219 protein-coding genes, 2 tRNA genes and 1 pseudogene (1 of these 222 only partly in view) are annotated in these 225,646 nt (G+C 65.7%); 119 read left to right on the top strand and 103 right to left on the bottom strand.

The window, feature by feature from the left end; translation table 11 throughout:
* Positions 1 to 11: 11 nt before the first annotated feature.
* The 3 genes from istA to C8D03_RS09980 are packed head-to-tail and all read left to right on the top strand — an operon-like array spanning position 12 to position 3,304.
* Entirely contained in the window at positions 12 to 1,511 is a 1,500-nt protein-coding gene (gene istA, locus C8D03_RS09970; RefSeq protein ID WP_108045076.1) for an IS21 family transposase, read from the top strand.
* Between the two features lie 20 nt (positions 1,512 to 1,531).
* Positions 1,532 to 2,374, top strand: a complete 843-nt coding sequence (gene istB / locus C8D03_RS09975; RefSeq protein WP_108045077.1) for an IS21-like element helper ATPase IstB — start codon at positions 1,532 to 1,534, stop codon at positions 2,372 to 2,374.
* Positions 2,375 to 2,419: 45 nt separating this feature from the next.
* A complete protein-coding gene (locus C8D03_RS09980) occupies positions 2,420 to 3,304 on the top strand; it encodes a hypothetical protein (protein ID WP_108046118.1) in 885 nt (294 codons plus the stop codon).
* On the opposite strand, the gene C8D03_RS27130 is transcribed toward C8D03_RS09980, so the two are convergent.
* Positions 3,238 to 3,894, bottom strand: coding sequence for a recombinase family protein (locus C8D03_RS27130; RefSeq protein WP_108046119.1), 657 nt, complete (start codon positions 3,892 to 3,894; stop codon positions 3,238 to 3,240). The two genes, C8D03_RS09980 and C8D03_RS27130, sit on opposite strands and share 67 nt — an antisense overlap.
* 213 nt (positions 3,895 to 4,107) lie before the next feature.
* On the opposite strand from C8D03_RS27130, the gene C8D03_RS09990 reads away from it, so the two are divergent.
* The 3 genes from C8D03_RS09990 to C8D03_RS10000 are packed head-to-tail and all read left to right on the top strand — an operon-like array spanning position 4,108 to position 6,368.
* A complete protein-coding gene (locus C8D03_RS09990; RefSeq protein ID WP_146170129.1) occupies positions 4,108 to 4,419 on the top strand; it encodes a hypothetical protein in 312 nt (103 codons plus the stop codon).
* Positions 4,420 to 5,175, top strand: coding sequence for a hypothetical protein (locus tag C8D03_RS09995; RefSeq protein WP_146170130.1), 756 nt, complete (start codon positions 4,420 to 4,422; stop codon positions 5,173 to 5,175).
* A 32-nt stretch (positions 5,176 to 5,207) separates the two neighbouring features.
* Positions 5,208 to 6,368, top strand: coding sequence for a DUF3800 domain-containing protein (locus C8D03_RS10000; RefSeq protein WP_146170131.1), 1,161 nt, complete (start codon positions 5,208 to 5,210; stop codon positions 6,366 to 6,368).
* 70 nt (positions 6,369 to 6,438) lie between these two features.
* Here the strand turns inward: C8D03_RS10000 and C8D03_RS10005 are convergent, their stop codons facing one another.
* From C8D03_RS10005 to C8D03_RS26085, 3 genes are read right to left on the bottom strand one after another with little or no spacing between them, the layout of a single operon-like run.
* On the bottom strand, positions 6,439 to 6,945 hold the full coding sequence (locus tag C8D03_RS10005) for an ion channel (RefSeq protein ID WP_108046123.1): 507 nt from the start codon (positions 6,943 to 6,945) through the stop codon (positions 6,439 to 6,441).
* A gap of 9 nt (positions 6,946 to 6,954) precedes the next feature.
* Positions 6,955 to 7,215: a hypothetical protein gene (locus tag C8D03_RS26080; RefSeq protein ID WP_146170132.1), complete on the bottom strand. Its 261-nt coding sequence runs from the start codon at positions 7,213 to 7,215 to the stop codon at positions 6,955 to 6,957.
* 41 nt (positions 7,216 to 7,256) lie between these two features.
* Positions 7,257 to 7,769: a hypothetical protein gene (locus C8D03_RS26085; protein ID WP_146170133.1), complete on the bottom strand. Its 513-nt coding sequence runs from the start codon at positions 7,767 to 7,769 to the stop codon at positions 7,257 to 7,259.
* 738 nt (positions 7,770 to 8,507) lie between these two features.
* Here C8D03_RS26085 and C8D03_RS10010 point away from each other — a divergent pair.
* The 11 genes from C8D03_RS10010 (at position 8,508) to C8D03_RS26095 (ending at position 22,292) form a co-directional block, all read left to right on the top strand.
* Positions 8,508 to 9,404 (top strand): ArdC family protein, encoded by an 897-nt coding sequence (locus C8D03_RS10010; RefSeq protein WP_108046124.1) that lies wholly within the window; start codon positions 8,508 to 8,510, stop codon positions 9,402 to 9,404.
* A complete protein-coding gene (locus tag C8D03_RS10015; protein WP_108046125.1) occupies positions 9,404 to 9,697 on the top strand; it encodes a hypothetical protein in 294 nt (97 codons plus the stop codon). The genes C8D03_RS10010 and C8D03_RS10015 overlap by 1 nt, the downstream gene beginning before the upstream one ends.
* Before the next feature lie 618 nt (positions 9,698 to 10,315).
* Positions 10,316 to 11,071, top strand: a complete 756-nt coding sequence (locus tag C8D03_RS26090) for a hypothetical protein (RefSeq protein ID WP_146170134.1) — start codon at positions 10,316 to 10,318, stop codon at positions 11,069 to 11,071.
* A 149-nt stretch (positions 11,072 to 11,220) separates the two neighbouring features.
* Positions 11,221 to 12,828, top strand: a complete 1,608-nt coding sequence (locus tag C8D03_RS10025; RefSeq protein WP_146170135.1) for a hypothetical protein — start codon at positions 11,221 to 11,223, stop codon at positions 12,826 to 12,828.
* Between the two features lie 130 nt (positions 12,829 to 12,958).
* Complete coding sequence (locus C8D03_RS10030) at positions 12,959 to 14,788, top strand: ATP-dependent nuclease (RefSeq protein ID WP_108046128.1); 1,830 nt, start codon at positions 12,959 to 12,961, stop codon at positions 14,786 to 14,788.
* The gene (locus C8D03_RS10035; protein WP_108046129.1) at positions 14,785 to 16,527 is read left to right on the top strand and encodes a UvrD-helicase domain-containing protein; all 1,743 of its coding nucleotides are present in this window, start codon (positions 14,785 to 14,787) and stop codon (positions 16,525 to 16,527) included. Before C8D03_RS10030 ends, C8D03_RS10035 begins: the two co-directional genes overlap by 4 nt.
* Before the next feature lie 495 nt (positions 16,528 to 17,022).
* Positions 17,023 to 18,438 carry a toll/interleukin-1 receptor domain-containing protein gene (locus tag C8D03_RS10040; protein ID WP_181300839.1) on the top strand — a complete coding sequence of 472 codons (1,416 nt, stop codon included), beginning with the start codon at positions 17,023 to 17,025 and terminating at the stop codon, positions 18,436 to 18,438.
* Complete coding sequence (locus C8D03_RS10045; protein ID WP_248308416.1) at positions 18,435 to 19,991, top strand: argonaute/piwi family protein; 1,557 nt, start codon at positions 18,435 to 18,437, stop codon at positions 19,989 to 19,991. Before C8D03_RS10040 ends, C8D03_RS10045 begins: the two co-directional genes overlap by 4 nt.
* Before the next feature lie 210 nt (positions 19,992 to 20,201).
* Positions 20,202 to 21,350 carry a Fic family protein gene (locus tag C8D03_RS10050; protein WP_248308417.1) on the top strand — a complete coding sequence of 383 codons (1,149 nt, stop codon included), beginning with the start codon at positions 20,202 to 20,204 and terminating at the stop codon, positions 21,348 to 21,350.
* 57 nt (positions 21,351 to 21,407) lie between these two features.
* Positions 21,408 to 21,782, top strand: a complete 375-nt coding sequence (locus C8D03_RS10055; RefSeq protein ID WP_108046132.1) for a L,D-transpeptidase — start codon at positions 21,408 to 21,410, stop codon at positions 21,780 to 21,782.
* Between the two features lie 51 nt (positions 21,783 to 21,833).
* The gene (locus C8D03_RS26095; RefSeq protein ID WP_146170136.1) at positions 21,834 to 22,292 is read left to right on the top strand and encodes a hypothetical protein; all 459 of its coding nucleotides are present in this window, start codon (positions 21,834 to 21,836) and stop codon (positions 22,290 to 22,292) included.
* A 40-nt stretch (positions 22,293 to 22,332) separates the two neighbouring features.
* On the opposite strand, the gene C8D03_RS10060 is transcribed toward C8D03_RS26095, so the two are convergent.
* Positions 22,333 to 23,616 carry a relaxase/mobilization nuclease domain-containing protein gene (locus C8D03_RS10060; RefSeq protein ID WP_108046133.1) on the bottom strand — a complete coding sequence of 428 codons (1,284 nt, stop codon included), beginning with the start codon at positions 23,614 to 23,616 and terminating at the stop codon, positions 22,333 to 22,335.
* Between C8D03_RS10060 and C8D03_RS10065 the strand changes: the two genes are divergently transcribed.
* Together C8D03_RS10065 and C8D03_RS10070 are read left to right on the top strand one after the other, a co-directional pair.
* Complete coding sequence (locus C8D03_RS10065) at positions 23,609 to 23,953, top strand: hypothetical protein (protein ID WP_108046134.1); 345 nt, start codon at positions 23,609 to 23,611, stop codon at positions 23,951 to 23,953. The genes C8D03_RS10060 and C8D03_RS10065 overlap by 8 nt on opposite strands.
* A 474-nt stretch (positions 23,954 to 24,427) precedes the next feature.
* Positions 24,428 to 25,240: a DUF72 domain-containing protein gene (locus tag C8D03_RS10070; protein WP_108046135.1), complete on the top strand. Its 813-nt coding sequence runs from the start codon at positions 24,428 to 24,430 to the stop codon at positions 25,238 to 25,240.
* Positions 25,241 to 25,345: 105 nt separating this feature from the next.
* Here C8D03_RS10070 and C8D03_RS10075 read toward each other — a convergent pair whose 3' ends face one another.
* From C8D03_RS10075 to htpX, 6 genes are all read right to left on the bottom strand, one after another.
* Positions 25,346 to 25,813: a YbaK/EbsC family protein gene (locus tag C8D03_RS10075; RefSeq protein WP_108046136.1), complete on the bottom strand. Its 468-nt coding sequence runs from the start codon at positions 25,811 to 25,813 to the stop codon at positions 25,346 to 25,348.
* A 4-nt stretch (positions 25,814 to 25,817) separates the two neighbouring features.
* On the bottom strand, positions 25,818 to 26,084 hold the full coding sequence (locus C8D03_RS10080) for a hypothetical protein (RefSeq protein ID WP_108046137.1): 267 nt from the start codon (positions 26,082 to 26,084) through the stop codon (positions 25,818 to 25,820).
* Between the two features lie 30 nt (positions 26,085 to 26,114).
* Complete coding sequence (purH, locus tag C8D03_RS10085; RefSeq protein ID WP_108046138.1) at positions 26,115 to 27,707, bottom strand: bifunctional phosphoribosylaminoimidazolecarboxamide formyltransferase/IMP cyclohydrolase; 1,593 nt, start codon at positions 27,705 to 27,707, stop codon at positions 26,115 to 26,117.
* 88 nt (positions 27,708 to 27,795) lie between these two features.
* Entirely contained in the window at positions 27,796 to 29,514 is a 1,719-nt protein-coding gene (locus tag C8D03_RS10090; protein WP_181300841.1) for a heparinase II/III family protein, read from the bottom strand.
* A 90-nt stretch (positions 29,515 to 29,604) separates the two neighbouring features.
* Positions 29,605 to 30,978, bottom strand: a complete 1,374-nt coding sequence (locus C8D03_RS10095; RefSeq protein ID WP_248308418.1) for an RsmB/NOP family class I SAM-dependent RNA methyltransferase — start codon at positions 30,976 to 30,978, stop codon at positions 29,605 to 29,607.
* Between the two features lie 4 nt (positions 30,979 to 30,982).
* Positions 30,983 to 31,915: a zinc metalloprotease HtpX gene (htpX, locus tag C8D03_RS10100; RefSeq protein WP_108051468.1), complete on the bottom strand. Its 933-nt coding sequence runs from the start codon at positions 31,913 to 31,915 to the stop codon at positions 30,983 to 30,985.
* A 112-nt stretch (positions 31,916 to 32,027) separates the two neighbouring features.
* Here htpX and C8D03_RS10105 point away from each other — a divergent pair, with 112 nt between their 5' ends.
* Positions 32,028 to 32,258, top strand: a complete 231-nt coding sequence (locus C8D03_RS10105) for a DUF1674 domain-containing protein (protein ID WP_108046140.1) — start codon at positions 32,028 to 32,030, stop codon at positions 32,256 to 32,258.
* Between the two features lie 93 nt (positions 32,259 to 32,351).
* Positions 32,352 to 33,086 carry a hypothetical protein gene (locus C8D03_RS10110; protein WP_108046141.1) on the top strand — a complete coding sequence of 245 codons (735 nt, stop codon included), beginning with the start codon at positions 32,352 to 32,354 and terminating at the stop codon, positions 33,084 to 33,086.
* Positions 33,087 to 33,187: 101 nt separating this feature from the next.
* On the opposite strand, the gene C8D03_RS10115 is transcribed toward C8D03_RS10110, so the two are convergent.
* Genes C8D03_RS10115 through C8D03_RS10125 form a run of 3 tightly spaced genes read right to left on the bottom strand, consistent with a single transcriptional unit; the run spans position 33,188 to position 36,249 of the window.
* On the bottom strand, positions 33,188 to 34,399 hold the full coding sequence (locus C8D03_RS10115; RefSeq protein WP_181300843.1) for an extracellular solute-binding protein: 1,212 nt from the start codon (positions 34,397 to 34,399) through the stop codon (positions 33,188 to 33,190).
* A gap of 39 nt (positions 34,400 to 34,438) precedes the next feature.
* Positions 34,439 to 35,491, bottom strand: a complete 1,053-nt coding sequence (locus C8D03_RS10120; protein WP_108046142.1) for an N-acetylglucosamine-6-phosphate deacetylase — start codon at positions 35,489 to 35,491, stop codon at positions 34,439 to 34,441.
* Positions 35,492 to 35,505: 14 nt separating this feature from the next.
* Entirely contained in the window at positions 35,506 to 36,249 is a 744-nt protein-coding gene (locus C8D03_RS10125) for a glucosamine-6-phosphate deaminase (protein WP_108046143.1), read from the bottom strand.
* A 122-nt stretch (positions 36,250 to 36,371) separates the two neighbouring features.
* Between C8D03_RS10125 and C8D03_RS10130 the strand changes: the two genes are divergently transcribed.
* From C8D03_RS10130 to C8D03_RS10180, 11 genes are all read left to right on the top strand, one after another.
* Positions 36,372 to 37,553, top strand: coding sequence for an ROK family protein (locus C8D03_RS10130; RefSeq protein ID WP_108046144.1), 1,182 nt, complete (start codon positions 36,372 to 36,374; stop codon positions 37,551 to 37,553).
* A gap of 177 nt (positions 37,554 to 37,730) precedes the next feature.
* Positions 37,731 to 38,903, top strand: a complete 1,173-nt coding sequence (locus C8D03_RS10135; protein ID WP_108046145.1) for an ABC transporter substrate-binding protein — start codon at positions 37,731 to 37,733, stop codon at positions 38,901 to 38,903.
* Positions 38,904 to 38,914: 11 nt separating this feature from the next.
* Positions 38,915 to 39,940, top strand: coding sequence for a Gfo/Idh/MocA family protein (locus C8D03_RS10140; protein WP_108046146.1), 1,026 nt, complete (start codon positions 38,915 to 38,917; stop codon positions 39,938 to 39,940).
* A gap of 12 nt (positions 39,941 to 39,952) precedes the next feature.
* Entirely contained in the window at positions 39,953 to 40,963 is a 1,011-nt protein-coding gene (locus C8D03_RS10145; RefSeq protein ID WP_108046147.1) for a Gfo/Idh/MocA family protein, read from the top strand.
* 166 nt (positions 40,964 to 41,129) lie between these two features.
* A complete protein-coding gene (locus C8D03_RS10150) occupies positions 41,130 to 42,653 on the top strand; it encodes a xylulokinase (RefSeq protein WP_108046148.1) in 1,524 nt (507 codons plus the stop codon).
* A gap of 12 nt (positions 42,654 to 42,665) precedes the next feature.
* A complete protein-coding gene (locus tag C8D03_RS10155; RefSeq protein WP_108046149.1) occupies positions 42,666 to 43,493 on the top strand; it encodes an SDR family NAD(P)-dependent oxidoreductase in 828 nt (275 codons plus the stop codon).
* 5 nt (positions 43,494 to 43,498) lie between these two features.
* Positions 43,499 to 44,455 (top strand): ABC transporter permease, encoded by a 957-nt coding sequence (locus C8D03_RS10160; RefSeq protein WP_108046150.1) that lies wholly within the window; start codon positions 43,499 to 43,501, stop codon positions 44,453 to 44,455.
* Between the two features lie 38 nt (positions 44,456 to 44,493).
* The gene (locus C8D03_RS10165) at positions 44,494 to 45,435 is read left to right on the top strand and encodes a sugar ABC transporter substrate-binding protein (protein ID WP_108046151.1); all 942 of its coding nucleotides are present in this window, start codon (positions 44,494 to 44,496) and stop codon (positions 45,433 to 45,435) included.
* A 124-nt stretch (positions 45,436 to 45,559) separates the two neighbouring features.
* Positions 45,560 to 46,324: an ATP-binding cassette domain-containing protein gene (locus tag C8D03_RS10170; protein ID WP_108046152.1), complete on the top strand. Its 765-nt coding sequence runs from the start codon at positions 45,560 to 45,562 to the stop codon at positions 46,322 to 46,324.
* A 4-nt stretch (positions 46,325 to 46,328) separates the two neighbouring features.
* Positions 46,329 to 47,258 (top strand): nucleoside hydrolase, encoded by a 930-nt coding sequence (locus tag C8D03_RS10175; protein ID WP_181300845.1) that lies wholly within the window; start codon positions 46,329 to 46,331, stop codon positions 47,256 to 47,258.
* A 25-nt stretch (positions 47,259 to 47,283) separates the two neighbouring features.
* Positions 47,284 to 47,805, top strand: a complete 522-nt coding sequence (locus C8D03_RS10180) for a hypothetical protein (protein ID WP_108046154.1) — start codon at positions 47,284 to 47,286, stop codon at positions 47,803 to 47,805.
* A gap of 80 nt (positions 47,806 to 47,885) precedes the next feature.
* On the opposite strand, the gene C8D03_RS10185 is transcribed toward C8D03_RS10180, so the two are convergent.
* The 8 genes from C8D03_RS10185 to C8D03_RS10220 are packed head-to-tail and all read right to left on the bottom strand — an operon-like array spanning position 47,886 to position 54,412.
* Entirely contained in the window at positions 47,886 to 48,650 is a 765-nt protein-coding gene (locus C8D03_RS10185; RefSeq protein ID WP_108046155.1) for an ABC transporter ATP-binding protein, read from the bottom strand.
* Complete coding sequence (locus C8D03_RS10190; protein ID WP_108046156.1) at positions 48,647 to 49,660, bottom strand: FecCD family ABC transporter permease; 1,014 nt, start codon at positions 49,658 to 49,660, stop codon at positions 48,647 to 48,649. The genes C8D03_RS10185 and C8D03_RS10190 overlap by 4 nt, the downstream gene beginning before the upstream one ends.
* 48 nt (positions 49,661 to 49,708) lie before the next feature.
* The gene (locus C8D03_RS10195) at positions 49,709 to 50,740 is read right to left on the bottom strand and encodes an iron ABC transporter substrate-binding protein (protein WP_108046157.1); all 1,032 of its coding nucleotides are present in this window, start codon (positions 50,738 to 50,740) and stop codon (positions 49,709 to 49,711) included.
* The gene (locus tag C8D03_RS10200; RefSeq protein ID WP_108046158.1) at positions 50,727 to 51,209 is read right to left on the bottom strand and encodes an SAM-dependent methyltransferase; all 483 of its coding nucleotides are present in this window, start codon (positions 51,207 to 51,209) and stop codon (positions 50,727 to 50,729) included. The genes C8D03_RS10195 and C8D03_RS10200 overlap by 14 nt, the downstream gene beginning before the upstream one ends.
* 12 nt (positions 51,210 to 51,221) lie before the next feature.
* Positions 51,222 to 52,043 (bottom strand): molybdate ABC transporter substrate-binding protein, encoded by an 822-nt coding sequence (locus tag C8D03_RS10205; protein ID WP_108046159.1) that lies wholly within the window; start codon positions 52,041 to 52,043, stop codon positions 51,222 to 51,224.
* A gap of 4 nt (positions 52,044 to 52,047) precedes the next feature.
* Entirely contained in the window at positions 52,048 to 52,926 is an 879-nt protein-coding gene (locus C8D03_RS10210; RefSeq protein ID WP_108051472.1) for an ABC transporter substrate-binding protein, read from the bottom strand.
* A gap of 56 nt (positions 52,927 to 52,982) precedes the next feature.
* Positions 52,983 to 53,705 carry an ATP-binding cassette domain-containing protein gene (locus tag C8D03_RS10215; protein WP_108051474.1) on the bottom strand — a complete coding sequence of 241 codons (723 nt, stop codon included), beginning with the start codon at positions 53,703 to 53,705 and terminating at the stop codon, positions 52,983 to 52,985.
* Positions 53,706 to 53,710: 5 nt separating this feature from the next.
* Positions 53,711 to 54,412 carry an ABC transporter permease gene (locus tag C8D03_RS10220; protein ID WP_465246437.1) on the bottom strand — a complete coding sequence of 234 codons (702 nt, stop codon included), beginning with the start codon at positions 54,410 to 54,412 and terminating at the stop codon, positions 53,711 to 53,713.
* A gap of 100 nt (positions 54,413 to 54,512) precedes the next feature.
* Here C8D03_RS10220 and C8D03_RS10225 point away from each other — a divergent pair, with 100 nt between their 5' ends.
* Entirely contained in the window at positions 54,513 to 55,409 is an 897-nt protein-coding gene (locus C8D03_RS10225) for a helix-turn-helix transcriptional regulator (protein ID WP_248308419.1), read from the top strand.
* Positions 55,410 to 55,422: 13 nt separating this feature from the next.
* On the opposite strand, the gene C8D03_RS26420 is transcribed toward C8D03_RS10225, so the two are convergent.
* Both C8D03_RS26420 and C8D03_RS10230 read right to left on the bottom strand, forming a co-directional pair.
* The gene (locus C8D03_RS26420) at positions 55,423 to 55,572 is read right to left on the bottom strand and encodes a hypothetical protein (RefSeq protein ID WP_181300847.1); all 150 of its coding nucleotides are present in this window, start codon (positions 55,570 to 55,572) and stop codon (positions 55,423 to 55,425) included.
* An 86-nt stretch (positions 55,573 to 55,658) separates the two neighbouring features.
* Positions 55,659 to 56,795 carry a DSD1 family PLP-dependent enzyme gene (locus C8D03_RS10230; protein WP_108046160.1) on the bottom strand — a complete coding sequence of 379 codons (1,137 nt, stop codon included), beginning with the start codon at positions 56,793 to 56,795 and terminating at the stop codon, positions 55,659 to 55,661.
* A gap of 150 nt (positions 56,796 to 56,945) precedes the next feature.
* Here C8D03_RS10230 and C8D03_RS10235 point away from each other — a divergent pair, with 150 nt between their 5' ends.
* Positions 56,946 to 58,766 carry an ABC transporter ATP-binding protein gene (locus C8D03_RS10235; RefSeq protein ID WP_108046161.1) on the top strand — a complete coding sequence of 607 codons (1,821 nt, stop codon included), beginning with the start codon at positions 56,946 to 56,948 and terminating at the stop codon, positions 58,764 to 58,766.
* Positions 58,767 to 58,886: 120 nt separating this feature from the next.
* Here the strand turns inward: C8D03_RS10235 and C8D03_RS10240 are convergent, their stop codons facing one another.
* Both C8D03_RS10240 and C8D03_RS10245 read right to left on the bottom strand, forming a co-directional pair.
* Positions 58,887 to 60,206: an MFS transporter gene (locus C8D03_RS10240; protein ID WP_108046162.1), complete on the bottom strand. Its 1,320-nt coding sequence runs from the start codon at positions 60,204 to 60,206 to the stop codon at positions 58,887 to 58,889.
* A gap of 52 nt (positions 60,207 to 60,258) precedes the next feature.
* Entirely contained in the window at positions 60,259 to 60,657 is a 399-nt protein-coding gene (locus tag C8D03_RS10245) for a MarR family winged helix-turn-helix transcriptional regulator (RefSeq protein WP_108046163.1), read from the bottom strand.
* 114 nt (positions 60,658 to 60,771) lie between these two features.
* Here C8D03_RS10245 and hisE point away from each other — a divergent pair, with 114 nt between their 5' ends.
* Both hisE and C8D03_RS10255 read left to right on the top strand, forming a co-directional pair.
* Positions 60,772 to 61,146 carry a phosphoribosyl-ATP diphosphatase gene (gene hisE, locus C8D03_RS10250; protein WP_108046164.1) on the top strand — a complete coding sequence of 125 codons (375 nt, stop codon included), beginning with the start codon at positions 60,772 to 60,774 and terminating at the stop codon, positions 61,144 to 61,146.
* A 143-nt stretch (positions 61,147 to 61,289) separates the two neighbouring features.
* Positions 61,290 to 61,366, top strand: a tRNA-Arg gene (locus tag C8D03_RS10255).
* Positions 61,367 to 61,385: 19 nt separating this feature from the next.
* Here C8D03_RS10255 and C8D03_RS10260 read toward each other — a convergent pair.
* From C8D03_RS10260 to C8D03_RS10320, 12 genes are all read right to left on the bottom strand, one after another.
* On the bottom strand, positions 61,386 to 62,459 hold the full coding sequence (locus C8D03_RS10260) for a tyrosine-type recombinase/integrase (RefSeq protein ID WP_108046165.1): 1,074 nt from the start codon (positions 62,457 to 62,459) through the stop codon (positions 61,386 to 61,388).
* Positions 62,460 to 63,049: 590 nt separating this feature from the next.
* Positions 63,050 to 63,922: a hypothetical protein gene (locus tag C8D03_RS10270; protein ID WP_146170137.1), complete on the bottom strand. Its 873-nt coding sequence runs from the start codon at positions 63,920 to 63,922 to the stop codon at positions 63,050 to 63,052.
* Positions 63,923 to 63,974: 52 nt separating this feature from the next.
* Complete coding sequence (locus C8D03_RS10275) at positions 63,975 to 65,189, bottom strand: AAA family ATPase (protein ID WP_108046168.1); 1,215 nt, start codon at positions 65,187 to 65,189, stop codon at positions 63,975 to 63,977.
* 8 nt (positions 65,190 to 65,197) lie between these two features.
* Positions 65,198 to 66,136, bottom strand: coding sequence for a hypothetical protein (locus C8D03_RS10280; protein ID WP_108046169.1), 939 nt, complete (start codon positions 66,134 to 66,136; stop codon positions 65,198 to 65,200).
* Positions 66,137 to 66,254: 118 nt separating this feature from the next.
* Positions 66,255 to 67,199: a hypothetical protein gene (locus tag C8D03_RS10285; RefSeq protein WP_108046170.1), complete on the bottom strand. Its 945-nt coding sequence runs from the start codon at positions 67,197 to 67,199 to the stop codon at positions 66,255 to 66,257.
* 129 nt (positions 67,200 to 67,328) lie between these two features.
* Positions 67,329 to 68,417, bottom strand: coding sequence for a hypothetical protein (locus C8D03_RS10290; RefSeq protein WP_146170138.1), 1,089 nt, complete (start codon positions 68,415 to 68,417; stop codon positions 67,329 to 67,331).
* Positions 68,418 to 68,447: 30 nt separating this feature from the next.
* On the bottom strand, positions 68,448 to 69,449 hold the full coding sequence (locus C8D03_RS10295; protein WP_108046172.1) for a hypothetical protein: 1,002 nt from the start codon (positions 69,447 to 69,449) through the stop codon (positions 68,448 to 68,450).
* Positions 69,450 to 69,569: 120 nt separating this feature from the next.
* Entirely contained in the window at positions 69,570 to 70,976 is a 1,407-nt protein-coding gene (locus C8D03_RS10300; protein WP_108046173.1) for an exonuclease domain-containing protein, read from the bottom strand.
* 12 nt (positions 70,977 to 70,988) lie between these two features.
* Positions 70,989 to 71,357 (bottom strand): hypothetical protein, encoded by a 369-nt coding sequence (locus C8D03_RS10305; protein ID WP_181300849.1) that lies wholly within the window; start codon positions 71,355 to 71,357, stop codon positions 70,989 to 70,991.
* A 304-nt stretch (positions 71,358 to 71,661) separates the two neighbouring features.
* Positions 71,662 to 72,345, bottom strand: coding sequence for a substrate-binding domain-containing protein (locus C8D03_RS10310; RefSeq protein WP_282568615.1), 684 nt, complete (start codon positions 72,343 to 72,345; stop codon positions 71,662 to 71,664).
* A gap of 120 nt (positions 72,346 to 72,465) precedes the next feature.
* Complete coding sequence (locus C8D03_RS10315) at positions 72,466 to 73,563, bottom strand: YeiH family protein (RefSeq protein ID WP_108051480.1); 1,098 nt, start codon at positions 73,561 to 73,563, stop codon at positions 72,466 to 72,468.
* Between the two features lie 111 nt (positions 73,564 to 73,674).
* A complete protein-coding gene (locus tag C8D03_RS10320; RefSeq protein WP_108046176.1) occupies positions 73,675 to 73,866 on the bottom strand; it encodes a hypothetical protein in 192 nt (63 codons plus the stop codon).
* A 74-nt stretch (positions 73,867 to 73,940) separates the two neighbouring features.
* Here C8D03_RS10320 and C8D03_RS10325 point away from each other — a divergent pair, with 74 nt between their 5' ends.
* The 7 genes from C8D03_RS10325 to C8D03_RS10355 all read left to right on the top strand — a co-directional run bounded on the left by C8D03_RS10325 (position 73,941) and on the right by C8D03_RS10355 (position 78,944).
* On the top strand, positions 73,941 to 74,855 hold the full coding sequence (locus C8D03_RS10325; RefSeq protein ID WP_108046177.1) for a LysR family transcriptional regulator: 915 nt from the start codon (positions 73,941 to 73,943) through the stop codon (positions 74,853 to 74,855).
* A 122-nt stretch (positions 74,856 to 74,977) separates the two neighbouring features.
* Complete coding sequence (locus C8D03_RS10330; protein ID WP_181300851.1) at positions 74,978 to 75,433, top strand: uracil-DNA glycosylase family protein; 456 nt, start codon at positions 74,978 to 74,980, stop codon at positions 75,431 to 75,433.
* A gap of 30 nt (positions 75,434 to 75,463) precedes the next feature.
* Positions 75,464 to 75,979 (top strand): RNA polymerase sigma factor, encoded by a 516-nt coding sequence (locus C8D03_RS10335; protein ID WP_108046179.1) that lies wholly within the window; start codon positions 75,464 to 75,466, stop codon positions 75,977 to 75,979.
* Complete coding sequence (locus C8D03_RS26425) at positions 75,969 to 76,772, top strand: anti-sigma factor (RefSeq protein ID WP_181300853.1); 804 nt, start codon at positions 75,969 to 75,971, stop codon at positions 76,770 to 76,772. The genes C8D03_RS10335 and C8D03_RS26425 overlap by 11 nt, the downstream gene beginning before the upstream one ends.
* An 87-nt stretch (positions 76,773 to 76,859) precedes the next feature.
* A complete protein-coding gene (locus C8D03_RS10345) occupies positions 76,860 to 78,185 on the top strand; it encodes a sulfite oxidase (protein ID WP_108046180.1) in 1,326 nt (441 codons plus the stop codon).
* 2 nt (positions 78,186 to 78,187) lie between these two features.
* Positions 78,188 to 78,541 (top strand): hypothetical protein, encoded by a 354-nt coding sequence (locus C8D03_RS10350; RefSeq protein WP_108046181.1) that lies wholly within the window; start codon positions 78,188 to 78,190, stop codon positions 78,539 to 78,541.
* Between the two features lie 16 nt (positions 78,542 to 78,557).
* The gene (locus C8D03_RS10355) at positions 78,558 to 78,944 is read left to right on the top strand and encodes a c-type cytochrome (protein ID WP_108051482.1); all 387 of its coding nucleotides are present in this window, start codon (positions 78,558 to 78,560) and stop codon (positions 78,942 to 78,944) included.
* Between the two features lie 22 nt (positions 78,945 to 78,966).
* Here the strand turns inward: C8D03_RS10355 and C8D03_RS10360 are convergent, their stop codons facing one another.
* Both C8D03_RS10360 and copM (C8D03_RS10365) read right to left on the bottom strand, forming a co-directional pair.
* Positions 78,967 to 80,400: a YncE family protein gene (locus C8D03_RS10360; protein ID WP_108046182.1), complete on the bottom strand. Its 1,434-nt coding sequence runs from the start codon at positions 80,398 to 80,400 to the stop codon at positions 78,967 to 78,969.
* The gene (gene copM, locus C8D03_RS10365; RefSeq protein WP_465246438.1) at positions 80,397 to 80,693 is read right to left on the bottom strand and encodes a CopM family metallochaperone; all 297 of its coding nucleotides are present in this window, start codon (positions 80,691 to 80,693) and stop codon (positions 80,397 to 80,399) included. Before copM (C8D03_RS10365) ends, C8D03_RS10360 begins: the two co-directional genes overlap by 4 nt.
* A 10-nt stretch (positions 80,694 to 80,703) precedes the next feature.
* Between copM (C8D03_RS10365) and C8D03_RS10370 the strand changes: the two genes are divergently transcribed.
* Positions 80,704 to 82,140 (top strand): molybdopterin-dependent oxidoreductase, encoded by a 1,437-nt coding sequence (locus C8D03_RS10370; RefSeq protein ID WP_248308422.1) that lies wholly within the window; start codon positions 80,704 to 80,706, stop codon positions 82,138 to 82,140.
* Positions 82,137 to 82,664, top strand: coding sequence for a DUF4142 domain-containing protein (locus C8D03_RS10375; protein ID WP_108046185.1), 528 nt, complete (start codon positions 82,137 to 82,139; stop codon positions 82,662 to 82,664). The genes C8D03_RS10370 and C8D03_RS10375 overlap by 4 nt, the downstream gene beginning before the upstream one ends.
* Before the next feature lie 185 nt (positions 82,665 to 82,849).
* Here the strand turns inward: C8D03_RS10375 and C8D03_RS26775 are convergent, their stop codons facing one another.
* Positions 82,850 to 83,143, bottom strand: a complete 294-nt coding sequence (locus tag C8D03_RS26775; RefSeq protein ID WP_248308423.1) for a VOC family protein — start codon at positions 83,141 to 83,143, stop codon at positions 82,850 to 82,852.
* A complete protein-coding gene (locus C8D03_RS27135; protein ID WP_248308424.1) occupies positions 83,101 to 83,322 on the bottom strand; it encodes a VOC family protein in 222 nt (73 codons plus the stop codon). Before C8D03_RS27135 ends, C8D03_RS26775 begins: the two co-directional genes overlap by 43 nt.
* A gap of 1,009 nt (positions 83,323 to 84,331) precedes the next feature.
* Here C8D03_RS27135 and C8D03_RS10390 point away from each other — a divergent pair.
* From C8D03_RS10390 to C8D03_RS10410, 5 genes are all read left to right on the top strand, one after another.
* Positions 84,332 to 86,029 (top strand): efflux RND transporter periplasmic adaptor subunit, encoded by a 1,698-nt coding sequence (locus tag C8D03_RS10390; protein ID WP_108046187.1) that lies wholly within the window; start codon positions 84,332 to 84,334, stop codon positions 86,027 to 86,029.
* 12 nt (positions 86,030 to 86,041) lie between these two features.
* The gene (locus C8D03_RS10395; RefSeq protein WP_108046188.1) at positions 86,042 to 89,167 is read left to right on the top strand and encodes an efflux RND transporter permease subunit; all 3,126 of its coding nucleotides are present in this window, start codon (positions 86,042 to 86,044) and stop codon (positions 89,165 to 89,167) included.
* Between the two features lie 19 nt (positions 89,168 to 89,186).
* Complete coding sequence (locus C8D03_RS10400) at positions 89,187 to 89,561, top strand: hypothetical protein (protein ID WP_108046189.1); 375 nt, start codon at positions 89,187 to 89,189, stop codon at positions 89,559 to 89,561.
* A gap of 22 nt (positions 89,562 to 89,583) precedes the next feature.
* Positions 89,584 to 90,018, top strand: coding sequence for a CopM family metallochaperone (copM, locus tag C8D03_RS10405; protein WP_108046190.1), 435 nt, complete (start codon positions 89,584 to 89,586; stop codon positions 90,016 to 90,018).
* A gap of 124 nt (positions 90,019 to 90,142) precedes the next feature.
* Positions 90,143 to 92,500 (top strand): heavy metal translocating P-type ATPase, encoded by a 2,358-nt coding sequence (locus C8D03_RS10410; RefSeq protein ID WP_108046191.1) that lies wholly within the window; start codon positions 90,143 to 90,145, stop codon positions 92,498 to 92,500.
* Positions 92,501 to 92,760: 260 nt separating this feature from the next.
* On the opposite strand, the pseudogene C8D03_RS10415 reads toward C8D03_RS10410, so the two are convergent.
* A pseudogene (locus C8D03_RS10415) lies at positions 92,761 to 93,414 on the bottom strand (SOS response-associated peptidase); the annotation flags it as partial.
* Between C8D03_RS10415 and C8D03_RS10420 the strand changes: the two are divergent.
* Positions 93,413 to 93,658: a hypothetical protein gene (locus C8D03_RS10420; protein WP_108046192.1), complete on the top strand. Its 246-nt coding sequence runs from the start codon at positions 93,413 to 93,415 to the stop codon at positions 93,656 to 93,658. The pseudogene C8D03_RS10415 and the gene C8D03_RS10420 sit on opposite strands and share 2 nt — an antisense overlap.
* Position 93,659: 1 nt before the next feature.
* Here C8D03_RS10420 and C8D03_RS10425 read toward each other — a convergent pair whose 3' ends face one another.
* The 5 genes from C8D03_RS10425 to C8D03_RS10445 form a co-directional block, all read right to left on the bottom strand.
* Positions 93,660 to 93,980 carry a hypothetical protein gene (locus C8D03_RS10425; protein WP_108046193.1) on the bottom strand — a complete coding sequence of 107 codons (321 nt, stop codon included), beginning with the start codon at positions 93,978 to 93,980 and terminating at the stop codon, positions 93,660 to 93,662.
* The gene (locus C8D03_RS10430; RefSeq protein ID WP_108046194.1) at positions 93,977 to 94,267 is read right to left on the bottom strand and encodes a hypothetical protein; all 291 of its coding nucleotides are present in this window, start codon (positions 94,265 to 94,267) and stop codon (positions 93,977 to 93,979) included. Before C8D03_RS10430 ends, C8D03_RS10425 begins: the two co-directional genes overlap by 4 nt.
* A complete protein-coding gene (locus C8D03_RS10435; RefSeq protein WP_108046195.1) occupies positions 94,267 to 95,547 on the bottom strand; it encodes a Y-family DNA polymerase in 1,281 nt (426 codons plus the stop codon). Before C8D03_RS10435 ends, C8D03_RS10430 begins: the two co-directional genes overlap by 1 nt.
* Positions 95,544 to 95,966, bottom strand: coding sequence for a LexA family protein (locus C8D03_RS10440; protein ID WP_108046196.1), 423 nt, complete (start codon positions 95,964 to 95,966; stop codon positions 95,544 to 95,546). The genes C8D03_RS10435 and C8D03_RS10440 overlap by 4 nt, the downstream gene beginning before the upstream one ends.
* A gap of 383 nt (positions 95,967 to 96,349) precedes the next feature.
* Positions 96,350 to 96,853 (bottom strand): hypothetical protein, encoded by a 504-nt coding sequence (locus C8D03_RS10445; RefSeq protein WP_108046197.1) that lies wholly within the window; start codon positions 96,851 to 96,853, stop codon positions 96,350 to 96,352.
* Positions 96,854 to 97,442: 589 nt separating this feature from the next.
* On the opposite strand from C8D03_RS10445, the gene C8D03_RS26430 reads away from it, so the two are divergent.
* A complete protein-coding gene (locus tag C8D03_RS26430) occupies positions 97,443 to 97,616 on the top strand; it encodes a hypothetical protein (protein WP_181300857.1) in 174 nt (57 codons plus the stop codon).
* An 18-nt stretch (positions 97,617 to 97,634) separates the two neighbouring features.
* Positions 97,635 to 97,829 carry a hypothetical protein gene (locus C8D03_RS10450; RefSeq protein ID WP_108046198.1) on the top strand — a complete coding sequence of 65 codons (195 nt, stop codon included), beginning with the start codon at positions 97,635 to 97,637 and terminating at the stop codon, positions 97,827 to 97,829.
* A 73-nt stretch (positions 97,830 to 97,902) separates the two neighbouring features.
* Here C8D03_RS10450 and C8D03_RS10455 read toward each other — a convergent pair whose 3' ends face one another.
* The 3 genes from C8D03_RS10455 to C8D03_RS10475 all read right to left on the bottom strand — a co-directional run bounded on the left by C8D03_RS10455 (position 97,903) and on the right by C8D03_RS10475 (position 101,026).
* On the bottom strand, positions 97,903 to 98,187 hold the full coding sequence (locus tag C8D03_RS10455; protein WP_108046199.1) for a hypothetical protein: 285 nt from the start codon (positions 98,185 to 98,187) through the stop codon (positions 97,903 to 97,905).
* Positions 98,188 to 98,864: 677 nt separating this feature from the next.
* Complete coding sequence (locus C8D03_RS26100; protein ID WP_146170141.1) at positions 98,865 to 100,625, bottom strand: hypothetical protein; 1,761 nt, start codon at positions 100,623 to 100,625, stop codon at positions 98,865 to 98,867.
* A gap of 17 nt (positions 100,626 to 100,642) precedes the next feature.
* A complete protein-coding gene (locus C8D03_RS10475) occupies positions 100,643 to 101,026 on the bottom strand; it encodes a hypothetical protein (protein WP_108046203.1) in 384 nt (127 codons plus the stop codon).
* Between the two features lie 350 nt (positions 101,027 to 101,376).
* Here C8D03_RS10475 and C8D03_RS10480 point away from each other — a divergent pair, with 350 nt between their 5' ends.
* The 5 genes from C8D03_RS10480 to C8D03_RS10500 all read left to right on the top strand — a co-directional run bounded on the left by C8D03_RS10480 (position 101,377) and on the right by C8D03_RS10500 (position 103,710).
* Positions 101,377 to 101,754, top strand: coding sequence for a hypothetical protein (locus C8D03_RS10480; protein WP_108046204.1), 378 nt, complete (start codon positions 101,377 to 101,379; stop codon positions 101,752 to 101,754).
* Between the two features lie 48 nt (positions 101,755 to 101,802).
* Positions 101,803 to 102,048 (top strand): P-loop NTPase family protein, encoded by a 246-nt coding sequence (locus C8D03_RS10485; RefSeq protein ID WP_108046205.1) that lies wholly within the window; start codon positions 101,803 to 101,805, stop codon positions 102,046 to 102,048.
* 114 nt (positions 102,049 to 102,162) lie between these two features.
* The gene (locus C8D03_RS10490) at positions 102,163 to 102,852 is read left to right on the top strand and encodes a hypothetical protein (protein WP_108046206.1); all 690 of its coding nucleotides are present in this window, start codon (positions 102,163 to 102,165) and stop codon (positions 102,850 to 102,852) included.
* Between the two features lie 7 nt (positions 102,853 to 102,859).
* Positions 102,860 to 103,483: a hypothetical protein gene (locus C8D03_RS10495; protein WP_108046207.1), complete on the top strand. Its 624-nt coding sequence runs from the start codon at positions 102,860 to 102,862 to the stop codon at positions 103,481 to 103,483.
* A 20-nt stretch (positions 103,484 to 103,503) separates the two neighbouring features.
* Positions 103,504 to 103,710, top strand: a complete 207-nt coding sequence (locus tag C8D03_RS10500) for a hypothetical protein (RefSeq protein ID WP_108046208.1) — start codon at positions 103,504 to 103,506, stop codon at positions 103,708 to 103,710.
* Between the two features lie 106 nt (positions 103,711 to 103,816).
* Here C8D03_RS10500 and C8D03_RS10505 read toward each other — a convergent pair whose 3' ends face one another.
* Positions 103,817 to 104,635, bottom strand: a complete 819-nt coding sequence (locus C8D03_RS10505) for a hypothetical protein (protein WP_146170142.1) — start codon at positions 104,633 to 104,635, stop codon at positions 103,817 to 103,819.
* Between the two features lie 1,285 nt (positions 104,636 to 105,920).
* Positions 105,921 to 107,114, bottom strand: coding sequence for an AAA family ATPase (locus C8D03_RS10510; protein ID WP_108046210.1), 1,194 nt, complete (start codon positions 107,112 to 107,114; stop codon positions 105,921 to 105,923).
* 520 nt (positions 107,115 to 107,634) lie between these two features.
* On the opposite strand from C8D03_RS10510, the gene C8D03_RS10515 reads away from it, so the two are divergent.
* The 6 genes from C8D03_RS10515 (at position 107,635) to C8D03_RS10540 (ending at position 113,865) form a co-directional block, all read left to right on the top strand.
* Entirely contained in the window at positions 107,635 to 107,904 is a 270-nt protein-coding gene (locus C8D03_RS10515; RefSeq protein ID WP_146170143.1) for a hypothetical protein, read from the top strand.
* A gap of 137 nt (positions 107,905 to 108,041) precedes the next feature.
* Complete coding sequence (gene dcm / locus C8D03_RS10520) at positions 108,042 to 109,298, top strand: DNA (cytosine-5-)-methyltransferase (RefSeq protein WP_108046212.1); 1,257 nt, start codon at positions 108,042 to 108,044, stop codon at positions 109,296 to 109,298.
* Positions 109,291 to 109,746, top strand: coding sequence for a very short patch repair endonuclease (locus C8D03_RS10525; protein ID WP_108046213.1), 456 nt, complete (start codon positions 109,291 to 109,293; stop codon positions 109,744 to 109,746). Before dcm ends, C8D03_RS10525 begins: the two co-directional genes overlap by 8 nt.
* Positions 109,743 to 111,074 carry an MvaI/BcnI family restriction endonuclease gene (locus C8D03_RS10530; RefSeq protein WP_210203915.1) on the top strand — a complete coding sequence of 444 codons (1,332 nt, stop codon included), beginning with the start codon at positions 109,743 to 109,745 and terminating at the stop codon, positions 111,072 to 111,074. The genes C8D03_RS10525 and C8D03_RS10530 overlap by 4 nt, the downstream gene beginning before the upstream one ends.
* 4 nt (positions 111,075 to 111,078) lie before the next feature.
* Positions 111,079 to 112,101, top strand: coding sequence for an SIR2 family protein (locus C8D03_RS10535; protein WP_108046214.1), 1,023 nt, complete (start codon positions 111,079 to 111,081; stop codon positions 112,099 to 112,101).
* A 9-nt stretch (positions 112,102 to 112,110) separates the two neighbouring features.
* Positions 112,111 to 113,865 carry an ATP-binding protein gene (locus C8D03_RS10540; RefSeq protein WP_108046215.1) on the top strand — a complete coding sequence of 585 codons (1,755 nt, stop codon included), beginning with the start codon at positions 112,111 to 112,113 and terminating at the stop codon, positions 113,863 to 113,865.
* Positions 113,866 to 113,889: 24 nt separating this feature from the next.
* Here C8D03_RS10540 and C8D03_RS26105 read toward each other — a convergent pair whose 3' ends face one another.
* The gene (locus tag C8D03_RS26105) at positions 113,890 to 114,783 is read right to left on the bottom strand and encodes a hypothetical protein (RefSeq protein WP_146170144.1); all 894 of its coding nucleotides are present in this window, start codon (positions 114,781 to 114,783) and stop codon (positions 113,890 to 113,892) included.
* 187 nt (positions 114,784 to 114,970) lie between these two features.
* Here C8D03_RS26105 and C8D03_RS10550 point away from each other — a divergent pair, with 187 nt between their 5' ends.
* Positions 114,971 to 115,561: a recombinase family protein gene (locus tag C8D03_RS10550; RefSeq protein WP_108046217.1), complete on the top strand. Its 591-nt coding sequence runs from the start codon at positions 114,971 to 114,973 to the stop codon at positions 115,559 to 115,561.
* Positions 115,558 to 116,739, top strand: a complete 1,182-nt coding sequence (locus tag C8D03_RS10555; protein WP_108046218.1) for a GIY-YIG nuclease family protein — start codon at positions 115,558 to 115,560, stop codon at positions 116,737 to 116,739. The genes C8D03_RS10550 and C8D03_RS10555 overlap by 4 nt, the downstream gene beginning before the upstream one ends.
* A 621-nt stretch (positions 116,740 to 117,360) precedes the next feature.
* Here the strand turns inward: C8D03_RS10555 and C8D03_RS10560 are convergent.
* Complete coding sequence (locus C8D03_RS10560) at positions 117,361 to 118,254, bottom strand: LysR family transcriptional regulator (RefSeq protein WP_108046219.1); 894 nt, start codon at positions 118,252 to 118,254, stop codon at positions 117,361 to 117,363.
* Positions 118,255 to 118,694: 440 nt separating this feature from the next.
* Between C8D03_RS10560 and C8D03_RS10565 the strand changes: the two genes are divergently transcribed.
* From C8D03_RS10565 to C8D03_RS10595, 7 genes are all read left to right on the top strand, one after another.
* The gene (locus C8D03_RS10565; protein WP_108046220.1) at positions 118,695 to 119,936 is read left to right on the top strand and encodes a metal-dependent hydrolase family protein; all 1,242 of its coding nucleotides are present in this window, start codon (positions 118,695 to 118,697) and stop codon (positions 119,934 to 119,936) included.
* A gap of 199 nt (positions 119,937 to 120,135) precedes the next feature.
* On the top strand, positions 120,136 to 121,077 hold the full coding sequence (locus tag C8D03_RS10570) for a carbohydrate ABC transporter permease (RefSeq protein ID WP_146170145.1): 942 nt from the start codon (positions 120,136 to 120,138) through the stop codon (positions 121,075 to 121,077).
* Positions 121,074 to 121,940, top strand: a complete 867-nt coding sequence (locus C8D03_RS10575) for a carbohydrate ABC transporter permease (protein WP_108046222.1) — start codon at positions 121,074 to 121,076, stop codon at positions 121,938 to 121,940. The genes C8D03_RS10570 and C8D03_RS10575 overlap by 4 nt, the downstream gene beginning before the upstream one ends.
* Positions 121,941 to 121,987: 47 nt before the next feature.
* Positions 121,988 to 123,316, top strand: a complete 1,329-nt coding sequence (locus tag C8D03_RS10580; protein ID WP_181300863.1) for an ABC transporter substrate-binding protein — start codon at positions 121,988 to 121,990, stop codon at positions 123,314 to 123,316.
* A gap of 67 nt (positions 123,317 to 123,383) precedes the next feature.
* A complete protein-coding gene (locus tag C8D03_RS10585) occupies positions 123,384 to 124,436 on the top strand; it encodes an ABC transporter ATP-binding protein (protein WP_108046224.1) in 1,053 nt (350 codons plus the stop codon).
* A 104-nt stretch (positions 124,437 to 124,540) separates the two neighbouring features.
* Complete coding sequence (gene leuB / locus C8D03_RS10590; protein WP_108046225.1) at positions 124,541 to 125,623, top strand: 3-isopropylmalate dehydrogenase; 1,083 nt, start codon at positions 124,541 to 124,543, stop codon at positions 125,621 to 125,623.
* Positions 125,624 to 125,811: 188 nt separating this feature from the next.
* The gene (locus tag C8D03_RS10595) at positions 125,812 to 126,774 is read left to right on the top strand and encodes a C-terminal binding protein (protein WP_181300865.1); all 963 of its coding nucleotides are present in this window, start codon (positions 125,812 to 125,814) and stop codon (positions 126,772 to 126,774) included.
* A gap of 82 nt (positions 126,775 to 126,856) precedes the next feature.
* Here the strand turns inward: C8D03_RS10595 and C8D03_RS10600 are convergent, their stop codons facing one another.
* Entirely contained in the window at positions 126,857 to 127,690 is an 834-nt protein-coding gene (locus tag C8D03_RS10600; RefSeq protein ID WP_181300867.1) for an SDR family NAD(P)-dependent oxidoreductase, read from the bottom strand.
* Positions 127,691 to 127,964: 274 nt separating this feature from the next.
* Here C8D03_RS10600 and C8D03_RS10605 point away from each other — a divergent pair, with 274 nt between their 5' ends.
* The 4 genes from C8D03_RS10605 to C8D03_RS10620 are packed head-to-tail and all read left to right on the top strand — an operon-like array spanning position 127,965 to position 132,229.
* Positions 127,965 to 128,906, top strand: a complete 942-nt coding sequence (locus C8D03_RS10605; protein ID WP_108051486.1) for an ABC transporter permease — start codon at positions 127,965 to 127,967, stop codon at positions 128,904 to 128,906.
* Entirely contained in the window at positions 128,903 to 129,784 is an 882-nt protein-coding gene (locus C8D03_RS10610) for an ABC transporter permease (protein ID WP_181300869.1), read from the top strand. The genes C8D03_RS10605 and C8D03_RS10610 overlap by 4 nt, the downstream gene beginning before the upstream one ends.
* Complete coding sequence (locus C8D03_RS10615) at positions 129,784 to 130,593, top strand: glycerophosphodiester phosphodiesterase (protein ID WP_248308425.1); 810 nt, start codon at positions 129,784 to 129,786, stop codon at positions 130,591 to 130,593. Before C8D03_RS10610 ends, C8D03_RS10615 begins: the two co-directional genes overlap by 1 nt.
* 58 nt (positions 130,594 to 130,651) lie before the next feature.
* On the top strand, positions 130,652 to 132,229 hold the full coding sequence (locus C8D03_RS10620; RefSeq protein ID WP_248308426.1) for an ABC transporter substrate-binding protein: 1,578 nt from the start codon (positions 130,652 to 130,654) through the stop codon (positions 132,227 to 132,229).
* A 694-nt stretch (positions 132,230 to 132,923) separates the two neighbouring features.
* On the opposite strand, the gene C8D03_RS10625 is transcribed toward C8D03_RS10620, so the two are convergent.
* The 3 genes from C8D03_RS10625 to C8D03_RS10635 are packed head-to-tail and all read right to left on the bottom strand — an operon-like array spanning position 132,924 to position 136,540.
* On the bottom strand, positions 132,924 to 134,399 hold the full coding sequence (locus C8D03_RS10625) for an alkaline phosphatase family protein (protein WP_108046228.1): 1,476 nt from the start codon (positions 134,397 to 134,399) through the stop codon (positions 132,924 to 132,926).
* Positions 134,400 to 134,432: 33 nt separating this feature from the next.
* Positions 134,433 to 135,422, bottom strand: a complete 990-nt coding sequence (locus C8D03_RS10630) for an ABC transporter ATP-binding protein (RefSeq protein ID WP_108046229.1) — start codon at positions 135,420 to 135,422, stop codon at positions 134,433 to 134,435.
* Positions 135,419 to 136,540 carry an ABC transporter ATP-binding protein gene (locus tag C8D03_RS10635; protein WP_248308427.1) on the bottom strand — a complete coding sequence of 374 codons (1,122 nt, stop codon included), beginning with the start codon at positions 136,538 to 136,540 and terminating at the stop codon, positions 135,419 to 135,421. Before C8D03_RS10635 ends, C8D03_RS10630 begins: the two co-directional genes overlap by 4 nt.
* Positions 136,541 to 136,624: 84 nt before the next feature.
* Here C8D03_RS10635 and C8D03_RS10640 point away from each other — a divergent pair, with 84 nt between their 5' ends.
* The 3 genes from C8D03_RS10640 to C8D03_RS26110 all read left to right on the top strand — a co-directional run bounded on the left by C8D03_RS10640 (position 136,625) and on the right by C8D03_RS26110 (position 138,342).
* Positions 136,625 to 137,368: a Crp/Fnr family transcriptional regulator gene (locus C8D03_RS10640; RefSeq protein ID WP_108046230.1), complete on the top strand. Its 744-nt coding sequence runs from the start codon at positions 136,625 to 136,627 to the stop codon at positions 137,366 to 137,368.
* A 34-nt stretch (positions 137,369 to 137,402) separates the two neighbouring features.
* Positions 137,403 to 137,681 (top strand): DUF6894 family protein, encoded by a 279-nt coding sequence (locus C8D03_RS10645; protein ID WP_108046231.1) that lies wholly within the window; start codon positions 137,403 to 137,405, stop codon positions 137,679 to 137,681.
* Positions 137,682 to 137,910: 229 nt separating this feature from the next.
* On the top strand, positions 137,911 to 138,342 hold the full coding sequence (locus C8D03_RS26110) for a hypothetical protein (RefSeq protein WP_146170146.1): 432 nt from the start codon (positions 137,911 to 137,913) through the stop codon (positions 138,340 to 138,342).
* A 230-nt stretch (positions 138,343 to 138,572) separates the two neighbouring features.
* Here the strand turns inward: C8D03_RS26110 and C8D03_RS10650 are convergent.
* Positions 138,573 to 138,649: transfer RNA gene (locus C8D03_RS10650), tRNA-Arg, on the bottom strand.
* A 28-nt stretch (positions 138,650 to 138,677) separates the two neighbouring features.
* Between C8D03_RS10650 and C8D03_RS10655 the strand changes: the two genes are divergently transcribed.
* The 3 genes from C8D03_RS10655 to C8D03_RS10665 all read left to right on the top strand — a co-directional run bounded on the left by C8D03_RS10655 (position 138,678) and on the right by C8D03_RS10665 (position 142,004).
* Entirely contained in the window at positions 138,678 to 139,496 is an 819-nt protein-coding gene (locus C8D03_RS10655) for a hypothetical protein (protein ID WP_108046232.1), read from the top strand.
* Positions 139,497 to 139,500: 4 nt separating this feature from the next.
* Positions 139,501 to 140,985 carry a M48 family metalloprotease gene (locus tag C8D03_RS10660; protein ID WP_108046233.1) on the top strand — a complete coding sequence of 495 codons (1,485 nt, stop codon included), beginning with the start codon at positions 139,501 to 139,503 and terminating at the stop codon, positions 140,983 to 140,985.
* Positions 140,986 to 141,134: 149 nt separating this feature from the next.
* On the top strand, positions 141,135 to 142,004 hold the full coding sequence (locus C8D03_RS10665; protein WP_108046234.1) for a dienelactone hydrolase family protein: 870 nt from the start codon (positions 141,135 to 141,137) through the stop codon (positions 142,002 to 142,004).
* 169 nt (positions 142,005 to 142,173) lie between these two features.
* Here the strand turns inward: C8D03_RS10665 and C8D03_RS10670 are convergent, their stop codons facing one another.
* From C8D03_RS10670 to C8D03_RS10700, 7 genes are all read right to left on the bottom strand, one after another.
* A complete protein-coding gene (locus C8D03_RS10670) occupies positions 142,174 to 142,926 on the bottom strand; it encodes a CarD family transcriptional regulator (protein ID WP_465246467.1) in 753 nt (250 codons plus the stop codon).
* 238 nt (positions 142,927 to 143,164) lie between these two features.
* A complete protein-coding gene (gene fdxA, locus C8D03_RS10675) occupies positions 143,165 to 143,503 on the bottom strand; it encodes a ferredoxin FdxA (protein ID WP_108046236.1) in 339 nt (112 codons plus the stop codon).
* A gap of 173 nt (positions 143,504 to 143,676) precedes the next feature.
* Positions 143,677 to 143,988, bottom strand: a complete 312-nt coding sequence (locus C8D03_RS10680; RefSeq protein ID WP_108046237.1) for an RNA-binding S4 domain-containing protein — start codon at positions 143,986 to 143,988, stop codon at positions 143,677 to 143,679.
* A 43-nt stretch (positions 143,989 to 144,031) separates the two neighbouring features.
* Positions 144,032 to 147,415: a helicase-related protein gene (locus tag C8D03_RS10685; protein WP_248308674.1), complete on the bottom strand. Its 3,384-nt coding sequence runs from the start codon at positions 147,413 to 147,415 to the stop codon at positions 144,032 to 144,034.
* Between the two features lie 343 nt (positions 147,416 to 147,758).
* Positions 147,759 to 148,646: an alpha/beta fold hydrolase gene (locus C8D03_RS10690; protein ID WP_108046239.1), complete on the bottom strand. Its 888-nt coding sequence runs from the start codon at positions 148,644 to 148,646 to the stop codon at positions 147,759 to 147,761.
* A gap of 146 nt (positions 148,647 to 148,792) precedes the next feature.
* A complete protein-coding gene (locus tag C8D03_RS10695) occupies positions 148,793 to 149,239 on the bottom strand; it encodes a MerR family transcriptional regulator (RefSeq protein WP_108046240.1) in 447 nt (148 codons plus the stop codon).
* Positions 149,240 to 149,380: 141 nt separating this feature from the next.
* Positions 149,381 to 149,932, bottom strand: coding sequence for a cupin domain-containing protein (locus C8D03_RS10700; RefSeq protein ID WP_108046241.1), 552 nt, complete (start codon positions 149,930 to 149,932; stop codon positions 149,381 to 149,383).
* A gap of 135 nt (positions 149,933 to 150,067) precedes the next feature.
* Between C8D03_RS10700 and aptA the strand changes: the two genes are divergently transcribed.
* The gene (aptA, locus tag C8D03_RS10705) at positions 150,068 to 151,417 is read left to right on the top strand and encodes an omega-aminotransferase AptA (protein WP_108051496.1); all 1,350 of its coding nucleotides are present in this window, start codon (positions 150,068 to 150,070) and stop codon (positions 151,415 to 151,417) included.
* A 7-nt stretch (positions 151,418 to 151,424) separates the two neighbouring features.
* Here aptA and C8D03_RS10710 read toward each other — a convergent pair whose 3' ends face one another.
* From C8D03_RS10710 to C8D03_RS10720, 3 genes are read right to left on the bottom strand one after another with little or no spacing between them, the layout of a single operon-like run.
* Entirely contained in the window at positions 151,425 to 152,609 is a 1,185-nt protein-coding gene (locus C8D03_RS10710; RefSeq protein WP_108046242.1) for an acetate/propionate family kinase, read from the bottom strand.
* The gene (locus C8D03_RS10715; protein ID WP_108046243.1) at positions 152,606 to 154,024 is read right to left on the bottom strand and encodes a bifunctional enoyl-CoA hydratase/phosphate acetyltransferase; all 1,419 of its coding nucleotides are present in this window, start codon (positions 154,022 to 154,024) and stop codon (positions 152,606 to 152,608) included. The genes C8D03_RS10710 and C8D03_RS10715 overlap by 4 nt, the downstream gene beginning before the upstream one ends.
* An 8-nt stretch (positions 154,025 to 154,032) precedes the next feature.
* On the bottom strand, positions 154,033 to 155,811 hold the full coding sequence (locus C8D03_RS10720) for a PHA/PHB synthase family protein (protein ID WP_108046244.1): 1,779 nt from the start codon (positions 155,809 to 155,811) through the stop codon (positions 154,033 to 154,035).
* A gap of 284 nt (positions 155,812 to 156,095) precedes the next feature.
* On the opposite strand from C8D03_RS10720, the gene C8D03_RS10725 reads away from it, so the two are divergent.
* From C8D03_RS10725 to C8D03_RS10735, 3 genes are read left to right on the top strand one after another with little or no spacing between them, the layout of a single operon-like run.
* The gene (locus tag C8D03_RS10725) at positions 156,096 to 157,166 is read left to right on the top strand and encodes an HlyD family secretion protein (protein ID WP_108046245.1); all 1,071 of its coding nucleotides are present in this window, start codon (positions 156,096 to 156,098) and stop codon (positions 157,164 to 157,166) included.
* Positions 157,163 to 159,931, top strand: coding sequence for a ribosome-associated ATPase/putative transporter RbbA (gene rbbA, locus C8D03_RS10730; protein ID WP_108046246.1), 2,769 nt, complete (start codon positions 157,163 to 157,165; stop codon positions 159,929 to 159,931). The genes C8D03_RS10725 and rbbA overlap by 4 nt, the downstream gene beginning before the upstream one ends.
* A gap of 3 nt (positions 159,932 to 159,934) precedes the next feature.
* On the top strand, positions 159,935 to 161,047 hold the full coding sequence (locus tag C8D03_RS10735) for an ABC transporter permease (RefSeq protein WP_108046247.1): 1,113 nt from the start codon (positions 159,935 to 159,937) through the stop codon (positions 161,045 to 161,047).
* Between the two features lie 30 nt (positions 161,048 to 161,077).
* Here C8D03_RS10735 and C8D03_RS10740 read toward each other — a convergent pair whose 3' ends face one another.
* The 7 genes from C8D03_RS10740 to C8D03_RS10770 form a co-directional block, all read right to left on the bottom strand.
* Complete coding sequence (locus C8D03_RS10740) at positions 161,078 to 161,659, bottom strand: transglycosylase SLT domain-containing protein (protein ID WP_108046248.1); 582 nt, start codon at positions 161,657 to 161,659, stop codon at positions 161,078 to 161,080.
* On the bottom strand, positions 161,607 to 162,869 hold the full coding sequence (locus C8D03_RS10745; protein WP_108046249.1) for a flagellar hook-length control protein FliK: 1,263 nt from the start codon (positions 162,867 to 162,869) through the stop codon (positions 161,607 to 161,609). Before C8D03_RS10745 ends, C8D03_RS10740 begins: the two co-directional genes overlap by 53 nt.
* Positions 162,866 to 164,101, bottom strand: coding sequence for a chemotaxis protein MotC (locus C8D03_RS10750; protein WP_108046250.1), 1,236 nt, complete (start codon positions 164,099 to 164,101; stop codon positions 162,866 to 162,868). The genes C8D03_RS10745 and C8D03_RS10750 overlap by 4 nt, the downstream gene beginning before the upstream one ends.
* Positions 164,098 to 165,384, bottom strand: coding sequence for a MotB family protein (locus C8D03_RS10755; protein ID WP_108046251.1), 1,287 nt, complete (start codon positions 165,382 to 165,384; stop codon positions 164,098 to 164,100). Before C8D03_RS10755 ends, C8D03_RS10750 begins: the two co-directional genes overlap by 4 nt.
* Before the next feature lie 38 nt (positions 165,385 to 165,422).
* A complete protein-coding gene (locus C8D03_RS10760) occupies positions 165,423 to 166,091 on the bottom strand; it encodes a hypothetical protein (RefSeq protein ID WP_108046252.1) in 669 nt (222 codons plus the stop codon).
* Positions 166,088 to 167,713, bottom strand: a complete 1,626-nt coding sequence (fliF, locus tag C8D03_RS10765) for a flagellar basal-body MS-ring/collar protein FliF (RefSeq protein ID WP_108046253.1) — start codon at positions 167,711 to 167,713, stop codon at positions 166,088 to 166,090. The genes C8D03_RS10760 and fliF overlap by 4 nt, the downstream gene beginning before the upstream one ends.
* A gap of 167 nt (positions 167,714 to 167,880) precedes the next feature.
* Entirely contained in the window at positions 167,881 to 169,134 is a 1,254-nt protein-coding gene (locus C8D03_RS10770; protein ID WP_108046254.1) for a flagellin N-terminal helical domain-containing protein, read from the bottom strand.
* A gap of 177 nt (positions 169,135 to 169,311) precedes the next feature.
* On the opposite strand from C8D03_RS10770, the gene C8D03_RS10775 reads away from it, so the two are divergent.
* Positions 169,312 to 169,704: a VOC family protein gene (locus tag C8D03_RS10775; protein ID WP_108046255.1), complete on the top strand. Its 393-nt coding sequence runs from the start codon at positions 169,312 to 169,314 to the stop codon at positions 169,702 to 169,704.
* A 25-nt stretch (positions 169,705 to 169,729) separates the two neighbouring features.
* Here C8D03_RS10775 and C8D03_RS10780 read toward each other — a convergent pair whose 3' ends face one another.
* The 6 genes from C8D03_RS10780 to motA are packed head-to-tail and all read right to left on the bottom strand — an operon-like array spanning position 169,730 to position 174,489.
* The gene (locus tag C8D03_RS10780) at positions 169,730 to 170,797 is read right to left on the bottom strand and encodes an EscU/YscU/HrcU family type III secretion system export apparatus switch protein (RefSeq protein WP_108046256.1); all 1,068 of its coding nucleotides are present in this window, start codon (positions 170,795 to 170,797) and stop codon (positions 169,730 to 169,732) included.
* 32 nt (positions 170,798 to 170,829) lie between these two features.
* Positions 170,830 to 171,888 carry a flagellar motor switch protein FliG gene (locus tag C8D03_RS10785; protein ID WP_108046257.1) on the bottom strand — a complete coding sequence of 353 codons (1,059 nt, stop codon included), beginning with the start codon at positions 171,886 to 171,888 and terminating at the stop codon, positions 170,830 to 170,832.
* 14 nt (positions 171,889 to 171,902) lie between these two features.
* Complete coding sequence (gene fliN, locus C8D03_RS10790) at positions 171,903 to 172,304, bottom strand: flagellar motor switch protein FliN (RefSeq protein ID WP_108046258.1); 402 nt, start codon at positions 172,302 to 172,304, stop codon at positions 171,903 to 171,905.
* Positions 172,305 to 172,344: 40 nt separating this feature from the next.
* Positions 172,345 to 172,662 (bottom strand): NUDIX hydrolase, encoded by a 318-nt coding sequence (locus C8D03_RS10795; protein WP_108046259.1) that lies wholly within the window; start codon positions 172,660 to 172,662, stop codon positions 172,345 to 172,347.
* Positions 172,643 to 173,590: a flagellar motor switch protein FliM gene (locus C8D03_RS10800; RefSeq protein ID WP_108046260.1), complete on the bottom strand. Its 948-nt coding sequence runs from the start codon at positions 173,588 to 173,590 to the stop codon at positions 172,643 to 172,645. The genes C8D03_RS10795 and C8D03_RS10800 overlap by 20 nt, the downstream gene beginning before the upstream one ends.
* The gene (motA, locus tag C8D03_RS10805; protein ID WP_248308428.1) at positions 173,590 to 174,489 is read right to left on the bottom strand and encodes a flagellar motor stator protein MotA; all 900 of its coding nucleotides are present in this window, start codon (positions 174,487 to 174,489) and stop codon (positions 173,590 to 173,592) included. The genes C8D03_RS10800 and motA overlap by 1 nt, the downstream gene beginning before the upstream one ends.
* 177 nt (positions 174,490 to 174,666) lie before the next feature.
* Between motA and C8D03_RS10810 the strand changes: the two genes are divergently transcribed.
* From C8D03_RS10810 to fliI, 3 genes are all read left to right on the top strand, one after another.
* Positions 174,667 to 175,452: a DUF1217 domain-containing protein gene (locus C8D03_RS10810; protein ID WP_108046262.1), complete on the top strand. Its 786-nt coding sequence runs from the start codon at positions 174,667 to 174,669 to the stop codon at positions 175,450 to 175,452.
* Between the two features lie 2 nt (positions 175,453 to 175,454).
* A complete protein-coding gene (flgF, locus tag C8D03_RS10815) occupies positions 175,455 to 176,177 on the top strand; it encodes a flagellar basal-body rod protein FlgF (protein WP_108046263.1) in 723 nt (240 codons plus the stop codon).
* Between the two features lie 114 nt (positions 176,178 to 176,291).
* A complete protein-coding gene (fliI, locus tag C8D03_RS10820; RefSeq protein WP_248308676.1) occupies positions 176,292 to 177,557 on the top strand; it encodes a flagellar protein export ATPase FliI in 1,266 nt (421 codons plus the stop codon).
* A gap of 223 nt (positions 177,558 to 177,780) precedes the next feature.
* On the opposite strand, the gene C8D03_RS10825 is transcribed toward fliI, so the two are convergent.
* The 13 genes from C8D03_RS10825 to C8D03_RS10885 form a co-directional block, all read right to left on the bottom strand.
* A complete protein-coding gene (locus C8D03_RS10825; protein ID WP_108046264.1) occupies positions 177,781 to 178,236 on the bottom strand; it encodes a hypothetical protein in 456 nt (151 codons plus the stop codon).
* Complete coding sequence (locus tag C8D03_RS10830; RefSeq protein WP_108046265.1) at positions 178,233 to 178,727, bottom strand: hypothetical protein; 495 nt, start codon at positions 178,725 to 178,727, stop codon at positions 178,233 to 178,235. The genes C8D03_RS10825 and C8D03_RS10830 overlap by 4 nt, the downstream gene beginning before the upstream one ends.
* A gap of 6 nt (positions 178,728 to 178,733) precedes the next feature.
* Positions 178,734 to 179,375: a rod-binding protein gene (locus C8D03_RS10835; RefSeq protein WP_108046266.1), complete on the bottom strand. Its 642-nt coding sequence runs from the start codon at positions 179,373 to 179,375 to the stop codon at positions 178,734 to 178,736.
* A 109-nt stretch (positions 179,376 to 179,484) separates the two neighbouring features.
* Positions 179,485 to 179,883, bottom strand: coding sequence for a hypothetical protein (locus tag C8D03_RS10840; RefSeq protein WP_108046267.1), 399 nt, complete (start codon positions 179,881 to 179,883; stop codon positions 179,485 to 179,487).
* 6 nt (positions 179,884 to 179,889) lie between these two features.
* Positions 179,890 to 180,642, bottom strand: a complete 753-nt coding sequence (gene fliR / locus C8D03_RS10845; RefSeq protein ID WP_108046268.1) for a flagellar biosynthesis protein FliR — start codon at positions 180,640 to 180,642, stop codon at positions 179,890 to 179,892.
* Positions 180,639 to 182,765 (bottom strand): flagellar biosynthesis protein FlhA, encoded by a 2,127-nt coding sequence (flhA, locus tag C8D03_RS10850; protein WP_108046269.1) that lies wholly within the window; start codon positions 182,763 to 182,765, stop codon positions 180,639 to 180,641. Before flhA ends, fliR begins: the two co-directional genes overlap by 4 nt.
* A 52-nt stretch (positions 182,766 to 182,817) precedes the next feature.
* The gene (locus C8D03_RS10855; RefSeq protein ID WP_108046270.1) at positions 182,818 to 183,084 is read right to left on the bottom strand and encodes a flagellar biosynthetic protein FliQ; all 267 of its coding nucleotides are present in this window, start codon (positions 183,082 to 183,084) and stop codon (positions 182,818 to 182,820) included.
* 10 nt (positions 183,085 to 183,094) lie between these two features.
* On the bottom strand, positions 183,095 to 183,367 hold the full coding sequence (locus C8D03_RS10860; protein WP_108046271.1) for a flagellar hook capping FlgD N-terminal domain-containing protein: 273 nt from the start codon (positions 183,365 to 183,367) through the stop codon (positions 183,095 to 183,097).
* A gap of 55 nt (positions 183,368 to 183,422) precedes the next feature.
* The gene (flbT, locus tag C8D03_RS10865; RefSeq protein ID WP_108046272.1) at positions 183,423 to 183,887 is read right to left on the bottom strand and encodes a flagellar biosynthesis repressor FlbT; all 465 of its coding nucleotides are present in this window, start codon (positions 183,885 to 183,887) and stop codon (positions 183,423 to 183,425) included.
* Positions 183,888 to 183,907: 20 nt separating this feature from the next.
* Positions 183,908 to 184,255 (bottom strand): flagellar biosynthesis regulator FlaF, encoded by a 348-nt coding sequence (gene flaF / locus C8D03_RS10870; RefSeq protein WP_108046273.1) that lies wholly within the window; start codon positions 184,253 to 184,255, stop codon positions 183,908 to 183,910.
* 140 nt (positions 184,256 to 184,395) lie between these two features.
* Positions 184,396 to 185,448, bottom strand: a complete 1,053-nt coding sequence (locus C8D03_RS10875; protein ID WP_108046274.1) for a flagellar hook-associated family protein — start codon at positions 185,446 to 185,448, stop codon at positions 184,396 to 184,398.
* 4 nt (positions 185,449 to 185,452) lie between these two features.
* Entirely contained in the window at positions 185,453 to 186,934 is a 1,482-nt protein-coding gene (gene flgK, locus C8D03_RS10880) for a flagellar hook-associated protein FlgK (RefSeq protein WP_108046275.1), read from the bottom strand.
* 51 nt (positions 186,935 to 186,985) lie between these two features.
* The gene (locus C8D03_RS10885; RefSeq protein ID WP_108046276.1) at positions 186,986 to 188,251 is read right to left on the bottom strand and encodes a flagellar hook protein FlgE; all 1,266 of its coding nucleotides are present in this window, start codon (positions 188,249 to 188,251) and stop codon (positions 186,986 to 186,988) included.
* Positions 188,252 to 188,699: 448 nt separating this feature from the next.
* On the opposite strand from C8D03_RS10885, the gene C8D03_RS10890 reads away from it, so the two are divergent.
* From C8D03_RS10890 to fliP, 11 genes are all read left to right on the top strand, one after another.
* A complete protein-coding gene (locus tag C8D03_RS10890; RefSeq protein ID WP_108046277.1) occupies positions 188,700 to 189,374 on the top strand; it encodes a response regulator transcription factor in 675 nt (224 codons plus the stop codon).
* A 227-nt stretch (positions 189,375 to 189,601) separates the two neighbouring features.
* Positions 189,602 to 189,982, top strand: coding sequence for a flagellar basal body rod protein FlgB (flgB, locus tag C8D03_RS10895; protein ID WP_108046278.1), 381 nt, complete (start codon positions 189,602 to 189,604; stop codon positions 189,980 to 189,982).
* 55 nt (positions 189,983 to 190,037) lie between these two features.
* Positions 190,038 to 190,457, top strand: coding sequence for a flagellar basal body rod protein FlgC (gene flgC, locus C8D03_RS10900; RefSeq protein ID WP_108046279.1), 420 nt, complete (start codon positions 190,038 to 190,040; stop codon positions 190,455 to 190,457).
* A complete protein-coding gene (gene fliE, locus C8D03_RS10905) occupies positions 190,457 to 190,795 on the top strand; it encodes a flagellar hook-basal body complex protein FliE (RefSeq protein WP_108046280.1) in 339 nt (112 codons plus the stop codon). The genes flgC and fliE overlap by 1 nt, the downstream gene beginning before the upstream one ends.
* A 13-nt stretch (positions 190,796 to 190,808) precedes the next feature.
* On the top strand, positions 190,809 to 191,597 hold the full coding sequence (flgG, locus tag C8D03_RS10910; RefSeq protein WP_108046281.1) for a flagellar basal-body rod protein FlgG: 789 nt from the start codon (positions 190,809 to 190,811) through the stop codon (positions 191,595 to 191,597).
* Between the two features lie 11 nt (positions 191,598 to 191,608).
* Entirely contained in the window at positions 191,609 to 192,076 is a 468-nt protein-coding gene (gene flgA / locus C8D03_RS10915; protein ID WP_108046282.1) for a flagellar basal body P-ring formation chaperone FlgA, read from the top strand.
* Complete coding sequence (flgI, locus tag C8D03_RS10920; RefSeq protein WP_108046283.1) at positions 192,076 to 193,194, top strand: flagellar basal body P-ring protein FlgI; 1,119 nt, start codon at positions 192,076 to 192,078, stop codon at positions 193,192 to 193,194. The genes flgA and flgI overlap by 1 nt, the downstream gene beginning before the upstream one ends.
* A 186-nt stretch (positions 193,195 to 193,380) precedes the next feature.
* Positions 193,381 to 193,917, top strand: coding sequence for a MotE family protein (locus C8D03_RS10925; protein WP_146170147.1), 537 nt, complete (start codon positions 193,381 to 193,383; stop codon positions 193,915 to 193,917).
* The gene (flgH, locus tag C8D03_RS10930) at positions 193,914 to 194,618 is read left to right on the top strand and encodes a flagellar basal body L-ring protein FlgH (RefSeq protein ID WP_108046285.1); all 705 of its coding nucleotides are present in this window, start codon (positions 193,914 to 193,916) and stop codon (positions 194,616 to 194,618) included. Before C8D03_RS10925 ends, flgH begins: the two co-directional genes overlap by 4 nt.
* Complete coding sequence (locus tag C8D03_RS10935) at positions 194,618 to 195,130, top strand: flagellar basal body-associated FliL family protein (protein ID WP_108046286.1); 513 nt, start codon at positions 194,618 to 194,620, stop codon at positions 195,128 to 195,130. Before flgH ends, C8D03_RS10935 begins: the two co-directional genes overlap by 1 nt.
* Positions 195,130 to 195,864: a flagellar type III secretion system pore protein FliP gene (gene fliP, locus C8D03_RS10940; protein WP_465246468.1), complete on the top strand. Its 735-nt coding sequence runs from the start codon at positions 195,130 to 195,132 to the stop codon at positions 195,862 to 195,864. Before C8D03_RS10935 ends, fliP begins: the two co-directional genes overlap by 1 nt.
* An 81-nt stretch (positions 195,865 to 195,945) precedes the next feature.
* Here fliP and C8D03_RS10945 read toward each other — a convergent pair whose 3' ends face one another.
* The gene (locus C8D03_RS10945; RefSeq protein WP_108046288.1) at positions 195,946 to 197,202 is read right to left on the bottom strand and encodes an aminopeptidase; all 1,257 of its coding nucleotides are present in this window, start codon (positions 197,200 to 197,202) and stop codon (positions 195,946 to 195,948) included.
* A 149-nt stretch (positions 197,203 to 197,351) separates the two neighbouring features.
* On the opposite strand from C8D03_RS10945, the gene C8D03_RS10950 reads away from it, so the two are divergent.
* The 8 genes from C8D03_RS10950 to C8D03_RS10985 all read left to right on the top strand — a co-directional run bounded on the left by C8D03_RS10950 (position 197,352) and on the right by C8D03_RS10985 (position 207,509).
* Positions 197,352 to 198,557, top strand: coding sequence for a diaminopropionate ammonia-lyase (locus C8D03_RS10950; RefSeq protein ID WP_108051498.1), 1,206 nt, complete (start codon positions 197,352 to 197,354; stop codon positions 198,555 to 198,557).
* Positions 198,558 to 198,729: 172 nt separating this feature from the next.
* Complete coding sequence (locus C8D03_RS10955; RefSeq protein ID WP_108046289.1) at positions 198,730 to 199,311, top strand: GbsR/MarR family transcriptional regulator; 582 nt, start codon at positions 198,730 to 198,732, stop codon at positions 199,309 to 199,311.
* On the top strand, positions 199,308 to 201,023 hold the full coding sequence (cydD, locus tag C8D03_RS10960) for a thiol reductant ABC exporter subunit CydD (RefSeq protein WP_108046290.1): 1,716 nt from the start codon (positions 199,308 to 199,310) through the stop codon (positions 201,021 to 201,023). Before C8D03_RS10955 ends, cydD begins: the two co-directional genes overlap by 4 nt.
* Positions 201,020 to 202,726, top strand: coding sequence for an amino acid ABC transporter ATP-binding/permease protein (locus tag C8D03_RS10965; protein WP_108046291.1), 1,707 nt, complete (start codon positions 201,020 to 201,022; stop codon positions 202,724 to 202,726). Before cydD ends, C8D03_RS10965 begins: the two co-directional genes overlap by 4 nt.
* 77 nt (positions 202,727 to 202,803) lie before the next feature.
* Positions 202,804 to 204,381, top strand: a complete 1,578-nt coding sequence (locus C8D03_RS10970) for a cytochrome ubiquinol oxidase subunit I (protein ID WP_108046292.1) — start codon at positions 202,804 to 202,806, stop codon at positions 204,379 to 204,381.
* Between the two features lie 7 nt (positions 204,382 to 204,388).
* Complete coding sequence (cydB, locus tag C8D03_RS10975; protein WP_108046293.1) at positions 204,389 to 205,546, top strand: cytochrome d ubiquinol oxidase subunit II; 1,158 nt, start codon at positions 204,389 to 204,391, stop codon at positions 205,544 to 205,546.
* A gap of 18 nt (positions 205,547 to 205,564) precedes the next feature.
* Positions 205,565 to 205,702, top strand: coding sequence for a cytochrome bd-I oxidase subunit CydX (cydX, locus tag C8D03_RS10980; protein ID WP_108046294.1), 138 nt, complete (start codon positions 205,565 to 205,567; stop codon positions 205,700 to 205,702).
* A 199-nt stretch (positions 205,703 to 205,901) separates the two neighbouring features.
* On the top strand, positions 205,902 to 207,509 hold the full coding sequence (locus tag C8D03_RS10985; protein ID WP_210203916.1) for a gamma-glutamyltransferase: 1,608 nt from the start codon (positions 205,902 to 205,904) through the stop codon (positions 207,507 to 207,509).
* A gap of 131 nt (positions 207,510 to 207,640) precedes the next feature.
* Here the strand turns inward: C8D03_RS10985 and C8D03_RS10990 are convergent, their stop codons facing one another.
* Positions 207,641 to 209,221, bottom strand: coding sequence for an ABC transporter substrate-binding protein (locus C8D03_RS10990; protein WP_108051502.1), 1,581 nt, complete (start codon positions 209,219 to 209,221; stop codon positions 207,641 to 207,643).
* 116 nt (positions 209,222 to 209,337) lie between these two features.
* Positions 209,338 to 210,831 (bottom strand): amidase, encoded by a 1,494-nt coding sequence (locus tag C8D03_RS10995; protein WP_108046295.1) that lies wholly within the window; start codon positions 210,829 to 210,831, stop codon positions 209,338 to 209,340.
* A 204-nt stretch (positions 210,832 to 211,035) separates the two neighbouring features.
* Between C8D03_RS10995 and C8D03_RS11000 the strand changes: the two genes are divergently transcribed.
* Entirely contained in the window at positions 211,036 to 211,905 is an 870-nt protein-coding gene (locus C8D03_RS11000; RefSeq protein ID WP_146170148.1) for a hypothetical protein, read from the top strand.
* A gap of 73 nt (positions 211,906 to 211,978) precedes the next feature.
* Here the strand turns inward: C8D03_RS11000 and C8D03_RS11005 are convergent, their stop codons facing one another.
* Both C8D03_RS11005 and C8D03_RS11010 read right to left on the bottom strand, forming a co-directional pair.
* Complete coding sequence (locus C8D03_RS11005) at positions 211,979 to 213,001, bottom strand: nickel/cobalt transporter (RefSeq protein WP_108046297.1); 1,023 nt, start codon at positions 212,999 to 213,001, stop codon at positions 211,979 to 211,981.
* Positions 212,992 to 213,648: a DUF1007 family protein gene (locus C8D03_RS11010; RefSeq protein ID WP_181300875.1), complete on the bottom strand. Its 657-nt coding sequence runs from the start codon at positions 213,646 to 213,648 to the stop codon at positions 212,992 to 212,994. Before C8D03_RS11010 ends, C8D03_RS11005 begins: the two co-directional genes overlap by 10 nt.
* A 374-nt stretch (positions 213,649 to 214,022) precedes the next feature.
* Here C8D03_RS11010 and C8D03_RS11015 point away from each other — a divergent pair, with 374 nt between their 5' ends.
* The 8 genes from C8D03_RS11015 to C8D03_RS11050 all read left to right on the top strand — a co-directional run bounded on the left by C8D03_RS11015 (position 214,023) and on the right by C8D03_RS11050 (position 224,073).
* Positions 214,023 to 214,697, top strand: coding sequence for a Crp/Fnr family transcriptional regulator (locus C8D03_RS11015; protein ID WP_108046299.1), 675 nt, complete (start codon positions 214,023 to 214,025; stop codon positions 214,695 to 214,697).
* Positions 214,698 to 214,964: 267 nt separating this feature from the next.
* Positions 214,965 to 216,953 (top strand): AMP-dependent synthetase/ligase, encoded by a 1,989-nt coding sequence (locus C8D03_RS11020; protein ID WP_108046300.1) that lies wholly within the window; start codon positions 214,965 to 214,967, stop codon positions 216,951 to 216,953.
* Positions 216,950 to 217,765 carry an ABC transporter ATP-binding protein gene (locus tag C8D03_RS11025; protein ID WP_108046301.1) on the top strand — a complete coding sequence of 272 codons (816 nt, stop codon included), beginning with the start codon at positions 216,950 to 216,952 and terminating at the stop codon, positions 217,763 to 217,765. Before C8D03_RS11020 ends, C8D03_RS11025 begins: the two co-directional genes overlap by 4 nt.
* Before the next feature lie 340 nt (positions 217,766 to 218,105).
* Positions 218,106 to 219,020 (top strand): branched-chain amino acid ABC transporter permease, encoded by a 915-nt coding sequence (locus C8D03_RS11030; protein ID WP_108051504.1) that lies wholly within the window; start codon positions 218,106 to 218,108, stop codon positions 219,018 to 219,020.
* A gap of 10 nt (positions 219,021 to 219,030) precedes the next feature.
* On the top strand, positions 219,031 to 220,110 hold the full coding sequence (locus C8D03_RS11035; protein WP_108046302.1) for a branched-chain amino acid ABC transporter permease: 1,080 nt from the start codon (positions 219,031 to 219,033) through the stop codon (positions 220,108 to 220,110).
* A 116-nt stretch (positions 220,111 to 220,226) separates the two neighbouring features.
* Positions 220,227 to 221,588 carry an ABC transporter substrate-binding protein gene (locus C8D03_RS11040; protein ID WP_248308429.1) on the top strand — a complete coding sequence of 454 codons (1,362 nt, stop codon included), beginning with the start codon at positions 220,227 to 220,229 and terminating at the stop codon, positions 221,586 to 221,588.
* 228 nt (positions 221,589 to 221,816) lie between these two features.
* Positions 221,817 to 222,665 (top strand): ABC transporter ATP-binding protein, encoded by an 849-nt coding sequence (locus C8D03_RS11045; RefSeq protein WP_108046304.1) that lies wholly within the window; start codon positions 221,817 to 221,819, stop codon positions 222,663 to 222,665.
* A 175-nt stretch (positions 222,666 to 222,840) separates the two neighbouring features.
* Complete coding sequence (locus tag C8D03_RS11050; protein ID WP_108046305.1) at positions 222,841 to 224,073, top strand: phenylacetate--CoA ligase family protein; 1,233 nt, start codon at positions 222,841 to 222,843, stop codon at positions 224,071 to 224,073.
* A 69-nt stretch (positions 224,074 to 224,142) separates the two neighbouring features.
* Here C8D03_RS11050 and ung read toward each other — a convergent pair whose 3' ends face one another.
* Positions 224,143 to 224,841: a uracil-DNA glycosylase gene (ung, locus tag C8D03_RS11055; protein ID WP_108046306.1), complete on the bottom strand. Its 699-nt coding sequence runs from the start codon at positions 224,839 to 224,841 to the stop codon at positions 224,143 to 224,145.
* Positions 224,838 to 225,646 carry the 3' portion of a bifunctional metallophosphatase/5'-nucleotidase gene (locus tag C8D03_RS11060; protein WP_108046307.1) on the bottom strand. It continues 712 nt past the right edge of the window, so the window shows 809 of its 1,521 coding nt (coding positions 713–1,521); the start codon falls outside the window, past its right edge; its stop codon occupies positions 224,838 to 224,840. The genes ung and C8D03_RS11060 overlap by 4 nt, the downstream gene beginning before the upstream one ends.

Here is a 225,646-nt window from a genome sequence, read left to right on the forward strand (position 1 = left end):
GGTTGGCGGGGATGTTCGCGGTGGAGGTCTACGCGGCGGTTCGGCAGTTCGTGTTCAATCAGGGGAAGAGCCGCCGGGAGGCGGCGCGTGTTTTTGGTCTGAGCCGCGAGACGATTGCGAAGATGTGCCGGTTCTCGCTGCCGCCGGGGTACACGCGAACGAAGCCTGCCGGGAAGCCGAAGTTGGGTCCGTTGCTGCCGGTGATCGACGCAATCCTGGAGGCTGACCGGAGCGCGCCGGTGAAGCAGCGCCATACGGCCAAGCGGATCTTCGAGCGCCTGCGCGACGAGCATGGTTTCGCTGGCGGCTACACGGTGGTGAAGGATTACGTGCGGATCGGCCGGGCGCGTGGGCGCGAGACCTTCGTGCCGCTGGCGCATCCGCCGGGACACGCCCAGGTGGATTTCGGCGAGGCGATCGCGGTGATTGGCGGGGTTCGGCAGAAGATCCATTTCTTCTGCATGGACCTGCCGCAGTCGGACGCCTGCTTCGTGAAGGCCTATCCCCGCGAGACGACGGAAGCGTTCCTGGACGGCCATGTCTCGGCCTTCGGCTTCTTCGAAGGGGTGCCGCTGTCGATCCTGTACGACAACACGCGCATCGCGGTGGCGAAGATCTGCGGCGACGGCAAGCGCGAGCGAACCCGCGCCTTCACCGAGCTGGTCAGCCATTATCTGTTCCGGGATCGCTTCGGCCGTCCAGGCAAGGGCAACGACAAGGGCAAGGTCGAGGGCCTGGTGAAGTACGCCCGCTCCAACTTCATGACGCCGATCCCGGTGGTGGCAAGCTTTGAGGCGCTGAACGCCAGGCTGGCTGAGCGTTGCCGTCTCCGGCAGGGGGAACGAGCCGGGCGGCATGCCGGGACGATCGGAGAACGGCTTGTCGCCGATCTGGCGGCGTTGCGCGACCTGCCGGCCGTGCCGCTGGAGCCGTGCGAGAAGCGCAGCGCGCGGGTCTCCTCGACCGCATTGGTGCGCTACCGCTCAAACGATTACTCCGTGCCCACAGCTTACGGCTTTCAGGATGTCGTGGTGAAGGGCTTCGTCGATGCGGTCGTGATCCTGTGCGGTGGCGCCGAGATTGCCCGTCACCCGCGCTGCTATGGCGAAGGCGTGTTCGTCTCCAACCCACTGCATTATCTCGCCCTGATCGAGACCAAGCCCAATGCGCTCGACCAGGCGGCGGCGCTCCAGGGCTGGGATCTGCCCGAGGCCTTCCAGCACCTGCGCCATCTGCTGGAGGCGCGCATGGGCAACCGTGGCAAGCGCGAGTTCATCCAGGTGCTGCGGCTGATGGAGGCGATGCCGCGAGATATGGTGACCTTCGCGGTGACCGAGGCGATCCGCCTCGGTGCCATCGGCTTCGACGCGGTCAAGCTGATCGCGCTGGCGCGGATCGAGCGCAGGCCCGCCCGTCTCGACCTGTCGGCCTATCCCCATCTGCCGAGGACGACGGTCAGGACAACCGCGGCCGCCGACTATGCCGTGCTCCTGCCGGAGGAAGCGGCATGACCAGTAACACCAGCGACGCGATGCCGGCGGGAACGACCAGCGGCACGCCGCAGGTCCTGCTGGCGCATCATCTCAAGCAGCTGAAGCTGCCGACGGTGCTGCGCGAGTACGACAAGGTCGCCCGCGAATGCGCGCGCGATGGCGTCGATCATCCGCGCTATCTGCTGCGCCTGATCGAGCTCGAACTGATCGACCGCGAGCGCCGCACGGTCGAGCGGCGCATCCGGGCGGCGCGCTTCCCGGCGGTGAAGAGCTTCGACACCTTCGACTTCGCCGCCATCCCCGACCTCAACAAGATGCTCGTCCTGGAGCTGGCACGCTGCGGTTATCTCCTGCGCCGGGAGAACATCATCGCGCTCGGCAATAGCGGCACCGGCAAGACCCATGTCGCGCTCGCACTTGGCCTGGCGGCTTGCCAGAAAGGCTTCTCCGTCACGTTCACGACGGCGGCTTCTCTGGTCAACCAGTTGCTGGAGGCCCGCGACGAGCGCCGCCTGCTCAAGCTTCAGCGCGATCTGCAGGCGGTCAAGCTGCTCATCGTCGACGAACTTGGCTACGTGCCGTTGTCGCCGACCGGAGCCGAGCTCTTGTTCGAGACCTTCTCGCAACGCTACGAGCGCGGCTCGACCATCGTCACCTCGAACCTGCCCTTCGAGGACTGGACCTCGGTCCTGGGATCGGAGCGTCTCACCGGCGCACTGCTCGACCGGCTCACCCACCACGTCAGCATCCTGGCCATGAACGGCGACAGCTACCGGCTCAAACAATCCGCCGGCCGACGCCGCGCTATCGCCGCGGCGGAGCAAAACCAGGCCACCGTCGAGCACATCGATCCAAACACCGGCGAGATCACCGAAAGCTGATCAGAAACGAACGCGACGATAAGCCAAGGGCCCCGATCGGGGCCCTTGGCTTATCGTCCTCCGGCGCCATCGCTGGCCTGGTTTTGCTCCGCCACGCTGGCCTGGAAACCGACCGCCGTTGACACTCGCAATGGTGAAGCTCAGCTGCACGCGATCGAGCGCCGCATCCAGAAAGAACTCTTCACCTGCACCAACGCAGTCGTATCGCTGGTCGAGCATGCAAGGCGTGTGAGCAAAGAACGCCCTATCGCCGACTACAACGCGCAGAGGCTGTCATGCTTTGGAACGGATGGGCTGCACGAGTTTGTCGTCGCCCTACGGGTCATGCTGCATCATCTCCATATCGTCGATGCCGGCTGGAACCTGCAGACCAACGTCAACAAAGATGGCAATACGGCTTCCTTCATGATCCATAAGGACGCCGTCTTGCGAATTATGCACGAAAATGAAGGTAGCTTTACACCGAAGACAGCCCGCGAAGCCGCCCGATCGTACATCGCCGCAAAGCCGTCTACGATCGATCTGCGCGACGTTTTTCAGGAATACGAGGCGCGCGCACATCGGTTCAATAACTGGTTCAAACAGCAACTTCAGTCTGAAAAGCTGGCCGATCTGCGGGATTACGACCGGCTCATAAAAGAGAAGGTGAATTTCGACCAGCTGACGATCTACAAAGCAATGATGCACCACTGGCTGAAATGGGACACGCCGCCAGATCCGCACCGGCACCTGAGCAGGTATCTATCGGCTGACCAGCTTGCCGAAGCTTACAAGCTGCCGCGTAACTCCCCCGAGCAGGTCGATCTGATCATCGGTTATGCCGACCGGGACAACGCGATTGATGAGAAGCTGCGAGAGCAGGTTTATGAGCTATTTCGGCGATCTCCGTCGCCGGAGCTGATTGAGGAGCCGCTTGATCGAGCGCCGTGATGATCGCTTTCAGGTGAAACGCCGCATGCCTTCTGCGTCTTGATACCCCTGCGAAGGGAACGACTGAGCGTCCATGGCGCGACATCGAAGAGCTGCGCGACACAGGCCATTGTTGAATTTGGAAGAAGTGCGCGTGCCTGATCGAGCTGGGCGGCATCGAGTTTGGGAGGCCGCCCTAGCCTAACCCCCCGTTTGCGGGCCGCCGCCAAACCTTCTCTTGTGCGCAGCGAAAGCGTGTTCCGCTCCAGTTCCGACATGGCTCCGAGCATCGTCAGTATGAAAATTCCTGCCGGGGAGGCGGTGTCGAGGATACTCAGGCTCGCAAGGCGGAAGCCGATACCCTTGGCACGAAATCTCTTGGTTTCAGTAAGCGCGTCGATCGTGGAACGCCAGGCGCGGTCAAAGTCCCAAACGACAAGGCAATCCCCGGATCGAAGCCGTCGTTTGACCCTCTCATAGACGGGACGGCGCTTACTGGTCGCTGAAACCACCTCGATGTGGATTTCATCGCAGAGCCCCCGTAAACCCTCGATTTGCCGGTCGGGACGCTGTTCGTCGGTGCTGACGCGGAGATACCCTATTTTTCTCATATTACTTTCAAAGGCTTAGCTCCTGAGCCCGCTCGGCTAACCGCCAAAAAAGGACCCTTTTCGTGCGTTCATTGGCAGGCATCCCTACGTTGCATTGGCCAAGTCTAAAACAACTATATTAAATAGATCTTAGCATAATATCAGATCTTATGGAAATTTCAACAAATACGGTCGATTGTGAGCGTCTTTAGAGCCAATACAATTGCGTTGTATTTGCCGCTCTATTTCCTCGGCGCTCTCGTGATTGCTAATGATGTATCCGCGCAAACGCTGACAGCTGGCGTCGTCATGGAAAAAATGGAGGCGGGAGACCGCTACACCTATGTCGCGGGCATTGTCGAAGGACTGGCGCACGCTCGCTTCGTCAAGGACAACAAGGACACACAGGGCCGCGCCTGCATCTACACATGGTTCTACGACGACAAAGCCACGCTACCCAAAATCTATGCCGCCTTCGAGAAATACCCCGGCACCTTGCCTGGAGCCGTCGTCGGCGCGCTCGCCGCGACGAAATGCGGGGTGTAGATGGAGACAGTGACCCAAAAATCAGCCCGGCTGGAATTTACCCTCAGAGCGCAGATCACCTCCGAGCAGCGGCAGCGCCTTCTCATGGAAATGGGCGCCCGCCTGAACGCCGAGCAAAATCAAACGCAGCTTGAAAAACGTCGCCGGCAGGATGCGGAGTTCTTTGCTGCGATGGAGGCGGCTCTCGCTCCGGCGCACAAGATCGAGCAATTCACGATCAAGCTTGATCGTTACGAGACGGCGACAGTGCAGGCGCTCATGGACAATGAGCGCGACACGCTAGCCGTACGCAAAGAGATCGATGCGATGCTCCTGAAGGCACACACGCTTGAAGACGGCAGACGCGTCTTCAAATCCGAAGACGGCGTGCGGGTGTTCGATGAGCATGGAGCCGAACTCAAACCGGCCGATGTTGCGCCGGAATCCATCTCGGACGAAAAGCCGCGCGCCGAAGCCTATTTTGAAAGGCGGACGGAAGAGCGCCGATTGGTCGAAGAGCGCAAAGGCCTGCACGACTATCAAACGAAACTCGATACGGCGCGGGAGCGCGTGAAAGACCCGACCCTCACCGAGAACGAATTGAGCGCGCTCGACAAGGAACTCGGTCAGTCGGTGCCCGATCGCGTTCGCAAGCTTGTTGGCGACCGGACAGGTGGCCAATCCATCGATGCCGCCATCGCCCCAGAGGCAGGCGATGTCCCGGCCGCGCAGGATCGGCTGCGCTTGCCCGTTCAGCCTGCATTCCAACCCGGCTAGCCGCCAGCGCGCCCTTTTGAGGGGATTTCCTTGTGGCCGCAGTGCCGCTGCGGCATCATCGATTGATGATAAAAGAATACTATCTGGACGAGAGCGGTAATAGCGGCGACCTTGCCAGGCCCGGCAAGGATTTTGATTTTGCCCAGCAGCAGATCTTTTCACTCGCCTGTCTGGGCGTTGAAGATACCCACGCCCTTGGGATCGAAATCGCCAGGCTGAAGACCGACTACCGCATTCAGGCTCCCGAACTCAAATCGTCCCTTGTGCGCGATAAGCCCAAGCTCATCATCGAACTGGTCGATTTTATCGAACGGCACGAATTGCCTCTATTTATCGAGCTCGTCGACAAGCGCTTTTTCATCGCCGCCAATATGGTCAACACGCTGATCGTTCCTCCGATCGGCGAACACGAGTTCGACCCGCAGAAATTCGGCCAAATGCAGTGGATGCGGAATCGTTTCGGGGAGTATCTTTGCGCCCGAGCGCCATCAGATATTTTTGCGGCCTATATCGCAGCTTGCGATACTCCCTCGTCCGCCAGCATCGCGCGCGCATTCCGCGTTTTGCTTGATTGGCTCAAGGGGCGCCTTCCAGACGACGAAGTCGCACAGGGTTTGGATCTCTTCGCCGCCGATAGTTTTTCCGATTTTCAAGCCATACCGGCTGCTAACGAGAAAGAACGCCTTCGGTCGCTGCCCTTGCCTGACTTCGGCAAGCACGGGCAGTCAGTGTGGATGTTGCCGAACTTCTCGTCGTTCACCAATATCTACGCGCGCATCAATCTCCTGCACGCCCGCCGCATCGGCGGCCTCACCCTCTTTCACGACGAGCAGGACCATTTCGATGACATCCTTCGAAGCGCCAAAAAGGGCGCTGAGGATCTCGCGCAGGCCGATGCCGTACCGATCATTCCTTCCGCCGACTATCAGTTCGAGGAAAAGGCGACTTTGGTATTTGCGCGTTCGCATGCCTCGCCTGGTATCCAGGCGGCCGACATCCTTGCAGGTTTCATGATGCGATTTGCCAGAGATCTGCTCTATGGCGAACGCGCGCCATCCCATCAGGCGCGAGAAGCCTTTCACCGTATTGTCGCGCTGACCGATGCGGCAGATGGCAGAGGCGTGAACTTCGTGTTCTCTGACTTTGACATGCACAAGCTCGGCATCATGCCCGAGCAACGATTCTCCCCCTAATCCTTAGGGTTCGGCGACGGAGTTCGAGGCCATCCGCTCGGTGTGAACCCATTACGCTTGAACCCTGGCTCTACTCGACAGGACCTCGGGGGTCCCGCTTCCGGAAGGAGATGGCTGCAAATATCGCAGCCATCAGCATGGCCATCACGATGCTGCTCAAGGCCACCTCCGCAACAACTGCGGCCCGAGCTGACTTGTGCGGTAAAATATCCCCGTAACCCAATGTCGTCCATGTAACGACGGAAAAATAGATGGCATCTAAAAAATCAATCGGACTGTCTGGCCTGCCGGATTCATAGATGCCTAGCTCCAGGTAGATCAGCGCGAAATGCACGGGGAGAGACATTACGCCAATGACAGAAATCACGATAATGGAAGGTAGAGTTCTAACTGGTGTCAATCCACGACGGATGATATCCGAGAACATGAGTATGAGAGCTATGGAATTCAATGCAATAAATAATGATCCCACATAGGCGATATGTGGTCGTGTTGGGGACTGTCCGAGAAATACTGAAATAATCAGCATGAGAAGCTGAGGCGATATGATTGCATAAGTTGCGGCACCGATTTTCATGGTGGCCACTTAATCCGGATTTTTCTGATTTTTTGCAAGCTGACGATTTTCGTCGACGAGCAATGCTATATCTTTCTTGAGCTGCGCTATTTCGTCAAAAGCATTGCTTAAACTTGCAGAAAGTGCCCCATTGGTTTGTAGGAGGACCTCGTTATTTTTCCTTTGCTTTTCGAGCGCGGCGGTCAGATCCAATATCTCTGACGCGTCCAGTTCAACATATTTGCTCTGAATGCCAAGAATATCGAGCGCTTCTTCTAGCGTCTTGTTCATATCCGTAAAAGCTCGCTGAAGCGCGGTTTAGTGAAAATATTTCAGATCAGCTTCATCGCTTTCCGCAATAATTCGTTGGACCGCGCAACGGCAGCTTCGACTTCCTTGTCGATACGTTGATGATCCTGTAGCGCAGAAGCTGCACGTTCAGAAGCTTCCTGGCGCTTTGCTAAAGCGGCGCGCGCACGATCAAAAACTTCCCTGGCTCTCTCTTGCAATGAATTGTCTATGTGCGTGTCGAAGGCGCGTAGTGAAGCTAGCTCCCCGTCCTCTATCAGGTTAATTTCTTCCTGATATCTTACAGATACATACTGAGGTCGTCCATAATTCAGTTCATGACGATGGTGCGCCCAATTCTCAGGAGAATCAATGATGCTTAGTACAACGGAATCGTCGCGCGTTGACCTGCTAAGCGCGATCGCCTCCCCCTCTTTGAATAGCTGAGCTGGCTTCGACGCTGCAAACGCATCAAAATGAAGCATAACAGCCCGCATGATCGTACGGGCCACGTCAACAGCGCTTTCAGCTCCACCAACAGCGATCTTTGGGCTCATGCTCGGATGCCAGGTTAACGATCTGTGCGCTGCCATTGCGTTTTGGGCTCCTCGAGCATGCTGTCGGAAATGCTAACCAGCACGTCCCGGGATGCCAAGGCACAAAACACACTGCAGGCAGGATCATTAGCCCCCCCAAAATCACAACATCCCCTTAAAGACGGGATTGTGCCCGGATTAAAAAACATCGTCATCGTTGTTTTGTAGCGACGGAATGCGCCGGCATTTTGGTCGCTGCACCGCGAAAACCTGCGTCTGATCAGCGCGGATGCGCTTCATCTCCCCTTCATGTATCGGATAGCCAAGGCCAACCCCTGTCGGGCCGCGCTCTATTCCGGCGCAGGCGCCTTCACCGAACCCGAAATCGGTTTCGGCCCATACGGGTGACGATCGCTGTCGGGGAGATCGGGAGAGCAGCTGCGCCGCAAGCCATGGTAATGCGCGCGGCCGCGCGCAGAAACCTCCTTTCAAGCTTACATCGACGGCCTCGGCTTGCCCAATGACCGAAGTCCGGGCCGCCCGCTCCATTCGGCCAGCAGAGCTGTCCTCCCGTGTTGCCCGGACCGCGAAGACGCGCCCCAAGGGGTTCGGTCTTGGAGCCGTTGCCTTTCGATCGAGACGTCCTGGCGCCGCTTTGCGTCGCCTGAAACAGGACGCTCGGCGCTTGCCAAGGTTTCATGCGCAAGGCTCAGACAAGAACAGAGCTTTCGCTAGAAACCCAAGCGAAAGGCAATCAAAATGAAAAAGGATATTTATCAGACCATTACCAACCGCATCATCGCCGATCTGGAGAAAGGCGTGCGCCCGTGGATGAAACCATGGAGCGTGGAGAATGCATCGGGGCGGATCAGCCTGCCCCTGCGTGCCAACGGTGTGCCCTATCGCGGCATCAACATCGTGATGCTGTGGTCGCAAGCGATCGAACGCGGATACAGCTCACCGCACTGGATGACGTTCAAGCAGGCCAAGGAGCTTGGCGCCTTCGTCAAGAAGGGCGAACAGGCGTCGGAGGTCGTCTATGCCAGCACGCTCAGCCGCACGGAAACCGACGAGAAGACGGGCGAGGAATCGGAGCGAAATATCCCCTTCCTTAAATCCTATGCCGTGTTCAATGCCGAGCAGGTGGAAGGATTGCCCGAACGGTTCACGATGGCAGCGGAGAGGACGCTGGAGCCGGTGCAGCGGATCGAGCGTGTCGAGGCGTTCATTCGGTCAACGGGCGCGCACATCCGCCATGGCGGCGGCAATGCCTATTATAATGTAAGCGGCGATCATGTGCAGATGCCATTGTTCGAGACGTTCGATACGCCCGAAAGCTATTACGCGACGATTGCCCACGAACTGACGCACTGGACGCGGCATAAGTCGCGCCTTGATCGGGAATTCGGACGCAAGCGGTGGGGCGACGAAGGCTATGCGACCGAGGAACTGGTTGCCGAGCTTGGTTCCGCCTTTCTCTGCGCCGATCTGGAGCTGACACCGGAGGTTCGGGAGGATCACGCCGCCTACATCGCGAACTGGCTCACCTTCCTGCGAGGCGACAAGCGCGCGATCTTTACGGCTGCGGGACATGCACAGCGTGCGGCGGATTATCTCCTAGCCTTCAGCGCACCGGCCGCGCAGCAGGCCGCATAATGATGAATGTCTCGGATCACATCATCCAGTGGCAAGGCATGGCGGTCTCGATCCGCCATGTCGCCAACTGGTCAGGCACGGGCATCGATCATATCGAGGTGCGGAGCATCACACCCCAGCGCGCCCCGCTCCCGATCACGGAGACAGGCTATCGCTCGCACTTCCTGCACGGCGAAGATCTGGCCGGACATGGAGGCGCGGTGGCGTTTGTCACCAAATGGCTCGATCACGAAGCGCGCAGCGCGAAGTGGCAGGAGCATCAACGAACATCCGCGCAGATGTCCCTCTTTTGAGGGGCAGTTGCCTCCGCCCAGGCGAACGCGATTCCACCCGCTTTCGCCTCCCCGGAACCCCGCCCGCGACGCGTGGCTGATCGAGGGCAAATCGGATTAGCATGTAGGCAATGTTTAATCTGCTTGCCTGAACGTAGTATAGCTCGTTAGTCTACGGCATTGCTCAATTAATAGATCGAGACACACATGCCTCCATATGATGATGACTTTAAAGAAATCGCTCACTGTGGAGGGCAGGCAACCTTCAACGTTCGTTGCGACGCTGACGGGAGGATTAGCGTCGCTCCCGGGTTTCGACATTCGAGCCCCGGCCCGGCGTCGTGGATAGGCATATATGCTTTGGAGTTTAATGCGCAGCCCGTGATGGATTTCAACATGGGTGGCATTGGGCAAGGATTCGATCCACCGATGCCGGAAGAGTGCTGGCCGGTATTCCTTGGCTCAGATTCACAAATGAAACGGGGGCATCAATGCCCCCGATGTAAAGGGGATTTTCGAAACTCCAGCCACACGAAAATTTTCCCCCTTAGTTGTCCGTATTGCGGACTGAAGACAGAGGCCTTTCGATTTCTAACGCCTGCGCAGCGCAGGTATGTCGCCCATTACATGGAGACGCTAATGGGCGCCTATCACACCGAGATGGAGCCGAACACGGAAAAAGAAATCGTAATTGATATGGACGCGATCGCCGACCAAGAAGTCGGAGCGCGGCCAGATTTTTACTATGCAGAAGAGTCCCAGCAAACGCGCTATACGTGCAAAAAGTGCGACGAATTTAACGACATACGTGGGCTATACGGCTACTGTGCAGGCTGCGGACATCGTAATAATGCGACATCGTTCCGCACGGCAGCAGCCAAATTACGTGATGACCTGAACAATGGCGTCTCCAGTCCGAGTGAAGTGGTTCGATCCTGTGTCTCGAAATTCGACGCCTGCTGCCGTGACATTCTAGCCCAGGTTTCCAAAAGAGTGGCCATGCGGCCATCGAGACGCGCAGACTTTGACCGTCTCAAATTTCACGACGTTGAAAATGACGTCTTTAAGCGCCTAAAGCCAATGTTCGATATCGATTTGTTGCGGGGTATCTCGGCTGCCGATTCGAGCTTTCTCACCCTCATGCTCCACCGCCGCCACGTCTACGAGCACAATGACGGTGTGAGCGATGACCGCTATGTCCGTGAAAGCGGCGACACCGATGCGCGCATTGGCGTTCTCATCCGGGAGACGCAGGAAAATGCCCACCGGCTCCTCGGAATTCTGGCGCGCATGGTCGAGAATATGCAGACCGATTTCCACGAAGTATTCCCATTGACCAAATGGCCAGTAGAGTACGCAGAAGGGATACGAAGGCGCCGAGCCGCGCGCGCTTGATTTGATTTCTGGACGGCCTTGTGACATGCCGAACTCGGAAACGGCCAAAATTATTGCCATAAGCTATTGATTTCATTGATGCTGGATTGGGACGTTGAAAACGAGACGCCCCGGAGGTAGTCTGTTTAATAAATTAAGCAGCGTGACATATGGCAGATTTGGTCGCCGATTACCTCAAAGAGCATGGTCCAGTCCGATCGTCGGTATTGGCTGCCGCTTTGCAGGCTGAGGGGTTGTCACCAGAAGCCGCCCGTCAGCGGCTTTCGCGGACACGGCCGCCGATCTTCAAGTTTCCACTGCGGTTGCTCCCGAAGAACGAAGCGTTTTTCTATCTCAAGGATCAACGCAACACCGAACTGTTCTGGGCCAATTTTCTGCGAGACATGCGCGAAACAGGTTCAATATTCGGGATCGCATTGGATGGAATGATTGCGCGCGGCGGACGGGTTTATGCCGACCAGTTTGCGGTAATAAGCGGCGCGCCCGCTCGGCCGATGAAGAAGCAGCTGAGCGCTGAGCGCGTCGCTGAAACGTTGAGCAAGGCAAGCGTCATTCGTGAGTATGTTGACGCGGACAGTCGAAAATATCTCTCGTTCTCGGCGGCTGGCGGAGTGCTCGATATCAACGGGCCGGCCGAGCTTGTTATGCTCGACGCCGTTCGCGAGTGGGCCCGCAAGCTGGGCTTTGCAAGCTATAACAGTATTGCCATTCGCGGAGAGGACGGACTGGTCCCCATCGGCCCATTTATGTTTGATCTGGCCGGACCCAGTTGGTTCGGGCCAATCCCACAAAGCGGCGGGAAGCCTGGCTTTCTCGTCGCGGATGTTTTTGCGGAAGGCCCGCTGACCGAGCACCAGATCCAGTTTTTTATCCGCAAAGTCACGATGCTGAAGGCAATGCGGAACGGTATGAACGTTATGCCGATACTTGTGGCGGAAAGCTTCACCGGCGCCGCACTGACCGCCGGTCACGCTGCTGGCATTAGTCTCGCTACACCCACGATATTATTCGGCAGGCGTGTTGGTGCGGCTCTCGTCTCCCTCGTGCAGACACTCAAGAATGCTGCCGCCTACGCCTCTGCTAACGATCCAGACCGCATTGTCACCCTCATCTACGATCTGGCTGAAATTGAAGGTCGCGCGGGCAACCTGCGTGGCATCCTGTTTGAACTGCTTGCTGCTTATCTGTCTCGCCGCGATGCTGTTTCGATCGATATGGGCATCAAGGCTCGCGATCCGACGACCGGCATGTCAGCGGACATCGACATTTTGAAAGTCACGGCGATGGGAGCGTCGGTTACCTGCATCGAATGCAAGGGAAAGGAGCCTGGCGGTGCAGTGACCAAGGGCGAGGTTGAGGAATGGCTCCGCAAAACCGCGATCATGAAAGCCCACCTGGCCGTTCAATATTCGTTTCGCGAAGCGGAAAAGCGCTTTGAAATTTGGACGTCGGGAACATTCGACGCCGACGCTCTAACGCTCCTGACTGCCGAGCAAGCCAGACGAACAAAGTCGCCTATTGGATGGAAAGATGGAAGGGATGTCCTCGCCATTGCGACAGCAGGGAAAGAGAAAGCGATGGCCGACGCGTTGCAGCAGCACTTTCTGAAACACCCCCTGCAAGAGGTTGCCGTCGTCGCGGCCACTCTCGATCCAGAGAATGCGCCGTCACATCTCGATCAGCTCTTGGCGATCCATGGACCGGCCCCTTTTGGTGGATATTTGAGCCTTCCCGCGCCGACCAAGGCTGGCAAATAATTCCCGTGCGCGGCGCTCTGGAACTCTTTGACCAAGCACGCTCCCCCGTCATCTACCAGCGATTGGCAATTTGGTTTTAATCGCCCCCGATACACGCTATTGTTGCATCGAAAAATAATGAGGGGGGATTATGTATCTGAGCAGCCTGAAGCTGAGCAACTTCCGTTCATTCGACGAAACTGAGGTTAATTTTCAAAAGAAAATCACAGTCCTCGTCGGAGAGAATAACGGTGGGAAAAGCAACGCGATTGACGCGCTGCGGCTTATCACTCCGCCATTAAGCGGTCGTCGTGAAATCTACTGCGAGCCGACAGACATTAATTTCACGAGCAAGAGCTCTCGCTTCGATATTGAGGCTTCTTATCTCGACTTGAGCACTTCGCAACAGGGCCGCCTGCTCTCGGCCACGATCGACGCCACACTTCAGTCCGCGAGATTCGGCCTGACATACGATGGCACCTCCGAGCGATATCCCATCAAGCCAAGCATTTGGGCCGGAGGTAAGAAATCGCCGCCCGAGCCGGGATGCCAGGATGCAATTCGGCACGTTTACCTACCGCCTCTCCGTGACGCCAAGCGCGCGCTGGCCTCAGGAAATCCCACGCGCATCTACGCGCTGCTGAAGCACTTCCTTGATGGCGAACTGCCGGACGCGCTAGCCCAGCGCCTGAAACGAATCGCAACCGATCCCATTCTCACGAAGGTCGACAACGCTGTTGATATTGGGCTCGGTGCGCTTACCACCGGCGTGCGCCGGCAATCTGCATCCCTTGGCTTCGCCGGCGATGAGAAGCTGATCGATATTGCACGCGATCTGCGTTTCAAACTGGCTGACCACGGCATCGCGCCAGAGGATCTTCGTTATTCCGGTCACGGTTATGCCAACCTTCTCTATATGGCGACGATTGCCGTCGAACTGGAAAAGGTGAATGACGCCGACCTGACGCTCTTTCTGGTAGAGGAGCCCGAAGCCCACCTGCATCCGCAATTGCAGGCCGCCGTGCTGAGCTTCCTGGAGGAGCAATCCGAGAAAACGCAGCCAAGTAAACCCGGCGCAGCCGCCGGCCAGGTCCAGATTGTTGTCGCCACGCACTCGCCCAATCTCTCGGCATGGAACGACAGCAAGAACCTTGTCGTCTTCAGATCGTGCGTCGTGCCCGTGCCGGTTGAGCCGCTCCCGAGCGAGCCGGCTATCGAAGATGACGCAGCGGTCGGGCCTGATGCCGCCCCTGCGCCTGCTCCCGTGCTGCGCCGGACATCGCGCTGCATTCCTCTGGAAAAAATCTCCCTGTCCGACCCGGATCGCCGGAAGGTCGACAGATATCTCGACGTGACGCGATCCGCGCTTCTGTTCGGCGGACGCGCAATGCTCGTGGAGGGTATCGCGGAAGCTCTGCTGCTTCCCGTGATCGCGAAGAATTACGTTCTCAAAGGCAAAGCCGACAAGATGCGCCTGTTTCGATCGGCAGTCTTCCTGCCGATCGATGGGGTCGATTTTCGTCCCTATGTGACGCTGCTGCTGACCCCCTACGATCAGGTTAGGATTTCTGACCGAGTTGTCGTCATAACTGATGGCGACGCCCACAAAGAAGCGGTCAACGGCAGAACGCCAGGCGACAATAGGAAGCATGAACTTGATACTCTTGCCACAGCGCTCAGCGCCACAAGTGTCTTCTCGGCGGCCGTCAGCACGTACTCTCTGGAAACCGAACTGGTAAACGCGGGAAACGCGGACCTGCTAAAGTCCGTCTACCTCTCCTTCCATCCAAAATCAGAGCACCACTGGACGGCTGCGATCGGCAAAACAGGGCATGATCGCGCTTCGGCGATTCAGGAACTCTTCAAGTCGACGCGAAAAGGCGATTTCGCCCAGATTCTGGCGGAAAAGATCCAAGCGGACGGCGCGACCTTCGTGGTGCCGCAATATATCCGCGATGCTATCGAGGCCATAGTGCTGTGACCCTCGATGCCTTCATACCAACGCGTGAGCAGAGCGATATTGTCGCGCACGACCGATCCGCCTTCATCATAGCATGTCCGGGGGCGGGCAAAACACGGGTGATGGTTGAGCGGTGCCGTGGCCTGACTGCTCGCACCAAAGGTCGTCGTGGGGTTGCGCTGCTCTCTTTTACCAACGCCGCTGTTCATGAACTTGAGACACGGCTGCGGCACGCGAATCTCATCGTCGAACCCACGTTCCCCGACTTTGTCGGAACGTTCGACGGCTTCGTTTGGCAGTTCATTCTTGCACCGTTCGGGATTCCCGAATGTGAAAATGCTCCCCGCCTCATTGCCGATCTCGATCGCCGGATCGTGCAGCCGTTCGAAAAAGCCCACCCTCTACCGCTCTCATGCTTCGATCGCGCCACTGGCGAAATTGTTCCGGCCCTCGCCAAAGCCAAAGGTTATGACGTCGCGAAGAAGGCCGCCGGTGTCCGGAAGGCCTCGGAGACAGTGGCGCGGACGATGCGCAAACGGTTTCGGGATCGGGGTGAGGTCGATTTTGAAGATGTCCGGTCGATAGCAAGGGAACGGTTGGCCGATAGGGAACTCTCCGAGCGTCTCGGCAATGCGCTAGCGGCACGTTTTGCGGAAATTATCGTCGATGAAGCGCAAGACTGTAATCCCCATGACCTGGAAATCATTTCGTGGCTGCGGACTGCCGGGATACCCATCAAAGTAATCTGCGATCCCCACCAATCCATTTACGAATTTCGTGGTGGCGTGACCGATCACCTCTTCGCCTTCCGCGACAAATTCGAAGAGGAAGACAGGCTTCCGATGACCGGAAATTTTCGGTCGAATGACAATATCTGCAAAGCTATCGCGATGCTTCGATCTCACACCACGCGTGGTGACATCGACAAGCCGGTAGGCCGCCACAAAGCCGATCAGACACCTGTTCACATACTAAGCTACAAGGGCGCTGTTTCGGCAGCCATCGGCACACGCTTCCGGGAGCTTGCGACAGGGCATAGTTTCGATCTTGCGGATTGCCCCATCCTGGCATCGACCGTTGACAGCGGAGCCAAATCTATCGGCCAGCCACGGATTGAAAAAACGAACGATCTATCGCTCCGGCTAGCCTCGGCCGTGATGGAATTTCACTACGGTTTTGATACGGGCAACCAGCTTGAGGCCATTCATCGCGCACACGCCGTGATCCTTTCGATCCAGGGGCGGCTCGCCGGAAAAACCTACAATCAATATTTGACTTCAGAGCAGATGACCGCCGAAACGTGGCGGCCTAAAATTCTCAGCATCGTTCAGCAGTTGCGCTTCGATCCATCGATCGACACAACCGCTAACGGATGGCTGGCCCGCGCCCGCGCTCTGATCGCGCCTGAAATGATCGCCAATGGATTATCGATCGCGCAGCGGCTGAAATCGAACAGGGAGTTGGCCAGTCTGCTCACCGTTCCGCCGCCGGCCAGCGCTGCATCACGGACCATCCATTCCGTGAAGGGTAAGGAATTTCCGGCCGTCTGCGTGGTTATGACCACGGCCACGGCAAAGGGAATTCTCGACTACCTGCAAACAGGCGAGCCGGCGAAAACGGGCGAGGACGCCCGCAAGCTCTATGTTGCTGCTTCGCGGGCCGAGCGGTTGCTTGTGTTCGCCTCACCTAGGAGCCAAGCGGCTCGCTTGAAAAGTCATCTTGAAACGCTTCACGCGACAGTGACCCTCGAAGAAATCTGATAAGCCGAACGGGACGGAGATAATTCCCGTATAGTATTTGCAGGCGATAAAGGCCGAGCGTTGCTCGCAAGCTGTGTAATGTAAACACATTACCAGCTTGGGAAGGGGGCCCGCTGCGCGCCCCCGTTCCATCCCCCCGGCCATTGGCCCGGATTTCGACATCGAGCCTACACCGGGCCAGTGCACCGATCCGCCGGTGCATCACGGGTCAGTGGAGCGTCCCTGCTCCTCCGACACCGCCATGGCCAAGGAGACCCGGTCTCCCTGGACCCAACGATTGGCAGCTCGGCCCTGAGCCTACCGAGGTGTAGGCTCGGCACGATCCGCCGTCTCCCTCGTACAATTGCCTGGGAGTTGTTCGGCGGCAGCCCTTGCGGCGCCGCCTCGTTTCATTCTACTTTTGTTCTATGGCCGCTCACGTTCTGACCAAATTGCTTCCAAGCTTGAAGCCAAGCCCGATTGCCGGGCGCCGGGCGCGGGGATCGCGAGCGACGAGTGGATAGTTCTCCTGTCGCCATCACCGCCGGTGCAAGCGATCCAACCCTCGTTCGCGACATCGTCTTCATCAGTAAAGGGACGCCCAACGACGACGAGTTCACTCTTTGGCTCGCGCCTCGGTTGGAGGCCGCCGGATATGTCGTTTTCGCCGATATCTTGAACCTGCAAGGCGGGGACCGCTGGCGAAAAGAGCTGACTGAAACCCTGCAAAAGCGCGCTGTGAAAATGCTGCTTTGCTGCCAGGACGCGACGCTCGCAAAGAACGGCGTTCAAGAAGAAATCGGCATAGCAGAGGATCTGGCAAAGGAGCTGGATGACAAGCGCTTTATTATCCCGTTACGGCTGAAGAAGTTTAAAAAGCTGTTTGGCATAGGTGGCCTTCAATACGTTGATTTCGAGCATAGCTGGGCGAAGGGCCTGATCGATCTCCTAGAATTGCTTGAGCGCCAAGGCGTTCCTTGTGACAGGCAGCACGCAGTCATAAATCCGAATTGGGAACTCTATCGGAAGCGGCATTCACTCGAACTTATTCAAAGCCCTGAGACGCTCACTTCGAACTGGCTGCGCATCGCGGCCATTCCGAGCCAGATTCGGTACTGCGAACCCACCGGCGCGATCGACCACAGCAGGACAAAGAAAGCCTATGGCGATGCCGGCTTTCCGTTCTACCTTCACAATCGTGGCGTTCTCACATTTCTGACCGCCGATGAGATGAGGGCTGCTGTCCGGGATCTTGGCTCTTTTCAAGAGCTGCATAGCGTCTCGGTGCAGACGTTCGCCGAAGAAGGTATGCCAGAAATCGGCCTTCAACCACGCGAAGCCAAAAACATTCTGGTGTTTCTGTTCAAGGCTGCCTGGCAAAATTTCTGCAAGGCAAATGGCTTCCTTGAATATCACTATTCCAAGACGCCCGGTTATCACGTCGGGAAAGCCAAACTGGCGGTGGGCAAGAAAATTCCCTGGGGGCGGCAGGGAAGCAAGCGTTCTGCGATGCTTCGCAATGTCGCGAAGGGGAAGGTTTGGCAGTTCGGAATCTCGGCTATCCCGGTTCTCTGGCCCTACTATCATTTTCGCCTAAAATCGCGGGTTCTGTTCGCTGAGTTTGAGAATGATAAAGAGGGATCGCTTGTTGCCGACGACAAGCAGTTCCGCCTTCGACGCTCCGTCTGCAAGGGATGGAGAAACAAGCAGTGGCACGGAAGGCTGATGGCCTTTTTAGAACTCATGGCCGGCGAGAGGGCTTATATCGATTTGGCGGTAAGTCCGACCGAATCTATTCGGCTCGACAGCGCGCCCCAGCTCTTCACATCACCCGTGACGACCCCGCTGCCAAACGTCCTCGGCGAAGAGGATGAGGACTCCGATCCATCCGTGCTGGGCAATCGGGACATCGAGCAGGAGGCTGCGGAATGATCGAACTGCCTGAGAAATCGCTTCAGATCATCCATATCGCAGAGCCGCAGCTTGGTTTTGCGCACGGGCAGACCTGCGAACATCCAAAAGATGGCTTGCACCTCTACGGCCCGAACTCCGGACCCACGCGGCCGATCAAAGTGAGAGTCGGCGCCGTCGGGACTGCGACCGGCCTTGCCTATCTGGATAAGCACCTCATCGCGTTGTGCAATCCTGTCGACGTTCCACCGCCAGGGAAAACGGACAAAGAAAACAGACTGCATCTTTCGAATTTTCCAGGACTAGAAGAGACCTTCGGAATTTCAATCGACACGAAGAGCATCGCTCGCCGCGTCGTCAAAATTGAAGAAATCGAACGTGCGACGCTGATTATCAATCATCACGAGGCAGTCCGAGAGGTCGTTGACGTCTATGTTAAAGCGATTGATGAGCACGAGAAAAATGAAGAGCAATCGGTAGATATCTGGATACTAGTGCTTCCAGAGATCATATATGATCGCTGTAAACCGAAATCCCGTCGTTCAGGCCTGAATCTTGTGTTGGGGACCTTCGCGCGGACGCAAAGCAAGAAGATTGACCTGCCCCTTTTCGCCGACGTGATTGATCAGTCCGCCGAAGAAATATTCGAAGATATGCCGAATTTTCACCGGCAGGTGAAAGCCCAACTCCTAAGACGAGCGAAAACATCTCAGCTCGTCCGGGAGACAACATTGGCGCCCGCAGAATTTGTAAATAAGGCGGGCTATCCATCTCGGCCGATCCAAGAGCCAGCGAGTGTCGCTTGGAACTTGGCAACTGGCATCTATTATAAGACGCAGCCAGAGCCACCTTGGAAATTGGCGAGCGCGCGTCCTGGCGTTTGCTATATCGGCCTCGTCTTTAAGGTGCTGCCCAATCATCCGAAGCACCATGCCTGTTGTGCCGCTCAGATGTTTTTGAGCGAGGGCGATGGGATCGTTTTTCGCGGGGCCAATGGCGCTTGGAAAACGTCGGATTATGAATTTCACCTCAGCGAGAGCGAGGCGAAAAAGCTCATTCAGAAAGTCATTGATACCTTCACCGAAAAACACGGGAAGCCGCCGACAGAGCTATTCATTCACGGCAAGACGACGTTTAACAAGGTGGAGTGGGATGCGTTCTCGTCCGTCTGCCCTCCGGGGACAAATTTGGTTGGCGTCAGAATAAAGACAACGGACGGCGACACGAAGCTCTTCAGGGACGGTGATTATCCCGTTCTCCGTGGCACCGCGATGATCCTCGATGATCGCAATGCATTCCTTTGGACAACGGGCTTTCTGCCTCGGCTGGACACCTATATCGGCCCGGAGACACCCAACCCGCTTTCCGTGACAATTCTGAAAAGCACCGGCCCGACACCCCCCATCGAGAATGTCCTCGGGGATATAATGGGGCTGACAAAATTGAATTATAATGCGTGCAATTTCAATGATTCACTTCCGGTTACGATCCAGTTCGCCGACAAGGTCGGTGATGTACTTACGCTAAAGGCTGCTCAGGGCGCGGAAAAGCAGCCCTTCAAATATTATATTTGATAATTATCATTTACGGGGTAGCGCAAAAATTGCTCCCTAAACGGTCATCAAACCGGCCATTTAAGCGAATTAATTATCGTAGAAATTTGGCTATCTGCATGATAATATGAATTAATTGAAAAAATTAAACCGGCCATAAAACCGGCCATCTAAGTGGTAGATATGCCTTTAAGAGACGATAATGAGGGAATAGGCCTTTTCGAACCGCTGATGGTTTCAAGCGGTAATAAGGCGCGAGATGACCTCAACGATCTAGCATTAGAGCTCGCAAAGCGCTCGGAGGGGTTTCGCCGCAGCCTGCCGGAATCGATCGCGACCGCACTCGCCGATCTCGTGCGTTCGATGAATTGCTACTACAGCAATCTCATCGAAGGCCATAACACGCACCCGGTCGATATTGAACGCGCGCTTGCGGGCGACTACAGCGCCAACCCCGGCAAGCGCAATCTTCAGCTCGAGGCGAAAGCGCACATCACCGTCCAGAAGTGGATCGACGACGGCGGTATTCCGGGCAGCGCCACCGACCCGGCGGTCATCTGCGACATCCACAAACGGTTCTGCGAGCTGCTGCCTGCTGAGCTGCTTACGGTTGAAGATCCTGTCACGCACGAGCGGTTCGAGATTGTGCCGGGCGCGTTGCGGGAGCGCGACGTGCAGGTCGGGCGGCTGGTCGCGATCAGCCCCGGCGCTGTTCCCCGCTTCCTGGACCGGATGCATCAGGCCTATGGCCGGCTCGGCAAGATCGAATCCATTCTTGCTGCCGCGTGCGGACACCATCGGCTTCTTTGGGTCCACCCGTTTATCGACGGGAACGGCCGCGTCGCGCGATTGATGTCGTATGCCATGCTTTTGCGCGCGCTCGACACGAGGGGGTTGTGGTCCGTCGCGCGCGGCCTAGCTCGCAAGGAAACGGCCTACAAGGCGCATCTCGCCGCCTGCGATCTTCCACGCCGTAACGACCTTGATGGGCGCGGGACACTGAGTGAGGAAGAGCTTGCGAAATTCACGTGCTTCTTCCTGGAAGCCTGCATCGATCAGGTCGACTTTATGGAAGGGCTGATGAAGCCGGACCGGTTGCGTGACCGCATCATGATCTGGACCGAAGAGCAAATGCGCGCGGAAGTGTTGCCAGCGAAGTCCGATATCGTGCTGAAAGCTCTTCTTTATCAAGGCTCACTGGAGCGCGGCGAGATCGCGCCCCTTCTCGGCCTTAGTGATCGCGCGGCGCGGCGCGTTACATCCTCACTGCTCGATGCCGGCGTGATCAGTTCCGAGACGACGCGAAGCCCGCTGTTTCTGGCATTCCCCGCGAAATACGCGGATCGCTGGATGCCAGGGCTGTTCCCGCCGGCAGAATGATGCCTTACTGACGTAACGTCCTTTCATTCACAGCGCTGAATTGGAGTTTTGCGGGGGATGGCCAAGCGCATCGTGGTGAGCTTAAAGGACCAGCAGTTGGTGGCTTATGAGGGCACCAAAAAAGCGTTTACATTTGACTGCATGACGGGGGATGCTGACCATCCGACCGACAAAGGTGTCTTCTACATCATTTGGAAAAGTAAAAACCACGTAAGCAAAGCGTACGGTGTAAAAATGCACTTCGCATTGTTTTTTACGACCGATGGAAAAGCTATTCATCAGTACCATGCGCCCGGATTCCATGTCACAAGATCTTTAAAGAAAAACGCAAGCGACTGGTTTGGTTCGCATGGCTGTGTTAGATTGCAAGAGGAAGATGCAAAGCGAATTTATAAATGGGCTCAGGTCAAAACGAGTGTGACGGTGATTTAAGGAGGGTGATATAATTTGAAACGCATAAGAAGTTTTATTTCGACACTTATAGTGTCTGTGCTGTTGCAGGCCGGATCTGCCATTGCAGATGAATCGCGCGTCCGAGAAGAATTATTGGCATTTGATCCCTCTTCCGTAATGAAAATTGATATACAGCTCGAAGGTCGAAAAATCACGGCCGAGCGTCAGAAAGGCAGCAAGGGATTTTTGATCACCGATCGAAAAGGAGAGAAGATAAATCGTTGCAGATCGTCGTATTCATTTAATGGATCTTTGGAATCTATTTCGACATTTACATCAATCGGTCCTGCTTTGAAATTTATGGGCAGATCCAGCAAAGAGGTATTGAAAATTGATATCAACTTTTCCGAGCAGATGGGTACGGGCGTTTGGACGTTCTACGACGCTGGGCAAAAAACTGTGATCGGGCAGTCCCAAGATTCAGGCGATATCTACGAACTAGACATTCGTCCCGAGACTCTCAAAGCCCTGGCAGCTGGCTGTCCTTGACCAAGCGCCAGCTATTTTGCCGTCGATCACGAGACAAAAGTTAGGTCGGCGAAATGTCGCGTCGCCTACGCATTCTGCGCACAGCGCCTGCGACGTACAATTCCACCAATTGCTCGGGCACGCGCGCATGGTCTCCAGGCTCCTGGAGTAATTGCAACTCGCTTTCCAAGCGCTGCTCGTGCTCTCGGATCTGGCGATGGAGCAAACGGCGGTCATGCAGCTGCCGTTCGATCAAGGCCTGCTGCTCAGCACGATCCCGCTGATGCGCGCGTAAAAGTTCGGCCTCGTTGTGGCGCCGTATCTCAGCGTGACGCCCCGTGATCCGGTCCCAAATCCCTCTCAGAAACCCGCTGCTGAAGCGTTCATGCCGGATGCGCGCTTCCTGCGTTTGCCGGACAGTGTGTAGCTCCATCTGAATCTGACGTTCATGGCGTTGCCATGCAACGAGCTTGCGCTTCTGTTCCTGGAGGCCGAGCCGCGCTTCATTGAACTCGCTCTTCGCTTCCGCTGCGAAGCGCATCAATTTCACACTGACCTCCCGTGCCAGACGTTCTTTCACGTCAGTGACAGTAGGGTAGCCAGCGGGCTCGCCGAGGCGTGCGTTCACTTCCTTCGTTTTGACATCTGCCCAGCGGGCGATCGCGTAAACTTCACCCGTGTGATCGAGGGTGACAAATGCCCGCCGGTCCCCACGCGCGACGTAATAGCCGCGTGCTTCCATCGCCTGTACGAACGCCTTAGCGGAATCTGAGATCGCCCAGCAATCCTGAAAAATGGCCTTGATCGTGCGCGGATCGCGGCTGATCCGCTTGGCCTGCTGCCATTCTTCCCGTGAGAAATTCAGGGGGTTGCGCTCCTCGCTGTTCACGAGCCCACGTGGCATCTTCCAGCCATGCTCGATAAAAAGCTCGCGCGTCAGATCCTTCAGCTTCATTTTGAAATGCGGCATGTTCACCGCGCGCATCTCGTCCGCCTTGATCCGCGACCATACGCAATGGGCATGGCGTCGCCCCTGTTTCTCATGGAAGACGATGACGCGCGGCTGACCAGTCAAGCCGAGCTTTTCTTCCGCCGCACCGATCGCGCGCTCGAAATCCGCAACGGTCGCCGTCTCGCCTTCCGGCGGATTGAAGCTGCATGAAAAAAGGAACTGCCGGCACTTCGTGCCTTTGCTGATGGCATAGGCCTCCCGAAATGCGCTTTCGACATCCTCGCCCATGAAGCCCCTGACTTCGTGAACATGAACATGATCATTCTCGTCGTCGCGCATGAGATGCACGGCGAGCGCTTTTCCGCCCGCGCGCTGTGACGCTTTAATGATCATCTGCGCCTCCTTCGATCAGGCCGAGGCCGACCATCAGTCGCTCACGGATTTCAAGCGTGGCGTTGCAGGCCGACCGGATCGCTTCTTCTGTTTCTTGATTGACGGGGAGGGCGCCAACGCGGGCTGCCTGGAGCATTTCGCGGAGCATCGGCGCCAGATCGGATTGTCCGAGTATGGCCAAGACATGCGCGACTTGCCGCGCATTGGCCGTCGGTTCCTGCCACCGGCGAGGACGGTTTTCGCCATTGAAGAGTCGCGTGCGAATGTACTCGCCCAGCGTCCGTTTCCCCGCTTCCGCGACGAGACGGCTCCGCTCCTCCTCCGTCAGCCTTATTGAGACTGGCGTAGTTTTTGGTCCTCGTTTGGAAGGCATTTCAATCCCGAAGCGGGATCGAACCGATGCCGGATTTGCCGTAAATCCGCTCAGGCCGAGCGGCTACGGCGCCTCTGGTTTAGGTCCGATATCCCACGCTACGTGAATGAAACGGCGCTTAGAGCGAGCCCCCGCAACCAACCATTCAAAAAGCCCTCGCAGCTCCGCTGCGAGGGCTTTTTGCGCGTGGCGCCGACGCCAGGATAGCTTAAAGCCGATCGCTGCCTCCAAAGGATCGCGGCCGGCGAGACGCCGCCTGACCCCCGGTCGATCGTTCCAGCCTGCGGTAGGGTGCTGAAAGGACCGACAAGCCGCTGCTGACATCGGATGTCGCCAGGCCGGTTCAGCGCCGCCGCCGGGGCTGCTATGTTGCCTACGGAGACAGGGAACGGCCCTGGCGCATTCGCCGGCAAGCGTATCCGGCCCGGGGGACCCGAAATGACGGCAGCAGAGGGCAAGATCAGGGTCGGGATCGGCGGCTGGGTGTTCGAGCCCTGGCGCGGGACGTTCTATCCGGACGGCCTGCCGCAGAAGCGCGAACTCGAATATGCCGGGGAGCGGCTCGACTCGATCGAGATCAACGGCACCTATTATGGCTCGCAGAAGCCCGAGAGCTTCGCCAGATGGCGAGCGGAGACGCCTGAAGGCTTCGTTTTCGCGCTGAAAGGCTCGCGCTACATCACCAACCGCCGTGTGCTGGCGGAAGCGGCGCCCTCCATCGAGAAGTTCTTCAGCGGCGGCGTGATGGAGCTGAAGGAGAAGCTGGGGCCGATCAACTGGCAGTTCATGCCGGCGAAGCGCTTCGATCCAACAGATTTCGAGGCCTTTCTCAAGCTGCTGCCGCAGACGGTCGACGGTGTTCCGGTCCGGCATGCCGTCGAGGTGCGACACGACAGCTTCCAGACGCCCGATTTCATCGCGCTCCTGCGGGGATACGACGTCGCCGTGATCACCTCGGCGGATTCCGACTACACGCAGATCGCGGACGTCACGGCCCCCTTCGTCTATGCCCGTATCATGGGCACGAAGGAGGCCGAGCCGAACGGCTATTCCGATGCCGATCTCGAGCGATGGGTCGAGCGCGCTCGTGTCTGGGCGAAAGGCGCGGTGCCGGAGGGGCTGGAGACGGTCGGCGCGGCACTTCCCAAGACAGGCCCGCGCGATGTCTTTCTGTATGTGATCAGCGGCGACAAGGTCCGTAATCCGGCCGCCGCCATGGCGCTGACGCAGCGGCTCGCAGCCAAAACCTGATCCTGCGCGTCAGGCCAAACCCTGATCAGGCCAAGTCCTGGTCAGATCAGGTCCTGGTCAGATCAGGTCCTGGTCAGATCAGGTCCTGGTCAGATCAGGTCCTGGTCAGATCAGGTCCTGGCAGACATCGACCCATTGCGCGCCCGTCAGCGCGGCCATGCGCTCTGGCGCGATGCGGACGGCGCTCTGCGTCGAGCCGGCGGCGGGCACGACCTCGTCGAAGCTCTTGAGCGAGACATCGCAGTAGACCGGCAAGAGGGTAGCCAGTCCGAAGGGGCAGACGCCGCCGACGGGGTGCCCGGTCAGAGCGACGACCTCGTCAGCATCCAGCATGCGCGGTTTTCCGCCGAGCGCGGCCTTGGCCTTGCGGTTGTCGAGCCTGGCATCGCCGCGCGCCACCACCAGCACGACGCGCTCGCCGATGCGCAGCGAGAGCGTCTTGGCGATGCGCGCCGGCTCGACGCCATGGGCTGCGGCGGCGAGCGCGACCGTCGCGCTGCTCTCTGCCGTCTCGATGATCGCGATGTCGGGAGCGTGCGCGGCAAAGAAGGCGCGGACCGAGTCGAGGCTCATCGCGCTACCGGAACTTCAGGAAGAGCAGGATCGCGAAGGCTGCCGGCAGGCCAAAGACGAGCGAGAAGAACGGCATCTCCTGCAGGAGCGTATAGCCGGCGCGGTTGACGCCGACCCAGAGATTGACGAGCGAGGCGACGAGCCAGAGCGGCAGGAAGAGCTTGACGGCGAAACCTGTCGGGTCGCCGCCGCCGAGCTTCAGCCGGCGCGCCAGGAAATGCAGCGCTCCGAGCAGCGCGAAGCCTGCCGCGATGATCTTCAGCGTGTGCATGCGGCCTCCATCCTCGCTGCCGGAAAGGGCTCAGTGCCGGAAATGACGGTGGCCGGTGAAGACCATGGCGAGGCCGGCCTCGTCGGCCGCCTTGATGACCTCGTCGTCGCGCATCGAGCCGCCAGGCTGGATCACCGCCGTGGCGCCCGCTTCGGCTGCGGCCAGCAGGCCGTCGGCGAAGGGAAAGAAGGCGTCGGACGCAACGACCGAACCCTTGGCCAGCGTCTCGGACAGACCCGCGGCCTTCGCCGCCTCTCCGGCCTTCCAGGCGGCGATGCGCGAGGAATCGACCCGGCTCATCTGGCCGGCGCCGATGCCGACGGTGGCCCCGTCCTTCACATAGACGATGGCGTTCGACTTGACATGCTTGGCGACGCGGAAGGCGAAGCGCAGATCGGCGAGTTCGGCTTCGCTCGGCTGGCGCTTCGTCACGACCCTGAGCTCCATGTCGTCGACCACGGCGTTGTCGCGGGCCTGGGCCAGGAAGCCGCCCGAGACGGTGCGCAGCGAGAGGCCGGGGGCGCGCACATCCGGCAGGCCGCCGGTGAGCAGCAGGCGCAGGTTCTTCTTGGCGGCGATCAGGGCGATCGCCTCCTCGTCGGCGTCGGGCGCGATGATCACCTCGGTGAAAACCTCGACGATCTTCCGGGCCGCCTGCGCATCGAGCTTACGGTTGAGAGCGACGATGCCGCCAAAGGCCGAGACCGGGTCGCAGGCCAGGGCCCGCTCATAGGCCTCAAGCGGCGAGCCGCCCGTGGCGACACCGCAGGGATTGGCGTGCTTGACGATGACGCAGGCCGCCGACGCCGCGGGGTCGAACTCGGCGACGCATTCGAAGGCGGCGTCGGTGTCGTTGATGTTGTTGTAGGAGAGCTGCTTGCCCTGGACCTGGCGGGCGGTCGAGACACCGGGGCGGCTGCCCGGCGTGCGGTAGAAGGCTGCCCATTGATGCGGGTTCTCGCCATAGCGCATGGTCTCGGCCAGATGGCCGCCGAGCGCGCGAAAAGCCGGGGCGGTGTCGCCGAGCTCGCCCGCAAACCAGTTCGAGATCGCGGCGTCGTATGCCGCGGTGCGGGCATAGGCCTTCTGGGCGAGCTTGCGGCGCAGCGTCAGCGTGGTCGCGCCCTTGTGGGACTGGAGATCGCTGAGCACGGTGGCGTAGTCGGCGGCATCGACGACGACCGCGACGTCGTTGTGGTTCTTGGCGGCGGCGCGGATCATCGCCGGCCCGCCGATGTCGATGTTCTCGATACAGTCGTCATAGGGCTTGGCTGCAGCGACCGTCGCCTCGAAGGGGTAGAGGTTGACGACGAGCAGGTCGATCGGAGCGATGCCGTGGCCGAGCATCGAGGCCTGGTGCTCGGGATGCGAGCGGATCGCCAGCAGCCCGCCATGGACCTTGGGATGCAGCGTCTTGACGCGGCCGTCCATCATCTCCGGGAAGCCGGTCAGATCGGAGACGTCGGTGACGGGCAGCCCGGCTTCGGCGAGCGCCTTGGCGGTGCCGCCGGTCGAGACCAGCGCGATGCCGAGGAGGTTCAGCGCACGCGCGAAATCGATCAGCCCGGTCTTGTCGGAGACGGAAAGGAGTGCGCGTTCGACGCGGCGAAGCTCGGTCGGCATCGGGGCATGTCCAGAATTGATGAGGCAGGCGGTTGGCGCGAGCTATCATGCTGCGGCGCGCAAAGCAAAGAATGCCGACGCGGGCGGATCATGCGTCCTGCGCCGGCTCCGGCGGCGTTCCGGTATCGGGTGGCGGCGGCCTGAACCGCCCGGTCGATGCCGCGGCGGCAACGATGCGGCTGAACCGCCAGGCGATGCGCGGCGTCGCCACCGCGTCGAAAGCAACGCTGAGCTGTTCGGTGCGGCGCCGGCCATCGGCGGCTGCAAGGAAGATGCTCTCCTCGATCGAGACCTGCAGGCCCGAGGCCTCGAAGGCCCAGACCTCGCCATTGGGCAGCGCCAGCATGGCGCCCGCTCCCTCGCGGATCAGGCTCGGCCTGATCGAGGGGTGCAGATGGAAGCGGGCCACGGCCGGCAGGCCGGAGGGCGTTCCGCCGAGCGTGATCTCGTCCTCGCCGGTCAGCGTGGCGCCATCGCGGGCGAGCAGCAGGCGGCGCGTATGCACGGCACCGAGGCCGCGGCGATAACCGTCATGACTGCCGACCCACTCCTGACCCGCCTCGGCGTCCTGCCTTGCGACGCGGACATCGGCGGGCCCGGCGACGACCCGCATCTCGCCCAGAACAAGCCCGAAGGCGGCGCTGGAGCGGTCGTCGAGCGTCACGGTGGAATGCGCCGCCGTGCTGCGGGCGGCGAGCCGCAATTCGGCCGAGCCGTAGCGGCTGGTGCCGCAATTGACGACGATCCGCTGGGCGCCGCTGGAGAATTCGAAGGCGAGGCAGCCGGCATGCGCTTCGACGGAATGGGCTCCGCGCGGCGGTGCGCCCGCATCGATCACGACGATGCTGCGCTCGCCGGAGAGGCGGCTGTAGCCGGCATAGGCCGCCTGCTCGATCGGCCGGGCGCGGGCGTCGTCATAGGCGGCGAGCGTCGCCATCAGGTCGGGCGGGGTCGTGCCCATGCCGTTGAACAGGGCGAGCGCGCCATCGCCGTGACGGAACAGGCGCAGATGCGGCATCATCCGCTCGATCGCCATCAGCACGCCGCGGGGCGGCTCGATGCCGCGCGCCATGAAGGTCTCGCGCAGCGGCAGCAGGTCGAGCAGCAATTCGATCAGCAGACGCGGGTTGCGGCTGAGATGGCCGCCATCGGGCAGGATCTGGTGGTCGAGTTCGTCGGAGAGCTGGAATTCGAGCCGCTTTCGGCGCCCATCCTGGCCGTCGAGACAGATCGCGGCGAAGGCGACGGCGATCAGGCAGTTGAGCCGCGCGGAGCCCTCGACCGCGCCGGCCAGTGCGAGGTTCAGCCGATCGGCCAGCCGCGAGACATGGCGCAGGAAGCGCTCGTAGAAGACATGGTCTGCGCCTTCCAGCAGCAGCGGCGAATGCGACAGGAAGGAGATCAGCCGCCGCGCCGCGACCGCCGGACGCCGGGCGATCTCGTTGCGGTCGCGCCGCCGGGTGATGAAGTCGTCGACCAGCGCGCGGGCATTGGCGCGGGCGATCGCGGTGTCGGCGGCGTGCATGTGCCGCAGCCAGCCGAAGCCGTGCAGCGCCTCGGCCCAGGCCTCGCTCGGCGGCTCGCTGTCGAAAGGCGATTCGCCATGCGTGCGCAGCGTGCGGCCGGAGAAGGCGTAGTAACCGGCATAGATGTCGCCGGCCGTGGTCGGGTCCGAGGTGCGCAGGTCATGCGGCGCGAAGAGCAGGCGCGTTGCGGACGAGCGGCCGAAGGGCCAGAGCTTGCGCGCGAAACCGACGAGCTGGCCACGGGTCCGCCGCGCCGCCCGCCCGATCGCGGCCTGCGCCAAACCCCTGCGCTCAGACCAGCCGTTCAATGCCCCAATACGCCCCGTACCCATTACGCCTGGTGCCATCAGCCGATGCGAATCCCCGCATGGTCATAGCCTGATCAGGCGGCTTGCGTAAAATCCGCTCCATCCCGAGAGACGGGGCGTCTCGTTGCGGAGCTGGTGGGGCAGGGTGCGCAGGTCGCCGCTGTTGTCGATCGCCTCGGAAAGGCCGCCGATCTCGGCCGGATCGATTGGCTTGCGGGCGAAGTCAGGGTGGGCCTTCAGAAAGGCTTCGATCTGCTCCTCGCCCTCCTGCGGCTCGAGCGAGCAGGTGCAGTAGATCAGCCGTCCGCCCGGCCGCGTCAGGCGCGCCGCTGCCTCGAGCAGGCGTGCCTGCAGGGCAACGAGCTTGTCGCGATCCTCCGGGGACTTGGTCCAGGCGACGTCGGGGTGGCGCCGGATCGTGCCTGTGGCGCTGCAGGGCGCGTCGAGCAGCACGGCATCGAAGGGTTCGGCCTCCCAGAGGGTGGCGTCCTTCACGACGATCTCGGCGGAGAGGCCGAGCCGCTCCAGATTGGCCCTGAGGCGGCGCAGGCGCGGGCCGGAGCGATCGACCGCCGTGACCGTCGCTCCCAGCGCGGCGAGCTGCGCGGTCTTGCCGCCGGGGGCGGCGCAGAGATCGGCGATGCGCTCGCCCGGCTTGGGCGCCAGCAGGCGCACCGGCAGCGCGGCGGCGGCATCCTGCACCCACCAGGCGCCTTCGTCGAAGCCGGGCAGGCCGGTGATGGCCTGGCGTTCGCGCAGGCGCACGGACCCGGTCGGCAGCAGGACGCCGTCCAGCTTCTCGGCCCAGCCTGCGGCATCGTCCTTCACGGAGATATCGAGCGGGGGCTCGTTGCGGTGGCTTTGCGCGATGGCGGCGGCGGCGTCCTCGCCATAGCGCTCCATCCAGCTCTCGGCGAGCCATTCGGGCGTGTCGAGGAAGGGATCGACCGCTTCCGCCAGGATCGCCTCGCGCTCGCGGGCGAGACGCCTCAGCAGCGCATTGCCGAGCGCGACATAGCGGGAAGACCGGGTGTCCTCATGCAGATGGCGGATGGCGAGATCGACGGCGGCGTGGTCGGGCACGTCGAGAAAGAGGATCTGGGCGGCGGCTGCGACCATGATCGGCTCGAAGAGGCCCGAATTGCGCGGGCTACCGCGCTCGAGCCTGGCATTGATCGCCTCCTGAATGGTGCCGAGGTGCCGGAAGGCCGTGATCGCGATGGCGCGGGCCAGCGCGCTGTCGGCTGCATCCAGCCCGTAGGATGGCGCCAGCCGCTCATGGGTGTCGTCCAGCGCCAGCCTTGCGCGCAGGACCTCGTCGATGACGGCGGCAGCCAGCCGGCGGGCCGGAAGGCCCGGCACCGTCGCTGCGCCGGTCCGGCTGTCGTCGTCCTGCTGGACCTGGCCGCGATCGTCTTGCGTGATTCCCTTCGCCACCGGATCAGCCCCAGGGGCCGGGCTGGTGGCCCGAGCCGGAACCGCTCCAGGGGCTCTGCGCGGCCTGGCTCATGAAGCCGCCGCCTGCATGGGCACCGATCCCCATGGCGCGGGCCTGCTCCATCAGCGCGGCGATTCGATTGCCAGTGTCGGGGTGTGTCGAGAACAGGGAATCCATGCCGCCGCCAGTCAGGGGATTGATGATGAACATGTGCGCCGTAGCAGGCTTCGCCTCCGCCGTCTCGTTTGGAATATGCGCGACGCCGCCCGCGATCTTGGCGAGCGCATCGGCGAGCCAGACCGGATTGCCGACGATCTCGCCGCCGAGCTTGTCGGCCTCGTATTCGCGCGAGCGCGAGATCGCCATCTGGATGACCATCGCAGCCAGCGGTGCCAGGATCGAGAGCAGGATCTGGACGATGACGTTCGGCCGGTTCTCGCGCGAGCCGAACATCATCCCGAAGGTCACCAGCGAGGAGATCGCACCGGCCATGGTGGCGGTGATCGTCATCGTCAGCGTGTCGTGATTCCTGATATGGGCGAGCTCGTGCGCCATCACGCCGGCAAGCTCCTCATAGCTCAGCGTGCGCATGATGCCGGTCGTCGCCGCGACGGCGGCGTTCTGCGGGTTTCGCCCGGTGGCGAAGGCGTTGGGCTGGTCCTCGTCGATCAGATAGACGCGAGGCATCGGCATGTTCGCGCGGGCCGCGAGATCGCGCACCATCCCGTAGAGTTCCGGCGCGCTGCGCTCGTCGACCTCGTGGGCGTTGTGGGCGGCCAGCGCCAGCCTGTCGGAATTCCAGTAGCTGAAGAGATTGGTGACGGCAGCGAAACCCAGTGCCATGAGCATGCCGCTGCCGCCGCCGAGCAGGTAACCGACCGCGCCGAACAGCGCAGTGAGGCCGGCCATCAGCATGCCGGTGCGGATGTAGTTCATCGTCTTCCCCATCGGCCACATTCGCGGATCGCGGCGACATGCCTCTCCCCGGATGCGGATTTGGGCCTTATGTGGTGAAGCCGGTGCCGATCCTGCAAGAGAGAGCAAGCCGATGAGCCAGCAGAGCGAGGAGACGAAGGCGCCGGCGGCGCCCGAGGAGGCGCCTGCCCGCAAGCTGCCGCCGGCGGCGGAACGGGCGCTGGCCGAAGCAGCCGCACGGCGGGCGGCGATCGATGCGAAGGCCGCCGACCTCGGCTCGACACGCGAGATCAACGGGCGCGGCGGACTCGAGCCGGTCCGCTACGACGACTGGGAGGTCAAGGGGATCGCGAGCGACTTCTGAGGCGCCGGGGGAGGCGCGCGCGGGCAGCTACGGCTTAACCCAGCGACAAGACTCGCTCCGCTAGGGTTTTTCCCTTCGGAAGGAGTCTCCGCCATGTTGCCTGCATCCTGGAAGCCCGTCGCCGCGGGCGGGCTGGTCCGCGTCGGTTCGGAGCGGGACGGCGGCTACATCGTCTCGAAGCGCGCCGTCCTTGCGTCGAAGCTGCTGATCGGCATGGGCGTGAACGACGACTGGCGGTTCGAGGACGCGTTTCGCCGGCTCGGCGGGGCGCGGATCGTCTGCTTCGACCATACGGTCAATTTCGCCTTCTGGGCGCGCTATTATGTCGAGCAGATCCTGCGGCTGCGCTGGAACCGGCTGACGCGCTATTTCGGCTATCGCCGCTTCTTCGGCCAGCCCGGCGTCGAGCACAGGTTGATCCGGATCGGCTACGACCAGCCGGGCGGTGTCAGCGTCGCCGGGCTGATGCGCGAATTTGGCGAGCGCGATATCTGCCTCAAGATCGATATCGAGGGCTCGGAATACCGCATCCTCGACGAGATCGTGGCGCATGCCGACCGCGTCACCAGTGTCGTGATGGAACTGCACGATCTCGACCTGCATCGCGAGCGGGTGGCGCGCTTCATCGATGGAATGAAGGATTTCGCGATCGTCTTCCTGCACGCCAATAATTTCGGCGGCACCGACGGCGATGGCGACCCGCTGGTGATCGAGATCAGCCTCGTCCGCAAGGACCTGCTCGACCCGCCGGTTCCGGGCGAGCCGTCGCCCGCCCTGCCGGCAAACGACACGCGCGTGCCCGATATCGCGCTGCGCTTCGCGTCCTAGGCGGCATCGCTTGTCATTCTCGGGCGAAGCGCAGCTTCGGCCCGAGAATCTCTTGCAGAAGATGCTCGGGACAAGCCCGAGCGTGACGGCATGTGGCGGCCTTACTTCGCCCGTTTCGCCCCAACCAGTTCGTCCCATTTGCGGAAGGCGACGACCATCTTGTCGGGCTTCAGGGGCAGCTCGATCGGGTTGTTGGCGATCAGGTCGGCATATTCCGGCCGGCCGAACTCGGCGATAACGTCCTGGCTCGCCTTGGGGGCGAGCGAGAGCGGTACGTTCTTCACCGCCGGGCCCGGATAGAGATAGCCCTCGTCATAGGCGTAAGCCTGCGCCTTTGGGGTGAGCACATAGGCCATCATGTCGAGGACGACGGCGAGCCGGTCGTTCGGGATGCCCTTGGGCACGCACATGAAGAAGGCATCCGAGACCCAGTGGAAGCCCTTCAGCGTCTGGATCTTCGCCGATTTCGGCACGATGCCGAGCGCGCGCGGGTTGATGTCCCAGCCGGTGGTCGAGATGATGATGTCGCGCGAGCCCTCGCCGAATTCCTTCATCGTCGCGCCGGTGCCGGCGGGGTAGTACTCGATGTATTGCCCGAGTTCCTGGAGATAGGCCCAAGTCTTGTCCCAGCCGCCGACCGGGTCCTGCGGGTCCTTATCGCCGAGGATATAGGGCAGGCCCATCATGAAGGTCCGGCCCGGGCCGGAATTGGTCGGGCGGGCATACATGAAGCGGTTCGGATTGGCCTTGGCCCAGGCGAGCAGTTCTTCGGCCGAGGTCGGCACAGCCTTGACGCGCTCGGGGGCATATTCGAGCAGCGGGCCGGAGGGATAGTAATTCACCACGACGCCGAAGCCGTCGCCCTGGACCTTGTGCAAAGCGAGCGCGGCCGGCTCGTAATTCGCCTCGATGTTCGGGAACTTGTCGTTGAAATCGGGCAGGACCTTGAGCCAGAGCTTCTGGTCGAGGCCTGCCGCCAGCCCGTCGCTGCCGGTCAGGACGAGATCGAGATCGGCGCGGCCGGCCTCCTGCTGCGCCTTGATCTTGCTGGCGAGTTCGGGCGCGGGGGCCTTCACGAAGGCGATCCGCGAGACCAGCTTGGGGTTGGCGGCGCGATAGTCCTCGAAGGCCTTCTGCATCAGGGCGAGTGCGCCGCCGACGTCGATGACGCTGATCGTCACCGGGGCGGAAGGCAAGGGCGGCGAGGCGGCGAGCGCACCACCGGCCCCCGTCGCCATCGCGGTCAGGCCGCCCAGGACGGTGCGACGATCGATGGCGGTGCGGCGGTCGAGGCCTGTCGGATCTTGGCTCATCTGGTGATCTCCCCTTTTATGGTTCAGCCGTTGTTCGGTTCAGGTCGTCGCTTGCATGTCCAGATCTGCGGCATGGCCGAAGCGGCGCTGGATCCTGCCGAGATCGATGCCAGTGACGGCAAGGTCGTCGGACCAGTCGACCGTGCCGCGATCGGGCGTCATGCCGCGTGCGCGCAGGGCGGGCTGCAGCACGGCGAGCGGGTGATCCGAGGCCATCGCGATGGCCTCGCGCGGTGTCGCGAAGCCCCAGGAAACGAGATTGCGGACGGCCTGATCGAGGCAGAGTGCGGAGCCGGCGAGGTTGGCAGCGCCGGGCTGGCGCACCGAGCCGTCCTCGCGCAGCTCGACCGTCATGCCGGCGAAGGGGTAGCTGCCGGGCCGCGAGGCCGCCGCAGAGACCGCATCGGTGACGAGAATGGAGCGGTCATGGCCCTTTGCCCGCAGCAGCGAGCGCAGCGCCCTGGGATGGAGATGGATGCCGTCGGCGATGAAGCTCGCCCAGAGCCGGTCCTCGGCGAGCTGGGCGAAGATCGGGTTGACCAGCTTGTGGAGCTGCTGCGGCATGCCGTTGCCGAGATGGGTCGAGAGCGTCGCCCCGGCATCGGCGGCGGCTGCGACCGCGTCGAAATCTGCCGCGCTATGGCCGAGCGCGACGACCCGGCCGGCGCGAACGAGACCCGAGACGAGACGCTGCACGCCTTCGACCTCGGGGGCCAGCGTCACCATCAGGATCGGCCGGGCGAGGCCGGTTTCGAGACGGTCGACGAGGCCGGGATCAGCCGCCGTCATCGCCGCGGCGGGATGGCAGCCGGCATAGCCCGCCGAGGGGTTCAGGAAGGGGCCTTCGAGATGGTAGCCCGGGCACATTGCCGGGCCGAGCCGGCTCGCCTTGATCGCCGCGTCGAGCGCCTTGAAGCGCTGGTCGAGCTCATCGGCATGGGCAGTGATGATGGTCGGCAGGCAGAGCGTGACGCCGGTCGCCAGCATCGCCTCCAGCGCGTGGTCGATCTCGGCCGGCGTGATGGCGCCGGCGTTGAAGTCGATGCCGGCGAAGCCGTTGACCTGGAGATCGATGAGGCCGGCCGTGCGCATCCCTTTCTCTCCGCTCAGGCGCTTTTCAGCAGGGAAGCGGCGGGGGGATCGATGAAGAGCACCGTGTTTGCGTGCGTCTGCAGGATCGAGGCGGGATGCAGGTTGCTGACCGGGCCTTCCAGCGCATCGCGGGCGGCCTGGGCCTTGCGCTCGTCGGAGACGGAGAGAACGATCAGTTCGCTTTTCAGGATCTGCCGGACGCTCATCGAGATGGCGCGCTCGGGCACGGCGTCCAGCGTCGGGAACCAGCCCTCGCCGAATTGCTGGCGGCGGCAACCCTCGTCCAGCGTCACCACGATATAGGGCTGTTCGGTGTCGAAATCCGCCGGTGGGTCGTTGAAGGCGATATGGCAGTTCTCGCCGATTCCGGCGAAGCAGACATCGATGCGCTTGCCGGCGATCAGCCCGTTCAGGCGCGTGGTCTCGGCCTGCGGGTCGCCCTCGCCGTCGACGGGCACGAATGCGGGTGCGTTGCCGAGGGGGGTCATGAAGCGCAGGCGCAGATAGCGCCGGAAGCTCGCGGGATGCTCCTCGCTGAGGCCGGCATATTCGTCGAGATGGAAGGCCGTCACCTTCGACCAGTCGATGCCCTCGGCCGCGACGAGGTTCTGAAGCAGCTCGAACTGGCTCGCGCCGGTCGCGACGATGATGTTGGCATGGCCGAAGCGGCTTTGTGCCTCGCGGATCGCCTGGGCACCGAGTGCGGCGGCCCTGGCGCCCAGCGTCGCCTTGTCGGGGACGATGCGAATATCGACCATGCGATTTTTGAACCTTTGCCTATGTGATTGTTTTTTATATCGTCTTGAGAGCTTATGGCTGCGGTTCGGAAAGGCAACAGCTATTTTTGAACGCTAATGTTCTGAATAGGAGGCCGACGATCGTGTTTCTGACGACGCTCGACGAGAGCCGCTTCACGCTCAGCCATGAGCGCGACTGTGCCCGCGTCTATCGCCTCGTCATGACGGGCCTCGCCCATTCACGCTCCGAGATCGGCAGGCGGCTCGGCCTGCGCTCGACCACGACCTCGCGGGTGGTCGCCGACCTCGTCGACCGGCGGCTGCTGCTGGAAACGATGGGAGAAACGGCGGGCCGCGGCCGTCCGGCCGCGATCCTCCTCGCCAATACGCGGCGGATCGGGGCTTCGGTGGTCCATGTCTCGAGCCAGTCGCTGTCCGGGGCGCTGGTCGATCTCTCCGGCCATCTCGTGGCGGAGCGGACGATCACGATCGGCCGCGATGCCGACAACGCCGCGATTGCCGCCGTGATGGCTACCCTGGCCAGGGAACTGCTGGAGGCGATGCCTTCCGGCATGCGCCATGCCGGCACGGCGGTTTCGCTGTCGGGCCTGATCGACCTGCCGCGCGGACAATGGCTGCTGGCCTCGCGTTGGCCGCGCATGCGCGGCCTCGACGTCGCAGCCGTGCTGGCGCCGATCGCCGGGCCGGTCGAGATCTGCCGCAATCTCGATGCCGAGCTGCGGGCACGGGCGGTGCGCGAGCCGGAGCAATTCTCCGGCAGCACGCTCCTGCTGCATTGGGGCTGGGGCGTCGGCCTGTCCTATGGCGTGGACGGGCGCCCCTTCGCGCCGGCCGGCTCGTTCGGCGAGATCGGCCATTGGCGAATGTCGACCCTGGCCGGGCGGCGCTGCGGCTGCGGCAACACCGGCTGCCTCGAGACCGGGGCCGCGCTGTGGTCGCTGCTGCCGGCGCTGCGCGCGCGCTGGCCCGATCTGGAGGAGGATGAGGCACGTCTCGCCCGGCAACTGGCCGGGCGCGATCTCGTCGGCCTGCCGGAGATCGACGATGCGGCGCGGCTGCTGGCGCGCGCGCTGGCGAATGCCTGCCGCATCTTCTTTCCGACCCGCATCGCTGTCAGCGGCCCTTTTGCCGCGAATGCCGGCCTCTGGGCCCATTTCGATGCGTTGCTGCGGGCGGAAGGCACGATGGACGGGCTCGCCATCCCGCAGCTCGCGAGCGTGCGCGCCAGCCAGCTTCATGAGATCCACGGGGCCGCGGCGCCCCTGCTCGGTCGCGCCACCGAGGCGCTGCTCCGGCAGGCTTGAGCTGCGCAGGCTGCGGCGGGTCAGCCGGGGACCCGCTCGTCGGGCCCGCTCCTCCTGCCGGGCGCGATCTGCGTCCAACGCACTGGCGCGCCGTTCTGTGGTGCACTAGTATGCCAGTCAAAGGTCCGCAGCGTGCACCTCGTGCGCTTCAAGAGGCCTCAACCCAGGGAGACGACATTGACCCATCCGACACGCCGCACCGTGGTCGCGGGCGCGGCCGGCCTTGCCGCGCTGGCCTCCAGCGGGGCGAAGGCCCAGACCGCCCCCGTCGCGCTCAACATCATCGACGTGGCCGGTAATCTTCAGTTGACGCAGGCTGCGATCGAACGCTTCGCCAAAGAGAATCCGAAGCTCATCTCGCGGCTGAACTTCTCGCGCGCGCCCTCGCCGGAACTGCCGGCCAAGCTCAAGGCGCAGCAGGAAGCCAACCGCGTCGACATCGATCTGGTGCTGACCGGGCCGGGCGCGATGTCGGACGGCATCCAGCAGGGGCTGTGGATCGACGTCTGGAAGTCGCACACGGCCAGCCTGCCCAAGGCCGAGGACATCTATCACGAGCAGGCGCTGATGATGCAGCGCAATTTCGGTCAGAACGAGGGCGTTGCTGTGGCGTACTCGCCATCGGGCCCGCTGTTCGAATACATGCCGGCGCGGCTCAAGACCGTGCCGAAGACGGCCGAGGAATTCCTCGCCTATGTGAAGCAGAACAAGAATCGCTTCACCTATGCGAGGCCGGTCAATTCCGGCCCCGGCTGGACCTTCCTGCAGGGCCTGCCCTACATCCTCGGCGATGCCGACCCGAGCGACCCGATGAAGGGCTGGGACAAGACCTGGGCCTATCTCAAGGAACTCGGCAGCGGCATCGACTATTATCCGGGCGGCACGACGCCGACGATGAAGGAACTCGGCGAAGGCACCCGCGACGTCATCGTCTCGACGCTGGGCTGGGACATCAATCCGCGCGCGCTCGGCATCGTGCCGAAGGAGGCGGAGGTCTTCGCGCTGGCCAACACGCACTGGATTCCCGACACCCAGTTCATGTGCATCCCCAAGGGCGTTCCGGCCGACAAGGTCACCGCGCTGCTGGCGCTGATGTCCTACATGCTGAAGCCCGAGGCGCAGGCCGCGACCTATGACAAGGGCTATTTCTACCCCGGTCCCGCGGCGAAGGGCGTGACGCTCGCGATGGCGCCGCAGGAGAGCCGTGACGTGCTCGCCGAATACGGCCGTCCGAAATATGACGAGCTGATCAAATCCCTGCCGACGAAGCCGCCGCTGACGCCGGAACGACTGGTTGCCGCCTTCCGGCGCTGGGACCAGGAGATCGGCGTCGGTCACACGCCGAAGTAAGGCACGTCCAGATGCGGTTTGCCGCGATCGGCCTCGACCATCGCCATATCTACCACATGGTCGGAGGCCTGCTGGAGGCCGGCGCGCAATGCGCCGGCTTCGACCCCGCGACGAGCGACGAGCGTGTGCTCGCCGGCTTCCGCGAACGCTTTCCCGATCTGCGCCCGGTGGAAGCGCAGCGGCTGCTCGACGATCCCTCGATCGAGCTGATCGTCTGCGCCGGGATTCCGAGCGAGCGCGCGGCGCTGGCGATCAGGGCGATGCGGGCCGGCAAGGACGTCATGGTCGACAAGCCGGGCGTGACGAGCTTCGACCAGCTCGCGGCGGTCGAAGCGGCGGTGGCGGAGACGGGGCGGATCTTCTCGGTGTGCTTTTCCGAGCGTTTCGTCGTGCCGGCGACGCTGGTCGCCGGGAAGCTGATCGCCGATGGTGCGATCGGCCGCGTCGTGCAGACGATCGGGCTCGGGCCGCACCGGCTCAACCGGGCGATCCGGCCGGACTGGTTCTTCGATGCGGCGGCCTATGGCGGCGTCCTGACCGACATCGCCTCGCACCAGATCGACCAGTTCCTGCATTTCACCGGCTCGGAGGACGCGGAGATCGTCGCCTCCGGCATCGGGCATTTCGGGGCGCCGGACCTGCCCGATTTCCAGGATTTCGGTGAGATCCTGCTGCGCAGTGACCGGGCGGGCGGCTATATCCGCGTCGACTGGTTCACCGCCGACGGGCTCTCGACCTGGGGCGATGGCCGCCTGACGATCCTCGGCACCGAGGGCACGATCGAGCTGCGCAAATATGTCGACGTGGCCGGCCGGCCGGGCAGCGACCATGTCTTCCTGGTCGACAAGACGGGCGCGCGCCATCTCGACGCCTCGCGCGAGCCGCTGACCTATTTCCGCAACCTGATCGCCGATATCGGCACGCGCGGCGAAACCGCAGCGTCGCAGCGGCATAGCTTCACCGTCTGCCGGCTGGCGCTGGAAGCGCAGGCGAAGGCGGCGTGGCTGCCGTCGAAGCCTGGCACCGCCCATTCCTGAGGATCATCGACCATGACACGCAAGCTCGGCATCGCCGTGATCGGTCTCGGCCCCGCTTCCCTGCCGCATTCCAAGAGCCTGCTCGATCTCGCGGACCGGGCCGAGGTGCGCTTCGCGGTCAGCCGCTCGGCTGAACGGGCCGAGGCCTTTGCCGCGCAGTTCCCGTTTCCGACGACGACCGATCTCGACGCGGTCCTGGCCGATCCGACCGTCGACGCGGTAATCGTCCTGACGCCGCCGAGCAGCCATCTCGATGTCTCCGCCCGCTGCCTCGAGGCAGGCAAGCATGTGCTGGTCGAGAAGCCGCTGGAACTGACCAGCGCGCGCGGCCAGAGCCTGGTCGAAACGGCGCGACGCACCGGCAAGGTCTTCGGCGTGGTGCTGCAGCATCGCTTCCGGCCCGCGAGCCTGCGGCTGAAGGCGGCGCTCGATGCGGGCGAACTCGGCAGCATCGAGGCTGCGTTCCTGAGCGTACCGTGGTGGCGGCCGCAGAGCTACTACGACGAGCCGGGACGCGGGACGCTGGCGCGCGATGGCGGCGGGGTCCTGCTGACGCAGGCGATCCACTCGCTCGACCTGTTCCGTTCGCTGGTCGGCGTATCCAAGGTCGTCGCGGCGCAGTCCCGCACCACCGGGCTGCACCGGATGGAGACGGAGGACTATGTCTCCGCCCTGCTGGAGACCGGCAGCGGCGCCCCGGCGACGCTGGTGGCCACGACCGCAGCCTATCCGGGTTATCCCGAGCGGATCGAGATCACCGGGACGAAGGCCTTCGCCTCGCTGATCGGCGGGCGGCTGCGCCTCGCCTTCCTCGACGGGCGCGAGGAGATCGTCGAGGCGGAAGGGGCGACCGGCAGCGGCGCCAACATCATGGATTTCCCGCATGACGCCCACCGTGCCGTCATCGCCGATTTCCTCGATGCCATCGAGACGGGGCGAGATCCCGTCGTGACCGGGGAGGAGGCGCTCGCCTCGCAGCGGCTTGTCGACGCGATCCTGACAGCTTCGCGACCGGCCGCCTGATCGGTGCGGCCGTCCCGGCGGTATTCTTGACTTTCAGGCGATTTATGGCGCTCCAAGAGCCGTCGCCTGAAAGTCGCTTCGTGAATCTCGCTCGCCCAGCCTCTCGCCCTTCCGAATTCGCCGCCGCGCCCGCTGCGCCGCGCGGATTTTCGTCCGGGCGCCACCCATGAGCGTCGTTCTCGCCTGCGATCTCGGGGGCAGCAGCTTTCGCGCCGCCCTGATCGACCCGCAGGGGGCGGTGCTGGCCGAGCATGCGATCTCGGGGCCTGTGCTCAGCGACGGGCTCGACCGTTCGGAGGTCAGCGCTGAGGCATGGTGGAGACTGCTTGTCGAGACCGCCGGCCGGATCGCGCAGATGGCGCCCGCGCTGTTTGCCGAGGTTCAGGCCATCGCGATCTGCGGGGTCACGCGCACGCAGGTCTTCCTCGGTCCTGATGGGCGCGAGATACGGCCGGCGCTGACCTGGAAGGACGCGCGTTCGGAAGGGGCGGCCCAACGTTTGCGGGAGAGGCTGGGCGGCCATCCGGAGGCCGGGCGCGTCAACGCGTTCCACCCGCTCGCCCGCCTCGCCTGGCTCGCCGAGGAGGAAGGCGCCCATTTCCGTGGCCTCGCGCGGGTGCTCGAGCCCAAGGACTACCTGAATTTCCGCCTCACCGGCCGGCGGGCCAGCGACCCGGTCTCGATGGCGCGGCTCATCGCCTGCGCGGAGACCCATGATGGCGGCACGGCGCTCGCCGCGCTCGGCCTCCCGGCAGGGATCATCCCGGCGATCCTCGAGCCCTGCGACAGGGTCGGCCCCGTCCAGGCGGAGCTGCCGGCGCCGTTCGACCGGCTCGCCGGCGTACCGGTGTTCTGTGCCTGCAACGACACCTGGACGGCAGTGGCCGGGCTCGGCGCGCTGCGGCCGGGCTACGCCTACAACATCTCCGGCACGACCGAGGTTCTGGGTGTGCTCGGCGCGGATGAAGCGGAGGCCGAGGGGCTCATCACGGTCGACTGGCGCGGTCTCTGGCATCTCGGCGGACCGAGCCAGAACGGCGCCGATACGGCGAGCTGGCTGGTTGCCCTGCTCGATCCCGCCGGCTCCCATGATGTCGGCGAGCGCATCGACGTGCTGCTCGCCGGGCGCCGTCATCCGCAGCCGTTGATCTTCCTGCCCTATCTGCAGGGCGAGCGCGTTCCCTACTGGAACCCGAATCTGCGCGGGGCCTTTCTCGGCCTCAACCGCCAGCATGGCCCGACCGACCTGGCTTTTGCGGTTCTGGAAGGCGTCGCCTGTCTCAACCGCGTCGTGCTGGAACGGGCCGAAGCCGCGCTGGGCCGCCCGGTCGACGAGATCCGCTTTGGTGGCGGCGCCGCCGCCAATCCGGCCTGGGCGCAGATCAAGGCCGATCTCTGCGGCCGGCCGGTCGTGGTCGGCAGCGCGAAGGAGCCCGGCCTGCTCGGGGCCGCGATCATCGCCTGGACCGGGCTCGGCCGTTTCGCCTCGCTGGTCGCCGCGCAGGATGCGCTGGTCAGCATTGCCCGGCGCTATCAGCCCGATCCCGCGCGACGCGCGGCCTATGACGCGCTCTACGCGCTCTTCCGCCGCAGCGAGCTCGCGCTGGCACCGATCTCGGCGGAACTTGCCGCCATCGGGCGCGATCCGGGGCCCCTGCACGGCCTCGCCACCCCAGCGCCTTCGCCGTAAGGATCGTTCCCCATGACCGCCGCCCGCGCCGAAGAGCAGCCCCAGCCCGCCCCTCCGAACAGGACTGCGCCCGTCACCCTGCTGACAGGCGCGTCCGGCGGCATCGTCGGCGCGCTCGCCATCATGCTCGCGCAGGCGGGGCATCGTCTCGTGTTGTCGGGGCTCGATCAGCCGGGGCTCGATGCCGTCGCGGCGGCCGTCGCGGCGCGCGGTGCCGAGGTCGCGACCATTGCCGGCGATCTGCGCGAACGCGACCTTGCCCGGGCCTGTGTCGATCTCGCGGTCGCGCGCTTCGGCCGGCTCGACAATCTCGTCACGGGGGCCGGCGCCTCGCGCCCCGTGCCGATGGTCGAGATGGAGGATGACGAGTGGGACAGGCTGGTCGATCTCAATCTCTCGGCGGTGTTCCGCATCTCAAAGGCGGCGTCCCGCCAGATGATCGCGCAGGGCGAAGGCGGGGCGATCGTCCACATCTCCTCGATCGCCCATGCCAATGGCGGCGCCAATCTGGCCTATGGCTCGGCCAAGGGCGGCGTCGCGACCCTCACCTACGGCATGGCCCAGCAGCTCGGGCGTCATGCGATCCGCGTGAATGCGGTTGCGCCCGGCATCATCGATACGCCAATGGTGCGTAACGGCTTCGCGCAGCACTTCGATGCGCTGGTCGCAGGCGCGGCCGTGCGCACGCCGCTCGGACGTTTGGGACAAGCTGAGGATGTCGCTGCCGTGATCGCCTTCCTGCTCTCGCCGGGTGCCGCCTTCGTTACCGGTGCGCTGATCCCGGTCACGGGCGGCATCGAGATCCTGTCGCCGATCTCGACGATCGCCAAGGGAGCCTGAGGCGGATGGCCCGGCTCGATCTTCGCGAGGTGATCGGACGCTATGGCGCGGCCATCGCGGGGCTGGCGCTGATCATCTTCTTCCTGCTCTTCGCGCCGAATTTTGCCAGCGTGACCAACATCATCAATGTGCTGAAGGATACGAGCTTCCTCGCCATCCTGGCGCTGGGCTTCGCGCTCGCCTTCACCGTCGCCGAGCTGGATCTCTCGATCGCGGAGATGGCGAGCCTCGCCGCCGTGGTCTGCGGCTGGATGGTGCATTCGCAGTATCCGCCGGCATTGGCCGTCGGCGGTGCGCTCGCGGTCGGCATCGTGCTCGGCTCGCTGAACGGCTACGGCGTCACCGTGCTGCGCATCCCGTCGCTGATCATGACGCTGGGCACGGCGGCCATCGCCAAGGGCCTGGCCTTCATGATCACGCAGGGCGTCGCTTTCGTCGGGCGCTGGCCGGTCGGCTTCACCGGGCTGGCACGCGGCTATACCTTCGGCATTCCCAATCTCGTCCTCTGGATGGCGGGCGCGACGCTGTTCGCCTGGGGGCTGGTCAAATGGACCCGCACCGGCGCGCATATGGTCGCGACCGGAGAGGCCGACGAGGCGGCCAGGCTCGCCGGCATCGCCACTGCCAGGATGAAGCGCATCGGTCTGCTGCTCGCCGGGGTCTTCGCCGGTCTGATGGCCGCGTTGCTCGCCGCCAACCTGTCCTCGGCCGCGCCGAACATGGCGGGCGACTACCTGCTCTATGCCATCGCTGCCGTGCTGCTCGGCATGACGATGTTCGAGCCCGGCAAACCCAACATCCCCGGCACGGTGTTCGCGGCCCTGGTGCTCAAGGTGCTCGGCAACGGCTTGGTGCTGCTCAGCGCGCCGTACTACATCCAGGATATCGTTCTCGGCGTCATCATCATCGGCTCGGTGGCCTTCTCGGCCAGCGCGATGAAGACGGCGGCCTTCAAGGTCTGATTTTTGCAAAACGATCGATAACGAGGGGAGTCACCACCATGTTCGGTTTCAAGAAAATGCTGGTCGCGGCCGTAGCGCTGGTCGCGTTCGGCCCGTCGGCGCAGGCCTTCGAGGTCGGCATCATCGGCTTCCAGTTTTCCTCGGAGACGCATGCGCGCGTCGCCAACGCCGCGGCGGCCGCCGCCAAGGCGAAGGGCTGGGGCGTGACGCTGCTGAATTCGGAAGGCGCGCTGCCGAAGCATGCCGAGCAGTTCGATGCGCTGATCGCCAAGAAGGTCGACGCCATCATCATCGCCATGGGCAAGCCGGTCGAGGCCGACGCCCAGTTCAAGGCGGCCAAGGACGCGAAGATCCCGGTGATCACCGTGCAGTCGGGCTCGAGCCCGCATGCGCTGTTCGACATCCAGACCAATGAATACAAGGTCGGTGCCGATGCGGCGCTCTATCTGCTCGGCCAGCTCGGCTATCAGGGCAACATCGTCACCGCGCGCTTCGATCTCAACGTCGCCTCGCGCATCCGCGGCCGCATCCTCGACGCGGTGCTGGCGGAGAACCAGGCGGTGAAGGAGCTCGGCAAGTTCTCGATGGCGCGCACCCAGAGCTGGAGGGACGATGTCCGCGGCGGCATGCAGGCGCTGCTGCTGCAGAACCAGGGCAAGATCAACGGCATCTGGGCCTCCTTCGACGGGCAGGCCTACATCATCGACGACTTGCTGCAGGCGCAGGGAATCAAGAAGGGCCAGATCCCGCTGATCTCGGTCGATGGCGGCAAGGAGACCTATGCCCGCATCGCCGACCCGGCCTCGACCTTCCTCGCCACCGTCGCGATCCCCTTCGAGGAGATGGGCAAGCAGGCGGTCGACGCGATCCAGACCATCGTCGTCGACAAGAAGCCGAAGGAGACGGTCGCGAGCGGGCCGTACCTGTTCACCGAAGCCGTGCTGGTCGACAAGACGAATGTCGACAAGTTCCTGAAGTGATGGACCTTCGCCGTCATGCTCGGGCGGAGACCCGAGCATCTCTGACACGAGTTTCCCGGCTCTGCGCTTCGCTTCGGCCGAGAATGACGGCAGACCACATAGCCATCCCTCTCCGGGTTCAGCCATGACCGACCCCACGCCCCTCCTTTCCCTGCACGGCATCGGCAAGAGCTACGGCCCTGTCGTCGCCGTGCACGAGGTCGATCTCGACATCTTCGCGGGCGAGGTCGTTGCGATCTGCGGCGACAACGGCGCCGGCAAGTCGAGCCTGATCAAGGTGATCTCCGGTGCCGAGGAGCCGACCGGCGGCACGATGCGCATGCGCGGCAAGCCGGTCTCGTTCGGCTCGCCGCATGATGCGCTGGAGCATGGCGTGGCGACGATCTACCAGGACCTGGCGCTCGCCCCGCGCCTCTCGATCGCCCAGAACGTCTTCATGGGTTCCGAGCTGACGAAGCCGGTGCTGCTGCCGTTCCTGCGCGTGCTCGACAAGAAGAAGATGATCGCGGAGTCGCAGCGCTACCTGTCGCAGCTTTCATCTGCCGTCACCGACATGACGCGCCCCGTGGAACGGCTCTCCGGCGGCCAGCGCCAGGCGGTGGCGATTTCCCGCGCGCTGCGCTGGAACGCCGAGATCATCATCATGGACGAGCCGACGGCGGCGCTTGGGGTCAAGGAAAGCGCGCTGGTGCTCGACCTGATCCGCAAGCTCAAGGCCGACGGGCGCACCGTCATCCTGATCAGCCACAACATGCGTGACGTGGTCGCGCTGGCGGACCGGGTCGTGATCATGGGAGCGGGCCGCAAATATGTCGACCGGCAGCTCGGCGATCTGACGGCCGACGACATCGCCCATCTGATCATGGCCGGCAATGCGAAGGCCGCCTGAGCCGATGCGCGAGCCGATCATCATCGACGCCGATCCGGGGCAGGACGACGCGGTCGCGCTGCTGCTCGCCTTCGCGGCCGGCGACAGGCTCGACCTGCGCGCGATCACCACCGTTGCCGGCAATGTCCCGGTCGCGCAGACGACGGCCAATGCGCTGCGCATCCGCGATCTCGGCGGTGCCGCTGCCGTTCCCGTTCATGCCGGCGCGGAGGGGCCGCTGGTCTTCCCGCTGGAGACGGCCGAGTTCGTCTGCGGGCCGGACGGGCTGGCTGGTGCCGACCTGCCGGCGCCTGCCGGTGCGGTGGCGCGGGGCCATGCCGTCGAGGCGATCATCGCGATCTGCCGTGCCGCGCCCGATGACGGCATCACGCTCTGCCCGCTCGGGCCGCTGACCAATCTCGCGCTGGCCTTCCGGCTGGCGCCGGACATCCTGCCCAAGGTCAAGCGCATCGTGCTGATGGGCGGGGCCATCGGGCTCGGCAACATGACGCCCGCGGCCGAATTCAACATTCATGTCGATCCGCACGCCGCCGCAATCGTCTTCGATTGCGGCCGTCCGATCGTGATGATGGGGCTTGGCGTGACGCTGCAGGCGATCGCGAGCCATGAGCAGGTCGCAGGCATCGGCGGGCTCGGCACCGCGACCGGAAAGGCGATCCACGGCATGCTGACGCGGCCGCGCCCGGGCGGACTCGGCACGGCGGGCCATCCGATGCACGACCCCTGCGTCATCGCCTTCCTGCTCTGGCCGGAGCTGTTTGCCGGTCGCGACTGCTTCGTCGAGGTCGAGACGGGCGCGGGCCCCTTGCGCGGGCGCACTACGATCGACTGGAACGGGCGGCTGAAGCAGCCGGTGAACGCTTATGTCGTGGCTTCCGTCGAGGCGCATGAGCTGTTCGAGCGGATGACGGCGCGTCTTGCCACCCTTCCCTGACGTCGCAGACTTGCGAGGATACGCCATGACCCATTTCGTCGAGGAATTGCGCGCGGACGCTGCCGCTGCCATCGCCGGCATGCGCGAGGCCGCGCTTGCGGCACGCCATCTCCATGCCCGCGCCGAGCTGATGCGGCACATGCTGACGACGGCGCGCAAGGTCGCGGGGAAGCCCAAGGCGGAAGCCGTCGAGACCGTCGTGCGCGAATGGATGGACGCCTGGAATCTCGACCGTCACGACTGGCCGCATATCGCGCGCGAGATGGAGAGCTTCACGGCGGCCTTCCACGACTATGCCAACCAGCCTTCGGACGGGCATGACGCGGCCCTGCGCGACAACTGCACGGCTCTGGACGAGGCGCTGGCGCGCGAGAACACCTCGATCTCGGAGCAGATGGCCTTCCGCTCGCAATGCGCCCATGGCTGGTGGGAGCTGGTCGCGCCAACGCCGGCGGACCTGCCCGGGGCCAAGCCGCGCCCGTCGATGCCACAGCCGCGCGCCGACGCGCCGTTCTGGGAGGCCGGCTGCGCCGATTTCTGCCGCTAGAGCATCTCCCGGTTCTTGCGCATTTTCTTCACGCGAGCCGGTGTCTGCTTCGCTCGAAAATGCTCTAGTAGGGCGTCGATCTATCCCGGCAGGAACGCCACCCGGCCGTCGCCGTCCCGCACCGTTTCGATGCTCACGCCGTAGAGCTGCTCCAGCCGGTCCGGTGTCAGCAGCGCATCCGCCGGCCCGCTCGCGAGCGCCTGCCCGTCGCGGATCATCATGACGCGGTCGGCATGGCGCAGGGCCTGGTTCGGATCGTGCGTGGTGAAGAGCACGCCGAGGCCTTCCGCCGCCAGCCGGCGGATCTCGCTCATCACGCGGCCCTGATTGCCGAAATCGAGGCTGGCGGTCGGCTCGTCGAGGATGACATAGGCCGGCTCCTGCGCGAGCGCACGGGCGATCAGCACGAGCTGGCGCTCGCCGCCCGAGATCAGCGTATAGGGCCGCTCCGCGAGATGGGCGATGCCGAAGCGCGCGAGCATGGCGTGGGCGACTGCATGGTCGCGGGCAGAGGGCGCGGCGAAGATATTGCCATGGGCGCTGCGGCCCATCAGCACGACCGCAAGCACCGTGAAGGCGAAGGTGCCGGCATGGGCCTGCGGCACATAGCCGAGCGCCCGCGCCCGCTGCGGCGGCGAAAGCGCCGCGAGCGGGGCGCCGTCCAGCGTCAGGGTTCCGTCGCGGGCCGGGAGCAGGCCGAGCAGCGTCTTCAGCAGGGTGGTCTTGCCGCTGCCATTGGGGCCGAGCAGGGCCAGAACCTCGCCCCGCGCGAGCGACAGGGCGATGTCGCGGCCGATGAGACGCTCGCGATAGCCATAGGCGAGACCGGAGGCTTTCAGGCTCACGACCAGCCTCCGCGCGACGATGCCAGCAGCCAGATGAAGAAAGGCGTGCCGATGACCGCCGTCAGGATGCCGAGCGGTGTCTCGACCGGGCCGGCCGTCCGCGCCAGCGTGTCGATGACGAGCAGATAGCCGCCGCCGAGGATCGCCGCCGTCGGCACGAGCTTGCCGAAGTCCGGGCCGACGAGGAAGCGGGCGAGATGCGGCACGACGAGCCCGACCCAGCCGATGATGCCGGCGGCGGCGACGCTTGCGGCGGTCACCAGCGTCGCGGCGACGACGATGGCGAAGCGCAAGGGGCCGGTGCGCAGGCCGAGCGCCCGCGCTTCCTCCTCCGGCAGCGACATCGCGTTCATGCGCCAGCGCAGCGCGACCAACGCGGCCGAGCCGAGCAGGACGGGGCCGAGCAGCGGCAGGAGATCGGCCTTCGACGTGCCGGCGAGGCTGCCGAGCAGCCAGAAGGTCATGGCGGGAAGCTGGTTGTAGGGGTCGGCCCAGTATTTCACCAGGCCGATGCCGGCGCCGAGCAGCGAGCCGACGACGACGCCGGTCAGCACCAGCACCAGCACCGGGTCGCCGCGCCGGATCGTGGAGCCGACCGCATAGACGGCCCCGACCGCGATGAGCCCGCCGATGAAGGCGGCGAGCTGGATCGCGAACAGCCCGAGCGAGAGATAGATGCCGAGGACGGCGCCCAGCGCCGCGCCAGAGGAGGCGCCGAGGATGTCGGGCGAGACCAGCGGGTTGCGGAACAGGCCCTGAAAGGTTGTGCCCGCCACGGCCAGTGCCGCCCCGCAGAGAAGGGCCGCGAGCACGCGCGGGCCGCGGATGTTCCAGATCACGGTCTCGATCTGCGGCGGCAGTCCCGATGGCTGGCCGCTCAGGCCGGACCAGAGCAGCCGCGCGAGATCGCCCGGCCCGATGGGAAACCGCCCCAGCCCGAAGGCGAGCAGGATGGCGAGGGCGAGCAATGCGAGCGCGATGGCGTTTCCGCGGAAGGGCGATGATCGCATGGGATCAGATGTGCGCCGGCGGATGCAGGCCGGGAATGGCTCGCGTCATCACCCCCGCCCCGCGAGGATGCGGTCGAGCTGCACGTCACTCGGCGTCACCTGATAGAACAGCGTGTGGAAATCGCGCGCGATCTTGCGGATGTCCTCGGGAAAGGCCTCCGGATAGAGGAGTTTCGCCAGCCACCAGAGACCGATCATGCGGTTGACGGAGGGCGGGAAATCGACCCAGCCGAAGGGCAGCTTGGGCGAGAGATGGACGCGGCCGGCCTTCACCGCCTTCACATCCGCCCAGGCCGGGTCGCTGCGCACGGCATCGGAGAAGGCGAGATCGATGGTGACGATCACCGCGGGGTCCCAGGCGAGGACCTGTTCGAGCGAGACCTGCGCCAGCCCGCTGCCGGGCTGGTCGGCGACATTGCGGGCGCCGAGGAAGGTTAGGGTCTCGACATTGATCGAGCCGCCGAGGCCGGTTTCGAGACCGCGCGGCCCGCGCGCGTAATAGACCGAAGGGCGCCTGTCGGCGGGGATGCCGGCGATCCGGCCCTGGATCGTCGCCATGGCGGTCTCGCACCAGATGGCCAGCGTCTCGGCGCGTTCGCTGCGGCCGGTCAGCCGGCCGAGGATGCGGTAGCTCTCGGGAATCGCGGCGAAGCGGCCGTCGAGCAGCGCATAGGGGATGCCGGTCTGGTCCTGAACGCGATCGGCAAGCTCGACATAGGTGCGCCCGGTCGAGCCTGCATCGACGATCAGGTCGGGCTTGAGCTGGAGCACGGCTTCGAGATTGGCGCTGTTGCCGCGGCCGGTGATGCGGCCGATCTCGGGCCGGTCGCCGATGCCAGGCAGCAGGAATTCCAGTTCTTCCGCCCGGTTGGCGCGGGGCCAGCCGAGCAGGAGATCGGGCGCCAGCGTGTAGAGCTGGATCGCGGCGGGCGGGCCTGCCGGGAAGACGCGTTGGACCTTGCCGGGGATCGCGACCTCGCGGTTGGCACTGTCCCGTACCGAGGCTGCGCGGGCGAGATGCGGGGCGGTGACGAACGAGCCAAGCCCGGCCAGAACCAGCCGGCGGTCAGGATTGCGCATGGCGCGGTCCCCGTTCCGCCGGCGCTTGCCGGCAATGATGCGGTTTGATGTCGAGCAGTGGCGTTCCGTCGAGGCAGTCGAGCCCGCGTACGAGGAGGGCGCCGTCCTCGACGCCGAGCAATCGCACGCGCGAGAGCGCGATCGGATTCGGCCTGACCGGCGAGCGCAGCGCGAAGGTGCCGAGCGGCTGGCCGCCGCGCGGGGTTTGCGTCACCAGATCGCGCCGCGCCAGATGCATCCAGTAGAGCAGGTCGAGCTCCTGGAAACCGTCGATGCCCGTCAGCGCGGTGCGCCAGGGCTCGTCGATCTCGACGCGGCAGACCGGACCGTTCTCGGCATCGCCCCGCCGCGGGCACTGGTCGCGCGAGGCGAAGGGCGTGCGCAGGCGTCCGATGAAGACGAGATGCGCGTCCTGCCGGTCGGGCAGGGGCGCGCATGTCTCGCCCGGCCGTGTCGCCTGCCAGTCCATCGCCGTCTCCGTTCAACCGTCCGTGCGCGGGAGCGTCGGCGCGGCGAAGCCATACCGTGCCAGGATCTCCTGCCCGTTGCGCGCGAGGATGAACATGGCGAAGCGCCAGGCGTTTGGCGAGGCCCCGGTCATGACGGTCAGTCCGTAATCGGCGCCGACGGCGAGCGCGGCAGGCAGGCGCACGAGCTTCATGCCGGGCTGCTCCTTCGCGATCGGCGCCGCGTTGGTGCAATAGGCCAGGAAGAGGTCGGCCGCGCCGCTGGCGAGGTTGTGGCCGTAGACATTGACGCCCTCGGGTGCCGGCGCGCTTCCGGGCCCGCCGGTGAGCTGCAGCGCCCTGGCTTCCAGCGCGGCCTTCGCGCCGGGCTTCACGGCCTCGGCCCGGGCGAAGACCTGGAAGGCGTAGTCGCCGGACGGGTCGGCGCGCGGTGTCGAGGTACCGAGCTTGATCGCCGGGTCGAGCATGCGCTCCAGCAGGGTCTCCGGCGTCACCGCCACCTCGGGCCGGGCAAAGGCGCAAAGCTCGTTGCGGGCGAAGAGCACGACGGGGCCAGCGAGCCCGGCCTGTGCCAGGGCGCGCGGATTGCCGAGATCGGCCGAGGCGAAGACCTCGGCGGCCTCGCCCCTGGCGATGCGGTCCTTCAACAGACCCGAGGCGCCGAAGGCGGGTTTCACCGCGAGCCTGCTCTGCGCGGTGAAGGCCTGAGCGACCTCGGTCAGGGCGGCGCGCAGGCTGCCGGCCGCATGCAGCAGCACGGGCTCCTGCGCCCGGGCGGCCGGTGCCGTCACGAGCCCAGCCATCAGGAGGAGGCCGGCGAGAAGAGGGTGGCGCATGATGTCACGCGCCTGCCTGCGTCGCGTTCGGGAAGAAGAGTTGCTGCCCCTCGATCTTGTAGTCGGCGATGGCCTTCTGGCCTTCCTGGCTGACGAGCCAGTTCACGAAGGCCTGCCCGTCATTGATCTTCACATGCGGATGCTTGGCGGGGTTCACCGCGATGACGCCGTACTGGTTGAACAGGCGCCTGTCGCCCTCGACGGAGATGACCAGATCGCCCCGGTTCTTGAAGGAGATCCAGGTGCCGCGGTCGGCGAGAACATAGGCGCCCATGCCACCGGCGGTGTTGAGCGCCGCGCCCATGCCCTGGCCGATCTCGCGATACCAGGCGCCCTTCTTGGCCTCGAGATCGACGCCCGCGACCTTCCAGAGCGCGAGTTCGGCCGCGTGGGTGCCCGACTTGTCGCCGCGCGAGACGAAGGGCACGCCCTTCTCGGCGATCTTCACCAGCGCGGCCGCGATATCCTTCGTGTCAGCGATGCCGGCCGGGTCGCTCTTCGGCCCGATCAGGACGAAATCGTTGTACATCACCGGCTTGCGCTCGAGCCCGAAGCCCTCGGCCACGAATTTCTCCTCCTGCGACCGGGCATGGACGAAGACGACGTCGGCATCGCCGCGCCGGCCGGTGTCGAGCGCCTGTCCGGTGCCCTGCGAGATGACGCGGACCTCGATGCCGGTCTTCGCCTTGAACAGCGGCAGGATATGGCCGAACAGGCCGGAATCCTGGGTCGAGGTGGTCGAGGAGACGGTGATGAAGCGGGCATCGGCCGCGCCCGGTGCGGAAGCGGCGGGCGGCGTCGCCGTCGTCGTCTGGGCGAGAGCGAGGCCGGTCAGGGCGGCTGAAAAGCCGGCGGCAAGCAGCAGGCGTCTGGTCAGGGTCATGGTCGTCTCCTGTGTGGGGGTGATTTCTTCGGGCTTCTTCTTGAACGCAACGGGTGTCACCAGATCAGCTCTCCGGCGAGGAAGGCGCGGGCCTCCAGCGAGGCCGGGCCGGCGAAGAAATCGGCGGCGGCGGCGTCCTCGATCAGCCTGCCGCGATGCAGGAAGAGCACGCGCGCGGCGAGGCGTCTGGCCTGGCCGAGATCATGGGTCGACATCAGGATGGTGATGCCCTCGGCGACGAGGCCAGCGAGCAGTTCCTCGATCTGCCGGGTCGCGGCGGGGTCGAGCTGCGAGGTCGGCTCGTCGAGGAAAAGCAGTTCCGGCCGCAGGGCCCAGGCACGGGCGATGGCGAGGCGCTGCTGTTCGCCGCCCGAGAGCAGCCGCGCCGCCTGAGCTGCGCGGTCGGAGAGGCCGAAGCGGGCCAGAGCCGCGCAGCTACGCTGGTGGCGTTCCGTGCCGGAGACGCCGGCCGCGGCCAACGCATGGGCGATATTGGACTCGACCGAGCGGCGCAGCATGATCGGCTTCTGGAAGACCATGGCATGGCGCTTGGCGCGACCCTCCGCGCCCGCCGACCAGCGGATCAGGCCCTCCTTAGGCACCAGCAAGCCGTGGCAGAGCCGCAGCGTCAGCGACTTGCCGGCACCGTTGGGGCCGAGCAGCACGGTCAGCCCGCCGGCGGGCACGCCGAAGCTGAGCCCGTCGATCAGCCTGCGGCCGTCGCCGAGGAAGGACACGGCTTCGACCGCCAGCGGCAGAATGGAGGCGATGTCACGCATCGGCTTCACCCGGCATAGCGGGCGCCGATGCGGCTCGCGCCGAAGGCGATGGCATTGATGGCGAGCGTCAGCGCGATCAGGACGAGGCCGAGCCCCAGCGCGAGCGGAAGGTCGCCCTTCGAGGTCTCCAGCGTGATCGCCGTGGTCATGGTGCGGGTGTAGCCGGCGATGTTGCCGCCGACGATCAGCACCGCGCCGACTTCGGCGCTGGCCCGGCCGAAGCCCGCCAGCAGCGCCGTCGCCAGGGCGAAGCGGCCGTCGAAGAGCAGGGTCGGGATGGCGCGGGCGCCTTCGAGCCCGACCGAGCGCAGGTGGTCGCGATACTCGTCCCAGAGGTCCTCGACAGTCTGGCGGGTGAGCGCGATCACGATCGGCAGGACGAGCAGGACCTGGGCCGCGATCATCGCCGTCGGCGTGAAGAGCAGGCCGAGCGGCCCGAGGGGACCCGAGCGCGACAGCAGCAGGAAGACGAACAGCCCGGCCACGACGGGCGGCAGCCCCATCAGCGCGTTGAGGCAGACGATGACCGCCGAGCGGCCGGGGAAGCGCGCCAGGGCGAGCGCCGCACCGAGCGGAAGGCCGACCAGCGCGGCGATCAGAACGGCCGTCAGCGTCACCCGCAGCGACAGGCCGACGATCGCCAGGAAGCCCGGATCGAGCCCGACGACCAGCGCGAATGCCGCCTTGAAGATCGCTCCGAAGTCCAATGTCGACCACTCCCGCGCCTGCCAGCATCCTGCAAAGACTTGTATTTTCTAGAGTTCAATGCGACCAAATGCCAATTACGGAATAGGTGCAGATCAGCGCATGGCGATGCAGGATCAGATCTATCTGACGACCGAAGAGGCGGCTGGCTATCTGCGGCTGAAGGAGCGCAAGCTCTATGAGCTGGTCGCGAGCGGCGGCGTGCCCTGCACCAAGGTCAGCGGCAAATGGCTGTTCCCGCGCGCGGCGCTCGACCGCTGGCTGGAAGCCGGGCTGGCGCGGCCGGAGGGCATGCGGCCCACCAGCCCGCCGCCGATCATCGGCGGCAGCCAGGATTCCCTGCTGGAGGTCGCGGTGCGCGATTCCGCCTGCGGGCTCGCGCTGCTGGCGGAGGGTTCGCATGCGGGGCTGGACCGGCTGGTGCGCGGCGAGGTCGCGATCGCGGCGATCCACCTGCACGCGACCCCCGATGACGACGAGGCCAACCCGGTCGCGATCCTGGCGGAGCCGGGCCTGTTCGACGCGGTGGTAATAGGCTTTGCCCGGCGCGAGCAGGGTTTGCTCGTGGCGCCGGGCAATCCGCTCGGCATTGCGGGGGTCGCCTCGGCGGTTGCGCAGCGGGCCCGCTTCGCGCGGCGCCAGAAGGGGGCGGGAGCGCAATTGCTGCTGAACAGCCTGATCGAGCGCGAGGCCGTGCCGGAACAGGCGATGGTCCTGGCTGAGGGCATCTGCGCCACGGGTCAGGATCTGGCACTCGCCATCCGCACCGGCCGCGCCGATTGCGGCATCGCCTCGCGCGCCGTCGCGGGCGCCTTCGGGCTCGATTTCCTGCCGTTGGTCTGGGAGCATGTCGATCTGGTGATGCGCCGCCGGACCTATTTCGAGCCCGCGACGCAGACGCTGCTGAGCTGGATGCGCGGCGAGGCGATGACAGCGCGGGCAGGCGAACTCGGCGGCTATGATCTGTCGTGGAGCGGGGCGGTGCGGCTGAACCGATAGGGCCAAACGGCCGTCAGCGCCGGAGCGCGGTTTCCCGCTCGGCCGCGGCCTCGCCGAAGGGCGCGACCTGCCAGTCCCAGCTTTCATCGGTTGGCGGCAGTTTTGTGCCGCGCATCAGGCCGAACCGCTCGAGCACGGCGCCTTGTCTGTCGCGCTTGACCATCTCGACATTGGTGAGCAGGACGACGCGGCAGGCGATGCGCCCGAGGTCGTCAGCCGGACGCGAGTTCGGCGAGCAAAGCCCGGTCGTCAGGTCAGGGCGCCCCGCGCCGCCACGGGCCAGAGCGCCTCGACATGGGCGTCTTGCGTATGGAGACCGCGCACGCAGACATACCAGTCGTGCAGGTTGACGGTCGGGTCGCAATGGCCGGGGACCAGCAGCAAACGGTCACCGCGATGGGGCAGGGCGATCGGATCGCCCGTCAGCACGCCATGCTCGTCGGAAGGCTTGGTGTAGACCACGCCTTCGCGCCGGAACGGTGTCGGCAGCCCTGAATCGATTGCCGCGGCCTTGTGGCCGGCATCGACCACGGCGCGGTCCGGCACCGGCTTGCTCATCACCCCGGTCAGGATGAAGAGCGAATGTTCGAAGGTGCGGAAGGGCGTGCCGTCGGCCTGACGGTTACGGGCATAGTCGGCGTCCATGAAGATGTAGGAGCCGGCCTGGATCTCGTTCCAGATCCCGGACTGGCTCTCGATCTCGAAGGTGCCCGTGCCGGCGCCGCTGACCACGCCACAGGCGAGCCCGGCCTGGGCCAGCCGCTCGACGGTGTTGCGGGCACCGAGCCCGGCGCGCTCGATCGCCTCGCGACGCTCGTCGATCGAGCGCATGTGCTGGGCGGTGCCGTGATAGGCCTGCAGGCCGCCGAAGCGCAGCGTGTTGCTGCGCGCGATCGCCTCGGCCAGGCGCACGGCGGTTTCGCCGGGCGCGACGCCGCAGCGCCGGCCGCCGACGTCGATCTCGACGAGAACGTCGAGCACGACGTCATGACGGGCCGCGGCTTCCGCCGCCTCGCGCACCCCGTCGAGATGGTCGACACAGAGGCTGATCTTCGCCTGACGGGCGAGCCTGGCCAGCCGGTCGAGCTTGGCTGCGCCCGCGATCTCATTGCTGACGAGCACGTCGGTGACGCCGCCCTCGACGAGGATTTCCGCCTCGGAGACCTTCTGGCAGCACTGGCCGACCGCGCCATGGGCGATCTGGCGCAGCGCGATCTCCGGGCTCTTATGGGTCTTGGAATGGGGCCGCAGCCTGACGCCGTGGCCCTGCGTATAGGCGGCCATGGTGACGAGATTGCGCTCGAAGGCGTCGAGGTCGAGGATGAGGGCCGGGGTGTCGATCTCGTCGAAACTCTGGCCGGCCTGGGCCGGCGGATGCAAGGGCATGGGCTGTCGCGCTTTCCTGAATCAGTGGCGGCCATGGGACGCCAGCTTCTTGTCTGGAGCAAGACCCCGGGAGCGAATGGCGCGCGGCGAATGGAAGCCGCCCTCGTTCGCCACTCGCCACTCGCCACTCGCCATGATACGTCGCGCGCCATGAAGATAGGCCGCGTTACCGACGATACGTTCGCGCTTCTCCTCCGCGTCTGGCGCGAGCAGGTCAAAGCCTATCTGCCGCAGATGGCGATGATCATGGCCCTGGTGGTGGTGATCGCGGCGACGACGAGCTTCTATCCGTTGCTGATCAAGGCGGCTTTCGATGCCTTTGCCGATCCGCTGACGGCGGAAGCGACCGGCTTCGTGCGCCGCATGGAGCGCCTCGTCTCCAAGTCGATCGGCATCGAGATCGGCGTCGTCAATGCGGTTGCCGTCGTCGTCGTCCTCGTCACGGCGGTGAAGGGCTTTTCGCTGCTGGCGCAGACGGTGATGACCAACAGCGTCGTCAGCCGGATCGAGGCCGACATGCAGACGGCGCTCTATTCGCACCTGATCCGCGCCGACCTCGCGCAGCTTCACCGCGAAAACCCGGCCTCGCTGACGCAGCGATTCACCACCGACTTCACCTTCGTCAAGGAGGCGCTGACGCGGCTGATCAACATTGCCGTGCGCGATGTGCTGACGGCGGTCGCGCTGGTCGGCGCGATGTTCTGGATCGACTGGCAGATGACGCTGGTGGTCATGCTGATCGCCCCGATCGTGGCGCAGCCGATCGGCAGGATCGGCCGCAAGCTGCGCCGCATGGCGACCTCGCAGCAGGAGCAGACCGGGCTGATGGCGAGCCTCGTCACCGAGAGCCTGCAGGGCGCCCGCGCCGCCAAGACCGACACGCTCGAGCCCTATCTCGAACAGCGCGCCGCGGCGGCCTTCGAGAGCATCCGCGCCCTGAAGATGAAGGCGGCCAACGCACGCGGCCGGCTCGACCCGCTGCTCGAGGTCGGCGGCGGCATGGCTGTGGCCGGCGTGCTGGCGGCGATCGGCGTCCGGATCACCTCGGGTGGCTCGACGGTCGGCGATTTCACCGGCTATGTCTCGGCGCTCCTGCTGGCGGCCCAGCCGATGCGCTCGCTCGGCAACCTCAACGCCATCGTCCAGGAGGCCGGTGCCTCGCTGAAGCGCTATTATGCCCTGCTCGACGAGCAGCCCGAGATCGTCGAGCGGCCCGACGCCAGACCACTGCAGGTTGGCGCGGGCGAGGTCGCGTTCCGGAATCTTCGCTTCCGCTATCGTGACGATGCGCGCGCGCTCGAAGGCATCGACCTCGTCGCCGAGGGCGGCAGGACGACGGCGCTGGTCGGCCGTTCGGGCTCGGGCAAGTCGACGCTGCTGGCGCTGGTGCCGCGGCTCTACGATCCCGCGGAAGGCCGCGTCGAGATCGACGGGCAGGACCTGCGCGAACTGACGCTCGCCTCCCTTCGCGCGCAGGTCGGCGTCGTCAGCCAGGACGTGGTGCTGTTCGACGACACGGTGCGGGCCAATATCGCCTTCGGCCGGCCGGGTGCGAGCGAGGCGGAGATCGTCGCCGCGGCGAAGGATGCCGCCGCCCACGACTTCATCATGGCGATGCCGGAGGGCTATTCGTCCTCCGTCGGCGAGCGCGGCCAGAAGCTCTCCGGCGGCGAGCGCCAGCGCGTCGCGATCGCCCGTGCCATCCTCAAGGACGCGCCGATCCTGCTGCTCGACGAGGCGACGAGCGCGCTCGACGCCGAATCGGAGCGTCTGGTGCAGCAGGCGCTCGGGCGCCTGATGAAGAACCGCACCACGCTGGTCATCGCCCACCGGCTCTCAACCGTGCGCGAGGCCGATCTCATCGTCGTGCTGGAAGAGGGCAAGATCGTCGAGACCGGCAGCCATGAGGCGCTGCTGGCCCGCGACGGCGCCTATGCAAGGCTGCACCGGCTGCAGTTCATCGAGGATTGAGGCGCCTCACCGAGAGCAGGATGCGAAAAGCGGAAACCGGCTTTTTGCTTGAATCCCGCTCTCGCTTTTTGATGAGAGACGGAAATCATCCGGCTCTTGCGGGGGGAAGCGCCTCGCGGATCAGGCGGCGACCCTGGCTGCTCTGGCGGGCATGGCCGTTCCGCGCAGCGTGACCGAGAAGGCGGCTGCGAAGAGGCAAAGCGCGCCGGCGATGAAGAAGGCCGGCAGATAGCTCTCATAGACCGTACGGCTGAAGCCGGCGCCGTAAGCTGCAAAGGCGGCTCCAAGCTGATGTCCGGCGAAAATCCAGCCGAAGACCAGGTTGGACTTGTCGCCGAAGCGGTCGGCGGCGATTTTCACCGTCGGCGGGACAGTCGCGATCCAGTCGAGGCCGTAGAACACCGCAAACAGCGAGAGTCCGTAGAACGAGAATTCGGTGAAGGGCAGGTAGAGCAGCGACAGCCCGCGCAGACCGTAATACCAGAACAGCAGCCAGCGGCTGTCATAGCGGTCCGAGAGCCAGCCGGAACCAACCGTGCCGGCGAAATCGAAGATGCCGATCATCGCCAGCACGCCGGCGGCCGTCACCGCTGCCATGCCAAAATCGCTGCAGAGCGAGATGAAATGCGTCTGGACCAGCCCGTTGGTGCTGGCGCCGCAGACGAAGAAGGTGCCGAACAGCACCCAGAAGGTGTGCGTGCGCGAGGCCTCGCGCAACGCCAGCAGCGGCGACATCAGCATGGCGCCCATCCCGCCCTGCTGTGCGGGGGCCGGCACGATCGCATCCCCGCCATAGGGCGCAAGCCCGACATCGGCCGGCCGGTCGCGCATCAGCACGAGCACGACGAGCGCGGCGAGGACCAGCATGACCAGGACGAAGACGAGCGCGCTGCGCCAGCCGAGCTGCTCGGTGAGACTGGCGAGCAGCGGCAGGAAGACCAGTTGCCCCGTCGCGCTGCTCGCCGTCAGCAATCCCAGCACAAGCCCGCGTCTCGCCGAGAACCAGCGCGTCGCGACGGTCGCGCCAAGCACCATAGCGGTCAGGCCCGTGCCGAAGCCGACGACGACGCCCCAGAGCAGCACCAGATGCCAGAGTTGCGTCATCGCGAAAGAGCCGAGGATGCCGGTCGCGATCAGGATGAGCGCGACGCTGGCGACGCGGCGAACGCCGAAGCGGTTCATGAAGGCGGCGGCAAACGGCCCCATCAACCCGAACAGTAAGAGGCGCACGGCCAGCGCGGAGGAGATGTCGGCCGTTGCCCAGCCGAATTCGCGTTGTAGCGGCCCGATCAGCACGCCGGGAGCACCGACCGCGCCTGCGGTGACGAGCATGGTCAGGAAGGTCACGGCGGCGACGATCCAGCCATAATGCCAGCCGCGCCGCGCCATTGCGGCGGAAAGTCCGGTGGCGGGGCCGTCAGTGGCGGCGAGCGAGGGCATGGCGGGCTCCTTTGCGGGTAGATGCCCGCATTGTGATGAAAAAAAGGCGATTTCAAAGGACGTTTAGGGCGGCGCGAAGACTTTCGGCATGGTCCGGGCCGAGGCGGGCCTCGATCTGGCCCTGGACGCTCTCCCAGAGTGGCGCTCCGGCGTCGAGAACCCGGTGTCCGTCCGGCGTCAGCGTGACGGTGGCCTCGCGCTGGTCCTTGCCGCGCCCGACCGCGAGGAGCCCCATCCGCTCCAGGACGCGGACATTGCGCCCGATCGTCGAGCGGTCGAGTTCGGTCAGCCTGCCGAGTTCCGTCAGGGTCAGTGGTTCCGCGCGCCGGACACTCCTGAGCAGGCTGAACTGCGCGATATTGACCCCGACCGGCTCCAGCGCGGCGTCATAGGACGCTGCGATGCGGCGCATGGCGGCGCGCAGGACGGTGCAGTAGCAGGGGCTGCTCATAGTGCGGGTATATGCCCGTGATGGGATGTTTGCAAGGCCGGCGAGCAGCGCGGCCGAGGCCGAGGCCATCCGTGCTGTCATCAAACCCTCACGAGCGGCGCGGAGTCTCCTGCGATGGCTGATTCGATCCTCCGGCTCCATATGGCGGTGCTGGTCGCGCGTTCGTGCGATCCGGCGCTGTCGCGTACCGCGCGGCTCGCGGCCGGTGGCATGCCCAAGATCGCGAAGAAGCTCGCCGAGGAGGCGGTCGAGGTCGCCCTCGAGGCCGTGCAGGGTGACCGCCACCGCACCGTCCTAGAAAGCGCCGACCTGATCTACAATCTCGTGGTGCTGTGGAGCGAGATCGGCATTGTGCCTGCGGATGTGTTTCGCGAGATCGACCGGCGCGAGCAGCTCTACGGCATCGCCGAGAAGCTCCCGAAGAGCCGGGCCAAGCCGAGCCCGCGGCCGGTGCGCGGACCCTCGGCTCTGGCGATGGTCAAGCGCTAGCCCCGCCAACCGTCGCGAAAGCGCCGGCATCCGCCAGCCGGCGAAACTTTCCGACGGCTGCGACTTTCAGGGTTGCCAAGACGAGGGAGAGCGGCTATCTCCCCCGACATCGGGCCACACGCCATGCGCTGTGGTCCCGATAGGCGCCCGTAGCTCAGCTGGATAGAGCATCAGACTACGAATCTGAGGGTCAGAGGTTCGAATCCTTTCGGGCGCGCCATTCTTTTCAAAGACTTAGCTTAAGTATCGGGATCGATAATCCGGCCGGTTTGCAAACGGTTTGCAAAATCCGTTGCCGCGGCGTTCTCGAACTTGTCGATTGCAGCCTCCGCGAGGGCTGCGGTTCGGCTTAGATACTTCTCCAGAATCGTCGCCACCGTCTTGAGGGAGTGGCCGGTGATGGAGGCGATTTCCGGCACGGTGCAACCGGCCTCGGCAAGCATCGTGATGGCCGTGCCACGCAGGTCGTGGAAGTGAAGATCTTGAAGGCCGGCAGCGTCGCTGGCTTCCTTCCACTGGTCCGAGAAGTAGCGCTTCTTCCATGCCTTCCCTGTAACCGACGTCAGAATGACCGTCGCGTCGCGGGGCATTGCGTCGAGCATTGCCCTCAAGGCACGCGTGCAGGGGATGGCAACGACCACGTTACCCTTGGATTGGCGGATACGTAGGATTTTACCATCGTAGTTGGTCCAGGCTGCGCGAAGGATGTCGCTCAGACGCTGCCCGGTGTGAAGCGCGAGAATTAGGGCACGCTGCATCTCCAGGGGCGCCACCGCCATGAAGGCGCGGATATGCCCCTCTAGCCAGAGGATATCTGACCGATCGGAGGAATACAGGCGCTTGAAGCCGAGGATATGGTTGGTCTTGAGCTTCCCTCGGTCGACCGCCCAGCTCAACATCGCGGAAATTGTCGTAAGGCGGTTGTCGCCCTCACGTTTCCCGGAAGCGCGCACGATCTCGTCGCGCCACTCCAGGAGGTCCTCCTTTACGCGCTGGTCGTCGAGAGCCTTGATGGGCATAGAGCCGAATCTCGGCTCCGCCTTCGTCAACATCCGCTTATATTCCGCCTGGGTTGAGGCGGCGAGCTCGGCGAACTCCACCGAACCTGTGTAGGCACGGACGAGGTCGTTGAAGGTGCCTTTGGGGCGTTGGATCGTGGCCTGCTGAGCCTTTGTATAGGTAGCCAGAAACTGGGCTGTCCCAGGTTTGCCCTCCAGCTTTTCCCCGGTTGCGCGGTGGTAGTGGTACGTCCGGAAGGTCCCGTCTGCGAGACGCTTACGGACGGTGTTAACGCCCTTCAGCTTCACGCGCACGGCGCTGCCTCCACTGGTCCAGAGGATTTGCAGCTTGGGCGTGGGCGCCCACGTCCACAGCGGCCGGGGAGATGATGATGGCCCCGTCTTCCGTGATCTTTACCTGGCCGATCGGCAAGCCGGCCGCGAGGACACCCGCGACGGCACGCTTCACATCCGCTTGTCTGAATGGGGTTTTTCTAGCCATGGTCATAACGACCGAGGCTCTTGACCGCGGGTTCTACCCGGTTACTGTTTTCCGACATCCCGAGAGCTCACAGAATGAGCATCGGCCGAAGGCCGATGCGGTTCCGTGCTCTCGAGTTCAGGCTAGGGTTTGCACATACCTAGCAAGGGAGGCGTTACGCGGTTCCGGGCGCACTACCTGCGGGCGCACTCTGGCTGGCCCCTTCTCGCAATCCACTCACCACGCCCCGGCATGCCCTGCGGCTGACGGAAGCGGAACCTTCGGCGGGCATTGCTGCGTGTTTCGACAGCTTAACCGCCGTTTGGAAGGCTGCTCTTCCTTCCTAACACTCCCGGTGCAACATCGGACGGGCCATGATGTCCCGTCCGAATCGATGAGCTTCAGAACATAGCACGAACGCGACTTATTTCGTAGCGGTAGTCGTGTTTATCAGGCGCTGTGCTTTGTAGCCCTGGTTGAGGGCAACCCAGCCCCAGGCCGGACGATCGGCTGCGGCATCGCGGACGACGAAGTCGTGGACGATGTGCTCGACGATGGTCAGCAGGCGCCCACCATCGCGGCGCGGCTTGAAGACATAGAGTTCGTCGGCCCGGCTGACGCGTTCTGCCTCGCCGGTGTTGTAGCCGGTGAGGCGCATGGCTTCGCGCGGGTCGAGACCGAGGTCGGCGCAGTGCTTTCGGCCTGTAGGAGACGAGATCCAGCGGCCGAGGGCCGCCGGACTGAGTCGCTCATGAAGCTCCTTCTCGAAGGTGATGAGCGAGAGCCCCTGCGGCAGGACGACGCGGATGACGCGCGGGCGGGCGTCGATCGGCGCGCCCGGGATCGGCTTGCGCGAGGGGTGGATGAGGACGAGGCGCCAGTTGTCGTAGCCCGGATCGCAGGCAAGGCCAGATTCAGCCTCGTACATGCCGGCATAGCGCTCGAGGTTGATGTCCTCGATCCGGGCGAGCGCGTTCTCGGACGCCGTCGCGGAGATCTTGAACAGCGGCAGCGCGAAGCGCCGCGCCAGGCCGTGGAGGCCCGTCGGCTGGTCCGGCGCTTTCAGCGTGTCACCGGAGCCGGCGACATAGACATAGGCGACGTGGCCGGGCTGGTAGGCCTCGGCGAACTCCGGGTCGAGGAAGGTATGTTCGGGGAGCGGCGCGAGATCCTTGCCGCCGATGGCGGGCCAGCGCGTCTCGACATAGTGCGTGACGGCGGCCGTGCTGCCCTCCTCGCGGATGCGGCGGGGCGTCGCCGGGATGGCGTGGCCATCGCTGTTCGTCATGGTCATCATGATTTTCATGTCCTGTCGTCCTGGGCTTCCCGGGGGCATTCCCGTTTTCGCCTCAATCCCGTTTCCTCTCTTCCTTCGCGACCGACTGGATGAACCCGATCGGCCTCCTTGCGGCCTCCTTGCTTGCCAGCAGGACCTGCTCGGCGCCGCGGATGTCCGCGGCGACGAGGTGCCGCCGCCCCGCTTCACAGGCAAGGCCCATGGCGATGGGCCACAGCCGCGACAGCATGCGCGGATTGTGGCGGACGCAGGCCTTAAACAGCGTCGTGTCTGGCTCAGCGAAGCTGCCGCCGACCCGCAAATTCGACTCCTGGAAGATGCTCAGCTGGATCGCGAGCATCTCGGCGTCCTTCAGCTCGACCTGGAAGACGATCAGCCGATCGACGATGCTGTCGGCCAGGGGATCGAGGCTGTTGGCGGTCGCAAACCAGAAGATGTGGTCGGCCCTGACCGCCAAGTCGACGAACTCGTCGACGAAGCGGGCAGCGTTCTCGCGCTCCAGAAGCGAGTGCAGGACATTCGTGGGGGTCTCGCTCGGGTTGATCGGCGAGGCCTTCTCGATCTCATCGATGACAATGAGCGGACAGGCATGGCTGCCCTCGATCAGAAGTTTTGCGACCTTGCCGGGGCCTGAGGACTTCCAGACTGGTGTCAGGCCTGAGAAGGCCGAGCCCCGATCCGTCATCAGGTTCATGGCAATGACCTCCGAGGGGACGCCGAGCGCATCGGCGAGTTGCCGGGCGTAAAATGTCTTGCCGATTCCAGGTGCGCCGACCACGACGGCGGGATCCAGCCGCAGCGGCGTTCCGGTCGCCGCGCTCAGGCCAGCCGCCCGAGCAATCCAGGACGTCACATCCCTGAACTGCGGGCAGATCGCATCGAGACCGTTGATCCGCGCGATCATCGCCTCATCAGCGATAACGAGCTTGCGCCAAGGCCCGCGCTCGTCGACATGCATGCGCCTCCACAATCGGGCCTGACGCGACTGAGCTGCGTCCTCGTCGTTGCCCACCTCGGCAGGATCGCCGACGAAGCCATCGCCAAGACCGAGACGGCGGGCCAGGCGGTCGGCATCATAGATTTCGATCGCCGGGCCGGCAGGTACCAGTGCGCCGTCAGGCGATACCGCCGGCTCATCCAGCGGCTCTGGCGATGAGCTTTCGGGACGTTGCCCTTGGAGATGGGCAAGCAGGACTCGGTTCTTATGGTCGCGCCAGCTCTCGACGTGCTCGGCGTCGTCGAAGGCGGTTGGCGTCACGCTGCTCATGACCGGGCTCACAGCTCAACGCCGCCGAGAACCGTCACGAAGGGCGGTCCCTGCCGGGCGATACGACGCCCGACGCCGATCGCGATCTCGACGAGCGCGCGCATGGAATCAGGATCGGATAAGCGCTCTGAGATGAGCCGTTCCACCCCCATCTTCACGACGAGGTCGTCGGAGCCGCGTGCTGGCCAAAGCCCGATACGGCAGAGCCGTGCATAGGCGAGGATGAGGGCGCCACGCCGCGCCGCATACCAGAACGGCCCCGGCTCCTCGGCGTCCGACCAGGCTTCGATCGCGGCGAAGAGCTGCCGTGTACCATCAAGCAAGGCGCTCAGATCGGGAGGCGCTTTGAACCAGGTCTCCAGGGCATGAGCATCCTCGATGTGGTAGACGCCGGCACCCGTCTCGGTCTCATCCCGCTCCGGCAGGACGGCGCCGCAAAAGCGACGCGCCGCCATCTCCATGCCGACAGGGACGCGCCCGCCTAATGTGAGCCGCATGCCGCCCGGGCGATAGGTCGCTCGTAACGCCCGTTTCATGAGCGCTGGATCGTGGCGGCCGTCGCCACCGCCGTACTGCCGGGCCCGCTGCTGCGCGACCATAGCCTGAGCGAAGTCATCCTCGGGGGCGCTCGGCGGGACCAGCAGCATCGCGATCTCGCCGGCATGAGCGAGGATCGCAAGCGCATTGGCGGTATCGACCCGGTCCTCGAGCAATAAGGGATCGACCTCGGCTAGCGCGAGGAAGCGCTCGTATTGCTGCGCATGCAGCAGCGCCCGGCCACGCAGGTCGAGCAGCGACGGCAGCCGCTCCAGCAGCGCGGCATGGCGCTCCAGCGTGTCAGGCCTCTCCGGCAGGAGCATGTCGAGCGCAGCGAGCTCGTCGATGACGGGCATGCTGCCGGTCGTGAAGACGAGGTCACGCAGGGACGGCGCGGTGTTGTCGGTCATGATCTGGATTGTCCTTGGGGTCGGCCTGTCCGCCCCTTCACGGTCCGCCCCGTCATGACGAAAGGCGCGCCATGTGGGCGCGCCTCCTGATGGTTAGGTCCGGATCGGTGGGAAGCGGTCAGCCGGCCGCGTCGATGTTGAGGAACCGCGTCGACTGTCCGGCGACCATTTCACCCTGCTCGAGCGCGATCTCGAAGAGCGCTCCGAGACGCTCGGGGTCGGTCGTTCGGGCTCGCACGAGATCGCGGGCGGCGAGCTTTGCCTCGACATCGCGCTGATCTCGGGCGGGCCAGAGCGCGACGCGCAGCAGGCGCGCGTAGCTGAGGATGATGGCGCCTTCGGTCGCATCCTCGACGACCCTCGCCGGCAGCCCGCTCGTGGCGAAGCCTTCGGTGTTGTGCAGCAGCTGGCAGGCAGCTTTGTACCAGCGCATGAGGTCCTGCCGCTTCGCGAAGAAGGCCTTCAGGCTGGCGGCGTGCTCGAGCGGATGAACGGCCGGCGTGCCACCAGGCGTGGCCGCGAGCGGCTTCGGCTGCAGGGCGCTCGCCCGGCGAGCCATTGTCTCGATCATCGTGCGGATGCCGGCGGCGTCGCTCGGCAGGTCCTGACCGCCGGGCTCGAGCTTCAGCGCGCTGGTCGCGCGGCGCGCCAGCGCGAGTTCCTCGCCATCGCCATGGCGCTTGGTATGGCGAAGCAGATGGAAGCCGAAGTTTCTGCCGGCCCAGGCGTCGTCGATGCTACGAGGCGGCAGAAGCAGGAGCGAGAGGTTCGCGGCGTTGACGAGCACCGTCAGCGCATTGGCGACGTCGATCCAGTCATCGACCAGCTCGGGCTCGCGGGCGAGACCCTTGATCAGCCGGCGAACCTGGTCGGCATTGGCCTGCGCGCAGCCCCTGATCGGAAGCAGATCCGGAAGGGCGTTGCGCCAGTTGGCGAGCGTCTCGATCTCGGTCTCCGCCTGTCGGAACCGGGCCTCGAGCGCGAGAAGGTCGTCGGTGATCTGATGCTGCGTGGTGTCGAGGACGATGCTGCTGAGCAGGTCGCTGCGGTTGGTGGTGATCATGTTGCTTGGCCTTAATTCCATGGGGGTGATCTGCTCCTGGCAGTCGCTGTTCCTCAGTCTTCCCCAATCAAAAAGGGCAGCGCCGTTGCAGGCGCTGCCCTCGCTGTCATTTCATGCGCGGCTGGGCTGCTAAACCAGCTCGGACCAATCGAAGTTGAGCCGGTCACGAGCGTCCGCAGGCAAGGACTTGACCCATGCCGCGTCGGCCGTGACGTGGCGTACCGCCGCCTGCATGTGGATGGGATCGCCGATCTCCCCGCGCAGATTGATCAGCGCGACGATCTCCTGCTTCGTCGCCAGTGCGGCGCGGTTGTGAATCGGCCAGATCATGACCTGCGCCCCCGCCAGGTAGCCGGCGATGCGCGCGGCATCGGCTGCGACCATCAGCTCGCTCGCATTCTCCGGCCCGCGCTGGGCCAGCGCGATCAGCCGGTCGCAGGTCTCGAACATCTTGCGGGCCCGCACCAGGAGATGATCGAGATCGGGCGCGGCCTTCGCGAAGGCGACCCAGGCGGTGACCTGGGTATGAGCGTAGGCCGGCGGGCCTCCACGCAGTTCAAGCCCCTGCGTGAGGTCCCAGCGCTCGAGCGGCCAGATGGCCAGCCCGCGGCTGTCGCCCTGCGGCGGGGTGGGCGCCGCTGGCAGCATCAGCGACGGCACGCTGAAGGCCGCCCGCTTCCAGCGGATGCGGCGTGCCAGCGTCGCGTCGATCGTCGAGACGTAGGTCTTGTCGCGGCGATGGTGCAGTGCGCCGGTCTGCTCGGCGAGCGCCAGTTTGGCCTCGGCCCCCTCGAGGTCGTCGGCCGGCCAGATCGCGGTCAGCGCAACCAGGCTCAGGCTCATGATCTTGAGCCCGGCGCAGGCGAAGTCGTAGTCGCGGTCGCCGAGCTCTTTCGAGAGGCTGAGCCGGAACTCCTCGTTTGACAGGCTCTTGGCGTTGCGCGCCGCAGCCTTCAGGTCGATTGGCTGGCGGCGGAAGGCCACCAGCTCCGCGATGCTCGGATCTTCGCGACTGATGATCTCGACCGCCATCGCGATCGGGTCGCGCAGCGTCCGGTCGCCCGGCCCATCCACCGGGCCACCGGTGCGCGGGCTAAGCGAGCGCCCGCCCTGGTCATTCTTGCTCATGCTAAACTCTTTTCTCGTGGGTCGCGACCATCCGGCCGCACTCTCCCTCCGGTCCTGAAATCGCAGATGGCGCCCCCACAGGGGCGCCATCGACCTGTCATCTCCTCATTGCCTGTGTCGTCAGACAATCGGCATCCACGCCGGATCAAGCACGAGCGTGCCGCCGAACCGGAAGCGCTTGGCGATCCAGTTGGCTTCGCTGACGAGATGCCGGATCGCTGCCTGCTGATGCAGGGGATCGCATCGGCAAGCGCGATCGTTGATCAGCGCGACCAACCTGAGTTTGGCCTGCGCATCGGCCGAGTGGAGCATCGCCGGCCAAATTGCCGCCCGCGCCGCGGCGAGATAGCCGAGAATGCGAGCGCCCTCCGCGGCCCGGCGCATCGGCGCGCTGTCGAGTTCGTTACGATTGGCGATCACCGTGAGGCGATCGGCGATGGTGATCATGGTGCTGAAGCGGTCGACCAGCGTGGTCAGGTCGGGATAGGCCTTGACGAAGGCGCCCCACCGGGCGATCGCGCGGCCATCCAGCGTCGCCGGGCCCCCGGTCAGCGGCACCGCGTCGACGAGGTCGAACCGCGACAGCGGCCAAGTCGCTAGATCCCGGTCAGAGGGCGCCGGCACAGCCGGGCCCGGAGGCACCACGAGCGCACCGACGTCGAAGGCCGCGCGGTGCAGCCTGATGCGAATTGCATCTTCGACCGAGAGCATCGGCGCGACCTCGAAGTCAGTGTCGCCATAGTGCGGCTGCGTCTCCCGGGCGAGCGCCCGCTTGGCGTCGGCGTCTTCGATCGTGTCGGTCGGCCAGATCGCGACGATGGCGGCGCCGCTCAAGCCGACGATCTGCAGTCCGACCTGCGCCATCTTATCCTCCTTGGTCTGCTCAAGGCCGTAGGGCAGTCGCCCCGCCTCGTCGTTGCACCGCTTCGCCTCGATCGCGAATCGCCGGAGGTCGGGTGCGTGCTCGCGCACCGCGATCAGCTCGGCGAGCGAGGGATCGTTGCCGATGCCACGGATCGCCTCGTCGAGCGGGTCGCGGATCGGTCCGAGCGGCCGGTCGCCCCCGCCCTCGTCATCGGTCGACATCGGCGTAATGCTCCGATCCTGGTCATTGGTCGTCATGGTCGGTTTATTCCTGTGGGTCACAGCCCCATCGGCTGCGCTTCACCTCCATCTTTCCGAAATTGGAGAAGGCGCCGTCGCCGGCGCCTTCTCGTCGTCACCCGCCTTGGCCTGGTCGGTTCAGGCCGCGAGCCGGAAAAACCGGTTCTGCTCATTAAGCCAGCGCTCGATCGCGTCGAGATGCGCATGCCGCGCGGCATGATCGGCAGGAAGCGTCTGGCGCAGGGTTACGACCTCGCTGAGGGCCTTCGGCAGCGTCAGCCATGGCACATCGGCCTGCGTCGTCAGCCGCTCGCGAAGCCACGCCTGGCCTTTCTGCCAGCCTGCTGGTGACAGCGATTGCGGCGCCTCCAGCAGCGTCAGCCGGTTGGCGAAGGCTTTGAGCCGCTCGTCGCTGAACCCGGCCGCGATCGCAGCCCTGTCCGACCAGGGCGAGGCGTGCCAGCGCGCGCTGGCGCGGGCATCGTCGTTGGAGAGGAAGCCGCCCCCGTACAGCGTTGCCTCGGGATAGGGCGAGGGCTCGCGGTCAGCGAAGCGATTGGCCAGGGCCGTAGCGAGGTTCGACCCGAAGCTGGCATGCTCCCGGATACGGGCGGCGCGCTCGTTGTAGAGCGCGAGATCCCGCTGGTCAGGCAGCAGGGCGTGGCAGCCCTGCTCGTAGCTCACCAGGATCGGCTGGGCGTTGGTCTTGATCGTCCGGATCGGGCGAACCCCGCGCTGCGAGAACAGTGCGATGATCTCCTCGCTGGGCAACTCGAGATAGCTTGCCGGATCGACCGTCAGGTCGACCGCCGCCCACGAGGTCGCGACGGTCGGGTTTACCGTCACGCCGACGACCGGAGTCAGGCGGGAGGCGCCGCCGAGCAGCAGGACCTCGCCCCCGGCGAGCATCCGGTTCGGCAGGCCCTTGTCGGCCAGGCCAAGCAGGGTCGCCACGGTCACCGGTGCGACCTCGCGCAGGTGCCGGAACAGGACCAGCGTCGCCCTGGTGTCGGCAAGCGCGTCATGGGCCTCGTCCTCCGACAAGCCGATGCCGTTGGCCCGGCAGATGTCGCCGAGTTTGAAGCTCGGTTTGCCCGTTGCCCCGAGCGGTACGGTCAATGCCGCCGGCTCCAGCATCGCCACCGCCCTGACCATGGTCAGCAGGTCGGCACGGCGATGGCCGTTCAGCTGCGTTGCATAGGGCGGCAGGAGATGGGTGAAGAAGGCATGCCGGAGCACCTCCTCGTCGAAGCGGATCGTATTGTAGCCGATCACGGTCGCGGGCGCCGAGGACGCCAACGCCTTCGCGATCACGTTCAGCATCTCGGTCAACGACAGCGGCGCCTGCTCGAGCTGTTCGGGCCGGACGCCGGTGGTCAGCAGCGCGCCCGGCGACGGCACGATATGGGCCGGCAGGCGGCAGCGCAGCGATATCTCGGCAAGCGGCACGAGATTCTCATCGGTATGGATCAAAGCCGCCTGCAGCGGCACATTCCATTGCGGCTCGAGACCGCTGGTCTCGAGGTCGTAGATCACGAAGGACATGGTTCTCAGTCCTCAGTGCCGGCTCGGCGAGCCGGGTGACATCGGCACCTTGCTCAGATTGATGCCGAGCTCGCGCGCGTCCTGCTGCATCGCCGCCTCGACCATCACCGCGGTCCGCGTGCGCAGGATCTCGTCCTCGTCGAAGGCCATCGCCTCGTAGACCATGATCTTGCGCTCGAAGTGCTCCGTCGTGCGCGCCGGCGCCTCCGCCAGCATGAAGGCATAGAAGCGCGCATGGACCCGCGCACCCTCCGCCATCTGCAGGGCAGTCAGACCACCATGCTCCGGAAACGACCGCTCCGGCTGTTGTTCGAGCAGCAGCGCGTGCGCCAGGGCCTCCTGCCAGAGCGAGAAAAACCGCTCCGGCTGATCGGTCGTCATCCCGTAACCGCGGTGGTAGCGCGACAGATGCTTAGCGCTTGGGCGCGCTTCATCGATGGCGGTGTTGCCGCCGTCCTTCGTTTTCTCCATACCCATAACCCGTTCCGGTTCGTCTCTCCCGGAACGGCTTGTCGGCTCAGGTTCGCGGGGGTTCCCAGGACTGGGTTCCACTTCAAGTCCTTCTATTCCGGCTTCGCTTCGCGTGAGGGCGCCAATGCACTATTCTGGCCCACAGCCGACATCTGGAATGTCCGCTGCCCGGCGACTTGACGCGGCCTACTGTCGGGCTACCTGTCGCGCTTCTCTACGCGCGCATCCATCCCCATTTGACGAAGTTGTGCTGGCCTTCAGCCGAGGCGAGAAACTCCACGAGCCGCTTGGCTTCCGGTCGCATCTGCCCACGCTTCGTCAGGGCTATGCCCGTGTCGCGATAGATCCGAAGGTCCGGCTCGACCTCGACGACGTCCGCGAGGGTGGGGTTGGCGACCTGCCAGATCGTCCAGATCAGCCAGGCGTCGAGCGAACTGTCCTCGACCCACGCCTTCCGGGCGTCGGCACTGTTCTTGGCGACCTTCGCGATATTGGAGCGAAACGCTTTGACGTCGGCGATGCGGCCGAGCCGGCCGGCGACATCCTCCCACAGGCCTTGCTGGCCCGCGCCATTTACGACGAGAATGCGGTGTCCGGGCTCGAGCAAGGCCTTCGCGCCGCCGATTGTTTTCGGATTGCCAGGCCGGACCAGTATCGCGGAGGCGCGCAGGTAAAGCGGTTGGACGGTTGACGGATCGATGTCAGGCAGCGCCTCGATGAAGTCCGACATCATCACCTCGAAGCCACTGAAGATTGTGTCGGCGTCTTTGGTCGCCTTGTCCTTCCAGGCTGGAAGCGGGCCGGCTTCAACCTGCACCTCAATGCCCTGCGCCCTGCCGAAGGTTGCGGCAGCCTCCTTCATCGCGGGCATCGGGCCGCCCGGCCCGTAGACGCGCAGGGGGCGGGCGCACTGGCGGGCGTCGTGAGCCCGGCGGCAAGCGCCGCGCCGAGAATCCCGATACCGCGACGGCTGAGATGGGTCATGCGTCGATCCTTTCTAGAGGTTGCGAGCGTTGGCTCACGCCACGCCGATGAGGTGGATGAGGCCGAGCGAGATGGCGGCGAGCGCCAGCAGCGAGAGAACGACGGCGCCCGTGACCCGCGGTCCGGCCTTGGCAACCGAGCGGATGTCGACACCGAGGCCGAGCGCCGCCATCGAGACGATCGTGAGCAGGTTGGCTACCGTCGCCAGCGGCGTGAGGAACCCGGCGGGGATAAGGCCGGCCGAACGGAGCGCCGCCATCACCAGAAAACCGACGATGAACCAAGGCACGAGATGGTGGACGGCGATCCGCTTGGGCGCCGGGCGATTGCCGGCGGTCACATGCGGAGCAGGTTCGTCGGTCTCCTCGCGCAGGCGTCCGGACAGCATCGACAGGATCAGCACGACCGGGCCGAGCATCATCACGCGAACGAGCTTGACCAGAGTGCCGACCTGGATCGCCGCAGCCCCAGCGGGAGCCGTCGCCGCGATCACCTGCGGGACGGCATAGACCGTCAGTCCAGACAGCACGCCGAACTGATGGATGCTGAGGCCCAGCGCCGGGATCAGGAGAGGCAAGCAAAGGACGACGATGACGCCGAGCACCGCCGTGAAGGCGATCGAGGCCGCGACATCGTCTCCGTCGGCGCCGATGACGGGTGCCACCGCCGCAATGGCCGAGTTGCCGCAGATCGAGTTTCCGCAGGCGACGAGGATGGCCATCCGCTGTGGCAGACCGAGCAGGCGGCCGATGGCGTAGCTCAGCCCGATCGCGACGAAGACGACGGCTGCGATGCCCACGAGGAGGGCCGCGCCGGCCGCGGCGATCGTCGCAGCGCTGAGCGAGGCGCCGAGCAACACCACCGCGATTTCCAGCAGTGTCTTGGCCGAGAACGAAATGCCGGGCCGCCAACGACTGTCGGGCGTCCACAGCGACCGGATCACTGTTCCGACCAGGATCGCCATGACGAGTGCTTCTAGCCAGGCTCGGCCGAAAAAGCCTGCCTCGACATGTTCGATCCCCAGCGCAAAGGCCGAGACGCCCACGCAGAGCAGAACTCCGGGCCAGATGCGCAGGGCACCGCCCGTCGAAGAGGAATTCAAAGGTGTTTTCGTCTGGCTAGGCAGGGTCATCGCGGCATCCGTTCGTTCGATGCGTAACGTGTCGCTCACCGCGATCAAGTTATCCAACAGGTTGTTTTTCTTGTCTCAATCGATAGGATAGATTGATGACGCGGGCTGAGGTCAGCCCTTGGCTGCGAACCAGAGGAAGATGGCGCCGACGACGATGATCGCGCCGAAAACCGTGCCCGCGAGGACATAGAGGATGCGCTTGCCCTTCGGCCCCTGGCGCGCACTGTCGTTCGTGAGGTGCGCAGGATGAGCGTCGGAATGGTGCAGCGGCGGCTGGTTGTGATCGGGTTCGATGCTTGTCATGGGGTATGCTCGCTGTCGGGAGGGATCATGAGGAGACGCACAGGCCGTGCGAAATATTCCGGCGAGGCGTTCCGATGACCCTTGAACAACTGCGGATCTTCGTCGCGGTTGCGGAGCGCGAGCACGTGACGCGCGCCGCCGCCGATCTCAACCTGACGCAGTCGGCGACCAGCGCGGCGATTGCGGCGCTGGAACATCGCCACGCGGTCAAGCTGTTCGATCGCGTCGGCAGGCGGATCGCGCTGACCGATGCCGGGCGCCTTTTTCTTCTGGAGGCTCGGTCCATCCTCGCCCGTGCTGCCGCCGGCGAGCAGATCCTGTCCGATCTCGCCGGGCTGAAACGCGGTCGGCTCTCCTTCGCCGCGAGCCAGACGATCGGAAATTACTGGCTGCCGCAAAGGCTTGCCGCGTTTCGCAAACGCCACCCCGGCATCGAGACGCCGCTTGTCATCGGCAACACCGAGACTGTCGCCGCCGCCATTCATGACGGTCTCGCCGATATCGGGCTCGTCGAGGGCGAGATCGACGATCCCCACCTCACGCAGGAGGTCGTTGCCAAAGACGCGATGAGCATCGTTGTCGCGCCCGAGCACCCCTGGTCCGCAAGGGATGTCGTCACTCCAGAAGAGTTCGGCGAGACATCTTGGGTCTTGCGCGAACCGGGCTCGGGTACCCGGCAGCTTCTGGAGACGGTGCTGCGGAGAGTGGGGCAGACGATCGCGGACCTCGACATCGCGCTCGAACTGCCCTCCAACGAAGCCGTGCGCGCCGCGGTCGAGGCCGGCGCCGGCGCCAGTCTGATGTCGCGGCTCGTCGTCGCCACGGCGCTGCGATCCGGTGTCTTGCTCGAAATCCCGGTCGAGATACCGCCGCGCCGCTTCCTGATGCTTCGCCACAAGGAACGCTATGTCGGACGGGCAGCGCAGGCTTTTCGCGCGCTGCTCGACTTGGAGACTTTAGCGAACGCGAGCGAGCACTCGGCCTCATGACGGAGGAATGGGTCGGAGATCCGACGCATATAGCGCCACTGAACCGCTATGCCGCCGCGCTACGGGCGCGGCATGGTGACGTGCCCCGCTTCGATTCCCTGGATGGCGGCATCGACGCGCGTGTGCTCGTGCTGCTGGAGACGCCCGGACCGGCTTCGGCGTCGACCGAGACGACATCACGCGACAATCCCACCGGAACGGCGCGCAACCTGACCCGCTTTCTCGACGAACTTCCATTGTCGAGACGGGATACCGTCATCTGGAACGCGGTACCGTGGCGGCTGCCACGACGTGGGGGCAAGCTCGGGCGGCCGACCCGCAAGGATATCGAAATGGCGGCGCAGGACTTGCCAGCGCTGCTCGCGCTCTTGCCGAGACTGCAGGTCGTCGCTCTCGCCGGCCGCGTCGCGGAGAGCCTTCGGACGGCCCTGGTTGCGGCAAAGCCGGAGTTGCGCCTGATAGCGATTCCCCATCCAAGCCCGACGCATCTCGCAGCATCGCCCGCCGCCAGGGAAAATCTGTTCGGCGAAGGATTGCGCCGGGAGATCGCTGTCGCCCTCGCGGACGATGCGAGTTAGTTTGGCGGAGTTGAAAGAAGGAACGCTACCCTGCGCGATGCGGTCGAAACGGCACTAAGGCAGAACTGGCAGCGACTCTTCGGTTATGCCCTGCGTCTCAGCGGCAATCGCGATTCAGCTGCCGACCTGCTGCAATCCTGCGCGATGAAGGCACTGGCGAGCGAGACCGTGCCCGACGCATCAGGCATTCGGGCGTGGCTCTTCGCAATCCTGCGCAACGGCTTCTTCGACGATCGCAGAAGGGCTTCAGTGCGAGCCGAGGATATAGGCATGGAGATCGGGCTGGAGACGCCGTGGCGGCACGACGATCGGCTGATCGCGGAGATCACGGTCAAGCAGGCGTTGGAACGGCTGGATGCGACGCACCGCGACATTATCGAACTGATCGATCTCGCCGGTTTTCGCTATGCGGAGGCAGCGGAAATCCTTGGCGTCCCGGTCGGGACCGTGATGAGCCGGTTGAGCCGCGCGCGCCTGGCGCTGCTCGACGAGATCGGCGAGCGGAACGTGACACCGTTTCAAACGGGGCGTCGCCATGTCGGATGACGATAGCGAAATGATGGACGAGCAGGCCGTGTCCTGGGAGCGGCTCAACGCCTATGTCGACGGAGAACTGGCGCCGGCAGATGCGGCGGCTGTCGCCTCGGCCGTGGCACAGGATCCCGGCCTCGCCAGGAGAGTCGCCACGCTGGCGAGGCTGAAAGCCAATGTGACGGGCCTGCCACAGGCGGGGCCGCCGCCCTTCGCCATTCCGGAACGCGGAATGGAAACGAGAGGAACTGCACGCCGTCTGGCGGCGATCGCCGCAACGATCGCTCTCATCGCCGGTATGGGCTCTGCCATCTGGTTTGCATCGTCAGGAGCGCGCGATATGAGCGCGACGCTGATGGCGCATCGTCCCTGGCTGGCAGGTGGCGAGGCTCCTGCGACGGCTGCTCTCTCCATCGAACTCGCCGGCGCACGGTCGGGCGCTCTGCCGGACCTGTCCGCCGCGTCACTGCGTCTGGTACGCCTCGACGTCAAACCCGAGCCTGCCCGAAATGGCGAGGTTTTTGCGGGCTACGAAGGGCCGAACGGCTGTCGTGTCGGACTCTGGGTTTCGCCGGAAGCATCGACGAATGCCGTGGAGCCCGTCCGGTCGGAGAAGAACGGCATCTCGATCCGCGCTTGGCGCAGCGGCGATCTGGGCTACGCCATGGTCGGCATCGGCATCGACGAGGCGCGTCTCGATCTTATCGCCGCGCTGGCCGCGAAGTCGCTCAGGAACGACGGTCCTGCCTCGCAGCAAGTCGCCGCGCTGAACGAGAGCAGAGCCAAGGGTCGGCCCTGCGTGGCCTGAGCTCTTACGATTTTCGTTCGAGATTGGAATAATTCGACGTGGTCGTGCGTCTTGACTGCCGAGGAATATGTCCTCGGGAGAAACGCCATGCGCGAAGAAGCAGTCACGCGGGATGCCGCGTCCAATGACCACTCAAATTCCCACATCGTCGAAGCACCTCCGACCTCCCGCCGCAGCATTCTGCTCGGCGGCAGCGTTGCCGCGATCGGCGTCGCGGCCGGCCTCGGCGCACCGCTCGGCTCGCGATCGCATGGCGGGATGTCGTCCGCCTCGGCTCAAGGCGCGCCGCCTGCCGCGCCGAAGGGGCCGCAGCCTTTCGATTATCCGGGCAAGGACAAGGGCCTGGCGTTGCTGGGCGACCGGCCGCTCGTCGCCGAGACGCCCGAAAGCCTGCTCGACGACGACACCACGCCGGTCTCGAAATTCTTCATCCGTAACAACGGGCAGCTTCCCGAGGAGACGAAGGACGCCGATGCCTGGTCGCTCAAGATCGAGGGCGAGGTCGACAAGCCGCTGACGCTGACGCTGGGCGAGCTGAAGAAGCGCTTCACCGCCCACAACTTCCGCATGGTGCTGGAATGCGGCGGCAACGGCCGCTCATTCTACCAGCCAGCGGCCCGCGGCAACCAGTGGACGAACGGCGGCGCCGGCTGCGCCGAATGGACCGGCGTGCGCCTCGCCGATGTGCTGAAAGCCGCGGGCCTGAAGGACAGCGCCAAGTTCACCGGGCATTTCGGCGCCGACCCGCATCTTTCCGGCGACACCACGAAGGACGCGATATCGCGCGGCATGCCGATCGAGAAAGCGCTGGAGCCGCATTCGCTGATCGTGTGGGCGATGAATGGCGAGCCGCTGCCGCATATCCATGGCGGCCCCTTGCGCCTCGTCGTGCCGGGCTGGCCCGCTTCGCTCTCGTCGAAATGGCTCAACCGCATCCTCGTGCGTGCCACGCCGCATGATGGTCAGGGCATGGGCGGGACCTCCTATCGCGTGCCGACCGTGCCGATCGTCCCCGGCTCGAACGCCGACGGCAAGACCAACTTCACCGACCTGACCTCGATGCCGGTCCGCGCCATCATCACGGCCCCGGCGAACGGCACGCGCCTGCCGGCAGCCGCCCGCGATGTCTCGCTGCGCGGCGCGGCCTGGGCCGGCGATCACGAGGTCGCCAAGGTCGAGGTCTCGTCCGACGGCGGGCAGCGCTGGCATGCGATGACCCTGGCCAAGCCGAAGAATCGCTACGACTGGGTGCGCTGGACCGGCTCGCTCAAGCTGCCGAGCGAGGGCTATTTCGAGCTCTGGGTGAAGGCGACGGATTCGCGAGGCGTAGCCCAACCTCATGTCGCCACGAACTGGAACCCGCAGGGCTACGGCTCGAACCCGATGCACCGCATCGCCGTGCTGGTGGGCTGACGATGGCGGCTTTCCAAGCACTGAAGGCGGTGGCGTTCGCCGCCGCCCTTCTCACCGTCCCGGTCTGCGCCTTCGCGCAGGCCGAGGACACGCCGGAATCCATTCCGGACTTTCCCGGGCGCGACGAGACCTTCGGCTACTGCGTCGGCTGCCATTCGATGAAGGTCGTCGGCCGCCAGGGCATGAACCGCGCCCGCTGGGACGAAACCCTGACCTGGATGACCGACAAGCACGCCATGCCCGCACCCGACGACGAGATGCGCAAGGTGCTGCTCGACTATCTCGAAAAGGCGTTTCCGCCCGAGGCGCCGAAGCAGGGCGGCGGATGGATCAGCCCGTTCGCGCCGCAGAAGTGAGGAAAGCCGTGTGATGATGAAGATGATGCTGGCTCTCATTGCCCTCGGCCTGCTTGCGCAGGCTCCGGCCAGGGCGCAGGACGCCGCCGCCGGCGAGAAGACCTACGCCCAGTGCCGCGCCTGCCACCAGATCGGCGAGACTGCGAAAAACACGGTCGGTCCGGTGATGAACGGTGTCATCGGGCGCAAGGCGGCGGAGCGCGAAGGCTACGGCTACAGCAACGCCATGAAGGCGTCCGGCCTGACCTGGGACGAGGCCACCTTCGCCGACTACATCAAGGACCCGAAGACGAAGGTGCCCGGCACCAAGATGATCTATGCCGGGCTGAAGGACGACAAGCGCATCGCCGATCTTGTCGCCTATCTCAAGCAGTTCGACGCCGAAGGGAAGAAGGCGCCCTGAGCTTCTTTGTCGGGAAGAGGTCCTATGGCAACTGCATCTGCAGCGGCTGACCCGGCGCATCGGCCGTGCCGGGCACGATGACGAGGTATTTGCGCACATCCGGCGCGGCCTCCTGCACGACCTGCCGGATCGGGCCGATCGCGTTGACGATCGCGGCGCCCGCAGGGTTGGTCATGAAGCTCGCGACGGGCTGCAGCGGACCCGCACCCTTCGCGTCGTTTGCCAGCGCCAGCACATACGCCTTCTTCGGTTCGAGGCCGGTCACGGCCGCCTGCAGCATCTGAACCAGCCCCTGGTTGAACAGCGTCACCTGCGTCGCGGCCTTGCCGTCCGCGCCAGCCAGCGAAAGCTGGGCGGAGTTGGCCGCCGCAGCCAGCGGCTGGAGATTGGCCAGGCCGTCGCCCTTCGTGACCGCGTTGGGAACATAGGCGACGCCCTGGGGCGCCTGTCCGAGCGGGATCGTCGCGATCACGCTGTTGCTGGCCGTGTCGATCACGGCCGCCGCATCGGCATTCTCCAGCCCGACATAGACACGCGTGCCGTCGCCGGACGGCCAGAGGCCGTGCGGAAGGGCGCCGACAGGGATGCTGGCGACCTGCTCGAAGCCGTCGGTGCGGAAGACCTTGATCAGGTTCAGCCCGCCGACCGTGACATAGGCGAACTGCTCCTTGCCCTTGCGGACGATGTTGACGTGGTTCGTGATCGGACCGGTATCGAGCACCTTAAGCGACTGGAACGGGGGCTTGGCGTTGAACACCATCGTCTTGCCGACATCCTTCAGCGTCAGCCAGATTTGAGCACCGTCAGGGGTGGCCGCGATATCGGGGCAGAACGGGCTGTCCTGCTTCATGCTGCCGACGACCTTCTTGGTGGCCGTGTCGATGACCACCGTCTCGGGACTGAAGCTGGAGCAGACATAGCCATAGCGGCCATCGGGCGAGAAGATCGTCATGCCCGGGCCGTTTGGCACCTTGATCCGCGTGGTCGGCGCGAAGCTCTTGCCGTCGAGCACCTGAATGTAGTCCTCGCCGCGCACGGCGACCCAGACTTCCTTGCCGTCGGGACGGAAGAAGGCCTCGTGCGGCGAGCGGCCGACATAGGTCGTGTGCTTCACCACATTGGTTTCGGTATCGATGAAGCTCACGGAATTCGAGCCGATCGAGATCACTGCGAGCGTCTTGCGGTCGGGCGAGAAGCCCATGCCGTGAACCAGCACCTGGCCGCGATAGAGCGGGCTGAGGTTTGCCGGCGTCGGCTCGCCGAGCTTGATCACGCCGAGCAGCTTGTTCTGCGACGGGTCGACCACCGAGACCGTGTTGGAGAACTGGTCGGAGGTGTAGAAGCGGTCGCTCTTGCTGATCGCGATATCGGGAGCCTCGGCGCGACCGGGCGCCTGGCCGGCGAAGGCAGGAAGGGCGGTCGAGAGCAGCAGCAGCGCTGCAAGGCGCGTGATCATGGCTTCATGTCCTTGTGATCGTGATGACCGTGCGCCCGCGTCGGGGCGCCTGCGGCCTGGCCCGGAGCGGCGGGTTTTTCGTCGAGGATCCGCTGCATCACTGCGATCTCCTGCCGCTGTTCGACGATGATACCTTGGGCGAGACGGCGCAGGCGCTCGTCGCGTCCGAAGCGCAGCTGGATCTCGGCCATCTCGACCGCACCCTGGTGATGCGGGATCATCATCGCGGCGAAGTCGCGGTCGGGGTCGCCGGTCGGTTTTGCCGCCGCCATGCCCTCATGCATGCGCGCCATCGATCGATTCATGGCATCGCTGAAAGCCTTCATGTCGGTGTCGGCGATGCCCGCGGCGTTGATCGTCGATGCCCTTGGGGTTTCGGCTGCGTGGCCCACGCAGCCCATCGCGAGCAGGCCGACGACGGCTAGTTGGAGCGTTCGCATCGTTCCTCCATTGCGATGTCATCTGGAGGGAAAACGCACGGGCGTCGTCGTTTATTCCCTACGATCTGCCGATGGCGGGACACGAGCGTGTGAACGCGCGTATGGGCGCTGCCATACCGGAACCATGCGGCCGACGGCGTGTTGCTCGGGATTGGAGGAACATCCCATGCAGCACCGTCGAGAATTCTTCCAGCACAGCGCGGCTTTCCTCGCGTTGTCAGGATTTCCCTTTCCAGCATTTTCAGAAGAATTGTCGATGATCGTTCATCGAAAGACGCCGCTGAATGCTGAACCCCGGCCTCCGCGACTGGCGTCGTTCATCACTCCGCAGAAGGATTTTTACGTCCGCAATCACGGCAACGTGCCGAAACTTTCGGCCGAGACCTACAGCGTCAAGGTCGGGACCATCGAGTTCAGCATCCCAGATCTGCAGAAGATGCCGCAGCGCAAGGTTACTGCCGTGATGCAATGCGCCGGCAACCGCCGCGCCGACATGGGCGAATACAAGCACGTCTCCGGCGATGCCTGGCGCGTTGGCGCGATCGGGAACGCGGAATGGACCGGCGTCTCGCTGTCGGAGGTTCTCAGGAAGGCGTCGATGGGCGGCAAGGCCCATGTCGCCTTCGCCTGCCACGACGACTGCGAGGAGGACAGGGAGAAGTTCAAATACGGCGTCTCGATCCCGATGCAGAAAGCGATGTCCGAGGACACGATCCTGGCCTGGGCGATGAACGGCGAACAGCTGACTGCCGAGCATGGCTTCCCGCTTCGCCTCGTCGTGCCGGGTTATGCCGGCGTCCGCTGTCCCAAGTGGATCGCCTCGATCGACGAGCAGGAGCAACCGTCGGACAACCATATCCAGCAGAAGGCCTACAAGCTTTTCGGTCCCGACGTGATCAAGGAGAAGGCGGATTTCAGCACGGCGCCGGTCGTCAACGAGATGCCGCTGAATTCCGTCATTCTGGAGCCGATCGAGGGCGCTGCCGTCAGGACCGGTAAGACGGTTGTCTCGGGCTTTGCAATTTGCACGATGAGCTCCGTTTCGAAAATCGAAGCTTCGGGTGATGGCGGCAAGACCTGGACGCCGGCGCAGATCAAGCGCGAAGGCGACAGCAAGTGGTCATGGGTGCATTGGAGTGCTGAGCTGAACCTCAAGCGAGGCGACCATCAGCTCGTCGTCCGCGCTTTCGACGGACAAGGCAAGGGCCAGCCGGAGTCGGCCGCACCGATCTACAACTTCCCCGGTTACCTCATGACCGCCTGGCACCGCGTGACTGTCCACGCAAAGGATGCAGCATGAAACCCGCATTTGCGCTTGCCGTCCTCATGGCGATCTCGACGCCTGTCTACGCTCAACCATCGGGTGGGAAGACCGGCGTCAACGCCGTTATCGGCAGGAGTATTTCGACGACGGATTTTGTGACCGAACTCGCCCTGAGCGACATGTTCGAAACGAAATCAAGCGAGTTGGCAGCGGTCCGGGGAGATCAAAAGGCGCGCGACTTCGCGGCGACGATGATCGAGGACCATCAGAAGTCTTCATCCGAGTTGTCGCTCATCGTGAAGCCCCATATCGACCAGACGCCGCTGCCTTTGAAACTCGACAAGGGCCATCAGGCCAGGATCGATAAGCTGAAGAAGCTGGACGGCGCCGAATTCACAAAGGCCTATTTCAAGGAGCAGGTCGCGGCGCACGAGGCTGCGGTATCGCTCCTCGAGCGCTTCGGAAAGTCCGGCAGCGATGCTGAACTGAAGGCGTTCGCCGAGAAGCTGCTTCCGGGCATTCGGCACCATCTCGAGATGGCGAAGTCCAACGCGACCTGACCTCGTTACCCTGTCCGGGATCGTCATTCGGACATGGTGAACATTCGGCGCGTAATAGGCGGACAGCAAAGCGATCGCGCCATGGCGGAAGTTTGGATCAGCGCGTCCTTTTTCACGATTGCGTCTCGGCGACTCTCGGGCTGGGTCTGTGTCGCGGCCGTCCGCGGACGCTGCTCCCAGTGAGGTCAGCGGTCTTGCGCGATAGACGGCGGCTGCATGAACTCGATCGTCGCGCCGTCAGCGCCAAGAGCGTGGATCACCTGCGTTCCGGCGCGTGCGCCGCTCGTGATCGGCTGCGGCGTGCCTTGTGCCCTCCAGCCGTAGGAGCCCATCCGCGCAAGGACTGCATCGATGTCATCGACCACAAAGGCTAGATGCGCGAAGCCAGGGTCGAACGGCTTGGCCGGAACGCTTGGCCGATCCAGACCCCGATACTCTAGGAGTTCGATCGTCTGATCGGCCAGCGAGACGATTGCCATGCGGACCTGCGCCCATGCGCTCCTGTCACCTGACCGAGGAACGCGCCTCCCATCTCGCCAGTCCGTACGAGCCGCGCGCCGAGCCCCTCGACCCAGAACCGAACGGCCTCGTCGAGGGAGGCGACCGCGAAGCCGACATGATCGGCACGCTGCACGTGGATGTTTGCCTGGTCCGTCATGTGCTCCGACTATCAGAAAACCGACCGTTCGTCCGCTGAGGGCCGTTAGCAATCCTGAACCAACTTCGCCTGGCGACGTCCGCTTCCTGGCAGGGCTCGAACGGCAGCTATTGGCGCGAGGCCGCACCGGCGCCACGTTAACACCCGGCGGTTCCGCCCTGAGCATGTCAAGGGCACTATTGTCCGAAATGTTGCCGGCGTGCTTTGGACATGGCGATATCCGTCGAACGGGCAAGATTGGCCCCTTGCGGACGTTTGGGATGTCCGCTTACCGGCAGTTGGTTTTGGTGACGTGCAGCGCCATGGCGATGTCGAACCGGGCCGGGCGATAATCAGCCGCTCGGGCGTCGATGGTTACTGCTGGATGAACTGATGCCGCGCCGGCTCATAAGACAGGCAGCACGCGAGCTCAGGGAAGCTGCCTTGGTACCGAGAACGCAATTCCCCCGGCTCTCTTGACCTTCCCATGTGGGAAGCTCCATCTGTCGGTCTAGACCAAGCAAATCGGTGGAATGGCGTGAGGTTGATCAACGCACTCGCAAGCGTACTGAAGGCGACCGCCCTGGTCGCCCTTCTGGCGCTTGCTTGGGCCACATCCGCCACTGCGCATTCCGGCCACGCCCAGCCATCCAACGGCATCGTCACCACTTCGTCCCAGGTTCAGCTTGGTGTGTCGGTGGATGCACCCCTGGTCGAGGCCGCTGCCGTCTGTCGATCGGAGCCGAAGCACGCTTGGACCCGGACGGACGAAGGCAGGCGCGACGGCACGTCGGGCCGAGCCTGTTGCGGCACGATGTGCACCGTCGCCCTCATCGAACGCGGCATCGCCCCTATGCCCCTGCGAACCCATCACGGCATTCGGCTGTCCCCGCCACCGGAGACGCCCCTCCTCGCGAGGTCCCCGGGCCTCCACGCCAAGCCGCCACGAACCCTCGACATCGCCTGATCGACGGCCGGCATCCCGCCGCGCCGCCGGGAATGCCGTGCCGATGTCAGTGGGTTCCTTATCATGTTCTCGTTCTGCCGCAGCCTTGCTCGCTGCCTTATCGCGCCGTTGGCGCTCGCTTCTCTTCTGTCGGCTACCGCCGCGGCCCATGAGGGCCACGACCATGGCGCCCCGGCCGCGGCGGTGTCGGCTCCCGGGACGCCCCGCCTGGCGCTCCACTCCGACGCCTATGAACTCGTCGGCGTTTTGCGCACGGGCCGGCTGACGCTGTTCCTGGACCGCTATGCTGGAAACGAACCGGTCGTCGACGCGCGCATCGCGGTCACGATCGGAGCGGGCGCCGAGGTCGTGGCGACGCCGACGCCGGATGGCACCTACGTCCTGGCGTCTGACCAGCTTGCGGGCGCCGGCCCGCTGGAGCTGGTCGTCGCGATAACCCATCCCGGAGGCGATGATCTCCTGATCGGAACGCTGGATCGACCGGCGGCTTCAGCTGGGCCAGCCGTGCCAGCCGGGTCGGCGCCGACCGAGCGGGCCGCTAGCGTCGCCATCGCCGGCAAGCATGTGCCGGTGCTTCATCTGGCCACCGGCGCGGCCCTGGCGTTCGGGCTACTGCTCGGCGTCGGCTTGCGCAGCGCCCGTCCGGTCATCCCGGCGATCGGGCTCGTCGTGCTGCTGCTGATCGCGGGCACGGCGATCGCGACCGCCCATGAGGGCCATGATCACGGCGAGGCCGCCAAGGTCGCACTTCCGGCGAGCGACACGCCCCGCAGGCTCGCGGACGGGGCGGTCTTCGCGCCCAAGTCGACCCAGCGGCTCCTTGGCGTTCGCACGCAGGTCGCCAAGCCCGAGGAGGCCGGCAGGACCGTCGCCCTGGTCGGGCGCGTGATCGCCGATCCCAATCGCTCCGGCCAGGTCCAGAGCATCACCGGCGGGCGGATCTTGGCGCCGGCGGAGGGTCTGCCGCGGCTCGGACAGACCGTCCGGCCCGGCGACGTCCTGGCGACCGTCGAGCAGGCCGTGCCGCAGGCTGACCGTACCACCATCGCCGAGCGCGTCGGCGAGATCGAGCAGCAGATCGCGATGGTCGAGGCGAAGCTCAAGCGCTCGCGTGGGCTGGCCGAACGGGCCATCGCCCCGCAGAGCCAGGTCATCGACGCCGAGATCGAGCTGGCCGGCCTGACGAAGCGGCGCGAGATCGTCGGTCGCATCCGGGTCGAACCCGAGGTGCTGCGCGCGCCGCTGGGCGGCGTCGTCTCGGCCGTCCGGGTCGTGGCCGGGCAGGTCGTCGGATCGCAGGACGTCCTGTTCCAGGTTCTCGATCCCGGCGGGCTGTGGGTCGAGGCGCTGTCCTATGGCGACGTCGACCTGTCCCAATTCGGCGGCGCCTCGGCCACGTTGCCGGGCGGCAAGCCCCTCGCGCTCTCCTTCCGCGGCTTCGGGCGGGCGCTGCAGCAGCAGGCGACGGTGGTGCAGTTCTCCATCGAGGACGCTCCGGCCACGCTGGCGATCGGGCAGCCCGTCCGCGTGACGGCCCAGAACGGGGCCAGCGTCGCCGGCATCATCGTCCCGCGCGACGCGGTCGTGCGAGGCGGCAACGGCGAGGCGCTGGTCTGGCGCCACACCGACCCCGAGCGTTTCGAGCCCAAGCCGGTCCGCACCGAGCCGTTCGACGCGACGCGGGTCGTGATCCGGGCCGGTATCGCGACGGGAGACCGGATAGTGGTCCGCGGCGCCGAACACCTCAACCAGATCCGCTGAGGCAAAGGCGCGATGTTCAACCTCCTCGTCTCGGCCAGCCTGCGCAACCGGCTCTTCGTCATTGCGGCTGCGCTCGTCCTTATCGCTTATGGCTCCTATGTGCTGCCGCGTGTTCCGGTGGATGTCTTCCCCGATCTCAACCGCCCGACCGTCACGCTGATGACGGAAGCCGAGGGGCTCGCCCCACAGGAGGTCGAGCAGCTCGTCACCTACCCGCTGGAGACGGCGATGAACGGCATGCCGGGCGTGTTGCGCGTCCGCTCGGTATCGGGCGTCGGGCTCTCGATCACCTATGTCGAGTTCGACTGGGGGACCGACATCTACCGCTCGCGCCAGCTCGTCGCCGAGCGCCTGTCCCTTGTTCGCGAGCAGTTGCCGCGCGGCGTCGCCCCGCAGATGGGCCCGGTCTCCTCCATCATGGGCGAGATCATGCTGGTGGCGGTGACGGCCGAGAAGGCCTCGCCGATGGAGGTGCGCGAGATCGCGGACTTTACGATCCGGCCGCAGCTCCTCAACATCGCCGGTGTCTCGCAGGTCATCCCGATCGGCGGGGAGGTCCGCCAGTACCGGATCACCCCGGACGTCGCGGCCCTGCAGGCACTGGACGTCACTCACGAGCAGGTCGAGGCGGCAGTCACGCGCTTCGGCACCAACACCGGCGGCGGGTTCGTCGATCAGCAGGGCCGGGAGTACCTCATCCGCAACGTCGGGCTGACACGCCGGCTGGAGGATCTGCGTAACACGGTCGTCGTTCAGCGTCAGGGCCAGCCGGTTCTGCTGCACCAGGTCGCGGCCGTCGAGTTCGCCGCGCGGGTCAAGCGCGGCGACGCCGGATACCAGGGCAAGCCGGCGGTGATCATCGGCATCCAGAAGCAGCCCGAGGCCGACACCGTGTCGCTGACCAGGCAGGTCGAGGCGTCGTTGGCCGAGATCCAGAAGACGCTGCCCGCCGGCATCTCGGCGACGAACGTGCAGTTCCGGCAGGCCACCTTCATCGAGACCTCGATCGCCAATGTCGAGCGCGTGCTGCTGGAGGCGGCGGGCGTCGTCGCCGTCATCCTGCTGCTCTTCCTGATGAACGTCCGGGCGACCCTGATCTCGCTGACCGCGATCCCGGTCTCGATCCTGACGACGGTCCTGGTCTTCAAGTTCTTCGGCCTGACGATCAACACGATGACGCTGGGCGGGCTGGCCATCGCCATCGGCGAACTCGTCGATGACGCGGTCGTCGACGTCGAGAACATCCTGCGGCGCCTGAAGCAGAACCGGGAGAGCGCTGCGCCGAAGCCGGTGCTGGCGGTCATCGCGGCGGCCTCGCAGGAGGTCCGGTCCGGCATCGTCTACGCGACCGCGATCATCATCCTGGTTTTCATCCCGCTCTTCGCCCTGTCGGGCATCGAGGGGCGGCTCTTCGCGCCGCTGGGGGTCGCCTACATCGTCTCGATCCTAGCGTCGCTGGTCGTCTCGATCACGCTGACGCCGGTGATGGCGTATTATCTCCTGTCGGGCGCGAAGAGCGGCCATGAGCGCGACTCCTTCGTCGTGCGCCATCTCAAGCGCGGCAACGCGGCGCTGCTGCGAAGGGCCTTCGGGGCGCGTGGCCTGATCCTGTCGGTCGTGGGCATCGGCGTGGCATTGGCCGTGTACGGGGCGACGCTGCTGCCGCGGACGTTCCTGCCGCCCTTCAACGAGGGCACGCTGGTGGTCTCGCTGCAATACAACCCCGGCATCTCGCTGGCCGAAAGCCATCGCCTGGGGCTCATCGCCGAGCAGCTCGCCCTCAAGGTGCCGGAGGTGAAGTCCATCGGCCGCCGCACCGGTCGCGCCGAACTCGACGAGCACGCTGAGGGTGTCCATTCCTCGGAGGTCGATATCGACCTGCACAGGTCCGACCGGCCCAAGGAGGCGATTTATGCCGACATCCGCGCGGCGCTGAGCGTCCTGCCGGTATCGGTCAACATCGGCCAGCCCATCGGCCACCGGCTCGACCACATGCTCTCTGGGGTGAGGGCCCAGATCGCCCTGAAAATCTATGGCGAGGATCTCGACACAATCCGCAGCCTGGCCGAGACGCTGCGCGAGCGCCTCGCCGCCGTGCCCGGCCTCGTGGATCTCCAGGTCGAGCGGCAGGTTCGCATCCCGCAGCTGCGCATCGACGTCGACCATGAGAAGGCGGCGCTCTATGGCCAGACGCCAGCAAGCGTCACGCAGGTGCTGGAGACCCTCTCCAACGGTCGCACGGTCTCACAGATCGTAGAGGGCAACCGCCGCTACGACGTCGTGCTGCGCCTGTCCGACCAGGATCGTTCGACTAACGGCCTGGAGGACCTCCTCATCGCGACGCCGTCCGGCCACGTGCCGTTGCGCATGATCGCCTCGGTCTCCGAGACGGACGGCCCCAACCAGATCCAGCGCGAGAACGGTCAGCGCCGCATCGCGGTCTACGGCAACGGCGACGGCCAGCGCGACATGACGGCGATCATCGCCGACATCCGCGGGGTCGTCGCGCAGACGCCGCTGCCTCAGGGCTATGTCACCCGCATGGAGGGCACCTTCCAGGCGCAGGAGGAGGCGACGCTGCGGATCGGGCTACTGAGCCTCGTATCGCTCGCGCTGATCTTTGTGGTGCTGTTCACCCGCTACCAGTCGGCGGTGCTGGCGCTGATCATCATGGGCAACATCCCGCTCGCGCTGATCGGCAGCGTCGTCGCTCTGCATCTCGCCGGGCAGCCGCTCTCGGTCGCCTCGATGGTTGGCTTCATCACGCTCGCCGGCATCTCGGCCCGCAACGGCATCCTCAAGGTGTCGCACTACATCAACCTGGCCCTCCACGAAGGCGAGAGCTTCGGGCGGGACCTCGTCATCCGCGGCAGCCTGGAACGCCTGACGCCGGTGCTGATGACCGCGCTCTCGGCAGGGTTGGCACTGGTCCCGCTGCTCTACGGCGCCGACCAGCCCGGCCGGGAAATCCTGCATCCGGTCGCCGTCACGATCTTCGGGGGCCTGATATCGGCGACGATCATCGACACGGTGCTGACGCCGCTCCTCTTCCTCGCCTTCGGCCGCAAGGCGCTGGAACGCATCGCGGCTGGCCGCGCCTCGGAAGGCGGGCAACTGACGCCTGCCGAAACCTACTGAGAGAACAAGGAGAACCAACATGCTCAAATCGATCGCCGTCCTGGCCATCGTCGGCTTCGCGTCGACCGCCGGGGCCCATGAGGTCTCGAAGGGTCCCAACGGCGGGCCCGTGGTCGACGTCGCGGGCCACCATGTCGAGATGGTGGCGAAGGGGACCGAGTTCGTCCTCTACCTCACCGACGCCGCCGACAAGCCGCTCGCCTCCGCGGGAACGAAGTCGGCCCGCGCCATCGTCCAGGATGCCGGCAAGACCGCGACCGTCGCGCTGTCGGCCGTCGAACCCAACAAGCTCGTCGGCAGCCTCGCCCAATCTCTCGGCAAGGGCGCACGCGTCGTTGTCTCCGCCACGCTCGCCGATGGCCACGCGCTGCAAGCGCGCTTCACCCACGACTGACCCCGAAGAAGGAACCGAACCGATGAAACGCTCGATCCCCACCACGCTGATCCTCCTCGCCCTCGCCGGTCCCGCCTTCGCGCAATCGTCCCATCAGGGGCATGGCGCAGCTCCCGCGGCCGGCGCCGCGACCATGGGCATGATGAACATGGATTCCATGCAGTCCATGATGAAGACGATGATGCCGGCGGCAGGCGACGCCGCCTCGACGAAGGACTTCAAGGCCGCCGACATGAAGATGATGCACGCCATGGCCGTGCCCTACACCGGCAATCCGGACGTCGACTTCCGCACCAAGATGATCCCGCACCATCAGGGCGCGATCGACATGGCCAAGGTCGCCTTGGCTCATGCCAAGGACGAGACGACGAAGACGCTCGCCGCTCAGATCATCAAGGACCAGGAGCGCGAGATCGCCGAAATGCGCGAGTGGCTGGCCAAGAACGCCCCGAAGTAATCGTAGGCTCCGTCGCGGACGGAGATCCATCGAAGCGTGGTGAGACGCCATCCTAATGCCAACGAGCCGGGCCAACAGGCCCGTCTCCCCCAGGCCGCTCGTCATCGAGCAGAAAGCCGGCCCCATGACGCATCACGATCACCACCATGGCGAACCTGGGCATCACCATCGCTCATCGTCGTCAGCCCCCGGCGTGAAGGACCCGGTCTGCGGGATGACGGTCGATCCGGCCACCGCCAAGCACGAGGCGGTCCATGATGGCCAGACGTATCATTTCTGCTCCGCGGGCTGCGAGACCAAGTTCAAGGCGGCGCCGGAGCGTTACTTGTCGGAGGGCGAGGACCCTGCCACCGGGCCAGCGCCGGCCGGAGCGATCTACACCTGCCCGATGCACCCCCAGATCAGGCAGCCAACGCCGGGAAACTGTCCGATCTGCGGCATGGCGCTGGAGCCGGAGATCGCGACGGGCGAGGCTGGGCCTGGCGCCGAACTGCGCGACATGACGCGCCGCTTCTGGGTCGGCCTTGGGCTGGCCCTTCCCGTGTTCCTCCTGGAGATGGGAGGGCATCTCCTCGACCTGCACATGTGGCTCGGTCCGCAGCGCTCGAACTGGATACAGCTCGCTCTGGCGACGCCCGTGGTGCTGTGGGCCGGCTGGCCCTTCTTCGAGCGAGGCTGGCAGTCGATCGTGAACCGCAGCCTGAACATGTTCACGCTGATCGCGATGGGCATCGGCGTGGCCTGGATCTACAGCGTCGTCGCGACCGTCGCCCCTGGCATCTTTCCGGCGACGTTCCGATCCGTCGAAGGGTCGGTGGCGGTCTATTTCGAGGCGGCGGCGGTGATCACCGTGCTCGTCCTGCTCGGGCAGGTTCTCGAACTGCGGGCGCGCGAGCAGACCGGCGGCGCCATCCGGGCCTTGCTCGACCTGGTGCCGAAGACGGCGCGCCGCGTGCGCGACGACGGCAGCGACGAGGACATCGGCCTCGATGCCGTCGTCGTCGGTGATCGGTTGCGCGTCCGTCCCGGCGAGACCGTTCCGGTCGACGGCGAGCTCATCGAGGGCCGAAGCTCGATCGACGAGGCGATGGTGACGGGCGAGTCGATGCCGGTCACGAAGGAGGTCGGTTCGGCGCTGATCGGCGGCACGCTGAACCGCAGCGGCGGCTTCATCATGCGCGCGAGCAAGATCGGCAGTGACACCATGCTCTCGCGCATCGTCTCCATGGTCGCCCAGGCTCAGCGCTCGCGCGCGCCGATCCAACGCCTCGCCGATCAGGTCTCCGGCTGGTTCGTGCCGCTGGTGATCGGCGTCGCGGTGATCGCCTTCGGGGCCTGGATGCTTTGGGGGCCTGAGCCACGCTTCGCCCACGGGCTCGTCGCCGCCGTTGCCGTTCTGATCATCGCCTGCCCCTGCGCGCTGGGGCTCGCCACGCCGATGTCGATCATGGTCGGCGTCGGCCGCGGTGCCAGTCTCGGCGTGCTTATCAAGAACGCCGAGGCGCTGGAACGTTTCGAGAAGATCGACACGCTTGTCATCGACAAGACCGGGACGCTGACCGAGGGCCGGCCGAAGCTGACGAGCCTGAAGGTTGCGGAGGGCTTCGGCGAGGACGAGGTGCTTCGCCTTGCCGCCACCCTGGAACGCTCCAGCGAGCATCCGCTCGCCGAGGCTATCGTCGAGGCTGCCAAGGAACGCGGACTCGCGCTCGGCGAGGCCCAAGGCTTCGATAGCCCCGTGGGCAAGGGTGTCACCGGCATCGTCGAAGGCCGCTCCCTGGTCATCGGGAGCCATCGCATCATGGGCGACGCCGGCATCGATATCGCAACGCTTGCTGCGGAAGCGGAGGCGCTTCGCGGCGATGGCGCCACCGTCATCGTGGTCGCGATCGACGGTGAGGCCGCCGGGCTGCTGGCGATTGCCGATCCCGTCAAGCAAACCACGCCCGCGGCGATCAAGGCCCTCCAGGCTGCCGGCATCCGCGTAGTCATGCTCACGGGAGACAACCGGACGACCGCCGAGGCCGTGGCTCGCCGTCTCGGCATCGCCGAGGTCGAGGCCGAGGTGCTGCCGGAAGAGAAGAGCGGCGTCGTCGCCAAGTTGCGGTCTCAGGGTCGGATCGTCGCGATGGCAGGCGACGGCGTCAACGATGCGCCCGCTCTCGCCGCCGCCGACATCGGCGTCGCGATGGGAACCGGCACCGACGTCGCCATCGAGAGCGCCGGGGTCACCCTGCTCAAGGGCGATCTGCAGGGCATCGTGACGGCGCTCCAGCTCAGCCGGGCGACGATGGGCAACATCCGTCAGAACCTGTTCTTCGCCTTCGTCTACAACGCCGCGGGGGTTCCGATTGCAGCGGGGCTGCTCTACCCCTTCTTCGGCATCCTGCTGTCACCGATCATCGCGGCTGCCGCCATGGCCCTCTCGTCGGTCAGCGTGATCGGCAACGCGCTCAGGTTGCGGAGTGTCTCGCTGGGCTGAGAGCAAGCGTCGGCCGTAGTTATGATGGCAGGCGCTTACGCGTTTGGATTCGAAAGGGCTGCTTCATTTGCGGAGTAGCGCTTCGGCTCGGGCCAGCGAACTTCTGGTTTCTGGCATGAAGTCGAGTTCCGCTTATGGCGCATCTCGCCTTGACCAGCGCCCGGCGCTTCTAGCGAACCGATCGTCTAACCCGAAAGCGCTTCATCCCTCTTTCCGCCGCGCTGAACCACGTGCAAAGCTCCGTCAGGCATCGGCCGTTACAGCGCCTTGGCCCGCTCCCAGGGCGCTGTCATCCAGATCTCGACCTCATCCGGACGAGTTAGGATCACCGGCATGGCCTTGGGGTGAATGGCGCCTACCTCGGCGTTGGGATCCGTCGTGAGGAAGGCGTAGAGGTCGGTCGTCTCAACGCCGCTCTTGATCTTCCTGACGCCTGTCCAGCCTGCCGTCCAGATGCCGGCAAAGAAGGCGAGTGGGCGGTCTTCCCCGAGAGCGAACCAGACATCCTGCTTAGCTCCGTGATCGAACTCGCTGAACGATGTCAGCGGCACCACGCAGCGGTTCGCCACTCCCAGCCATGGCTTCCAGTGCGAAGACGCGGTGTTGCGGACGTTCGTTGTCCCGCCATCTGGCTCCCTTCGCAAGAGCTCGTCGAAGTCGACGCCCTTTCCCTTGGCCTCCAGCTTCCCGGCACGCTTCTTTGCTGCCTCGAAGATCGCCTTCTTCGACGACGGCATTCCCCAGCGTACCATGGCGAGCTCACGCACACCGTCAGGAGCATTTCTGACGATCGGCGCGGGATAGTCCGGGTAGATGCCCGGAAGGGGCGGCAGGTTGCCGGTGGTGTCCCGCATGGCCCGCGCCAGGTCGCGGATCGCTTGCTGGCCCTTCGTCATCGAGTAAAGATTGCACATGCTGTTTTCCTGGCTCGCCCGGCGCCGCGCATATCAGGCTTTCGTCGACGCCGAGGCAACCCGGCTCGTCGATGCGGAAGGCGGAGCGGGCTACTACAAGGCACGTCAAGTTGCGCGTCTTGCCCGCGAGCGCGGCGATGTTCCCACCGCGAGATTATGGGGCCGGGTCGCCCGCCAGGTCGCCGATCGAACCGGTTTGGTTCCCGGGCATTCCAAGATCGGGCTTCCCGAGAGCGAGTGGTAGCTCAGGACTTCAAAGCGGTCGCCCATTCCGCGTAAGGCGTGTTTCTGGCCAGGTGCCGGTTAAAATCCGGCGCGCCGTCTTCCCACCAGACCGAACCGCGCTCGCCCAAGGCGACCTTAGCCGCGTCGACGGCTTTTCGCGCGGCACTGATCTCGCCGTTCCCGCGCTTGGCCTCTTTCACGGCCCGCCGAGCATCCATCAGATCCGCGACGAGCCGAAGACGACGCTCCTCCGGGATGGCCGGGTTCGTCGATCGCCACAGCCGGCCGGCGACCAGGAAGTATCGACCATCCGGGGTCGTCGGAAAGGCGCGGCTGCTCAATCCGGGTACTCGCTCGCAAACCTATCGTAAGCGTCCTCGTCAGTACCGTCGCCGCATATCGCCTGCTCAATCTCGCGATCATCGACAAGCACGCCGCCGAAATGGCCGATGAAGGCACGCGCCAGACGCGGGTCCTCGAACGCGATGCGGATTGTCTCCGACCCTGGGAAGCGGTCTAGAACCCGAAAGCTAATCTCCCATTCTGCGCACCAGCTTTCGATCCGCCGGAGCCGCCCGGCGGCGTCCCTCGCCGCAAGCTTCATCTCGACCTGATGATCGTACCCCATCACGCTCTCCCGACCACCGGCACTTCCTCCAGCCGCGTCGTGTACCGCGGCGACCGCATATCGAATCTCGTGACCCAGGCCTTCTTCTGGCGAGCGATGCCTGCCGCTGCGGGAAAGACAACGCCACGTCCTAGCTTCCGGTTGCAGGCGTCCAGGGCCTCCATCAGCCGACCAGACCTCTCCCGATCGAGAGCGCCGATCAGCGCCCGCTGCGAGGCCTCCAGCGGCACGAGGTCGACCGTCATCAGACCAGCCTTGGCGTATCGGTAGCCGGACTTCCAGATTCGCCGGGCGCCCCACTTGGCCGCGCGGACGAGAACGAGAGTGTCGTTGCTCGCCTCGGGGAAATCGACGGTCGTCGAGACGGAGCGCGAGGGCCCGCGATCGTGCGGCGACGTGTGGAAAAACACCGTGACGTGATCCGTCGCCAGACCGTGGTGACGCAGTTTCTCGCCAAGCCTGGTCGCATGGGCGGCGATGGCCTCCTGCATCATGTCCAGGCTCTCGACGCGGCCGGCGAAGCTGCGGGTGACGGCGCATCCCTTCCGGGTCGGCGCGATCGTCTCCAGATCGATGCAGGGGGTTCCTTGAAGCTCATGGATAATGCGCTCGCCGACGACCGTCAGGCTCTTCCGGGCGAGCTTGGGGTCGAGCGCGGCAACGTCGGCAGCGGTTCGACACCCGAAGGCGGCAAGCTTGGCCTGGGTCGCGCGGCCGATGCCCCAGACGTCATCCAGATCGACCAGACGCAGCCATTCCAGCCGGGCCTCATCGCTGGTCAGGTCGCAGACGCCGCGCAACTGCGGGGTACTCTTGGCGATCCTGTTGGCGAGCTTGGCTAGGGTCTTGGTCGGGCCGATACCGACGCAGGTCGGGACGCCCGTCCAGGTCGACACCGTCGAGCGCAGGTCCCGCCCCATCTCCTCGCGCTGACCAGGCGCCACCGGGGTCATGTCGAGGAAGCTCTCGTCGATCGAGTAGACCTCGATGTCGGACGCGAACCGCTCATAGACCGTGTTCATCCGGCGGCTCATGTCGCCGTAGAGGGTGTAGTTCGACGAGAACACGACCACCCCCTCACGCCCGCAGAGGTCGCGGATCGTGAACATCGGCGCGCCCATCTTGATCCCGAGCGCCTTAGCCTCGGCCGTGCGCGCGACCGCGCAGCCGTCGTTGTTCGAGAGCACGATCACTGGACGCCGGCGCAGCTTCGGATCGAAGACCCGCTCGCAGGAGCAGTAGAAGCTGTTCCCGTCGATCAGGGCGAACGACCGGGTCACCGGCGGAAGCGCCGCACGGAGTTAGTCACGACGCCAAAGATGTCGATTTCGGCGTCCGGCCCAGGGTTGTAGTCGGGGTAGTGCCGATTGCCGAAGGCGAGACTCGATCGACCGCCCGTAATTCTGAAGATCTTGATGCTGCGCTCGCCGTTGACGTCTACAACGACGGCGTCACCGTCCTTGGGAGCAAGGCTGCGATCGACAGTGATCAGGCTGCCGTCAAAGATTCCGACGTCCATGGCGCTATCGCCGGCCACCGTCATGATGAACGTAGCCGGGGCGTTCTGGATGAGCGCCCGCGACAGGTCGATAGGCTGGTCCAGGTAGTCGTCCGCGGGGCTCGGGAAGCCCGCCCGTACCGCCTTCAGGTAGACAGGCAGGAAGATAGGCGGACCGAGGACGGCGGGCGACATGTGCATTGGCATGAGTTCCTATGACGAGAACATAATAGGAACATCAGCATAGCCGTTCGGAGTCAATGTGGGGATTTCGCCACAGGGGCCACAGGGACGTGCCGAGCCGCAAGCGGTGTTGAGAACAGCTGCGCAGATCGCGCAGGCGTTTGAGATTGTGGGAGCAGCCCGGCAGCCGGGAAAGCTTCGATAGATTCATGGGGGCGTCCCTCTCTATTGAAATCGGGACAGCCTTTCTCTGTGATATCTCCGGCCGAGGTCCGGCCGTTTAGGCCGTCGGCTTACAGCGGAGCGATAGGGACGGCGAGCGTCAGAAACGACGTAAGGGGCCCACTGCTCGGACGCCTTACTGTTCTAACAGCTGGATGTAGCAGGCCGATAGGTGGAGGCTACGCCAGTAGTCCCCGTCGGCGAAGCTCGGCCTCAATCGCCTGCCGCCGCAAGACCTCGAGCCTGTCATCCAACAGGGTAAGCTCACCCCTCTTCTCTGCGACCTCTTCCTCGGCGGAGTCGATCCTCGCCCGTGTTTCCTTCGCCGTCTGCTTGAGTTCATCAAGGTCTTCGTCGAGACCCTTGAGATCGTACTCAAGTTCGTCCCTCCGCTGCGTATAGATCTCCTCGATGTAAGCCTCCATCCCCTCGATGAAAACATCAGCGTCTTCGAAGTAGAAGTCTTCCTTCGAAAGCTCTCTCAGGCTCCGCTGAACATCGTCTTCGGAAAGGATTTTGTAGCCGTGACTGAAACGCTCCCCCTGGTGGAAGGCCGCCAGTTCGTCGATCAGCTTCACGCATTTGTTATACGCGTCGCTCGTTCCTTCCAAATAGACATCTCGCTCCTCAGCTCTTTCAGTCCACGCCATCCAGAAGCGCAAAACTTCCTTCGAATCCGACATAACGCTACTCCAAACCAGACTTTGTTGGTAACCACGATAAGATCCAGGAAGGCGAGCCACAGGGCGGCCGGTCCGAATCAGGTTCGCCTTCAAGGATGGTGAAATCGGTTTTGGGCAGCAAGTTCCTTTTTTGTTCCCTGATTTTCGGCCTGACGAGAAGGTCGCCTCCATCGGAGAGATGACTTCCGACGCGGCGACGCACGGTCGGCAGTGCTTCCGCCCATCGGCGCCCGATTTTCGCTTGTCGCCATTACGGTGAGCGAGCAGCAGAACAAGGCAAGTCGCGGCTGGGCTGCAACCGCCACGCCATGTTGTCGACCCTGCATCGATCGCCATGTCACGCCAACCGCGCTCGCCAAGACCCACCGGCTCGCGCGAACTGCGCGAGATCGTGTCTACGTAGACGCGCGTTCCCACCTGCATCGGTATCTGGCCGACTAAGACGCTGGCCAACAACATCGCGAAGACGACGCCGCAACAGCGGGGCGTCTGCAACCTGCAGCAACGAGGCCCGCCGGATTGGGTCCCGCTCGTCGAGATCGCCGACGTATGGGGCATCGGCGGCGCGTCGCAAGCCAAGCTAGGCGGGATGGGCTGCCGGACGGTCGCGGACTTCGCCGCCCTCGATCTCAAGCTCGCCAGGAAAACGTTGACCGTCGTGGGCGAGCGGATCATCCACGAGCTTCGCGGCACGCCCTGCAACGACCTAGAGACCGTGGCGCCGACCCGGAAGGGTTGTGCGGTGACGCGCGCCTTTGCCTAGCGCGTGGACGATCTCCACATGATGCTGAAGGCTATCGCCGCGCATTCTACGCGGCTAGGCGAGAAGCTCCGTCACCACGGCTTGGCCAAGCGCGAGATTCCGCATCAAGTCTGGGTCCTGATGGAGCCGGTGCACGAACTTATTCGCGTCAGCTTCCTACAGACCGCCGACGCCCAAGCCTTTCGCGAGCATTTCAGGGCGAGACTTGTCTGAATTCCGGAACTGGCCGGCTAGGAGAAGCCATCAAACTCGAACAGTGGAGCCAGTTTTCCGCGCTGACCAGCTATCAGAAATGCTCGTGCTCAACCACATGCTCCGCGACTACGTCCGAAAGTGCGCCACGGCGAACCGTGATCTCCCGCTCGGCGAGATAAGCCACCGCTCTCGCGTCATCGCCGTCCCACAGGATTCCACCGTAATTCTGGGCGTAGGCTAACAATCCGTTATAGGTATTTACACCTAATCCACGAGCCAGCGCCTCGAGCGTGTGCCCGTGGCCTGCAGGGGCGAAAACCTCCCGAGCGTGCCACTTCATCTCATACAGCGAATTCTCATCCAATCGGACCAGCATTGTTCCCTCTCCGACTAAAATTGACACGCCAAGACGGTAATGCGGCTCTCCAGAAGCGCAATCCCCCGAAGGCATCGTGTCGCGTATTTTCACATTTTGGGAGACAAGAGGTGCTCTGCGTACCTACCTCTTGTAGGCCCAGAAGGGCATCGTCGCATCAAGGGAATTGACAGCTAGGTTTTTGATCATATTATTTGCCTACGGAACCGTCCGGTTGGCGAGGATTAGCGGGCTGACAATCTGCATTCCGAGCTGCTCGATGAGCGATGTCGCTTGTTGAGGAAGATCGCGGCGGGGCGGCTCGGACGTAGAAGCGCCAGGAGTCTAGCGCATGCGTACCGGCGACTCGCAGGGCATATAGCCACGCCTGCGTTTGAGGGCTCCGAGTGCTTCACGAAGCGATGAAGCGCCCCCGCATCGGAGCGATCGTCGCGTCATGTCGTCCCTTACCGAACAGACCAAATCCGTCAAAGAGTTTCCCCGCAAGGCAATCCGATCGCAGGAACTAGCCGACCTTCTCTGCATCTCGCTGGCAGCGCTGAGCTCACAGCGCCGGCGCCGGACGGGCCCCCCTGTAGTGCTGCGCGAGGGGTGTCACCCTTACTATTCCCGTGACGAGGTGCTCGCGTGGCTGCTGGCACAAGAGCAGCGAAATGCCCAGCGGTCTGCCTCCAAAATCACTCCCGACCCTTCACTCGATTGCGCTGAGCAGTGACGAGCTGACGGCCAATTCGGGCCATCACCTTTGCTGCTTCGACTTCATTTGCACGTCGCAGTGTGCCCTCAGCAGCGAAAGCATCCGACGATCGGCCTCCGTTCCAAGATTGGATATGGCGACGTTGTCTGACACTGCCTGTCTGAGCAAGAGACGCCAGGCCGGCGTACACCTCGCCGCCCAGCACGCGCTGCAGGACATCTTGACCAATCGGGGTCGGACGCCCCGCAAGAACATCCAGCGCCATCGCGGCGAGTGCGCGGTGGGTCTTCGGGACTACGGCGAAATCGAAGGCAGTCTGGCGCTCCTCACGCTGTGAGGACGCAGCCGGAGGGGGCTCCGCCGCCCCACCCTCGGCCGGTTGGGAATATTGAGGTCGATGCCGAGCATTTGCATGCATGCCTACCAGTCGGTCCCTTCCTCGAGACAGATCAGCGGGACGGTGACGTTGGGCGACCAGTGCCTGGGCTTCGGCACGGCGAGCTTGACCGTACCCGCGCAGCGCACCTATCGCTACGATACCTGCCCCGAGCGCGACAGTCAGGCCCGCGCCCGTCAGAAGAACACCCGTTGCCGCCATTGCGAATGCGACCCGGCGCGCAGGGCGCGACTGCAGCAAGCGGGCTGCCTTGAATGCGCGGTTGATCCTGAGTTGGCGCACGCGTGCCTCCTCTCGGCGCATTGCCTGCGCCTCACGGCGCTGCGCTGCCTGTGATGAACGGCGGGAAGAGATTTCCTCATCGGCAGGCTTCCGCGATCGCCACATGCGGGAAAAGATGTCATTGAACTCGCCGTCGATCGCGGTCTCTAACCGACCACGATCAATCTCGCGGATCAGGGCGCGGTCAGCCTGTTTCAATGTCCTGGCTGCACCCTCGACGCGGGCTTGCGAGATAAGCGGGGCATCGCGGCGCAGATCTTCCACTACGGACGGCTCCAGAGCCACGCGGCCGTCGGAGGCGATGGTGATGGAGCCAAGAAGAGGCAACGCCATACCACTCCCGTCATGGACGGCCATGAGGGTTGCCTTCCTGGTGCCGATCGCGACGGAGAGGCCATATCGGGCGAGAGCCTGGCGGAGCGAGCCGAAGCGTATGGCCTCGCCGACGGCAGAGAGAAGCCGGCCACGAAATTCGCCCAAGGGCAGCTTTGCGCGGGCCGCCTGCTGGCGATCCGCCTCAGCGTTTCGATCACGTCGACGGACAGGCTGATGGCCTTCCAGGATCTCAGCTTCGCGGATTTTACCTCGGGCTCGCAGATCGGCCGCATTCCGCTGGATGCGGGGACCAGGGGTTATCTTTTCACCGAATTGAATCTCGAGGCGGCGGCTGACCAACTCGTCGCGAGCATAGTTGTCCTTGGAGCTGAGGACACGTCCCGTAGCAGGATCAACGGCGCTGAAGAGCAGGTGAAAGTGCGGCGGCCTGTCACCTTTGTCATGCTCGATCAGCCGCATGGGATGATTTCGGGCAATGCCGTTTTCGCGCCTGATGCATGCGATGGCGCGTAAAAGCTGCCTTCGGTCGAGAGGGCGCGAGGGGGAGAGCTTGAAATGAGCCAACGTGATTTTCGCCCGTGAATGGGCGGCGGTCAGAGCTGATGAAAAAGCGAGGAACTGGCGTAGGTCGCCCGGGCAACCGCGGTCGAGATCTCGGTGCTCGACGACCCGCCGGTTATTCGACGTGCTCAGCAGGTGATCTGCACGCCTAGGATCGTCTTTCACATAGCGAGACCGGCCGATCACGACTGGCCCCGCCCGAGCACGGCCATGATGGCAGTGATGGCGGTATGCAGGTCGAGCCTGATACGCTCAAGCTCGTCATGTCGCCACGGCAGCGGCTTGCCTTGGTTCAGATGCGCGGCAATCTGGTTGACATTGTTGCCGACCATGCCGAGTTGACCTAGGCCTTGCCGCAGCAATTCGGCATTCGCGACCCGGCGCCGGACCGTGGCGGTCCGGGCCATGAGGCCGATCTCCCGCTCGATGATGCGCCGCGCCATCTGGCCGGGTGTCAGTCCCATCGCGGCAGCGATCGCCACCAATTTGTCCGCCTCTTCCCTCGCTATGCGGAACACAAAGGGGCGGCTCTTCTCGTACTTCTTGGCTTGCTTTTGGTCTGTCATCGACAGGCCTTCCGTGCGTTAGCGCGGACAACCCGCTTTCGCGGCGGGGGTCCACGGGGGCGGAGCCCCTTGGCCAGCAGACATGTAGGACGCTCGCGTCGTAAACATGTCGTCACTGGCATACTGTAGCTTATCTTACGTCGAGTAAAACTCGCCGGTATTATAGCTCAAATATAGCGGTGACGTTGTCAGCAAAAAAAGCTGATCCATAACTCGCAACGGTACAGATAATGTTCTTTTGACGCGTTTGACGATTTTGCCGCCTTCGCGCTGAACGCCCTGTATGCCGACTTAATCAAAGTGCAACCAGGAAATCATGCTGCCATTATAGGCGCTCGGAGGATGGCACATTGAGCAACCAGCGCACCGACAGTTTGGCTCGCCTGGCACCGCAGGCTGCGCGACAGTCGCTGAAAAGCGACTTCTTCGCGATCATGCCTGCGATCGAGGCAGCACTCAATCGCCGAGTCGCATGGAAGGCCATTTTGGCCGACCTCGAGGCAAACGGCTTCGCGATCAAGCCGGAACTCGCCTCAAACTATGCCGCGCAGTACCGGCGTCGTTTTAGGCCGGCGGGCGTGCCTGGCAAGGCGGGTCGTCCTCGCAAATCTGACGTGGCGGCTCCCCACGTCATCCAGACAAGGATCATGCCGGTTCTCATCACCAACGCTGGCCGGCCTGCGCCGCGCAGCGTGGCGAACCTCAAGCGTCCTGCTGATCTCGACTGACCCGGTCGAGACAAAAAACCAACGCCCCATCCCAACCCAGAGGATCCAATGATCACCAGTACGACCCATCCGCCTTCTGACCGCTTGAAGTACGTCCTTGCGGCGAAGGGCGGCACCGGAAAGAGCATCCTCTTTAATCTGCTGAGCAGCACCGCCGCCGTCAATAAGGGGAAGTGCGCGATCGGCCTCTTCGACATCGACCCTGCCACCTCCACCCTGCGGCGCTACCTCATGCGGCAGGAGAGGCGCCGGCTCTGGGGCCGCCGCCGCAACGCGGGCACCCCGCGTGCCTGAGCGCGTTCGGCGTCAGACCTCTTACTCCATCCCAACGTGGCGTTGACCACCGCGAGCGCTCCCGGGCGCTGCACGACGGCGACGCCCATCTCCATCTCAGAAAGGTATCTTGTCATGACCACTAACAAGGCCGCGTCCAGCGGTAAGAAGTACATCTTCGCTGCGGCTGGCGGCGGCGGAAAGAGCACGCTCGCGATGTTGATGACGAGCACGGCCATCTTCAAGAAGCTCGAGATCGACATCTTCGACGTCGAGCCTGCCAACCCGACGCTGCGGCGCTACTTCAAGTCGATGCCGCCCGAGCACGCTTTGGAGGACGACCGGCCCGAGGCCGTGGTGCCGTTTCTCGAGAGCAGGGTGTTCGGCAGCAACCGCCCGGCGGTCGTGGACCTCGGCGCGAACATGGAGGGCCACGTCCTGCGGTGGATCAATGACCGGGGCGCGGCCGTCGCGGAGGACATCCGGTTCATCATTCCTCTCAGCAAGAGGGACGGCATTACCGCCGCGGCGCGCATCGCGCTTAACTGCGGGGCTGCGTCGGTCCTCTTGGTGCACAATGAGGCGGGTGGGCTCGATGCCGAGGCCGCCATTGCCGACCCGGCGTTCGCCAGGCTCACCGAGGAGGTCATCCACTTCGCCCGGCTGCCGCAGCTCGGCACGACTATGGCGGATGTCCATCGGACGAGTACGCCGCCTCATCTCATGCTCGCCGGCAAGAACCGGTTCGAGGCCCAGGGCGCCCTGACGATGATCAGGGCGGTTGAGGAGACCTTCTCCGATCACCCGGACTTCAGGCCCTGGTGAGGTCCGCGTGGCGCGCTTTACCGAAAAGCTGAGGAAGAGTGCCGGCGTGCGAGACGGTGATCCTGTCGCGCCCGTCTTCGACGCAGTCGACCTTGTGGCGGATCGGGTTGATCAAGCGATCGGCGCGTTACAAGACGAAGCCACGCGGCGGCGCCGCCGCGATCTCGTGCGCGGCATCGGTCTCGCCGGAGCTGCGGTGGCTCTAATTGGCGGCCTGGCTTTTGGTGGGGCGGCCATCGCGATCCGTTCGGCGGAGGAGAAAAGCGCCGAGCGGCTCCGACTCCTCGATGACGAACGCGCACGTAGCTTCGACGCTCGCGTCGAGACGCGGGCCGCCTCGGTCGCCTTCGACGTCGTTACGCAGGCCAATAGTCGCGCCGCTGCGGCCGAAGCCCTGTTGGAGGTTGCGCGGGACAGAGTGGCCGCGTTAGTCGGCGGCACCGATCCGGGACTGCGTGACCTACTCAAGGCGACTGCGACGGCGAAGCGCGACGACATCGCGATCGTACTTCGGCTCATGCGCCACCAAGACCCCAACGTCCGGAAAACCTGCGACGCGCTGACTGCAGTTTCACCGGCCATGGCCGTCAGACTGCTCGAATATTTCACGGCCAACAAAGGCCAACTCTAACGAAAAAGGAGACCTGCGTAATGGATTTCAACAACGAACTCGACCGGGACCGCGACTTCGACGACATGTGGTTTCACCATTCTGCCCAGCTTGTCACCATGCGGAACATCTCGCCTATGCGGGCTGCCGCAACGTCCCTGGCTCTCCTTCGCCGGGTTTTTGCCGAGGACAAGGGTTTCGAGAGTTGGCTCATTCGGAAGGGCATTCCTGTTTCCGTGTCGAACTAGCCATCAACGTCCAAATTTAGGGGCCCGCGTGATGAACCGCGCAGGCTCCTTTGTTTGTGGGAAAGCATGCATGTCTGTCACCGAAGCGATGGACCAGGTTCGGTATTTACCGCGCAGCGGCGCGCTGCTCCCTGATCACTTGGGCCACGCGGTGGGCCAACATAATCCGATGTTTGAAGTGCAACCTGAAAAGCACCTTGCCCAGGTAAGCGCCAGGATCGTCGAGCACGCGCTCTCGATCAGACGCCAACTTCAAGATCCGCCAAGGCTTAAGCGGGCCCGAAGATAACGCGGGGAATCTAAACGACCCCTCGATCTGGACCCCGGCGGGGCGGCAGTCCAACTCGTCGAAAAGAAGAGCGAGCAGGACGTTGACGAGACTCAGCTCGATCTCGTTGCCCCTCTCGCTCCTGGCAGAGATGCAGGCCGACACCCGGGTTTGCCCGGTGTAGTAGTGCGCGCTGTGAATGATCCACTCTACCGAGACGGGTTGGCCGCTCTGAATTGCAGCATTGATCTGCGGATCGATCAGGAGCAGGGGCTTCAACAGGGACTTCAACGTCCTTGCGGTCTCGCGATTGGCAGCGTCTGCGGAGAGATCAGAGCCTGCCGAAGGGCGCGGCGCCTGATCGACATACTGAGCGGCCAGCAGGTGCGGCTTTCGGTCTTCCCCGTCGTCGTGGAGCCTCTTTGCCACGCGATCGGCGGTGCTGAAGATGGGATGGCGCAGGGTGTAGCGCGCGGGCCAAATCTCCGACGCCGCGTTCTGCACTGCCAAAAGCGCGTCGTTATCGTCGGCTGCATACCCACTCCACTGGAGCCATCCCGGCCGCTCGGCGCTGTCCATCAAGGATGAAAGCCAAGGCCGCCGGGCGCGCGGATAGTCCATAGGAGCCTCGAACTTCTTAACATGCGGCGCGGCCATTGTGATCTCCATGCGGCGTAGTTGCGGCAATATTCGATAGCGCGTCGGTGAGAATCACCACAAAGAACATATCATGAACAAAGAAGTCGGAGCATGTCATAGATGCGTCGTAAGCCCAAAAATCAGATTATAGTTAATGACGTTAGTTGTTACTTAATCGATTGTTTTGTAATTATCACTCAATACTAAAAAACTGGCAGTTTTAGGCGTTGCGGCCGATGAGAATATGCGTCAATAACGTACCGCTGCTCTCTCATCGCCTTCTTGAATCACTTCCGCCTCTCTGCTTGCCAAGGGCTCTCCTCCCGATGGCGACCGAGCGAAAAGAAGATTCACAGCGTCCGCGATGATGCGCTCTACCCTGTATGGCCGTGGCATGGAGATCTGCTCGGGCAAAGTGTCACGCCGTGCGCGTGCCCGAAGGAGGACTTCTGCCTGGCCGGCGGGGGCCTCGCGTCACCTTCAGGATCCCCGTGGGCGATGCCCCGTCGGCAAGGGGGCGCGAGGAAGGCGATGGTGCCCTGTCGACGCAGGAGCCGTCCTTCCCTCGCGCCACCATCACGGGGTCGTGCCGGGCGATGCCCCGTCGGCAAGGGGGCGCGAGGGAGGCGATGGGCCTGATCGACACAGGAGCCGTCCTTCCCTCGCGCCACCATCACGGGGGGCCTGCCGGTCGTCACCCCTTCGGCAAGGGGCGCGAGGAAGGCGATGGGCCTGATCGACACAGGAGCCGTCCTTCCCTCGCGCCACCATCACGGGCTCGCGCCGGGCGATGCCCCGTCGGCAAGGGAGCGCGAGGAAGGCGATGGTGCCCTGTCGACGCAGCAGCCGTCCTTCCCTCGCGCTCTTCTTCGTCAGGGAACTGGGAGGCCAGCCCCTAGCCCGTCCTGGGACGGTGCCGGCCCGGTAAGGGCGCGAGGGAAGGATGGGTCTTGATCGAGAAGGTTCAACCCTCTCCTCGCGCCAAAACCGACCAGGTCAAATGACACCGCTCCTCAATGGCACGGTGGGCGTCGATTTAATTAATTGGAGGTGGCGGGGGCCAAAGGCCCCCGCCACCTCCAATTAATTAAATTGCCACCGCGCACCATGAGGGCGCAATTTTGGAATGCAACGGGCAATTGATAATTTTCCATTCGAATTGCCCAGGCCATTACCTAGAATGTGCCACGGCCAGTTTGGCCGTGGCAATTAAAAGCGGGATCTTGACCGACATAAGGAGATTGGCGCGCTCAAAATCCGCATAAGCCCCGCCCGGGGGGCTGCAAAAAAGACGCCAGGCCGTCTAACTTGATTCAGATTCGGACCTACCAGCAGGCCTATAAAATTTAACCCGTGCACCACGCTTTCCCGTTGGGCCAAGGTCAAATTCCTCGAGCAACTTCTGACTGACGAGAGCCTCGAAGGTCTTAACCAGCCAAAGCTGATCGAGTTTGGGATCAAGATTCAGCGCTTCGGCCACCACGCGGCCCAGCCACAGCTCATCATTGACCGCCGTCTTCCATGTCAATTCGGCGGCAAGATCCAGGATGATTCCCACCTCATCTTCGGCTGCCGGATCTGTTCGTGCCGGGCGGACCGGTACGGCAACGGCCGTCCTGCGGATGCGGCCGCTCTTTGGCTGGACTGGAACAAGATCATGCTTCGGATAAAGCTCGATGACGCCCACATGGTCACCTATCATTCGCGGTCCATTCGCCTGAGGCCCATTTAACAGAGTCCGAGTTCCGAGAGTGACCACATGGCTTCCCTCGGTTCGATGGAAGTTTGACTTCGTCTCCACGATGCGCACGTGCTTGCCGCCGGGACGGAGGTCCAGGCGCTCGATGACCTCTGCGTCATATACGGGCACCAAGGTCCGGATGTAGCGGGCAGCGTCGCGGAGCGCGCTTGCACCGCGGGCACCATCACTCCCTTCTCTGGTGTCCTTGGCTTGATGATGCACGAGATGCACTGCGCATTCGCCCTCACGCGCAATCCGCTTCCAGGCCCTCGCGACCTTGTCGATTTTTGAGTTATCGTTCTCTGACACAGCGTGCGTGCAAATGAACGGATCGACGATAACGACATCGATTTTACCCTTGATCGCATTGATAAGGTCTTCGATGACAGCGTCATTTAAGCCGTCAGGCCCGGCAATCTGAATCTGTTGCCTGTCGACACAGTCGACGTGGAGGTTTTTGCTCCGCCATGCGTGATGTGCAGCGCAAGCTGCCGCGATCCGCCGGTCCATTTCCTCCTTGTCATCCTCGGCACTGAGATACCAAACCCTCAGGTTCATCGGCTGGTGGCCAAACAACGAAAACCCACCCGCCATCGAGACCGCTTCTGTGATGCAAAGCGTGGATTTTCCTAGTCCGCCCGGTCCAACCGTTAGAGAAACCTGCCCCATCTGATAGGCCGGACCGCAAAGGAAATTCCGTTGAGGGATCTCGTGGTCATCGAGCCACGTGTAGGGAGTAGGGGTGAGCGAAGTCATGATGGCTCCTGACAGATGTAAATGCCAAAAAGCCGATAGACCCGTTGAGATATCGCTGATTTTTTGCGTGTAAGAGAAGTTAATGGATCGGTCAGCTCGCCATCAAATTTCGAATGGCGATGGGTTCACGCAGCGCCTCAGGCTCCGCGCCCAGACGCCCTTGTGACAACAGCACGTCAGACGCGCACGAGCATGGCGGCCTGACGCGCAAATGCTGGCGGAAAGCGGGGGCGTCAGCAAGCGGGCTTGGCTTCGCCAGGCAGCGGAGCAACGTTCCGGAGGCAGTAGGTCCCGCGTCCCGTCTTCTGCGTCGCCATGCTGACGTTCCTGCGCTACCTTGTTGAACCGGTCACGTTGCCGGCGAATTGCAGCCAGCAGACCGGAGAACGCAGCATTCTCCCGCCCCGGCCGACTGGCGTCTGATATGCCCGATTCTTTTGCAGAGGCGGTCTACCGACCGCCGGGGTAGCACCGCGGCGTCGACGCAGCTACGACAGAGGCTCAGGCACGGGACACGATTTTGAAGAGACTGCAGGACGGTCAGTATCCATTTCGGGAAGAATATTACCCGCTGACCGCCATGGTGATGACCGAGGCGCCGCCGGAGCTGGAGGTGTTTCTGGCAGCGCAGGCGAAAGCCAGCGGCATCAAGATTGTCCGCGACGAACCGGTGGAGCTGGTCTGCGCGGCGCCGGACATGGAAACCAACCGGTTTATGGTGTTCTGGCCGTCCGGTTCGGAGCGCATGCACCTTCTGGTGCCGAGGCATCTGGCCACGGGCTTGGCCTGACTGGGCCAGCAGGCACCGAAACCTCCTGTTAAAACCTGCCCAATAAAAGAACAATTCATGAACATCGGCATTGCCCGGCGGGAAGGCTGGTGCCAGACTGACGGCAAATGACACAGATAAAGCGAATCGGCTCCCGCATGCGCCCCAGCCAGAAAACCGAGTTCACCCGCCTGCATGAGCAGGCCGGCATGACGTTCGAGGAAGCCGTCGCCTTTCTGGCGGTGTCGGAGAGAACGGCACAGCGTTACCAGAGCGGCGAGCGCGAGCCGACCCGCTTGGGTCTGCGGATGCTGAAACAGGCAGCTGCGAAGCGATGTGCGCCGATCGAGACCGGTCGGCCGGCATTCCGGTTCATCGACCTGTTCGCCGGCATCGGCGGGCTGCGCATGGGGTTCGAGACCATCGGCGGGCGCTGCGTGTTTACGTCCGAGTGGGATCTGCATTCGCAGAAAACTTACGCGATGAATTTCCCCGACAATCACCCGATCGCGGGCGACATCCGGGAGTTCTCGAAAGATCCCGGCACCATTCCCGAGCACGACGTGCTGCTGGCGGGCTTTCCCTGTCAGCCGTTCTCGATTGCCGGCGTTTCCAAGAAAAACTCACTGGGCCGGCCGCACGGATTCCTGTGCGACACACAGGGCACCCTGTTCTTCGACACCGCCCAGATCATTGCCCACCACAAGCCGGCGGCGTTTCTCCTGGAGAACGTGAAGAACCTTGAGGGGCATGATGGTGGACGAACCTTCGCCACCATCATGAACGTCCTGAAAAACGAGCTGGGCTATCACGTTCAGCACCGGGTCATCAGTTCGGAGCCCTGGGTTCCCCAGAAGCGCCAGCGGGTGTTTATCGTCGGTTTCCGCGAGCCGAATGACTTTGATTTGAAGGCACTTAAGCTGCCGTTGGCCGAGAACGGGCCAAAGCTGGGCTCGATCCTGCTGCCGCCCGACCAGGTCGATCCGAAATACACCCTCACGCCCAAGCTCTGGCAGTATCTCCAGGAATACAAGAAGAAGCACAATGCCGCCGGCAACGGCTTCGGCTTCAGCCTGTTCGGCCCGAATGATGTCTCCCGGACCCTCTCGGCGCGGTATTACAAGGACGGGTCCGAGGTCCTGATCGACCAGCCCGGCCAGCGTCCCCGGCGCCTGACGCCCCAGGAGTGCGCCAGGCTGATGGGCTTCGAGCGCCCCGGCCAACCGTTCCGGATTCCGGTATCCGACACCCAGGCCTATCGCCAGTTCGGCAATGCGGTGGTGGTGCCGGTGGTGGAGTTCGTGGCCGCTGCCATGCGGCCCTACATCGAGGCCGCCCTGGCCAAACAGGCCGCGCGACCCGCACCCCAGGCCTATGTCCGTGAACGCGCGGAGCCGATCGCTGCTCATGGCTGACACGGTCTCGCCCGAGGTTCGCAGCCGGATGATGTCCGGTATTCGCGGGCGTGACACCAAGCCGGAAATGATATTGCGGAAGGGGCTGCATGCGGCCGGCTTCCGGTTCCGTCTGCACGACCGGGCGTTGCCAGGCCGGCCGGATATGGTGTTCCCGCGCCGGCGGGCGGTTCTCTTTGCCCATGGCTGCTTCTGGCATGGGCACGACTGCCACCTGTTCCGCTGGCCGGCATCCCGCGATGAGTTCTGGCGGACGAAGATCCGCCGGAACCAAGAAGTCGACGAGCGTGCTACAGAGCACCTGGGCGCCGCCGGCTGGCGCCATGGCGTCGTCTGGGAGTGCGCTTTGAAGGGCAGGACCCGGCTGCCGCTCGCGGACGTGATCGAGGCCTGTGCCTCGTGGCTGCGCAGCGACGTGCCGACGCTGGAAATCCGGGGCCTCGCATGAGCAACGCCCTGCCCAATCTCAGCCTTGAAATGCTCCGGCGGATGATGGTCGCCCATGGCGTCCAGCAGCTGCTCGTGAAGGAGCTTGCCGCAAACGACAACTCCAAGAACCAGCCCTATCTGGGCGGCAGCCTCGACATCCTGAACCTGTTGCCCATGGGCGAGGTCCGGGAGGAAACCACGGCCGCCGGCCGGAGCGGGCTGAAGGCGCCGCTGCCGTTTTCATGGCTGAGGGAAGACGGAACGCTTACCGAGGCGCCGAACACCCAGCTGATCCTCTATCCGCAGTATCCGGAGATCCGCCTGTCGGGCTTCCTGAAAGGGACGCGCGGCGGCCCCAATGAGCTGATGACCGCCCGCCAGGCGGGGCGCCTTTTGTTTTTTGGCATCACGGCCGATCGCCGGATTATTGGCTGGGTTACGGCGCCGGACAGCCCGCTTGCCGATGAAATCCGGGCCCTTGGCGAGCTGCAGCGCACCGGCATCTTCCAGCACGTCCCGATCGGCACGGCCGACACCTCTCGGGACCGGCTGCTGCGAAAGCTGCGCGATATCCATGGTCTCGGCTGGTTGCCTTCGCAGCGGCTCTATACCGGCGGTGTGGTCGGTCCTTGCACCGGCACCAACTGCGGCGGCTACACCCTGGAATCCCACCTCGACATCGTGCCGAACGGCCGCGCCGAGCCCGACTTTGAGGGTTGGGAAATCAAGGGGCACACGGTCACCGACTTCGTCCGGTATTCCAGCGGGCCGCTGACGCTGATGACCCCCGAGCCAACAGGCGGCTATTACAAATCGGACGGGCCCGAGGCGTTCGTCAGGAAATACGGCTATGCCGACAAGGCCGGCCGGCCCGATCGCCTGAACTTCGGCGGTATTCACAAGCTCGGGGAGACCCATGCCGGCACCGGCCTGACCATGCAGTTCATCGGCTACGATCCGGCCAAAAACCGCATCACGGACCCAAAGGGCGGGTTCACGCTGGCAGATGCTGCCGGCAACGAGGCAGCGACATGGCATTTCGCCGGGTTGCTGGCCCATTGGAACAAGAAGCACGCCAAGGCGGCATATGTGCCGTTCAAGGCCCGCATGGAGCCTGATCAGCAGTACAGCTATGGCGCCCGCGTCCGGCTCGGCGAGGACACCGACTTCCTGCGCTTCCTGCAGGCGATGGCGCTGCGGAAGGTGTATTACGATCCGGGCATCAAGGTGGAAGGGGCATCGACCGCTCGGCCGACCGTGAAGCGGCGAAGCCAGTTCCGCATCCGCTCGAATGACATTCCGTCCCTCTATGCGTCGATGACCGAAACAGACGTCATGGTGGTGTGACCGGATGGATCTCGATGGCATCGCAAAACTTGCCCAGAGCTGCTTTGCCAGCAATCCGGTGATCGTGCTCGGAAGTGGGGCTTCCGCAGCTCACCAACTCCCGGGAATGGACGCGCTCAGGGACCACCTGACCGCCAACATTGTCGCGGAGGGCGCCGAGGAAATCGCATCGTGGAACGCCGTCAGGCAGTCGTTGGATGCGGGGGAGCATCTGGAGCAGGCGCTGATCGGCAAGGATTTGCCTGTGGCACTGACGCGAAAGATTGTTGCCGGAACCTGGCAGTGCATCAACATCGGCGACAAGGCGTTATTCCAGCGCGCCATGACCGCGGACGAAGCATTTCCTTTGGGTTCCCTGCTGGCCGCTCTCTTTCGCAGCAGCAACAAGACAGTCGATATCGTCACTACAAACTATGACCGCGTCGCCGAGTATGCCTGCAATTCGGCAGATCTACTGTTCTCGGCAGGCTTTGTACCTGGCTACCTTCAGGCGCGTGAAGGCGTCGACCCGGTGTGCTTCTCGCGAGCCGGCAAGCAAATGAGGGCTGTCAGGATATGGAAGGTTCACGGCTCGCTTGACTGGTTTGAAAGAGCCGATGGCAGCACTGTTGCCGCGCCACTTTTCGATCTTCCAAACGCTGCGCTTACACCCCTCATCGTCACGCCGGGGTTCAACAAGTTTGAGCGCACCCATGATGAACCATTTCGTTCTGCGATTCAGGGCGCCGACAGGGCCCTCGAGAATGCAGAAGCGTTCTTGTGCGCAGGCTTCGGATTCAGGGACACCCACATCGAACCCAAGATGCTGGGCCGATGCAGGCAGAAAAGCCTCCCCGTAACCGTTCTGGCGCGGTCGCTTACCGACGAGGCCCGCACGTTTCTGCGGATGAAGGCCGGCGCCAAATACCTTGGCATTGAGCGTAATGGTACCGGGTCGAAAATATATGTAGCCGAGCATCCGGATGGAATTGATATTGCAGATCAAGATTTCTGGTCTTTGGACGGATTTCAAAAACTAGTAATTTGAGGGGGAAACATGCCGATTTTTGATTTTAAGGACGAAGACGCATTAGGCTGCGTCATTTCAGTCGATACAGCTACTGTGACCATTCGCGTCGATGCCATCGATCGCCTACGCCGGATTCAGGTCAATCGGCTTACGGTTTTGCAAAGCAGCCGGGCCGGGCAGCACCTCATTGGGATCGTGACCCGGATAACCCGGCGGGCGGATGATCGCGCCGACGAGCCGATTGGTGAAGTCGATCCGATTGACCAGGTGCTCCCTCAGAATAACCTCGTCAGGATCACATTGATCGGTACGCTGCTGGACCGCGTTGGAACGAAAGAGAACGTGTTCCGGCGGACGCTGGAGACGGTGCCCGAAATTGATGCGAACTGCTTTGCCCTCGAGGGCGAGCGTCTGACACAGTTTATGCAGGTCATCTCGAATGTCGGAGCTGACGGTCCACGCCTGTCGCTGGGCTCGTTCACCCTTGACGATGAGGCGGTTGCCTACCTGAACGGGAACAAGCTTTTCCAGCGCCATGCCGTCATTGTCGGTGGCACCGGTTCCGGCAAATCGTGGACGACAGCACGCTTGCTGGATCAGGTCGCCCAGCTGCCTCAGGCCAATGTCATCCTTTTCGACATCCATGGCGAATATAAGCCACTTGTGGGCGATGAATTCCGCCACTACCGCATTGCGGGGCCCGTCGATCTCGAGAAGGGAACCGGGCTGGCCGAGGGCGTATTGCACCTTCCATACTGGTTGCTCGGCTACGAGGCGCTGATCTCTCTGTTCGTTGACCGGACAGACCAGAATGCCCCCAACCAGTCGATGATGATGACGCGCTGCATCACGGACGCCAAAAGAGCCACGCTCGCGGATCCGGCACACGCCGATATTCTAGCGAACTTCACGATCGATAGCCCTGTCCCGTTCGATATCTCAGCGGTTCTGACTGAGCTTGGCCGACTCAACGAAGAAATGGTGCCCGGCGCCAAGGCCGGGACCGAGAAGCAAGGGCCGTACTTTGACAAGCTCAGTCGCCTTATTGCGAGGCTGGAGGCCAAACGTCAGGATCGGCGCCTCGGGTTCATTTTCCAGCCCCCCGCGCAGTGCATGGATATGGGCTGGCTCGCCGAGGTGGTTCATCTGCTGATCTGCGGCCGTGGCGCGCAGGCGGATGCCAAGGGCGGCATCAAAATCATCGACTTTTCCGAGGTTCCCTCTGACGTCCTGCCGTTGATGGTCAGCCTTCTGGCCCGGCTGGTGTTTACGACCAATCAGTGGACAGAACAGGCCGATCGGCACCCGATAGCGCTCCTGTGCGATGAAGCTCATCTTTATATCCCGGAGCGCGCCGCTGCCGACAGCAGCGACGCCGTTTCGGTCGAAATTTTTGAACGGATTGCGAAAGAGGGTCGGAAATATGGGATCGGGCTGGTTGTCATCAGTCAGCGCCCGGCCGAGGTAAACCGTACCGTACTCAGCCAGTGCAACAACGTCATCGCCATGAGGCTGACCAACGGCGACGACCAAACCGTCATCCGCAGGTTGCTGCCTGACAGTCTCGGCAGCTTCGGCGACCTGTTGCCTGTGCTAGACATCGGCGAGGCGCTTGTCGTGGGTGATGCGAGCCTGCTGCCAACGCGCGTGCGCGTTGCCGAGCCACGTCACAAGCCGAACAGCCAGACCGTAGCGTTCTGGGACTGCTGGAACGAGGGGGCATTCAAGGGTGATGCGCCGAAGTCAGTCAAAGCGTGGAGGCGACAGAGCTTTCAGGTCTAATGAAGACTGATTGATCAGCTCAACTCAGAGATCAAAGGCGGACCTGCCGACAACGTTATGCATATCTTCACAGAACTGGGTCAAAGGCCTGTAGAGGGCCGTGCCATTGATATTTACAGCGTATTGGCGGTTGCCATCCGCATCGAGTTTTAAATTGAGTATATCCAGCGTTGTGTCAGGCATGTAGATCGCCGAAAAGCCCATACGCTTGTAAAGCTGCATGCGGCGCTTGGTCCAGAATTCGCTGGGAGTGTCGAAAAACCCAAACCCGATGCCTTCAATCGAATTTGCAGAATACAGAAGCCGCTCTTTGGCCTTCTCTGATTTTACAGAAATAACGAGGTTAGTTGGCGCGCAGGGTATAAGAATATCGCCGAGCGCCTTCAGATCATTCATTTTGCCCTCATTGAGCAAAATGTGTCCTGGCATTCGCCAGACTGGCCAGTTCTTATTGTCCAGTTCCATGGCCGGTATCCCGGCAGACGTCAGGACTTCGCTGCAAAGCAACTCCATGATGGTACCGCCCATCCCTTGGAAATCGCGCGCGGGCGGGTAGGCCCAGCCGAGCGTTTTCGGATGCTGTACCTTGAATGCTTCGACAACGTTTGCATCCGTGATGCGGCCACCGACGGAAAGTTCGCACAGATGGACGATCGCATGGGCAGACGGCGCGAGGTCGACTTGATTGTACAGGCATGGGCAGGACCGCAGCAGGCGCCTTAAGGCCGCTGCATTGGTCGTTGGAGCACTTTGCAGGATGGCAGGCTTGGAAGGCGGCGCTCCGAACAGGCTGTTCAGACTGGAAAGGAGAGCTGACTTTTCGATTCCGGGACGCAGCTTTAGTTCTGGACGATCGAGGGTTTCGGCCCAGGATGAAACTGGCGAGCCCAACGGGCAATAGGGATGTAGGCAAAGCATCTGGCGTTCTCTAAGCGACCCGCCAGAGTAGGAGCGAATTGATGAGGAATTTCCTGGAGTTGATGCCGGAGAGCTGATTTATGCATAAATCAATACTTTTGCATAAGCACCTCACCCTTGCCCTGCCCAAGGCTTGCGATATGCAAAAGATACTTGCATAAGTCAGGGGTCAGCGTAGGCTGTTTCCATGCCGATATATGGATACGCCCGCGTCTCGACAGACGGTCAGACCCTCGATGCCCAGCGGGCCGGTTTATTGGCAGCCGGTGCGGAGAAGGTGTTTCAAGAAACCGCCAGCGGCGTGAAGACCGACCGTAGGGAACTGGCCAGGGCGCTAAAGGTGCTGAACGCGGGTGACACCCTTTTGGTGACCCGCCTCGACCGTCTCGCGCGATCGACGCGCGATCTTCTCAACATCCTGGACGGGGTCAGTAAGGCTGGCGCCGGATTCCGGTCCCTGGCCGATGCATGGGCCGACACCACCACCCCGCACGGCCGCCTGATGCTCACGGTCCTGGACGGGCTTGCCGAGTTCGAGCGCGAGCTGATCAAGGCCCATACCGGCGAGGGTCGCGCCCGTGCGGTGGCACGAGGCCAGCATATGGGCAGGCCAGGCGCGCTTACCCGCCACCAGCGTGATGAGGCGCTGCAAGCCCTTGAGTCAGGAACGGCCACACAAGCCGATCTGGCCAGACGATTCAACGTAAGCCAGGCAACAATCTCCAGGCTGGCACGATCTCCTTCAACTTATGCTTTCCCGCTGCGAAACTCCGGATGAACGAGAACAACCCGTATGGATTTCGCCGCAAATCCACAGGCCGTCATCGTATCAAGCAAATTGATGGTGTCATCATCGAGTGCAGCTCGCGCGTCGCCAAAAGCGGAAGTCAGGCCCACTGGTTCAAGATCGGCACCGAGGGCTACACACTTTTCGCCGAAGATGATCTTTCGCCGGTCGTGGTGGGTGATCGCGTTCAATTTGATTACGAGATCCGCCGATATCGGTCGGGATCGCGCCAGGAATATTATGCAGTTATCGCGGACACTTTGACGGTTCTGACACCCAGCCAGCTCGGATCGCCCGTCTCAGGCAGCGTTTACGTCCTGAGCAATCCGTCGATGCCAGACCTTCTGAAGGTTGGCTTCACGACAGGCGCCGTTTCGAAACGAGCGGCGGACCTCTCTGGCGTAACCGGTGTTCCGACCGGGTTCACGATCGAGTGGGTCCAGCCAGTAACGGGAGATGCGCGAGCGGTTGAGCAGCGAGCCCACGCCCATTTGGCCGCGCACAGGACCGGCAAGGAGTTCTATCGAGTGCCCCTGCAGGTGGCGAAAAATGCTGTGATAAGCAGTTTTGCCGAGCTTTATCCGAATGAAGCCATGACCATGCATCAAGCCTTTTCGGAGCGTGCTGCGGCCGAGCTGGAACGGCGCGCCAAGCTGGTCGCGATCGCGGCGCGCAAGGCCGAACATCTTAGAATGGCTGACGAGCGGAAGACTTACGAGGCATCCCATAAAGGGCAATGGCGATTGCACGGCATTGTCGAGGTCGTTCTAAGGGATTTTGATCAGGAGCCAGAGCGCCGCCACCCGTCGTTGTGGACCAGATTGATAGGGGTCAAATTCGAGGACTATGCCGAGTTCAATATCGAGGCCAGACAACAGGCGGACGAAATCGTCTGGCATTTCGACGCCTTATGGCGCTCGCGCGAGAAGGGATATGGCGTAACATCCCAGTACGCCTCCCCCGATGAAGCGCAAACAGCCCTGCTGGAGAAAGTCGAACGTCTCTGCATAAGAAACTATAGAGCGACGATTAAGGTGCCGAATAAATTGATTGTTAATCCGCCGGAGCTTCCATCGAACTATCGCAATCCTCGCGTAACACTTCAGATCCCATCCATTGATGAACTAATCTTCCGGCCGGAAGAGATTGCGCCTCGGCGCCGCAGGTAGACGCAGCGCGCCGGGCTCAAATGGTCCGCGTTGCAGAGCAGAGCGCGCGTCGATTCTACTCGACACTAATTATGGTCTCTCTACGTTCTCAATTTGCGTCATGATAATCACCCCTCTCGGGGATGGGGTTGCGACATCATGCGGGCGTTATGGAAGGCTGGAATACGTATTGGCGCACCACCGGGTCCACTTGCTCCCCTTGCGGGAGATCACGGACGATCGAGGCACGAATTTGGTTTGCACTCGACCCGCTATCGCATTGAAACTAAACGCTTCGTTTTTTACCGGGTTTGCAAAATTTCCCAATGCAATCAATGAATCTCCTTAGACTACGAATCTGAGGGTCAGAGGTTCGAATCCTTTCGGGCGCGCCATTTACCAAATCCATGACGATTCTGGACATTCGACGGACCGTCCTCGCCGGTCTGTGACGGGTGTGAGTGGCCCTGGCGAGCGTGTTTCGCCGCGTCCGATTACTCCAGAGACGCTCTGAACGCTTATAACAACGTCGCGTGACCCCGGCCGCATGCGGTCGAGCGGCAATGCTGTCGTTTCGGCGGCGCGCTGTCTTCTCTGCCGATGCCGAAAGGCGCTCTGGGCGCGGCCAGGCGGCGGATATCGCTACCGGCTGTCGCGATTGGTCAGGTGTTTGAGAAGCAGGCGCACGGGGGCGGGCAATGTCCGGCTGTCCTGGACGCAGATGTTCCATTGGCGCAGGGCCCAGGGTTCGTCGAGCGGCCGCGCCACGACATTGCCGCTGGCCAGATAGCGCGCGGCGCAGACTTCCGGCACCAGGCCGACGCCAAGCTGGGCCTCGACCATGCTGCAGACCGTCTCGAAGCCGTTGACCCTGACCGGCATTTTCAGCGGGCGCGACAGTTCGGACGCGGCCCGCAGCACGAGCGAGTCGAGGTAGCTGCCCTTGCTGGGGCCGATGAGGTCATGACTGGCCAGAGCCTCGAAGCGGATTTCGGCATGTCTGGCGAGGGGGTGGCCGGCATGCATCAGAACGACCAGGCGGTCCGACGTGTAGGGGATGATCCGTAGGCCGGCGCGCGGGACGACGCCGCCGAAGACGCCGATATCGGCGGAGTTCTCGGCAACGGCCTCGACGGCCTGCTGGCTGGTTCCTTCCTGCAGATCGATGCGAATGGCCGCATGCGTGGCGAGGAACTCCCGCAGGTCGGATGGCAGATGCTGGATGATGGTCGAGACGCTGGCGGAAATACGGACATGGCCGCTGACGCCGCTGGCATGATGGGCGAGCTCGATCTCCATCTGCTTCATGTCGCGCATCAGCACCCGGGAATGGTGCAGCAGCGAATGCGCGGCCGGCGTCAGCTCCAGACCCTTCGAGTTCCGGTAGAAGAGCGGTGTATTCAGGCGCACCTCGAGATCCGCGATGCGCTTGCTGACGGCCGATGCTGCGATGTGTTCGCGATCGCCGGCGCGCGCCATGCTTTGTTCTTCGCAGACGGCGACGAACAGTTCGAGTGACAGCAGATCAAATCGCACTTGGCCAACTCCGTATCCGACGGCCGCGTTTCAGGCGACGCGAGAGCCCCGCAGGCTGCATAGCCCGGACGGAACCATATCGCAGCCGGCGTTTCCATCGCGGTTCGCGATGTGCGCGTTCCGAAAGACGGCTTCTCCCCGGCGGGCGAATTGTGGACGGTATCGATATTCGCCCGGCGCCGCATTCAAAGCGAGTGCGTCTGTCTGGTCGAAGCATTTCGTCTTGCCTCCTGGCGGGGCGAAGGCGGGTCCGGTCCTTCAGGGCAACGCTGGTGGCGACAGCGATGACCGGCCGGGGCGCCAGGTGAAATTGTTCTTTCGTGACTCGGGATGTTCGACGCTTCGCGGTTTGCCCGTCATGTCGTGGCGAGCCCGGCCCATCGTCTGCGTTGGCGACCGCAGTTGCGTTTGACGGCCAATGGTGAAAAGGCGCGCGCCCCATGCAGTCCTATATTTTTGAGAACGCTCGCATTCTCGACGGTTCCGTCGAGGACGGGGTTCACGACCAGTTCGTACGGGTTTCCGGGAACCTGATCGAGGAGGTCTCCGACAAGCCCATCAAGGATACGAATGCCCGCCGCATCGACCTGCGCGGCAAGACTTTGATGCCCGGCCTGATCGACTGCCATGTGCATCTCAACTGCGGGGGCCTGCACGAGCCGGACCAGAACGCAGAGCTGCCGAACGAGACGGTCCTCTACCATTCCGTCCGTCTCATGAAGGAGATGCTCAACCGCGGCTTCACCACCGTGCGCGATCTCGGCGGGGCGACATTCGCGCAGGTTCAGGCCGTCGAGCAGGGGCTGGTACAGGGGCCGCGCCTGGTCATCTGCGGCAAGGCCATGGTGCAGACCGGCGGGCACTCCGATTACCGCACGCGCCACGACACGGATAGCGGCAAGCGCCATCTGCGCCAGCTCGGTGCGGTCGGGCGCATCGTCGACGGCGTCGACGACTGCCGCAAGGCCGCCCGCGACGAAGTGCGCAAGGGCGCTCAGTTCATCAAGGTGATGGCCAATGGCGGCGCGGCATCGTCGCATTTTCCACGGCCCTATCTCGGCTTTTCGATGGAAGAGCTGCGCGTCTTCCAGGACGAGGCCGACAAGGCCAAGATGTATTGCTCCGTGCACACGCATACCGACGAGGCGGTGGCCCGGGCGCTCGAGCTCGGCATCCACTCGATCGAGCACGCCACGCTGATCACGCCGGAAACCGCGGAGACGGCGGCGCGGCAAGGCGCGATCGTCTGCCCGACGATCTCCGCCTATGAGGCCCAGATTCGCGAGGGTGCGCGACTCGGCCTCGATCCGGGCTTTGTCGAGCGGCTGAAGTGGGTGCGTGCCCGCGGCCCGGAATCGCTTGAGATCATGCGCGCCGCCGGCGTCAAGCTGGCCTATGGCACCGACGTGCTGGGCTCGATGTACAGCTACCAGTCCGAGGAGTTCATGATCCGCAACGAGGTCATCCCGGCGCTGGAGGTGATCAAATCGGCGACGCTGAACGCTGCCGAGCTGGTCCGGATGCCGGGCAAGGTCGGCACGGTCGCGCCCGGGGCCTTCGCCGATCTCCTGGTGCTGGAGAAGGATCCGCTGAAGGACATCTCCGTGCTGGCCCATCAGGGCCGCTACATGTCGATGATCGTCAAGAACGGCGAGCTGATCAAGGACGAACTGGCCGCCTGATCTGAGGGCCGGGGCTGCGCCCATAACTCAGGCACCGCCCCCGTGCTGCGAGCCGTGCCGCCAGCCTTGCCTGTGGTGTCGGGCCGCATCGTGGAACGCGATGACAGCGTTCCAAGAAAATTCTTCATATGGGCGCCGAGGCGCCCATATGATGTCAATAATAAAGAAAATCTAAAGATTCATCCGCCGGGAGGGCGCATTGGATAGTTCTATTGCCTCGCCTTTGCGCGGAAATGAAGTCGTTCGCACGCGCAGGCGAAAGCGTTTCGACCTGTTCCCGTATATCCTCCTGCTTCCCATCATCCTTCTGCTTGGCGCCGTCATCGTCTACCCGCTGATCCAGGCGGTGTCGCTGTCGCTGACCAACGCCTCGCTGCTCAATGTCAGCCGGGCGCGCTTCGTCGGGCTGCAGAACTTCTACAATCTCTTCAACGACCGGATCTTCCTCGAGGGTGCGTGGCGGACGGTGCGCTGGGTGGGCGCCGTCGTGATCGGCGAAGTCCTGATCGCGCTGCCGATGGCACTGCTGCTCAACCGCCGCTTCGTCGGTCGCACCTTCGTCCGCGTCGCGATGATGCTGCCCTACATCACGCCGCCGGCGGTGGTGGCCCTGCTGTTCCTCTACATCGTCGACGGCAATTTCGGCATCTTCAACGAAATCCTCGTCAAGCTCGGCATCCAGTCCGCCTATACGCCCTGGATGAGCAGCCCGACCGCCAGCTTCTGGGTCGTGGTCTCGGCCATGATCTGGTACGGCACGCCGCTGATGGTCCTGATCCTGCTGGCGGCGCTGCAGACGATTCCGGCAGATCTCTACGAGGCGGCCGACGTCGACGGCATCGGCAGCTTCGCGCAGTTCTGGCACATCACGCTGCCGCATATCCTGCCGAGCCTGGCCTTCATCGCGCTGCTGCGCACGATCTTCATGTCAAACCATATCGACATGATCTTCGTCATGACGACCGGCGGGCCGGGCTTCGCGAACTATACGGAGGCCGTCTACAGCTTCCACCTCACCAACGAGTTCCGCATCGGCTACGCCTCCGCCGTCGCGGTGATGCTCTCTCTCGTGCTGATGGTCGGCGCGGCGCTCTATGTCCGCTACCTCGCACGCAACGTCCTGAAGCAGTCCGAGCCATGAGCATGTCGAAGACACGCCGCAACCGGGCGAGCAACCTGTGGACCCTCATCGGCGCCGCCGCGATCCTGGTCTATTCGCTGGGACCGTTCATCTGGCTGTTCATCGCCTCGATCACGCCGGAGCTGAAGGCCGACTTCTTGCGGCCCCAGACCTATGACCGGCAGATCACCTACTTCCCGAGCAACCCGACGATCCAGAATTATTTCGACCTGTTCCAGAACGTGCCTTTCGCGACCTATCTGCGAAATTCCACGATCATCTCGACCGGGAATATGCTCCTCTCGCTGACGGTGGCCTGCCTCGGCGCCTATGCCTTCGTGCGCTTCCGCTTTGCCGGCCGCAATTCTCTGCTGGTGAGCATGCTGGTGGCGTACACCATTCCGAGCGTCGTGCTGCTCGTGCCGCTGCTGGTGATCTTCCGGAGCTATGGGCTGAACAACACGCATCTGGGCATGATCCTGGCCGAATCGACCGCCTCGGCGCCCTTCGTCCTGCTGCTGATGATCAACTATTTCTCGACGCTGCCGCGAGAGATCGAGGAGGCGGCTCAGGTCGATGGCTGCGGCCGGCTGAAGATCCTGTGGCGCATCGTCCTGCCGCTGTCGCTGCCGGGCCTCGTCGCCGGAGGGCTGCTCGCCTTCATCATGAGCTGGAACAACTTCCTGTTCGCCTTCCTGCTGACTTCGACCAGCGAGGTGAAGACCTTGCCGATCCTGATGCGGCAGTTCGCGCAGGGCGAGCCGAATGTCTGGGGCGTCAGCGCGGCGGGCGCGATGCTCAGCGCCCTGCCGGTGGCGATCATCTTCGTGGTGTTCCAGCGCATGCTGATGAACGGGCTCGCGGCAGGCGCGGTCAAAGGCTGACTTAGCCGGCTGTGATGACTTCAAAAAATAAAACGAGGGAGAGGAGCATGACCAAGATGACCAAATCGGGAGCTGCCGACAAGGCAAAGGCGGGAACGAAGGCGCTATCGCGGCGCTCGGTTCTCGGAATGATGGGTGCCGCTGCGGGCGGTCTCGCCGTCGATGGGACATCCGCACTCGCGCAAGCGCCGGCTTCGCCTGCCGTCCGCAAGAAGGTGAAGGTCGTCTACTGGAACTGGGCCGACAATCCCAACCACCAGAAGATCTCGGTCGACTCGGTGGCGATGTTCAACAAGTCGCAGAACTTCGTCGAGGTCGAACTCGACGCCCAGATGGCCGTCGGCGAAGTCCGCAAGAAGCTCGTCGTGGCCTATGCCGCCGGCGGCGCGCCGGATATTTGCATGGCCGTGCAGTACTGGGTCCAGGACTTGCACATGAACGGCATCATCGCGCCGCTCGACCCCTATTTCGACAAGTGGGACGCCAAGAACGACTACTACCCGAACCTCATCGAGAAGGCGCATTCCAAGCCCGGCCAGCCGCTGCTCTACCTGCCGATCGCGAACCTCGTCTACTTCCTCTACTACCGCGCCGACTGGACCAAGGAACTCGGGCTGCAGCCGCCGGAAACCTATGACCAGATGCTCGCGCTCGGCAAGGCGATGACCAGGGCCCCCGATCGCTACGGCTATGCCGTCCGCGGCCAGCCGTACCAGGCGATCGAGATCTGGCTGCCGATCCTGCGCAGCGCCGGCGTCAAGATGGTCGACGAGAAGGGCAATGTCGATTTCGATTCACCCGCTGCCATCGACATGGTCTCCAAATGGATCGGGCAGCTCACCAAGGACAAGTCTGCTCCGCCGACCGCGGTCAATGATGGCATGCGCGAAATCTACAGCCTGCTGCAGAACGGCAAGGCGGGGATGTGGGTCTACGCGTCGCAGTCCAGCCCGGCGCTCACCACCACGCTGGGCGACAACATCCAGGGTGTCGTCACCCCGCGCATCGGCAGCGAGCATTTCAGCCTCAACAATCCCGAGGGACCTCTGATGACCTCCTCGTGCAAGGAGAAGGAGGCGGCCTTCGAGTTCATGAAGTTCATGTCTTCAGGCGAGGCCGCGCTGCTTTATACGCGCGACCGCGTCGTCCCGCCTGCCCGCAGGTCGCTGGCGGCGCTCGACGTCTTCCAGAACAACCGCTTCATCAAGCTCTCGGTCGACACCGAGAAGACCTGGTGGAGCCCGCCCTACGAGCACGAGTTCTGGGCGCCCTTCCAGGACCGCATCGCGCCCTATTGGCAGGAAGCGCTGCGCGAGACGATCACCCCGAAGCAGTTCTGCGAGCAGGGCGCCCGCCTGCTGCGCGGCGAAGGCTGAGCATGAACGCCGGGCCGGGGCGCTCGCGTGCCCCGGCCCGGTCCCGCATCGAGAAAGTGGTAGACTGATGTCCAATGTGGTTTTGCGGCGCGTCATCAAGCGCTACGGCGCCGTCGAGGCGGTTCGCGGGATCGATCTCGAGATCGGAGCGGGCAGCTTCGTCGCCCTGGTCGGGCCGTCGGGCTGCGGCAAGTCGACGACCCTGCGCATGATCGCAGGGTTGGAAGACATCAGCGACGGCGACATCTCGATCGGCGGGCGCGTGGTGACGGACCTTCCGCCGAAGGACCGCGATATCGCCATGGTGTTCCAGAACTACGCGCTCTATCCGCATATGACGGTGGGCGACAACATGGCCTTCGCCCTGCGCCAGCAGCGCATCGACAAGGCCGAGATCAAGGCGCGCGTCGCCAATGCGGCGGGCATCCTCGAATTGACGCCGCTGCTCGACCGCTACCCCAAGCAGCTCTCCGGCGGGCAGCGCCAGCGTGTGGCGATGGGGCGCGCGATCGTGCGCGATCCCAAGGTGTTTCTGTTCGACGAGCCTTTGTCCAACCTCGACGCCAAGCTGCGCGTGCAGATGCGCACCGAGATCAAGCGATTGCACCAGCGCCTCAAGGCGACCACCGTCTATGTGACGCATGACCAGATCGAGGCGATGACGCTGGCCGACCAGATCGTCGTCATGCGCGACGGCATCATCGAACAGGCCGGGCCGCCTCTGGAGCTCTATGATCGGCCCGCCAACAGGTTCGTCGCGCAGTTCATCGGCTCGCCCGCGATGAACCTGCTGAAGGGTACGCTCGAGGCCGATGGCTTCAGAACGCCCGACGGCATCCTGCTGCCGGCGCCGAACGGAGTGGCTGCTCCAGGCACGAGCGCGATCTACGGCATCCGTCCGGAAGACATCTCGCTTGCCGATGACGGCGTCGAGGCCATCGTGGAGGTGATCGAGCCGACCGGCGCCGAGATCCAGATCTTCGCCAATATCGGCCAGCAGCAGATCTCCGCGGTCGTGCGCCAGCGCATTCGGGCCAGCCCGGGCGATGTCGTGCGGCTCAAGCCGGATTTCGACAGGATCCATCTTTTCGATTCTCAGGCGGGCGGCTGCCGGCTCTGAAAGCAGCGGCCGGTGCTGAGGCGGTCGACTGTTCCCGATGTTCTTCCCCCTATGAGCCGGCGCGCGCAGGCGCGGCGGCTCCTCATGATCTTTGGAGTTAGCTTATGAAAATCGCGGTTCTTCCTGGCGACGGCATTGGCCTGGAGATCATGGCGCAGGCGGTCAGCGTCCTGAAAACGGCGGTCGGCAATTCGGTCGCGCTCGAACTCGTCGAGGCGCCGATCGGGCAGGCCGGCGTCGATGCGGCGGGCGACCCGCTGCCGGCGGAGACGCTCGAGATCGCGCGCAAGGCCGAGGCGATCCTGTTTGGAGCCGCCGGCGTGCCCGGCGACGAAAAGATCCCCTATGCGATGCGCCCCGGCGCCAGCCTGCTGCGCCTGCGCAAGCATCTCGACCTGTTCGCGAATTTCCGGCCCGCCATCATGTTCCCGCAGCTCGTCGGCGCGTCGACGCTGCGGCCGGAGGTGGTCGAGGGGCTCGACCTGCTGATCCTGCGCGAACTGACCGGCGACATCTATTTCGGCGAGCCGCGCGGCTTCCGCACCACGGCCTCGGGCGAGCGCCAGGGCTTCAACACGATGGTCTACAGCGAATCGGAGGTCGAGCGGATCGCGCATGTGGCGTTCAAGGCCGCCCGCGGCCGCAACCGCAAGGTCTGCTCGGTCGAGAAGGCGAATGTGCTCGAATGTTCGCAGCTCTGGCGCGACGTCCTGGTTCGCGTCGGCCAGTCCTATCCCGACATCGAGCTGAGCCACATGTTCGTCGATGCCGCCGCGATGATGCTGATCCGCGCGCCCAAGCAGTTCGACGTCATCGTCACCGGCAACATCTTCGGCGACATTCTCTCCGACTGCGCCGCGATGCTGACCGGCTCGATCGGCATGCTGCCATCGGCCTCGCTGGGCGTCGGCAACAAGGGCCTGTACGAGCCGGTGCATGGCACGGCGCCCGACATCGCCGGCAAGGACATCGCCAATCCGCTCGCGCAGATCCTCTCCGCCGGGTTGATGCTGCGCTATTCCTTCGACCGCCCCGATCTCGACGACCGGATCCGCAACGCGGTCAGCAATGTGCTGTCGGACGGATACCGCACGGTCGATATCTTCGAGCCCGGCACCAAAAAGGTCGGAACGGTGGAGATGGGCGAGGCCGTCGTCGCCGCCTTGCACAAGCTGCCGCCTCGCTGAGGCGAGGCTGCATCGCGCCGCCCGGCCTGGCGGAAGGACATCGTGTCTGTCCGGAGATGAAAGCCCTCATCCCGAGGAGCGCCGCAGGCGCATCTCGACGGATGAGGGCTCGTTGAATTTTCAGGCGGTCTCCGAGGCATTGTGCCCGGTTGCCCGCTCAACAGCTATGGATCTGGAAGGTATCGGCCGTGAGCGCACAGCACGTCGTCAAAGTCGCCGATTGCGATCACGGCTCGATCGATATCGAGCAGGAGGTGCTGCGCGAGGTCTGTCCGGCGCTGCCGTGGCTGAATTGCAAGACCGAGGATGCCGTCATCGCGCAATGCGCCGATGCCGAGGCGCTGTTGATCATGTATGCGCCGCTGACGCGCCGCGTGCTCGGGCATCTGAAGCAGTGCAAGACGATCGTCCGGTACGGTGTCGGCGTCGATACGATCGACCTGAAGGCGGCGGCCGAACTCGGCATCAGCGTCAGCAACGTTCCCGACTACGGCACGCAGGAAGTCGCCGACCACGCTCTGGCGATGATGATGTGCCTGACGCGCAAGCTCATCCCGGCCAACCGGACGGTGAAGGAGGGGCATTGGGACTTCCGGTTGATGCGCCCGGTCCGCCGGCTTCAGGTCCAGACCGCCGGGCTCGTCGGGCTCGGGCGGATCGGCCAGGCGATGGCGCAGCGGGTTCTCGCGCTCGGCATGCGCGTCATCGCCCATGATCCCAACCTCCCGCCGGATCGGGTGCCGGCCGGCGTCGAGATGGTCGGGCTGGAGCAGTTGATGCGCGCGGCGGACGTCGTCTCGGTGCATTCGCCGCTGATGGCCGAGACCCGCAATCTGCTGAACGGCGACCTGCTGCGGCTGATGAAGCCGACCGCCTTTCTCGTGAACACGGCGCGCGGCAATCTCGTCGACGAGGTCACGCTGGATCAGCTCCTGTCGGAGGGCAAGATCGCCGGCGCGGGCATGGATGTGCTGGCGGTCGAGCCGCCTGCCGGCGCCCATCCCCTGTTCCGGCACGAGAACTTCATCTGCTCGCCGCATATGGCCTGGCATTCCGACGAGGCGGAACGCCAGCTCAAGCGCAGCGCCGCGGAGGAGGCGCTTCGCGTCCTGCGCGGGCAGCCTCCGAAATACCAACTGAACCGTTTCTGACCAGGCTGCGGCGTCATTCAGGGCGCCGCAGCCCGCCTGACCTGCCGCGCCGAAGCGTTCGTCGGCAGGTCAGGCGGGCTTGTCAATTCTTCTTCGGGAGCGCCGCCAGAGGGATCGCCAGTTCCGGCCAGGCGGCTGAGCGCATCTTCTGCGCGGCCGGGTCGGCGAGAGCGGGGTCCCAATCGATCGCGAGAATGCGCTGACCCGTGATGCCGTCACCCGCCTTGGTGAAGAGAGCGAGCATGGGAGGGGCCATGATCTCGACCGGGATCAGGGTGGCGCGATCCAGCCCCTCCTCGTCAGGCACCATCTGCGTATTGGCGGGCCCGCCCGGGAGAACGACATTGACGGTGATGCCGGAGCCCTCGAGCTCGCGCGACAGCATCAGGGAATAGGCCTCCACAGCCGCCTTCGACGGGCCGTAAGGCGAAAACCCGGGCCGCAGCATGGTGAAGAAGCTGGTGCCGACATTGATGATCCGGCCCCATTTCCGCGTGCGCAGGACCGGCACGACCTGCCGGGACATGAAGAACGGGCCGCAGATGTTGACCATCATGAAGCGCTGCCAGGTCTCCTCGCTGACGTCTTCGATCTGCATGTTCCGGGCCTGATAGCGCGGATGCACGGCGTTCATGCCGAGCGCTGCATTGTTGACGAGGATATCGAGGCCGCCGAATTGGCTGACCGTCGCTGCCACCGCAGCCTCGCAGCTCGCGGGGTCGGATACGTCGACCTTCAGGGCGAGAACGGCGTCCTTGCCATGCGCGTCCTGCAGCGCCATCACGCCGGCCTGGTCGATGTCCATCGCGGCGACGCGAATGCCCTGGACGACGAAAGCCTCGGTCAGGGCTTTGCCGATGCCGGCGGCGGCGCCGGTGACGATCGCGATCTTTCCCTGCAGCTCGGACTGAATCATGGTGCCTGTCCCCCCGTGTTCGACATTTCGGCCGGCGGTTCGGAGGCCGCTCTTGGCTCTCGTGCGGCACGGCTTTTGTCGTCCCATAAGCGCTTTGCCGGCCCAGTTAAAATCGTCGTTCAGAAGGACGGCGTCGTAGCGGACGATGAAGCGCGCGGTCGCGTCGACGCGATCCTGCAGGCTGCCCGCGACGGCGCTCGTGCCGTCATGCTGCTGTCATGTCCTCGCGACCAGAAGCACGCTTCGTCATTCGGGCATGGGCACGATCTCGAGCATGCTGCGCTTTCTGGCCCTGCGCGCAGGGCGTGCCGTCCTCACCCTGCTGATCTGCGTCTCTGGCGTGTTCATCGCGCTGCGGCTCGCCGGCGACCCCGCCGACATCATGCTCTCGATCGACACGCCGCCTGATGTCCGGGCCTATTATCGCGAGCTGTGGGGCCTCGACCGGCCGCTCGCCGAGCAATATGGCCGCTATCTGCTGAGCGCGGCGCGCGGCGATTTCGGCCTGTCCTTCGCCGATGAGCGGCCCGCCTTCGACGCCGTGCTGGAGGCCCTGCCGAAGACGGCCCTGCTCGGTGCCAGCGCCCTCTTCCTGGCGCTGCTGATTGGCCTGCCGCTCGGCATGGTCGCGGCGCTGAAGCACAACAGCGCGATCGACCGGCTCGCCATGGCTTCGGCCGTGTTCGGCTATGCGATCCCGATCTTCTTCCTCGGCATCCTGCTGATCCTGCTCTTCGCGCTGACGCTGCGGGTCCTGCCCTCGGCGGGCTCCGACACGGCGCTCCACCTCATCTTGCCGACGGTGACGCTGGCCCTGCCGCTCGCCGGGCGGCTCGCCCGCTTTGCCCGCACCGCGACGCTGGAGGTGCTGGGCAAGCCGTTCATCCGCGCCGCGCGTGGCCGGGGCGTGCTGCCGCTCGGCATCGTGCTCAACCATGCGCTACCCAATGCGGCGGTGCCGCTCCTGATGTTCCTCGGCATCGAGATCGGCCATATCCTCGCCGGCTCGGCCGTGGTCGAGACGATCTTCGCCTGGCCGGGCATCGGGCGATTGCTGGTCGATTCGGTCTCGACGCGCGATCTCGCGGTGGTCCAGGCCGTCATCCTGACGATCACGCTGGTCATGGTCGGCGCCAACCTGCTGGTGGACGTGCTGCACATTCTGGCCGATCCGCGTCTCGGCGGCTTCCGGCGCGCGGCGGGAGCCTCGGCATGAGCGTGCAGGCGGTTCCGGTCGCGGTCGCCGCCACCGGAGGGCGCCGGCCTGCGGGGAGGCACATGTCGCCGGTCGTGCGCCTCTCGGCCGGCTTCCTGCTCTTCGTCGTCCTCGTCGCGGTCTTCGCCGACTGGCTGGCGCCTTTGCCCTACACGGCGCAGGAGCTGACCGCGCGGCTGAAGCCGCCGCTGCACGAGAGCGGCGGACGCATCTACTGGCTCGGGACCGACCAGCTCGGCCGCGACATCCTCAGCCGCCTCGTCTTCGCCGTGCGGACCTCGATCCTGATCGCGGTCATGGGCACGCTGATCGGCGCGGTATTCGGGACCGCGCTCGGCTTCGTCGCGGCGCGCCTGCGGGGCCTCGCCGACCAGGCGATCATGATGGCGGTCGACGCGCAGGCAGCAATTCCGGCGCTGTTCCTGGCGCTGACCCTGCTCGCCTTCTTCGGCAACAGCATCGTGCTGTTCGTCGTTCTCGTCAGCGTCGACGGCTGGGATCGCTATACGCGGCTGACGCGCGGCCTCGTCGTTTCGGAGCAGGAGGCCGACTATATCCAGGCCGTCGAGGCGCTCGGCGCCCGTCCGGCCCGGGTGGTGCTGCGCCATCTCCTGCCGAATATCCTCGCGGCGCTGATCGTCCAGGCGACGCTCAACTTTCCCGGCACGATCCTGCTGGAGACCTCGCTGTCCTTCCTCGGGCTCGGCGTGCAGCCGCCGGGCACATCGCTCGGGCTGATGCTGGGGGAGGGGCGGCGCTATCTGCTCAACGCTTGGTGGATCGCGGTCTTCCCGGGGCTCGTGATCTTCCTGACGACGCTGTCGATGTGCCTGTTCGGCGATTGGCTGCGCGACCGCTTCGACCCGACCAGAGCCTGATGCCGAACCATGGTCAGAGCTCGATGATGTCGCTCGCCCAGCACCTCGCCGGCCAGCCCCGGCCGCTCGCCATCGCCCATCGCGGCGGGGCGCTGCTCGGGCCGGAGAACACTGCGGCGACGTTCCGCGCCGCGGCGTCCGCCGGTGCCGCGCTGGTCGAGACCGATGTCAGGCTCAGCGCCGATGGTGCGCTGGTTTGCCTGCACGATGCCGATCTCACGCGCGTCACCGGCGATCCGAGGCGTGTCGCCGAGCTCGACCTGGCGACGCTGCGCCGGCTCCTGCCCGGTCTGATGACGCTGGACGAGGCCATCGCGGCGTCGCAGCCGCTGGGGCTCCTGCTCGACGTCAAATTGTCCGACGCTGTCGTGCTCCGGGCGATCCTGGCGCGGATCGACGCCGCCGGTGCCGGAGCGCGCGTGCTGCTCGGCCTGCGCTCGCTTCCGCTCGTCGCGGCGGCGCGCCACGTCGCGCCCGACATCGCGATCCTCGCTCTGGCCGGCGATCCCTGCTCGGCGCCCGAGGCCCGTCGCGCCGGGGCCGGCTGGTTTCGCCTGTGGGAGGCCGACGCGACCGATGCGCGCGTGGCGGCCGTGCGGGCCGAGGGCCTGATGCTTGTCGTCATGGTCGGCCAGCCGCGCGATTCTGCTCTTCCGGAACATCCGCCCTTTCCGGTCGGACAGATCGATGCCGCCGGCATCGCCGCGCTGATGCGGTTGTCTCCGGATGCCGTCATGCTCGACGACCCGCGCCTGCTGATCGCGGCGCGCGAAGCGGCGGCGCCTGTCACCGCGCTGTCGTCAAGCTGAGGCAATGGCTCGCGGATGGGGCCGCCCGTGTCGGCCGTCGTCGCTTCAGGGAACAGCCATGTCCATGATCTCTCGGCCCGTGATGTCTCGCCGCCGCCTGCTGGAAGGCGCCGCCGCCCTGCCCGTGCTGCTGAGCGCAGCGCCCGGCTTCGCCGCCGAGCCGAAGCGCCCGAATTTCACGGTCGCGGTCGCCGACCTGCCGGCCACGCTGGAGCCGGCGCGCGAACTCTCCAATGTCGGAACGCGCGTGACCTATTCGATCTTCGACACGCTGATCCGGCGTGATTTCCTCGGCGCGGCCGATGGCGGCGGCTCGGAGCTGAAGCCGCATCTCGCGACGACATGGCAGCGGGTCTCGCCGCAGGAGCTGATCGTGACGCTGCGCCAGGGCGTGAAGTTCCACAATGGGGACGAGCTGACCTCCGACGACGTGGCCTACACCTTCCGCGACGGGCGCCTCTGGGGCGAGAAGGCGCAGATCCCGGGTGGCCGGGCCTATTTCGGCGTGCTCGCCTCGGTCGAGCCGATCGACCGCTACACCATCCGGTTCAGGACGAAGGTGCCGGACGTGCTGCTGGAGCAGCGCCTCGCCTCCTGGTGCGCCTGGATCGTCAACAAGCGCGCCTATGAGGAGATGGGTTTCGAGGGTTATTCCCGCAAACCCGTCGCCACCGGCCCTTATCGCGTCGTCTCGCACAACGCGGCGGATACAACGGTGCTGACCGCCTTCGACGACTACTTCATGGGCAAGCCGACCGCGGCGCGCGTCAGCTTCAAGCGCGTGCCGGAACTGGCCGCGCGCGTGGCCGGCCTCGTGGCCGGCGATTACGACCTGATCACCAATATCCCGCCCGACCAGATGAGCGTCGTCGGCGGCTACAAGGACATCGATGTGCGCTCGGTCGTGCTGGCGAATGTCCATGTCCTGGCCTTCAACGAGCAGGACAAGGTGCTCGCCGACAAGCGCGTGCGCCAGGCGCTCGCCTATGCGATCGACAGGCAGCAGCTCGTCGACACGCTCTGGCAGGGCACGGCGAAGATCCCGGAGAGCCATAATTTCCCGGAATACGGCCAGATGTTCGTCGAAGGCCGCAAGCTGCCGCATGACCCGCAGAAGGCCCGGGCCCTGCTGAAGGAAGCCGGCTACAAGGGCGAGCCGATCGTCTACCGGACGATGGCGAACTACTACACCAATGCGCTCGAAGCGGCCCAGATCATGGTCGAGCAGTGGAAGGCGGTCGGCATCAACGCCTCGCTGCAGGTGGTCGAGAACTCGGCCCTGATGCGCGGGCCGGGCGTGCAGATCTTCAACTGGTCGAACTCGACACGCCTGCCGGATCCGCTCGGCGCGATCTGGGTGGCGTGGGGACCGGCGGGCGAAGCCCAGGTCGGCAAGTTCTGGACGTCGACGGCCGCCTTCAACAAGGCCGGCAACGCGCTCGAGGCCGAGGTCGATCCGGCGAGGCGCAAGGCGCTCTTCACGGAGATGCTCGAAGTCTATGAGGACGAGGTGCCGGCGACGATCCTCTACCAGCCGAGCGAGGCCTACGCGATCAAGCGCTCGATCTCCTGGCGCCCGACGACCTTCTATTTCATGGATCTGCGGCCGGACAATCTCGGCTTCGCGAAGAGCTGAGGTCCGGAGAGGCTCGTCGCGTGGATGCTCGCCCTTGTGGCGAGCATCCACGCCTTGAACACGGGCCTCGACCAGCGAAGGCGTGGATGGTCGGGACAAGCCCGACCATGACGGAGATGTCGCGCCCTCTTCACTCCTCGGCCTCTGGTGGGCAAGAGGGCACGTGTCCTGATTCGCGCAGCGAAAGCCCCGTCCGGCTCGTGCCGCGGGGTTTTCGGGCCTCGATGCATCCGGAGGGATGCGCGGGGAGAGGTGGCGTCGCAGTCGACGACTGCGTGCCGGTGTCGATGTCGAAGTCGATATGTCGAAGCAGCGCCAACAGCCGCCACCCCGCCCCGCGCGCGGTTGTCTTCCGGTGCCCCCGTCGTGCTTTGATGTCTCGGCACGAGACCGGACCCGCCTCGGCCCGGACGACGATCGACCCCTCCAGGGCCGCAAGCCAGCGACGGCCACGACCCTGAACACCGCAACTCCACCCGGCCGCACGACGCCTCGCGACAGCCCCCCTGGTCGGGCGGAACGGCGAGAGAATAGGCATGGGAAGAGAGGGCGGGGATAAGATTTCCGCACGCCGTCATGCTCGGGCCTGACCCGAACCTCTCATGGCGAGGAGGTTGCGGCGCCCGATCTTGCCCGAGATTCACGGGCTTCCGCTTCGCTCTACCCGGGAACGGCGGCAGGCGGTGCCTGCCCCTCAATGCCCCCCGCCGAGGATGAAGCGGCGGCCCTGCTGCTCGACGATGTCGACATGCTGGGCGAAGTTGCCCGTGCCGGCCGAATGGCGGGCGATGCGCGCCTCCTCTCCCGGCGGGCGGGCAAGATCGCGGCCGACCATGGTCGACGCCGGGGTGAGGCCGAGCAGGCCCAGCACGGTCGGCGTGATGTCGATGATGCCGGCGGGCTCCTGCGAGATGGCAGCCGCGCCGCCATCCTCGCCATGGGCGAGGATCAGCACGGTGTTGAGCTCGTGCGGGTTGAGGCCGCCATGCATGCCGCCGCCAAGCGGTACGTCACCCGGCGTCATCGCTCCCAGACCGGGCAGCCCGTACGGGTCGGCCGTCAGCGTCGAGCCCAGGATGAACATCAGGTCGGGCTGGCGCTCATGGCCTGCGCCTACGAGCCCGAGCGAGAGCGTGCCGTCGACCTGCCCCTCGACCTCGTTGCGCGCGGGGGAGAAGAGATGGCCGATCGAGGGCTGTTCCATCAGCCAGGCGGCGAGGCGGGCGAGCGTCGCGCGGTCGCCGCCCTCGCGGAGGCGGATCTCGCCGCTGATTCCGCCGGTCGCGGTCAGCGCGGCATCGCCGATGTCCTTCGCCGAACTCAGGGAGAAGCCCGCCCCCTGGGCAGCCTCGAACAGGGGCTCGATCGTGCCGGTCGAGATCTGGCCATGGTCGGAGGCTGCGATCACCGCGATGCGTTCGGCATCGGGCTGAGCCTCGACCCAGTCGAGGATCGTGCCGAAGGCCCGGTCCGCCTCCTGCAGCGCGGCCTTCGCCTCGGCCGAACCGAGGCCCTTGTAGTGGAAGGTCGTGTCCGGCTCGCTGAACCAGATCAAGGCGACGTCGGGGGCCAGCGCCGGCAGGACATGCTCGGTCATCAGCCTGCCGCCATAGCGCAGATCATTGAGGCGCGGCAGTTCGCGTTCCGGCAGCGGGCCGAGCCGATCGAGCGCCTCGGCGACGGCCTCCGGCGTCTGCGTCGCCTCGGCGCCATGTATCGAAAAGGTCCAGTGGCCATTGGCGCGGGCGCGCGGGCTGATGAAATGCGCCGAGCCGGGCGAGCCGGTATGGACGACGGCGAGCCGCCGGCCCTGCCGCGCCAGCACGTCGCCCAGCGTGTCGACTGCGATGAGACGGCCATCGTGATGCGCCTCGGCCCGGCGGATCATCTCCGCGCTGCCGGTGTCGAAGATGCGCTCGGGGATGGCCTGCCGGTGATGGAAGGCGTTGTTGACGATGCCATGGACACCCGGAGGCGCGCCGGTCGCGATCGAGCTCGTGGCGACGCGGGTGACCGAGGGGAAGACGCTGCGCGCCTGCCGGAACCAGATGCCGCGTGCGGCCAGCCGCACAAGGTTCGGCGTCAGCTCCGGCGTGACCAGATCGGGCCGGAGCCCGTCGAAGACCGCGACGACAACCCGGTCGGCTTTCGCTGCTTCGTCATGTGCCATGGGATGTCTGTCCAGGGTGGGAGGGCGGTCGGCTCAGGCGGCGGCTGCGGCCGGCCGTCCTGCCTCGGGGACGAGGTGGCAGGCGGCGAGCCGGCCGTCGGATACCGGACGCAGCAGCGGCGCCTCTTCGCGGCAGCGCGCGACGGCGCGCGGACAGCGGGGATGGAAGGCGCAGCCCTGCGGCCGTGCGACCGGATTCGGCGGATCGCCCGCGAGGATGACGCGTTCGCGCGTGCCACGCCAGGGCGAAGGCACCGCCGAGACCAGCGCCTCGGTATAGGGATGGGCGGGCGCATGGAAGAGCGCATCGGGCGGGCCCTGCTCGACGATGCGGCCGAGATACATCACCGCGACCTCGTCGGCGACCTGCCGCACGACCTTGAGATCGTGGCTGATGAAGAGATAGGCCATGCGGAAGCGCGCCTGCAGATCCTGCAGCAGGTTGACGACCTGGGCCGCGACCGAGACGTCGAGGGCCGAAATCGGCTCGTCGCAGACGACCAGCTTGGGTTCGAGAATGAGCGCACGCGCGATGACGACGCGCTGGCGCTGCCCGCCCGAGAGTTCGTGCGGGTAGCGCGAGGCGAGGTCGCACCCGAGGCCGACGGCCTCGAAGATGGCGCTCCGGCGTGCCTCGCGCTCCGCCTTGCCCGCGCCGAGCCTGTGGATCGTCAGGGGCTCGGCGACCTGCTCGCCCACGGTCAGGCGCCGGTCGAGCGCGGCGAGCGGGTCCTGATGCACCATCTGCATGGCGCGGCGCTGGGCACGCCAGCTCGCGTCGCGCGTCGCCGTCACCAGCTCGCCGGCGAAATGGACGGAGCCGCCAGTCGCCGCGAGCAGGCCGAGCACGAGCCGGGCGGTGGTCGACTTGCCGCAGCCGGATTCGCCGACGAGTCCGAGCGTGCGGCCCGGCGCCAGCGTGAAGCCGATGCCGTCGACGGCATGGAGCAGGCGGCGCTGCCCGTCGGGGCCGGTAACGGCATAATGCCGGGCGAGGTCGTCGACGGCGAGGAGCGGCGTCACGCGGATGATCCGGCGGTGGCGAGGAGAGGCGGGAGGAGCGGGGACAGCGGGGCGGCCTTGTCCTCCGCGATCCGGTCGAGGCGCAGGCAGGCGGCCCGGCGATCCTGCCCGGCCAGAACGAGCGGGGGATGTCCGGCCGCGGAACAGGCAGGCGCGGCGAAGGTGCAGCGGGGCGCGAAGGCGCAACCCGGCGGCAGCGCATCGGGAGCCGGCACGGTGCCGGGAATGGGCTCGAGGCGGAGGCGCGGCCCTTCGAGCGAGGGCAGCGCCGCGAGCAGCCCGCGCGTATAGGGGTGGCGCGGCTGCAGCAGCAGCTCCCGCGTCGGCGCCGTCTCGACGATGCGGCCGGCATACATCACCGCGACGCGGTCGCAGAGATCGGCGACGACGCCGAGATCATGCGAGATCAGGACGAGCGCCATGCCGCTGTCGCGGCGAATGTCGCGGATCAGATCGAGGATCTGGGCCTGGATCGTGGCGTCGAGGGCCGTCGTCGGCTCGTCCGCGATCAGCACCTGGGGCTCGCAGGCCAAAGCGAGCGCGATCATCACGCGCTGGTTCATGCCGCCGGAAAATTCATGCGGATACTGCCGCAGCCGGCGCGGGCCGTCGGCGATGCCGACCCGGTCAAGCAAGCGCAGTGCCTCGCGGCGCGCAGGTTCGCCGGTCAGGCCGCGATGCAGCCGCAGGACCTCGTCGAGCTGGCGGCCGATGCTGTGGACCGGGTTGAGCGAGCTGGTCGGGTCCTGGAAGATCATGCCGATCCGCCGGCCCCGCACGGTCGCGAGGTCGTGCTCGCCCATCACGGCGAGATCGCGACCGGCCAGCAGCACGCGGCCGGAGGTCGCGACGTCGCGGCCGAGCAGGCGCAGCGCCGCGAGCCAGGTCACGCTCTTGCCGCAGCCCGATTCGCCGACGATGCCGAGCGCCTCGCCCCGCGCCAGCGCAAGGTCGATGCCGCGCACCAGCGCGACCGCGCCGTCAGGGCGGGCGACGGTGACGGTGAAGCCGTCGAGTTCGAGCAGCGGTGCGGCTGCCGGCGAGCCCGCGAGCCGCCCGAGGCCGTCGGAGGCGGGGCTCTGCGCCGGTGTCAGGTTCATCGCGCCGATACAGCGCATGCGGATGACCCTTCAATGACAGTGCCGATGGCGGCCGGCCTCGAACGCGCGGAACGATGCCGACGGCACCGCGTTTGAGAAGGGATGAACCAAGAGATCACCGCGCCCAAGCTGCAGTCGCTCGTCAATGCGCTGATGCTGCGAGACGAGCTCAGCCACGAGGAGCGCACCCTCATCGAGGGCATGGCGATGCGTCGGAAGATCGTGCGGAAGGGCGACGAACTCGTCGCCCAGCATTCTCAGCCCTCCGAGAGCTGCATCGTCGTCAAGGGCTTCACCGCCCGCGAGGTTCTTCTCGATGACGGGAAACGCCAGATCACGGCGCTGCACATCCCCGGCGACTTCGTCGACCTGCATGCCTTCCTGCTGAAGGTGATGGACCACAGCGTCGTCGCCCTGACCGATTGCGAGGTGGGCTATGTGCCGCATCGCGAATTGCTGCGCGTGATCGATCGATCACCGCATCTCGGCCGGCTGTTCTGGCTCTCGACCGTCATCGACGGTGCGATCCAGCGGGCCTGGATCACGTCCAGCGGCCGCCGCTCGGCGACGGCCCATCTCGGCCACCTGATCTGCGAACTCTATCTGCGCCTGAGCGCGGCCGATCTGGCGCGGGACGGCCGCTTCTCCTTTCCGGTGCCGCAGAGCGAACTGGCCGATGCGCTCGGCTTCTCGCTCGTCCACGTCAACCGGACGCTGCAGGAACTGCGTGCCACCGGCTTCGTCACCTGGAAGGGCAGCGCCATCACCATCACCGATTTCGACGGGCTGGCGGCGCTTTCGCAGTTCGATCCGACTTATCTCAATCTGATCCGGTTGCCGCGCTGACGGAACCGATCGCATCGCCGGAGATTGCTGCGAGATGCCCCGCTATTTCATCGACAGCTCCGACGGGAATTTCTCCCATATCGACGCCGAGGGCGTCGAGCTGGCGGGCGATGCCGCCGCCCGCTATCTCGCGCTCGATGCCTTGCCGGACATGGTGAGGGAGGTCCTGCCCGATGGCGACAAGCGCGAATTCGCGGTTTGCGTCCGCGATGAATTCGGCAAGGTGATCTACAGCGCCAGCCTGACGCTTGCCGGTGCCTGGCGCGAATCCGGGCGGCGGGAGTCCGATGAAGGGCCGGCGCTCGATCTCTGAGGCGGGCGCTTCCTTATGTCCGGGGAGGTGCGATCGCGACGTCGCGGATCGGGTTGCCAGGCGAAGGCGTCGATACCGATCGCGATCGTGGGCGGTATGTCGAACCCATCGTCTGGGCGCCCTGCGGCGCGGCGGCGCGTTCCTTCAAGGCTCCAAGACTCTGACAAGACCGGGTTGGTTCGGTCTGGCCGGTTATCGTCATTGACGGTTGTTTTCGTTTGGAGCGAGAATGACGCGGCGCAACCTGGTAGAAGTCGTCACGATGGCGCATCTGTCGATTCTGGGAGCTATTGTATTTTTGGCTGGCGCACACGCTGGATCGGCGCAGGCGGCCTGCCAGAATCAAATGGAAGGCCCTTTAGATTTCAGCCAAAATAATCGATTGACTGCTTACTCGACGATGGATCGTGATGGATGCCGTTATAGTTATGCTCTCGATAGAAATGGCTATAATCACAGGCTAGGTCAGTCGGTTCTCGAAAAATCGGAGATAATGAGTTCGCCGAAAAATGGAAGCTTGGCGCAGATTGGACAATTCTCGTTCTTTTACAAACCAAAGCCGAATTTTATCGGGAAAGATAATTTTGTGATTTACGTTTGCGGCACGAATCTTGGTGGAAAGGGCTGCTCCAGATTGAGCTATGATGTAACTGTAAAGTAACTCGGGAAATCTCCACAATTGTTGTCGGTGGGTTGTGAGTTCTTGCTCTGATCGATGGAACAGGCCCAGGCGTTGGACTGGTTCGCTGTCTCCATCACACGCGCATTACCCGCCAAGGCCGTACGATACCGAGCCGGTCGGCGGAATCGGCTCTGGAACCGTGCGTTCCAGCAAAATTGTCGCCCGAGCCGGTGTGGCGAGCTGTTCCGCAATCACTGAATTGAAAAATATGGCGTCCCGGAAGGGATTCGAACCCCTGACCTACGGTTTAGGAAACCGTTGCTCTATCCTGCTGAGCTACCGGGACGCGCGCCAAACCGTGTAGCATAATCGCCATGCCGGTGAAGCCTCTTCTTGTCGTTTTCCTCGTGGCCGCTGTTCTTGCCCTGCCGCCGCTCGCCGGGCCGGTCCGGGCCAGCGATGCCTGTTCCGAACTCGCGCCGGACAGTCCGACGGTGCGCCTCGTGGGGCTGGATGAGGCCGGCGATCCGGTCCTGGCGGATGGAAGGCGGCTTCGTCTCGTCGGGCTGGCGCCGCGCCAGGACGATGCCGAGGCCGCGCGTTTCGCCGCCGGGATCGGTCCGTGGCGCGACCGGGATCTCAGGCTCGTGCTGCTCGGTGCAAGCGATCGCTGGGGCCGGCTGCCGGCACGGCTCTACGCGCCGGCGGAGGACGGCGAGGCCATACCCCGGGACGTTGCCGCCGCATTGCTGCGCGAGGGCGCGGCCTCGCCCCTGCCGGACGCCGGCACGGCGCGATGCGGGGTTCAAGCTCAAAGCGCTCGGGCGAAGGCGCGATCGGGCCGGGCCGCGGCTCCGACGATGCCCGTCGCAGCGGGTGCGACAACCGATTTCGCCATCGACGGTCATGATGTCGCCGCGCTCAGGGCGCATGAAGGGCGTCTCGTGTTGCTGGAGGGGCGGATCGCCTCGGTCGGCGAGCGCGCGCAACGGACCTATCTGAATTTTTCGCGCCGGCGCGGGGAGGCCGCGTCGATCGTGCTGTCGAAGAGGCTGTGGCGCGAGATGCAGGATACCGGCTGGACCGCGAGCGGGGTCGGCGGTAAACGCTTGCGGGCGCGTGGCGTCCTCTCCGGCCGGGATGGGCTGCTGCTCGACGTGACCTCGAAGCTCGCCCTGGAACTGGTCGACTGACGGAATGCTGGCGTTCTGGCGACACGGATTTCTGCTTTGTCCCAAACGGCTGGCCGCGTTCGCGCTTCCGGCCCTGCTGCTCGTCGCCTGCTCGGGCGACCAGAGCGTGCTTTTGCCGCCGCAGCGTCCGGCCGATGGCGAGTTCGCGCCGCGCGTCAGCACGGTCCAGCGCGCCTCGGACAGCGAGCACCAGCGCCTGCTCTCGGCCTTCGGCGGCGAATATCGGGCGCCGAAGGCGCGTGCCGTGCTGGACGAGGTGGTGCAGCGTCTGGCGAAAGCGGGCGAAGGCCAGATCGGCGCCTACGAGATCACCATCCTGAATTCGCCGGCAGTCAATGCCTTCGCGCTACCCAACGGCCGGCTCTACGTCACGCGCGGCCTGCTGGCTCTGGCGAACGACACCGCCGAGATCGCCTCGGTGCTGGCCCATGAGATCGCGCATGTCACGGCGCAGCACGCGGTCGAGCGGGCCGAGCGCGAGCTGGAATCGGCACTGGTCAGCCAGGTCGTGGCGCAGGTGCTGAAGGACCCGGCGCAAGGCGCGGCGGTGCAGGCCGGCTCGAAGCTGTCGCTTGCCAAATTCTCGCGGCAGCAGGAACTCACGGCCGACCAGATCAGCGTGCGAAACATCTCGCGCGCCGGCTACGATCCCTATGGCGCCGGGCGCTTCCTTGCGGCGCTGGGGCGCAACACCGCCTTCCGTAACAGCGGCCAGAACCGGAGCGCGGACGACAAGCGTCTCGACATCCTGTCGAGCCATCCGCAGACGCCCGAGCGCATTGCCGCCGTGACTGCGGCTGCCCGGCAGATCGGGGCGCCCGGAATCGGCGAGCGCGACGCCGGACGCTGGCTTTCCGCGATCGACGGCATCGCCTATGGCGACGATCCGCGCGACGGCGTCGTGCGCGGGGTGCGCTACCTGAACAGCGCACTGCGCATCGGCTTCACCGCGCCGGAGGGCTTTGCGCTGGAGGCGGCGCGCGACATGGTGATCGGCGTCAGCGCCAGCGGCGCCCAGGCGCTGCGGTTCGATTCCGTGACGCTGAAGCCCGACCAGACACTGCAATCCTATGTCGCGGCCGGGTGGATCGACGGCGTCGTGACGACGGCGGTCGAGACGCTCGACATCGCGGGCCAGCCGGCCGTGATCGCGGTGGGCAAGGGCACGGACTGGACCTTCCGCCTCGCCGCCGTCCAGGTCGGCAACCGGGTCTACCGCTTTATCCTGGCGGCACGCGGCAGCGGCGATCCGGAGCGGCCGATGCGGGCGCTGCTCGCCAGCTTTCGCGTGCTGAGCGCCGAAGAGGTGCAATCGGTCCGCCCGATGCAGATCAGGGCGGTGGCGGCCGCCGCCGGCGACACGCCTGCGGCGATGGCAGCGCGGATGCCGGAGCAGGAGCGCGCGCAGGACCTCTTCATGGTGCTGAACGGGATCGAGCGCGGCGGGGCGCTCGTGCCCGGCCAGCGCTACAAGATCGTCGCGGAATAGCGCGCGCGGCTGGTTTTCCGGCGATCTTCACGAAGCCGCGATAGCGGCGTCGGCGCGGTTTTCGCGTGGGTGCGAGAGGCTAGGATGCCTGCCTCGCGCCTGTCCGGGCGAGAGACGGTCTCTTCCGTCCGCAATGCCAGGAGGTCCCCATGGCGCTCGATCGCCGGATCGTCGAACTCTACGACGAATACACGCATAAGCCGCTCGACCGCCGCGTCTTCTTCAACCGCCTGATGCTGCTCGCCGGCTCCACCGCGGCAGCCGAAGCCGCACTTGCGCTGCTCGAGCCGAACTATGCCCAGGCCCAGCAGATCGCGCCGGACGATGCCCGGGTCAAGGCCGAGCGGCTGGACGTCACGGTCGATGGTGTCGCGCTGAAAGGCTATCTGGTCGCGCCCAGGGCGGCAGGCCGGCGCGGCGGCGTGCTGGTCATTCATGAAAACCGCGGCCTCAACCCGCATATCGAGGATGTGACGCGGCGTATGGCGCTTGCCGGCTTCACCGCCCTGGGGCTCGATTTCCTGGCGCCGCTCGGCGGCACGCCCAGCGACCCGGACGAGGCGCGGGCGCTGTTTCCGCGCCTGCCGGCAGATGATGTCGTGCGTCAGGGCAGGGCGGCGCTGAAGCTCCTGGCCTCACGCCCGGATGCGACGGGGAAAACCGGGGCGATCGGCTTCTGCTGGGGTGGCGGCGTGGTCAACGATCTCGCGGTGGCGGCGCCTGAACTCGCGGCGGGCGTCGTCTTCTACGGCCGTTCGCCCGATCTCGCCAGGGTGCCGCAGATCAAGGCGCGGTTGCTGATCCAGCATGCGGCGCGCGATACGCGTCTGGTGCAGGGGCTGCCGGATTACGAGGCGGCGCTGAAGGCGGCCGGCATCCGCTATGAGGCCATCGTCTATCCGGATGTAGACCACGCCTTCCTGAACGACACCAGCGCGGAACGCTACAATGCCGCCGCGGCCAAGCAGGCCTGGGAGCGCTCCGTCGCCTTCCTCGCGGCGGAGACGGGAGCGGCGTAGCGGGCGCTTCCGGCTCCAGGCCGCCGGCCGACGCTGTCGCTTTTTAGATATGGCATCGGCCTTCTCCGAAAACCGCATTTCCGTTTTCGGGCCGATGCGCGCCCGGAAAGCGAAAGGACCCGGCGGTTGCCCGCCGGGTCCTTTTTTCGTGCGAAGCGCGGTGCCTGGATCAGGCCGCCTCTTCCTGGATGTCGTCGTTGTCGCCCTCGACCTCGCCCTCGGCGGCTTCCACCACCTCGCCCTTGCCCGGGCGGCGCGGCGACTTGGCGAGCTGGCCCTCGATCTTCTTCAGGGCCTCGGTCTCGGTGATGTCGTCGACGACCGCGATCTCGCGGGTCATGCGGTCGACCGCGGCCTCATAGAGCTGGCGCTCGGAATAGGACTGCTCGGGCTGGGCCTCGGAACGATAGAGATCGCGCACGACCTCGGCGATGGCGACGAGATCGCCCGAATTGATCTTTGCCTCGTATTCCTGGGCGCGGCGCGACCACATGGTGCGCTTGACGCGGGCGCGGCCGGTCAGCGTGGTCAGGGCCTTGGTAACGCTCTCGGCATCGGCGAGCTTGCGCAGGCCGACGCTGGCGGCCTTGGCGGTGGGAACGCGCAGCGTCATCTTGTCCTTGGCGAAGCTGACCACGAAGAGCTCAAGCTTGAACCCGGCGACTTCCTGTTCCTCGATCGCCGTGATCTGGCCGACGCCATGAGACGGATAGACGACGAATTCGCCCGTCTTGAAACCCTGGCGCACGACAGCTTTCTTCACCGTGGACATGCCGATAAGACTCCTGACCGGACCGCTGGACGCGGGCACGCGATTCTCAATCTCCGGCCGGATGACCGGAAACACTCCGCCTGACACGGACGGGCTCGCACCCGCCGCCTCACGCTCCCTCAGCCGGTCGTCTCTTTCTGTGCCGCCCAGGCAAAGACATCGATTGCTCCGGCAAAGGTGCCGGCGGCTCTCGTCATCCTTTTCTAGGGGGCGCCCCGTTTGTGGAAACCTCGCAGGGGCATGCGGAACGAATGCGACTGAGGCTATTATGTAGCATAAAAAACACGCCGAATCAAAGGTAAACGCAAGCTCCGGGCAAGCCTGGCCACGGCAGCGCGGGAATGGTTAACCCCGCCGCGCCCTCGCGGGCTTGATTGACCGCCGGTTTTCAGTCGCCTTCGCCGGGCTCCGGCGAGAAATGCGCCTCGAGCTTTCCGGGCACGCCGTCGAAGGCCTTGGCGTCGGGCGGAGCGTCCTTCTTCTGGCTGATATTGGGCCAGCTCGCGGCATATTTGGAATTGAGCTGCAGCCAGCTTTCCAGTCCCGGCTCGGTGTCGGGCTTGATCGCCTCGGCCGGGCATTCCGGCTCGCAGACGCCGCAATCGATGCACTCATCGGGATGGATGACGAGCATGTTCTCGCCTTCATAGAAGCAATCGACCGGGCAAACCTCGACGCAATCCATATACTTGCACTTGATGCAATTCTCGGTGACCACATAGGTCATGTCGCAGGTCCTTCCAGTCTGCCAGCCGGCCCCATAAAGCCTTCGCGGGCTCCGGTTTCAAGGCCGATCTGGCCCTACCCGGCAGCAGGAGCTTCTCTTCTTCGCCTGTTCGGGAGAATGAAGTCCCGCGGCGCCGGCCGGCGAATTCATATGTATACAAACGATCGGCCGTTTTAGCTGTCGTCGTCATGCTCCGCAAGCGACGCATCGCCGCGCCCGCTTTCGTCGAGCCGCTCATAGAGCAGCCTTGCCTGTTCGTAGGACTCGCGGCGCGCCCCGAGCACGACGACACGCACCACGACGGTCGCATGCGGCAGCGCGAGCGTGAGGACGTCGCCGATCTTCAGGCCATGCGCCGGGTTTGCGGCCCGGCGGCCTTCGATCCGGATATGCCCGTCCTCCACCAGCCGCACCGCGGCGGGGCGCGTTTTGGCGAAGCGCGCAAACCAGAGCCATTTGTCGAGGCGCTGACGATCGTCCCGCATATCCGGCCTGCCGTCTCAGTGCGCGCCGGGCACCGAAATGCCCTCAGCTCTTGCGGCCTTCGAGCTGCGCCTTCAGGGCCGCGAGCTTGGCGAAGGGTGAATCCGGATCCGGCTCCCGTTCGGCCGGGCGCGGACGCTGCGGCTGCTGGAAGCGCTCCCCGCCACGGTCGTCGCGGCGCGGGCCGCTGCCGCCCGGGCGTCCGTCGCGCTTGAAATCGGGCCGAGGCCCGCGACCCTGCTCGGGGCGGCCCTGACCTTGGCCGTGACCCTCGGGGCGTGGGCCGCGCTGGCCGGACCGGGGCCGGTCGTCACGCCGCGGCTCGCGCTCGGGGCGCGGCGCGGCGGCTGCACCGCCTTCGGCCGCCACGGCGACTGCCGGCTGGGGCTCGCCGTCGCGGCGCGGTCCGCCGGGGCGGGGGCCGCGCTGGGGCCGCTCGCCACGGCGACTGCCGGGTTGCCGTTCGCCGGGGGCACCTGCACCCTCGCGCTGGCCGCGATGGGCCTGCTCGGGCCGCCTGCCGCCCTGATGGCGGTGCGGGCGCCAGACGTCGATCAACTCTGGCTCGGCCGGAGTGGCGGGCACTTCGCCGGCCGCTTCAGCCGGTGCGTCCGCCGCCGGTTCGGGCAGCGCGGGAGAGAGGGACGACATCATGTCGGCCGGAACCGGCTCGCGCGTTGGCTCCGGCTCGTCCTCTGTCAGGACTGGCGCGTCGGGCGTTTCAGGCGCGGGCGCCTCGGCGAAGACCGCATCGTCGCCGGCGGCTTCGTCACGCTGTCCGGAGGTCTCGGCCGCCGCGACGGCCTCCTGAGCCTCTTGCGGCAGGGCCTCGCCCAGGGGAGCCGCGTCCGGGGTGGCGGCGTCGGCCGCCGGTCCTGCGCTCGCCTCTTCGGCGGGAGCATCCTCAGCTTTGACCGCCTCCGCCACGACAGGCTTGGCGGGCGGCGCAGCCAGCGGCACGGTGATGGCCGGGCCGGGGCGCTTGGCCGAGACATAGCCGAGCGAACGCAGGATCGAGGCGAAATCCTCGCCGGCGCAGCCGACGAGGGAGGTCATCGCGCCGGTCACGACGAAGCCATCCTGATCGGCGGCTCCGGTCGGCGGCAGCCCCTGGGTCAGGCCGGGGCGATAGGCAATGGCCGGGCGGATCAGGTCGGCAAGACGCTCGAGGATGTCGACGCGCACGGCCCGCTCGCCGCAGACACGGTAGCCGGCGGCGCGGTAGAGCCCCTTGGGAACTGCCTTGTCGACCGGGAAGGAGGTCCGGCCCGATGCGGCGAGATGGGCGATGTCGTCGAGGCCCGAGAGCTCGGGGCCGCCATGCTTCAGCGCCCAGAGCTGGGCTGCGAGCGCGCGCGGCGCGGGCTTGAGCAGCGCCGGCACATAGAGATGGAACGCTCCGAAGCGGATGCCGAGCTGGCGCAAAGCGGCGCGGCCTTCCTGATCGAGCGCCTTCATCTCCTCGCCGACCTTGGCACGCTCCAGCACGCCGAGCGATTCGGCGGCCTGATAGGCGATGCCGCGCGCGATGCCGGTGAGGGTGGTCGCGTCCTCCAGCAATTGCAGCGCGCCGAGCAGGCGGGTGACGTGATTCTTCAGCCAGAGCTGGAGCCGTGCCTCGACCTGCTCGCGCGCATGGCCGGCCAGATGCTCCTCGACCAGCAGGCGCAGGCGCGGCTCGATTACCTTCTCGCCGGCGACGATGCGGGCGACCGGCTCGCCGATCCAGCGCAGCAGGCCGTCATGCGACAGCACGAAGGCATCGTCGCCGGCGAGAACGACACGCGCGGCGCGCGCCTCGATCTCGGCGCCGAGCGCCTTCATCGCAGCCATATTCAAGGCTTTCGCCTCCGGCCCGCCGGCTTTCGGGTCCGCCGTGAAGCGGAATCCCTGCAGCATCCCGACGTGCTGGCCCTCGACGAGCACGTCGCCCGTCGTGGTGACCTCAGCCTCCAACATCGCATTCTCCCGCAAACGGCGCAGCAGTACACTGGTGCGCCGGTCGACAAATCGGCTGGCAAGACGCTCGTGCAGAGCGTCGGAGAGCTTGTCCTCTACAAGACGCGCAACCCCCTGCCAATGCTCTGGATCAGGCAACCAGTCCGGGCGGTTCGCCACGAAGGTCCAGGTGCGGACCTGAGCGATGCGCGCGGAGAGGGTATCGATCTCGCCATCGGTGCGATCGAGCGCCGAAAGCTGGGTCCGATACCAGTCGACATCGAGCCTGCCATGGCGCATCAGCCGCAGGTAGAGCGTGGTCGCGAGGTCGGCATGCTGCTGCGGCGCGATCTTGCGATAATCGGGCAGGCCGCAGACCTCCCAGAGCCGCTCCACGGCCGGGCGGCCCTGCGCCAGCGCCTTGACCTCGGGGTCCTTCGCCAGAATCTCCAGCGTGGTCATGTCCTCGGCGATCAGCGCGCGCGTCAGGCCGAGCTCGGTCGGCTGCAGGTTCAGGCTGTCGAGGAGCTGTGCGACCGAGCGGAAATCGAGATCGGTATTGCGCCACTGCAACTGCCTGATCGGCTCGAAACGGTGATTCTCGATTGCCTCGACGAGATCGGCCTCGAAGGGCGGGCAGCGGCCCGACGTACCGAAGGTGCCGTCGCGTAGATGCCGCCCGGCGCGCCCGGCGATCTGGCCGAACTCGGCCGGGTTGAGCTTGCGGAAGTGGTGCCCGTCATACTTCTTGTCGGCGGCGAAGGCGATGTGGTCGACATCGAGGTTGAGCCCCATGCCGATGGCGTCGGTGGCGACGAGATAGTCGACATCGCCGGACTGGTAGAGCTCGACCTGCGCGTTGCGGGTGCGCGGCGAGAGTGCTCCCAGCACCACCGCGGCGCCGCCCTTCTGCCGGCGGATCAGTTCGGCGATGGCGTAGACCTCCTCGACCGAGAAGGCGACGATGGCCGAGCGCGGCGCCAGGCGCGTGATCTTGCGGTCGCCCGAGAACAGCAATTGCGAGAGGCGCGGGCGGCTCACGACGTTGACGCCGGGAATGAGCTGCTCGATGACCGGCTTCATCGTGCCGGCGCCGATCAGCATGGTCTCGGCCCGGCCTCGGCGATTCAGCAGCCTGTCGGTGAAGACATGGCCGCGATCGAGATCGGCGGCGAGCTGGATCTCGTCGATGGCGACGAAGTCGACCGCGAGATCGCGCGGCATCGCCTCGACCGTGCAGACCCAGAAGCGCGGCCGCGCCGGCTTGATCTTTTCCTCGCCGGTGACGAGCGCGACCGCATCGACGCCCGCCTTCTCGACGACGCGGGCATAGACCTCGCGTGCCAGCAGGCGCAGCGGCAGGCCGATCATGCCTGTGGGGTGGGCGACCATCCGCTCGATCGCGAGATGGGTCTTGCCGGTGTTGGTCGGGCCCAGCACCGCGGTGACGCCGTTGGCGCGGACCGAAGGGGGCAAGGAGCGGTGAGGGATCAAAGCGCTGCCGATCGTGACGTGTCGGCCTTCGCCCGGCGGCGACGCCGCGGGGCGTCGCATGACGGCGCGAGGCGCAACGGTGAAACTAGAATGCGGAACGAGTCCCGAACGAAGCAGGCCCGAATCGCTGACTCCGGCGGAATCGGGTTTCGTTCTCACTGGAAGGTCGCGGCATCGCGCCGTTGCGCCACGCCTGCTGGAATCGGAACACCGGCATCGCCCGTCCTTTGGTGCCCAGGGGATCAGCGGCCGTCTGCCGCGCCCTGCGCGAGAGACTATCTAAGTGCTTCCGGCCGGGAAACGAGGGTGCCCGCCTTGCGACTGGCCGGGACCGTTCCGATCAGCCGAAGAACTCGGCGAAAATATCCGCTGCCTCGTCGGGCGCCTCGACATGGACGAAGTGGCCGGCGCTCTCGCAGAAACTGACCTCGGCCTTGTCGAAATGCTCCGGCACGAAGGCCGCCCATTCCGATTTCAGCACCGGGTCGTGGCGGCCCCAATGCACCCGCGTCGGCTGATGGATGCGCACGGACGGCGTCGGATGGCCGTCGATCGCGGCGAGCCGTGCCGCGTTCTGGCTGCGATACCAGTCGAAGCCGCCGCGCAGATTGCCCGGCTTCATGAAATTGTCGATCCAGAGGTCGAGCGCCGGATCGAAGGCCTCCTTGCGATGGCACCAATGCGAGAGGAAATGCGAGAAATACAGCGCGCAGGACTGGCGGCTGAGGCCGATGAGCGATTCGGCCAGGGGCAATTGCTGGAAGGACTGGTACCAGATCTCGTTGACATGGCCCTCATGGACCCAGCGTTCGGCAATGCTCTGGGTCGGGCAGTTGAAGAACAGCAGCCGGTCGACGAGCTGCGGATGGCGGCGCGCCAAGGCCTGGGCGGCATAGGCGCCGACATCGTGGCCGACGACGCCGACCGATTCGAAGCCGAGCGCCGCGATCAGCGAGGCCATGTCGTCGGCATGGCTGTTGGCGCCGACATCGCTGCGCGGCGCAGCCGATTTCGCGCTGTCGCCGAAGCCGCGCAGATCAGGCGCGATCAGGCGGAAATCCGGATGCAGCCGGTTCATCAGCGGCAGCCAGGCCGCCCAGAATTCGGGCCAGCCATGCAAAAGCAGGACCGGCGTCCCGGAACCGACCTCGGCGACATGCAGCGTCGTGTCGCGCACTGCGATCTGGCGATGGCGCAGACCGGGCGGAGTGGCGAAGTCGCTGGACATGGTGGCTCCCGCATCGTTTCGCGGAAGGCTAGCGCCTGCCCGCCCGGTGCCGCAATCGCCACGCGACGCATGAGCGCGATGCAGGCGCGCTTCTCCACAGGCGCTGGCCCGGTCGCAGCCTGTTCAGCCCGCCACCGGGAGTCGCGTCAATGCGCGGCGTGGCTGCACTGGCCATGGTCCGCCAGCGCCTCGATGATGGCGCAGTCGCAGGCCGCGACGCCGCCGGAGCAGGTCGCGGCGATGCGTTCCAGCTCCTTTTCGAGCGAACGCAGCCGGGCGATCTTGTGGCGGACCTCGTCGAGATGGGCGACGGAGATGGCATGGGCCTCGTCGCAGGCCATGGCCGGATTGTCCGAAAGCTTGAGCAGCGTGCGGATCGCGTCGACGGCGAAGCCGAGATCGCGGGCATGCTTGATGAAGGCGAGCCGCTCGACATGGCGCGGGCCATAGCGGCGCTGGTTGCCTTCGGAGCGCTCCGGCTGCGGCAGCAGGCCGACCTGCTCGTAATAGCGAATCGTTTCGACCTTGACGCCGGTGCGCTCGGCGAGTGCGCCGATCGGCATGACATGTTCGATCTTTTGGGTGGATGGCATTGCGTCCGCTCCTGAAGCTCCAGTCGCTACAGCTTTTAGATGGGCTCGGCCGGCCATGTCATCAAGCTGCGGCGGCGCACATCCTTCGAGACGGCTGCCTGCGGCTTTACGGGACGAGGGCCCGCTTTTTCAGCAGGCTTTTCAGAACGAGGGCGGGGTGCAGGCGCTGACGACCTCGCAGGGTTGCGGGCCGACGCAGCGGAAGCGGTGCGGACGGTGGCTCTCGAAATAATAGGCGTCGCCCGGCCCCAGGATCCGACGCTCGTCGTCGACCGTGACCTCGAGCCGGCCGCTGAGCACGATGCCGCCCTCCTCGCCCTCATGGGTCAGGCTGACGCGCCCGGTATCGGTGCCCGGCTCGTAGCATTCCTTCAGGATCTGCAGCGCCCGGCCGAACAGGGTCTCGCCGACCTGGCGATAGGAAATGCCGCCCTTGCCGATCTCGACCAGTTCGTCTGCCCGGTAGAAGGCCTGGCGCGGGCGATCGGGTTCCAGCGCGAAGAACTCGGACAGGCCGATCGGGATGCCGTCGAGGATGCGCTTGAGGGCGCCGACCGACGGATTCACGCCGTTCGACTCGATCAGCGAGACCGTCGAATTGGTCACGCCGGCGCGCTTGGCCAGCGCCCGCTGCGAGAGCCCGTGGCGCGTGCGCAGATAGCGCAGGCGCGCGCCGATATCGGTGCCGCTCATGGCGAGGCGTTCTCCTTGTTCGATATCCGCAACATTGCCCAGTAGCCTCCATATAAAACAAGGCTTTGTGTGTTCATTGAAACAGACTTGTTGGTTTCCGCAAAACGGTGCTCCGTGCTCGCAGAGGAGATCATCATGACCGTCGCCACGCCGCCGAAAGCGCTTCAGAACGCCCGCTCGCTCGAGAGCTACTGGATGCCGTTCACCGCCAACCGGCAGTTCAAGGCGGCGCCGCGCCTGCTCGCCTCGGCGCAGGGCATGCATTACGCCACGGAGGATGGCCGCAAGGTGATCGACGGCACGGCCGGGCTCTGGTGCGTCAATGCCGGGCATGGCCGCCAGCAGATCACGCAGGCGGTCGAGCGCCAGCTCTCGACGCTGGACTATGCGCCGTCCTTCCAGATGGGCCATCCGATCGCTTTCGACTTCGCCGAGCGGCTTGCGGCGATTGCGCCGGGCGAGGGCGACGCCAGGCTCGACCGGATCTTCTTCACCGGCTCGGGCTCGGAATCGGTCGACACGGCGCTCAAGATCGCGGTCGCCTATCAGCGCGCCATCGGGCAGGGCACGCGGACCCGGCTGATCGGCCGCGAGCGCGGTTATCACGGCGTCGGCTTCGGCGGCATCACGGTCGGCGGGCTGGTCAACAACCGCCGTGTCTTCCCGCTGCTGCCGGGCGCCGACCATCTGCGCCATACCCATGACCTCGAACGCAACGCCTACAGCAAGGGCCAGCCCGAGCACGGCGCCGAGCTCGCCGACGATCTCGAGCGGATCGTGGCGCTGCATGGCGCCGAGACCATCGCGGCCGTCATCGTCGAACCGATGGCCGGCTCGACCGGCGTGCTCGTGCCGCCGAAGGGCTATCTCCAGCGCCTGCGCGAGATCGCGACCCGCCACGGCATCCTGCTGATCTTCGACGAGGTGATCACCGGCTTCGGGCGGTTGGGGACGCCGTTCGCGAGCGAATATTTCGGCGTCATGCCGGATCTGATGACGACGGCGAAGGGCATCACCAACGGCGCGATCCCGATGGGCGCCGTCTTCGCCAGCCGCAAGGTGCATGACGGATTGATGGCCGGCCCGGACGCCACCATCGAGCTGTTCCACGGCTATACCTATTCGGGCCATCCGGTCGCCTGCGCGGCCGGCATCGCGACACTCGACATCTATGCCGATGAGGGTCTTCTGACCCGCGCGGCCTCGCTCGCCCCGCTCTGGGAGGAGGCGCTGCATTCGCTGAAGGGCGCGCCGCATGTCATCGACATCCGCACCATCGGTCTCGTCGCCGGCGTCGAGCTGGCCTCGCGCCCCGGTGCGGTCGGCGCGCGTGCCTATGAGGCCTTCGTCGACTGCTTCGAGAAGGGTCTTCTGATCCGCGTCACCGGCGACATCATCGCGCTGTCGCCACCGCTGATCTGCGAGCCCGCGCAGATCGACGAAATCGTCTCGCTGCTGCGCGCGGCGCTCGGCCGCCTCGCCTGAGCCTGCGTCAGGCGGCGCCGGCGAGTGCGGCGAACGCCTCGTCGGCGATGACCTGCTCCTCGTCGGTCGCGATCACGAAGGCCCCGATGCGGCTGGACGCGGCGGTGATCGTCGCGGCATTGGCGGCATTCGCCGCCTCGTCGAGTGCGAGCCCTAGCCAGCCGAGGCGCCCGGCGACGGCTGCGCGGATGCGCGGCTGGTTCTCGCCGATGCCGGCGGTGAAGACGACGGCGTCGAGCCCGCCGAGCGTGGTCGCGAGCCTGGCGACCTCGCCGGCGATCCGGAAGGCGAAGAGGTCGAGCGCCTGCCGCGCCTCCGGTGCGTCGCTGTCCAGCAATTCGCGGCTGTCGGCGCTGATCCCCGAGACGCCGAGCAACCCCGAGCGGCGGTAAAGCAGATCCTCGACATCGGCGGCGCTTTTTCCTTGCGTGCCGATCAGATGCAGCAGGACGCCCGGATCGATCGCGCCGCAGCGTGTCGCCATCGGGATGCCATCGAGCGCCGAGAAGCCCATGCTGGTGTCGCGGCTGACACCGGCCTCGAGCGCGCAGAGGCTGGCGCCGCTGCCGAGATGGGCGACCACGACCTTCCCCTCGGCAAGCCCGGGCTCCCGGCGCGCCAGCTCGGCTGCGATGAACTTGTACGAAAGGCCATGAAAGCCGTAGCGCTTGATGCCGTCGTCATGCAGCGCCCGCGGAATCGCGAAGCGGCGCACGACATCGGCATGGCCGCGGTGGAAGGCGGTGTCGAAGGACGCCGTCTGCGGCAGGCCGGGGCGCAGGCGACGGATCGCCCTGATCAGCCGCAGCCCCTGCGGCTGGTGCAGCGGCGCCAGCGGCATCAGCGCCTCGATCGCCGCGACGGCGTCGTCGTCCAGCAGCACCGGACCGGCGAAACGGTCGCCGCCATGGACGATGCGATGGCCGACGCCCGCGACCAGCCCGAGGTCGAAATGCCAGGACAGGCGGCGGAAGGCCTCGCTCAGCACAGCGTCGAGTTCGTCGCCGGCCTTCGCTTCGAGCGCGACGTCAAACCGGTCCGGCCCCTCGCTCAGCTCGAAGCGCAGCGGCTCGCGGCGGAAGTCGATCATGCCCTTGCCGATGCGGCGCGGACTGTCCGAAGCCAGCTCGAACAGCCCGATCTTCACCGTCGAGGAGCCGGCATTGAAGGTCAGCAGCATCCGGCCGCTCATGCGGACATGCCTTGCGGGGAGGCGCCGGGCGCGCCGCGGCGCGCGGCCACGAGCTTGGCGAGAGCCGCCGAGGCGATGCGGGTCTTGAGCGAATCCGAGCGGCTGGTCAGGACGATCGGCACGCGCGCGCCGAGGACGAGCCCGGCGGCGTCGGCCCCGGCGAAATAGATCAACTGCTTGGCGAGCATGTTGCCGGCCTCGAGATCGGGCACGAGCAGGATGTCAGCCTGACCGGCGACAGGCGAGACGATGCCCTTGGTGCGCGCGGCCTCGGGGCTGATCGCATTGTCGAAGGCGAGCGGGCCATCGACGCGGGCGCCGGTGATCTGGCCGCGTGCCGCCATCACCGTCAGCGCAGCGGCGTCGAGGGTCGCCGGCATCCGCGCATTCACGGTCTCGACGGCGGCGAGCACGGCGACGAGCGGTTCGGCGATGCCGAGCGTGTGCAGCAGGTCGATTGCGTTCTGGCAGATGTCGCGCTTCTGTTCGAGCGTCGGCAGGATGTTGATCGCGGCGTCGGTGACGATCAGCGGCTTGGGATAGGCCGGCACGCTCATCGCGTAGACATGGCTGATGCGACGCTCGGTCCGCAGGCCCGAGCCCGCCGCGACGACCGCGCCAAGCAGTTCGTCGGTGTGCAGGCTGCCCTTCATCAGGATCGCGACCTTGCCGCACATGGCGAGTTCGACGGCCCGGGCGGCGGCGGCATGGCTGTGCTCGACCGATTCGATCGGCATCCCGTCGAGCGAGACCCGGGCCGTGGCCGCCGCCGCCCGGATCTTGGCCTCCGGCCCGATCAGCAGCGGCTCGAGCAGCCCTTCGTCGCGAATCTCGATGGCAGCGATGATCGCTTCGGGCGAACAGGGATGCACCACCGCGACGCGCAGCGAGGGCAGCGCCCGGGCATCGCGGACGAAGCTGTCGTAGCGGTCGTGGCGCCGCAGCGCGACATCGGGCAGATGCGGGCTCGGCCAGGCGATGCTGGTCTGCGGCGCGATCACCGTGGCGGTGCCGGTCAGCACCTCCTCGCCGTCCTGATTGGTGCAGCGGGTATCGAGCACGACGATCCGCTTCTCGGCACGCTTCTCGCGGACCCTGGCGGTGGCGGTGATGGTGTCACCCGGCGCGACGGGCCTGCAGAAACGCAGCTCCTGGCCGAGATAGATCGTGCCCGGGCCGGGCAGCCTGGTGCCGAGCACGGCCGACACCAGCGCGCCGGTCCACATGCCATGGACGACGACATGGCCGAAGCGGTCGCCCGCGGCGAAGGAGGCGTCGAGATGCGCCGGGTTGAGATCGCCCGAGACGGCCGCGAACAGGTCGATGTCGTCGCGCCCGACGAGCCTGACCAGCGAGGCGGTGTCACCGATGGCGAGTTCGTCGAAGGTGCGGTTCTTGAGGATGATCTGGTCCATTCGGCCTCTCAGCGTTGCAGGACATAGGTTCCGGGGGCGTCGGCGAGCGGGGCGGGGCCGCTCTCGGCGTAACCCATGGCGGGGGGCGGCACCTGCCCGCTGGAGCGGACGGCGAGCCAGCCGACCCAGCTCTCCCACCATGATCCTTCGCGCGCCTCGCTGCGCTCGACCCATTCGTCCGGGCTGATGCTGGTGTCGTCATGGCCGAGCGTGGCGATGCGGAAGCGCCGGTGGGGATGGCCGGGCTCGCTGACGATGCCGGCATTGTGGCCGCCGCTCGCCAGCACGAAGGTGACCTCCGTGTCGGTCAGGCCGTGGACCTTGTAGACGGAACGCCAGGGCGCGACATGGTCGCGCTCGGTGCCGACGACGAAGAGCGGCATGCGCAGGTTCTGCAGTACGACGGGGCGGCCATCGACCAGGATGCGGCCGGCGGCGAGTTCGTTGCCGAGATAGAGCCGGCGCAGATATTCGGCGTGCATCCGGTAGGGCATGCGGGTGGAATCGGCGTTCCACGCCATCAGATCGATCATCGGCGTGCGCTCGCCCATCAGATAGTCGTGCACGAGCCGCGACCAGATCAGGTCGTTCGAGCGCAGGAGCTGAAAGGCGCCGGCCATCTGGTCGGAGGCGAGGTAGCCCCGGTTCCACATCATGCTTTCGAGCAGGCGCACCTGGCTGTGATCGATGAACAGGGCGAGTTCGCCGGGCTCGGTGAAGTCGGTCTGTGCGGCGAGCAGGGTCAGCGAGGCGAGACGGGCGTCGCCGGCCCGTGCCATGGCAGCCGCCGCGATCGCAAGCAGCGTGCCGCCGAGGCAATAGCCGGCGGCATGGATCTTCCTGTCCGGCAGGATCGCGGCGATGGCGTCGAGCGCCGCGATCACGCCGAGCTGGCGGTAGTCGTCGAGGCCGAGATCGCGGTCGGCCGCCGTCGGGTTGCGCCAGGAGACGCAGAAGACGGTGTGTCCCTGGGCGACGAGATAGCGGATCAGCGAGTTCTGCGGGGAGAGGTCGAGGATGTAATACTTCATGATCCAGGCCGGAACGATCAGGATCGGCTCGGCCTGCACCGTCTCCGTCGTCGGGGCGTACTGGATCAGCTCGATCAGATGGTTGCGCAGCACGACCTTGCCCTGCGTCGCCGCGACGTCGCGGCCGACGACGAAATCCTCCGCCCCGAGCGGGGGCTCGCCGGCCGCCTGCCGCGCGGCGTCCTCGATCCAGTTCCTGAAGCCGCTGACGAGATTGGCCCCGCCGGCCTCCACCGTCTTCGCCACCACCTCCGGATTGGTGAACGGTGAATTCGCGGGCGAGACCATGTCGAGCAGCTGCCGGGCGGCGAAGGCGACGACATCCTCGTGATGGGGCGTCACGCCCGGAACCTCATGGGTGGCGTTGTGCCACCATTGCTGGGTCAGGAGAAAGGACTGCGACCAGACATTATAGGGATACTGGCTCCAGGCCTCGCTGCGGAAGCGGTCGTCGCCCGGCAGGGGGTCGATGCAGGCCGGCGCGCCGGCGCCGAGGCCGCAGGCGGCGAGATGGCTCATCAGCCGGCCGGTCTTGCGGGCCGCCTTCCAGGCGAGTTCGGAGCGTTTGCCGGGCGCTGCGGCGAGATGGGCCGACCAGTCGAAGAAAGCCAGTGCCAGGGCCGTGGGCGAGAGCCCGCCGCTGAGCTGCGCACCGAGCGCCTCGCGCATCCGGTCAATCGCGGCGAAGGCCTCGAGGCCGAGCGCGTCGGCTTCTGTCCCGGCCGGGCCGGACGGGAGCGAATCGGTGGCGGTCATGCACAATCCCCTGCCGCAATGTTCGGCGGTCGCCGTTCTGGAGAGCCCGGGGCGACGCGCCTTCGACGAGCATGCTCCTGCGAGCTGTCGCGACGCTAGTGGTACGAACGGCCGCGCGTGTTGACCTCGATCAATGCCGGTTGTGCCCAATCGTCCGACCCTTAAGCTGCGCAGGACGCGACGGGCGAAGCCGTGCTGCGCGAAGCCAGACCAGATGGCCGCTGCGGTCCCACGGAATCGCGCGGGCGGCCGGCCCGTCACCCTGTCCGCGGAAGGCCGATCCGATGAAAACCCCGCAACGTGGCTGGCTGGTGCCGGCCGTCGTCATTCTGCTGGCCGGCGGCGGCTATTTCGCCTGGCAGCGGCTGAAGGCCAGCGACCTGCCCGAGGGCATCGCCAGCGGCAATGGACGCATCGAGGCGGTCGAGATCGACGTCGCCGCCCGCATCTCCGGCCGAATCAAGGAGATCCTGGCCGATGAGGGCGATTTCGTCACGGCCGGCCAGATCGTCGCGCGGATCGACACCGAACAGCTCCAGGCCCAGCGTGCCGAAGCCGAGGCCCAGTACGAGCGCGCCGTCATCGCGGTCGATACGGCGAGAAGCCTGGTGGCGCAGCGCGAGGCCGAGAAGGGCGCCGCGACCGCCGTGGTCGCGCAGCGCGAATCCGAGCTCGATGCGGCGCGCCGGAAGCTGCATCGCTCGGAACAGCTCTCGGAGCGCGGCAACGTCTCCGATCAGGTGCTCGACGACGACCGGGCGCGGGCGCAGGGGGCGACCGCCGCCGTCGGTGCAGCCAGGGCGCAGCTCGCCGCCAGCGACGCCGCGATCAGCTCGGCGACGTCGCAGGTCGTCGGCGCGCAGGCCGCCGTCACCGCCGCGCGGGCGACGGTCCGGCGCATCGACGCCGATATCGACGACAGCGCCCTCAAGGCACCGCGCGACGGGCGCGTGCAGTACCGCGTCGCGCAGCCGGGCGAGGTCGTCGCGGCGGGCGGACGCGTGCTCAACCTGGTCGATCTCGGCGATGTGTTCATGACCTTCTTCCTGCCGACCGGGCAGGCCGGCCGCGTCGCGATGGGCGCGGAGGCGCGGATCGTGCTCGACGCCGCGCCGCGCTGGGTGATTCCCGCCGCCGTCTCCTTCGTCGCCGATGTGGCGCAGTTCACGCCGAAGACGGTGGAGACCGCCGAGGAACGCGAGAAGCTGATGTTCCGGATCAAGGCCCGGATTCCGCCCGCGCTGCTGCGGAAATACATCCAGCAGGTCAAGACCGGCCTGCCCGGCATGGCCTATGTCCGGCTCGATCCGCAGGCGCAGTGGCCGGAGCGCCTGCAGGCCGGCCTGTTGAAATGAGCGCTTCCGCCGCGGTTTCCGGCAGGCCCGTCATCCGCCTCGATCGCGTTGGGCTGCACTATGGCGCGACGCGGGCGCTCGACGCCGTCAGCATCGACCTGCCGGCGGGCTGCATGGTCGGGCTGATCGGCCCGGACGGGGTCGGCAAATCGAGCCTGCTGTCGCTGATCGCCGGGGCGCGCGCCATCCAGGACGGAGATGTCGAGGTGCTTGGCGGCGACATGGCGGATGCGGCGCATCGGCGCGCGACCTGCCCGCGCATCGCCTATATGCCGCAGGGCCTCGGCAAGAACCTCTATCCGACGCTGTCGGTCTTCGAGAACGTCGATTTCTTCGGCCGCCTCTTCGGCCAGGCGAAGGCCGAGCGCCAGCGCCGCATCGCGGAGCTGCTGGAGAGCACGGGGCTCGGCCCCTTCGTCGACCGCCCGGCCGGCAAGCTCTCGGGCGGGATGAAGCAGAAGCTCGGCCTGTGCTGCGCGCTGATCCACGACCCCGACCTGCTCATCCTCGACGAGCCGACCACAGGCGTCGATCCTTTGTCGCGCCGGCAGTTCTGGGAGCTGATCGATGCGATCCGGGCGAGCCGGCCCGGCATGAGCGTGCTGGTGGCGACGGCCTATATGGAGGAGGCGGCGCGCTTCGACTGGCTGGTGGCGATGGATGCCGGCCGCGTGCTCGCCACCGGGGCGCCGGGCGATCTGCTAACGCAGACCGGCGCGCGCACGCTGGACGATGCCTTCATCGCCCTGCTGCCGGAGGCGAAGCGCCTTCTGCACCATGCCGTCGTCATCCCGCCGCGGGACGCCGGGGTCGACGCCGGTGCCGCCATCGAGGCCGAGGGGCTGACGATGCGCTTCGACGATTTCGTCGCCGTCGACACTGTCAGCTTCCGGATTTCCCGTGGCGAGATCTTCGGCTTCCTCGGCTCGAATGGCTGCGGCAAGACCACGACGATGAAGATGCTGACCGGCCTGCTGCCGGCCAGCGAGGGCCGCGCGCGGCTCTTCGGCGAGGAGGTCGATCCCAGGGACATGAGCGTGCGCCAGCGCGTCGGCTACATGTCCCAGTCCTTCTCGCTCTATTCGGAGCTGACGGTCGCGCAGAATCTCGACCTGCATGCCCGCCTGTTCCGGCTGCCGCCCGACACCATCGCGGCCCGCATCGCCGAGATGGCGCGCCGTTTCGACCTCTCGCAGGTGATGGATGCGCTGCCGGACGCGCTGCCGCTCGGGGTCCGCCAGCGCCTTTCGCTCGCCGTGGCGATGATCCATGCGCCGGAGATCCTGATCCTCGACGAACCGACCTCCGGCGTCGATCCGATCGCCCGCGACGGGCTCTGGCAGATCCTCGCCGATCTCTCGCGGCAGGACGGCGTCACGATCTTCATCTCGACCCATTTCATGAACGAGGCGGAGCGCTGCGACCGCATCTCGCTGATGCATGCCGGCAAGGTCCTGGTCAGCGACACGCCTCATGCCATCGTCGCCAGACGCGGCAGCGCCACGCTGGAGGATGCCTTCGTCGCCTATCTCGAGGAGGCGATCGGCGAGGCCGGGCCGCCGGAGCCGTCGGGCGTTCCGCACCCGGCGGTCGCTGTCGTCGCGGCGGTTGCGGCTGCCGCACTGCCGAAGCGGCGGTTCTTCGATCTGCGCCGGATGCTGAGCTACACCCGGCGCGAGACGCTCGAGCTGCGGCGCGACCCGATCCGGGCGACGCTGGCACTGCTCGGCAGCGTGCTGCTGATGTTCGTGATCGGCTATGGCATCAATTTCGATGTCGAGAAACTCTCCTTCGCGGTTCTCGACCACGACCAGTCGACGGTCAGCCGCGACTATGTGCTCGGCATCTCGGGGTCGCGCTATTTCGTCGAGCAGGCGCCGATCGCCGATTATGCCGATCTCGACCGCCGCATGCGCCGTGGCGAGCTCAGCCTGGCGATCGAGATTCCGCCGGGCTTCGGGCGTGACCTGGCGCGGGGCCATGGCGTCCAGATCGGCGCCTGGATCGACGGCGCCATGCCGCAGCGGGGCGAGACCGTCCAGGGCTATGTCCAGGGCATGCATGCGGCCTGGCTGACGCAGAAGGCGCGCACGATCCTGGGCGACAAGGCCGCCGCCGCCTCGTTCCGGATCGAAACCCGGTTCCGCTACAATCCCAATGTCGAGAGCCTCGTCGCCATGGTCCCGGCCGTGATCCCGCTGCTGCTGCTGCTGATCCCGGCGATGCTGGCCGCGCTCAGCGTGGTGCGCGAGAAGGAGCTCGGCTCGATCATCAATCTCTATGTCACGCCGGTGACGCGGTTCGAATTCCTGCTCGGCAAGCAGCTGCCTTATATCGGGCTCGCCATGCTCAATGCCGTGCTGCTGACGGCCTTCGCCATCCTCGCCTTCAGGGTGCCGTTCAATGGCGATGTCCTGACCTTCGCGGCGGCGGCGCTGATCTATGTGGTCGCCGCGACCGCCATGGGTCTGCTGATCTCGAGCTTCATGACGAGCCAGATCGCGGCGATCTTCGGGACGGCGATCCTGACCATTCTTCCGGCGACGCAGTTTTCGGGAATGACCGACCCGGTCTCGTCGCTGCAGGGCGCCGGCGCGCTGGTCGGGCGGATTTATCCGACCGCGCATTTCATGACGATCTCGCGCGGCACCTTCTCCAAGGGGCTCGCTTTCGGCGACCTCGTCGGCTCCTTCATTCCGCTCCTGATCGCCGTGCCGGTGCTTCTCGGGCTCGCCACCTTTCTCCTCAAGAAGCAGGCGAACTGAGCGATGCGCCTGTCGAACATCCTGCACCTCGGGATCAAGGAAATCCGCGGCCTGCTGCGCGACACGACGCTCGTGGTGCTGATCGTCTACAGCTTCACGCTGGCGGTCTATGTCCAGACGCGTGCCATGCCCGAGACGCTCAACCGCGCCTCGATCGCCATCGTCGACGAGGATCGCTCGCCGCTCTCGTCGCGCATCGTCACAGCCTTTTACCCGCCCTATTTCGCGCCGCCGCGCCTGATCGGCGCGGCCGAGATGGACCGGCGGATGGATAGCGGGCTCGACACGTTCGCGCTCGACATCCCGCCGAATTTCCAGCGCGACCTGCTGGCCGGGCGCAAGCCGACGATCCAGCTCAATATCGACGCGACCCGGATGACCCAGGCCTTCAGCGGCAGCGGCTACATCCAGAGCATCGTCGGCTCCGAGATCGCCGAGTTCAGCCAGCGCTACCGCTCGGCCACGGTGCTGCCGGTCGAGCTCGTGCTGCGCTCGCGGTTCAACCCCGAACTCAACAAGGGCTGGTTCGGCGCGATCATGAACGTGGTGCTGAGCATCACCATGCTCTCAATCGTGCTGACAGGCGCCGCGCTGATCCGCGAGCGCGAACACGGCACGATCGAGCATCTGCTGGCGATGCCGGTGACGCCCTTCGAGATCATGACCAGCAAGGTCTGGTCGATGGGGCTGGTGGTGCTGGTGGCGTCCGCCTTCTCGCTGATCGTCGTGGTGCAGGGCCTGCTGGCGGTTCCGATCCAGGGCAGCGTCGCGCTGTTCCTGCTCGGGGCGGCGCTGCTGCTCTTCGCCACGACGTCGCTCGGCATCTTCCTCGCGAGCGTGGCGGGCTCGATGCCGCAGTTCGGCCTGCTACTGATGATGGTGCTGCTGCCGCTGCAGATGCTCTCGGGTGGCATGACCCCGCGCGAAAGCATGCCGGAGATCGTGCAGACGATCATGCTCGCGGCGCCGAACACGCATTTCGTCATGCTGGCGCAGGCGGTGCTCTATCGCGGCGCCGGGCTCGACGTGGTCTGGCCGCAACTGCTCGCGCTGATCGCGATCGGCTGCGCGCTGTTCTTCGTCTCGCTGCAGCGCTTCCGGCTGTTCCTGCGCTGAGGCGTATCGGCAGGTCTGGCTGGAGCCTGCTCACGAGGCTGCGTATTTGGCCCCGCAGAAGGAGCGCGCATTGTCGGTCCACTGGCCGAAGCCGGTCGCGACCATGTTGCGGATCACGGTGCAGACATAGCGCTGCTGGGCCGGGTTGTTGTGCGGCCCGGCATGGTAGCGCGCCACCGCCATGGTCCAGGTGTCGTGACGGGCCTTCAGCCGCTTCAGGAACTTCGCGGAATACTCGACGTTCAGGGCCGGGTCGAACATGGCGTCGAGGCTGGGGAACTGGTCACGATGATAGTGGTGGTTGATCTGCATGCAGCCGATGTCGATCAGCTTCTTGCCTTTGGCGCGCGAGGCCTGGAACTCGGCAACGGCGTCCTCCTTGGTCGCGCCGAAGAAGGTGCGGCCATGGATGTTGAGCGCATAGGGCTGCAGCGAATTGCGGCGGCCGCTTTCGGTCAGCCCGACCGAGTAGAGCACGCCGACGGGGATGTCGTAGGCCTTGGAAACGCGGATCATGTGCTCCTCGCACACGGTCTGCGCGGCGGCCGGCGTCGCGAAGCTAGAGATAGCGATCAGAATTGCGCCCAGGGCGGCTGCGCTCGCGCGGCTCATGGGATTCCTCCTTGCTGGTTGTCGCATCTTGCCGCCTGTCATGGGACTGCGGCTCGCGGTCCTCACGCCGACCGTCCTGGCGCTCGCGGGACTGATCGAAGCCGCGCCCCTCGCGGGCGCCCGAGCGGTCGTCGGCGCCCGTGTCCCGGGCATGGCCCTGCCCACCGGGCCGGGGGTCGGGCGTGGCTATGTCGACATGGACGGTCTCGACCGAGACCTGATCGAGCGCATAGCCGCTCGCCTTGACGATCTCGCGCAGGGCATCGCGATCATTGGCGAGCATCTGGGCCGTCTCGGCGCGGCTGGCCTCGAGCCTGATCTCCATGCCGCCCTGCGAAATCCGCAGCTTGACGGTGATGCTGCCGAGTTCGACCGGGGCGAGCTGGATGTGCAGGATCTTGGTCGGCTCGGCGATGCCGGCAGGTCTGTCGGCGTGCAGGTCCGGCACGGCATCGGCCCGCGCGCCGGTGAGTTCGGCCGCAGCCTGGCGGATCGGCTCGGTCACCTGCTGGAGCGGCGACAGGCGCAGCACGGGCGGGAGATGCGTCTCCTGCCGAACCACGGTGATCGTCATCGGCGTTTCGGGAGCGACGTCCCCGGCGGCGGCCCCGGCCCTGGCGGGAGCAGCTTCCACCGCTTCCGTCAGACCGGCGAGATCGGCCAGTCCCGCGATGCCGGGCAGTTCCGCCGGGGCGGCTTTATCGCTGGGCAGGGCGATGCCCGGCTCGCCGGCCGCCGGTCCGACGGCGCCTGCGGCCTTGTCGGCGGGCATGCCCGTCCCCGCCTTGGCGAGCGCGCTGTTCAATGTGGCGAAAGCGTCGCGCCTGGGACCCGGCTCCTTGCGGCCGTCGGGCCGGGCGCCGGGTGCTGGCGCCTGGAGGGCGCCGAGCAGCAGGCGGGCGGCGTCGCTGGCGCCTGCGGCGGGTTCGGTCTGGACGGTCGGGACCAGCGCGTCCGGCAGCAGCTCCGCAGCCTGCCCCTCGGCGCTCTCGCCAGCTTCGGCGGGAGCGGCATCGGCCGCTTTTCCCGGCATCGGGGAGGCGGCCTTGCCGGTCGTCTTGTCGAGGTTCTGGAGCAGGTTGCGGAAAGCCTGGCCGCGCTCGTCCCGGCCGCCCGGCATCAGGCGGGTCTTCGGGTTCTTCGCGGCCTCCGCGCCGGCCGCTCCGGGGGCCCGGCCCGGTGGCAGGAAAGGTGTCTCGAGATTGCTCATGGCTTGGCCTCTCCCATCTTGGCCTCTCCCGGGCTCGATCCGTCCAGCAGGGCGTGCGCGTCCGCGAGGCTGCGTTCGGCGGCGGCGACGATGCGCTTCATGCGCGGATCGAGATCGGCGGGTTCGGGCGTGCCGGTCGGGGTCTGGGTGATGCCGGCGGGCACGTCGACGATATGCGAGGCGACGCGCAAGGCGGTCTGCAGGATCTCCTTCTCGGCAGGCGGGAGCCGATTCGCGTCGATCTTCCTCAGCGTCTCGAGCGCGCCGTCGGCCTTGTCGAAGCCGATGCGCGAGGCCGCCCTGTAGAGCGAGGCACGCGCGATCGTGGCCTGGTCGGCGCCGGGAATCCGCGCCACCTCTTCGGCCGCGCGGCGCGCCTGCTCGAAGCGGCCGCGGATCAGGGCGTCGCGGGCGATGATCAGGAGGACGGCGCGCTGCTGCTCGCGGTCGAAGGCGCGCAGCGTGGCGATGAGCCGGGGGAACTTCTCCGGATCGCGGCCGATGTCGAAACGCACCAGTCCGGTCGCGAAGGCCTGACGGAAATTCTCGGCATAGACCGAGCGGTCGAAGCGACGCATGTACTGGGCGGTCGCCTTCTCCAGCCGGTCGAGATCGTTGATCTCGGCCGCGATGAAGACGGCGCGCCGCAACGCTCCTTCCTCGACGAGCGAGCCTGGCGACAGAAGCCGGGCCTGGTCGAGCAATTGCAGGGCGCGCTTCTGGTCGTTGCGCAGGATCAGCGTGGCCTGGACCAAGGCGAGGTGGCCCGCGAGCGATTCATGCAGGCCGGCCGGATCGAGCGACATCAGCAGCGCCCGTGCCTGGCCGGTGTCGCCCATCACATAGGCGAGCGCGCCTTCGGCGAGCCCCTTGGGCAGACCCGCCGGCTCGCCGTGCTTGAGGATGTCGGCCAGCACGCCCGGCTGTCCGCCGCTCAGCACATACTGGACGGCGGCACGCGTGTTGCGGGGATCGTCCCAGGCTGAGGCTGGCTGGGCCAGCATGGCCTGTTCGAGATCGAGCAGCAGCTTGCCCTGTGCGGCATGGGCCGCACGGTTTCCCGCCGCCGCCTCGTTCTGGAGCGACTGCAAGGTGCGCACGAGCTGATAAGGCGGTGCCGGCGCGGGAGCCGCAGGGGCTGCCTCGGTCTGCGCCTGGGCGGCAGGCGCGGCGAGGCAGAGCACGGCGGCGAGGCAGAGGGAGGCGATGCGCAGGGAGGCGAGGCGCATCATGGCCGCTTCTCCCGGATCAGGATCTCGATGCGGCGGTTCTCGGCGGCGTTGGGGTCCCCGGCGCGCGGCCTGCGGCTGGCATGGCCTTCGATATGCTCGATGCGGGCCTGGTTGATGCCGCCCTGGACGAGCAGGTCCTGCGCGGTGTGCGCACGCGCTGTCGAGAGCCGCCAGTTGTCGCTGCGTCCGTCGCGGAACGGGCGTGCATCGGTGTGGCCGCGAATGACGATGGCGCCTTCGCGCTGGTTCAGGACGGCGGCGATGCGCTGCATCGCTTCCACGGTTTGCGGGTGCGGCTCGGCCGAGCCGATGCCGAACATGCCGAAATTGGCGTTGTCGGTGAGGCTGATCAGCACGCCCTCATCGGTCTGGCGGACATCGACCTGCGGCTGGTCGCTGCGTTGGCCGGGCGCCTTGCCGGCGGCAATGGCCGAGGCGATGGCGGCAGCGACGGCATCGTCGCTCCGGGGCCGCGCGGTGCCGGCCTGCGCGGCAGGCGCCGCTTCGCCCGCAGCCGGGCGCGGCGACATCGGCAACGCGGAGGCCGGGGCGATCCCGGCCGTGGCGGCGTTGCCGGCCTGTCCCGGAGCAGGTGTCTCGAGCGCTGTCGCCGCTTGGGCAAGAGATGGGGCAAGGGATGGGGCGAGAGGCTGGGTCGCGGGCTGGGCCACAGGCGCCGTCGCCGTCGGGGCGGCCGGTGCGGCATCGCCGGCAAAGGCGTCCTGACGGCTGGGCTTGTCGGTCTGCGGCGTCTGGCGCCAGAAATTCGGATCGAAGGGGTCGCGCAGCGCCTCGCCGCCATTCATGCCGGGCTTGCCGGTGGCGCCGAGCGTCAGGGTCGAGGCCCTGTCGGAGCCGGGCTCGGGCTTGGCGGCGGCGACTTCGGCCAGGACGGCGTAGGGGTCCTCGAAGGCCGCCTTGCCCTGGTTGGCATCCTTGAGGGAGGCGCTCGGGCGCCGGTCGGAGCCGGTCTTGGCGGCGCCGACCTCGTCGCCGTCATGGCGGCTGGTGCTGTCGACCTCGCCCGGCTCGGCATCCTGCGGATTGCGGACGCCCTTGCGGTCGGAGGTGGTGTCCGAGAGCTTGATCGGGTTGAAATACTGGGCGACCGTCGTGCGCGTCTCGCGATTGGTCGAGTTCACCAGCCAGAGCACCAGGAACAGCGCCATCATCGCCGTCATGAAGTCGGCATGCGCGATCTTCCAGACGCCGCCCTTGAGCTGCTCCGTCGGTCGGCCCGCGCCGCGCCGGACGATGATGATATCCTGACGGTTGTTGTCCATGATCGCTCGTTTCCGGTTCTGGCGCGACAGCGGCGGCGTCAGGCCGGGCGCCGGCGGCGCCGGTCGGGACCCCTGCCTTCGAGCCTGGCGACCCAGGCCTCGATGCGGGTCTCGATGGCGGTCTCGCCTGCCACGATGCTGACATCGGTGGCGTCGTTTTCGACGAATTCCACGGCGCAACCGGCCGGGAAGACGTGGCGCAGCGTTTCCAGCAGGATCGCCGGGCCGCTGACGCGGATCAGCATGCCATCCTCGCCCGCGATAAGCGGGCGGATCTGGTCGATCAGCGCGCGGCTGGCGGCATCGCGCATCTCGCTTTCCAGGAAGGGGCGCAGCAGGCGCCCCGTCGCATCGGCGAGACTGTCGCCGAGCGCCTGGAAGGCGGTCGGAACCTCTGTCACCAGCCGGGCCGCGACGTCGTCCGCCCAGCTCTGGCGGGCTTGTTCGAGCGCCGCCGCCGCCTCCTGCTGCAGGCGCGCGATCTGCGCCTCGGTGTCGGCCCGGGCCTCGGCGAGACCCGCCTGCCGGCCTGCCGCGAAGATCGCGTCGAGATCCGGAGGTGGCTCGCGCGGCGTCCTGGGCAGGAAGGACGGCAGCTCGATTTCCGCCGGCTCGGCGGCTGTCGTCACCGCCGCGGCGATGTCGGCGATGTCGGTCTCATCGAGATCGAAGTTCGGGATGAAGTCTCCGGCCGGACGGTGCTTCACGCGCGCTCTCCCTCATGAATCCACTGCTTGAGGATCGCGGCGGCCTGGGCCTCGTTGAAGTCGATGAGCTGTTCCAGCTTCCTGAGCGGCGAGCGCTGCGAGGCATTGGTCAGATCGCCGATCAGATTGAGCCCGATGTCCGCTCCGGCGATCTGGAGCTGCGGATCGATGCCGGTGACGCCGGCCTCGTCGGCGAGGGTGGTCACAGCCGGCGGGGCCGGGCGCTTGAGGATGGCGTTGATCGAGGGACGCAGGCCGAACCAGATGATCAGCGCCGCAAGCCCGAGGATCGTCACGGCGTTGATCAGCGTGCCGGACTGGCGCAGCAGCGCCTCGCCGATGCCGACAGGTGCCGTCGGCTCGAGCGTCCGGCTGCCCTGCAGGAAGTCGACCGCGAGGACCTTGATGTTGTCGCCGCGCTGGCCGTTGATGCCGGCGGCCGAGGCGACGACCTGGCGGACGTCCTCCAGACGGGCGTCGATCAGCTCCGGCGACGGCGCGGCGCCCAGCGACTCGATCAGACGGGGCCGGTTGATCAGCACGGCGATCGACATCTTAGCGATCGAATAGCCGTCGCTGACGGTCTGCGTCTTCTTCGAGGAGATCTCGTAATTGGTCAGCTCCTCGCGGCGCTGCTTTTCCTCGCTCGAGCGCTGGCCGCCATCGGCGCGCACCGCCCGCTCGGGCACGTTCTGCTCGACCGTGGTGGGATCCTGCGTCGCGGCGTTCTGTGAGGTGTCGTTCTCGCGAACCACGCGCACCGAGCGCTCGACCTTCGAATCCGGGTTGAAGACCGTCTCGCTGGTCTCCTTGCGGTCTGTGTTCAGATCGGTGGCGACGCTGATCTCGAAATTCTCGAGGCCGAGATAGGGCGTCAGCGCCTTGCGGACATTGTCCTGGATCTCGCGATTGACGTTCTGCTGCAGCCCGGCGAGCTTGGAGGAGGCCATCTGGCCGGGCTCGCCGCCGGTGGCGAGCAGGGTGCCGTCGGTGTTCAGCACCGTGACCTTCTCGGTCGAAAGGCCGGGCACGGCCGAGGCGACGAGATGGCGGATCGCCTGGGCGACATTGCCGGCGCCGGAGGTTTCGGTGCGTACGACGACGCTGGCGGAGGCCGGCTGCTGGTCGCGGCGGAAGGAGCCCTTGTCGGCGAGGACGAGATGGACGCTCGCCGCCTTGACGCCGCGCATGAGCTGAATCGTGCGGGCCAGCTCGCCTTCCATGGCGCGGACGCGGGTGATCTCCTGCATGAAGGAGGTCAGGCCGAGCGAGCCGAGCTTGTCGAAGAGTTCGTAGCCGCCGCTGGCGCTGCGCGGCAAGCCCTTCTCGGCGAGCAGCATGCGCGCCTGTGCCGCTTGCGACGGCTTGACCAGGACCTGCGTGCCCTCCGAATTCACGTCGAAGACGACGCCGGATTCCTGCAGGGCGGCGCCGATCCGGTTGACGTCCTCGCGCTGCAGGCCGCTATAGAGAACCGACATCTCGGGGCGGCTGAGATAATAGGCGCTGATGCCGATCGCGGCGAAGACGAAGAGCCCGATCGCGGCCAGCGCCGCCAGACGCTTGTGTCCGAGTTGCTGGAGGTTGAGCCAAATCTCTTCAGCATACTGGCGGCCCGGCATCGTCGTTCCTTCAAAGGCTGGACGTTACGATTGGGAGTGTGCTTGCCCAGCCTTGCGCGGGCATTGCGGAGGCGGGTCATCTCCACGACGCGGCGCCGCCGGAACGCGAAAAGGCCACGCTCCGCGAGGAGCGTGGCCCTGTCTGGCGTAGCCTTGTGCCGTTCGCGTCAGCCGCGGAAGAGCGACAGGATGCTCTGGCTGCCGGCGTTGGCGATCGACAGCGCCTGGATGCCGAGCTGCTGCTGCGTCTGCAGAGCCTGGAGGCGGGTCGATTCGGCGTTCATGTCCGCATCGACGAGCTGGCCGATACCGCGATCGAGCGAGTCCTTCAGGGCCTTCACGAAGTCCTGCTGCAGGCCGATGCGGTTCTTGATGGCGCCGAGGTTGGTGGCGGCATCGGTGATCGTGCCGAGGGCATCGTCCACCGCCGAGATGTAGGTCTCGAGCTTGGCGAGGTCCGTGGCGTTGTCGGTCAGCTTGCCGATGTCGATATCGGCGACGGAGAACGTCTCCCAGGCCGCGCCGGTATAGGCATCGTAGGTCTTGTCGAGGATGCCCTTTTCCGTGTCGGCCGGGGTGGCCAGCGCGGTCATCGTGACGGCGCCACCGAGACCGGCGACGCTGGCGTCGATGACGACGTCCTCGTCGTTGCGGCTCTTGAACGCAAGGGCGTCACCGGCGGTGTTGATGCCGACCGACAGACCCTCGACGCCGAGCTTGTTGATCTCCCTGGCGATGTCCTTCAGGGAGGTCCCGGCCGCCACCGCGATGTTGAGCGCGGGAGCCGCACCAACCGTGACGGTGATGTTGCCGCCGACGTCGAGCAGAGGGTCGCGCGCCGCCGTCGTGCCCGTCGGGAACGTCTGGGCGGTATAGCCCGTGTCCAGATTGGCGTCGTAGAGCTTGATCGCGTTCAGGTCGACGGTGACCGTATCGACCTGCACCTGGCCACCGGCGCGGGAGAAGGACGAGACGACCGACTTGGTCGCGTTGTAGCTCGAAGCCGTCGAGTCGACCGAGATCCAGTTCTCGCCGTTGAACACCGCGGAATCGGCCGTGTTCTTGAGCTGCTTCTGGAGTTCGCCGATTTCGCTCTGGATCTTGTCGCGATCGACGCCGGGGGTACGGGCGGCGACGAGCTTGGCCTTGATCTCCGAGACGACTTCGACCGTGCCGTTCAGGCCGGTATACATCGTGTCGATGGTCGCGGCGCCGAGGCCAAGAGCGTCCTGAACCGCGCCGAGAGCCTTGTTGTCCGAGCGCATCGTGGTGGCGATGGACCAGTACGCGGCGTTGTCGGAAGCGGTCGAGACGCGCTGGCCGGTCGCGATGCGGTTCTGCGACTGGGCGAGGTTCTTGTTGGTCATGGTCAGCGTCTGCAACGCTGTCATGGCGGAGGTGTTGGTGAGCAGGCTGGTCATGATGATGTTCCTCAATCTGGAAGGGATTGTTGGGGAACATTCCGGGCTTTAACCGGGATGGCAGGGCGGCTTCATGCCTTTGACCGTGTGGGACGCACCCATCGGATCGGTCAACCTTCCATGCATTTGGGTGTAGCTGGCGTAGCTTGCGCGAGGCTGGCGCGACAGGAGGGCTGCATGAGCCTGGGTGGAATCGGCAATCTCGACTACACGGTGATCCTGTGCAGCAGGATGAAAGAGACGCGTGCCTTCTACCGCGACGTGATGCAGTTTCCGATCGAGGTCGATCTGGAGAACTGGGTCAGCTTCCGCGTCGGTGCGGCGTTGCTGGCCTTGCGGCCGCGCGGTGTCTGGAGCGTGTGCGACGATGGACCGTCGGCGCCCGAAGCCGCGGCGATCCAGCTCGCTTTTCGTGTTTCGCCGCCCGCAGTCGATGCCTGTCATGCGGAATTGGTCGCCAAGGATGTGCCGATCCTGAGGGGGCCGACCGATCTGCCGAACTGGCGGCACCGGACGCTGTTCTTTCGCGATCCCGAGAACAACATCATCGAGATCTACGCCGAATACTGATGCGAGAAGGGGCTTGCCCTGCCCCTCAAGCCGCCTTGCGCGCATAGACCAGGCAGAGCAGCTCGGCGACGACCTTGTAGAATTCCGGCGGGATCATCTGGTCGAGCTGCACGGCGGCGTGGAGCGAACGGGCCAGCATGCGGTCCTCGATGACGGGGATGTCGTTGGCCTCGGCGATCTCGCGAATCTTCAGCGCGATCAGGTCGGTGCCCTTGGCGAGCACGAGCGGCGCGCCGCCCTCCTCCTGCACATAGCGCAGCGCGACTGCGTAATGCGTCGGGTTGGCGATGATGACGGTGGCCCGCGGCACGGCGGCCATCATGCGGTTGCGGGCGCGGTCGCGGGCCAGCGAGAGGCGGCGCGACTTCAGGATCGGGTCGCCCTCGGCCTGCTTGTGCTCGTCCTTGACCTCCTGCTTGGTCATGCGCAGCGAGCGCCGCCAGAATTTCTGCGTCCAGACGAGGTCGACCGCGACGATGACGATCGTCGCCACGCAGGTCGCGGAGAGCAGGCGGATCGCGATCGTCAGGATCAGCTCCGGTATCGCGCTGGGGTCCCGCAGCATGGCCGTCACCACCGTGTTCTTGTCCGATTTGAGGATGAGCCAGACGGTCACCGTGATGGCGGCGAACTTGGCCAGCGATTTGCCGAATTCAACGAAACCCTGGCGACCGAAGATGCGCGTGAAACCCTTGGCGGGAGAGAGCCGCGACCATTGCGGCGCGATCCGCTCGAGCGCGAGCTGGGGCGGGTGCTGCAGGAAGGCCGCGCTCAGGCCGAAGACCAGGAAGAGGGCGAGCAGCGGCCAGAGGAACTGGCCGACCTGCATCGCCATATGGACGAGGAGCGTCGCCGTGTTGGCGCTGGTCGAGATGTCGAACCCCGCCGGATCGCCGAGGAGACCCGAGAGGAGGCGCGTCATTTCGCCGACGCCGGCGCGAACCAGGAAGACGAAGCCGATCAGCGCCGCCGCGATGCTGGCGAAGATCGGCGCCTCCTTGGAGGAGGGCGTGTTGCCACGCTCGACCGCGTCGCGAATCTTCTTTTCGGACGCTTCCTCGGTCTTGCTCTCCTGGTCCTCCTGATCGGACAATGCTCGTCACCTGCTCGCTGGAGATGGATTGCTCACTGGAAGTAAGCGCTCTCTTCGCGCTCGGGGTTGAGCTCGATCTCGCCGCGGCTCGCCATTTCGAGCGCGACGTCGGTGATGGCGCGGCGGGCATCGACGACCTCGCGCTGGAGCGCAGGCTCGCCGTTCTCGAGATCCTGCTGCACGATGCGCCGGGCGCGGGCGGCGAGCGAGGACAGGATCTGGTCCCTGAACACGGCCTCGGTGCCCTTGAGTGCCAGCACGAGCCGGTCCGTCGGCACCTGATCGAAGATCGCCATGCGGGCACGTGCCGAGAGCTTGACGATATCATCGAAGGTGAAGAGCAGGCCCTTCAGCATCTCGGCCGATTCCGGCCTGATGCGCTGCAGGCTGCCCAGCGCCTCCTCCATGTCGTGGCTGTCCATCTTGTTGAGGATGTCGGCCATGCGGGCATGGGTGTCGGCGCCCTTGTTGCGCGCCAGGTTGAGGGTGAAGCCCTCATAGAGCGCCTTCTCGACGATCGCGCCGGGCTGCTCGGCCACGGGCTTGAGGTTGAGCATGCGGCGCATCAGCTCGTGGCGCTTGTCGGCCGGCCACTGCGTCATCACCCGCGAGGCGCAGGAGGGCTTCAGCTTGGAGAGCACATAGGCGGCGGTCTGCGGATGCTCCTTGGCGAGATAGCCCGCGAGCGCGCTCTCGGGCATCTGCGAGATGCGGTCCCAGATCGAGCGGTTGGCGGCTTCCGCGGTCTCGCCGATGATCTCGGTGATCTCCTCGGGCGGGAGCACGCCGGTGAGCAGCTTCTGGACTTCGCTCGGCGACCCGACCAGGTTCATGCCGCGCGAGAACTGATCGCTGAACTCGTCGACCAGATCGGCGATGTCGTCGGCGGCGACCGGGCCGAGTTCGGCGGCGCGGCGCATCAGCGCGCGAACCTCGCCCGTGTCGAGATGCTTCAGCATGCGCCCGGCGAGCGGCTTGCCCATCGCGAGCACCAGCACGGCCGCCTTGCCGGCGCCGCCGAGCTGGGACGGCCTCGTCAGGACGGACGCCGTCGCGGCGCTGCCCCGGTTGTCTTTCGCGGTCCCCGTCATCGACTGTCCTGGCCTCACTCTTCGAACTTGGCCTGGACGCCGACGATCTCGGTCAGCGACACGCCGAAGCGACTGTTGTCGTCCTCGACGATCACGACTTCGCCGCGCGCGACGATGCGCCCGTTGACGACGACATCGACCGGCTCGCCGACGCGGTGGTCGAGCGGCACGACGGCGCCGCGGCGCAGCTTCATCAGATTGGCGACCTGCATGGTGGCGCTGCCGAGGACGACCTGGATCGTCACCGGGATGCGCAGCACGGCGTCGAGATTGAGCGGGTCGCTCGCGACGCCGGGCGCCTCGTCGCTCTCCGGCGCCTCGGTGTCGCCGGCTCCGGTCTCGAGAAGGGCGGCATCGGCCGGCTCCTCGGCGATGGCGAGGTCGGACAGCTTCACGGGCTTGCTCGGCTTCTTCATGGGGGGCTCCTGGAGGGAAGGCTGGGTCGGAAAGGCTGCGTCAGGCCGCGTTGGCGTTGCGGTCCGCCCTGGCGCGCGGCGCCTCGAGGTTCGCGCAGACGATCTTGACATCGCTGACGAGGCGGCGGCCGGCGTCGATGCGCAGACCGAGTTCCTCGACGACCTCGCGGCCGCTGGCCTGGAGATCGCGGACCGTCGCCTGGATCGCGCCGAGCGCGGCCTCGGTCTTGCCGAAGACCTGCTGGAATTCGGCATGATAGGCGCGCATGCGCTTGAGCTCGTTACGCATCCGCAGGACCTGCAGGCTGGTCAGCAGCAGCGCGGCGAAAAGCACGGTCTCACCGAGATAGAAGATCATCGAAAAACTCCTGCTCCTGGTTGGCGCTGTCCTGGACGCGCAGGACATAGGATCCGTCGCGCTGGCCAAGCTGGCACCAGAAGACGGTCTCGTCGTTGCATTGCAGCTGGATCTGGGAGCGCGGCGAGGCCTGCAGCTCGATCACCTGGCCGATCTTCAGTTCGCTGATCTCGCCCAGCGTCATCGGGCGCTCCTCGAGGATCGCCTTCAGCTTGACCTCGGTCTTGTGGACCTCGGTCTGGATCTGGCGGGTCCAGCGCTGGTCCTTGACGGTGGTGTGGCCGGAGACGACGCGGGTGAGGCTCTGGCGGATCGGGTTCAGCGCCGTCTGCGGGATGACGACGAACATCTGCCCGCAATTATCGAGTCCCTGGACCAGAAGCTGCGACTTCACCGCGAGGTTGCTGCGGCTGCCGATGGCGGCGAAATACATCCGCGTCTCGACCTGCTCGAAGATGAAGGTCACATCGCAGACCGGGCTGAAGGCGGCCTGGAGATTCTTGGCGGCGAGCTCGAACAGCGCCTGCGCCACCTGGATCTCGATCGGGGTGTAGGGCCGCTCGTCGTCGGGAAAGTCGGGCTCGTATTTGTAGGGGCGCTCGCTGCCGTCGGCGCCGAACAGCACCTCGATCAGGGTGAAGATGAAGTCGCGGTCGAAGCCGATCAGGATGCGCGAATCCCACTCCGGCGAGTGGAAGATGCCGGCGATGGTGTTGTGGGCATGGGCGTTGAGGGCATCGCCGATCCGCTGGCTCTGGACGTTGGCGACGGAGAAATAGGTCGGCGAGGTCGACATCTGGCGAACGTCGTCGGCGCAGCCGGTCGCCAGCCGGTCGAAGACCATGCGCAGCATCGGCAGTCGGTCGATCGAGATGCCGGTCGATTCGAGGAGCTTGTCCTCGCGGATCGCTTGGGCGGCGGTGCTCATCAGGCGGCTTCCTTCTGCGCGCGGTCATTGGCGGGGGCGCGCTGGCTGCCGCCGCTGATCGTCTTGTCCTCGACCTCGTCGATCGAGGGCCGTTCCGCCGCCGAGATGACCTTGCGGCCATATTCGAGCGCGACCTGCGGCGCGGCGCCGTTGATGAAAGCGAGCAGGGTCTGCTTGACCACGATGTAGACCCGCGCCTGCTTCTCCCGCGTCGTCTTGACCTTCAGCGAGATCGGCCCGATCACCGCATAGGAGAAGAAGATTCCGGCGAAGGTGCCGACCAGGGCGGCGCCGATGAAGCCGCCGAGCAGGGCCGGCGACTGGTCGATCGCGCCCATCGCCTTGATGACGCCGAGCACGGCGGCGACGATCCCCAGGGCGGGCAGGGCCTCGGAGACGGTGCCGAGCGCGAAATAGGGCTTGAGCCTGTCCTGGAGATGGCTGGTGATCTCCTCGTCGAGCAGGGCCTCGACCTCATGGGCCTGGGCCTTGCCGACGATGATCAGCCGGAAATAGTCGCAGATGAAGGTGGTCAGCTCGCGGTTGGCGAGGACGCCCGGATAACTGGCGAACAGCGTCGATTCATACGGCGTCTCGATGTGCTGCTCGATCTCGGCGCGGCCCTTGTTGCGCAGCTCTCGCATCAGCGCATAGAGCGCGCCGAGGACTTCGAAATAATGGGCCTGGCTCGGCGTGTCGTTGCGCATCGCCTCCATCACGGCGGTGCCGGTATCGGCGACCGTCTTGATCGGATTGGCGACGATGTAGGTTCCCACCGCCGTTCCGAGGATGATGACGAGCTCCCAGGGCTGCCAGAGCACGGCGACATGTCCGCCCATGGCTGCGAAGCCGCCGATGAGAGAACCCACCGCAATCAACAATCCGATTAGTACGCTCAACGCGCCGCTCCTTCTCGCAAACTGCACACGCTCGCAAACCGCAAGTCGAGGCGTAGACGAGATGGCTTGCGTGAAGCTGAAAAGACTGGCGCTGCACTGGGTCAGGTCCACGCAAGCCTTGCGCGGGAGCATGATTCAAGACGAGCGGACATAGGCTTCCGTCGCCGGGAGAGTGCGATGACAACGACCATGGTGGCTTTCCAGGCGGCGACGCGAAACCTGCCCAAATCCCTGGAACGCGCGGCTGCGAAGCCGCAGACGGCCAACGAGACCGAGTATTACCTGAAGCATATCAGCGAGATCAAATCGATCGACGACTTCATGTCGAACGATCGGCTCTATCGCTACGCGATGAAAGCCATGGGTCTCGAAGAGATGACCTATGCGAAGGGCCTGATCCGCAAGGTTCTGGCCGAAGGCATCGACGGCTCGAAGACCTTCGCCAACAAGCTCTCCGATCCGCGCTACAAGGAACTCGCGACGACGTTCAATTTCGCCCGCTACGGCTCGGCGACGACGAGCTTCGACCGGACCCAGAAGCCGCTGACCGAGCGCTATGTGCGCCAGGCCTTCGAGGAAGAGCAGGGCAGCCAGAACGAGAATGTCCGCCTGGCGCTGTATTTCGAGCGCAAGGCCTCCGGGCTGACCAATGCCTTCCAGGTCCTGGCCGATCCGGCGCTGCTGAAAGTGGTCCAGACCGCGCTCGGCATCCCGTCCTCGACTTCGATGATCCCGATCGACCAGCAGGCGGCGATGATCTCGAAGAAGCTCGATTTCGAGACGTTGAAGAATGCCGACGGGGTGAAGAACTTCCTGACGCGTTTCGCTGCGCTCGCCGATCTCTCGAGCAACCAGGCGGCCGCCAGCAGCGCGCTGACGATCCTCGTCGGGCCGCCGGCCGCAGCCGGCATGAGCACGGATGTGCTCTTCAGCATCCAAAACCTGCGCCTCGGGGGCCTTTGACCATGCAGCCTTCGATCTATGTCGGCCTGTCGTCCCAACTCGTGCTCGAGAAGCGCATGGAGACGCTGGCCCGCAACGTCGCCAACATGAACACGGCGGGCTTCCGGGCCGAGGAGGTCAAGTTCAGCACCTTCCTGTCGAAGAAGGGGCCGGACGGCGTCTCCTTCGCCTCCCCGGGCGAGACCTATATCAGCCGCATCCAGGGCGGGCTCGACAAGACGGGCAACCCGCTCGACGTCGCGGTCGAGGGCGAGGGCTGGCTTGCGATCAATACGCCGGCGGGCACCGTCTACACCCGCGACGGGCGCATGAAGATGTCGCCACAGGGCGAGCTGCGAACGCTGTCCGACCATCCGGTGCTCGATGCCGGCGGCGCGCCGATGCAGCTCGACCCGGAAGGTGGCCCGCCGACCATCGCCAAGGACGGCATGATCTGGCAGGGCAACCAGCAGGTCGGCGCGATCGGCCTGTTCTCTATCGATCCGGCGGCCAAGCTCCAGCGCCACGAGAACTCCGGCGTCATCCCGGACCGGCCGGCGACGGCGATCCTCGATTTCGTCGTCAACGGCGTGCGCCAGGGCTATGTCGAGGGCTCGAACGTCAATCCGATCCGCGAGATGACCAAGCTGATCGCGGTGACGCGCGCCTTCGAGAGCGCCGCGAACGCGATCGACAAGGGCGAGAAGGCCGTCGACGGCGCGATCCGTTCGCTCGGCGAGAGCTGAGCGGGCTCTCACCCGCCCCGCACCCGTCCGAGACCGCGCCGCCGACAGAAGGATTGCGATGAACGCGCTCACACGCTCGAACATGCGCTTGCCGGCGGCCCCCAGCCGCATGAGCTGGTCGCGATCAGCGGTTCGGTCTCCGAGGTCACGCCGGCGGCTTTGCGGGTGCGCGGCCTGTCGCGCTTCGTGCGGCTGGGAGAGCGCATCGCGCTCTCGACCAATGGCCGCGAGGAACTCGGCGAGGCGATCCGGATCGACCGCGACGGCGTGCTGGTGAAGCCCTTCGCGACGACGGTCGGCGTGGGCCTGGGTGCGCGCGCGAGCGTCGCCGGGCCGCTCGCCCTCCGTCCGGCGCAGAGCTGGAAAGGGCGCGTTATCAATGCTTTCGGCGAGGCTATCGACGAGGGCGGGCCGCTCCTGCCGGGCGAGAAGGCGATGCCGGCCGACGGGCCGCCGCCGGAGGCGATGAAGCGGGCGCGCGTGACGCGGCCGATCCGCACCGGCGTCAAGGTGATCGACCTGTTCACGCCGCTCTGCGCCGGACAGCGCATCGGCGTCTTCGCCGGATCGGGCGTCGGCAAGTCGAGCCTGCTTTCGATGCTGGCGCGGGCGCCGGGCTTCACGACGATCGTCATCGGGCTGGTCGGCGAGCGCGGCCGCGAGGTGCGCGAATTCCTCGACGATACGCTGGGCGCCATGCGTGCGCATGCGGTCGCCGTCGTCTCGACCAGCGACGAGAGCGCGATGATGCGCCGCCTCGCGCCGAACACCGCGATGGCGGTGGCCGAATATTTCCGCGACCAGGGCGAGGACGTCCTGCTGATCATCGATTCCGTCACCCGCCTTGCCCATGCGGCCCGCGACGTCGCGTTGGCGGCGGGCGAGCCGGCGGTGGCGCGGGGCTATACGCCGAGCGTATTCAGCACGTTGCCGAAGCTGCTCGAGCGTGCCGGCCCCGGCATCGAAGGCACCGGCACGATCACGGGCATCTTCTCCGTGCTGATCGACGGCGACGACCATAACGACCCTGTCGCCGACTCGATTCGCGGCACGCTTGACGGCCATCTCGTGCTCGACCGCGCCATCGCCGACCAGGGCCGCTATCCGGCCGTCAACGTGCTGGGCTCGGTCTCGCGCCTGGCGCATCACGTCTGGACGCCCGAGCAGCGCGGCCTCGCCTCGCGTATGAAGGCGCTCGTCGCCCGCTTCGAGGATACGCGCGACCTGCGCCTGATGGGCGGCTACCAGGCCGGTGCCGATGCCGAACTCGACAAGGCGATCGTGCTGGTTCCCAAGATCTACGAGGCGCTGCACCAGGATATGAGCGCGGCGCTCAGCCAGGACGCGTTCAAGGATCTGGCGAGCACGCTGCAGGGATAACGCAATCGACTTCCGAGCGCGCAAGGAAACGCGCCGTCATCCCGGACGACCGCAGGTCGGCCCGGGAACCATCATGCGGCGCTGTGCTCTACGATGGATCCCGGATCTGCGCGGCTGCGCGGCTTGTCCAGGATGACGGCGCGTTTCTGAAGCGTCAGCTCATTGCAAAGCGCTTCGAGCAAGGGCCTTCGCAGGCTAACGAAGAGCGCGGCGAAGGCAGGCGTCAGCTCCGGAGCTGGTCCTTGCGAACGTAGTTGAATTCCTTGACCAGAACGTCCTTGACCAGATCGCCGCCGAGGCGGCTGTTGACGTTGGTCTTCACGGTCTTGAGCAGGGCGTCGATGTCGACGCGCTCAAGCCGGGAAAAATCCACCTTCGCATTCGAGTAGATCGCCCGCAGCGCCTCGTCGCGGACATAGGCGTGAGGCTTCACGGTCATCTGCCGCATGGTGCGCGCATCGGCCGTGAAGACGAACTGGGCGGCGACATAGCCCTGGACCTCGCCATTGGCGATGATCGGGACATGAATCAGCGCCGTCTCCTCATATTCGAGACCCTCGAAGAATGGTGTCTCGGAGGCCGGCGGCGCTTCCGCGCGCCAGGTCAGGGCGAGATGGCCCGAGACCAGCGTGACGCCGCAGATCCAGACGCCGAGGATGAGGAGCCGCGCCGTCGTCACGAGGCGTGCGCCTTGGCGCTCGGCGCGCCGGCTATGCGGGAGGTCGCGGAGTAGGTGCCGTCCGACTCGGCGTCGATCAGCGTGTTGGTCATGGCCGAGGCGATCTCGCGGACCGCGTCGAGATGCATGCCGATGGCGAGACGGTTGTGCTCGAGCTTGAGCCGCAGCGTCGAGAGGCGCGCGATCAGCCTGCCGTCACTGACCTCGTCGCGCATGGCGCGCATGGCGCGGCTGGCGTCGAGGAGCAGCCGGCTCTTGATCTCGTTGAGGCGGTTGAAGTCTGCACTGCGCAGCGCCATCAGCTCCGCTGTCTCGTGATCGAGCGCCTGTTCGAGGCGTTCGAGAACGGACCACATCGCGCGCGAGGCGCCTGCGGGCGGCGCCGTCTCGATCAGAAGCTCGCCCTGCAGGGTGACGAGCTGCGGTGCCACAACCGGCAGGCCGGACGGCTGCGCATCGGCGGGTTTCGGGGTCTCGCTGAGGTCGCTCATGATGCGTCAGGCCTGTCGGAAGTTGGAGCGCGTGACCCCGCCGGTGGTGGCGGGGCGGGTCAGGTTGAGGAAGCGCTGCTCGACCGCCAGCGGGATGGCGAGGTCGCGCGCATTGGCACCGGCAAGCCTGCCGTCGAGAACCTTGTTCGCCGCGGCGACGGCGCTGCCCGCTGCGGCGGAGGGGTCCGAGCCGCTGCGTGCGGCGATCGCCGCCTCGACCTTTTCGCGGATGCCGAGACCGCCGGCCTTGGCGACCTGGTTGGCGATCTGCTCGGAGAGCATGGAGCGCCAGACGTTGCCGGAGGTGCCGCTGCCGAAATTGTTCGCCGAGGCCTCCGGCATCATCTGCTCGATGAAGGTGGAGATCACCTGCGCCTCGAATTGCTGCAGGGTCTTGGCGCTTTTCGTCTGAGGCGCATTGGCGGCAGCCGCGAATTTAGCCGGCGCAAGGCTTGCAAACTTCTCGCGGGCGCCAGCGAGGCCGGGCGCTGCGGCAGCAGGGGCCGCCTCGTCGACGGCTGCTGCGAACTGGGTTCCGGCCGCGCCCGAGCCGATGCGCTGGAGTCTGTCGAAGGCGACCTGCTGACGCATGGGGTCGGCGGCGCGCGCGACGTCCAGAACGATATCCGACGGAGGAGAAATCGCCATTGGCACCTTCCATGGTCGTTGTACGATCTGGCTTCATCCTGCCCGGTCAGGCTTATTCCAGGCTTGCGCAGGACATCATCTGCCGCAGACAGATTTCGCCGCCGCGATCTCAGATATCCGCGGCTCGCTTGCCTTCGAGCGCATCCATGATCTCGACGAGCGCGCCATCCTGGTCGGTGCGCAGCTTGATCTTGCAGACATGGTCGACGAGGCGGGCGGTGCGCTTCTCGCGCCCGGTTTCGGCGAGCACCCGTTTCGCCTGCTCGGCGGCGGCCGCCTCGAACTCCCAGATCGCGACGCCGACGCGGTGCAGGCGTCGCGCCGTCATGTCGGCGAAGAGGCCGCCGGTCGGCCCGTCGCCGTTGAGCGAGACGACGAGGGCACGCGATTCCTCGCGGGCAGCCACGGCCTTCAGCTCGATCGCCTTCTGGCGCCATTCGGCGAGCTTGCGGATGCGGGACTGGATCGCCAGCATCCGCTCGATCGCTTTCAGGCGCTTGCCCTGCATCGCGGTTCAGCCGCGCTGGAGCCAGGTCGAGAAGGCGGCGATGAACAGCCGCAGTGTCTCGGGGCCGGAGAAATAGAGCAGGAACAGGCCGCCCGCGATGACGAAGGGCAGGGAGATGAAATAGACGGGGATCTGCGGCGTCAGCTTGTTCATCAAGCCGATCGCGAGATTGACGACGATGCCGTAGATCATGAAGGGGCTGCCGATGCGCAGCGCCAGATAGAAGGTCTCCGAGGCGCGGTCTGCGATCTGGATCAGGCCGGCCTGGGCGTCCAGCGCCGTGCCGGGCGCGATGCGCGTATAGGAGCCGGCCAGCGCACGGATGACCTCGGCATGCTGGTTGGTGACGAACATCAGCGTCGCCGCCGTCATGGTGATCAGCGTGACGAAGGGGGCGGAGGCCTCGGCCTCGTCGATCGGCAGTCCGGGCAATTGGCCGAGTCCCGCCGTCGTCGCCATCGCGGTGGCGATCGTCTGCAAGGCGAGGAAGAAGAAGCGCGCCATCAGCCCGATCAGGGCGCCGGTCATCGTCTCCGCAACGATGATGCGCAGCAGCGTCGCCGGGCCAGGGTCAGCGAAGGGCGCGAAGGCCGGCAGGACGAAGGGGGCCAGCGCCAGCGTCGCGCCGATGGCGATGAGCAGCCGGAACCGGACCGGGACGCGCGGGCTGGAGAAGCCCGGCATCAGCATCAGGCAGGCCCCGATGCGGCAGAAGATCAGGAAGGCATGCAGCAGCGTGTCGGGCGTGACCGGCGTCACGAGATTGTGCCCAGCAGGTTGACCTCCAGCCCGCGCGCGATCTCGACATGCGAGAGCACCGGCAGCGCCGGGAAGATGCGTTCGACGATCATGCGGACATAGGGGCGCGCATCCGGGCTGGTGACGAGCACGAAGTGCTGGCCGTGGTCCATGCGGGAGCGGACGGCGGTCGTCGCTTCCGCGGCGAATTCCTCGATCAGGCGCGGATCGATGTCGAACTCGACGACCTCGCCCTTGGCGTCACGGCGCAGGCTCTCATGGAAGGCGAGGTCCCAGCGATTGCCGAGGCGCAGCATGTTGAGGACGCCGCCATCGGTCAGGTCTCCGCAGATCTGCTGGGCCATGCGCATGCGGACATGCTCGGCGATCTGCTCGGCACGGCGCACATGCGGGGCGATCTCGGCGATGACCTCCAGGATCAGATGGAGGTTGCGGATCGAGACCCGCTCGGCCAGCAGGAGGCGCAGCACGGCCTGGAGACTCGACAGCGACATATGCGCCGGGCAGATCTCGTCGAGCAGCTTCTTGTATTCGGGCCCGAGCCGGTCGAGCAGGGCGCGCATGTCCTTGTAGGACAGGAGCTGGCCCAGATTCTTGCGGATGGTTTCGCTGAGATGGGTGAGCAGGACGGAGAGCCGGTCCACCGGCTGCATGCCCTCGCGCTTGACCTCGTTGGCGTAGCTCTCCGAGACCCACATCGCCTTGACGCCGAAGGCCGGCTCGCGAACCTCCTCGCCCGGCAGATCGGGCATGCGGCCGTCGCCGACCACGACCAGCATGCTGCCGGGCCGCATCTCGCCAGTGGCAGCGACGGTACCATGGATGCGGAATTCATAGGATTTGGGTGGCAGTTTCAGGCTGTCGGAGAGTTTGATCTCCGGAACGACGAAGCCGTATTGCTGGGCGAATTTCTTGCGCATCTTGCTGACGCGATGCGCCAGTTCGCTGTGGGAATTCAGCATTTCCGCGGCGAGCTGCTTGCCCAGGCAGAGTTCGATCTCGGCCGTCTGCAGCGATTCCTTGATCGTGTCCTTGGTTTCGCGGGCGGCCTCCTCGGCCTCCATCGCGCGGACCTCCTCGGCGGCGGCAGCGCGCTCGGCGATGCGCTTGGGGATGGTGTGGCCGACGAATGCCATCAGCCCGCCGAGCAGGGCGAAGGGCAGCAGCGGCAGGCCTGGGACCACCGCCAGGATCGCCATCAGGAAGGAGGCGACGAAGAGCGCGCGCGGATAATGCCCGAGCTGGCCGAGGATCGCCTGTTCCGCCGTGCCGCGCGTGCCGCCCTTGGAGACGAGCAGGCCGGCGGCGAGCGAGACGATCAGGGCCGGAATCTGGGTGACGAGACCGTCGCCGACGGCGAGCTTGACGAAGACATCCGAGGATTGGGACAGCGTCATGCCATGGCGCGTCACGCCGATGATGATGCCGCCGAGGATGTTGACCGCGGTGATGATCAGGCCGGCGATGGCGTCGCCGCGGACGAATTTCGAGGCGCCGTCCATGGCGCCGAAGAAGGAGCTTTCCTCCTCGAGCTCGTGGCGGCGACGCTGGGCCTCGGGCGCGTCGATCAGCCCGGCGGAGAGATCGGCGTCGATCGCCATCTGCTTGCCGGGGATGGCATCGAGCGTGAAACGGGCGCCGACCTCGGCGATGCGGGTCGCGCCCTTGGTGATAACAATGAAGTTCACCGTGACGAGGATGATAAAGACGATCAGGCCGATGACGAAGTCGCCGGCGATGACGAAGCGGGCGAAGCCGTCGATGATGTAGCCCGCCGCATGCGAACCCTCGTTGCCATGCGAGAGGATGACGCGCGTCGTGGCGATGTTGAGCGAGAGCCGCAGCATCGTCGCGACCAGCAGGATCGTCGGAAAGGACGAGAATTCGAGCGGCTTCTTGATCCAGAGCGAGACCATCAGGATCAGCACCGACAGCGCGATCGAGAAGGCGAGACCGAGATCGATGACGAAAGCGGGGATCGGCAGGAACAGGATCGACAGGATGCCGACGATGCCGACCGCGAAGCCGATGTCGCGGCGGCTCGCCGGCGGCGCGGCAGCGCCTGCGCCCGAAGCGGCGCCCCGGCCCGCGACCTTGCCGGTAATGAGGTTCTGCGTCGCCATGCTGAGCTGATGTCCTGTCGTCGGATATGGCGCCGGGGGGCCGGAGTGCAGCTCAGAAGCCGCGTTCGATCCGCCCGTAGACGCGTTCGGTGAAGGCGAAGATCTGCGCGCCGGTGAAGGTGCCGGTGGTCGCCATCACGATCAGGATGACGACGATCTTCGGCACGAAGGTCAGCGTCGCCTCCTGGATCTGCGTCAGGGCCTGCATCAGCGCGATCGCGATGCCGATGGTCATGGCGGCCGCGACCGCTGGCCCGGCGCCGAGGATGATGGCCCAGACGGCGTCGCGCATCATGTCGAGAGCATCGGCCTCGTTCATGGCCGGCCCCTCACGTTTCGGTGGTCGTGGGCTTCAGCGCCTCGAGTCCGGCGATGATCTGGTCGAGCTTGGCATTGGTCGTGACCGACTGCTCGACCTGCGACAGGGAGGCGAATTGCTGGACGTATTGCGCCGGATCGGTCGGGTTGGTCGGATCCTGGTTCTTCGCCTGCGCGATCAGGAGTTGCAGGAAGGTGTTGTAGTCGCCCATGGCGCTCTTGGCGTTGTTCGTCGACACCGAGCCGCCGTTCGTCGTCGTGTTCTGAATGCTGCTTACGTCCATGATCGCCTCTGCAATGTTGGAAGCCGCGCGCCTGCCACCGGCCGGCGCGCCTGCTTCAAGCGACGTGCGAGTCGAGCCTCGCTGCGACGACCGCCATCTTCGGCATCGTCTTCTCGAAGATAGGCTCCCGAGCCTGCCCGGAGCTTGCGAGGATGGCGGCCTCGGCCGGGTAGAGCGCACGCAACTGCTTCAGCGCCTCGAAATGGCGCTCCTCGGCGATCAGCGCGTCGACGCGCTGCAGGCCGAGGAGAACGGTGGCATCCTCGAAGATACAGGCCGTCGTCATCAACATGCGGTCGAACAGCAGCCGGGCGGTGCCGGCGTTCTTCGGATCGATCAGCATCGTCTGCACGACGAAATAGAGCTGTCGCAGCGGGGTCGTCGTCTCGTCCGGCTGGATGACATGGGTTTCCAGCAGGAAGGTCGCGTCGTTCATCAGCTCGAGGCTGACCTTGCGATCGAATTTGAGGATCGCTCCGTTGATGTAGATCTTCTCGTGGGCGCGCAGGGAAAGGTTCATCGTCTTGTTCGTCCTCCGTATCAGGCCAGGCTGTCGCGGATCATCTTGTTGACGTCGATGACCGACTCGAAATCGTCGGACTGGCCGAGGCGGAGCGCCTCGCCCTGCCGCAGCGCGAACATCCCGATCGAGATCAGCGAGGCCCGCAAGGCTTCCGGCAGGGCGTTCTCGGCGCTGGCAAGATCCTCGATCAGCAAGGTCCATAGCCGGCGAAGGAAAGTCACGGCCTCGATGGTCTCCGGCGAGGCGGAGCCGGTCGGGCGGGCTTCCTCGAGCAGGACGACCGCCCGGTCGAGCGCGCGCCATTCGTTGGCGCGCGCCAGGGCGAAGTCGTCCTCGGCCACGGCCGCGTAGGAGTTGTGATACATGGAGCGTCTCCGGGGCTGGTTGGAGAGGGAATCTGGCGCGGTCGGCGCGCGGCTGTCCTGTCGCCCTGCCGTCTGGCGGGCGCCGGATCGATGTCGCGCAGTGGGGGCACCCCGGCGGCGGTGGCGGCCGGAGTCCGGGTTCAGCTCATATATTTCAGGATGTTCAACTGCTGGATCCTGACGGTGAGCGCGTAGGAGGTGTCGAGCTGTGTCGTGAGGTCGGTGACGCGCACATTCGCCTCATAGGGATCGACGTTCTCGAAGGCCTGGATCTGCTTGACCATGATGTCGCGCTGGATCGTCAGCCGTTCGCTCGAGACCTTGACCCGTTCCTCGATGGCGCCGAGCTGGGCCTGCGTCGCCGTCAGGCCGAGGATCGCCTTGTTGATGCTGTCGATGCTGGCATCGACGACCGCGCGGAAGGCATTGGTGTTGAGATTTTCGGTGCCGAGGTCGAAGGCCAGCGTATAGGCTATGGCCATGTCCCGCGTCGTCTGGGTGTTGGCGTTGGTCGAGACCTCGACGACCTCGCTCAGCGAGATGCGGCTGGTCATGTTCTGGTCGAGCGCCGAGGACCAGTTGGCGCCCCAGGCGGGGTCGGCGAACTGCGTCGGCAGCACCGTCTGCAGGAAGGTCGTCATATCGGCCTGCGTGATGTTCGCGACGCCGGGCGCATTCTGGGCGAAGCCGAAATATCCGCTGAAGGCCGCATCGATCGCCGCCTTGTTGGCCGGGGCCGGCGTGGCGAAATAGTCGGTGATCGGCCGCTGCTGCGTGTTGATGCCGGCGAAGACGAACTGCCCACTGGTCGAGGCATTGAGCGAGGCGGTCATCGCCTGGAGGTTGTTCTTGGCCTCCGACTTGAGCACATCGGCGCCCTTGTCGCCGTCGCGGACGCTGATCAGCGTGGCGAGGAATTTCTCGGCCGTCTCGCGCATGCCGTCCAGCGCCTTCTGCGTCACCTCGAGCCGCGAGGAGACGAGGCCGTTGGTGTCGACGATGCCGTTCAGCCGGTTGTACTGGTCGCGCAGGCCGATCGTCTTGCCGGTGCTGCCGCCCAGCGTCAGGCCGATATCGGCATGGCGCATCGTCGTGGCTTCCTGGGTGGCGTCGGCCAGGCTTTCCCGCGCCTTCAGCACCGCGCTGCGCAGCGTGCTCGACAGCGACTGGTTGGAGATGAAGCTCGTCTTCATGGTGTTACCTCACAGCCGCGAGCAATGCCGCCAGCATCCGGTCGATGGTGGTAATCAGGGTCGAGGAGGCGTTGAAGGAGCGCTCCAGCTCCATCATCAGGGTCATCTCCTCGTTGATGTCGACGCCGGTGACGTTGGAGAGCGCGGCCGTCGTGCGCTGGAGCAGTGCGGTCTCGTAGCCGAGCGTCTGCGTCGAGGTCTGGCGTTTGGCCTCGATCCAGCCGACCGATGAGCCGGCGAAACCGACAAGTGTGTCGGTCGGGTCCGCGCCGGTGACGGGGTCGAAGCTGCGGCCGGTGCCGAGGCTGGTCAGCAGGCCCTGGATGCGATCCGGGAAACCCGCTGCGCCCGAGGCGTTGTAATTGTAGTTGGGATCGAGCGGATCGGAGATGCCCCCGTCGCGCAGGCGGTCGAGATCGCCGCCCTGCGAGGGGTCGGCATTGGCATTGACGCGGATCGCGCCGGCGAGGCCCGCGACCATCACGCCGGTGGCCGGAATGGCGGCGGGGCCGGGCGGCGGTCCATAGGTGAACAGCCCGGCCTGGTCCGGCCCGACGCCGGTCTGGTCGCTTTCGGCGAAGACCTCGACGAGGCCGCGCGCGATCTCGTCGAGCTGGGTCTGATAGGTGACGGTGATCTCGTCGCGGACGATGGAGGAGCCGTAGATCTGGCCGGACTTGATCGGCATGATCGCGTTGGCGCCGGTCACCGGCACGCCGTCGACATGGACCGCGTTGCCGGAGGTGCCGGCCCCCAGCGAGAAGTTCGGCACCATCGACACCGAGCGCGGCACGGTCTCGAACAGCGTCACGCCGCCATCGGTGTAGATCACCATGTCGTTGTTCGGCCGGGTCGCCACGCTGATCCCGATCTCCTCCGATAGTTGCGAGAGGATGCGGTCGCGGGTGTCGAGCTGGTCGGTGATGTCGGCGCCGGACTGGCTGCCCTTGACGATGGCCTTGTTGGCGACCTCGAACTCGGCCAGGAGGCCGTTCACGCGATCGACGCCGAGCCTCATATCGGCATCGGCCTGCTGGCGCACGGTGCGGACGGTGTCGCTCGCCTCGTTGAGCGTGCGGACGAGCTCGGTCGCCTTGGTGAGGACGTTCTGGGCGAGCAGCGGGTCATCCGGCGTCACGCCGTATTGCTGGAGCGCGTTGGTCAGGTTGCCGAGCTTGGCCGCCAGCGACTGGTCGAGCTCCGGATCGTTCACCGTCGCCTCGAGCTGATCGAGCGCGTCAACGATCGCCTGCTGCGCCGAGGTCGTGGAGGTCGAGCCGAGCTTGGCCGAGAACAGGACCGAATCCATCGCACGGCTGATCGAGGCGACCCTCACCGCCCCGCCATAGGTCGTGACCAGGGTGCCGGCCTTGCGGTTGTAGTTCGGGTCGTCGGCGCCGGCGACGTTGCGGGAGAGGACGGAGGTCTGGGTCGAGGTCGCCGTCAGGGACGACTGCGCCACGTTCAGGGCTGATGAAAGGCTCATGGGTCGGTCCCCGTCTCTCTTTTTTGCGTCGTTTCAACCTTGCGCGTTCGTTCAGCGCTTCAGGTTGACCAGGACGTCGAGGATTTCGGACCCCGTCTGGAACACCTTGGAATTCGCCGTGTAGCTGCGCTGCGACTCGATCATCGCGGTCAGCTCGGTGGCGAGGTCGACATTCGACTGTTCGAGCGCGCCGGCCCGGATCGAGCCGAAGCTGCCGGTCTCGGGGAAGCCGACGATGACGTCGCCGGATTTGGCGCTGACCGAATAGACGTTGCCCGATTGCGGGGTGAGCTGGTCGGCGCTGGGCACCGTGGCGAGCGGGACCCGGTAGGTGGCGCGGCGCGCGCCGTTCTCGAAGACGGCATAGACCGTGCCGTCGTCGGCGATCTCGACCGTCTCGACCGCGCTCGGCGCATTGCCGTCGACGGCCAGTTCCAGGGCCGTCTCGCCGGTCGCGACCTGCGAGACCTGGCTGAAATCGATGGTCGCGGTGGAGCCGCCCGGGATCGCGACGGTGAAGGTCGCGGGCGCGGTGGTGAGCTGGCCGGTGGGGCCGAAGGCCAGCGGCACCGTCGCCAGGGCCGGGGAACCGGCGGCGCCATAAGGGAAGCCGCCTGCCGTCGCGGTCGACTGGTCGAAGACCACGGCCTGCCAGGTGTCCGGCGCGGTCCCGGTCTTGGCCATGTAGACGTCGAGGAACTTCTTGTTGCCGAGGCTGTCGTAGCTGACGATCGAGGCCTTGCTTGAATAGGTGCTGCCGGCGACGTTGTCGGAGGGCAGGACGCCGGGCGCGATCACCGTCGCATTCGAATCGAGCACGCCCTTCAGCGTTCCGCTGGTCGTCGGGGTCGCCTCGTAGGAGACGTTGGCGAGGTTGATGCGCTCGAGCCCGTCGAGGCTGTTGGCGACGACGGCCGGGTCGCCGTTCTGGATGGGATAGCCCATCAGGTAGAAGCCGGCCGAATTGACCAGTTCCTGGCTGCCGTTCTTCACGAAGGAGCCAGCGCGGGTCATGTAGGGCGTGCCGCCGGCATCGGTGACGATGAAGAAGCCGTTGCCCTTGATGGCGAGGTCCGTCTTCGAGGTCGAGCCCATGATCAGGCCCTCGTCGGAGATGGCGTAGCGGGTCGTGGTCTCGACGCCGCCCGAATTGTATTCGCTGTGATTGCCCTCGGAGATCAGCGAGGAGAATTCGGTCGAGGCCCGCTTGTAGCCGACCGTATTCACGTTGGCGATATTATCGCTGACCGCGCCCAGCTTGCTTCCCTGGGCGGCCATGCCCGAGACGCCGGTCCGCATGATACCAAAAATGCTCATCTGCCAATCTCCAAGCGAAGCTTTCGACTGGCATTCCATCCTGATTTGCTTGTGCGGAGCTTTCGGAATACGGCGTGTAAATATTTAGCCAAATCCCGATCTTGCCGGACGGTGGAATCAACGTGATTTCACTCATTATACTATAGGGCCTCAAGATCGGCGTCTTTGGCGCCCGGATGGCGCGTCCCGGGGGGCTGCATCCAGTCTCGCCAGACCAGTCGCCGCCTCATCAAAAGCGCAGCGCGGTCGTCGTCAATTTTTTTATGGTAAACAAAAAGTATATCTATTCAAATAAATCCGTATACGGGTCTTTAATCGAGGTTTCCGCAGTGTTTCTTCTCATGTCGCGATGCAGCATTATCGTGTTGACCCTTTCTAAGACGTTCCATAGCGTCACAGTGCTTCCAACTCATTCGAGATGGGGCGCTGACGATGCTGGGGGGTATCTATGTATATCGTGATCGACGACCGGGTCCTGGTGACCGAGGGGTATCAATCGCTGTTTACTGGCGAGGGCGTTCCCGCCATCGGCTTTACTCCGTCGCGCTTCCAGGAGTGGGTCGAGGACACGCCGGCCGACCATCTCAGCACCGTCGAGGCTTTCCTGATCGGTGACTGTGCGGAGCGCTCGACTTTCCCAACGATGATCCGCCGCCGTTCGCAGGCGCCGGTGATCGCGATGAACGAGGCCAGCTCGCTCGAGAAGACGCTGGAACTGTTTGCCGCCGGCGTCGACGACGTGGTTCGCAAGCCGGTCCATGTCCGCGAGATCCTGGCGCGGGTCAACGCGATGCAGCGCCGCTCCGAGAAGCGGCGCTCGAGCGACGACGAGGTCACGCTCGGCGAGATCAAGGTCCATTTCGACGGCAGCGACCCGGAGGTCGCGGGCGAGCTGATGGCGCTGCCGCGCCGCGAACGCCGCATCCTCGAATTCCTGATGCGCAACCGCGGACGCTGGGTCACCAAGACGCAGGTCTTCAACGCCGTCTACGGCCTGTTCGATGCCGAGGTGGACGAGGCCGTGGTCGAAAGCCATGTCAGCAAGCTGCGCAAGAAGCTGCGCACGAAGCTCGGTTACGATCCGATCGATTCCAAGCGCTATCTCGGCTACACGATTTCCTGACGCCTCACCCCGGCCGCATGGCCGGGGGCGCCGTGCACCGCCGGCAGGGCGGCGATTTTGCGCGTCCGGCGCTGCAAGCAATCCGCCAGTTCTCTGCAGCTCGCCCGGTCTCAGACATTCGCTACGTCTTTATTGTCCGAGACGCCTTTATTGCTACAATTGCCGACGACAGCTTCACGCAAGTCAATCCTCCTAGTGTTGCATTGCAACGACCATGGAGGCTTCGGGTGGAGCCAGTTCATCTCTTCGATCTCGCCGCCAAGCAATCGCATTGGCTCGCCGTTCGACAGAACGCCGTTTCGCAGAACATCGCGAATGCCAATACACCGCGCTACACGGCCGTCGATGTCGAGCCCTTCGAGGCCATCGTCAGAAAGACGACGCTCTCGGTCGCCGCGACCGCGCCGAACCATATCACCTCGACCCCTGCCGAGACGCTGACGGCCCGGCCGCGCAAGTCGGACAGCTGGTCGACCGTCCATTCCGGCAATTCGGTCAGCCTGGAGCAGGAAATGCTCAAGGCCGGAGACATCAGCCGCAACTACGCCTTCACGACGAACATCGTGAAAAGCTTCCACCGGATGATGATGACGGCGGTCAAGGGCTGACCTGCCCCGCGCCAGCTCTTGTCAGCCCAATTCTTGCCGCAGGTGAGTATAGACCATGATCGATCCCATTGATGCTTCGCTGCGTATCGCCGGCGCCGGTCTCCAGGCCCAGTCGACCCGCGTGCGCGTCGTCTCGGAAAACCTCGCCAATGCCCAGTCGACCGGGACCACGCGCGGCGCTGATCCCTATCGCCGCAAGACGGTGACCTTCGAGAACGCAATGAACCGGGCGATGGGCGTCTCGCTCGTCAAGATCAAGGGTGTCGGCGTCGACAAGGCGCCGTTCCGCGTCGAGTTCGAGCCGAGCCATCCGGCCGCCGACGACAAGGGCTACGTCAAGATGCCGAACGTCTCGATGCTGCTCGAAATGGCGGACATGCGCGAGGCGAACCGCTCCTACGAGGCCAACCTGCAGATGATCAAGCAGGCGCGCTCGATGCAATCCATGACCATCGATCTTTTGAGGAACGGCTGATGCTCAACGCGATTTCCGCGCTCGCCCCCGTTGCGAGCCAGGTTACCCAGGGCCTGCAGAACATCAGCGCTTCGGGCATCCGGCCGGGCCTCGGTGCCGAGGCCGCAGCCGCCAGTCCCGGCGCCGATTTCGGCTCGGTCTTTGCCGGGGTGGCGCAGAATTTCGTCGACAACCTGCAGCAGGGCGAGGCCCAGGCCGTCGCCGGCGTGCAAGGCAAGGCTGCGGTGCAGGACGTGGTCCAGGCGGTGATGTCGGCGGAGCAGTCGCTGCAGCTCGCGATGGCGATGCGCGACAAGGTCGTCGCCGCCTACCAAGAATTCATCCACATGGCGATCTGAGGAACCAGTAAAAATGAAAGTCCTTGCCATCGCCGCGACCGGCATGAGCGCCCAGCAGCTCAATGTCGAAGTCATCGCCAACAACATCGCCAACATCAATACCACGTCCTTCAAGCGGGCGCGGCCGGAATTCACCGATCTGCTCTACCAGACCGAGCGCTCGCGCGGCGTGCCCAATCGCGGCGGCGACGGCTCGATTCCGGAAGGCGCCTCGCTCGGTCTCGGCGTGCGCGCCGCCGCCATCCGCAACCTGCACATCCAGGGCGCGATGACGCAGACCGGCAACCGGCTCGACCTCGCCATCGACGGGCGCGGCTGGTTCAAGATCACGGCGCCGGAGGGCGAGACGCTTTATGCCCGCGCCGGCACCTTCAACACCAATGCCGATGGCGACATCGTCACGGCGGACGGCTACCTGCTCGATCCCGTGATCCGGGTTCCGGCCGATGCGGTCGACGTGACGGTGAACGAATCCGGCCTGGTGCTCGCCAAGATCCCAGGCGAGGTCCAGCCGCGCCAGCTCGGCCAGATGAGCCTGGCGAACTTCGCCAACGATGCCGGACTCGAGCCGCTCGGCGGCAATCTCTACCGCGAGACCGTGGCCTCCGGCCAGCCGCGGGATGGCAACCCGACCAGCATCGGCTTCGGCAAGCTGCGCCAGGGCTATCTCGAGGCATCGAACGTCGATCCCGTGAAGGAGATCACGGCGCTGATCGCGGCGCAGCGCGCCTATGAGATGAACGCCAAGGTCATCACGGCCGCCGACCAGATGGCCGGCACCGTCTCCAACGGCATCCGCTGAGGAAACTTGCCATGGCTCATCCGTCGATTCGATCCCCGCTGCTCGCCGCCGCCCTGCTCGTGCTGTCCGTTCTCGGCCCGGCGCAGGCCGCGCCGGACGGCGTCATGCTGCCGGTGCCGGCGGTGACGCTCTATCCCGGCGACGTCATCAGCGACGCGCATCTGGTCGACCGGGCATTCCGGATGGGCGCGCGGGTATCGATCGACAACCGCCTCGCGGTGGTCGGAAAGGTGGCGCGGCGGACCTTGCTGCCGGGCCAGCCCATTCCGCTGAACGCGGTCGACGACCCCAAGGTGGTACGGCGCGGGGTGCCGACGCAGGTCGTCTTCCGCGAGAGCGATCTCGTCATCACGGGCATCGTCGAACCGATGGCGTCGGCTTCGGTCAACGAAATGGTCAAGGCGCGCAACCCGGATACCGGGCTCATGGTCGTCGGCGTCGTCCAGGCCGACGGCACCATCCGCGTCGGGAGCGAATGATGGCGTTCACCTCGCGACTGCTCGCATTCGCCTGCGCCCTGGCGATGGCGCTCCAATGCGTCGCGCCAGCCCAGGCCTCGGTGCGGATCAAGGACATCGCCGGCCTCCAGGGGGTGCGCGACAACCAGCTCGTCGGCTACGGGCTCGTCATCGGGCTGCAGGGCACGGGCGACAGCATCCGCAACTCGCCCTTCACCGGGCAGGCCCTGCAATCGATGCTCGACCGGCTCGGCGTCAATGTCCGCAATTCGGCGCTGCGCACGCGCAATGTCGCGGCGGTGATCGTGACGGCCGACCTGCCGCCCTTCGCCGGGCGCGGCAGCCGGATCGACGTCTCCGTCGCCTCGATGGGCGATGCCACCTCGCTGCTCGGCGGTACGCTGGTCGTGACCTCGCTGCTCGCGGCGGACGGGCAGACCTATGCGCTGGCGCAGGGACGGCTCAACGTCTCCGGCTTCTCGGTCCAGGGCGAAGCGGAACGGCTGACGCAGGGCGTCTCGACGGCCGCGCGGATTCCGGGCGGGGCGCTGGTCGAGCGCCAGGTCGCCGACCAGCTCTCCAACCTGCATGTCCTGTCACTCGAACTGCGGAATCCCGATTTCGTCACGGCCGAGCGGGTCGCGAGCGCGATCAATACCTTCAGCCGCGATCACTACAAGGCGACGGTAGCTTTCGCCCTCGACCATCGCACGATCAGCCTGACCCGCCCGGCCAACATGTCGACCGCGCGCTTCATCGCCGAGATCGAGCGCCTGACGCTGGAGCCGGATTCGCCGGCGCGGGTGGTGGTCGACGAGCGCACCGGCACGGTCGTGATCGGCCGCGACGTCAAGATCTCCACTGTCGCGGTGACGCATGGCAACCTGACCGTCCGCGTCACCGAGACGCCGGCCGTCTCGCAGCCCGAGCCGCTGAGCGGGGGCCAGACCGTGGTGGTTCCACGCACCCAGATCGAGGCGCAGCAGGGCAATGGCAGGCTCGCCATCATCAACGGCGCCAACCTGCACACGCTGGTGCGCGGCCTCAACCAGATCGGCCTGAAGCCCGCCGGCATCATCGCGATCCTGCAGGCGATCAAGACGGCCGGGGCCCTGCAGGCGGACCTCGTCGTGCAGTAGCGGCTCGCTTCCTTCGGAAGCGGTCTGATCGTTCCCTCAGCCCTCGCCTTCGAGGGGCCGCGCGGCGGCGTCCCGGGATGAGCGTCAAGGGCCATCGTGGACGGCTTGCCGAGCGCCAGCCCCGCGAAAGCATCGTCAAGTAGACATCCAGAAGATCCTTCAGGCGAGTTGTAAAGAATGCAGCCGATGAGCTCTCTTGTCCTGTCGCTCCTGCCGGCGCTGCTGCTGACATGCGTCGCCGGCCAGGCCGGGGCGCAGACCCAGACGCCGAAGACGGTGCCGGCCGTGGCCGCGGCGTCGACCTCGGATGCAGCGACCTTCTGCTCGGCGCTCCGCGACCCTGCGGCGGAGGCCCGCTTCGCCTGGCAGGCGAACACGCTGAAAGGGCTCGAGGCCAAGCTCGCCGACACGCTCAAGAAGCTCGACGAGCGCAAGGCCGAACTCCAGCTCATGACCGACCAGCGCGCCGCCGAAGTCAAGCAGGCCGAGGCGCGGATGACCGAGATCTTCTCGCGGATGCGCCCCGATGCCGCCGCGCTCCAGCTCGCGACGATGGACCAGGCGGTCGCCGTCGCGGTGCTGGGCAAGCTGACGCCGCGGGCGGCGAGTGCCGTCCTCAACGAGATGGAGGCGGCGCGTGCCGCCCAGCTCGCCGAAGTCATGGGCGGCCGGCGCAGCCCGCCGCTGACCAGAACGCCCCCAACCGGAGCCCCGTCCCGATGAAGGTCATCATTCTCGCGGCTTGCGCCGTCACGCTCGCCGGTTGCGGCATGGACATGTCCGAACTCAACCGCGAGCCCCAGCTCTCGCGCGTCGGCAGCGGCCTCGTGACGCAACGCGACGCCATCCCGCTCGGCACGCCGCCGGGCCGCGGCGTCGATGTCGCGTTCAACTCGATCTATACGCGCCAGAGCGAGGATCTCTTCCGCGACACCCGCGCGATGAAGACCGGCGACGTCGTCACGGTGAAGATCTCGATCAACGACAAGGCCAAGCTCGACAACAAGTCGGACCGCTCGCGCAACTCGGCGGCGAAATTCGGCCTCGGCTTCCTCGCCGACTTCAACGGCGCTTCGGGCGACGCTTCGGCGAGCGCCAATGCGAGTTCGGATTCGTCGTCGCGCGGCCGGGGCCTGACCGACCGCTCCGAGGAGGTCGAGATGTCGGTCGCGGCCGTCGTCACGGAGATCCTGCCGAACGGCAATCTGGTGATCAACGGCTCGCAGGAGGTGCGCGTGAACTACGACATGCGCGTGCTGAACGTGACCGGCATCGTGCGTCCGCGCGATATCACCGGCAACAACACGGTGTCCTATGAGAAGATCGCCGAGGCGCGGATCGCCTATGGCGGCCGCGGCCGCGGCATGGAGGTGCAGCAGCCGGCCTGGGGCCATCAGATCTTCGACAAGGTCACCCCCTTCTGATGGCGCTGTCCCCGACCAGGCTGCCGGGCGCCCGCAAGCGCCGCGCGCCCTCGCGAAAGGCCCTGCTCGCCGTCGCGCCCGTCGCGATCCTGACCGCGCTGGCTGCCGGAGCCGGCACGCTCTGGGGCCTGCGCGTCATAGGTACGGTCGAGAGCACGGTGATGAAGCGGATGGAGGCGGCGACGCCCGACCTCGCCGTCAACGCGCAGATGACCGGAACGCTGGTGCTGAAGAAGCTCGCGCCGATCGTGACCAATCTGGCCGCGCCCGCCAATACCTGGGTGCGTCTCGAGGCGGCACTGCTGATGGAGCAAAAGGCGGCAGCGACCGCCGATCCGCTCATCGGCGCCATCACCGAGGACATCCTCGGCTTCCTGCGCAGCGTTACGGCGCAGCAGATGGAAGGGGCAGCCGGCCTGCGCAACCTGCGCGAGGACCTGCTGGAGCGGGTCGCGATCCGCTCCAAGGGTCTCGTGCGCGACATCGTCATCGAAACCCTGGTCGTCCAGTGATCAAACTCCTCGCGACGCTTCTCATCCTGCTGGCCAGCATCGTCGGCGCGCAGGCGCAGTCCTTCGGCCTCGACGGTCTGCTGCCGCAGGGCGGCGCCTCGGCCTCGGGACGCATCGTCCAGATCGTGGCGATGCTCACGATCCTCTCGGTGGCGCCCGGCCTGCTGATGATGGTCACGAGCTTCAGCCGCTTCGTGATCGCGCTGTCCTTCCTGCGCTCGGGGCTCGGCCTGCAGAGCACGCCGGCCAACCTGATCCTGATCAGCCTGGCGCTGTTCATGACCTTCTTCGTGATGGCGCCGACCTTCGACAGGGCCTGGCAGGACGGCGTGCTGCCGCTGGTCGAGAGCAAGATCAGCGAAGGCGAGGCCTATACCAAAATCACCGCGCCGTTCCGGGACTTCATGCTGGCGCAGACCCGGCCGCAGGATCTGCGCCTCTTCGCCGACATCGCGCCGCCGAGCATCCGCCCGGTCGATCCGGCGCAGGCGGTCGATCTGCGCGTGCTGATCCCGTCCTTCATGATCTCGGAGCTGCGGCGGGCTTTCGAGATCGGCTTCCTGATCGCGCTGCCCTTCCTGGTGATCGACATGATCGTAGCGACGATCGTGATGTCGATGGGCATGATGATGCTGCCGCCGACCGTGATCTCGCTGCCGTTCAAGGTGATCTTCTTCGTCCTGATCGACGGCTGGAACCTGCTGATCGGCGGGCTCGTGCGGTCGTTCAGTTAGCGGCGCGCGAATCGTCTCCCTCGCACGTCATTCCGGGGCTGCGCTTCGCCGGCCCGGAATGACGGCGCGCTGTCGGCCCGCTCAGGCCCATTCGCCCTTGCGGAAGACCGGCACGCGACGGCCATCGGCGTGGACGCCGTCGATGTCGACCTGGTCGGAGCCGATCATCCAGTCGATATGGATGAAGCTCTTGTTGCCGCCCTGTGCCGCGATCTGCTCCGGCGTCAGCGTGGCGCCATCGAGGAAGCATTTCGAATAGCACTGGCCGAGCGCGATATGGCAGGCGGCGTTCTCGTCGAAGAGGGTGTTGAAGAACAGGAGCCCGCTTTTCGAGATCGGTGAGGAGTGCGGCACCAGAGCCACTTCGCCCAGCCGGGACGCGCCCTCGTCGGTGTCGAGCACCTTGGCGAGAACGTCGCCGCCGCGCGTCGCCTTTGCCTCGACGATGCGGCCGGCCTCGAAACGCACCTGAATCCCGTCGATCAGCGTGCCCTGATAGGAGAGCGGCTTGGTGCTGGCGACATGGCCCTCGACGCGCCGCGCATGCGGGGTGGTGAAGACCTCCTCGGTCGGGATGTTCGGGTTGCAGGTAATGCCGTTCTTGGCCGTCGAGGCGCCGCCCTGCCATTCATGGCCGTCGGCGAGCCCGACCGTCAGATCGGTGCCGGGGCCGGAGAAATGCAGGGCCTGGAAGCGCTGGCCGTTGAGCCATTGGGTGCGTGTCTTCAGCGTCGCGTTATGCGTGGCCCAGGCCGCGACCGGATCGCCCGCATCGACGCGCGAGGCCGCGAAGATCGCATCGGCGAGTTTTGCCACCGCGACGTCCTCGGCATCGCCCGGAAACACCCTGCGGGCCCAGGCGGCGGTCGGATAGGCCAGGATGTTCCAGTTGATGTCGAAGCCGGCGATCTTTTCGAGCGCGGGCTGGTAGGCGATGGAATTCGCCTTGCTGGCGCGCGAGACCTTGGCCGGGTCCTGGTCGGAGAGCAGCATCGGGTCGTCGCCGACGATGGCGAGGCGGGCGGTGTTGTTGGTGAACGCCTTGGCGACACCCTCATGCAGCCAGCCCGGTGCGCGGTCGAAGCTGTCGTCGCTGGCATAGCGATAGCGGGCAAGCGTGACCTCCTCGTCGGAGAGGATCGGCGTGACGAGGCCGGCGCCGGCCTTGTAGGCGTGCTCGGCGATCTTGCGCACCAGCGGCAGCGCCGCGACCGGCGCCGTCAGGAACAGATCCTGCCCCGGTTGCAGGTTCAGCCCGACCCGGACGGCGGCCTGCGCCAGCCTGTCGAGCTTCTCGGGGTCGATCGATGCGGGAATGCTGCGCTGATGAATGGTCATGGGGACGCCTGGGCTCATGTGTCGGGCGAATCTAGTGCAGAGTCGGCATCGCGCCAATGGACCGGCCCGTTTCCGCCATGCAGGATGGCGCCGTTTCCGCGAGCCGCCGCTCGCATTCCTTCCCCTGCCTTCTTCCGCGCGAGACCGCCATGTTCCTGCTCAACACGCATCCCGACCACCGCAAGCCGCTGCTGCCTGCCGATGCCGACTGTCTCGGTGGCGCGGCTGCCGACGAGGTCGAGCGCCAGCTTCGCCATCGCGAGAATTACGCGGTGACGCCGCTGCATGCATTGCCGGGGCTGGCGGCCGAGCTCGGCGTCGGGGCTGTGCATGTCAAGGATGAGGGGCACAGGCTTGGGCTGGGCAGCTTCAAGGCGCTGGGCGGTTCCTATGTCGTGGTCAAGCTCGTGCTGGAGGAGGCCTCGCGCCGGCTTGGGCGCCCGGTCGACATCGCCGAGCTACAGGCGCCGGAGGTGCGGGCCGTCGCGGCCGGCATGACCTTTTCCTGCGCGACCGATGGCAATCATGGCCGCTCGGTCGCGCAGGGCGCGCAGCTCGTCGGCGCGCAGGCGGCGATCTTCGTGCATTCAGGCGTCAGCGAGGAGCGCATCGCGGCGATCGCGCGCTTCGGCGCGACGATGATCCGGGCCGAAGGAACCTATGACGATTCGGTTGCCGAGGCGGCGCGGGTGTCGCAGGACAAGGGCTGGACCGTCGTCTCCGACACCTCCTGGCCGGGCTATGAACGGATCCCGGGGCTGGTGATGCAGGGCTACACCGCGCTGGTCGCCGAGGCGCTGCGCCAGATGCCGCAGCCCCCGACCCATGTCTTCGTGCAGGTCGGGGTGGGCGGCATCGCGGCTGCGGTCGCGGCTCATCTCGCTCTGGTGCTGGGCGAGACGCGGCCGGTCTTCGTCGCGGTCGATCCGGTGCGCGCCGCCTGCATGTTCGAGAGCGCGCGGGCCGGCGAGCCCGTCAAGGCGACTGTCGGCGAGCCGACCGTGATGGCGATGCTCGACTGCTACGAGCCCTCGCTCGTCGCCTGGCGCATCCTGTCGCGGGTCGCGGATGCCTTCATGACGGTCGAGGACGCGGATGCGGTCGCCGTGATGAACCGGCTGGCACGGCCGGCCGGCAACGACCCTGTCGTCGTCGCCGGCGAAAGCGGCGGCGCGGGCCTCGCCGGGCTGATCCGGGCGGCGGCCGATCCGGCGATCCGGGCCAAGCTCGGGCTCGATGCGATCTCGCGGGTCTTCGTCGTCAACACCGAAGGCGCCACCGACCCGGAGCGCTATGCGGAACTGGTCCATGGCGATCGAGCCGCCCCGGTCAGCGCGCCCGCATCCAAGCCTTGAGTGCAAGCCAGCCGCCGTCGCCTGATCCGGATGCGCCAGCGGGAAAGCCCCGCGCTGCCGCTTGATCAATCGCAATGCCCGCCCCGCATGGCTGTTCCAGCTTGCGGGGCGCTCTTCCTGTGCGTACATGTATTTCAGACATTTCTGAAAATACGGACGACTTGGAACACCGATGAAACTCTCGCCGCTCACCCAGGCCTTCGTGCTGCATTTCGGTGAAATGGGCAGCCGCTGGGGCATCAACCGAACGGTGGGGCAGATTTATGCGCTGCTCTACCTCTCCTCCGAGCCGCTTTGCGCCGACGATGTCGTCGAGCGACTCGGCGTGTCCCGCTCGAACGTCTCGATCGGCCTGCGCGAGCTGCAGGCTTGGAACCTCGTCCTGCTGAAACATCTGCCGGGCGACAGGCGCGATTTCTTCACGACCCCCGGCGATGTCTGGCAGATCCTGCGGACGCTGGCGGAGGAGCGGAAGAAGCGCGAGGTCGATCCGACCCTGTCGGTGCTGCGCGGGATTCTGATGCAGAATCCGGCCGACGAGGCCGAGCGGCATGCTCAGGCCCGGATGGCCGAGATGCATGGCCTGATCGAGCAGCTCACCACCTGGTATGACGACGTCAAGACGCTGGAGACCGACCGGCTCGCCATGCTGCTGGGGCTCGGCGCACGCGTCACCAAGATCCTCGAGGTCAAGGACAAGATCGTCTCGATCGGCCGTCCGCGCCGTCTCGCCGAAAAGCTGCCGGCGCCATGACGGCAGCCCCCGCAGGCGCTCCGGCCGCAGCCGCGTTGCATCGCCCCGATGGAGAGGCGATGGCGGAGCGGGGCAGCCGCGGGGCGATGCTGCTGCAGGTTGCGGGCGCGCTGCTCTGGCTGCCGCAGGCCTGGCTGATCGCCTTCGTCATCGGTGCCGTCGCAAGGGGCGGCGGTGTTCGCGATGCGCTATTGCCCGCGGTGGGCGTGCTGGCCCTCGGCGCCGGACGCTCCGTGTGCGAGGCGCTCGGCAGCCGAAAGGCGTTCCTCGAAGCGCGCGCCAGCCTGTCCCGGCGCCGGGAGGCGGCGGTCGCGGCGCTTGCGGCCGGCTCGCCGCTCGACCGCGCCCGGCCGGCCTCGGGGCTCGCCGCCAGCGTCGTCACCGAGCAGGCCGAGGCGCTGGTGCCCTATCAGGCCCGCTTCGGCCCGGCCCGCCTCAAGGCGACGCTCGTGCCGCTCGCCATCCTCTGCGCCGTGCTGCCCCTGTCCTGGGTGGCGGCGCTGGTGCTGCTGTTCTCGGCCCCGCTGATCCCGATCTTCATGGCGCTGATCGGCTGGCGCGCCAAGGCCGCGAGCGAGGCGCATCTCGCCGAGACCGGCAGCCTCAATGCCTTCCTGCTCGACCGCCTGCGCGGGCTCACCACGATCCGCGCGCTCGGCGCCGTCGACGCGACCGCGCTGCGGCTGCGGGTCCATGCCGAGGATCTGCGCCGGCGCACCATGGCGGTGCTGCGCGTCGCCTTCCTGTCCTCGGCGGTGCTGGAACTGTTCTCGGCGCTGGGCGTCGCGATGGTCGCGGTCTATGTCGGTTTCCACCTGCTCGATGCGCTGCCCTTCGGCGCCTGGGGCGAGCGACTCAGCCTGAGCGAGGGGCTCTTCATCCTGCTGCTGGCGCCGGCCTTCTTCGAGCCGCTGCGCGAATTGTCGGCGGTCTGGCACGACCGGGCCGCCGGGCAGGCCGCAATTGCGGCGCTGGATCAGGTGTCGCGCGGAGGGCTTGCGCTGGTCGATGCCGCGGGGCCTGGCCAGGAGGCTGGACCCGACAGGGGCCGCGCGGCCGACTTGCGGATCGAGGGCCTGAGCTTCGGCCATGCCGGCGCAGCGGACGCCGTGCTGGACGGCTTCGCTCTCAAGGTCGCGGCAGGCGAGCATGTCGCGATCCTCGGCCCCAGCGGCTCCGGCAAGTCGACGCTGCTGGCTCTCATCGCCGGGCTCGCGCCACCTGATAGCGGGAGCATCGCGATCGGCGGCACAAGGCTCGGCCCGGACAGTGCGGCGCGGCTGCGCCGGCGCATGGCCTGGATCGGCCAGCGATCGCATCTCTTCGCCGGGACGCTCGCCGGCAATGTCGCGCTGGGGCGCGACGGTCCCGGCCGTGCCGCCGTCGCCGACGCGCTGCGCATGGCGGCGCTGGACGATCTCGCCGGTGCGCGGCCGGGCGCCTCGATCGGCGAGGGCGGTGCCGGCCTCTCCGGCGGCGAGGGCTTGCGGCTCGCTCTGGCACGGGGCGCTGCCAACCCGCATGCGGACCTGATCCTTGCCGACGAGCCGACCGCCCATCTCGACGCCGCGACGGCCCGCGACATCACCGAGCGACTGCTCGCCTTCGCGGCGGGTCGCACGCTCGTGGTCGCAACCCATGATCCGGTGCTGGCTGCGCGGATGCACCGCGTCGTGCGGCTCGATCCGGAGCGGCTGGAGGGCGCGGCATGATGGCTTCGCTGCGTCCCCTGCGGCCGGTGCTGGTCTTTTTCCTTGCAGAGCGCCGCGGCGCGCTGCTGGGCGGCGCCTTGCTCGCCGCCGTCACGGTGCTCGCGGGCATCGCGCTGCTCGGCCTGTCCGGCTGGTTCATCACCGCGACCGCCATCGCCGGCCTGTCCTCGGCGACGGCCCTCGCCTTCGACGTCTTCGCGCCCTCGGCCGGCATCCGCCTGCTCGCGCTCTGCCGCACCGCCTCGCGCTATGGCGAGCGTCTGGTGACGCATGACGCTACGTTGCGGCTGCTGGCGGGCCTGCGCGAGCGGCTCTTTCGCGGCTGGGCCGGCCCCGACGCGGCGCGGCAGCTGCTGATGCGGCCGGCGCGGTTGTTGTTCCGGCTCACCGCCGATATCGACGCGCTCGATTCGCTCTATCTGCGCGTGCTGGCGCCGATGGCAGCGGCGCTGGTCACGGCTCTGGTGGTCGCCCTGGCGTTGACGTCGCTGCACCCGGCGCTTGGGCTCGGCGCCGGCATCTGGCTGCTGCTCGCCGGGCTCGGCCTGCCCGTGCTGGCTGCGACGCGGGCGCTCGGGCCGGCGCGGCGACGTGCCCATGCCAGCGAGGCGCTGCGGGCGCGGGCGATCGATCTCGTCGCGGGCCAGACCGATCTCGTCATGGCCGGCCGGCTCCCGGCCCAGTGCGCGGCGCTGGCGCTGGCGGACCGACGGCAGGCCGACAGCGACGATGCGCTCAACCGGATCGAGACGGGGGTCGGCATCGGTTTCGGCCTGGCCTCGGCCGTGCTCCTGTCCGGGACGCTGCTGGCGGTCGCGGCACTTGCCGAGGCGGGGCGAATCGGTGCGCCGGTGGCTGCGCTCGGCGTCCTGATCGCGCTCGCGGCGCTCGAGCCCTTTGCGGGCCTGCGGCGCGGGGGGCTCGAACTCGGCCGCACCCTGTTCGCGGCGCGGCGGATCGGGCCGCGCCTCGCGCCGGCCGAGCCGGCGGCGGGCCTGGCTCGCCCTTCCGGATCTGACCTCGCGGTGCGATTGGGCAGCGTCGACATCTGGCACGCGGGCGCGACCCAGCCGGCGCTCGCCGGGATCTCGCTATCGCTGCGGACCGGCGAGACGATCGCAGTGGTCGGGCCGAGCGGCGCGGGGAAATCGACGTTGCTGTCGGTCATCGCCGGCGAGATCGGACCCGGTCAGGGCCATGTCGAAGCCCTGCCGGCGACGCTGCTGACGCAGCGCAGCGAACTCTTCCAGGACAGCCTGCGCGATAATCTCCGCCTCGCCGCCCCGGCCGCCGACGATGTGCGCCTGATGGCCGCCCTGGTCTCGGCCGGGCTGCGCGCCGATGTCGAGGCGCTGCCGGCGGGGCTCGACAGCCGCGTCGGCGAAAACGGGCTCGGGCTGTCGGGTGGCCAGGCGCGGCGGCTGACCCTCGCCCGGCTGATCTTGCGCGACACGCCGCTCTGGCTGCTCGACGAGCCGACCGAAGGTCTGGACGGTGCGACCGCACGCGATGTGATGGCGCGCCTGCTGGCCTGCGCCAAGGACCGCCGCGAGGGGCGCTGCGTCGTCATCGCGACCCATGTCCGGCGCGAGGCCGAAGCCGCCGACCGCCTGATCGTCATGGAGCGCGGGCATGTGGTGTGCATGGCGCGGCGCGGCGAGCCGGCTTTCAAGGTCGCACTCGCGGCCTTGCGGCCGGACTGAACGGAATTTTGTTGCCGGCGCGGCATTCCCGCGGCGCCGTGGCTCACAGGAGGCCGGGCACTCGCGCCGGGACGCATATGGATCTCGACATCGTCGCGCTGTCGCGCCTGCAGTTCGCCATCACGGCGCTGTACCATTTCCTCTTCGTGCCGCTGACGCTCGGGCTCTCGGTCCTGCTCGCGATCATGGAGACGGTCTACGTCATGACCGGCCGCGTGATCTGGCGCCAGATGACGAAATTCTGGGGCGTGCTGTTCGGCATCAACTTCGTGCTCGGCGTCGCGACCGGCATCGTCATGGAATTCCAGTTCGGCATGAACTGGAGCTATTACAGCCATTATGTCGGCGACATCTTCGGGGCGCCGCTCGCCATCGAGGGGCTGATGGCGTTCTTCCTGGAGGCGACCTTCGTCGGGCTGTTCTTCTTCGGCTGGGACAAGCTCTCGAAGATCGGCCATCTGGCGGCGACCTGGGCCGTGGCGCTGGGCTCCAATTTTTCGGCGCTGTGGATCCTGATCGCCAATGGCTGGATGCAGAACCCGGTCGGCTCGGCCTTCAATCCGCAGACGATGCGGATGGAGATCACCGATTTCGCCGCCGTCCTGTTCAATCCCGTGGCCCAGGCGAAGTTCGTCCACACGGTCTCGGCCGGCTATGTCGCGGCCTCGCTGTTCGTGCTCGGCGTCTCGGCCTGGTATCTGCTGAAGGGGCGCCATATCGAGCTCGCCAAGCGCTCGATGACGGTCGCCGCCTCCTTCGGGCTGGCAGCCTCGCTATCGGTCGTGGTGCTGGGCGACGAGAGCGGCTATCTCTCCTCCGAGCACCAGAAGATGAAGCTCGCCGCCATCGAGGCGATGTGGCACACCGAGCCGGCGCCTGCCGCCTTCACCCTGTTCGGCTTCCCCGACGACAAGGCGCGCGAGACGCATTTCGCGGTCCGCATCCCGGGCGTGATGGGGCTGATCGGCACGCGGTCGCTGACCACCGAACTGCCCGGCATCAAGGAGCTGGTCGATCTGGCCAAGGTCCGGATCAAGGAAGGCGTGATCGCCTTCGACGCGCTCCAGACGATCCGCGCCGCCGGCAGCACCGCCGCCGTGCCCGAAGCCGCGCGCAAGGCCTTCGAAGACAATGGCGAACGGCTCGGCTACGGGCTGCTGCTCAAGCGCTATGTCGACGATCCGCGCAAGGCGACGCCGGAGCAGATCGACAAGGCGGCCTGGGACACGGTGCCGATGGTCGCGCCGCTGTTCTGGACCTTCCGCATCATGGTCGGCCTCGGGCTGCTCTTCATCCTGCTGACGGCGGTGTTCTTCGTCCTGTCGGCGCGGCGCATGCTCGACCGCTATCCGATGCTGCTCTGGGTCGCGGTGTTCTCGATTCCGCTGCCCTGGATCGCGATCGAATGCGGCTGGTTCGTCGCCGAGGTCGGCCGCCAGCCCTGGATCATCGAGGGCGTGCTGCCGACGGCGGCCGCGGTCTCCAGCCTCGGTGCCGGCACGGTGCTCGCGACGATCATCGGCTTCGTCGTGATCTACACGATCCTGCTCATCATCGAGATGAAGCTGATGCTGGCCGCCATCCGCAAGGGACCGGAGCCCGACCACGAGCCTGAAGCCGCGCTCGTTCCCGCAAACCTCATCGCGGCGGAGTGACGCCATCATGATCCTTCATCAGCTCATCGACTACGACACGCTGCGCCTGATCTGGTGGCTGCTGCTCGGCATCCTGCTGATCGGCTTTGCCGTCATGGACGGCTTCGATCTCGGCGTCGGCATCCTGCTGCCCTTCGTCGGCAAGGGCGACGTGCAGCGGCGCGTCGTCATCAACACCATCGGCCCGGTCTGGGAGGGCAACCAGGTCTGGCTCATCCTGGGGGGCGGGGCGATCTTCGCCGCCTGGCCGCCGCTCTATGCGGTGTCGTTCTCGGGCTTCTATCTCGCGATGTTTGCGATCCTGGCCGCGCTGATCCTGCGGCCGGTCGGGTTCAAGTACCGTTCCAAGCGCCCGAGCGCGGCCTGGCGTTCCGGCTGGGACTGGGCGCTGTTCGTTGGGGGCTTCGTGCCGTCGCTGATCTTCGGCGTCGCGGTCGGCAATGTCCTGCAGGGCGTGCCATTCCGGCTCAATGACGACCTGCGCATCTTCTATGACGGCAGCTTCTTTGGCCTGCTCAATCCGTTCGCGCTGCTCTGCGGGCTTCTGTCGGTCGCGATGCTGACGATGCACGGAGCCGGCTGGCTGATGCTGAAGACGTCGGGCGAGGTCTCGGTGCGGGCGCGGCGCTATGGCAGCATCGCGGCGCTGGCGACGATCGTGCTCTTCGCGCTGGGCGGCCTGTGGCTCTGGCTCGGCGTGGACGGCTACAGGATCACCAGCACGGTGAACCCGACCGGGCCCTCCAATCCGCTGCTCAAGACCGTCGCCGTCGACGGGATGGCGTGGTTCTCCAACTATGCCGCCCGGCCCTGGCTGCTGATCGCGCCCGCGCTCGGCTTCCTCGGCGCGGCCGGGGCCTTTCTCGGCCAGCGCGGCGGGCGCCACGAGGTGCCGACCCTGCTCGCCAGCAAGCTTTCGATCTTCGGCATCATCTCGACGGTCGGCGTCTCGATGTTCCCCTTCATCCTGCCGTCCTCGGTCCAGCCGAAGGCCAGCCTGACGGTGTGGGATGCGTCCTCCAGCCATATGACGCTGTTCATCATGCTGGTTTCGACCGCGATCTTCCTGCCGATCATCCTGGCCTACACGACCTGGGTCTACCGGGTGCTGTGGGGCAAGGTCGAGGAACAGGTGATCCGCGACGAATCCGGCCACGCCTACTGATCCCGAAAGGTAACCGCCATGTGGTATTTTTCCTGGCTGCTCGGCCTGCCGCTCGCCGCCGCTTTCGCGGTGCTGAACGCGATGTGGTACGAGCTGATGGACGATGAGGCCAAGCGCAGGCAGGAGCAGGAGCAGGCGCCGCAAGCCCGGCCCTGAGCGCCTGACCCGGGCCTGATCGCCCGGCGGGGCGGGGTCTCGTGCCGTCCCGGCATGCCGCGCCGGCATGGCCCCCGGCCAATCGGGCCGGCGCATTCGTCGCCGGGCTCTGTCATATATCTTCGGCACTCGCGTCGCGGCCCCGCCGATGTCCGGCGGCCCCGCGACGCGCTCGCGCATGATGGGGGAATTCTCGCCGATGGCCGTTGTCGAACCGAAAGAGGCTGTGCCTTACCGCACGCAGAACTGGACGCTGAGCAAGCCGATGGCGAGCGGGCGCAACGGCATCGTCGTCTCGCAGAACCGCGAGGCGGCCGAGGCCGGCGCCGCGGTCCTCGAGGCCGGCGGCAACGCGGCGGATGCGGCCGTGGCGGCCTGTTTCGCGCTGGCGGCGGTCGAGCCCTGGAACAGCGGGCTCGGCGGCATCGGCTTCGCGGTCGTCCTCAAGGCCAATGAGACGACCGCCAAGGTCGTGGATTTCGGCCCTGTCGCGCCGCGCGGGGCCGACCCGGGGGCCTATCCGCTGACCGGCGAGATGAAGAAGGACCTGTTCACCTGGCCCGAGGTGGTCGGAGACGTGAACATCCACGGCCCGCTTTCCTTCGTCATCCCGTCCTCGGTCGCGGGCTACGCCAGGCTGAAGGAGAGCTTCGGCACGGCGATGCCGGTCTCGGAGTTGCTGGCGCCGGCGATCGCCCTGGCGAAGCGCGGCCTGGCGCAGGACTGGTACACGACGCTGAAGGTCTCCTCGTCGGCTTCGGTGCTGCGGCTCTATGAGGAGAGCGCGCGGATCTACCTGCCGAACGGCCTGCCGCCGGTGCCGCCCTATCAGGGCAAGCCCGGCTTCTTCCGGCTCGGCAATCTGGCGGCGACGCTGGAGCGCCTCGCCTCGGCCGGGCTCGACGATTTCTATCGTGGCGACGTCGCCGGCCGGCTTGTGGCCGATATCAAGGCGATGGGCGGCGTGGTCGATGCGCAGGACCTCGCGGATTGCAAGGCGATCGTCCGGGACGCGCCGACGATCGACTGGCGCGGCACGCATCTCGTCCACACAGCCGGCGGGCTGACGGCCGCGCCGACCTTGGAAGCCGTGGTCGAGGGCATGGCCTCGGACAAGCCCGGGCCGGCCGGGCCCGATGCGGACTGGTTCGCGACACTCTCGCGCGTGATGCGGGAGGCCTACGCCAGCCGCCTCGAAGGGTTGGGCGCAGCACAGGCCGCGAAGGAGCCGGGCGATACCTGCACCACGCATCTGACCGTCGTCGACGGCGAAGGCACGCTCGTCTCGGTGACGACGACGCTGCTCTCCTCGATGGGCAGCCGCGTCGTGCTGCCCGACACCGGCGTGCTGATGAACAACGGCATGATGTGGTTCGACCCGCGGCCCGGCAGCGCCAATGCGATCGCGCCCGGCGCCCGGCCGCTCTGCAACATGTGCCCGGTGATCGTGACGCCGAAGGATGGAAGCTGGCCGCGCTTCGCCGGCGGCTCGTCGGGCGGGCGGCGCATCCTGGCGAGCGTCTACCAGATGCTGGCCTGGACGGTGGATTGCGAGCTCAGTCTGGAGGAAGCGGCGCATCTGCCGCGCATCGACGTGTCGGGGCCGGACCAGACCAGCGCCGATCTGCGCCTGCCGGTCGAGACCCTGGCCGCGCTGGAAGCGGCCGGCCCGCTCGTCGTCGTCGAGCACGGCGTGCTGCCGATCAACTTCGCCTGCCCCAACCTGATCCGCGTCGATACCGACGGCGCCGAGGGCATCAGCGACGTGATCTCGCCCTGGTCGGCGGCGGTGGCGGCGCGGGCGTAGTTGCGAGGTACCATCCCGTCATGCTCGCCCTTGTGGCGAGCATCCACGTTTTGAACACCGCACTCGAGCGGCGAAGACATGGATGGTCGGCACAGGGCCGACCATGACGGCGAGCGTACGCCGCAGGCGTGTCAGACGCGCTTCAGGCCCCACGGATAGGGCGCCGAGCCCTTCTGCATGCCAGTCAGGCTCTTGCGATAGGCCGTGCGGATCTGGAACACGCCGAGCGGGATCGTCGCGCTCTCCTCCAGCGCCAGCCGGCCGAGCGTGGCGGCAATCTTCTTCTGCGCGGCCTCGTCGGGGGCGTAGAGCCATTCCTCCGCGAGTTCCTCGGCCTTCGCGCTCTCATACCAGCCGAACCAGCCCTTGGCGCCCTGGCCGCGCACCAGATAGGACAGCGCCGGATTGCTCCAGCCATTGGCCGATCCGGTGGTGTGGAAGATGCTCCAGCCGCCCTTCTCGACGGGCTCGCGGCTGTTGCGGCGCTGGATCACCGTTCCCCAGTCGCTGGCGACGAACTCGACGTTCATGCCGATGCTCTTGAGCAGTTCGTAGGTCACGTCGCCGAGCGGCCCGATGTCGGGGAAGTCGGTCGGGCTGATGATGACGACCTTCTCGCCATTGTAGCCGGAGTCCTTCAGCGCCGCCTTGGCCTTGTCGACGCTCTGCGGCATCAGGTCCTCGAGCTCGCCGTCGTAATAGGGCGTGCCGCGGAACCAGAGATTACGCGAGGTCTTCCAGATCGAGGTGTCGTCGCCCTGGGTGGCGCGCATATAGTCTTCTTGATTCACCGCCATGCGGACCGCGGCGCGCACCTTCGGATTGTTGAAGGGCGGCTGCAGATGGTTCATCCGCATGATGGTGCCGCGCCCGGATTCGTCCGTGACCTCGCGAGTGATGTCGGGGCTCTTGGCCAGCATCGGCTGGAGATCGCTGAGCGGCCGCTCCCACCAGTCGACCTCGCCCTTGATCAGCGCGTTCGCCGCGGTCGCCGGGTCGGGCAGGATCTGCCATTCGATGCGCTTGAAGTTCGCGACCTTGCCGCCGGCATTGCGGCTGGAGGGTTCGGTGCGGGGCTTGTACGCCTCGAACTTCTCATAGGCGACCTTGCTGCCCGAGACGAACTCAGCCGGAATGAAGCGGTAAGGGCCCGACCCGATGACTTCGGTGACCTGCTTGGTCGCATCGGTCTGCGCCAGGCGCTCCGGCATGATGAAGAGCGGCGAATCCGCCTTGGCGAGAACGTCGAGCAGCATCGGGAAGGCCCGGGTCAACTTGATCTCGAAGGTCTTGTCGTCGACCGCGGCGGATGATTCCATGACCTTTTCGAGGAGCTGGCCGTAGGGGTCGCGCTGGACCCAACGCTTGAGGCTCTGCAAGGCGTCGGCGGCCTTGACGGCGGCGCCGTCGTGGAAGGCCAGCCCGTCGCGCAGCTTGAAGCGCCAGCTCTTGCCGTCCGGCGCAACCTCGTGGCTTTCGATCATCTGCGGCTGCGGCTTGCCGGCGAGGTCGAGCCCGTAGAGCGTATCGTAGACGTAATAGCCGTGATTATTGGTCACGGTCGCTGTCGTCCAGACGGGATCGAGCGCCGTCAGGTTGGCCTGCGGCACGAATTTCAGCGTGGTCGCCGATTGCGCGGAGGCGCGCCCGATCAGGCCCGGCCCCGCCAGGGTCAGGGCAGTTGCCCCCTTCAGAAATGTACGACGCTTCATCGACTTGACCCCCTGAATGTTCTTCACAATGACTGCATGGGACGCGTGCGCAGGGAAGCCTGTCTTGGACGTTTCTGCCGTCCTGGCCTGCGGCCTCTGCGCGCAGCGCGAACGGTTCAATCGAAACCCAGGAAACCCGGCGTCTCGGCGATGCGCGGCGCAGACGCCAGCCCGGCGATGTCCGGCACCGGCCTTGCCGTCAGGGCGTCGCCTGCCAGCGCCCGCTCGAGCGCGGCCGCCACGGCCAGGACCTTGGCATCGCCGCCGCGCGGGCCGACGATCTGCAACCCGAAGGGCATGCCGTGATCGTCGAGCCCGACCGGCAACGAAATCGCCGGGTGGCCGACGGTGGTCGCGGCATAAGCCAGCGCCAGCCAGTGGAAATAGGTTCGGGTCGGCTTGCCGTCGATCTCGGCCGGGTAGAGCTCCGACCAGGGGCGCGGGCTCAGCGTGACGGCCGGCGACAGGATGACGTCGTAGTCCTCGAAGAAGCCCTGCCAGCGCTGGTAGATCGCGGTCTGCTGCTTCAGCGCGCGGGTGATGTCGAGCGCGCCATAGCGCAGGCCTTCCTCGACATTGGCGCGGACATTGGGGCCGACCATTTCGGGCGTGTCGCGGACCCTGTCATACATGTTGGCGAGGAAGGAGACCGAGCGCAGCACCTCGAAGGTCTCGTCGGTGCCGGAGCAATCCGGGGTCATCTCCTCCGCCACGGCGAACAGCGAGGAGAAGGCGCCGACCTTCTGCGCGAAGACCTTGCGGATGTGCTTTTCTGTCGGTGCGAAGCCGAAATCCGGTGTGATCGCGACCTTGAGGGAGGCGAGGTCGATGGTCTCCGGCCGCGCGAAATCCTCCGGCCGGCGGACGGTCCTGCCGTGGATCGTCGTCGCCAGCGGGTCGGCTGAATCGTCGCCGACCATGGTCGAGAGCAACAGGCAGAGATCGGGCACGGTGCGCGCCATCGGGCCGAGCACGGAGAGCGGATTCCAGCCGAGAGGGCGCTTCTCGCTCGGCACGAGGCCCGGCGAAGGCCGGAAACCGACGATGCCGTTATAGGCGGCAGGGTTGCGCAGCGAGCCGCCGGTGTCCGAGCCGGTGGCGATCGGCACCATGCCCGTCGCCAGCGCGACGCCTGAGCCGCCCGAGGAGCCGGCGGCGCATTTCATCGGGTCGAACGGGTTTCCGGTCGCGCCGTAGACGGCGTTGCGGGTGTTGGCGCCGGCGCCCCATTCGGGCGTGTTGGTCTTGCCGAGCACGATCGCGCCCGCGGCGCGCACCTTGGCGACGATGAGCTGGTCTTCGGCCGGAACATGGTCGCGGTAGAGCTGGCTGCCATAGGTTGTGCGCAGTCCCGCGACGTTTTCGAGATCCTTGACGCCGAGCGGCAGGCCGTGAAGGGCGGGCAGCGCATCGCCGCGCAGGGTGGCCGCATCGGCCGCCTTCGCGGCGGCGCGGGCGCGCTCGTCGTCGCGGGCGACCATGGCGTTGACGGCGGGATCGACGGCGTCGGTGCGCGCGATGCAGCTTTCGAGCAGTTCGACGGCGGAAAGCTTCTTGGCTCCGATCAAGGCACGGGCCTCGACGGCGCTGAGGTCGCAGGGTTCAGTCAAGGGTAGGCCTTTCTCTGGACGGTCGCGCGACGCAAGAGGCGTGCCCCGATCCGGCGCGGGCAGTCTACGCCAAAGCCGTCTGCCGTGAAGGGCCGGCAGTACAGGGATCGCACTTGCGAGGCGCGCGCCGCGCGCTGAATATCATCGGCGGAGCTGGTCCGAGACTGGCCCCGAGCGATGCCGTCCTGCGCAATGGAGGACCTGATGAGCTACTTCGCCCCATTCGTCGCCTACGCCAAGGCCAAGGACTGGAAGAACGCCTACGACCTGATCAACGGCTACAACATGCCGGGCATGCTGACCGCGCTGCAGGAGATCGGCCCACTCGCCGTGCGGGACATGCGCGCGCAGATGGCGGTCTACGATGTCTGGGGCGGACCCAATATGGAGCGCATCCGCTTCGCCATGGATGTGGTGACCAACCGCAAGCTGCCGACGCCGCCATCCTGGCTGCCGTCGGACCAGGTCCAGCAAGCGCGGGATTATCTCAAGAAGAACACCGCTCCCGCCGCTGCCGCGGGCACGAAGAAGACGATCCATCTGACATTGTTCTGGACCAGGGCCGCACTCGGCGAGACGATTTCCGGCCGGCTGATCCAGAGGGCGCGTGAAATCCTGCGGGAGAGCCTGCCGACGCATGACCTCGCGGTGCTGCCCAATCGCTACGAGGTCGCCTTCGACGGCGAGGTGCTTGGCCAGCCCGATGTCGAGAACGCGATCGCAATGGCGGAGAAGATGGTGCCGCAATCGGCGAACCGCCTCAGCGTCTTCTTCTGCAGGACGACGGCGGCCGAATGCTCGCCGGGGCAGACATGCGCGAGCTCCCCCCACGGGACGACACCGCAAATCAAGGGACGGCCCTATGTCTTCATCAACGTCGCCAATCCCAAGTCGGACTCAGGGACTCTGCTGCACGAGATCGGACATGCCGCAGGCGTCCATGTCCGCGACAGCGACGAAAACCTGAAGGACCTCGACGACATCATGAGCTACGGGCCAAACCGCTCGAAGGTCGGCTTCAACATGACGAACAAGCTCAACGCCAAGGGGCTGTTCTTCGTCACCGCGAGCTAGAGCACGGCCCGAAACGTGGAATGAAGGTTTTGGGGAAGGCTGCTGCCGTCGACGTGGACGGCGTGCCGACGCGTCAGTTTCCCTGTGCGCCGATCCAGAGACCGAGGAACAGTGCCGCGCCGAGCACGGCCAAGAAGGCCGCCGCCAGCAGTTCCAGCCCGGCAATGAGCTTTGCTGCGCGCAGCGATGAGCCGCCGGCCAGTCTGAGCGCGGCGAATTTGAAGAAGACGGCGAAGGCCGCCAGCGCCCCCGTCGTCAGGGCCGTGCCCAGCGCCATGGCGAAGGTCGCGGCGATGCCGGCCCAGAGCAGGCCCTGCGAGGCGGCGAAGACCAGGATGATCAGCGCCCCGGCGCAGGGGCGCAGGCCCGCCGCAAGGACGATTCCGGCCATCTCGCGCCAGTTGCGCAGGCGGGCGATCTCGTCGGGCGAGGGCATGTGGACATGGTCGCAGGACGGATCGTGCACCGGGGCTCCGGGGCCGAGCGCCAGCAGGGCGCCGGCCTTGCGCCAGAGCACGACGGCGCCGACGAGCGCGACGAGCGCGAAGCTCGCCGTCTCGATGGCGTCGGTGGCGATCGACATCGTCTTCGCGGTTGCGTTGAATGCGATCGTCAGGGTGCCGACCAGCGCGATCGCGACGAGGGCCTGCAGGATCGCGGCGGCGAAGCTCAGCGCCAGGCCGCGCCGGAGGCTGCGGTCGTCGGCGACGATATAGCCCGATATCACCGCCTTGCCGTGGCCGGGGCCGGCGGCATGGAAGACGCCATAGCCGAAGGCGAGCCCGAGCAGGCTCCAGAGCGCAGCCGGGCTTGCGGCCACGGCCTTCAGCGTCGCCGTCAGCTCGCGATAGAAGGAGGACTGCCAGGCGAGGAGCATTCCGCCGATGCCGGTCGTCGCGGGCAGCGCCTCGCGCGGCAAAGCAGTGCCGAAAGGATTGCGTGGCGGCGGGGGCGGCGGCGGACTCCAGGCCGCGATCGTCGCGAGCAGGAGAGCGAGCCCCGCTGCGACGACGGCGAGCGCGAGCGCCATGACGATCAGGCGCCGGGACAGCGCCGGCCACGGCAGCGGCGCAAGGCGCGGGGCATTCAGGGACATGCGACGAGCGCGCGGGTCGTGACCTGAAGCCAGCTCGTGTCGGGCGTGGCGGTGACGTCCTCCTGCGCCAGCTTCTGCTGGACCGCCGGATCGAGCTTGGGCGGGCGGGCGACGCGGACGATGCAGCCCTTGGGGGCGTCACGCGTGATCACCGCGTCGGGCGCATCGACGATGTCGAAGGCGACGAAATAGGTCGGGTCGCCGATCTCGATGCCGAAGGAGCGGTTGGCGTGGGCCGGCACCTTCAGCGGCAGGGTGTAGGTCAGGGTCAGGATCTTGTTCTCGAAGACCAGACCCGCTTCGCCCGGCTGGCCGAACTCCTGCGGCTTGCCGTTGGCCTTCGCGGTGGTGAAGAAGCCGACTTCGGGCAGGGATTCGATGTTGACCTTGGCGAGTTCGGCGAGCTCGTCCGGAGTCAGTTTGCCGTCGCCGTTCTTGTCTAGGCCCTGGGTGATATAGGCGGAATAGGCCTCGTCGAAGCTCCAGATGTGCTTCAGCGCGCGGACGGCGCCGTCGGGCGCGTACAGGATTTCGGCGCGGGCGGTGACGAAGACATGCGGGTGCGCGGAGGCCGGGGCCGGAAAACCCGCGAGGCCAAGGCAGCCGGCGAGCGCGAGCAGAGCGGAACGGGCTGGCCGCTGCGTCAAGACCGGTATCCTTTGCATGCACCGAAGCCGATGCGGCGTGGTTGATGGATCATAAACTCGACTGCCCGGGCGCGCCATCGGGCGGCCTTGCGTCGCCCGAGAATTGGCGTCGCGCGAAAACGGGGCCAAATCGCGGCGCCGCCCGCCGGGCCCCGCTCTGTCGCTGCATCATCGCCGTCATGTTCGCCCTTGTGGCGCGCGTCCACGTCCCGGAAACACGTCTCGACCAGCGAAGACGCGGATGGTCCGGACAGGCCGATCACGACGGGAGGGGCTCCGGCGCAGCGCGGGCAAAAGTCGTACTTGCCCCGGCCGCCCGGCATGGTGTCCTCTGGCTTCGGCCGCCCGGCCCTGCCCATGCTGACGAGTCGATCGTGATCCTGCCCGAGGAGCTGCGGCGTATCGCCGCCTGGTCGCGCGACCTGCGCGAAGAGGAGTTCGAGGAGGCGCGGCGTGGCATCTCGTTCAAGAGCTTCGGCAAGGGCGCCAATATCTGCCATGTCGGGGACCGGCTGGAGGCCTGGACCGGCATCGCCGAGGGGCTGGTCAAGATGTCGACCACGTCGAAGACGGGCAAATCCGCGACGCTTGCCGGGATGAGGGCCGGGGCCTGGTTCGGCGAGGGCACCGTCATCAAGGGCGAGCTGCGCCGGTATGAGTTGGTGGCGCTGCGCGAGACGCGGCTGGCGCTGATGCGGCGCCAGACCTTCCTCTGGCTTTTCGAGCATTCGGCCGCCTTCAACCGCTTCCTCGTGCACCAGTTCAACGAGCGGCTGGCCCAGTTCATCGCGCTGGCTGAGACCGAGCGCACGCTCGACTCGACCGGGCGGCTGGCGCGCAACCTCGCCTGGCTGTTCAACCCGACGCTCTATCCCGACGAAGGCCGCACGCTGGAGGTCAGCCAGGAGGAGCTCGGCCTGCTCGCCGGCATGTCGCGCCAGATCGCCAATCAGGGACTCTCGAGGCTCGCCGATCTCGGCCTGCTCGAGGTCGGTCATGGCAGCGTGACGATTCTCGATGTCGAACGGTTGGCGCGCTACGAGGGCTGAGGGCGTTTGCGGGGCGCTGCGCTCGCAATGACGGAACAGCACGGGCGGGGCAGGGTGCGGGAGGCTGCAACGCAGGTCACGATCGGGTGTCGCGTGCGGATCAAACCCACCTCTGCAAGACCATAGTCTCCAAAAGACCAATTGTCTGTCAAGCCCACCCTTGCAAAGCTCATGCGTGGCTGCGAGGCTTGCATCAACGACAAGGGCCGAATGGCCCGAACAAAGGCCGGTGCGATGTACGCCGGCTGCTCAGGGTGGAGACGGACGATGGCAAGCGCGAGCGCCGGCCAGGCGGATACCTTTCCGAAACTTCTGCTGCGCAACGAGCGTGAGCGGGGCGGGCGCGTCGCGTTCCGCCACAAGGACCTCGGCATCTGGCAGTCCTGGAACTGGGCGGAGGTGGCCGAGCAGGTCCGCAGCTTCGCGCGGGGATTGCAGGCTCTCGGGCTGAAGCGCGGCGAGAAGGTCGCGATCATCGGCTACAACCGGCCGCGGCTGTACTGGTCGATGGCGGCCGCGCAATGGCTCGGCGCCGTGCCCGTGCCGGTCTATGCCGACAGCGTCGCCGACGAGATGGCCTATGTGCTCGACCATGCCGAGGCGGTCTTCGCCTGCGTGCAGGATCAGGAGCAGGTCGACAAGATCCTCTCGATCGCGGAGCGCCTGCCGAACCTGCGCCACATGCTCTATGACGAGCCCCGGGGCCTGCGCGACTACGACCACGGCAAGCTGCATGCGATCGACGAGGTCATCGCCACCGGCCGCAAGGACCTCGCCACGAGCCCGGAGGCCAGCGCGGCGCTGGAGCGCGAGATGCTGGCCGGCAAGGGCTCCGATCTCGGCATCATCCTCTACACCTCGGGCACGACGGGCCGGCCCAAGGGCGTCATGCTCAGCCATACCAACGTCATCACGGCGGCCGAGATCGGCTGCCAGTTCGACGGGCTGAACGAGAGCGACGAGATCATCGCCTATCTGCCGATCGCCTGGGTCGGCGACCATGTCTTCTCCTATGCGCAGGCGATCGTCGCGGGCTTCTGCGTCAACTGCCCGGAGGGGCCGGAGACCGTGATCGACGACCGGCGCGAGGTCGGCACGACCTACGCCTTCGCGCCGCCGCGCGTCTTCGAGACCATGCTGACGCTGACCATGGTGCGGATGGAGGATGCCAGCGCGCTGAAGCGGAAGATGTTCCACTACTTCCTCGGCGTGGCGAAGCAATATGGCGAGAAGATCCTCAACGGCGAGAGCGTGCCGCTCGGCGGGCGCCTGCTCTACATGCTCGGCGACGTGCTGGTCTACGGACCCTTGCGCAACCGCTTCGGCCTGACGAGCATCAAGGTCGGCTACACCGCCGGCGAGGCGATCGGGCCCGAGCTGTTCCGCTTCTACCGCTCGATCGGCGTCAACCTGAAGCAGCTCTACGGACAGACGGAAGCCGGCGTCTACATCACCATGCAGCCCAATGGCGAGATCCGGGCCGATACGGTCGGGCGCCCGGCGCCGCTGGTCGAGATCCGGATCGACGAGAATGGCGAGGTGCTCTACCGCTCGCCCTCGATCTTCGGGGGCTATTTCAAGGACCCCGAGAAGACCGCCGAGACGATGACCGCCGACGGCTATGTCCGCTCCGGCGATGCCGGCTTCTTCGACGACGAGGGCCACCTCAAGATCATCGACCGGGCCAAGGATGTCGGCAAGCTCAACAGCGGCGACCTGTTCCCGCCGAAATACATCGAGAACAAGCTGAAATTCTATCCCAACATCAAGGAGGTCGTGGCCTTCGGGCAGGGCCGCGACTATGCGACGGTGGCGCTCAACATCGACCTGACGGCGGTCGGCAACTGGGCCGAGCGCAACAACGTGGTCTACGCCTCCTACCAGGAACTCGCCGGGCACGATCTGGTCTACGACATGATCGCGGAGCATGTCGACGAGGTGAACCGCTCGCTCGCGGCCGAGCCGCTGATGGGCGGGGCGCAGATCAGGCGCTTCCTGATCCTGCACAAGGAACTCGACGCCGACGATGGCGAGCTGACGCGGACCCAGAAGGTCCGGCGTGGCTTCATCGCCGAGCGCTACGCGCCGCTGGTGAATGCGCTCTATGACGGCTCGGAGGCCGCCGACATCTCGACGGAAGTGACCTTCGAGGATGGCCGCAAGGGTATGATCTCGGCGCGGGTCAAGGTGCGCGACGCCAAGACCTATCCGGTCGCGGCACCGGAACGGCAGACGCCGGCGAGGGCCGCAGCATGAACGCGGAAGCGATGAACGTGACCGGCGCCCCCGTCCGCGAGAAGAGCGAGGTGCTGCTCTCCGTCGAGAACGTCTCGCTGCGCTTCGGCGGCGTGAAGGCAATCTCGGACGTCTCCTTCGACATCCGCAAGGGCGAGGTGCGCGCCATCATCGGCCCCAATGGCGCCGGCAAGACCTCGATGCTGAACTGCATCAACGGCTTCTACCAGCCGCAGGAAGGGCAGATCATCTTCAAGGGCGAGCGCCGGCACAAGATGAGGCCGCATCGCGCCGCGGCGGCCGGCATCGCCCGTACCTTCCAGAACGTCGCCCTGTTCAAGGGCATGTCGACGCTCGACAACATCATGACCGGGCGCACGCTGAAGATGAAGCGCGGTTTCTTCTGGCAGGTGCTGCGTCAGGGCCCGGCGATGGCCGAGGAGATCGAGCATCGCAAGGTCGTCGAGGATATCATCGACTTCCTGCAGATCGAGCACATCCGCAAGCTGCCGGTGGGCAAGCTGCCCTATGGCCTGCAGAAGCGCGTCGAGCTCGGCCGGGCGCTGGCGATGGAGCCCGAGCTCCTGCTGCTCGACGAGCCGATGGCTGGCATGAACCTCGAGGAGAAGGAGGACATGTGCCGCTTCATCCTCGACGTGAACCAGCAGTTCGGCACGACGATCGCCTTGATCGAGCACGATATGGGGGTGGTCATGGACCTTTCCGACCGTGTCGTCGTGCTCGAATACGGCCGCAAGATCGCCGATGGCACGCCCAGCGAGGTCAAGGCCGACCAGAAGGTGATCGATGCCTATCTGGGAGTGGCGCATTGATGGCTGCCTTCCGCTCCCGCCCCGTGACGACGGATGGTCTTCACCGTCATGCTCGACCTTGTGGCGAGCATCCACGTCTTGAACACGGTCCTCGACCAGCGAAGACGTGGATGGTCGGGACAAGCCCGACCATGACGGAAAGCCGCGCGCATCTCTCCGCAACCTCCAACGGAGCGAACCCATGAGCGACGTCGCCGCACGGCCCGCCCCGAACCTCCTCGCCAACCCCTGGATCAAGGCCGGACTGATCCTGGCCGCCATCGTCGTCGCCGCGATCCTCGGCGCGCGGCTCGATTCCTCGGGAACGCTCTACAAGATCTTCATCGACCCCTTCGACCAGATGGTCGCGGCGCCGGACCTGCTGGCCCAGACGGTGTGGGAGGGGCTGGTTTCCGGCGTGCTCTACGCCCTGATCGCGCTCGGCTTCGTGCTGATCTTCAAGGCGTCGGGCGTGTTCAACTTCGCCCAGGGCATCATGGTGGTGTTCGCGGCGCTGACGCTGGTCGGCCTCTACGAGAAGGGCGTGCCGGCCTTCCTTGCCGTCATCCTGACGCTCGGCGTGATGTTCCTGCTCGCGGTCGCGATCGAGCGGGTGGTCTTAAGGCCGCTGGTCAACCAGCCCGACATCATCCTGTTCATGGCGACCTTCGGCATCACCTATTTCCTGATCGGGCTCGGCGAATCCGTCTTCGGCGGCAGCCCGAAGCAGATGATCGCCGACCAGCTCTGGCTGCCCAAAGGGGCGGTCGACCTGAAGATCCTCGGTGGGCTGGTCTCGCTGCAGAAGATCGACATCGCCGCCGCGATCATCGCCTCGGTGATGATCGCGGTGCTCGCCGCCTTCTTCCAGTATACCCGCATCGGGCGGGCGCTGCGGGCGGTCGCCGACAGCCACAAGGCGGCGCTTTCGGTCGGCATCTCGCTGAACCAGATCTGGGTCATCGTCTGGTTCACCGCCGGCATCGTCGCGCTGATCACCGGTATCATGTGGGGCGCGCGCTCCGACGTCTCCTTCGCGCTCGAGATCGTGGCGCTGAAGGCGCTGCCGGTGCTGATCCTGGGCGGCTTCACCTCGATCCCCGGCGCGATCATCGGGGGGCTGATCATCGGCATCGGCGAGAAGCTCGGCGAGTTCTACTGGGGCCCGCTGGTCGGCGGCGGCATCGAGAGCTGGCTGGCCTATTTCATCGCGCTGGGCTTCCTGCTGTTCCGGCCGCAGGGCCTGTTCGGCGACAAGATCATCGAGCGGATTTGAGGGCCAAGCCATGTTCTACCGCGAGGCCGGCCAGTTCAAATCGACCTACTCCGCCGACATGGCCGTGTTCCCGATCCGGCAGGACCGGATCGGGCTCGCCGTCATCCTGGGCATCGCCTTCATCGGCATTCCGCTGATCGGCAATGACTTCTTCATCACCTCGGTGATGATCCCCTTCCTGGTCTTCTCGCTGGCGGCGATCGGGCTGAACATCCTGACTGGCTATACCGGGCTGATCTCGCTCGGCACCGCGGCCTTCATGGGGGTCGGTGCCTATGCCTGCTACAAGCTGACGACCGCCTTCCCGGGCGTGAACATCATCGTGCTGATGCTGGTGTCGGGCCTGTTCTCGGCGGCGATCGGCGTGCTCTTTGGCCTGCCCTCGCTGCGGATCAAAGGCTTCTACCTCGCTGTCGCGACGCTGGCCGCGCAGTTCTTCCTGCAATGGGCCTTCGTGCGGGTGCCGTGGCTGTTCAACTACAATGCCTCGGGAGCGATCGAGGTGCCGCAGCGGCTGCTGTTCGGCATCCCCGTGACCGGCGCCTCGGCTGCCCCCGAGACCCGCTATTTCGTCTGCCTCGTCCTCGTCATCGTAATGACCTGGTTCGCCTCGAACCTCGTCCACGGCAAGATCGGCCGTTCCTGGATGGCGGTGCGCGACATGGACATCGCGGCCGAGCTGATGGGCATCAAGCTGCTCAACGCCAAGCTGCTCGCCTTCGCAGTCTCGTCCTTCTATGCCGGCGTCGCCGGCGCGATGATGATCTTCCTCTGGTATGGCGGCGGCGAGGCCAACGACGTCTTCACCATCCGCCTGTCCTTCAACATCCTGTTCATGGTCATCATCGGCGGGCTGGGTTCGCTGATCGGCTCCTTCTTCGGGGCGGCCTTCATCGCCAGCCTGCCGACGATCATGAAGTTCGGCCTGCCGGCGCTCGGCGTGCCGATGTCGGGGGCCACCGCCGAGCACGTGACCTTCATGCTGGTCGGCGCGCTGATCATCCTCTTCCTGATCGTCGAGCCGCACGGCCTGGCGCGGCTCTGGCAGATCGGCAAGCAGAAATTGCGGACGTGGCCGTTCCCCTATTGAGGCTGCGGGGGACGACCCAAGAAACGATCCGCGTCGGCCTTCAATGGCGCGGGCGAAAAGCAGACCGGCGGGGCCTTGATGCCACCGCCGGAGGAAACGAACGGAGGATGACATCCATGAAGACACCTCATCTGAAGACACCTCATCCGAGGACCCGCCATCTGATGAAGACCGCTGCTCTCGGGGCGCTGCTGGCGGCCGGCGCCTTCGCTGCGCCGGCTATCGCGCAGGACAGCGTCTATTTCGCCAACAATGCCTATCGCACCGGGCCCTTCGCCGGCTCCGGCATCCCGATCGGCGACGGCATGCGCGATTACATCACCATGATCAACGAGCGCGACGGCGGCGTCGGCGGCGTCAAGGTCGTCTATGAGGAGTGCGAGACCGGCTACGACACCAAGAAGTCGATCGAGTGCTACGAGCAGGCGAAGTCGAAGAACACGATCGTCTATTCGCCCTGGTCGACCGGCGCCACGCTCGCCGCGATCCCGCGCGCCCATATCGACAAGATCCCGATCCTGTCGATGGCCTATGGCCTGTCGGCCTCGGCCGACGGCACCGCCTTCCCCTGGGTCTTCATCCCGCCCTTTACCTATTGGGACGGTGCTTCGCTGATGGTGAAGCACATGGCCGCCGAACTCGGCGGCATGGACAAGCTCAAGGGCAAGAAGCTTGGCCTGATCCATCTCGACGCGCCCTTCGGCAAGGAGCCGATCCCGGTGCTCGAGAACCTCGCCAAGAAATACGGCTTCGAGGTCAAGCTTTATCCGGTGGCCGCCGCCGACATGCAGAACCAGGGCTCGCTCTGGCTCTCGATCCGGCGCGACCGGCCCGACTACCTCTACAACCAGGGCTGGGGTGCGATGAACCCGACCGCGGTGAAGGAGGCGATCAAGAACAACTTCCCGATCAACAAGCTGGTCGGCGTCTGGTGGGCCGGTGGTGACGACGACGCGCGCGCCGGCGGGCCGGAGGCGAAGGGCTACAAGTCGCTCAACCTGAACGCGGCGGGCACCAACTTCCCGGTCATCCAGGACATCCAGAAATACGTCGTGGAGAAGGGCAAGAGCCTCGCCCCCAAGGAGAAGGTCGGCGAGAACCTCTATAATCGCGGCGTCTACAACTCGATGCTCGTGGTCGAGGCGATGCGCAACGCCCAGAAGCTGACCGGCAAGAAGGTCGTCAACGCCGAGGACATGCGCCGCGGCCTGGAGAGCCTCAACATCACCGAGGCCCGCCTGAAGGAGATCGGCATGGAAGGCTTCGCCACGCCGACCACGATCTCCTGCACCGACCATTCCGGCCACAGCAAGGCCTATGTCGCCGAGTGGGACGGCACCAAATGGACGAAGCCCGGCGAGTGGCTGGAGCCCCTCAAGGACGAGGTCCGGCCGCTGATCGAGGCCAACGCCAAGGACTACACCGACAAGGCCGGCAACTGGCCGAAGCGGACCGAGCCCTGCGAGAAGTCGTCCTGATGTGAGACGGCTACGCGCCCACTTCCTTCCCCCCTTGGGGGAGAAGGTGGCAGCGCGAAGCGCTGACGTATGAGGGAAGTCCAGCACTCCTCTCATACGTCCTTCCCTCATCCGACCCGGCTACGCCGGGCCACCTTCTCCCGACGTATGTCGGGTGTACCCGACATACGCAGACAAGCGCCGATTCCGGGCAAGCCCGGGATCGGTGGGAGAAGGAAGGAGTGCGAGATGTCCACCGCCACACTCGACCAGCCGACCGCCACGACCCCGACCACCGACAACATCCTGTCGCTGAACAACATCGAGGTGATCTACGATCACGTCATCCTCGTGCTGAAGGGAGTGTCGCTGCACGTGCCGCGCCGGGGCATCGTCGCGATCCTCGGCGCCAACGGGGCCGGCAAGACGACGACGCTGAAGGCGATCTCGAACCTGCTCAAGGCCGAGCGCGGCGAGGTCACCAAGGGCTCGATCGTGTTCGAGGGCGAGCGCGTCGACAGGATGTCGCCGAACGAACTGGTTCGCCGCGGCTGCATCCAGGTGATGGAGGGGCGGCACTGTTTCGGCCATCTCTCGATCGAGGAAAACCTGCTGACCGGGGCCTTCACGCGCCGCGACGGCAATGCCGCGATCAAGCGCGACCTCGAGAAGATCTACGAACTGTTCCCGCGGCTGAAGCAGCGCCGCAATTCGCAGGCTGGCTACACCTCGGGCGGCGAACAGCAGATGTGCGCGGTCGGCCGGGCGATGATGTCGAAGCCGAAGATGATCCTGCTCGACGAGCCCTCGATGGGACTGGCGCCGCAGATCGTCGAGGAGATCTTCGAGATCGTGCGAAGGCTGAATGCGGAGGAGGGCGTCTCCTTCCTCGTCGCCGAGCAGAACACCAACATGGCGCTGCGCTACGCGACCTATGGCTACATCATGGAGACCGGCCGCGTCGTCATGGACGGCGAAGCCAAGATGCTGCGCGAGAACGAGGACGTGAAGGAGTTCTATCTCGGCGTCGCCGAGGGCAACAAGAAGTCCTTCCGCGAGGTCAAGAGCTACAAGCGGCGCAAGCGGTGGCTGTCGTGATGAAGCCCCCCACCCTTGGCCCTCATCCTGAGGAGCAGCCGGCAGGCTGCGTCTCGAAGGATGTTCCAGATGTCGCCAGAGCCCGCTGGAGCATCCTTCGAAACGCCGCTTCGCGGCTCCTCGGGATGAGGGCTGTGGGATTGCGGAACTGCGCTGGACGAGCGAGGCGAATCCCATGACCGAGCATCACGACGCTCTCGAAACCCGGCCGCCCGAAGCCCGCGAGGCCGATCTGTTCGCCCGCCTGCCAGCGGCCCTGGCGGAGGCGATGACGGCGCCGGCCTATGCCGCGCATCTGAAGGGCATCGATCCGGCGGAGATCACCGACCGCAACGCGCTCTCGACGCTGCCGATCCTGCGCAAGGCCGATCTGCCGGCGTTGCAGAAGCAGAGCCTGCCTTTCGGCGGCTTCGTTCCCGACAGGTCCGGAGCCTTCGGCCGGCTCTTCACCTCGCCCGGGCCGATCTTCGAGCCGGAGGGCACGGGCAGCGATCCCTGGGGCTCCGCGCGCGGGCTGTTCGCAGCCGGCTTCCGGCCGGGCGACATCGTGCTCAACACCTTCGGCTACCATCTGACGCCCGGCGGCTTCATCATGGATTCGGGCGCGCGTGCGATCGGCTGCGCCGTGATCCCGGCCGGGCCGGGCAATACCGAGCAGCAGATGGAGGTGATCGCCGCCTATCGGCCGAGCGCCTATACCGGCACGCCCGATTTCCTGAAGATCCTGATCGAAGCCGCCGAGAGCCGCGGCGTCGACATCTCCTGCATCAAGCGGGCGGTGGTCTCGGGCGCGGCCTTCCCACCCTCGCTGCAGGCCTGGGTGCGCGAGCGCGGCGTCGATGCCTATCAGCTCTACGCTACTGCCGATGTCGGGATCATCGCCTATGAGACCCCGGCTCGCGAGGGGCTGGTGCTGAACGAGAACCTGATCGTCGAGATCGTGCGGCCAGGCACCGGCGATCCGGTGGAGCAGGGCGAGGTCGGCGAGATCGTCGTCACCAATCTCGACCCGCATCATCCGCAGATCCGGCTCGCGGTCGGCGATCTCACCGCCGTGATGCCGGGCGTCAGTGCCTGCGGGCGGAGCAATGCCCGGATCAGGGGCTGGATGGGCCGCGCCGACCAAACCGCCAAGATCAAGGGCATGTTCGTGCGGCCCGAGCAGGTCGCGGAAATCGCGAAGCGCCATAGCGAGATCCACAAGCTGCGCCTGGTCGTCGGCCGTGCCGACGAGGTCGACACCATGACGCTGAAGGCGGAGATCTATGCGGAAGCCGCCGGGCTGGTCGATGCGATGTCGGCGAGCCTGCAGCAGATCACGAAGCTGCGCGGCGCGGTCGAGATCCTGCCGCTTGGAGCCCTGCCGAACGATGGCAAGGTGATCGCGGATGAGCGGCCTGTGGGGTGACGGGCCTACGATACGTCGCCGAGCAGGGCGCGGGGAACCCTCTCCTTACAGGAGAGGGTTCCCCGCGCTTTACCAGTCGACCGGCGTTTCACCCTTCGCTTCCAGCCAGGCATTCGCCTTCGAGAACGGTTTCGAGCCGAAAAACCCGCGTCGCGCCGAGAGCGGCGAGGGGTGGGCGCTGGCCAAGACCAGATGGCGGCTTTCGTCGATCAGCGGTCGCTTCGCCTGCGCCGGATTGCCCCAGAGGATGAAGACGGCATGGGGGCGCTCGCGCGAGACCGCGGCGATGATCGCGTCCGTGACCGCGCTCCAGCCGAGCAACAGATGCGAGCCCGCCTTCGAGGCGCCCTCGCGCACGGTGAGCGCCGTGTTGAGCAGCAGCACGCCCTGCTTCGCCCAGGGCGTCAGGTCGCCGCCGGCGGGCGCGGCGCGGTCGAGATCGCCCGACAGCTCCTTGCCGATGTTGACCAGCGAGCGCGGCAGCGGCGGCGGGCCGACATAGGAAAAGGCCAGCCCGTTGGCATGGCCCGGCGTCGGGTAGGGGTCCTGGCCGAGGATGACGACGCGGACCGCGTCGAGCGGGGTCAGCGCCAGCGCGGCGAAGACGCGCTCGGGCACTGGGGCCACGACATGCCCGGCCGCGCGCTCGGCATCGACGGCGGCACAGGCGCGCTCCGCCTGCGCGCCGGGAGCGAAGACCGGCAGATCGCGCCAGCCTTTTGCCTCATCGCTCGCGAGAAAGGCCGCGAGCGCGGTCTTGCAGCTCACTTCAGGACGGCCCGGCCCTCGACCTTCGCGTCGATCGTACCCAGCCTGCGCAGATAGACCATCACCTCATTGGCCATCAGCTTGCCGTCGGTCAGGCCGATCAACGTCTTGCCGCGCGCCAGCGCGGTATAGCCGTCGCCACCCTCCAGCATGAAGTTGTTCGAGGCGACCGTATATCTTCCGGCCGGGTCGATCGGGTTGCCGGCGACCGTCACAGCGGTGACGCGCGAGCCTTGCGGCTGCTTCAGGTCGGCCTCGAATTTCAGGCCGGAGACGACCGGGAAGCGGCCGGCGCCCTGGGGGGCGTCGCGCAGGCCGTTCTCGATCGCGTCCTTGACGTCCTTGCCGGTGATCTCGACCATCACGGTCGCGTTGCCGAAGGGCAGCTCGCTCAGCACGTCGCGCCGGGTCAGCTTGTGGCCGATCGGATACTGCTTGTTGGCGCGGATGCCGCCGGCATTGGTGATGGCGAGCTGCGCGCCGGTCGCTGTCCTGATCGCGTCGGCGATCAGGTTGCCGATCGCCGTTTCCTGCGTGCGGATGACGCCGGTGCGCGAATCGAGCGGAGCGGCCAGCACCGCGACGTCGATGTCGAGTTCCTTCGAGAGCTCGCCCTCATAGCCTTTCACCAGCGCGGCGACCTCGGGGTCGGGCGTCGCGCCGCGTGAATCATTGACGCGGAAGGTTGGCGTCCAGGAGACTTGCCGGGCGGCGCCCTCGCCGCGGACGCTGACGGCGATGTCGATCGCGGTGACGTAATTGCCCTCCTCGTTTGACTCGACCATGACGACCTTGCCGTCATAGG

The sequence above is a fragment of the Bosea sp. 124 genome (genome assembly GCF_003046175.1).
GTDB lineage: Bacteria > Pseudomonadota > Alphaproteobacteria > Rhizobiales > Beijerinckiaceae > Allobosea.

Coding starts and splice junctions, on each gene's coding strand:
- C8D03_RS10225 (WP_248308419.1), top strand. CDS start 54,513: ATGGCGATGCAGGATCAGATCTATCTGACGACCGAAGAGGCGGCTGGC.
- C8D03_RS27135 (WP_248308424.1), bottom strand. CDS start 83,322: ATGACGGACCAGGCAAACATCCACGTGCAGCGTGCCGATCATGTCGGC.
- C8D03_RS10175 (WP_181300845.1), top strand. CDS start 46,329: ATGCGCGAGCCGATCATCATCGACGCCGATCCGGGGCAGGACGACGCG.
- C8D03_RS10070 (WP_108046135.1), top strand. CDS start 24,428: ATGACGGCAGCAGAGGGCAAGATCAGGGTCGGGATCGGCGGCTGGGTG.
- C8D03_RS10240 (WP_108046162.1), bottom strand. CDS start 60,206: ATGCCCTCGCTCGCCGCCACTGACGGCCCCGCCACCGGACTTTCCGCC.
- C8D03_RS26110 (WP_146170146.1), top strand. CDS start 137,911: ATGACGCGGCGCAACCTGGTAGAAGTCGTCACGATGGCGCATCTGTCG.
- C8D03_RS10030 (WP_108046128.1), top strand. CDS start 12,959: ATGTATCTGAGCAGCCTGAAGCTGAGCAACTTCCGTTCATTCGACGAA.
- C8D03_RS26080 (WP_146170132.1), bottom strand. CDS start 7,215: ATGAACAAGACGCTAGAAGAAGCGCTCGATATTCTTGGCATTCAGAGC.
- C8D03_RS10155 (WP_108046149.1), top strand. CDS start 42,666: ATGACCGCCGCCCGCGCCGAAGAGCAGCCCCAGCCCGCCCCTCCGAAC.
- C8D03_RS10190 (WP_108046156.1), bottom strand. CDS start 49,660: ATGCGATCATCGCCCTTCCGCGGAAACGCCATCGCGCTCGCATTGCTC.
- C8D03_RS10580 (WP_181300863.1), top strand. CDS start 121,988: ATGACCAAGATGACCAAATCGGGAGCTGCCGACAAGGCAAAGGCGGGA.
- C8D03_RS10935 (WP_108046286.1), top strand. CDS start 194,618: ATGGCGCTGTCCCCGACCAGGCTGCCGGGCGCCCGCAAGCGCCGCGCG.
- C8D03_RS27130 (WP_108046119.1), bottom strand. CDS start 3,894: ATGAGAAAAATAGGGTATCTCCGCGTCAGCACCGACGAACAGCGTCCC.
- C8D03_RS10395 (WP_108046188.1), top strand. CDS start 86,042: ATGTTCAACCTCCTCGTCTCGGCCAGCCTGCGCAACCGGCTCTTCGTC.
- C8D03_RS26420 (WP_181300847.1), bottom strand. CDS start 55,572: ATGGTCAAGCGCGACAGACAAGGCGCCGTGCTCGAGCGGTTCGGCCTG.
- C8D03_RS26085 (WP_146170133.1), bottom strand. CDS start 7,769: ATGAGCCCAAAGATCGCTGTTGGTGGAGCTGAAAGCGCTGTTGACGTG.
- C8D03_RS10585 (WP_108046224.1), top strand. CDS start 123,384: ATGTCCAATGTGGTTTTGCGGCGCGTCATCAAGCGCTACGGCGCCGTC.
- C8D03_RS10120 (WP_108046142.1), bottom strand. CDS start 35,491: ATGCGCACGGCCGGCCTCATCGATCTCCAGGTCAACGGCTTCGCCGGC.
- C8D03_RS10970 (WP_108046292.1), top strand. CDS start 202,804: ATGGATCTCGACATCGTCGCGCTGTCGCGCCTGCAGTTCGCCATCACG.
- C8D03_RS10410 (WP_108046191.1), top strand. CDS start 90,143: ATGACGCATCACGATCACCACCATGGCGAACCTGGGCATCACCATCGC.
- C8D03_RS11040 (WP_248308429.1), top strand. CDS start 220,227: ATGAAGACACCTCATCTGAAGACACCTCATCCGAGGACCCGCCATCTG.
- C8D03_RS10530 (WP_210203915.1), top strand. CDS start 109,743: ATGAGCAACGCCCTGCCCAATCTCAGCCTTGAAATGCTCCGGCGGATG.
- C8D03_RS10810 (WP_108046262.1), top strand. CDS start 174,667: ATGACAACGACCATGGTGGCTTTCCAGGCGGCGACGCGAAACCTGCCC.
- C8D03_RS10150 (WP_108046148.1), top strand. CDS start 41,130: ATGAGCGTCGTTCTCGCCTGCGATCTCGGGGGCAGCAGCTTTCGCGCC.
- C8D03_RS10360 (WP_108046182.1), bottom strand. CDS start 80,400: ATGATCACGCGCCTTGCAGCGCTGCTGCTGCTCTCGACCGCCCTTCCT.
- C8D03_RS10500 (WP_108046208.1), top strand. CDS start 103,504: ATGGATTTCAACAACGAACTCGACCGGGACCGCGACTTCGACGACATG.
- C8D03_RS10835 (WP_108046266.1), bottom strand. CDS start 179,375: ATGGCGATTTCTCCTCCGTCGGATATCGTTCTGGACGTCGCGCGCGCC.
- C8D03_RS10315 (WP_108051480.1), bottom strand. CDS start 73,563: ATGACCCTGCCTAGCCAGACGAAAACACCTTTGAATTCCTCTTCGACG.
- C8D03_RS10105 (WP_108046140.1), top strand. CDS start 32,028: ATGAGCCAGCAGAGCGAGGAGACGAAGGCGCCGGCGGCGCCCGAGGAG.
- C8D03_RS10725 (WP_108046245.1), top strand. CDS start 156,096: ATGAAAACCCCGCAACGTGGCTGGCTGGTGCCGGCCGTCGTCATTCTG.
- C8D03_RS10430 (WP_108046194.1), bottom strand. CDS start 94,267: ATGGGGTACGATCATCAGGTCGAGATGAAGCTTGCGGCGAGGGACGCC.
- htpX (WP_108051468.1), bottom strand. CDS start 31,915: ATGAACTACATCCGCACCGGCATGCTGATGGCCGGCCTCACTGCGCTG.
- C8D03_RS10840 (WP_108046267.1), bottom strand. CDS start 179,883: ATGCAGGGCAAGCGCCTGAAAGCGATCGAGCGGATGCTGGCGATCCAG.
- copM (WP_108046190.1), top strand. CDS start 89,584: ATGAAACGCTCGATCCCCACCACGCTGATCCTCCTCGCCCTCGCCGGT.
- C8D03_RS10345 (WP_108046180.1), top strand. CDS start 76,860: ATGCGCGAAGAAGCAGTCACGCGGGATGCCGCGTCCAATGACCACTCA.
- C8D03_RS10355 (WP_108051482.1), top strand. CDS start 78,558: ATGAAGATGATGCTGGCTCTCATTGCCCTCGGCCTGCTTGCGCAGGCT.
- C8D03_RS10015 (WP_108046125.1), top strand. CDS start 9,404: ATGATGAATGTCTCGGATCACATCATCCAGTGGCAAGGCATGGCGGTC.
- C8D03_RS10855 (WP_108046270.1), bottom strand. CDS start 183,084: ATGAACGAGGCCGATGCTCTCGACATGATGCGCGACGCCGTCTGGGCC.
- C8D03_RS10525 (WP_108046213.1), top strand. CDS start 109,291: ATGGCTGACACGGTCTCGCCCGAGGTTCGCAGCCGGATGATGTCCGGT.
- C8D03_RS10375 (WP_108046185.1), top strand. CDS start 82,137: ATGAAACCCGCATTTGCGCTTGCCGTCCTCATGGCGATCTCGACGCCT.
- C8D03_RS10715 (WP_108046243.1), bottom strand. CDS start 154,024: ATGGACCAGATCATCCTCAAGAACCGCACCTTCGACGAACTCGCCATC.
- C8D03_RS10750 (WP_108046250.1), bottom strand. CDS start 164,101: ATGATGCGCCTCGCCTCCCTGCGCATCGCCTCCCTCTGCCTCGCCGCC.
- C8D03_RS10925 (WP_146170147.1), top strand. CDS start 193,381: ATGAGCTCTCTTGTCCTGTCGCTCCTGCCGGCGCTGCTGCTGACATGC.
- C8D03_RS11005 (WP_108046297.1), bottom strand. CDS start 213,001: ATGTCCCTGAATGCCCCGCGCCTTGCGCCGCTGCCGTGGCCGGCGCTG.
- C8D03_RS10890 (WP_108046277.1), top strand. CDS start 188,700: ATGTATATCGTGATCGACGACCGGGTCCTGGTGACCGAGGGGTATCAA.
- C8D03_RS10720 (WP_108046244.1), bottom strand. CDS start 155,811: ATGACCGCCACCGATTCGCTCCCGTCCGGCCCGGCCGGGACAGAAGCC.
- C8D03_RS10445 (WP_108046197.1), bottom strand. CDS start 96,853: ATGTCGGATTCGAAGGAAGTTTTGCGCTTCTGGATGGCGTGGACTGAA.
- C8D03_RS10450 (WP_108046198.1), top strand. CDS start 97,635: ATGATGCTGAAGGCTATCGCCGCGCATTCTACGCGGCTAGGCGAGAAG.
- C8D03_RS26430 (WP_181300857.1), top strand. CDS start 97,443: ATGGGCTGCCGGACGGTCGCGGACTTCGCCGCCCTCGATCTCAAGCTC.
- flgI (WP_108046283.1), top strand. CDS start 192,076: ATGGCGTTCACCTCGCGACTGCTCGCATTCGCCTGCGCCCTGGCGATG.
- C8D03_RS10775 (WP_108046255.1), top strand. CDS start 169,312: ATGAGCCTGGGTGGAATCGGCAATCTCGACTACACGGTGATCCTGTGC.
- C8D03_RS26775 (WP_248308423.1), bottom strand. CDS start 83,143: ATGGCAATCGTCTCGCTGGCCGATCAGACGATCGAACTCCTAGAGTAT.
- C8D03_RS10065 (WP_108046134.1), top strand. CDS start 23,609: ATGATCATCTGCGCCTCCTTCGATCAGGCCGAGGCCGACCATCAGTCG.
- C8D03_RS10785 (WP_108046257.1), bottom strand. CDS start 171,888: ATGACGGGGACCGCGAAAGACAACCGGGGCAGCGCCGCGACGGCGTCC.
- leuB (WP_108046225.1), top strand. CDS start 124,541: ATGAAAATCGCGGTTCTTCCTGGCGACGGCATTGGCCTGGAGATCATG.
- C8D03_RS10645 (WP_108046231.1), top strand. CDS start 137,403: ATGCCCCGCTATTTCATCGACAGCTCCGACGGGAATTTCTCCCATATC.
- C8D03_RS10055 (WP_108046132.1), top strand. CDS start 21,408: ATGGCCAAGCGCATCGTGGTGAGCTTAAAGGACCAGCAGTTGGTGGCT.
- fliF (WP_108046253.1), bottom strand. CDS start 167,713: ATGCCGGGCCGCCAGTATGCTGAAGAGATTTGGCTCAACCTCCAGCAA.
- C8D03_RS10060 (WP_108046133.1), bottom strand. CDS start 23,616: ATGATCATTAAAGCGTCACAGCGCGCGGGCGGAAAAGCGCTCGCCGTG.
- C8D03_RS10125 (WP_108046143.1), bottom strand. CDS start 36,249: ATGGTCGATATTCGCATCGTCCCCGACAAGGCGACGCTGGGCGCCAGG.
- copM (WP_465246438.1), bottom strand. CDS start 80,693: ATGGCGCGCATGCATGAGGGCATGGCGGCGGCAAAACCGACCGGCGAC.
- cydB (WP_108046293.1), top strand. CDS start 204,389: ATGATCCTTCATCAGCTCATCGACTACGACACGCTGCGCCTGATCTGG.
- flgG (WP_108046281.1), top strand. CDS start 190,809: ATGAAAGTCCTTGCCATCGCCGCGACCGGCATGAGCGCCCAGCAGCTC.
- C8D03_RS10025 (WP_146170135.1), top strand. CDS start 11,221: ATGGCAGATTTGGTCGCCGATTACCTCAAAGAGCATGGTCCAGTCCGA.
- C8D03_RS10950 (WP_108051498.1), top strand. CDS start 197,352: ATGTTCCTGCTCAACACGCATCCCGACCACCGCAAGCCGCTGCTGCCT.
- flgK (WP_108046275.1), bottom strand. CDS start 186,934: ATGAGCCTTTCATCAGCCCTGAACGTGGCGCAGTCGTCCCTGACGGCG.
- C8D03_RS10350 (WP_108046181.1), top strand. CDS start 78,188: ATGGCGGCTTTCCAAGCACTGAAGGCGGTGGCGTTCGCCGCCGCCCTT.
- C8D03_RS10695 (WP_108046240.1), bottom strand. CDS start 149,239: ATGCCATCCACCCAAAAGATCGAACATGTCATGCCGATCGGCGCACTC.
- C8D03_RS10245 (WP_108046163.1), bottom strand. CDS start 60,657: ATGAGCAGCCCCTGCTACTGCACCGTCCTGCGCGCCGCCATGCGCCGC.
- C8D03_RS10080 (WP_108046137.1), bottom strand. CDS start 26,084: ATGCACACGCTGAAGATCATCGCGGCAGGCTTCGCGCTGCTCGGAGCG.
- C8D03_RS10440 (WP_108046196.1), bottom strand. CDS start 95,966: ATGCACATGTCGCCCGCCGTCCTCGGTCCGCCTATCTTCCTGCCTGTC.
- C8D03_RS10210 (WP_108051472.1), bottom strand. CDS start 52,926: ATGACCCTGACCAGACGCCTGCTGCTTGCCGCCGGCTTTTCAGCCGCC.
- C8D03_RS26090 (WP_146170134.1), top strand. CDS start 10,316: ATGGGCGCCTATCACACCGAGATGGAGCCGAACACGGAAAAAGAAATC.
- C8D03_RS10290 (WP_146170138.1), bottom strand. CDS start 68,417: ATGGCGCCCCTGTGGGGGCGCCATCTGCGATTTCAGGACCGGAGGGAG.
- C8D03_RS10615 (WP_248308425.1), top strand. CDS start 129,784: ATGCCGAACCATGGTCAGAGCTCGATGATGTCGCTCGCCCAGCACCTC.
- C8D03_RS10710 (WP_108046242.1), bottom strand. CDS start 152,609: ATGAGCGGCCGGATGCTGCTGACCTTCAATGCCGGCTCCTCGACGGTG.
- C8D03_RS10770 (WP_108046254.1), bottom strand. CDS start 169,134: ATGACCAGCCTGCTCACCAACACCTCCGCCATGACAGCGTTGCAGACG.
- C8D03_RS10640 (WP_108046230.1), top strand. CDS start 136,625: ATGAACCAAGAGATCACCGCGCCCAAGCTGCAGTCGCTCGTCAATGCG.
- C8D03_RS10010 (WP_108046124.1), top strand. CDS start 8,508: ATGAAAAAGGATATTTATCAGACCATTACCAACCGCATCATCGCCGAT.
- C8D03_RS10830 (WP_108046265.1), bottom strand. CDS start 178,727: ATGAGCGACCTCAGCGAGACCCCGAAACCCGCCGATGCGCAGCCGTCC.
- C8D03_RS10280 (WP_108046169.1), bottom strand. CDS start 66,136: ATGACCGACAACACCGCGCCGTCCCTGCGTGACCTCGTCTTCACGACC.
- C8D03_RS10885 (WP_108046276.1), bottom strand. CDS start 188,251: ATGAGCATTTTTGGTATCATGCGGACCGGCGTCTCGGGCATGGCCGCC.
- C8D03_RS10275 (WP_108046168.1), bottom strand. CDS start 65,189: ATGAGCAGCGTGACGCCAACCGCCTTCGACGACGCCGAGCACGTCGAG.
- C8D03_RS11045 (WP_108046304.1), top strand. CDS start 221,817: ATGTCCACCGCCACACTCGACCAGCCGACCGCCACGACCCCGACCACC.
- C8D03_RS10965 (WP_108046291.1), top strand. CDS start 201,020: ATGATGGCTTCGCTGCGTCCCCTGCGGCCGGTGCTGGTCTTTTTCCTT.
- C8D03_RS10660 (WP_108046233.1), top strand. CDS start 139,501: ATGCTGGCGTTCTGGCGACACGGATTTCTGCTTTGTCCCAAACGGCTG.
- C8D03_RS10420 (WP_108046192.1), top strand. CDS start 93,413: ATGCTGTTTTCCTGGCTCGCCCGGCGCCGCGCATATCAGGCTTTCGTC.
- fdxA (WP_108046236.1), bottom strand. CDS start 143,503: ATGACCTATGTGGTCACCGAGAATTGCATCAAGTGCAAGTATATGGAT.
- C8D03_RS10875 (WP_108046274.1), bottom strand. CDS start 185,448: ATGAAGACGAGCTTCATCTCCAACCAGTCGCTGTCGAGCACGCTGCGC.
- C8D03_RS10270 (WP_146170137.1), bottom strand. CDS start 63,922: ATGATGACCATGACGAACAGCGATGGCCACGCCATCCCGGCGACGCCC.
- C8D03_RS10505 (WP_146170142.1), bottom strand. CDS start 104,635: ATGGCCGCGCCGCATGTTAAGAAGTTCGAGGCTCCTATGGACTATCCG.
- C8D03_RS10745 (WP_108046249.1), bottom strand. CDS start 162,869: ATGAGCAATCTCGAGACACCTTTCCTGCCACCGGGCCGGGCCCCCGGA.
- C8D03_RS10665 (WP_108046234.1), top strand. CDS start 141,135: ATGGCGCTCGATCGCCGGATCGTCGAACTCTACGACGAATACACGCAT.
- C8D03_RS10205 (WP_108046159.1), bottom strand. CDS start 52,043: ATGCGCCACCCTCTTCTCGCCGGCCTCCTCCTGATGGCTGGGCTCGTG.
- C8D03_RS10600 (WP_181300867.1), bottom strand. CDS start 127,690: ATGATTCAGTCCGAGCTGCAGGGAAAGATCGCGATCGTCACCGGCGCC.
- C8D03_RS10455 (WP_108046199.1), bottom strand. CDS start 98,187: ATGCTGGTCCGATTGGATGAGAATTCGCTGTATGAGATGAAGTGGCAC.
- C8D03_RS10565 (WP_108046220.1), top strand. CDS start 118,695: ATGCAGTCCTATATTTTTGAGAACGCTCGCATTCTCGACGGTTCCGTC.
- C8D03_RS10215 (WP_108051474.1), bottom strand. CDS start 53,705: ATGCGTGACATCGCCTCCATTCTGCCGCTGGCGGTCGAAGCCGTGTCC.
- C8D03_RS10610 (WP_181300869.1), top strand. CDS start 128,903: ATGAGCGTGCAGGCGGTTCCGGTCGCGGTCGCCGCCACCGGAGGGCGC.
- flgC (WP_108046279.1), top strand. CDS start 190,038: ATGATCGATCCCATTGATGCTTCGCTGCGTATCGCCGGCGCCGGTCTC.
- C8D03_RS10755 (WP_108046251.1), bottom strand. CDS start 165,384: ATGGACAACAACCGTCAGGATATCATCATCGTCCGGCGCGGCGCGGGC.
- C8D03_RS10605 (WP_108051486.1), top strand. CDS start 127,965: ATGCTGCGCTTTCTGGCCCTGCGCGCAGGGCGTGCCGTCCTCACCCTG.
- C8D03_RS10400 (WP_108046189.1), top strand. CDS start 89,187: ATGCTCAAATCGATCGCCGTCCTGGCCATCGTCGGCTTCGCGTCGACC.
- C8D03_RS10200 (WP_108046158.1), bottom strand. CDS start 51,209: ATGGACTGGCAGGCGACACGGCCGGGCGAGACATGCGCGCCCCTGCCC.
- flbT (WP_108046272.1), bottom strand. CDS start 183,887: ATGAACCTTTCCCTGCGCGCCCACGAGAAGATCTACATCAACGGAGCG.
- C8D03_RS10300 (WP_108046173.1), bottom strand. CDS start 70,976: ATGTCCTTCGTGATCTACGACCTCGAGACCAGCGGTCTCGAGCCGCAA.
- C8D03_RS09995 (WP_146170130.1), top strand. CDS start 4,420: ATGGAGACAGTGACCCAAAAATCAGCCCGGCTGGAATTTACCCTCAGA.
- rbbA (WP_108046246.1), top strand. CDS start 157,163: ATGAGCGCTTCCGCCGCGGTTTCCGGCAGGCCCGTCATCCGCCTCGAT.
- C8D03_RS10955 (WP_108046289.1), top strand. CDS start 198,730: ATGAAACTCTCGCCGCTCACCCAGGCCTTCGTGCTGCATTTCGGTGAA.
- C8D03_RS10735 (WP_108046247.1), top strand. CDS start 159,935: ATGCGCCTGTCGAACATCCTGCACCTCGGGATCAAGGAAATCCGCGGC.
- C8D03_RS10795 (WP_108046259.1), bottom strand. CDS start 172,662: ATGATCTTCTATCTCGGTGAGACCGTGCTTTTCGCCGCGCTGCTGCTG.
- C8D03_RS10005 (WP_108046123.1), bottom strand. CDS start 6,945: ATGAAAATCGGTGCCGCAACTTATGCAATCATATCGCCTCAGCTTCTC.
- istB (WP_108045077.1), top strand. CDS start 1,532: ATGCCGGCGGGAACGACCAGCGGCACGCCGCAGGTCCTGCTGGCGCAT.
- C8D03_RS11035 (WP_108046302.1), top strand. CDS start 219,031: ATGTTCTACCGCGAGGCCGGCCAGTTCAAATCGACCTACTCCGCCGAC.
- C8D03_RS10305 (WP_181300849.1), bottom strand. CDS start 71,357: ATGACGACCGATCAGCCGGAGCGGTTTTTCTCGCTCTGGCAGGAGGCC.
- C8D03_RS10230 (WP_108046160.1), bottom strand. CDS start 56,795: ATGCCCTTGCATCCGCCGGCCCAGGCCGGCCAGAGTTTCGACGAGATC.
- C8D03_RS10285 (WP_108046170.1), bottom strand. CDS start 67,199: ATGATCACCACCAACCGCAGCGACCTGCTCAGCAGCATCGTCCTCGAC.
- C8D03_RS10170 (WP_108046152.1), top strand. CDS start 45,560: ATGACCGACCCCACGCCCCTCCTTTCCCTGCACGGCATCGGCAAGAGC.
- C8D03_RS10510 (WP_108046210.1), bottom strand. CDS start 107,114: ATGACTTCGCTCACCCCTACTCCCTACACGTGGCTCGATGACCACGAG.
- C8D03_RS11050 (WP_108046305.1), top strand. CDS start 222,841: ATGACCGAGCATCACGACGCTCTCGAAACCCGGCCGCCCGAAGCCCGC.
- C8D03_RS10540 (WP_108046215.1), top strand. CDS start 112,111: ATGCCGATTTTTGATTTTAAGGACGAAGACGCATTAGGCTGCGTCATT.
- C8D03_RS10535 (WP_108046214.1), top strand. CDS start 111,079: ATGGATCTCGATGGCATCGCAAAACTTGCCCAGAGCTGCTTTGCCAGC.
- C8D03_RS10295 (WP_108046172.1), bottom strand. CDS start 69,449: ATGACGACCAATGACCAGGATCGGAGCATTACGCCGATGTCGACCGAT.
- cydX (WP_108046294.1), top strand. CDS start 205,565: ATGTGGTATTTTTCCTGGCTGCTCGGCCTGCCGCTCGCCGCCGCTTTC.
- C8D03_RS10860 (WP_108046271.1), bottom strand. CDS start 183,367: ATGGACGTAAGCAGCATTCAGAACACGACGACGAACGGCGGCTCGGTG.
- C8D03_RS10625 (WP_108046228.1), bottom strand. CDS start 134,399: ATGGCACATGACGAAGCAGCGAAAGCCGACCGGGTTGTCGTCGCGGTC.
- C8D03_RS10985 (WP_210203916.1), top strand. CDS start 205,902: ATGGCCGTTGTCGAACCGAAAGAGGCTGTGCCTTACCGCACGCAGAAC.
- C8D03_RS10325 (WP_108046177.1), top strand. CDS start 73,941: ATGACCCTTGAACAACTGCGGATCTTCGTCGCGGTTGCGGAGCGCGAG.
- C8D03_RS10575 (WP_108046222.1), top strand. CDS start 121,074: ATGAGCATGTCGAAGACACGCCGCAACCGGGCGAGCAACCTGTGGACC.
- C8D03_RS10045 (WP_248308416.1), top strand. CDS start 18,435: ATGATCGAACTGCCTGAGAAATCGCTTCAGATCATCCATATCGCAGAG.
- C8D03_RS10620 (WP_248308426.1), top strand. CDS start 130,652: ATGTCCATGATCTCTCGGCCCGTGATGTCTCGCCGCCGCCTGCTGGAA.
- C8D03_RS26425 (WP_181300853.1), top strand. CDS start 75,969: ATGTCGGATGACGATAGCGAAATGATGGACGAGCAGGCCGTGTCCTGG.
- C8D03_RS10945 (WP_108046288.1), bottom strand. CDS start 197,202: ATGACCATTCATCAGCGCAGCATTCCCGCATCGATCGACCCCGAGAAG.
- flgH (WP_108046285.1), top strand. CDS start 193,914: ATGAAGGTCATCATTCTCGCGGCTTGCGCCGTCACGCTCGCCGGTTGC.
- purH (WP_108046138.1), bottom strand. CDS start 27,707: ATGCCGACCGAGCTTCGCCGCGTCGAACGCGCACTCCTTTCCGTCTCC.
- flgF (WP_108046263.1), top strand. CDS start 175,455: ATGCAGCCTTCGATCTATGTCGGCCTGTCGTCCCAACTCGTGCTCGAG.
- C8D03_RS10475 (WP_108046203.1), bottom strand. CDS start 101,026: ATGACAGACCAAAAGCAAGCCAAGAAGTACGAGAAGAGCCGCCCCTTT.
- C8D03_RS10370 (WP_248308422.1), top strand. CDS start 80,704: ATGGCATCGCTGAAAGCCTTCATGTCGGTGTCGGCGATGCCCGCGGCG.
- cydD (WP_108046290.1), top strand. CDS start 199,308: ATGACGGCAGCCCCCGCAGGCGCTCCGGCCGCAGCCGCGTTGCATCGC.
- C8D03_RS10160 (WP_108046150.1), top strand. CDS start 43,499: ATGGCCCGGCTCGATCTTCGCGAGGTGATCGGACGCTATGGCGCGGCC.
- istA (WP_108045076.1), top strand. CDS start 12: ATGTTCGCGGTGGAGGTCTACGCGGCGGTTCGGCAGTTCGTGTTCAAT.
- flhA (WP_108046269.1), bottom strand. CDS start 182,765: ATGGCGACGCAGAACCTCATTACCGGCAAGGTCGCGGGCCGGGGCGCC.
- C8D03_RS10180 (WP_108046154.1), top strand. CDS start 47,284: ATGACCCATTTCGTCGAGGAATTGCGCGCGGACGCTGCCGCTGCCATC.
- C8D03_RS11030 (WP_108051504.1), top strand. CDS start 218,106: ATGGTCGCGGCGCCGGACCTGCTGGCCCAGACGGTGTGGGAGGGGCTG.
- C8D03_RS11020 (WP_108046300.1), top strand. CDS start 214,965: ATGGCAAGCGCGAGCGCCGGCCAGGCGGATACCTTTCCGAAACTTCTG.
- C8D03_RS26105 (WP_146170144.1), bottom strand. CDS start 114,783: ATGCTTTGCCTACATCCCTATTGCCCGTTGGGCTCGCCAGTTTCATCC.
- hisE (WP_108046164.1), top strand. CDS start 60,772: ATGGCTGATTCGATCCTCCGGCTCCATATGGCGGTGCTGGTCGCGCGT.
- C8D03_RS10700 (WP_108046241.1), bottom strand. CDS start 149,932: ATGAGCGGCACCGATATCGGCGCGCGCCTGCGCTATCTGCGCACGCGC.
- aptA (WP_108051496.1), top strand. CDS start 150,068: ATGACCGTCGCCACGCCGCCGAAAGCGCTTCAGAACGCCCGCTCGCTC.
- C8D03_RS10075 (WP_108046136.1), bottom strand. CDS start 25,813: ATGAGCCTCGACTCGGTCCGCGCCTTCTTTGCCGCGCACGCTCCCGAC.
- C8D03_RS10555 (WP_108046218.1), top strand. CDS start 115,558: ATGAACGAGAACAACCCGTATGGATTTCGCCGCAAATCCACAGGCCGT.
- C8D03_RS10195 (WP_108046157.1), bottom strand. CDS start 50,740: ATGCGCAATCCTGACCGCCGGCTGGTTCTGGCCGGGCTTGGCTCGTTC.
- C8D03_RS10165 (WP_108046151.1), top strand. CDS start 44,494: ATGTTCGGTTTCAAGAAAATGCTGGTCGCGGCCGTAGCGCTGGTCGCG.
- C8D03_RS10390 (WP_108046187.1), top strand. CDS start 84,332: ATGTTCTCGTTCTGCCGCAGCCTTGCTCGCTGCCTTATCGCGCCGTTG.
- fliE (WP_108046280.1), top strand. CDS start 190,457: ATGCTCAACGCGATTTCCGCGCTCGCCCCCGTTGCGAGCCAGGTTACC.
- dcm (WP_108046212.1), top strand. CDS start 108,042: ATGCGCCCCAGCCAGAAAACCGAGTTCACCCGCCTGCATGAGCAGGCC.
- C8D03_RS10490 (WP_108046206.1), top strand. CDS start 102,163: ATGACCACTAACAAGGCCGCGTCCAGCGGTAAGAAGTACATCTTCGCT.
- C8D03_RS10740 (WP_108046248.1), bottom strand. CDS start 161,659: ATGAGCCGCGCGAGCGCAGCCGCCCTGGGCGCAATTCTGATCGCTATC.
- C8D03_RS10485 (WP_108046205.1), top strand. CDS start 101,803: ATGATCACCAGTACGACCCATCCGCCTTCTGACCGCTTGAAGTACGTC.
- C8D03_RS10990 (WP_108051502.1), bottom strand. CDS start 209,221: ATGAAGCGTCGTACATTTCTGAAGGGGGCAACTGCCCTGACCCTGGCG.
- flgA (WP_108046282.1), top strand. CDS start 191,609: ATGGCTCATCCGTCGATTCGATCCCCGCTGCTCGCCGCCGCCCTGCTC.
- C8D03_RS10115 (WP_181300843.1), bottom strand. CDS start 34,399: ATGAGCCAAGATCCGACAGGCCTCGACCGCCGCACCGCCATCGATCGT.
- fliN (WP_108046258.1), bottom strand. CDS start 172,304: ATGAAGAAGCCGAGCAAGCCCGTGAAGCTGTCCGACCTCGCCATCGCC.
- flaF (WP_108046273.1), bottom strand. CDS start 184,255: ATGTATCACAACTCCTACGCGGCCGTGGCCGAGGACGACTTCGCCCTG.
- C8D03_RS11025 (WP_108046301.1), top strand. CDS start 216,950: ATGAACGCGGAAGCGATGAACGTGACCGGCGCCCCCGTCCGCGAGAAG.
- C8D03_RS10800 (WP_108046260.1), bottom strand. CDS start 173,590: ATGAGCACCGCCGCCCAAGCGATCCGCGAGGACAAGCTCCTCGAATCG.
- C8D03_RS10655 (WP_108046232.1), top strand. CDS start 138,678: ATGCCGGTGAAGCCTCTTCTTGTCGTTTTCCTCGTGGCCGCTGTTCTT.
- C8D03_RS10110 (WP_108046141.1), top strand. CDS start 32,352: ATGTTGCCTGCATCCTGGAAGCCCGTCGCCGCGGGCGGGCTGGTCCGC.
- C8D03_RS11000 (WP_146170148.1), top strand. CDS start 211,036: ATGAGCTACTTCGCCCCATTCGTCGCCTACGCCAAGGCCAAGGACTGG.
- C8D03_RS10550 (WP_108046217.1), top strand. CDS start 114,971: ATGCCGATATATGGATACGCCCGCGTCTCGACAGACGGTCAGACCCTC.
- C8D03_RS10145 (WP_108046147.1), top strand. CDS start 39,953: ATGACACGCAAGCTCGGCATCGCCGTGATCGGTCTCGGCCCCGCTTCC.
- C8D03_RS10635 (WP_248308427.1), bottom strand. CDS start 136,540: ATGCGCTGTATCGGCGCGATGAACCTGACACCGGCGCAGAGCCCCGCC.
- C8D03_RS10320 (WP_108046176.1), bottom strand. CDS start 73,866: ATGACAAGCATCGAACCCGATCACAACCAGCCGCCGCTGCACCATTCC.
- C8D03_RS10050 (WP_248308417.1), top strand. CDS start 20,202: ATGGTTTCAAGCGGTAATAAGGCGCGAGATGACCTCAACGATCTAGCA.
- C8D03_RS10235 (WP_108046161.1), top strand. CDS start 56,946: ATGAAGATAGGCCGCGTTACCGACGATACGTTCGCGCTTCTCCTCCGC.
- C8D03_RS10680 (WP_108046237.1), bottom strand. CDS start 143,988: ATGCGGGACGATCGTCAGCGCCTCGACAAATGGCTCTGGTTTGCGCGC.
- C8D03_RS10690 (WP_108046239.1), bottom strand. CDS start 148,646: ATGTCCAGCGACTTCGCCACTCCGCCCGGTCTGCGCCATCGCCAGATC.
- C8D03_RS10140 (WP_108046146.1), top strand. CDS start 38,915: ATGCGGTTTGCCGCGATCGGCCTCGACCATCGCCATATCTACCACATG.